This is a genomic window from Hymenobacter glacieicola, assembly GCF_014640315.1.
Taxonomy (GTDB): Bacteria; Bacteroidota; Bacteroidia; order Cytophagales; family Hymenobacteraceae; genus Hymenobacter; species Hymenobacter glacieicola.
Map to the genome: position 1 here is coordinate 56,820 of NZ_BMGS01000003.1, position 229,141 is coordinate 285,960.

A 229,141-nucleotide genomic window follows, 5' to 3' on the forward strand; every position below is an offset into this window, starting at 1 on the left:
CTGACGGGCTCGTTTTACGGCACCGCAACCTTTGGTGAGCACACGCTGACGAGTCGGGGCGCGGAGGATGTGTTTGTGGCGAAGTGGAACCGCACAACCAACCGCTTCTTGTGGGCCCAGCGCGCCGGTGGAACCGAGCGAGATATTGCCGTGCAGCTGGCCATCCGGGGCTCCAGCATCTACCTAACGGGCTCGTGCCAAAGCCACTCCTACGATTTTGGGGGCTTGGCCTTGCGCAATACCAGCTTAACAGGAAATATGCAGGCCTACGTGGCCAAGCTCATGGACGAGGGCACGAGCAGCCGGTTCAGCTGGGTGCAGCCTATTGGTACGGGGCAGGCCGGTGGCAGCGCGCTGGCAGTGCAAGGAGCCAGCGTATTTGTCACGGGCTCCTATTATGGGCCACTGGTTTTTCCTGGCGTCACGCTCCGTAACGCCAGCGGACCTAACCTAGGCACCACGGACCTGTACGTGGTGAAGCTGCTCGATGCAGGTCCCAGCGCGCGCCTGGCTTGGGCGCAACGGGCGGGTGGGGCGCTGGGGGAAGGAGCCCGAGCCGTGGCCGTAGCTGGCAACAACGTGTACGTGGCTGGCACCTTCGACAGCCCGGTGGCTTATTTTGGCAGCACCCAACTGGTAAATGTCAAACCCGGAGCTGGCACTACCGATGCTTTCGTGGCCAAGCTCACCGATGAAGGCACCCACGGAAGCTTCGTATGGGCCCGGCAGGCGGGCGGCTGGTTTCACGACTGTTTCAATGCCCTGGCCGTACGCGGCAGCAGTGTGTACGTGGCGGGCTTCTTTGGCACTACCGTTACGTTGGGGCCTGCTGGGGTAGCGCGCAACGCCGGCACGCTCGATGTAGTGGTAGCCAAGCTCACCGATGCGGGGCCTACCGGCGAGTTTACCTGGGTACAAACGGCCGGGGGCTGCGGCTACGATGAGGCTCAGGCCTTGGTCGTGCAGGACAACTGGATATACGTGACCGGGGAAACCAGCAGCACAGAGGCCGTTTTTGGCAAACACACACTCCAGCACGAGTTGGGAGCCAACGTGTTTGTAACCCGGCTAACCGATTTTGGCCAGGCCAGTGCTTTCGACTGGGTTCAGCAAGCTGGCGGCCCGGGCAACAGCGAGGTATATGCCCTAGCCCTCAGCGGTAAGCACATATACGTGGGCGGCTTCATGCCCTCGCCGGGGCAGTTAGGCAACCTTACGGTGCGCCACGAGGGGAACATGTTTGTTGCTTTCCTAGGCTCCCTGACCGATGCTCCGGCCCCGGTAACCAGTTCGGCTACCCTTGCTCTGGGGCTGGAAGTGTACCCTAACCCAGCCCGCTCGGTGTTGTGGGTGCGGGTGCCGCCCGTGCCCGATGCCCAGTCCGTTACACTCACCGTGCTAGACGCGGCCGGCCGGGTAGTGCAACAGCAAGCGGCAGCGGTACCCGCCTCGGGCCAACCGGAAAGCATTGACTTAACCCGAATAGCTCCCGGCATGTACCTGCTACGCGTTCAGACCAAGGACTTGGCTACCTCGCATCGGTTTGTAGTAGAATAGCTGACCAGCGCCAGGCGGGTTGCTCACCGGGCTGGATACTAACCTTTTCCGGGGCGAAAGAGTACACGCAGAAAGAGCTGTATTACTGTGGCTCGCCTTCCACTATCTCTCCTGCTGCACCATGACTACTTTCCGCTTTCCCCTCACCCTGGCTTTCCTTGTGCTGTTTACGTTTTCGCTGAGCAGCTGCGACGCTATTGGCACCATCTTTAAAGCCGGAGCCTGGACTGGCCTGATTGGCGTGTTCCTGATTGTTCTGCTGCTGTGGCTGGTGGTCAACCGCTTCCGTCGGCGCTAGGCTCATTTTTCTGTAACACGAGCAACGGCCGCTCCTGCGTAGGGGCGGCCGTTGCTCGTGTTAGGCGTATTCGAACCGTATTATTCTTTTACCACCCGGATGCTCTGGCTACCTTGGGCAGTGCCCAGGCGCACTACATATATGCCGGCTGGCTGGCGGGTCAGGTCAAAGGTACCATCCGGGGCAACAGTGGCTACCCGGGCGCCCAGTACGTTAAGTACTTCAGCGCCCAGCGCTGCCGCGTCGCCGGGTAGCAGCACCTGAAAGCGGGTGCTGCCGGGGTTGGGCACTACGTGGGCGGCGGCTACCTCCGCGGCCGCTACCACAACTACCTGCGACAGGGCTTCGGTGCCATCCGTATCGCGCTGGCGCAGGCGGTAGTAGCTGGTGCCCGGCAGCGGGGCCGTATCCAGGAAGCGGTACTGCTGGCTCTGGTTGGTAATGCCATGGCCAGCTACCGTACCAATGGCCGTGAAGGCTTGCCCGTTTGCGCTGCGCTCCACAATAAAGCCCGCGTTGTGCAGCTCCGCGGCAGTTCGCCAGTTGCACGATACAGTAGCTCCAATCCGCGCGGCCCCAAAGGCAACCAATTGCACGGGCAGCACGCCCCGGCTCTGGGATGTAACGCCGAAGGGTGAGAACTTTTTAACCCCTCCTTTTTTGCTACCCTTCATGTTGCCTCTAATGATGGGGGAAGGTGTATCGCGCACTCCGTCCCAGCTGGCTCCGGTGGTATAGTGGTCAATAAAGGCGTTGTTAGCCTGGAAGTTAGTCCCCTCGTCTTTCGTAGTCCAGAAGGCCTGCAGGGTTATATCGGAGTTGCCGGGCACTTCTTCGCTTACAAACCAGGTTTTCTTGACCACGCCTATGGTCAGCGGCTCGGCTCCGTTTTCGTTGGCATCATATGAGCGGTAGACGTTGTTCCCGACCCGCACTTTGTAGGTATCCTCGGAGGTGGCGGCCGTTTGCGAGAGTACAACCGGCGTGTAATCGTTCAGGTCGGCAGTAACGGCTACCGGAAAGTTGACTTCGGCCCCAGTGCTGGTAACGGTTTGCCGCAGCCCGCCTTTGCCATTGGTAACAAAGAGCCCCGAGCCAGCCAGCGTCTCAACCGAGCCTTCTTTCAAAATCGTCAGGTCGAAGTCACGCAGAGTCAGGGCCGACAGCCCGGTGCTGCTGAAGCTTACCTTGTTGATAACCAGCGCGTTGCTACCCAGCTGCTTGGCTCCGGTGCCGGTCAGCTTCAGAATGCCGTAGCTGCCTCCGTCTACGGTTTGCGTACCGGTGGCGGCCGTGTTGAGGTATTCCACGGTGCTGGTGGTAGCCAGGGCGCCCAGGGTAATGCCGCTAGTCAGTTTATCAATTTGCAGAGTCGAGCCGGCCGTAACATCCACGGTAGCAGACAGGTTGTCATTGCTACCCAAATACAGTGTGGCCGGTTCACCGGGCCGCCCAACCACCAGCTTGGTGTTGGTTCCTTTGAGGCTGAGGGCAGCCCCCGTACCCTGGCGGCTTACGCCGGCCGTGTTACCCCGCACGTAGAACGTGGTGTTGTCCAGGTTGAAGTTGCCGGGGTGGGTGCCCGTGCCATCGGCATTCACGCCCCAGCTGGCTTTGTCGTTCAGGTGGCCCGTAGTGGTTGAATAGAAGATGTTGGTTTCGGGCGTGATGGTCACGTCGTCCAGGCTCAGCCCGTTTCCGTTGGAGGTTGAGTTGAACACGTAGGACCAGCGAATCATGATTTCTTCGCCATCGGCCAGCCCGGCGCCGAAGGGCGAGCTGCCGCCCCCAATGAGCTTGGCCCGCGCTACCCGCCGGTTGGTGGCCGAGTTGCCGTCACTGCTGGCAATAACGGCCGCCGTGGAGGGGGCATTCACCATCAAATCACCGATTTCCGTCCAGGTTCCGCTTACCAGCGCGGCCTTTTGCTCCGGCGTGGCCGAGGCCGGCAACTTCCGGTACCACACCCTCACCCGGGCTTCATCCATCTTGCCGGAGTTGTACCACTGCTCCATGGCGTAGGCTACCTCCAGGTTCTTGATCAGGGTACCGGAAGAGTTCTGCAGCCGAATGCCGATGTAGCCAACCCCGGTATCGGTGCTGGTGGCGGCAATGCCGCCCAGAGCCCGGTCAGGAGAACTGGTAGCGGCGCCGAAGTGGTACCAGCCCGCACCCGCGGCCGTGCCGTCGGGGTTGACGGTTTTGCCCTGCGAGCCGTTATCGGGCGGAATGGTCCGGTCGTAGAATATGGCGGTGGGGGTAGTCCGAATGCTAGTAGGAAACTCCTGCGTTCCGTACCTATTCAGCGTAAAGCCCGCATACACGCCCGGCAGCGTTACGTTGTTGGTAAATACCCCGTTCGTGCCGCTAAGTGCATCAAAGGTTTGCACGTAGGGAGCCAGTCCCTTCGAAGAGCCGTCGTTGGTAGGCTTATCCTTGAATACATACTGCGCTTGCGCCGTGCTAGCAGCACAGGCCATGAGGGCAAGCAAAGACAATAGGCGGGTAACGGGTGCTTTCATAGAAGGCTACGTAGGATATGGCGGAAGGGCTCATTTTGGCAAAACCCCTAAGGATTGTCCCACAATGATTTGTCAAATGTATATAATCATTCCTATTATAAATTATACGAGTAGATGAATAAGTATATTTATAAGTTAAATTATATAACTAATGGTTTAATACTCTGCAATCCTTTCATTAATTCAATTTTTAATTGCAGCGTCTCACTCTGAGTAAATTGCCTGTATCTATTCAGAGGACACAAAAAAAGAGCCTGACGCAAGGGTCAGGCTCTTTCAATCTGGGAAACAAAGGATTACTAGTTTAGGCGTTCTTTTTGGGCATAGTACCCACAATATGGTCCCAAAGCGTAGTGCTCACGCCAAAGGCAATTTCATCCTGGCGGTAGTGGTGCTGGGCGTGGTGATGCCACCAGAACTTAAGGAAGTTTTTCGGGGGCGAATACACGTGAATGGCGTAATGCACAAACAGATACAGCGCGTAGCCAAACACGAAACCGGCCAGCACACCGTAGCCCGCGTTACCAAGGGTGAAGCGGAAGATGAAAAACAGCAACGAAGCCACAAACACCGTCAGGATAGGTGGCATAGCTAGGCGCGTTTTGTCCTTGGGAAACTCGTGGTGGACGCCGTGCATGGTGTACTGGAACTTGGCTTTGCGGGGCGTATTGGTGCTCATGTGGTACACGAAGCGGTGCATCAGGTACTCGGCCAGCGTAAAGAGCAGCCACCCGCCCAGGAAAAGACCAAAGGCCGACAGCCCCGTGAGCAAACCCTGGCTAAGGCCGTAGTAGAGACTTACGCCCGCCACGGCAAAGAAAATAGAGAGCGGGCCCGCAATGTGCGTGTGCGTGAGGCGCTCCAAAACCGGGTTTTCAAACAAGCGGGCCGAGCCCTTGTGCTTCGGCTTGATGGCTTCGGGAGTTTTAACCGGCGTTACTGTAGTGCTGGTTTCCAGGATTTCAGGAGAGGTGTTCATGCCAATACAGGAATGATGAAGGCGCAAAAGTACACAGGGCCGCGCAAATGCCGGGCCAACTACTACCCCTCAGGCAGTAGTGAAATAGCGCGCTACCAACTGCTGCACGGCCTCCAAAGAGCAAGTAGGAGCCGCGCAGTAAAGTGGGGCGCGGTCGTAAAACCGTTGGCGGGCAGCTAAGGTTTCGCGGAGGCGCGTTTCCAGACCGGCAGCATCCGGCAAGGCGGCTAGCAGCGGGCGGCTGGCCGCCACGGCCTGCAGGCGCCGCACCAACTCCTCTACCGGCACGGCCAGGTACAGCGTTAGGCCAGTGGTGAGCAGCACATCCAGATTATGGTGAAAGCAGGGTGTGCCCCCACCGGTAGCCAGCACCACCCGGGAGTGGGTAGCCACCACGTCGCGCAGCACGTCGGCCTCCCGCTGACGGAAATACTCCTCACCTTCCTGGGCAAATATTTCGGAGACGCTGCGCTGCTCCCGCCGCACAATTTCTTCATCCAGATCTAGAAAGGGCAGGCCATAGGCCACGGCTAGGGCCCGGCCCAGGGTGGTTTTGCCCGCGCCCGGCATTCCAATCAAATACAGCCGCTCGGCCGTGACGGGTAAAGCATACGGGGTGGAGGTAAGGCGGGTCGTCATGGCAGGAGGAAGAGAAACTTCACGATCAAGGCGGCTCCTTAGGCTTTCCGCTTGCTCAGGTTACGGGGAAAGGTCCGCAGCTTATCCCAGCTTCACGCGGGGGTCGAGCAAAGCGTAGAGCACGTCAACCACAATATTGACCACCACAAACAGCGCAGCAATAAAGATGGTAGCGCCCATAACGATGGGGAAATCCAGGTTTTCTACGGCGCGCAGCGTCACGGTACCCAGGCCTTTCCAGTTAAAGATGTACTCAATAAAAAAAGCGCCCGCCATCAAGGAGGCCAACCACCCCGACACGGCCGTTATTACCGGATTCAGGGCGTTTTTTACGGCGTGGCCCATCACGGTGCGGTAGCCGGAAAGGCCCTTGGCCCGCGCCGTGCGGATGTAGTCCTGGCTCATTACCTCCAGCATGGAGGAACGGGTTAGCTGCACGATAACGGCCAGGGGCCGGATGCCCAGGGCAAAAGCCGGCAGCAGCAAGTTCTTCAGGGTCAGGTGGCGGCCGGTGAAGGCATCGGTTTCGTAGAGCTGCCCCGTTAGGTTCAGGCCCGTCCAGCTGCTCCAGTAGAACCCGAACGTCATGGCAATGAGGATGGCGGCCACGAAGGACGGCACGGAAATTCCCAGCACCGAGGTGGACAGCAGCGTCCGGTCGAGCCAGGAATGAGGTTTCAGGGCGGCCACAATGCCGAGCCCGATGCCCAGCACCGCCGCCAGCAGCATGGCGGCCACCGCCAGCCACAGCGTGCCCGTAAAATGGTCAAGCAGGATGCTGAGCACTTCCTTATTGCTTTGGAAGGAGCGGCGTAGGTAGGGCGTTTTCAAGACCAAGGCCTTTTCACTTCCGAGGGGTAGCAGCTGCACGCCGCCATACTTGGCCACGCCCGCCGAGTCGCGCGGGTGCACGCCCAGGGGCGACACGTCATTCAAGTAACCCGCGAGTTGGGCAGGTAGGGGCTGGTCCAGGCCCAGGTCGGCGGCAATGGCGGCGCGGGTAGCAGCGTCGCTGCGCTGCCCGGCCAGCAGGGCCACCGGGTCGCCGGGCAGCACCTGAAACAGGAAAAACACCGTCAGGGCCACCCCAATCAACACCAGTACGCCCTGCCAAAGACGGCTTAAAATGAAACCTATCATGTATGTTCAGTTGGCAGTTGCTGGTTGGCGGGGGTTCGGGGTTGGGCATCAGTGTCAACCTGATACCTAATAAGTAGCAACGATTACAGCAGTTCCTCCAGCTTGCTGGCTTCGGGGATGTCGTGGTAGTGGTACTTGCCCTTTACTACCCCATCCTGCAGCAGAATAAAGCCCGGGTTAGAGCGGATCATGGATTTGAGCACGGTGGCGTCGGCGAAGTAGTAGGTACCGGCCAGGTTCACATCGTGGCGGAAGGCGTCGAACTCCTGGGGGCTGCTGCTGGTAATGATAAGGGGCCGAATCTGCTTGCGCGACTTGGCCGCGTCTTCCATCAGCTTGCTGATGTCCTTGAACCGGTCCCGGTCGGCCGTGCTGGCGCTTTGCACAATGAGCAGCAGCTTGTTGCCGGTCAGTATGTCCTGCGTGTGGTCTTTGCCCTCGGCATCGAATACCGAAAAGTCGGTGATGACGGGCTTGGACGTGAGCGGGTTGAGCACTTCCATGCTCTTGTACTTCCAGGTAGAGTCGGTGGGGTACTCCGTGAACGTCTTGGTTTCGCCGTTGCGCTCCATCACGTACTGGTAGCGGGCCTGCTCCTGGGGCTTCATGAGCTTGCCAATGTCATTGCCCACCTTGTAGGGCAGGAAATCGAAGTAGGGCAAGTGGCCCAGGGCCCGCACCCCAATACCAATGGCCACGGCCGAGGCCAGGGTAATGTACATCACGCCCAGCGTGCCCTTGGCAAACACCCGGCGCAGGTAGCGCTGGTTGAAGAACACCACGGCCCAGAGCACTAGCAGAAACAAATCCTTGAAGAAGGAAGTCCAGGGCGTGAGCTTGATAAAGTCGCCGAAGCAGCCGCAGTCGGTTACCTTGTTGAAGGCCGCCGAGTAAAACGTCAGGAACCCGAAGAACACCAGCAGGGCCAGCAGCACCCACAGGGTTTGGCGCAGCATCCAGCGCAGCAGCACGGCTACGCCCAGCACCACCTCCAGGGAGCTGAGCACAATGCTCAGGGTGCGGGAATGCGGAATAAAGATTTCGAAGAAAGAGCCGAAGTCCTTCGAGAACACCTCAAAGTACTCTTCCAGCTTCAGGGCCGTGCCCACGGGGTCGTTCAGCTTTACGAGGCCCGAGAAGATAAACACAACGCCCAGCAGCAGCCAGCAAATACGGGTAACTTGTTTCATGAACTCCGTTGAGTAACTGAGTAAATACGTAGCTGAGTAACTGCATTATGCCCAATGCAGTTGCGGCAGAAAGCAGGTTTCGGGCTTACGGTGCCGAGGCTGATACGCAAATGTAGGTTCAGGAGCTGTTTACTCCGCTACCCGGCCGAAATCCATCTTAATGAGCACAAACACGGCGTAGTTGAGCATGTCGCGGTAGTTGGCTTCCACGCCTTCCGAAACCCGGGTCAGGCCGCCCAAGTCCTCGATTTGCTTGGTGCGGTGCAGCTTCATGAGAATGATATCCGTGATGCTTTCAATGCGCATCTGCCGCCAGGCCTCGCCGTAGTCGTGGTTTTTGGCGAACAGCAGCCGGCGGTTTTCTGCTACCTGCGCGTCGTAGGCGGCCGCCACGGCGGCGGGCTCCAGCTCCAGGGGCGCTTCGGGGGGTAGACTGAGCTGCATCAGGGCAATAATGCAGTAGTTGATGATGGCCACGAATTCCTCCTCTACCCCGTCGGCCACCAGTTGCACGCCCTTTTCCTGAATGCTGCGGATGCGCTGGGCCTTGATGTATAGCTGGTCCGTGACGGAGGGTAGGCGCAGGATGCGCCAGGCCGTGCCGTAGTCGTGGGTTTTGGCCAGAAAGAGCTGCCGACACCGGGTAATGACCTGGTCGTATTCGTGCTGGGTTTGATTCTCCAAGTTTTTCAGCCTATTTTGTTGCAATCCGCCTTTTGTCGTGCCAACGAAGGCCGCGCGTGTTGCCAGAAGATGATTCCATGCCGAGCGGCTGCCGCCGGCAGAATGCTTTAGCGGCGTGGCCCCGATCAGGCAGGACGTTCCTTTCCGCCCCACATGATGCGCCAGGCCCTGCAAGATACGTGCTTTTCCCCGAGGCAAACCCTGCGCTGTGGCCACGGCCGGCTGCTGGATTTACGCCAGCCCCGGGTGATGGGCATCCTGAACCTAACGCCGGACTCCTTCTTCGCGGGCAACCGCATTGGCACTGCTGACGAGCTGCTGCGCCGGGCCGAGCAGATGCTGCGCGCCGGGGCCGCCGTCCTGGATTTGGGCGGCTACTCCTCCCGGCCGGGAGCCGAGCATATTTCCGCCGACGAAGAGAAAAAGCGCGTGCTGCCCGCCGTGGAGGCCGTGCGCCAAGCTTTCCCCGACGCCGTTATTTCCGTGGATACGTTCCGGGCCGCGGTAGCGGCCGAGGCCGTAGCTGCCGGCGCCGACCTGCTCAACGACATCAGTGGGGGCACCCTGGACGAGGACATGTTCGCCACGGTGGGCCGGCTAGGTGTGCCCTACATTCTGATGCACATGCGCGGCACGCCCCAAACCATGACCCAGCTTACCCAGTATGAGGGCGACCTGGTACTGGAGCTGGTGCGCTACTTCCGCGACAAACTGGCCGAACTGCGCCACCATGGGGTAGTAGATGTGGTGCTGGACCCCGGCTTCGGATTCGCCAAAACGCCCGCTCAGGGCCACGAGCTGCTGCGGCGGCTACGGGAGCTGCACGTGCTGGGCTTACCCATCCTGGTGGGGCTCTCGCGCAAAAGCATGGTGTATAAGCCCCTGGGCCTTACGCCCGAGGCTGCCCTGGCCGGTACCATCACCGTCAATACCCTGGCCGTGCTCAACGGTGCCCGCCTGCTGCGCGTACACGATGTAGCCGAAGCGGTGCAGACCATCCAGCTCGTTTCGAATACTTACCCCCTACCCTACTCGTCGTGATTGGCGCCTTCACCATCGGCTTCCTGCGCATCGGCTGGATAGACGTCGTGGACGTACTTCTGGTCACGGCCCTGTTCTATCAGCTCTACAAGCTGCTGACGGGTAGCGTGGCCCTGAAGGTGTTTCTCGGGTTCATGTCGCTTTACCTGGTGTACCTGGTGGTAAAGGCCGTGGGCATGGAGCTGCTAACCAGCATTTTGGGGCAGTTTATGAGCGTGGGCGTGCTGGCCGGCATCATTTTGTTTCAGCAGGAAATCCGCCGGTTTTTGCTGAACGTGGGCAAGGCTACCTCGTTTGGCAACCGCCTGCGGATGTTTCCGTGGCGACGTGAGCCCCAGCAGGAACGCATGAACATCACCCCGTTTATTGAAGCCGCCAAAAGCCTGGCCAGCAAGCAAACCGGGGCCCTCATTGCCTTCAGCATGGCCTCCGACCTGAAGTTTTTTGCCGATTCCGGTGACCTGATTGACGCGGCCGTGAGCAAACGCCTGCTCATGAGCATCTTCAACAAAACCTCGCCCTTGCACGACGGGGCCGTTATCATCACCAATGGCCGCATCAAAGCCGCCCGCTGCATTCTGCCCGTCAGTGAAAACCCCGACGTGCCCGCTTCCATGGGCTTGCGCCACCGCGCCGCCATCGGCCTGACCGAAATTACCGACTCTATCGTACTGGTAGTCAGTGAAGAAACCGGCTATATTTCCTTGGTGCGGGGAGGCGAAGTATTCCGCAACCTCGCCCCTGCCGACCTGCGCGCCCGCCTCAACGAGTTCCTTTTCGACATGGCTCCCAAGCCCACGGCCTCGGCGGATTCGGCGGCAGAGGTAGCGGCGTAGGTAACGGTTTACCGCAAACTCACACCTACAAAAGCACGCCATCCTGAGCGTAGCGAAGGACTTGGTTATGCGCGACCGAGACGTTGTTACATCCTACATCACGCATGACCAAGTCCTTCGCTACACTCAGGATGGCGTGCGAAAGGCGGTTTGTACGCATCCTTACGGCGTGTTCGTCACTACCTGACCGGCTTCCGGCTGAGCGGCGCTACGGTCCTTCAGGGTACCCAGCTCGCGGCCTACCTCGATGAAGGCGTTAATGGCCTTGTCCAGATGCGCGCGGGTGTGAGCGGCGCTAAGCTGCACCCGAATGCGGGCCTGGCCCTGGGGCACTACGGGGTAATAGAAGCCGACTACGTAGATGCCTTTTTCGAGCATTTTGGCGGCGAATTCCTGGCTGAGCTTGGCGTCGTAGAGCATGACGGGCACGATGGGGTGCTCCCCGGGCTTGATGTCGAAGCCAGCTTCCGTCATGCGCTGGCGGAAGTATGTGGTGTTTTCTTCCAGCCGGTCGCGCAGCTCGGTGCTTTCCGTGAGCAGCTCCAGCACCCGCAGGCTAGCACCTACAATGGCCGGGGCCAGCGTGTTGCTGAACAGGTAGGGGCGGCTGCGCTGGCGCAGCATGTCAATGATTTCCTTGCGGCCCGAGGTGAAGCCGCCCATGGCGCCGCCAAGGGCTTTGCCCAGCGTGCCGGTGATGATGTCGACGCGGCCCATCACGTTGCGGTACTCGTGGGTCCCGCGGCCGGTCTGGCCCAGAAAGCCCATGCTGTGGCACTCATCAATCATGACCAGGGCCTGGTATTTATCGGCCAGGTCGCAGATCTGGTCGAGGCGGGCGATGGTGCCGTCCATGCTGAACGAGCCGTCCGTAACGATGATGCGGTGGCGGGTGCCCTTCGCTACGGCGTCCTGGAGCTGCTTTTCCAGGTCCTGCATGTCGTTGTGGGCGTAGCGGTAGCGCTGGGCCTTGCACAGGCGCACCCCATCAATGATGGAAGCGTGGTTTAGGGCATCGGAAATAATGGCGTCCTGCTCGTTGAACAGGGGCTCGAACACCCCGCCGTTGGCATCGAAAGCCGCCGCGTACAGATTGGTATCTTCGGTGCCCAGAAACTCGGCCAGTTTCTGCTCCAGCTGCTTGTGAATATCCTGGGTGCCGCAGATAAAGCGCACCGACGACATGCCGTAGCCGTGGGTATCAATGGCTTCCTTGGCCGCCTTTACTACCTCCGGGTGCGACGACAAGCCCAGGTAGTTGTTGGCACAGAAGTTCAGCACCTCGCCGGCTTCCTGGGTTTCAATTTCGGCGCCCTGGGGCGAGGTAATCACGCGCTCCTTTTTGTAAAGGCCCGCGTCCTTGATTTCCTGAAGCTGCTTTTCGAGGTCCGGCTGGAGGGTGGTGTACATCGGTGAAATGGTAAAGTTGTGGACTTGTGAGTGGGAAGTTGCAGTGTACGAGGCAGGGTAGCAAAGGTAAGCGTTTGGCGGGCAGTCAACCGTAGTTCTTGCACCCACCGCGTGGGGCCAGGATGAACCAGAAGATTATTTTTCTCGTGCATAAAACACCCGCACGCCTTCCCGCCCGCTGTCTAGCAACTGCTGCTTCTGGGCATCGGAAATCCGCTTGATTTTCGGGTTGAAGCCCAGGGTGCTGATGCTAATGGTGCGGGGCCAATCCTCGGGCCGGGTGGAGTTCAGGTTTTCGATGGCTACCGTGTACAGGGCCCCCACGTAGGAGCCAAAATCCCGGATGGCGTAGGGCGCCAGCTGCTGCCGCCCGCCGGGCTGGGCATCGTAGGCAATCTGCTCGGCGCGGTCGAGGCGTAGGCCCAGGGTTTCGGGGTTGGGGGTGCGCAGAGGGGTAGGCGCGGTGGCGGCCGTAGCTGCTTTGGCGGGCAGATAGCGCGGGTGGTCGAACAGGTCGATGGGGTAGTTAGCCAGCAGCCCGCCATCCACTAGCACCTCTACCGCCTCGCCTTTGGCGGGACGGCGCACCACCTGGCCCTGCTGGTTCAGGAGCACGGCCCGGAAGTAGAGCGGAATGCTCATGCTGATGCGCACGGCATCGGCCACGCGCAGGTGGGGGTGGGTTTCGTAGCTGAATACCTGCACGCGCTGGGTGGTAAGGTTGGTGCCCGTAGTGTACAGGTCGCGGTAGCGGGTGGGCTCCAGTTGAACCAGCTCGTGCAACTGGCCCAGCGTGAGGTCGGGGCGCTGGGTTTTGCGGGCTACCAGCTCGCTGAGGTAGCGGGTAAAGGCGTCGCCGCGGTACCAGCCGTACTGCTTGACCAGGCGGGTGCTGCCCCCGAAAAAGATAAGCCGCCCATCGTTCAGGCGCTGAATGGGCGTGTGGTTTACCACGTCTATAATTTCCTGGGGCGAGTAGCCTACCGCCAGCAACGCCGCCTGAATGGCCCCGGCCGAAGTGCCGCCTACCCGCTGCAAACCAGCCAGTACGCCCTGTGTCTCCAGCTCCTGCAGCGCCCCACCGTAGGCAATGCCCCGGATGCCCCCGCCTTCCATTACCAGATTACGGTAGACGGGGCGCCCGGCCAGGGTAGGGGGAGCGGTAGGCTGGGCCCCCAGCCGAGGGCAAGTGCCAAGCAGAATCAGAAAAAACGGAAGCGAAAAACGGAACATACGGCGGAGGTAGATGGCCAGAAGATACCGCGCAGCAGCCCTCGGTTGTATGGGTTCCGCGCATTTGAGCCTCGGCAGCCGAGAACTGTTCGGCCCCGTTATCTTTGTGGTCCCCAACCACCCATTTTCCTCAACCACCCTCGCGAATGGCAACATCCCGCACTTCGGCCGCTACCCCCAGCGGCGACACCATCCTTGTTATCGGCGCCGGCGGCCAGCTGGGCCTGGAGCTAACCCACGAGCTGCGCCAGATCTACGGCGCCTCCAACGTGGTAGCCGCCGATGTGCGGGCCCCCAAGGACGCCGAAACGGCCGAAGCCGGTCCGTTTGAGCTACTGGATGTGCTGGATAAAAATCGGCTGGAAGAGGTAATCCGGCAGTACAAGCCCAAGCAGGTGTACCACCTGGCGGCCCTGCTATCGGCCACGGCCGAGAAGAATCCCAAGTTTGGCTGGCAGTTGAACATGGACGGCCTGTTTCACGTGCTGGATGCCGCCGTGGACTTGGGCGTGCAGCAGGTGTACTGGCCCAGCTCCATTGCCGTGTTTGGCCCCGATACGCCCCGCCAACACACGCCCCAGCTCACCATCATGAACCCCAACACGGTATACGGCATCAGCAAGCTGGCCGGGGAGCAGTGGTGCGAGTGGTATTTCCGCAAGCACGGCCTGGATGTGCGCAGCCTGCGCTACCCCGGCCTGATTGGCTACAAGAGCCTGCCCGGCGGCGGCACCACCGACTACGCCGTGGACATCTACCACAAAGCCGTGGCGGGCCAGGCCTACGAGTGCTTCCTTTCCGAGGACACTTACCTGCCCATGATGTACATGTCCGACGCGCTGAAGGCTACCCTGGATCTGATGCACGCGCCCGCCGACAACATTAAAGTGCGCAGCTCCTACAACCTGGGCGCCATGAGCTTTAGCCCCCAGGAAATTACGGCCAGCATTCAGCGCCACTACCCCGAGTTTCAGGTAAGCTACCAGCCCGACCAGCGCCAGCAGATTGCCGACTCCTGGCCCGCCAGCATCGACGACACCAAGGCCCGTCAGGACTGGGGCTGGCAGCCGCAGTTTACCCTGGATAAGATGACCGACGACATGCTGCTGCACCTACGGCAAGCGGTAGCAGTGGGCGTACACTAAACACTAACAATCAGCGCACTCAAGCAATTTCGTGCCGCGCTGCTATGGTTGAAACGAGAACCGCTCCGCCTGTTGCAGGCGGAGCGGTTCTCGTTTTACCAACTCTGTTGCGGGCTTGGCCGTTTGGCAATGCATACCCTTGCTGACACTCTATCATGATTGTAAACCACGTACCAGCCGGCTGGCAGATTATTTACCAGCAAGCCCACGCCCTGCTGGCGGCCCAGCTGCTACACCAGTGGCCCGCCTTCCTACCCTCCGACCAGTGGGTGGGCCTGCTGGCCGCCGCCGCCCAGCACGACGATGAGCAGCAGGACTGGGGCGGCCACTACGGCATTACACCGGCTGGGGCTCCCGCCAACTTCACCATGAAGGAGTTTTCCTTGGAGCAGGCGGCCGGCGTCATGAAGGCGGCCCGCTTCCAGGGCCGGTGGCGCAGCTTGCTTACCAGCATGCACTTGAGTACGCTCTATGAAAGCCTACGGGGGCAAAAAAAGGAAACGGATGCTTTCCTCGACGAGCAGCTGGCCAACCAGAAACGCTGGCTGCGGGAGCTGCACATCAAGAAGGCCGAGGCCCAGCAGTCCTACACGCTGCTGCACTGGTGCGACCGGCTAAGCCTGATTCTGTGCCGCCACGAAGTCCCGGAAATGGGCCGCGCCGTGGAAATTCATACGGGTCCCGATGGCAAGCACTACGAGCTGCTCCAACCCGAGCCCGAAGGCCCCATCCGGATTCAGCCCTGGCCGTTCCAGACCCAGCGCTTTACCGTGAGCGTGGAAGCCCTGGTACTGCACCAACTCCAGTTCAAAAACGACGCGGAGTTGGCCTCTGCCTTGCGTGATGCGCCTATTGAAACGTTGCGCTGGGAGCTAGCTAAATAGCGTTAGACTCGTCTGAAAGAGAGGTATTAATAGAGTGTCATGGCGAGCATAGCGAGGAAAACTGGGTTCGGGCTACCAGGCCAACCCAGTTTCCTCGTTATGCTCGCCATGACAAGTTCTTTTACTGATGAAGCGCTACTTACTACAGCTTCGCTACCGGTTTGGGGTCTTGCATGAGGCCGGCGGGCACCTCGTTGCGGGCCGAAATATGGCCCAGGCCGCGGCCGTCTTTGCCGTCGGAGCGGTCGGTGGCGAGCAGGATGCTGCCGTAGCGCTGGTAGTTGGTCCAACGGCGGCGGAAAGCGGGCTGGGCATCAGTGGCTTTGGGAAAGTAAGCCCACTCTTCCACCAGATTGGTTTTGGGGTTGATGAGCACCTCGTACTTGTTGTCGGGCGTGACCCCCACGTTTTTGAACGTCATGTTCAGCACCTCGGCGGGCGTACCATCCATGAGCTGGCCCGCGCCCTTGTACGTGAGCGTCACGCCGGAGTCCTTGAGCTTGAAGGGCATGAGCAGCCACCAGGAGTTATTTACCCAAATGGGATACATTTTTCCGAGTAGCTTTTCGCCGTCGGGGGTAGCGGAAATGTCGCGGCCCGAGCGGTACACGCGGCCCTGCTTGGAGGTAAGGTTGTAGAGGGCCACGGTGCTGTCCTTTTGCCAGCGGAAGTCACCGGTATGCTTGTCCCAGAGCTGGTAAGAGCCATCCAGGAAGTCCCAGCCCAACAGGCGAGTTTGCTGCCAGGCCGAGTAGCCACCCATTTGCTGCATCACCTTGTCAGCCAGAGCCATGGCTTTAGCGTCGGAGCCCGCTTGGTCGAACCCCTCGGCCGCTGGGTAGGAGCCTTTTGTGGCCTGCAGGGTCGGCATGGGAGAAGTGGCCGTAGCCGGGTTTCCGGCCGGATTGCTCTGGCAGGCGGCCACTCCGGCCAGGGTAGCCAGCAACGCAAAATGAAGAACACGCATAGGAGGATGAAAATCAGCGGACAACTACGCCGCCCGCTACGCCGGACAGCCCAGCTTCCTACGCAAATCAACGGTATTTGGCTAACACTACCGAACGCCGGGCCCCTGCTACTCGTACTACCCGCACCCTCCTTCCCCTGAAACCTTGCCTCATGGCCACGCACTACCGCTTTTCTGACATTGTTGGTATTCTTAAGACTACCGCCAGTGAGTTCATGGTAAACAACTCCTTGCGCCACGCGGCAGCCTTGTCGTACTACACCATCTTTTCCCTACCCCCGCTGCTGCTCATTGTCATTACGGTGGCCAGCTCCGTGTATGGCCACGAGGCCGTAACGGGACAGGTGTACGGGCAGATGAAGGGCCTGGTCGGGGCTGATTCGGCCAAGTTTCTACAGGACAGCATTGCTGAGTTTACCAAGCAGCAGAAAGGCGGTATTGCCACCGCCATCGGCATCGGCACCCTGATTTTCGCTGCCACTACCTTTTTCGTGACCCTGCAGGAAAGCATTAATGATATCTGGAATCTGCGGGTAAACACCGTGGGCATTGGCATTGGGCAGTTTATCAAGCAGCGCTTCCTCTCGTTTGGACTTATTCTGAGCGTAGCCCTGCTGCTGCTGGTTTCCTTTGTGATTAGTGCCGTGCTCAGCGCCTTCACCACCAAGCTGCAGCAGTGGTTTCCCGAAATCGGAGTAATCGTCATTCGGTTGGTAGACTTCACGTTATCGTTGGGCGTCACGACCCTGCTGTTCGCCCTGATTTACCGCTTTCTGCCCGACGCCGTCATCCGGTGGCGCGACGTGGGTGTGGGGGCCTTTATCACGGCCTTGTTGTTCGTGCTGGGCAAGTTTCTGATTGCCTTCTACATTGCCAAGGCCGATCCGGGCTCTGCTTTCGGAGCTGCCGGCTCGGCCATCGTGTTGCTGGTGTGGGTTAACTACTCCTCCCTGATTATCTTTTTCGGGGCTGAGTTTACCCAGGAATTCGCCGACGCCTTTGGCCAGAAAGTGCAGCCCAAAGCCCATGCCGTACGCATTGAAACTCGCGAGGTACCGGCCGGCGAAACCAAGGAGGAAATCAGCACCGGCCGCCCCCGCTCCGAGGGCCGCTGGAAAAGCTAGCCGGCCCGGGCTACGCCAAAACCACACAGCCCCGGCTCGTTATGGAAACGAGCCGGGGCTGTGTGGTTTTAGGCTACTGGTTAGCTGCTTTAGAAAGCAATACCAAACGTAACGCCCGTCCGGAGGCCGAAGCCATCGAAGGGGCCCGGATCGAGGGTGTTGTCGCCGACAGTGGAGCCCTTCGTAGTGATGCTACCTCCGTTGTACGACGGACCCAGGAACACGTCCAGCGCGAACCGCTCCTTGAAAACCCACTGCCGGCCCACTACCACGCCACCCCCGAAGGTATTCAGCGTGCCTTCATCGGTGCTGGTATATTCCTCTCCGGTATTGGGGTCGTACTCAATGGAGCTGGTTTTCAGGTTCAGGTTCTGGTAGCGCAGGAAGGGGCCTACGTAGAAACCCTCGGGCGCTGCGTGCTTCTCGGAGAGGTAGAACCGGTACTCGGGGGTGATGGCAAAACCAGAAATCTTGGTTTCGTCGTCAATAGTCCAGTTGGTAAATAGTCCGCCGAGCTGCAAGGAGCTGTTATCCGACACCTTATGCTCGTAAAAGAACGAGCCTGTTTTAACCAGCGGGCTTAGAATGTTCACTTTTACAATGTTGTTCTGCGCCAGAGCAGAGGTAGCGGAAGCTGCCACCACGGTGGCCACGAGTAAGAGTTTTTTCATAGAAAAGAAAAGAGAAATAAAGCCAGATCAGCAAGGCCAATCTGCGAGCCGAAACTATACAAGGCCATGCAGCCTAACTACTTGCTTTAAAAAGCCACTCCAAAAGTTACTGCTCCACGAATGCCGTAGTTGATATCGTCGTAGAAGCCCAAAAAGTCGTTTTTACTGATGTCGGAGTTATCGGATGATACACCCGATATCATGTAGGAAGGCCCCAGCAGAGCATCGAGAGAAAAGCGCTGCTTAAAAATCCAGTGGCGACCTACCACTACCCCACCGCCAAAGGCATTGAGGCTGGCATCCACGGTGCGGGTGGTGGAAATGCCAGTATTGGGGTTAAACTGTTCGTACTGGCCGCTTTGGCTTAAGTACTGGTAGCGCAGAAACGGAGCGACATAGAACCCCTCCATAGCCGGGTGCTTCTCCGATAAGTAAAAGCGGTACTCAGGCATGAGGCCGAAACCGGAGGTTTTACGGCTTTCAGAGGCGCCGTATAGCCAAGAGCCACCCTCTTCGTTGTAATTCGCGGTAATAGAAACTCCCAGTTGAAAGCTGCTGGACTCGCTAAGCTTGTGCTCAAAGGAAAGGGCAGCCGTGTTCACAATTGGCTGAAAGATGTCAATCTTCAGCACGTTGGTCTGGGCGTGGGCGCGTGAGCAGGCTAGTAATGCGCCGGCTACCAGCAAGCCACGTACAATAGGAGAGAACATGGAAGGTGAATAAGATAAGCTAAACGCCGTGCATAGCTCCTGAAAGCAAGAGTAATGAGTAGCTGTAATAGTTGCTTGCTGCCGACAAACTTCTATAAAATATCTTGAATATCTATAGCTCATAAGTAGCTGGCTTTATCGTCCGTTTTTTAGCCTTGCCGCAATACCTACCTTTAAGGCTATGAAACTCTATATTCTTCGTGTTGTATTGCTGATCGGCCTGTGCAGCACTGCTCTTCAGGGCTTAGCGCAAGTAGCCGCTACGGATTCCGTGGCTGAACAAAAACTAGTGCAACGCCTCGCGGGCAGCATGTGTACCCAGCTTCAGCAAGAAAACCAGAAAAAGCAATTGACTACCCTTTCCAAGGAGGAGGCAACTCAGTTGTTTACCCGCATGCTGATGACCAGCTTGCCCAATGAGCCGGAGCTGATGGCCCGGCTAACCAATGACCCTACCAATGCCCGCGCGTACGGGGAGAAACTGGGCCGCCGCATTGGGCTGGATCTGGTAAAAAGCTGCGAGGTAAGTCGGCCCATGTTTCTGGCCATGAGTGGTCAGACCAGTGCTCAACTTAAGCCCGCGGAAGGGGCGGAAACCAAGCTGGTTAACATCCTGGCCACAGAGTTCTGCACCAAGCTTACGCCCCAACAAAAGCAGTTACAGGCCTTATCCGCCGACGAGCGGCTGAAAGTAGTGTCCGTCCAGTTGGAAAACAGCTTCAAGGCGCACGCCAAAGAAATTCAGCAGCTATACGGCCCCGACGCCATGAGCAGCAACGAGAAGATGAAGGCCTTGGGTGCTAAGGTCGGCTACCAGGCAGGGCAGCAATGCACTCCCGTTATGCAGACGCTGCTGAACGCGAAATAACCCCCCTTTTTCTTTCACGCTTATACGCCACGCGGCCCGTTCCTGAGCAGGAGCGGGCCGCGTGGCATTTCTATTTTCTTACTACCCAGAAGGCTTGGTGCTCTTATGCTTCTGCTTTTTCCTTTACGGCCAACTGGCCGCAGGCAGCATCAATGTCTTTACCACGGGAACGACGCACGTTGGTTTGCACACCGCGGTCAGCCAGGTACTTATGAAAAGCCATCAACTTATCATCGGCGGTATTCACGTAGTCGGCGTTTTCGATGGGGTTGTACTCGATGAGGTTCACTTTGCAGGGAATCCACTTCGAAATCTGGAACAGCTCCTCCGCATCCTGCAGCGTGTCGTTGAAGCTCTCGAACACGATGTACTCATACGTCACCTTACGGCCCGTTACCTGGTGGTAATGCTTGAGGGCATCCTTCAGGGAAGCCAGGGAATTGGCTTCGTTGATGGGCATGATTTCGTTGCGCTTGGCGTCGTTCGGGGCGTGCAGCGAGAGGGCCAAGTTGGCTTTCACGCCGTCGTCGGCCAGCTTCTTAATCATCTTGGCAATACCGGCCGTGCTGACCGTAATGCGACGCGGGGCCATGTTCAGGCCGTCGGGGGCCGTGATGCGCTCAATGCTTTTTACTACGTTGGCGTAGTTGAGCAGCGGCTCACCCATGCCCATGTACACGATGTTGGTAAGGGGCGTGCCGTACTGGGCCTCGCACTGCTCCCGAATGCGCACCACTTGGTCGTAGATTTCGGCCGCATCAAGGTTACGCTTACGCTCCATATAGCCGGTAGCGCAGAACTTGCACGTGAGCGAGCAGCCCACCTGCGAGCTGATGCAGGCCGTCATGCGGGTATCGTGCGGGATGAGCACGCCTTCCACAATGTTGCCATCGTGCAGGCGAAAGGCCGATTTGATGGTGCCGTCGTTGGAGAGCTGAGAGTTCTGCACCTGCACACCATTAATAACGAAGTGGCGGGCCAGCAGCTCGCGCGTGGCCAAGGAAATGTTGTTCATCTCCTCGAAGGAGCCGGCCGTATTTTTCCACAGCCATTCCAGCACCTGCTTGGCCCGGAAAGGCTTTTCGCCGTGCTCTACCATAAAGGCCTTGAGCTCGTCGGGGGTGAGTTTGCGAATATCGCGCTTCGAAACTACTGGCAGGTCAATCATCATAGCGGCAAAGATACAAGGCAGAAAGCCGAAGGTGTACGCCTTCTCTTCCAGAACACTGCTTAACCCGCTGAACGTAAAAAAAGTGCCGGCTACTTACGTGGTGAAATGGTGAGGTGGTGAAATGGTGAGATGGTGGGTTAGTGATTCAGCGAGCTAAAGCTACCTGTCCTCCGGAGCCGCGGGAAGGGCCTTAGCACGCTAAAACGAGTTGTTGGTACGAGGTTGTGCTACCGTAACAAGGTCCTTTGCAAGCTCAGGATGACAGGTGGGTTTTACAGACTGACGAGCGGCTTTAACTTGCTCATTTACTATTTCACCACTTCACTAACTCACCACCTCACTCACCCCGCAACCGGGCGGCGTATTCCTGGCTGAGGGGCAGCAGCTTGCGGGTGGTGTAGTTGAAGCCGAGCATACCGGTTTTGGCGCGGGCAATTTCGCGGCCGGTTTGGTTTTTCACCCAGTACACTAGGTCGAAGCCGTACTTGTTCAGGTCGGTAGCGGCCATTTGAATGTGGAGGATGTCGCCCTGAAACCCTTCGCCTTTGTACTCAATGGCCACATCGGCCATAATGTGGCCCAGGCCCGTAGCCGGGTCATATTCCGCGCGACCCAGGTGGCGCAGAAACTGCACCCGCGCCTCGTGCAGGATGCTCAGCAGGGCGTCGTTGCCGAGGTGGGCCCCGTAGTTGAGGTCGGTGATGCGAATGGGAATTTCGACGGTGAGCAGGTAGAATTCGGGAAGCTGGACATTTACGCGGGCCATAACATGCTAGAAAAAACAGGATAAAACGACGCCTGACTAAATGAAGGCAGGAGGCTACAACTAGCTACTACCCCCGGGCAGGACTACCACCGCAATATCAAACGCAGTATATTAGCCAAACGCCGTCTTGATTTCCAGGGGCGTTTCTGCCTGTCCGCTTTCTTTTCCGCTTCCATGTCTACGCCCCACGTTGAAGTTCGCGCTACCGCCGATGGCTCCAGCACGTTGTACGTGCCCGCCCTCAATGAGCATTACCACAGCACGCACGGGGCCCTGCAGGAAGCCCGGCACGTGTACCTGGCCGCGGGCTTGGAGCCGGCCCTGGCCGCCAGCGCTACCCTTGTATGGGTGCTGGAAATCGGGTTTGGCACCGGCCTGAACGCCCTCCTGACCCTGGAACGCAGCCTCACTACTGACTGCACCATCTTCTACGACACCATCGAGAAGTTTCCGCTGCCCTGGTCGGTGGTTAGCCAGCTGCACACGGAGCACTACCTCTCGGGCCCCGAACTACTTGACTATCAGCATCAGCTGCACGCCGCCACCTGGAACCGGCCCGTAAGCCTGACGCCCAACTTCGGCCTGCTCAAGCGCTCCGGGGAGTTGCAGGCCACGGCCCTACCCCAGGATACGTATCAGGTCATCTACTTCGACGCCTTTGCTCCTGAAAAGCAGCCGGACATGTGGACTGACGAGGTTTTTGCCCAACTCTACGCGGCTACCGCGCCCGGCGGCGTGCTGGTGAGCTACTGCGCTAAGGGTAGCTTCAAGCGCAGCCTGAAGGCAGCCGGTTGGCTGGTCGAGAAGATTCCGGGCCCGCCCGGCAAGCGCGAAATGACCCGGGCTTGGAAAGTGCGCTAACTAGTTGTACACACAATGAAGCTCCATCGTCGTCTGAATCAGCTTACTGAAGCTGATTTGCGGTACCTATTAAGTAATCATCGGCGCTACACCGATTTTAACTCGCTGGGGCTATTCCGCAGTTTGCTTGAGAATGAGAAGCTGAACCTAGAGCAGCGCCAACATGTGCGGGATGCGGCTATCAAAGTTTTTCCCAAATTCTACGACTTTCTACCGCTGAAAGACCCGGACACCTACTTCCGCCTCAGCACCCTGGGGCAGGAGCTAACCGTGGCCGACGAGCGGGCAGCGTGGGATGAAATCAGCCGGGCGCAACAGCGTATCCTAACTGAGAAGCGTATCCGGCACCGCAATTTTGGCACGTACTCCAAGCATAACTGCCGCTACGACACCTGCCCCTTTAACGGCCTAATGATCAGGCAAGGAACTCGCCTTGCGGAAGGTGTCATAGGGTTTGACACTGACAGACGGATTTGCTACAGTGGCCACTTCGACCACCGAGCGGAGCAGCGCCGCCGGGAACGGAAAGCCTGGGCCAATACGCGGAACCACTTGGAAGAATGACCATGTGCCGGTCTACTTCCGGCATCCTGCGTAAGTTGCTGCCGTTATGAGTCGCAAACTGTTAGAAACCGACGGGCAGGAGTGGGTGCAGCAAGGCATTATCACGGAGGCGCAGCGGGAGCAGCTACTAGCCCTCTACCCCACCGATACGGCCGCTATTGGCCTGTTGCCCCTGCTGGGTAGCCTGCTGGTAGGCCTGAGCGCGCTGAGTGTGGTAGCCGCCAACTGGCAGGGGCTGCCGGAGCTGGTGCGGCTGGGGCTGCTGCTCGGGGCCCTGTGCGGGGCTTACGCCGGCGGCGAGTATTTCCGGCGGCGTGGCAACGACAACCTGGGCATGGGTCTGCTGGCATTAGGGCTGATTTTGTTCGGGGCCAGCATTGTGCTCACCAGCCAGCTCTACCAGCTTATTGGCTACGACCTGACGGGGCTGCTGGCGTGGGCCGTGGCGGGCATGGGCCTGACGTGGCTGTACCGCAGCCGCCTGCTATTTCTGATGACGGCCGTTATCAGTGGCATTGTGCAGGGCTACAATACCGGGCAGCTTGGGGCCTTTAGCTACCTGACGGCGGCGGGTACAGCCCTGGGCCTGGGCTACTACTGGTGGCGCCGGCCCGATGCCCTGTTAGGCGGAGTGCTAGCCACGGGCCTGCTCTGGCAAGCCGCTCTGCTTATCAGCCACTTGCACGTTAAAATCACCTGGTTTTTTATTCCGGCCATGCTGGTGTACGCCTTCGGCGACTGGCAGCCCGACCGCCCGGCGGGACGGGCCTTGCAGGGTCCCCCGTTGGTAGCGGCTTTCCTGTTTACGCTGGGGCTGGCCTTGTTTGGCGAGTCTGATTTTTACGCCGGGCAGCTACGGGCCCCGCTGCTGCCGTACCTGGCGGCTTTGGGCGGCGTGCTGGCGCTTTCGGTGGTGGGCAAGCAGCGCCGGGGCCGCCTGGGCAGCCTCACCGACTGGCTACTGCTGCTGCCGGGGTTTTATTTTACCGGGGGGCTGGCCCTGGCCGTGGCCACGCTGGTCGTGCTCTATGCCTATTCCGGGGCGGTGCTGCTGCGGGCCCACCAGGAGCAAAACCAGGACCGGGTAACCCTGGGCACCGTATTGTTTATTCTGACTACGGCCGTGGCGTATTTCAAACTGACCTGGGGCTTCATGGATAAGTCGGTGTTTTTCCTGCTGGGAGGGTTGCTGCTGCTGGGGCTGAGCTGGTGGCTACGGCGGCGAGCGGCCCGAACCTTTTCCGCCTCAAGTTCTACCAAGCCATGAGCGTACCTACTCCTACTTCTTCACACCCTGCTACCCCCAGGGAACAAGGAAGCGTAGCGCCCTTGCCTGACTTATCGGAGGGTAGTCGGCGGCGAGGGATGCGGTGGCTGGTGCTGGCGCAGGTGCTGTTCGTGCTGGGCGTGGCCGTCGCCGGCTACGCTACTGCCGCCCTGGGGCGTACAGTGGTGCTGCGCACCCGCCCCGTGGACCCACGCGACCTGCTCTACGGCGACTACGTGAACCTGCGCTACCATGTAAGTGAATTGCCCGGCAGCCTGTGGCGGGGCCCGGCCATGCCCCGCCGCCACGACGCGGCCTACGTACTACTAGAGCCCCAGCCCGACGGCACCTACGAAGCCGCCGGTCTGTTCCCCGACAAGCCCGCCGTTACGGGCCGCCAAGCCGTGCTGCGCGCCTCCGTACAGGATGTGTGGCGGCGCGGCATTCGGTTGCGCTACGGCCTGGAGCGGTATTACGTGCCGGAGGGCATGGGCCGGAAACTGGAGCAGCGCCAAAGCCTGCGGGTACAGGTTAGCATCGCTCCCTGGGGCCAGGCGCGCATCACGAAGGTTGACATGAGCCCGGAATAGTACCCTTCACTATTCATATATTATCTTGCTTTATTATATTGCCGGCCTAAAGTCGCGCTATCGTTTCCCTACCCTACCTACCTATTGCATGTTGCTGTATTCATTCCATTTTCTACCGCATGAAAGTCAACCTATCCAATTTGTCACTGGTGCTGGCCGCTCAGCGCCAGACTGCTCAGCCTAACACTACTCGTAAAAAAACCGCCGCTCCTACCGAGCCTACGCTCCATTCTGTAGCGCCGACTACCCCTAAAAAGTAAAGCAACATCGCCCGGACCTAGCAGTAGGCCCGGGCGATGCGCATTTAGTAAGAATTGCCGATCAGTCTACAAGCGGCTATGGCGCAGCAATTCCTCATCCTTCTGGTTAAGGTCGACTAGTGCATACCGTTTCGTGTTGGTAATCTGTAGCTCATCCAGCGCGTCTACCATATTCTGATACGTAGCTTCGTCGCTAGGCTTGAGCAGTACTACTAAGCCATACTCGCTTTGGTACGACTGCAAAATCCTTCGTAGTCCGGCAGAGCTGAAATCCGTTTTACGGACAACGTCAGTATCCAGCCCGGGGTAGTAATACACCTGGTTGTTCTCCCCTAATAGCACCGTCAGGGCACTGGTACCGCCACATGTTGACCCATCCAGCATGCATGTTGGCTTCACTGGCATAGCCAACTCCATGAGAGTTGGTCGGACGAAGGTGGTGGTCAGCATAAAGAACGACACGAGTAGAAAGCCTACGCCATTGGGGTCATATCCGGTGCGACTATGCGGCGGAACATTCGGCGCGGCCGGTTACTGCGAATCCATTGGGTTAAATCGGTCATAACGCTTGCGTATAAAGGTTGCTCTATCCAACGGCGCCTGCCTTCCGCTAGTATAGCTGGTCAGGAGTTGACACAACCCATGGGTTACACTAGCGCTGATCAGCTTACATGAACCGCCACACCCGGGCCGGTGTGAGGCAGGCGTGCAGGCGCGTGTCGCCCTCCCAAACGTCCGTGATGCGGGGCACGGGTGGCTCCAGGCTAACTCCTATCCGCACCACATCGGGGCGGCATTCCCGCAGAAACCGGTCGTAGAAGCCTTTACCGTACCCTACCCGGTGGCCGGTTTCGTCGAAGGCCAGCAAGGGAATCAGCACGGCGTCAAGTTGAAAGGGTAGCACTTCTTCGGCTCCCACCGGCTCCGGAATAGCCCAGCGGTTATCAATTAACTGCGTTTCGGGGGTAAGGTGAAAGTGCCGCAGGGTCTGGCCGTTGGGCTGCACCACGGGCACGGCCAGCTGCAAGCCCGGCAGTTCGGCCCACAGCTGCCGAATCAGGAGCCACGTATCGGGCTCCTGCTGCCGGGGAATGGGCAGAAACACGTGCAGCCACTGCCACGCTGCCACCGGAAACGCCTGCTGCAGCTGCTGCCACAGGCCCGCGCTGCGGCGCGCCAGCTCCTCCTTCGTCAACTCCCGGCGGCGGGCCAGGGCCTCGCGGCGCAGATCAGCTTTCAGCATCGCTCTTCTCCTTTTCTACAAGGCAGTGGCCCGTACCACTGGGGCGCGGGCCGCATTACTCTTATAAGCTGGCGTTCAGGGCGCGCAGGCGGCTACTCCTCTTCCAGCAGGGTAAACTCCAGCGCCAACGGGTCGAAGGCCTCCAGGAGCTGCTGAATGAATTGAGGATTGTTGATCAGAATGCTCAGCACATTGTCGGTGCGCTCCTGCAAGTGGCCACCGGGCATAAGCTTGTCCTTGAGGGCCGTCAGCTGGCTGTAGGCGGTTTCGTGCTTGGCCTCGGCGGCTTTGCTCAAGCGCTTTTCCAGGCCGGTCACGATGCCGCTTACTTTCTGCTGCTCGGCGGCTACCGTTTTCACCAGCGTCGGGTCCAGGCGCTGGGCCAGGTCGGACACGGCCTGAAAGGCGACCGCCAACTGCTGCTGCTGCTCCTGCAGGCTGACTTCCTCCTGGCCTAGCGCGGCGCCCACCTGCTTTTTCAGCTCCGACAGCGGCCGGAAGATGTCCGTAGCAGTTAGGCCCAGCTTGCGCAGCTTGCCGGCGTTGGCCTTGCCCACGTACTGAGCTGAGTTGCGGGGTAGCAGAATGGGAAAGGGCACGCCGTTTTCCTCGAACACGCCTTTCAGCTGAAACCAGTACGCTACCTCGGCCCCGCCCCCAATGTAGCAGAGGTTGGGCAGCAGCAATTCCTGGTAGAGCGGGCGCAACACCACGTTGGGGCTGAACTGCTCCGGGTGCTGCCGAACCAAGTCCAAGAGCTCGGCTTGGCTGTGGCAACGCTCCGTGTTGCGCACGGTAATTTGGGCGCAATCCTGGGCGGCATCGTACTCCAGCCGCTCCCGCTTGCCCGTGTCGGTAAGAAAGAACAGGTTAAGCGGCCGCGAGTACACCTGGGGCTTGTAGCCAGCCGCTTCCAGCCGGGCGTTGGCCTCCTGCACGGCGCGGTGGGAAGACTGCGTCTGAATTTCCTTTTCCAGCACCGGCACCAGCGCCTGCTTCAGGGCGGGCGCGTCGGCATCCAGACTCACCAGGCCCAGCTCGCCAAACAGGTCGTGGGTTAGCCGGCGGGTAGCGGCGGCCAGGGTATCGGCTTCTTCGTAGGCCTGGCGGAACAGGGCCGGTACATCGGCGGGCAGCTGACTCAGCAGCTCCTCCTGTAACCCATCCAGCTTAAGCCGGCCGACGGGGCCACCGGTTTCGGCTGCGTTCCACTCGTACTTTTTTCCGAACAGGCTGAAGTGGTTGATTTCGGCGAAATCGTGGTCTTCCGTGGCCATCCAATACAGGGGCACGAAGTCGTACTGCGGATACTTTTCCTTGAGCTGGCGGCTGAGCTTTAGGGCCGTTACAATCTTGTACACGAAGTACAAGGGTCCGGTGAGCAGGTTAAGCTGGTGGCCGGTAGTGACAGTAAACGTCGTTTCCTGGCGGAGCAGGTCGAGGTTGGCCTGCACGGCGGGGTGCAGCACGGCAGGCAGCGTAGCGTACTGCTCCCGCAGGGCCTCTACCAGCCGCTGCCGCGCTTCAGGGGTATAGGAAGCGCGCTTTTCTTCTACCTGAGCCGCAAATTCATCGAGGGCCGGAAAGCGGTGATAAAACGGGGTCAGAGCTTCGTGCCGGGCCAGGTAATCGGTCAGCAGGGAAGAAAACGCGCCGGTATCGGCGTAACGTAGAGTCGTGACGGACATACGGAGGGAGAAATATTCGGCTATAACCGGCCAGCGCCCACAAAGTAACTGGCAATTTCCCGGACCCGCAGTTTTCGGCAGCGCCGGGCTTCAACTAGTGGCTCGTTAAGCACGGCAAAACCGCATTTCCAGTGAAATCTGCGCAGTGCCAATAAGCAAATTCTGGTTGTCGCCAGGCAGCAGACACTCCGCAAGCAGCCACAAAAAACCCTACCCCAATTTCTTGGGGTAGGGTTTAGCAGAAAAGCCGTTTTTATTAAATCAGCTTGCCATACAGGTCGAAGTCGGAAGCTTCGGTTATCTGCACTTGGGCGAAGTCGCCGAGGCGTACGTAGGTGTCCTTGGTAGCGGGCACCAGCACTTCGTTATCTACCTCGGGCGAGTCGTATTGGGTGCGGCCTACGAAGTAGCCGCTTTCCTTCCGGTCGAAGAGAACTTTATAAGTCTGGCCTACTTTTTCCTCGTTCAGCTCCATGGAAATGCCTTGCTGCAGCTCCATAATCTGGTCGGCGCGGTTTTGCTTTTCCTCCGCCGACACGTTGTCTTCCAGGGTGTAGGAGTGGGTGTTGTCCTCGTGCGAGTACGTGAAGATGCCCAGCCGGTCGAAGCGGGTATCCTCCACGAAGCGGTACAGCTCCTCGAAGTCCTGCTGGGTTTCGCCGGGGTGGCCGGCAATCAGCGTGGTGCGCAGGGCAATGTCGGGCACGCGCTGGCGGATGGTATCCACCAACTCAATCGTACGACGCTTGCTAATACCGCGACGCATGGTTTTCAGCATGTTATCTGAAACGTGCTGCAGGGGCATGTCCAGGTACTTGCAGATGTTGTCCCGCTCGTTCATCACGTCCAGGGCATCCATCGGGAACTGCGAGGGGTAGGCGTACTGCAGCCGGATCCAGTCGATGCCATTCACATCGGAAAGGTGGCGCATCAGGTCGGCCAGCTTCCGCTCGCCGTAGTGCTGCAGGCCGTAATACGTCAGGTCCTGAGCAATGAGAATCAACTCCTTGGTACCCATGGAGGCCAGGCGCTTGGCCTCCTTCACCAGGTCCTCGATGGGGCGGTCCTGGTGCTTGCCGCGCATGAGCGGAATGGCGCAGAACGAGCAGGGGCGGTTGCAGCCCTCGGCAATTTTGAAGTAGGCGTAGTGCGCGGGGGTCGTCAGCAGCCGCTCGCCCACCAGCTCGTGCTTGTAGTCGGCCTCCAGCTTTTTCATCAGCTGGGGCAGCTCCAGGGTCCCGAAGTAGGCATCGACCTGCGGAATTTCCTTTTCCAGATCGTCCTTGTAGCGCTGGGAAAGGCAGCCCGTTACGTAGAGTTTCTCCAGGCGGCCAGCCTCCTTTTCGTCGGCGTAGCGCAGGATGGTGTCGATGCTTTCCTGCTTGGCGTTGTCAATGAAGCCGCAGGTGTTGATAATGACGATGTTGGCGTCGCTCTGGTCGGCTTCGTGCGTCACCTCAAACTGGTTGGCGCGGAGCTGGCCCATCATCACCTCCGAATCGACGAGGTTTTTGGAGCAGCCCAGGGTAATAACGTTGACTTTATTGGCCTGTTGGCTTCTTACTTTCATAGAGTGCAGCGCGAGGTTTTGCTTCGCGAATCAGTGAACAGGCGGCCGGACAATTTCTTAACAGTGAGAAACTTGCCCGCTTACGGCCCGCGGCGAATTGAGGACCGCAAAGGTACGCAGGAGCCAACGCCTTTTCCTACTGAGGAAGTTTCTTTGTGCGCTGAAGTCAGTCGCCATAAAAACAGTCATTCCGAGCGGAGCGAGGAAGCTGGCGTACGGACGTTGAGCTATTCTTGCAACGTCCGCACGCCAGCTTCCTCGCTCCGCTCGGAATGACAAGCTTAAATAGCCCTATCTACTTCTTGAACAGTGAGTTCACGAACGTATGGCGGTCGAAAAGCTGCAGATCGGTCATCTTCTCGCCGACCCCGATGTAGCGCACCGGTACCTGCAGCTGGTCGGAGATGCCGATAACTACGCCGCCCTTGGCCGTGCCGTCGAGCTTGGTAATGGCCAGGGCCGATACTTCGGTGGCTTTGGTAAACTCCTTGGCTTGCAGAAAGGCATTCTGACCAGTGCTACCATCGAGCACCAGCAGGACTTCGTGGGGCGCATCCGGAATTACCTTCTGCATCACCCGCTTGATCTTGCTTAGCTCGTTCATCAGGTTCACCTTGTTGTGCAGGCGGCCGGCCGTGTCGATAATCACTACATCGGCCTGCATTTCCACTCCTTTTTGCACCGCGTCGTAGGCTACGGAAGCCGGGTCGGTGTTCATGCCGTGCGAAATGACCGGCACGCCTACCCGCTGCCCCCAGATGATGAGCTGATCGACGGCGGCGGCCCGGAACGTATCGGCGGCACCCAACACTACCTTCTTGCCGGCCGAATGGAAACGGTGGGCCAGCTTACCGATGGTAGTGGTTTTACCTACCCCGTTTACGCCCACCACCATAATCACGAAGGGCTGACCGGTATTGTCGGGCCGGTCGAGGATGGCGCGGGAGCCGGTGGCGCCGCTGTTGCGGTCCAGCAAATCGGCAATTTCCTCGCGTAGGATGCGGTCCAGCTCCGAGGTGCTCACGTACTTGTCGCGGGCCACTCGCTTCTCGATGCGGTCAATCACCTTGACGGTGGTATCAATCCCAACGTCGGCATGCACTAGCAGGGTTTCCAGGTCGTCGAGCACGGCCTCGTCCACGGTGCTTTTGCCCACCACGGCTTTGCTAAGCTGATCGAAGAAGCTGGTTTTGGTTTTCTGCAGCCCTTCATCGAGGGCCTGCTGCTGCTCCTTGCTTTCCTTGTCCTTCTTGAAAAAATCGAAAAGTCCCATGCGGTCAGGATGTAGGGCGAAGCTCCAGCTTCGCGCATCGTTGCTGAGGCTGAACAGCTTGTCTGGCTTCTAGGAACTCAGAATCAGCGGCTCAGCGGCACGAGGCTGGAGCTTCGTGCTAGAACGCAAAAAAGTCCCACGGTGGCGGGACTTCTTCACTTCGGTTGGAATGCCACGAAGGCGCCGGATTACTTAACGCCGGTGGCGATGTAGTCCTGCACTTTGTCAACGGGCACCATTTCCTCTTTGAAGGTGTAAGCGCCGGTTTTCTCCGATTTCACAGCACGGATAACTTTAGCCCAGTCCTTGCCGCCGGCAGTTTTCAGGGTAGCTACTACTTTCTTAGCCATTGCTCAGATTACTTGATTTCCTTGTGAACGGTCATCTTCTTGAGCACGGAGTTGAACTTCTTCAGTTCAATGCGCTCAGGAGTGTTCTTGCGATTCTTGGTGGTGATGTAGCGCGAGGTGCCCGGCTGCCCCGAGTTCTTATGCTCAGTGCATTCAAGGATTACCTGCACCCGGTTGCCTTTCTTAGCCATCTCGACGGGGGTTTTTGGTATTAAGGACTGCAAAGGTACAACCCTTTTTGGAATTGCCAAACAGTCAGTGACATTCCGCGCAAAACTGTGGGCGGAGCTTTAACTGGTTGGCCCCTACTTCAGCGTGGGTAGCGTGAAATCATCCAGGGCGCTGGGCTGGGCCATCAGGCTTTCTACCTCCGCCACGGTGCGTGGAGCTTCCCGCGAAAGGTTCTCGAAGCCAGTGCTGGTAATTAACACATCATCCTCGATGCGTACGCCAATGTTCCACCACTTTTTGTCGCAGGGGCTGCCTTCAGGAATGTAAATGCCTGGTTCTACGGTAATTACACTACCCGTACGCAACGGGCCGTAGGTACCGGCGTCGTGCACGTCGAGGCCTAGGTAGTGGCTGGTGCCGTGCGGGAAGTACCGGCGGGCCTCCTCCGGCTTCTGGATAACACCCAACCGAAGCAGGCCTGCCGTTACTACCTGCTGGGCGGCTTTGTTGGGGGCCTGAAACTCGTTGCCGGGTTTGCAGGCGGCAAAGCCGGCTTCCTGAGCGGCCAGTACCAGCTCGTAAATCTGGCGCTGGGCCGGGCTGAATTTGCCGGAGGGCGGAATGGTGCGCGTGACATCGGCAGTGTAGCCGTGGTATTCGGCTCCGCAATCCATCAGCAGCAGGTCGTTTTTTACTTGGGGCTTGTCGTTTTCGGTGTAGTGCAGGATGCAGGCATTTTCACCGGCTCCCACGATGCTGGGGTAGCCCTCGAACTCGGCCCCGTACTTTTTATAAACGTATTCGTGCAGGCCCTGCAACTCCATTTCGCCCATGTCGGGGCGGGTCGCCTTCATGACCTCTTGCTGGCCCACGGCGCTGATGCGCACGGCCCGCCGGAGCAGGGCAATTTCCTCCGGCGTCTTCACTTCCCGTAACTGGGCCAGGGCCGCATCTAGCCCTTGGGAATCGTAGCGGCTGGCGGGCCGGTTGGCCACGGCTTTTTGCCGCTCAGCGTCGGTTTTGGCGCTGAGGTAGCCTTGCACGTAGGCATCCTGGGTTAGGGCCGGCTGCGTTTGCGCCAGGTTCTGTAGGTAGGGCACCAGCCGCGCCGACCCCGTCAGGCCCCGCTGCTGAATCAGCTGGTGGGCCTCCGCTACGGTGGGGTTTACGTCGACGGGTAGGGCGGCCTGCTGCCGAAACGTTGTGAGCAAATCATACAGGTCGGCGGGGTCCCGGCGGTCGTCGCGGACATCGGTAGCCAAGGGTGAGTAGGTAATCTGAGCGAAGCCAGCCCACCCAATACCGGCGGTAGCAAACTCTTTGTTATCGGCGACGAACTGCACCTGTAGCTGCTGCTTGGCTCCCTCCGCGCCTAGCCGGCGGCCGGTCCACTGCTCGGCCTGGGGGTCACGGGGCTGTACGAACAGGGCTTCCGTAACGCCCGCTTGCCCTTTGATGGTCTGCGGCTCTTTGAACAGCACCAGCACGGCATCCGGCTCGGTGTAGCCGGTGAGGTAGTAAAAGTCGGGGCTCTGGTGGTAGGTGAAATCGACGTCGTTGGCGCGGTTGCGCACCGGGGCGGCAAACAGCACTGCTACCGAGCCCGCCGGCAAGGCCTGGCGCAGTAATTCCCGCCGCTGCTTGTGAAAAGAGGGCGCCAGAAAATCGGCGGGGCGGCCAGGGCCAGCGGCGCGCTGGGCCTGCGCTGCGGGAGCCGCCAGCAGGCCGGCGAGCAAAAGAAGGTGAGCGGGCTTGGGCAACAGCGAGGTAGGCATAGCGAGGAAGCGAGGAGTTCGGCCCCCGGGGCTACCTACGAAAGGCAGGATGCGGACCAGATGAACCGCAACTTCCGAAAAAAGCAGCACCTACGCCAGCCCAACCTATGGTGCCTGCTACCTGACCCCATACAACAGCGCGAAGCTTCCGCTACCCGCAGAACCGAGAATCTCCGGAAATGGAAAGTCTCGAAATCTGTGCGTGGCGGAAGCTTCGCGCTGAAGACGTACTGGTTTCCGAAGAAACTAGTAAACGATGAAGCCTTGCTCCTTGGCCTTCTTCAGGACCGACATGATGCCGTTCTTGTTGATGGTGCGGATGGTGCTGGCGGCAACTTTAAGCGTAACCCAGGCGTCTTGCTCGGGGATGTAGAAACGCTTCTTCTGCAGGTTCGGGTAGAACTTGCGCTTGGTCTTGTTGTTGGCGTGCGAAACGTTGTTGCCTACGCGGGTACGCTTGCCGGTCAGATCACAAACTCGGGCCATGATATCAGGAGCTTAGAGGTTTCAATGCTAGAAAAAGGGACGCAAATATCCGAAGTATTTTGACAGAAGCAAACCCACGGGCTGAAAAATAGCGGGTTAGCCCGTTTTCGGGCCCGGACGGGGCTTCTTTTTGTCGCGCCCGAACTGCCAGGGGCAGTGTCGGCAGCCGTTGCCGCAGCACGTGCCCCGCCGCAAATGGTATTGTTCCGTGAATACCATATACCCTTCCGGGGTCAGGTAATAGTCGCCGGGCTGAAGGGGTTGGGGAACGGAACGGGCCACGAAACTACAAGGGATGGAGCCGCAAGATACGCAAGCCCGGCCGGAGCTGCACCCTGAAAACATGTTGCTACCCTCGGCAGTATATAGCGTACTCCGCGCTTGGGCTTACGGCGCTGGTCGTTTTGCCTCATGCGCCCTCTGCTACCCTTGCTCCTGGCTTTGCTGCTAACTGGTGCGGTGCACGCCCAACACCCCGGCGCAGGCGGTATTCCGCTGCTGGTAGAGCAACTGGCCCAGGCCCCGGAAACCTTGCCGGAACTCCCCCTGAAAGAAGCCCGCCGCACCCTACCCCAGGCCCGGCAGCGCTACCAACGCGGCTTGCCCACGGGCGCCAGCTTCTACCTGACAGCACGGATACTGAATGAAGCAGCCACCCCCGAAACCGTGGTGCTACTCGTTGACCAGTGGCAGGGCAGCCGCATCAGCGGCCGGATTCTGCGGCTGGACGGGAGCGGCCGCGCTACCCCCGGCTCCGCCGTTGAGTTCGAGGAAACGGCGGTGCTGGACTGGGTGCTGCTGCGGCCTAACGGGGCAGAGGAAGGCAACTACCTCGGCAAGTTCCTGGACCTGGAGGACCGGCTGGCTACCCTGCACGACTAAGCGGCTTGGCTCGCCGGCCGCCGGTTTACTCGCCTTTCTTGGGAATATTCTTTAGGTCCTGCAAGGTGCCGCTGCTGTTAAAGCGCAGGGTCATGTCTTTGGGGTTGTGCTGGCCGGCCGCAACTATGGCGGCGCCCGTCAGCTTATAGTTAGTTTTCTTGGCTTTGAAGAGCGTTTTGAAGGCGACTTTGGGCAGTCCTTTGGGTTCAAACTTGACGCGGATGGGCATGAGCTCCGTGCCGCGCTTCCGAAACGAGACGTCCTTTTCCTCGACGCCTTGCACCTGCATATCGTCGCTGACGCGGAAATCGTAGCTCACGCGCCGCACCGTGACGGGGAAGGGGTTGTAGTTAGTCACCTTGAGCGTAACGACGGCTTCCCCGTTCTTGAGCCCCAAGTCTTTCACATCCACATCGGCCACTTCTATCTTGGGCAGCTTCGGCAGGTACACCCGTTTGGTGATGTTCACCGGAATCTTCTGGGGGCCCGCCACGGGTAGGCGGGTATAGAGGCTCATGGTCATTTGCACGTCGACGCAATCCTGCTGGCTGTTTTTGAGCGTGTTCTTGACGTTGCTTAAATCCACGGACATGGGCAGCTGCAGGTGGCTTACGGTGTTGGCCTGCATTACCGTAGGTTTGTCTTTGGTGCCTTCCGCCAGCAGCTTGCCCTCCACGCGGGTCTGGTAGCTCAGGCTGTCGATTTGCAGCGTCACGGGCATGTGGTTGCGCAAATCCGTCTTCATCTGGGCCTGTAGGCGGTCGGCCGTGATGTTGTTGATGGCCAGGGAAGTATTTTCCAGGGTTGGCAACAGTTCCTTGCCCTTATTGGTTGAAAAGTAGGCCCAGCCGCTACCCAACGCCAGGAGCGCGAGCAAGACCAACGTAAACGTCCACGCGGGGTGACGGCGCACAAAACCAACTGCCATAGCATCAGGAGCTGCTCTGGAGAGTGAACCGGAATACCACCGAATAGTATATACGGCTGAGCTTCAGGTATTTACAAAGCAACACTTTTCTCTTACTCCCCGGAGTAGGCAAATGGTTATAGCCGAGTTTGCGTTGGTGCCTCCTTACCAGGCAAGCCTTTTTCCGTAGTTTTGAGCTAGTTGAGTCCGCTGTTAACCCAAACCACCCTTGTTATGCAGTCTGCCCCCACCCACCCCACTTCCGACGTGCTAACCCCAACCAGTCGCAGCCAGGAGCTTATGGCGCTGGAGGACCAGTACGGGGCTCACAACTACCATCCGCTGCCCGTGGTGCTGGCCCGGGGCGAGGGCGTGCACCTCTGGGATGTGGAAGGCAAACACTACTACGACTTTCTGTCGGCTTACTCGGCCGTAAACCAGGGCCACTGCCACCCACGCATTATTGGGGCCCTTACCGAGCAGGCCCAGAAGCTCACGCTTACCTCGCGCGCCTTTTTCAACGACCAGCTGGGCCTGGCCGAAAAGCAGCTCTGCGAACTGTTCAACTACGACAAAGCTTTGCTGATGAACTCCGGGGCCGAGGCCGTGGAAACCGCCCTGAAGCTAGCCCGCAAGTGGGGCTACCAGGAGAAAGGCATTGCCCCCAATCAGGCCCGGATTCTGGTGGCCGAGCACAACTTCCACGGCCGCACCACCGGCATTATTTCCTTTAGCACCGACCCGGACTCTACGGGTGGCTTCGGACCGTACACGCCCGGCTACCAGGTAGTGCCTTACGACGATTTGGCCGCCCTGGAAGAAGCCGTGAAAGACCCGCACGTGTGCGCTTTCCTGGTGGAGCCCATTCAGGGTGAAGCCGGGGTAATGGTGCCTTCGGAGGGCTATTTGGCCCAGGCCGCGGCCATTTGCAAGGCCCACAAAGTGCTCTTCATTGCCGATGAAATCCAGACCGGGCTGGGCCGCACCGGCGAGCTGCTGGCCGTGTGCTACGAGGGCGTACACGCCGACATTCTGATTCTGGGCAAGGCCCTGAGCGGGGGCGTGCTGCCAGTGTCGGCGGTGCTGGCCCGCAACGAAATTATGCTTACCATTCAGCCTGGGCAGCACGGCTCCACGTTCGGGGGCAACCCGTTGGCTTCGGTGGTGTTGCGGGCCGCGCTGGATGTGCTGCTGGAGGAAAAGCTCACCGAAAATGCCCGCGTACTGGGCGAGGTATTCCGGGAACGGATGCGCCGGGTGCAGCAGCAGCGCCCCGAGGTAGTAGAGCTCGTGCGCGGCAAGGGCCTGCTCAACGCCGTGGTTATCAAGCCCCACCCCGATGGCCGCACGGCCTGGGACGTGTGCGTAACCCTGATGGAGCGCGGCGTACTGGCCAAGCCCACCCACGGCGACATTATTCGCTTTGCCCCGCCCCTGGTTATTACCGAAGAGCAGCTCCACGAGGTCTGCGACATTATTGAGCAGGTAATTCAGGAGTTCTAGGCTGCGTGAAAACGGGCCTACCTTCTTCGCCTGCCCGCAGGGTTTGCTTACCGAGCAAGACATTTCGCTGAAGTACCCTCTTGCAAGCGGGGCCTCTAGGTAGGGGCCCCGCTTTGGCGTAGTACACGACCTGATTGTCGTACGGTTTATCCGGTTACTCCGCACAAAAACGGAGCAGCCCCGCCGGGAAACACTGAATTTAAGCCCGTTGGCCGGCGCGGCCCCAACACGGATTTGGCTGCGGGAGTATGTTGGAGCATTCTTCACAAACTCTATGACTAGCATCTATGCTACAGTCAGTTATGTATTCAAACTGGTGGGTAATGGCCCTGCGCGGACTGGCAGCTGTGCTATTCGGGTTGCTCACCTTTATAATGCCCGGCCTGACCTTACTGGTGCTGATAACCTTGTTTGGGGCCTATTGCCTGGTAAATGGCGTGCTGACCCTACTCACGGCCTTTCGCGGGGGGCGCAACCAACCGCGGTGGTGGGCCCTGGTGATGGAAGGAGCCGTCAGTCTGGTAGCCGGCGCCTTGACCCTAGCCTGGCCCGATCTTACCTCCCTGGTGCTTCTGTACGTGGTAGCCATCTGGGCCCTGGTTACCGGGCTGCTCCAGATTGGCTCGGCCATTCGGCTGCGCAAGCAAATAACCGGGGAGTGGGTGCTAATGGCCGGGGGCCTGCTTTCGGTACTGTTCGGGCTGATACTCATGATGAGGCCGATTACGGGCGCCCTGGTTATTGCCTGGTGGGTTGGGGCTTACGCGTTTGCCTTCGGGATTCTATTGGCAATACTGGCCTTCCGGCTGCGGCGGCGAGCCAGCCACCAGAGGGCTGCGGCAGCTTCGGCCAGCTAATTGGCGGACCCGCTGCCACGCCCACCGACAAAACCGCGCTTCTGGCGGGGCCCGGCAGCCGGTTAGCCGAAGAAGCCAGCAGGGCGGTAGCTGAGGTAGTAGTTTTGACTCATTACTACTTCAACCTCTACTCGTTATGCGTACTCGTCGGTTGCTTCTGCTGTGTGGTCTGGTGTCAATGTTGGCAAGCAGCTGCCAAACCACCCGGTCGGCGTTTCAGGCCCGGCATTTAGGTCCGGTGATGTCGTTTGCTACGGACACGGCCACTACGGTTTTGCTGCTGCACGATTCCCAGGGGCCCCAGGCTACCCGGGTGCAGGTAACGGCCGCCGAGGCCGCCGCCTTCCGCCAGCAATAAGCCGCCGCACCTGGCGCGCCAAGCCTCTACTCTGATTTTCATACACCACGCTGCCGTGGTCCAGCCTTCGGGGGCAGGGCCGCGGCGGTGGCGTTTTCCGTCGGCCTGTTCAGAGCGCCAGAAAAGAGGCCCGACGCGGGGTTTGTTTTACCTTGGGCCATGCTTTTACTTAGATGGTGCCGCGGCTGGGCGGCAATTGCGCTGCTGTGTACTGGCTGCCGCAGCGAACAGGTGGCCTTTACGTTTCGGCCGGCTTCTCCTCCTACCTCAACCCCGGCGTCCGGAACGCCGCCTGCCACTGCTGCCCCGGCACCGTCCGTGGCCCCGCGGCCGGCGCCTACCCCCGTGGCTCCCGCTGCTACTCCGGTCCGGCCTGGCCCGCGGCAAGGGGCCCGTGCACCCCAGGTTGCCCAACACACTCATCACCAAGTTACTATTCGCCGCCGCCCGGAGGCCGCGGCCCGGCGGCACCCGCAGCTTCCGGCCAAGCGGGACACCTTCCATTTGCTGCTGGGTGGGTTGCTGATAGCAGCGGGAGTAGTAACCGGGCTGCTGCTGGGTGGCTGGCTGGGGCTGGGCGTGGGGGCGCTGATTGTGATTCTGGGTTACTACTTCGTGGTCCTGGGTATGGGCGGCCAGCACGCGTGGCTGGAAATCTTCCAGGAGTTTTTCAATATGTAGCCAGCTTATATTGTGAAGTTTATAAACTCCCGCCGGTATAAATACCTGCTGCTTGCCAGTGCTTTGGCTACGGGTTGCCGGAGTGAAAAGACTGCGTTTCCGTTTCGGCCAACGGCAGTGGTTGCCGGACCAAACGTGCCGATAAGCTCTGCCTCGCCGCCCGCCGCGAAGGTGGCGCAGATGATCCTGCCAGCCAACCAGCGCCTGCCGCTCTCCTCCCGGAGCCAGAGCAAACCACCGTACCCGGCAGCCCGGTGGCGGCAGCCTTCCGAAGCCACCAGCCACATCCGCCCGGGTGCCGTGCGGCACCGTCCGCAGCGGAAACCGTCGTTCCAATATCGGAGCCCGCGTGAGCTGCACTTCGGGCCCAACGCCGGTACTTTCGTACTGCTGGCAGTTGTAGGGACCGTTGGCCTGCTTGCGGGAGCCATTATTGGTTCTACTGCTGGCATTGTGGTAGCTGTGGTAGGTTTGGCAGCCGTCGTGCTGGGCTTCCTGGGCTTTGTGAACCAGTGGTAGCCCTGAGCTGCCAAGTTCCGCAACCTTACCTTTGCCGCGGTTGTTCTACCCCGTCAACTTAACCGCTAACTGAAAGCTACTCATGCCTATTCTGCCCACGCACCGCCCGCGCCGCAACCGCAAGTCCCAGGTTATCCGCGACATGGTGCAGGAAACCCGCCTCACCACCCACGACTTTATTTACCCGCTTTTTATTACCGAGGGCCAGAACCAGCAGGTAGAGATTAAGTCCATGCCGGGTATTCATCGGTTTTCGGCCGACCGGGTTATCGACGAAATTGGGCGTTGCGTGGAGCTGGGTATCAAGAGCTTCGCGCCGTTTCCGCAGGTAAATGAGGTGCTGAAGGACCGGCTGGCCCGCGAGTCGGCCAATATGGAAGGTCTCTACCTTAAAACCGTGGCCGACATCAAGCGGCAGTTTCCGGAGGTAGTGTTGATGACCGACGTGGCCATGGACCCCTACTCCAGCGACGGCCACGACGGTATTGTAGACCCCGATTCGGGCGAGATTCTCAACGACGCTTCCCTGGAGGTGCTGGGCCAGATGGCCCTGGCTCAGGCCCGCGCCGGCGCCGACATCATTGGCCCTTCTGACATGATGGACGGCCGCGTGGCCTGGATTCGGGAGGTGCTGGATAGCAACGCGTTTTCGCACGTGAGCATCATGAGCTACACGGCCAAGTACGCCTCCGCCTTCTACGGCCCCTTCCGCGACGCCCTGGATTCAGCCCCCAAGCGCGGCGACAAAAAAACGTACCAGATGAACCCTGCTAACCGCCGGGAGGCCCTGCTGGAGCTAGCCCTGGACGAGCAGGAAGGCGCTGACATGGTGATGATTAAGCCCGCCCTGAGCTACCTCGACGTGATTCGGGAAGTGCGCGACAACACCCAGTTGCCGGTGACGGCCTACAACGTATCCGGGGAGTACGCCATGGTAAAAGCGGCGGCCCAGCAGGGCTGGCTTGATGGAGAAAGAACCATGATGGAGGTGCTGACCAGTATCAAGCGGGCCGGCGCCGATGCCATCCTGACCTATTTTGCCAAGGAAGCGGCCGAAGTGCTGCGCCGCGGTTAATGCGCAAACGCAGAAAAAAAGCGGAACGGGCTCAGGCCCGTTCCGCTTTTTTTCTGCGTTCTTTCCACCCTACCATCGTAGCTCCTTATGTCAACGCCGTTGCGCCTCGCCCTGCCTTCTGATATTCCGGCCATTCTTGGCATTGTTCGAAGGGTAGTGCCGCTGATGCAGGCCGGCGGCAACCAGCAGTGGAGCCTCGATTACCCGAACGAGCAGGTGTTTCAGCGGGATATTGCCCGGGGCCACCTGTGGGTAGCGGAGCTGCACGGCGCGGTAGCCGCCGTGGCCGCCCTCACCCACAACGACCAAGATGCCGAGTACGCCCACGCCGACTGGAACTTCGCGGAGCCGGCCCTGGTAACCCACCGGCTGGCCGTGGACCCGGCCGCCCAGGGCCACGGCCTGGCCCAGGCGCTGCTGAAGGAGGCCGAGCACCTGGCCCGCGAGCAAGGCTTGCGCGTGCTGCGCGTAGACACCAACTCCGAAAACCAGGCTACCCAGCGGCTGTTCCCGAAGCTGGGCTACCGCTACGCCGGCGAAATAACGCTGGGTTTCCGGCCCGGGCTGCGGTTTTTCTGCTACGAGAAGTGGCTGGGCTAGCGCCGCCCGCGTAGTACCGGAGTCCAGCCGGGAGAGCCGGCTACTGACGTTATCTGTGTGTTCTTACTTTATAATCTAGCTACTATGAACCAGCATCTATTCCGCTTCCTGCTTCTGGCGGGCCTGACGGCATCCGCCTTCCGCGGCCACGGGCACCCCCCCGTTGCGGTTAGCAAGGCAAGATATGCGGTAGCCGAGCCGCTGTATCTGCTGAACTCGAATAGCATCATGAGCAGCGGATTTTTGCCCCAGCTTACCCCTGCTGCTATAGCCAAGGTTCATATTTATAAGCCGAACTATGTGCCGCCGCTCCTGGCGGGTTTGGATTGGGCGGGCATCGTTGCCATCAGCTACCCAAAACCGATTGCCAGCCAGTCGCTGGCGCAGATAAGCCGTCGGCACGGGGTGCGCGGGCCTTTTCGGGTGGTGATTGACGGCCGCCTGCTCAGCGCCGAGCAGGTAGCAACCCTGCGCATGGTGCCGGAGGCCATTGGGCAAGTGCGCGTTACGCCGGCTACCCCCGCCGTGCCGGAGGCCGTTGTGGCCATTACGCTTACCAAGGCCAAACCCGTGGAGCATCCGCCCGGTACCATCCTGATTCGGTAGGCTCTCCCTTGAGGTAGTGCCGGAGCACGCTGTCCTGGGGGGGCTACTTTTCAAAAGGCCAACGCCTTAAAGTTCTGCTCCAGAGCAAGAACACCACTACCCCCAGCCCCATCATGAGCAGGGCCGCCAGCTGAAACGGCAGAAACACGGTGGTGGCCCCCGTAAGCGTCAGCTGCACGCCGTCCTGAATACTGAAGAACACCCACAGCCACACGGCCACCGCTACCACTACCGGCAGCGGGTACAGGGGCATCCGGAAGGGTAGGCCCGCGGTGCCGCGCCGGCGACGCAGCAGCATCAGCCCCACGGCCTGGCCCACGAACTGCACCAGGATACGCATGGCCAGAATGGCGCTGATAACCTCGCCGAGCTTAAAAAGCAGGCTGAACACAAACCCTACCCCGCCCAGCAGCAGCAAGGAAACGTGCGGGAAGTGCTTGGTGGGGTGGGTGCGGGCAAACACGGGCAGAAACTCCCCGTCGGCGGCGGCGGCGTACGGGATGCGCGAGTAGCCCAGCAGCACGGCAAACAAGGAGGCAAACGCCACCCACAGCACCAGCGCCGTGGCTACTTTGGCGGCCGTAGCGCCGTAAATCCGCTCCACAAACGTGCTGACGATGAACTCGGAGCGGCTGGCTTCGGCCCACGGAATGACGGAGCCCACGCTCCAGTTCAGAAGCAGGTAGAGGGCCATGATGCCCAGAATGCTCAGGAAGATGCTGCGCGGAATGATTTTGTGGGGCTCCCGGACCTCGCCGCCCAGGTGGCAGACGTTGTAGTAGCCCAGGTAGCTGTAAATGGTTTTGACCGTGGCCTGGCCCATGGCGGCGGAAAGCAAGGCCCCGGGCAACGCCCCCAGCCCGCCAGTCGGGAGCCAGGCTACCGGGTGGGTAGCGTGCGTAACCCCACCCAGAATCAGCCAGCCCATGAGCCCCAGCACGCCCAGCCACAGCAGCACGCCCAGCCGCCCAATGTCCTCAATTTGCCGGTACAGCAGGGCCAGCAGCAGCAGCACTACCCCGCCCGATACCAGCTTGGGCTGCCACCACTCGGTTAAGGGCACCAGGTAGCCGAAGTACTGGGCAAAGCCAATGGCGCCGGAAGCAACTACCAGCGGGGCCTGCACCAGGGTTTGCCACACGTACAGAAACGACATCAGCCGGCCCCACTTCTGCTCCCCGTAGGCCAGCTTCAGGAAACGGTAGGAGCCGCCGGCCTCGGGGTAAGCCGCGCCCAGTTCGCTCCAGATCAGCCCATCTACCAGGCTCAGGGCCGCGCCTACCAGCCAGGCCAGCAGAAAGTTCGGCCCCATGAACCCCATCACCAGCGGCAGCGTCACGAAGGGCCCGATGCCCACCATGTCAATCATGTTCAGGGCCGTGGCCTGCACCAGCCCTAGCCGGCGGTGCAAGGGTGGCGGGGCCGGGGCGGCCGCTGGCGCGGGAGTAGAAGGAGGCTGATCCATAGGAAACGAGGTGAAGCTGTACAATCCGCAGAAGCCCCGATTGTTCACACGCCTACGCAACGAACCCGGCTCCGGCCAGCCCGCGGGCTGATCCAACCTGAGTTTGCCGGGTTTCGTACCACCAACTCAATCACTGCGCTTTCTATGCCCCACAACTCCTCCGGCTCGTCCCGCTGAAGTAGCTCCGTTGGTTGGATTACTTGGCAATACTGCTCTCGATTCTGCCTGATTCCACGGTGCAGCGCTGCCGCGCCGGCTTAGGCAGCATGCTGAGCTGACATGCCCGGCAGCGGGGAGCAGGCACCGGTTGCCCGGAATTTAGCCGCATCTTCGCGGCAGCCGCCTGGTGGCTATGGCCGCTAAATGGCTGTTACCGGGCGGGGTGCCGTTTGTCTTGTTAGCTTCTTCTTTATCTGCGCCCTAGCTCTAGCACATGGCATCACAGTCCTCGTCTAAAATTGCCATTTACGGAGCCATTGGGGCCAACGTCGCCATTGCCATCAGCAAGTTTGTGGCGGCCTTTTTTACCGGCAGCTCGGCCATGCTTTCGGAGGGTATTCACTCCCTTGTCGATAGTGGCAACGGGCTGCTGATTTTATTTGGGGTGCATCAGGCCCAAAAGCCGGCCAACCCGCGTCACCCTTTCGGCCGCAGCAAGGAACTGTATTTCTGGTCCTTGATTGTGGCTATTCTAGTGTTTTCTGTGGGCGGCGGCATGTCGTTTTACGAGGGTATTGAGCACATCAAGCATCCGGCCCCCATCACGGACCCCACCTGGAACTACTGGGTGCTGGGCCTTTCGCTGGTTTTTGAAGGCATTTCCTGCTTTCTAGCTTTCCGCGAGTTCAACAAGAGCCGCGGCGAGGCCGGCTTTTGGGCCACGCTTGGGCGCAGCAAGGACCCTTCCGTATTCGCCATTCTGATGGAAGACCTAGCGGCCCTGCTGGGGCTTACCATTGCCTTGGCTGGGGTGTACTTCGGGCACCAGTTCGCAAACTCTTACCTCGATGGGGCCGCCTCCATTTGCATTGGCGTGCTGCTGGTATCGGTGGCCGTGTTCCTGATTTATAAAACCAAGGGCCTGCTGGTAGGCGAAGGGGTAGCAGAAGAAACCCTGGATGCCCTGGAAGCACTGGCCCGGCAGCAGCCCGGAGTTGAGCAAATTCGCCGGCCCCTGACCATGTACCTTGGCCCTCAGGACGTGGTACTGGCCCTGGACGTTGATTTCCATGACCATTTATCGGCCGTTGAGGTTGAAAAAACCGTAGACGAGCTTCAAGATAGAATTCGGGCTAAGTACCCGGAATTTAAGCGCATCTTTATTGAGGCTACTGGCCTGGCCGGCAAGCAACGTAACCCGCTGGCGCCGCCAGACCCTACCTCGACCCCAATTTAAGGGCCACTCCTGCCCCGGCGGCTCCTGTTGCCGCCGCATCCGTTCCTCCTTTCCTGCTGCTATGCCACACGACTTTCTCGCTAACTCCCCCTTTTCCTCCTTCTGGATGGCTGGCTTTGAGTGCACCGACCAGCAGAATGCCTTCGGCAACCGCGTCGACTTTCTCACGCTCACCGGCCACCTCCAACTCCTCGACGACGACTACCAGGCCGTGCGCGCCTTTAACCTGGGCACCGTGCGCGAAGGCATCCGCTGGAGCCAGGTAGAGCGCACTCCCTACCACTATGACTGGAGCACAGTACAAGTACTGCTAGACGCGGGCCAGCGCCACGGTATCCAGCAGGTTTGGGACTTGTGCCACTTCGGCTACCCCGACGACCTGACGCCCTTGCACCCCATGTTTGCCCGTCGGTTTGCCCACCTGTGCCGGGCTTTCGTGGAGTTTTACCGCAGCCAGCGCCCCGATGACGTCCTCATTGTAACGCCCATTAATGAAGTCAGCTTTATGAGCTGGCTGGGCGGCGATGTGCGCGGCACCTCGCCCTACTGCGTGGGTCAGGGCTGGGAAGTAAAGCGTGGGCTGATGCGAGCTTACATCGAAGGCGTAGCCGCCCTGCGCGAGGCCGACCCTGGCATCCGGATTCTGACCACGGAGCCCCTGATTAACATTGTGCCCCGCCACGGCGCCGGCCCCGCCGAAACGCGCCGCGCCCGCGAGTTTCACCTGAACCAGTTCCAGAGCGTGGACATGCTGGCCGGACGCCTGTGCCCCGAGCTGGGTGGCCGCCCGGAGTACCTGGACCTGCTCGGGTTCAATTTCTACTATGATAACCAGTGGCAGCTGGAGCCGCATCAGACCCTGCCCTGGGCCAACGACTATAACGACCCGCGCTTCCGCCCCCTTAGCCACCTGCTGAAGCAGGCCTACCGCCGCTACGGCCGGCCCGTTGTGCTCACGGAAACCAGCCACCCCGGCCAGGACCGCCCGCTGTGGCTGAACATGATAGCCCGCGAGGCAGCCCGCGCCATTAAATCCGGCGTGCCTTTGCTGGGCGTCTGCCTCTACCCCATCATCGACCGGCCCGACTGGGACCACCTCACGCCCTGGCACCGGGCGGGCCTCTGGGACGCCGACCTGACCCAGCCCGCTCCCGGCCTGACCCGCCTGCTGCACGAGCCCTCCGCCGATGCGCTAACCCAGGCCCAGTACGTCGTGGCCAAAGCTCTGCGGCAGCCCGCCGAGCAGCTTTCTTTCTCCTGAAGTAAGCCATGAACGGTAGCCCTACCCCCGCCTCGGCGGAGCTGCTCCGGCAGTTTCAGCAGGCCTTCGCAGACGTAAATCTTTCCCCGGCGGAAGCTCACCAGTTGCGCGACCGGCTGGCGAGCTTTGCCGGGCAGGGCGGCGACGTGGGGCAGTTGCGCCACCAGGTATTTGCCTTGGCCCGGGAGCGGTTCAACACCTTCAAAGACAAGGCCGTGGTAGAGTGGCTAGAAGCGGCCACTATTCTGTTGCCCGATGCTGCCCTGCCGCTTGCGGAGCCCCAGAGCGGCGCCGAAGTGTATTTCAGTCCTGGCCCGGAGTGTGTGGCGGCCATTCGGCGGTTTATTCTGGAGGCCCGGACTACCCTGGACGTTTGCGTGTTTACAGTAGCGGATGACCGGCTGACAGATGCGCTGCTCGCCGCGCACCGGATGGGCGTACGGCTGCGCATCCTGACGGATAACGACAAGCTCTTTGACCGGGGCTCCGATGTGCGCCAGCTTCACGCCGCGGGCCTAGCCGTACGTACCGACTGCACCGACTACCACATGCACCACAAATTTGCCGTGGCTGACCGCCGGCGGGTGCTCACGGGCAGTTACAACTGGACCCGCTCGGCCGCCGAGCACAATCTGGAAAACCTGCTCATCACCCCGGAGCCAGCCGTAGTGGCGCGCTACGCAACGGAATTTGAGCGTTTGTGGGCGCAGCTACCTGATTACAAAGCGTAAGTTCCTGCCTAGCCTGCCAAACCAGCTCGCAAAAAATGCCCGCCGCTCAGCTCCTGTTTGGAGCCAAGCGGCGGGCATTTTGGTGGGAGTTACACTGTTAGGGCTTATTGGCCCGAAGTGGCCTGGGCCTGAGAACTTTCTGCCGAAGGACGGCGGATAATCAGGGGGAGTTTGGTGGTTTCGGTGCCTACAGTCAGGTTCAGGTTGTAGTCGCCGGCGGGCAGGTCCGTGAAGTCGAGGGACTGGTGGTGCGGACCGGCCGGCTGCTTGCGGTAGTCTGATACGCGCACGGCAATACCGCGCTGGTTGTAGAGCACCCAGCCCAGCGGCTTTTCCTGGCCCAACTGGTACGACATCTGCACGACCCCGTTGCTGGGGTTGGGGTACACACTCATTTGGTTGGCTCCCACGCCGGGCAGGCTCATGGCCGCTACTACCGGCGGGGCCTGGGCCGGGGCTACGGCCGTTAGCTTCCACTGCTGGGCTTCCTTGCCGGCGTAGCGCCGCTGCTCCACGCCGCCCCCTTCAGCAACGTCAGCGGAGTCTCTGACGGAAAGGGCTTTGCGGCTGTGCTTAGCCAGCAGCTTGTAGTAGCCGCCGCCCACTTCCTCAATGCGCCAGATCTGGTTGTTCCCGCTATAGTAGTTCCACAGGCTCATAGGGGCCCCGTTAGAGGTGGAGCTGCCCAGTACCTCCAGCACCTTGTTGCTGCCCTGCACCGAAATGCGGTAGAAACCTTCGCCGGCCGGCTCAATTTTCCACTGCGGGGCCTTGGCTTTGCTGTTGGGGTCCAGCACCCGGCTGGCGTAGCGGCCTTCGTCAGGCACTTCCAGCGGAGCCCCCGTGGTGCGTACCGTTAGGGTGTACACACCGGGAGTCAGGGGCACGGGCGGAGTAGCGGCGGCCGCAGCTTCAGCCGCCGCTTTGGCCTTGGCGGCAGCTTTGGCGGCGGCTTTTTCATCGGCCTTGGCTTTCGCCGCTAGGGTGGCGGCATTAGGGGCCGGGGCGGGTTTGGGAGAAGTTTTGGCGGGTGCCGCTGGCTTAGCCGCCGTAGCAGGCTTCGCAGCGGAAGTAGCGGCTGGCTTGGGTTTGGCGGCAGGAGTAGCGGCCGTTTTGGCAACTGGGGCCGGCTTGGGCGTAGCGGCTTTGGCTACCGGAGCCGGGCGCGGACCAGCCGGGTCGGGAGTGGTGGGAGAGCCCAAGGGGTAGAGGTTACCCATGGGAATAACCTGCGCAGCCTGTCCTGGCGGCACCCACTGCAGCTGTATGCCTGCTTCGCCGCCGCCATCGTTGTATTCCAGCCGGATGGTAGTCTTTTCCCCGGCGGCTAGGCTTACATTCGGGTCGAGGGTGCTGTTCTTTTTTCCGTCCCAGGTATCCAGCACTTTTTTGCCGTTCACCCACAGCCGAACCTCATCCGAGGTAAGAGCCACAAAGCGGTAACGGCCGGTGCTTGGTGCGGCCAGCAACCCTTCCCAGCGCACGGAAAAATTGTCAGCCGGTACGCCGGCAGCCGGCGCAGCTATTCCCCACCGGAAGTCAATGGCGCCATCAACTCGCTGTAGGGCCGGGGCGCCGGCCAGGCTGCCATTGGTAAAGTAAAAGCCCGTCAGGCCGGTACCAAACCCTTGCACTGGCTTCACCACCTTACCCGCAGCAGCAGCCAAGGGCCTGGCTTCGGGCCGGCCGGGCGTAGCGGCGGCAGCAGACGTGCCGCCAGTGAAACCCAGCCAAGCCAGGGAACAGACTAGTAAATATCGCACAATGTGGAAACTTTGGGTGGACAAATCAGGGGAAACGAAACCTGATAGCAGCAGCTCGGAAAACCCTACGCCTTTTGTACATTTTCCGGGTTGGTACTATTTCAACAAGATAAACTATTTAGGCCAGAATCTTCCCATCTCACTGCCAGTCTGCACTTTTCGCCGCTGAACAGTCCCGCAAATATCGGATTTTAGGACGTAGATACGGTCGGGCAAGTGCGTATTTTTGATCTTTCCCTTTTTACCATGACCGAGGCTATTGCTTATTTACCTACCCCACTGGGCCTGTTGGAGCTACGGGGTACGGAGGCGGGCTTACACGAGGTACAGTTCGTGAAGCAGCACTTGCTTACGGCGGTTTCCGAGGCTGCTGCAACGGCGCCCGCGCCGGTTTGCTTGCAGGAGCCCCACCGGCAGCTACGGGCTTACTTTAACCGGGAGCTGCGCGAGTTTGACCTGCCGCTGGCCGTGACGGCTGGCACCGACTTTCAGCGCCGGGTCTGGGCTAGCCTGCCCACTGTGGGCTACGGCCGTACTGCTTCCTACCTGGACTTGGCCCGCCACCTGGGCAACCCGGCGGCCGTGCGGGCTGTGGGAGCCGCCAACGGTCAAAATCCACTGACGATTATCTGGCCTTGCCACCGCATCATCGGGGCCAGTGGGCAACTGACGGGGTATGCCGGCGGCCTGGACCGCAAGCGGTGGCTGTTGGCCTTTGAACAGCCCCTGACCCAGACGACGCTGTTCGGCTAAGCTGGCCTACCCCGCCGGCCGGGGTGTCAGCCCAACGAAGGCCAGCAATTCCCGATAAATGATGTTGTGCTGCCAGTACAGCTGCAGCACCATCGGAATGTGGTTTTTGCCCGGCAGCACCCGGTAGCCCGGCGCCCGGCCCAGCGCCGTCAGCTTTTGCCGAAACCGCTCACTGCTGCTTTGAATTGACGGGTAAGTTTCGCCACCTACGTACACCAGAAAGGGCGGACTTTGGGTCGTCACGTGGTAGAGGGCCGATACTTCCCGCCAGCCTTCCGGCTTCTGCCCGAATGACACGAGGTACTGGGCGTCGCCGGCGTACTGCTTTTTCTGGAGGTAATCGAACATGTCCAGGCCGGCGGGGTCGTCCAGAATAGCCCCGCGCACCGGGTTTTGGGCTACCCCTCGCCGCGCAAACAGGCGGTTATCGGCGGCCAGCAGCGCGGCCAGGCCCCCGCCGGCGGAGTGGCCCATTACAAAAATGCGGTTGGGGTCGCCGCCGTATTTCGTGATGTTGTTCGCGGTCCAGATAACGGCTCGGGTGCAGTCGTCGGCCATTTGCGGCACCTGCACCAGCGGGGCCAAGCGGTAGTTAATGATAACCGCTACCACGCCCTGCTTGGCCAGCCGCCGGCCAATAAACGAGTACAGGTTTTTACTGCCGCTGTTCCAGTTGCCGCCGTGAATAAACACCACCACGGGCCGTAGCGCAGGGCTGCTGGCCTTGGGCGCATACACATCCAGCCGGTGCCGTTGGTCGTGGTAAGCGGAGTCGGTGGCGGGCACGTAGGCCAGGTCCTGGGTGCGGCGGCTAGGGCGGGCCGTAGCATATTCAGTGGCAACGGCCAGCAGCAAGGCAAGCACTAGCACAGCGGGCAGAACCCGAAAAAACAACGTGGGCATACGGAACATAAAACGGCAGAAAGCAGGTACGCTCCCCGGCTTCGGCCGGATTGCGTGGCCCGCCCGGAAGGACCAACGGGCAGCCCGGGCGCAGGTTGCCTGCCGTGGGTTATCTTTGAGACTTTCCCGACGCTTACTTTTCGGCGCTACTGTTCGTTAGGCTTTTATGAAATCCACTTTTTTACTTGCCGCGGCCCTGCTCCTGTGGAGTGCCGCACCGGTGCAGGCCCAGCGCAAAAGCAAATCAACTGGCCCGGCCCTGGAAATGACTACCGCCGCCCGCCGCCTGCAACCCCTGTTCGGGGGCCTTACGCCCACCCAGGCCGAGCAACTGGTAGGTTCTACTTACCTGACCAAGGTAGCCGGTAGCTTTGCTTCGCGGGCGGAAGCCAGCCGCTTTTTCAGCACCAAAGGCTACGAGTACCTGCGGGAAAGCCAGCCCGATACGGCCGCTTACCGCTTTAACCTGGCCTGGGTACTGGACCCCGCCAATGCCGACGCCTACCGCGGCCTGGGCATTGTGGTCAGCCGCAACGCTACCCCCGACCAAGCCATTGACTTGCTTACCCGCGGCCTGGCCCTAGCACCCACCAACAACCTGCTACTCAGTGACCTGGGCACCAGCCACCTGATGCGCTACGAGCAGACCAAAAAGAAAAAGGACCTGACCACGGGCATTGAGCTGCTGGAAAAAGCCACCACCCAGGACGCCACCAATGCCGTAGCTTGGCAGCAGCTAGGCCGCGGCTATTACTACCAGGAAAAGTACGACCAAGCCTGGGCCGCCGTGCACAAAGCCCAGAGTACCGACCTTTCAGCGGTTGATTTTGACTTGGTTTCCGACCTGCTCACCCACCTTCCCGATCCGCAGGGCAAGTTCAAATAAAGGCCTGCTTGCTGGCGTTAGGCAACGACTACCGCTCCGGCCGCGTATGCCGGGGGGCTCACCTACCGTCTACCCGCGTGAACATTCGTCCTCTTTCTTCCGCCCTAATGCTGCTCTCGGGCCTGGCCCTAACCCAGCAAGCAACCGCCCAGGATGGTGGCCCCGAACGCCGCCGCCGCTATTACGATGGCAATGCCCGCCCCTACTACCGCGGACCCATTCGGTTTACGCTGGGCGGGGGCGTGGGGCTGTACAGCGGCGACCTGACCAGTGGTCTGGGCGAGCAGTTCGTAGGGCCTAGCTTTAGCGCCGGGCTGCTCTACAAAGTGCGCCCTCACTGGCACGTGGGGGGTGAGGCATCCTACGTGCAGCTAGGTGCCAAGGACCAGTTGGTAGAGCGCAACCTGGCCTTCCGGGGCCGCAACGGGTCGGGGGTAGTGCTGGTGCGGTTTGAGCCCTTCCGCGACGAGGCAGCCTTTGCCGATCCGCGCCGGCCGGCGGCCCTGGTTAAACCCTACATCAAAGCCGGCGTGGGCTTTCTGCTCTACAGCCCCAAGGCTTACAATGGCACGATGCGCCCCGATGACAATACCGTGTTCCTGCCTTCTGAGCGCAACGATTACCCCGCCATGGCCCTGGTAGTGCCCGTCGGCATCGGGCTTACCCTGCGCCTGACCTCCCAACTGAACGCCTCCATTGAAGGAGCCTACTCCTTCACTACCACGGATCAACTAGATGATATCAGCCCGGTGAGCGGCCGCTCTTCTTCTGACCGCAACGATGGTTTCGGGCAGGTGGAGTTGAAACTGGAATACGCTCCGTGGCGGCGGTAACCAGCAACCGTAGCAACGCAAAAAGCCCGGCCGTGAGTCGGGCTTTTTGCGTTTTCGGGACTGTTCGCTCACAAAAAAGCCCACCAACTGGTGGGCTTTTTTGTGCTGGGAGTTTCTTGCCCGGCTATTCTTTCACGAACCGCTCGTGGAAGGTTTTCTGACCGTCGCTAACTGTGAGCAGGTAAATGCCTTTGCTCAGGCCGCTTACGTTCAGCTTGCCATTCTCGAAGCGGGCGTTGGCCGCGCGGGCGCCGCGCAGGTCCGTTACCGTTGCCGACAGCACCGGGGCCTTGCTGGCCAGGGCAATGTTCAGCTCGTCGGAAGCAGGGTTCGGGAAGAGCGTCACGGCTTTCTCAACCGAGTTGCTTAGGGCAGTAGTGCCGCCACTAGTGAGGGAAGCCACACTGCTGCTACCCCCATCCAGGGCCAGGGTACCGCCAGTGATGTTCACCGTGTAGTCTTCGGTTTCGCCGTAGCTGTAGCTGTTGCAGCTGGTGGTGGCCGAGGCGTCGCTCATAATTACGCGCAGGCGGGTGGCGCCCGACTTAGCCGTGGTGGGCACCGTGAAGGTAGCCGTGAGCGTGCCCGTGCTGGCCGAGGAGCCTGATACTACCGTTTCGCCGGCATCGGTAAACACGCCGTTCCGGTTGTAGTCGATGTATACTTTCCAGTACTCGGTGTAAGCCGTGGAGGCGAAACCGGCCGAGAAGCTGATGGTCTGCGAGGAGCCCGCAGCAAGGGAGGTAGAAGTAGCCGTGCCGTTGTAGTAACCGCCATCGGCAGCCGAGGTGCGGGCAATAGTGCCCAGCTTCACGTAGTCAATCCACTCGTAGGCGGTGCTGGTGCCTTTAGAAGCGCAGTACGTGGGCGTGGTGGGCGGAGGCGTGGTACCACCGGCGGCAGCACCCACGCCTACGGCGTACCAGGCGTTGGTAACGGCCGTTACCTGGGCCGAGCCCGCCCCATACAGGTCCGTGGCGGCCGAAATGGACGCCGTGCGGGCGTTGGCGTACGTAGAGGAAGCCGTCAGGTACACGCTTTCGGTGCGGTAGGCAATTTTGGCGGCGGCATCTATGCCAATACCAGTCACGGAATAGGCGCTGCCAATGTCATTGGTACCACTCTTACCCACCGAAAGAATGTAGAACCAGTGGTTCAGGACGCCCGAATTGGTGTGCACGCCACCGTAATCGTTGGCCGAGGTGGGGGAGGTAGTGGTGGCTTTCCAGTAGGTGCCTTTGTAGGTGTCGGGCTGGCCCTGGGAATTCGGGTCGCTCATGGAGCGCAGGGCCGGCTGCTGCTTGTCGATGTCCTCGCCAATCAGCCAGGTCGATTTGGTCAGGCCCAGCTTGGCGGCGGTGTACTGCTCAATAGCGGCGCCCCAGATGTCGGAGAAGCCTTCGTTCATGGCACCCGACTCGTTCTGATAGGTTAGGTTGGCCGTTTTTTCGCACACGGCGTGGCCCACTTCGTGGGCGCACACATCCAGGGCCGTCAGGGGGCGGAAACGGGTAGCGCCGTCGCCGTAAGTCATGACCGAGCCGTTCCAGTACGCATTTTCATAGCCCACGCCGTCGCCGGGCGTGTCGTCGAAGTGCACGTAGCTCTTGATTTTCGCGCCGGCATTGTCGAAGGAGTTGCGGTTGTGCACCAGCTTCCAGTAATCGTAGGTGGCCTGGGCACCAAAGTGGGCGTCGCCGGCTATGTTGTCGAAGTTGGCGTTGTTGTACTCCGTCCAGCTGTTGTCGGCGTCGGTGAAGTCAACGGCGGCCGTGTAGCTATTGCCTTTCCGGGCGTTGTAGGTTTCAATGCCCAGGCCGCGGGTGTACTCGCGCAGGCGGTACTGGCCGGCTACTACCGTTTCGTTGGCCAGGGAACGGGTGCCGCTGTAAGCCGTGGCAAACGTAGCGGTAGCCGCCGCGTGCTTGATAATGGCATCCTGCAGTACTACCTCACCGCTGTGCGCATCTACGTAAATAAAGGCGCGGCTCAGGGGCTGCTGGGCGTATACGTTGAACTTCCAGGCCAGCGTAGCCTTGCCCGCTGTCAGCGGATTATTGGAGCGCTGGTTGCGCACAATTACCAGCTCGCCCTGGGGCTTGTAGGTAGCGGCCGGGTTGTTTTCCAGCTGCTTCAGGCCGGCTTCCTCGGCGGCGTCCTGCCACATATACTTTGTAGCGCCCACAAACGACATAGCCCGCTCCAGGGCCGCCGATGCCGTAAGCGAGGGCGTCACGTTCAGGCCGCTGATGCGCTCAAATTGGCCGCTGATGCTGGTTACGTCGCCTTTCTGGGCGTGCACCGTGTAGGCCGCATGCTCTACTTTGATGCCTTTGTAGAACTGCTGGTACTTCTCGTGCACGTAATTCAGCTCATCGGTCGTGGTTTTGGCCCGGAGCATCTGGTCGTCGGTAGTGAGTTGCAGCTGTTCGCGGAGCACTTTGCTGGCCTCGCTGAGCTTGTAAGCCATAGCCGCTGAGCGGAACTGCACCATGTAAGGCGTGCCGTTATCGTGGAGGACTTTGCTCTGCACCCGGGAAAAATCCTGGGCCAGGGTAGTTGAGGTCAAGCCCCCAAGCAACAGCAGGGTTACCGCGGAGTATTTGTGTAGCATACTGGATGAGCTGGTTGTGGAAAAGAAGAACTGAGCAAAATCGACGCAGTGCCTTATTGCGCACGCTGACAATAAAGCACATGCCAAATTACATATTTTACAATCATTACCTCTTTTACTAACATTATTTTCAATTTTTACTGTTTTGCTTACTTAATTATTAAAACCACAGTATCTCCTTTTACCCAGAGTTACTTATCTCCTTACGTATTGCTTTGTGGCTGACTGCCCACACTTTTGCCGGCGGGCGTATCCTTACCGAGCGCAGAATTTTACGCATTCAAGAAATTCATCATGCACACTTCATCTTCCCAACCGGGGCGCTGGAACCTAACGGGCCAGGTGGCCTTGGTTACGGGCGCTTCCAAAGGCATTGGCGCGGCCGTTGCAACTGAACTGCTGACCCTGGGTGCTACCGTGCTAGCCGTAGCCCGCACGGCTTCCGACCTGGAGCAGCAGGTAGCGCAGTGGCACCAGCAGGGCCTGAACGCCCACGCCCTACCCGCCGACATGAGCACCCCGGCCGGCCGGGCCCACCTGCTGGCTACGGTAGGGCAGCAATGGCCACAGCTGCATATTCTGGTTAATAACGTGGGCACCAACATTCGCAAGCCCACCGTGGAGTACTCCGAGGAGGAGTACCGCTACCTGCTGGCTACCAACCTGGATTCGGCCTGGGAGCTAAGTCGGGGGGTGCAGCCGCTGCTGGTAGCTGCCGGCGGGGGCAGCATCGTGAATATTTCCTCGGTGGCGGGGCTGGCCCACGTGCGCACCGGCGCCGTCTACGGCATGACCAAGGCGGCCCTGATTCAGCTGACCCGCAACCTGGCCGTGGAGTGGGCCGGGCTGGGTATTCGGGTGAACTGCGTGGCGCCCTGGTACATCAAAACCCCGCTGGCCGCCGGAGTGCTGGGCAACGAGGCTTACCTGAATGAAGTGCTGAGTCGCACGCCCATGCGGCGCGTTGGGGAGCCGGAAGAGGTAAGTGCCGCCGTGGCCTTCCTGTGCCTGCCCGCCGCCGCCTACATCACGGGCCAAACCATCAGCGTTGACGGGGGCTTCTCCGTAAATAGCTTCTAATATCATGGATTTAGACGGATTCATCGGATTACACGGATTCGTTCTGCTGAGCTTGAGCTACATGATGCGCTAAGCGGTGAACCGCCAGCCATAGTTCGACAACGAAAAAGGACAACCCATATGAGTTGTCCTTTTTGCATGACTAAGGCGCAGATCATCAAATGGATCAAACAACAGAACGAATCCGTGTAATCCGATGAATCCGTCTAAATCCGTGATGTTAGCTGTTGCAAGGCGGCTTCGTAGCGCGGCAGGGAGCCTTCGGCGGAGGCCAGGTAGAGGAAGGGCTCGATCAGCTCCAGCTCCATGAGCAGGAACTCACCGTTTTGGTCCAGGCCATCGACGCGGGCGTAGAGGCAGCCGACGGCAAACTGCTGCACAATGGCATCGGCGGCCTGGCGCAGGTGGGCGGGCGCCTGCCGGGGCTCAATGCCACCGCCGAGGTAGTGCTGCACCCGGAAGTCGCCGGACTTGGGCGTTTTGAGCACGCAGTGGCTGAACTCGCCGCCGAAGTAAATCAGCGACCATTCGCCTTCTTCCTGAATTTCGGGCTGGAAGGGCTGCACCAGGAAATCTTCGTCGCGCAGCAGCTCCTGCAGGTGGGGCTGGCGGATGGCCGACTCCTGCCGCGTAAGCACGAAGGTGTTTTTGGCGCCCCCGCTCACGGCGGGCTTCACTACCAGCGTATCGTGGCCCAACTTGTCGAACAAGGCTTCCGTTTCTACGGCCTGGCCGCGGCTAAGCCAGTGGGTAGGCACGATGCGCACCCCGGCCTGCTCCATGTCCAGCAGGTACTTTTTATCGGCGTTCCAGCGCACGGTAGCCGCGGGGTTCAGCATCTTCACGCCCAGGCTTTCCATCCGGTCGAGCCACTCATAAAATTCCCCGACCCGGTCGAAGTAGTCCCAGGGCGACTTCACCACTACCACATCGTAGCGCAGCCAGTCCACGGCCGGGTTGGTCCAGACGCGGGGCTCCACGGTATGGCCCTGCTCGCGCAGGTAGCGGGTTAGCAGGCCGTCTTCGTCCTCCACGTTGGGAGCGGCATACTGAGCAAGGCTTTCACAGGTAACGAGGGCAATATTCATCACGGATTTAGACGGATTTTTCGGATTTCACGGATGCAGGCGCCCGTTGGCCGCCTGCGCGTGGGCTACTAGACGGTAAAGTTGCCGTGCGGTTGCGCTTTGCTTGCCCGATAAGGCTAAGCTGCCTATTTGAAGGCAGTTGGAGGCAGGCTTAGCTTGCGCTGCTGGGGTTTGGGTTTGTTATTTCTTAGCGGCCGTGAGGTAGTCGGCAGCCAGGGTGGCTAGGGTTTTCACGCCCAGGGTCAGCCCGCTTTCATCCACGAAAAAGCCGGGGGTGTGGTGTGGGGCCGTGTCGGCGGGGTTCTTGCCCTTGGGCATGCCGCCCACGAACACGAACAGGCCGGGCACTTTTTCCTGGAAGTAGGCAAAGTCCTCGGCCCCAGTCACGGCCTTTTGCACCCGCACGTTGGGGGCGCCGGCGGCCCGGTTTAGGCTGGGTACCATCTGCTCGGTCAGGCGCAGGTCGTTGTAGGTGACGGGGGCGTAGTTCACGATGTCGACCTCGGCCGTGGCACCGGCGCTTTCGGCAATGTTGGTGGCCGTGCGGCGCACGGCCGCCCATATCTTCTGCTGCATGTCTTTGTTGAGGCAGCGGATGGTACCGGTCAGCTCCACCTGCTCCGGAATGATGTTGTTGCGCACCCCACCGTGCACCATGCCTACCGTCAGCACCGCCGCGTCCTCGGTCAGCTCGGTTTGGCGGCTGACGATGGTTTGCAGGCCCAGAATAATCTGGGCGGCCGTCACTACCGGGTCGACGGCCAGCCAGGGGTAGGCGCCGTGGGCCGATTTGCCCTTCACTTTAATATTGAATACATCCGAGGAAGCCATTTCCCCGCCGGGCCGGTAGGAAAGCTGCCCTACCTCGGTCTGGGCCTGGATGTGCACTCCAAAAATGGCGTCTACCTTGGGCTTCTCCAGCGCCCCTTCCTGCACCATGAGGCGGGCGCCGCCTACCACGCCGGGCAGGGAGCCTTCTTCGGCGGGCTGAAAAATAAACTTTACCGTGCCGGGCAGGTCTTTTTTTACCTGACTCAGCACCTCGGCAGCGCCTAGCAGCATGGCCACGTGAGTATCGTGGCCGCAGGCGTGCATGACGCCGACCTCCTGGCCGTTGTAGGTGGTGCGGGCTTTGGAGGCGAAGGGCAGGCTGTTGCTTTCCGTCACGGGCAGGGCGTCCATATCCGCGCGCAAGGCCACGACCGGACCGGGCTTGCCCCCCTTCAGAATCCCGATTACGCCGGTCCGGGCCACGCCGGTTTGCACCTCAATGCCCAGCTTTTTCAGGTGCTCGGCCACCAGAGCGGCGGTGCGGGTTTCCTGGTTGCCGAGCTCCGGGTGCTCATGCAGGTCGCGGCGCCAGGCAATTACTTTCGCTTCCTGCTGGGCCGCCAGCTTGGCAATTTGAGCGTCGAGGGCCGTGTTCTGGGCGGCGGCGGGGGCAGTGGCAAATAAGGCAGCCGAGAGAGTAGTAACGGTAGCAGCAGTAAAAAGCTTCATAGGTGGTTCAGGGGTAGGGGCGCGAAGGCCGTTGGGAAGGAAAAGTACGCCGCAAACCGTTTCCGACCGAAAGCGCCCCGCAAAAAACCGCCCTACCCGAAATGGCAGTAGGTTTGCCGCCGCCAAGCCAACTGCCCGCCGACGCGGAAAGGCCGGGGCGCTATACTGCTTTAGTTACATGGTTTCCACTTCTCTTACCTGGCCGGAAGCGTGGCGGCACGGGACCTTCCGCCGGCGTCTGCTGCTGGTGCTGGGCTTGCTGCTGGGGCTAGCGGCCGCGCTGCCCCGCTTTTTCGCCTGGGTGCAGGCCCGCCCCGGCTACCGCCTCCCCGATCCGTTGCTAGCCGCCTTACCCGCCCACGATGTATCCGGCCCCACGTTTCTGGTTATTTACCTGGGCATTGCCGGCGGGGTAGCCCTGCTGTTGCCCCGGCCGCTTCGGCTGCTGCGGGCCCTGACGGCCTACCTGCTTCTGCACGGGTTTCGGTGCCTTACGCTGGCGCTGCTCCCTCTGGAGCCTCCGGCCGGCCTAGTACTCCTCCGCGACCCGCTGGTGGATCAGCTGTTTTACGCGGCCCCTGCCCCCATCACCAAGGACTTGTTTTTCTCCGGCCACACGGCCACGCTGCTGCTGCTGGCGCTAGCCGTGCCGGCCGGTTGGCCGCGGCGGGCCTTATTGGTTGCTACCCTGGCTATTGCAGTATTAGTACTAGTGCAGCACGCTCACTATACCTACGATGTGCTGGCCGCCCCGCTGTTTACTGGTCTAAGCTTCTGGCTGGCGAGCCAGCTCACGGCGTCGGTGGCGCGGGAGTCGGCGGCGCGGGACCGGGAGTGAGGCTTTTATTTCAGGTGCTTTTCGTAAATACCGGCGGCTATGCGCTCCGTGAGGCCCTTGGGTACCAGGGAGGTAAGGGCCGCCGATACTTTGTTTAAGGCGCCGGGTATTATCTCCGCTTCGCCGGCCAGCAGGGCGGCAATGCCCGCTTCGGCTACCTGTTCCGCCGTCATAGATACTTTGTTGGCCACGGCTTGTAGGTCGGAGTTCATGCCGGCGCGGTCAGCAAAATCGGTGGTAGTGGCACCGGGGCTCAGGCACGTTACCGAAACGCCGGTTTCGCGCAGCTCGTAGCGCAAGCCCCGTGAAAAGCTGAGCAGAAACGCCTTGCTGGCGGCGTAGAGGGTAAGCGTGGGTACGGCCTGGTAAGCCGCCGTACTTGCCACGTTCAGAATGTAGGCCCTGGGCTGACGACGTAGCAAGGGCAGCAGAGCATAGGTCAGCTCCACGGGCAAGTGCATGTTGAGCTGCAGCATGTTCTGCTGCTGGGCCAGGGGTAGCTCCTCAAACCGTCCCCACAGGCCATAGCCGGCATTGTTTACCAGCACGACCAGCTCCTGGGTCTGGCTCGCAACCCAGGCGGCCAGTTGCGTAGCGGCCCCGGCGCTGGCCAGGTCCAGGGGCAGCACCTGGGCCGAGCGCCCCAGGTGCCGGGCCTCAGCAGCAACCTGCTCAAGCTGGTCGGCGGAGCGGGCGGTAAGCAGCAGGTCGTAGCCCCGGCGGGCCAGCGTTAAGGCCATGGCTCGCCCAATTCCGCGGGAAGCACCGGTAACGAGAGCAGTCTTTTTCAAGGGGGAGGCTGTGAAGTTGCGAGATTGTGAAGGGGTAGTGGCGAGTTGGTAACGTAGTGAGGCAAACCCGGCTGTCATCCTGAGCATTGCGCGCATCAAGCGCCGCCGAAGAACTTATCACGCCTGAACGAGCATCGTTGCAACAACTCGTTCAGGCGTGTCAAGGTCCTTCGCCAGCCCAGAATGACAGACGGCTTTTCCAGATGACAAGTGGTTTTCGAGCTGACGGGTAGCTGCTTGCACCAGCGCTAACAAAAGCCCACTGAATCAGTCACTAACTCACTGACTCACTATTTAACCAAGTGAAGAAACCGCAGATAGAACGGGGTAGGGCTGTTTTCGTGCTTGGGCTCGTACTTGCCGGCAATGATGGGCACGTACATCACCCGGCGGCGGGAAGCCTCGCCCACCAACGGCGACTGGGCCACGCGGTGCCACATGCGGCCATCGTGCACGGTCAGGTCGCCGGCTTCGGTTTCCACGGCTACCTCGTGGGGGTCGGGGCCTACGTCTTTGTAGTATTTCTTGCGAAAGAGAATGTCGCGCAGGCCTTGGCGGTGAGTGCCCGGAATCAGACGCAGGCCACCATTGGTGACGGGAGTACCATCAAGATGGACGCCTACGTTGAGCATGGGCCCAATTTTCTTGCCGTAGAATACGTCGCGCAGGGAGTCGGTGTGCCAGCCCATCTGCGAAAACTCCGACCCGGCCACGTTCACGTAGTGGTTGATGACCAGCCCATCCTTCTCGTTTTCGCCTACCCGACCACCGGGCGCTTCCAACAGCGGAAACAGGGCCCGAAACCGCGGATCTTGCAGAAATTCGTTTAAAACAGGGCTGTGGTGGGAAGCAAAGGCGAAGCGCTGCACAATAGGTGAGCCATCCACATCCTTGCCGTACTTAATAGGCACCCCGTTTACTTTCTTCACGTCGTCGGCCAGCCACTGGCGCTGTACCTGCTGGGAAGCCTGCAACAGGCTTCGAACGGTTTGTGGGGAGATAAAGGCGCGAAAGTGCAGAAATCCATGCTCCCGAAAAAAGGAAAGCTGCTCGGCCGTCAGGCTCTCTCCTAGGGTAAAGCGAGGATAAGTTTCTTGTAAGGGCATAAGCAAAGGCGGTCAGCAAAACGCCTAATGAGGGGAGGCAAAGATACGATACCAAGGTTGTCGCCGCAGAAAAAGTGCTTTCGAACACTGGAATCCGACAAAGCTGCACTGTGGGAGGTAGCAGCCGCGGCGCAGAACGCGTGAATCAACCGCCGACCCTGCGTTTGGTTTAGCGCCGCTGCGTACCTTAGCTGCAATAGCCGGGGCTCACCCAGGCCTTGTCGCGCATGAAACGCCCTCTATTCCTGCTCTTGTTGCTGATGCTGGCGGCCGCTAGCCCTGCGTGGGCGCAAACCGCTACCTCCCGCCTGGTGCCCTTTCGGCAGGGCAGCAAGTGGGGGTACGCCGACCAGTCCCGGCGGCTGGTGCTGCCCCCGCGCTACGACGAGGCCGGGCCCTTTGTGGAGGAAATTGCCTGGGTGCGCCAGGGCCCGCTCTACGGCTACATTGATGGCGGAGGCAACCCCGTAACACCCCTGCAGTTTACCCGCGCCACTTCCTTTCGGCGGGGCCGCGCTACTGTGGAGCTGAACGGCGAAACCTTCGACCTGAGCTCTACCGGCCAGCGCCTGAGTGAGCCTGCTCCCGCCGAGCCAGAAGAAGAACCGCTGGAGCACGGCGACCTGGTGCGTAAGGAAGGCAAGGTAGGCTTCCGCTTCACGGTAGGCAGCGGCAGCGTACCGGCCCTCTACGACGAAATCCGGGAGAACTACAACGGTCTGCTCTTTGTGCGCCAGGGCGCGAAATGGGGCGTCATCGACAGCCGGGGCAAGCTGGTGCAATCCGTGCGCTACGACGCCATCCGGCTGACCGGCAACCTGATGTTTCCAGTGGTGCAGCTGGGTCAGCTGTTCGGCTACCTCGACGAGGAAGGCAACGCCCTCACCGACGTCCGCTACCCCCAGGCCGAGCCCTTTCTCGACGACCTGGCGCGCGTACTGGCCCCCGACGGGCAACCCGGCTATATCAACGCCAACGGTCAGGAGTTCTGGGAGTAACGAAGCGGTAGCCGCATAATTGATGAGCAAGTCGAGCGGTCAGAGCGTATATTCCGGCAGGTGCTCCTATTGTTATTCGCTACCTATGCTGCCGCTCCCTATCCTTAACGTCCGCCTGCAGACCTGCCCCGAAGATTGGCAGCAGATGACGCCCGTAGCCCAAGGCCACCACTGTGCCCAATGTAACCGCACGGTACTGGATTTTACCAGCGGCACGCAGGCTGAGCTAGAAGCCGCCTTCCGGGCTTCCCCGGACGGGCGCGTCTGCGGACGGTTTCGGCCGGAGCAGTTGGCCCCTACCCCCCAACTGCGGCCCAAGCTGCGGCGGTTTCTGGTGGCCTTGGTGCTGGTGTGCGGGCTGGGCCTGACGGGCCGGGAGGCGGTGGCGCAGGTGCAGAAGGTGGCTCGCACCTCTGCCGCGAAGCATCCGTTAGCCCAGCCAGTTGCAACACCCAGCGCTACAGAGGAATTACCGGACCGCGCCCAGCTTATCCAGCTTAAACCAGATACGGCGACCAAACAAGCTGCTCAATACTTCATCGGCTATGTTGAGAGGCTGCCAGTATTTAAAGGTGGGCAAGACGCACTGCTTACTTTCTTAGCCCAGAATATTCACTGGCCCGACGAGGTACCCCAAACCACCAGCGGGCGGGTGTTTATTGAATTTCAAGTTACCGAAACCGGAGGCGTTCATAACGCTAGGGTCAAGCAGCGCCTGCACCCGGCCCTGGATGCGGAGGCCTTGCGCGTAGTTCAGCTATTGGACGGCAAATTCAGCCCTGCCACGCAAAGCAACCGCCCGGTAGCGGTGGGCTACACCATTCCGATTACGTTCGAGGGAAGCGAACCTATCCCCAAGCCTCCGACCCGAAAAAGAAAGTAGCCGTAAACTCTCCTACTTTCCCTTCTCTCCCGAACTCCCAACTGCTCCCGCCCTATGCTCTTCACGCCCAGCCCCATGCTGCTCAAGCTGCTCTACACCCGCGGCAGCCTGCACAACACGCCCGAGGGCGTGGCCTTCAGCATCAAGAATCGTTTGGATACGGTCCGCGTGACGCGCATTGACCACGTCCGGATTGGGGAGGTGACAATTCCGGCCGAGCAGATTGCCCTGGACTTGGGCGACGGAAACGTACGGCCCGCCACGGTGCTTAACGCCGATGGCTCCGGGATTAACCTGCCCGTGGGCCAGGCTGCTACCTTTCATCTGGCCACTAGTCCGCTCCCGGAAGGCATGCACAAGGTGCAGGTGCAGTTTGCGGCCGAGCCCTTCGGCGACCTGACCGTGGAGGTAGAAGACGCCATTGCCCACCAGCCGGAAAACCGCACCCGCATTCCGCGCTCCGAGCAGGACGACTACTCCGAAGCCGCCGTTCGGGCCCGGCAACAGTTTGCCGAAGAGTTTACGGGTCAGCAGTTTCATCACCTGAAACAATACTCCTTCGATGCCCACGACCTGCAAGGAAACTGCGAGCATTTCACGGGGGTAGCCCAGATTCCGGTGGGCCTGGCCGGGCCCCTACGCGTAAACGGCGAGCATGCCCAGGGCGACTTCCTGATTCCGATGGCTACCACCGAAGGCACCCTGGTAGCTAGTTATAACCGCGGCATGCAGGTGCTTAACCTTTGCGGGGGCGTGAAGTGCACCGTTATCGGCGACGCCATGCAGCGGGCTCCGGTGTTCGTGTTCGATGATGCCCGGGGGGCCCGGGACTTTGGGCAGTGGGTAGCCGCGGAGCTTGAGCGGATTCGGCCCGAGGCGGAAAGCACCTCCCGCGTGGCCAAGCTCCAGTACATCGACACCTATTTGGCCAATAAATTCGCCTACCTGCGCTTTAACTTCAGTACCGGCGACGCGGCAGGCCAGAACATGGTGGGCCGCGCCACCTTTGCGGCCTGCTCCTGGATTCTGGAAAACTACAAGGGCGCGCCCATCCGCCATTTCTACCTCGAGTCCAACTTCGCTACCGACAAAAAAGCCTCCCAAATCAACGTGATGCGCACCCGCGGCAAGCGCGTGGTAGCCGAGTGCGTTATCAAGCGCGACATTCTGCAGCAGCGCATGCGCGTGACCCCGGAGCAGCTGGCCTACCACGGGCAGGTTAGCAACGTGGGCGCCTTTCTGTCGGGGGCCAACAACAACGGGGCCCACTCGGCCAACGGCATCACGGCCCTGTTCATTGCTACTGGCCAGGATGTTGCCAACGTGTCGGAGTCCTCGGCCGGGGTGCTCTACTCGGAAGTTACCAAGGAAGGCGACCTGTACCTGAGCATCACCATTCCCTCCCTGATTGTGGCGACCCACGGCGGCGGCACCGGCCTAGCCACCCAAAATGAGTGCCTGCGGATGCTGAACTGCGTGGGCCGCGGCACCGTGAACAAGTTTGCCGAAATAGTGGCCGGCGTGGTGCTGGCCGGGGAGCTAAGCCTGGGCTCCGCCATTTCCTCCTCCGATTGGGTCAGCAGCCACGAGCAATACGGCCGGAATCGGTGAGTAGTGAGTAGTGAGTAAAAGGTACGTCATCCTGAGCGCAGCGAAGGACCTTATCACGCAGAAACGAGTCGTTATTTTGACTGCTGTTTTAGCGTAATAAGGTCCTTCGCTGCGCTCAGGATGACAGATAGTTTTAACTCACTACTCACCATCTCACCACCTACAGCGGATCGGCGGTTACTTTAAAGCGCGAATCGGTGCGGATGGTGATGTCTCGGCTGATAGGCTTGCGGATTTTAGCTTCCGTGGACAAGGTGTAGCTACTGGCTTTCACGTACTTGTCCAGCTTCTGGGAGGTAGGCGTGAGCTGCAGCGTGTTCACGCCGGTCGGCACGTTATCCAGCGAGGCCAGCAGGATTTTGTCGTTGCTGTCGGTGCTGATGTAGATGGTGATGCTCTGCAGAAAGTCGAAATTCTCGGAGCTGGGGTCGGTGATGGAGAGCGTGAGCCGGTCGAGCTTTACGTCCTTTACCAGGTTGGCGCTGGTGTTTTCGTTTTTGAACTTCTCGTCGGAGCGCGTGGTCACGGCAATGGGCGTGAGCGGCACTACTTGCCCGATGGGGAAAGCGCTGGCAATCTTCACCGACTGCGAATCCTCGATGTAGAAAGTCAGCAGCTTATCAAGTTTGTCACAGCTGGAGAGGAAGGCCAATACAACCAGAAGTGGCGTTAGGAACAGGATTTTTTTCATGGCGTTGCAGTTTTGGCGAAGTTACGAAATCTGTGCCTTTGTAGGTCTGTTAGCACCGGCCGGACACCAGCCCCGTTGCTAAGGCACGCAACGCCAACGGCCTTCTCCGCCGTAGCCAGCTGCCGGAATCATGCCCTCAACCATCCGAACGATGTAGAAACGCAATATTTTGCGTCTCGTCGTTGCGGACGTTGTTTCTTTGGCTATTCCTCTGCGTCGAAATGACAGGTGAGCTTGGTTGTCCTAGCTCTATCGTTCCCAGCCCGAGACCCAGCCCTCCGCGTCTTTACGGTGGGTGATTAGCCAACGGGTTTAGCGTGCTACGCCCTTAACGCTACCGTACGTCAAGGGCGTAGCACGTTTGTTAACTGCATCACAGAAGGAAGTTGTCATGCATTGCGCTGCTTGCCAGAACAACTCACTGAATCACCGCTAATCCATCATATCGGCGGCGCGGGGCGGGTCGTGCTGGAAGTCGGGCTGCCAGCTCATGGGGTAGCGCGGGTCCACGTAGGGTAGGGCGGCCTCCGTCAGGTAAAGCGGGCGGAACGTGTCCACCATCACGGCCAGCTCGTGGGTTTCCTTCTTGCCGATGCTGGCCTCCACGGTGCCGGGGTGCGGGCCGTGCGGGATGCCGCTCGGGTGCCAGGTAAACGAAGCCAGATCTACCCCGCGCCGCGACATGAAGTTGCCCGCCACGTAGTACAGCACCTCGTCGGAGTCGACGTTGGAGTGGTTGTAGGGCGCCGGAATAGCCAGCGGGTGATAGTCAAAGAGGCGCGGCACGAAGGAGCAGATCACGAAGTTGTGGCCCTCGAACTGCTGGTGCACGGGTGGGGGCTGGTGAATGCGGCCGGTAATGGGCTCGAAATCGTGGATGCTGGTGGCATAGGGGTAGAAGTACCCGTCCCAGCCCACCACATCGAAGGGCGAGTGGCCGTACACCAGCGTGTGCAGCAGCCCGTCCTTTTTCACCCGTACCTCGTACTCGCCCGACTCGCGCACATCACCCTCAATGAGCTCCGAGGGGCCGCGGAAGTCACGCTCGCAGTAGGGCGCGTGCTCCAGCAGTTGCCCGAAGTGGTTGCGGTAGCGCCGGCAGGTTTCCACGGGGCTAAACGACTCAATGATGAGCAGGCGCACCGGTCCTTCCTCGAAGTGCAGCTGATGAATAATAGTGCGCGGAATCACCACGTAGTCGCCGGGCTCGAAGGCCAGCTTGCCCAACTGGCTCCAGAGTTCCCCCCGGCCTTCGTGCACAAAAATCACCTCATCGGCCAGCGCATTCTTATAGTAGTAGTCCATGCGCTGCTGCGTGGGGTTGCAGATGCTCATGGTCACGTCGGCGTTGCCGAGCAGGGTCTGGCGGGCCTGCAGGTAGTCGCCGCCGGTGGTGGTTTGGGCCAGGGTGCGCAGATGGGCCGGCTCCAGGGGCCGGTCTTTGAGCAGTTTGGGCGCGTAAGGCCGGGGCTCCCCCACCTTCCGGATTTCGGTGGGCGCGTGGCGGTGGTAGAGCAGCGACGAGACGCCGTGAAAGCCCAGCGTACCCACCAGTTGCTCGTGGTAAAGCGAGCCGTCGGGTTGGCGGAACTGGGTGTGGCGCTTGCGCGGAATCTGGCCTAGACGTTGATAGAAGGGCATATGGGCGGGAAGTAGCGGGTGGGAACTATAGGTAGGATGCCGTAGCGTGAAGGTACAAAGTTTGGCCGGCGTGCGTTCTACCGGCTTCTGGCATTCCGGGAGGAGCGAGGAATGTGGATTGCCTTCAATTCAACAGCATCACCCAGACTCCTTGCTCCCCTCCCGGAATGACAAGGCGTACGGTGAACCAGAACAATCTTCCGTGTCGTTTCTTTGTACGTTGATTATTAGCGGCAACTCGGCTGCCTTCTTCGCTATGCTCTCGTTTCTACTCCCCTTACTTTCCCTGCTTTCGGTAGCACAGCCGCCCACCCCTACGCCCCGCAGCCGCACCTTCACGTTCGATTACACTGCTACCATTCCAGCCCAGCCAGCCGGTACCAGAACGGTAGACCTGTGGCTACCCGTGCCCCACGACGATAAATCCCAGGATATCCGCGACTTGCAGGTGACTTCACCGGTGCCGTATGATATCCAGACCGGCGTATACGGCAACCGGATTCTGCACCTGCGCGCTACCGGCCCGGCCCTGCAAGGCTTCACGGTGGATATGCGCCTGCGCGCTACCCGGCGCGAGCACCTGGCCCCGGCCCTGAGTGGGCAGCGTCCGCCCCGCGAGGCCCCCGACCCCAACCTGCAGCGCTGGCTGGCCCCCGACAGCCTCGTGCCACTTGATCCGCAAATTCGGCTCTGGGCCCTGGAGGTAGCCATCAAAGCCCAGGCTAAAACCAATCTGGAAAAGGCCCGCGCCGTTTATGAGCACGTGGTCAGCACCGTGAAATACGATAAGACGGGCCAGGGCTGGGGCCGCGGCGACATCTACTACGCCTGCGACGCCCGCCGGGGCAACTGCACCGATTTTCACGCCGTGTTCATCGGCTACTGCCGGGCCCTGGGCATTCCGGCCCGCTTCAGCATCGGCTTCCCGCTGCCACCCGAGCGCGGCGCGGCCGAAATCAAAGGCTACCACTGCTGGGCGGAGTTCTACACGCCCGAAACCGGTTGGGTACCCGTTGACGCCTCGGAAGCTGCCAAAAACCCCGACCGTCGCAATTACTTTTTCGGGGCCCACGATGAAAACCGGCTGGAATTCACCCGCGGCCGGGACCTGGTGCTGGTGCCGCGCCAAAACAACCCGGCGCTTAACTACTTCATCTACCCCTACGCCGAGGCCGATGGCAAGCCCCTGACTGGTATCAAGCAAGAGTTCCGGGTGCAGGACCTAGTTAAGAAGTAGCACGGAGTTCTGCCAGTTGTACGCAAGGTGGATGAGGCAGACTACCCCGGCTTGCACAGGCGAAACCAGGCGGCCAGCAAAGGGTGGCGCTACCGTAACTGCATAACTCACAGGGCCGCTACTCTTCACAAGAGTAGCGGCCCTGTGAGTTAAGGCGGGTAGGAACGGTTTTATTTACCCAATAAGCCCAACATGGCCGTAGTACCAGGCTCCTGAATGGCGCGCAGGGCGTGCTGCATTTCAGCGTCTTCTTGGTTCAGGACTTGGTAGTAGGCTGACTTGCCGTAGGCGCTACGCGCAATCAGGGCTTTGAGCTGGTTACGTAGCAAAACCGCACTACGGCGCATATCAGCGGAGTTTTGGGGAACACCGTCGCGGGCGGCTTTGGTAGCCAGTTGCTGCAGCTGTACGTCGCTGATGTGGAAGTTGTGGTTGAATTGATCAAACCGTAGGGCTTCCAACTCGGCTTTGTGCTCCTGGTAATAGGTCAAGGCAAACTCGCGCACCAGGTTCAGGCTTTGCAGGCGGGTGTAGTAAGCGGAGTGAGCCGTGGTGTCCCGGGGTACAAACAAATCGGGCATGATGCCCCCGCCGCCGTACACGGCGCGGCCGTGGGCTGTGCGGAAGCGTAGCGAGTCGGCGAAGTGGATGCTGTCGGCGTGGAAAAACTCACCGTGGCGCTGCCGGTTCTGTAACTCCTGCTCATAAGCAGCCAGCCCGCCGCGGTAGGATTTCTGAATGCTCCGGCCCGAAGGCGTGTAGTAGCGGGCAATGGTCAGGCGCAGCTCCGAGCCATCATTCAGGGCAATGGGTTGCTGCACCAGGCCCTTGCCAAAGGTGCGGCGGCCCACCAGCAGAGCCCGGTCGTGGTCCTGCAGCGCCCCGGCCAGCACTTCGGCGGCGGAGGCGCTGCCTTCGTCCACGAGCACCACCAGGGCGCCTTCCTCGAAGTCACCGACTACCCGCGAAAACGTCTGGGTATCGTACTGGTCGCCTTTGCCGTCGGTATACACTATCTTCTTGGTGCCCCCAATGAACTCATCGGCCATTTTGGTGGCGCGGTCGAGGTAGCCACCAGGGTTGCCGCGCAAGTCCAGCACGAGGCGCGCGAGGCCCTGCCGGCGCAAATCGCCCAGAGCCGACTTAAACTCGTCGTATGTACCGCTGGCAAAGCGGCTTACCTTGATGTAGCCCGTCTGGTTGTCCACCATGTAAGCCACGTCCACCGAGGAGTTGGGGATGCGGTTGCGGGTCACCTGCACGTTGAGCGGGCGGGCCTGGCCGCGGCGCAGCACTTGCAGCAGCACATTGCTACCGCGCGGACCGCGCAGCTTGCTGAACATTTGCTCCGTGGTGGTGTGCATGCCCGAAACGCGCTGCCCGTTTACGGCCAGAATACGGTCGCCGGGCTGCAGGCCGGCGCGCTCAGCCGGGCCGTCGCTGAGCGGGGCCACTACGGTTACGGTGTCACGGAAGAGGTTGAACTCCACGCCAATACCATCGTAGTCGCTCTGCAGAAAGGAAGATGCCTGCTGCTGCTGCTTGGCCGGAATAAAGACGGAGTGCGGATCGAGGCGCTCCAGCATGCGGCTGATGGCATAATCGGAGAGCTCCTCGGCATTCACCGAGTCCACGTAGTCGCGGTCAACGTAGCTCAGAATTTCTTTGAACTTTAGATAGCCACGAGCCGTGAGGTCAGGGTTCTGATCGGAAGGTCGAAAGGGGTTGGCGCCCAGTAACACTCCACACGCCAGGGCCAGGGCTAGCAGCCATGGCTGACGCACCTGCCGCCGGGAATTTTGCGGGACAGGCTCCAACGCGGGACGTGGCGAGTCGGTTGGCTCGATGTTCATAAAGCGCTGAGAGAGTAGTAGTTTAAGCGATATGTAGCGGATTTCAATACGGACAGGTCTTCAAAACTATTGAAACTATTCCAAGAATACCACCCCTAACATAGAGGGATAGGCATTTTCGAATAACAATGCAATTTTTTATTACTTAAGCTCTAATATATCAGATTTCTCAGTCGGTATTTGCCTCTGGGAAACGCCTGATGATGAACTTGGTGCAAAGATTATTTTATGACTTTAGAAAGACCGACGTGTTTCGTCTAAGCTGCCGGTTTCGACGGTAAACGTACGCCTGGGCCACACAACCGGATTGCTGGGCACACCACATGGGCGTCACCTTTCCGGGTCGGTATCGTATCTTTGGAGCGCAGTAAGGGGTAATAAACTGACCCGTTGCTGTTTGGCTTTCTACTTTTTCTTTTTGCGATGGGCCGGATTCTTGCCATCGACTACGGGCACAAGCGCGTGGGGCTGGCCGTTACGGACCCGCTTCAGCTTATTGCTACCCCTCTCGATACGGTGCACAGCCAGGATTTGCTGGCTTACCTGAAGGCCTATCACCTGCGCGAGCCCCTGGAGGCGCTGGTCATTGGCATGCCCAAAAACCTTAACAACGAGGCCACCGACTCGACGCCGGCCGTGGTGGGGGTTGTGCGCCGCCTGCGCAAGGAGTTTCCGGAGGTACCCGTGCACGAGATAGACGAGCGGTTCACTTCGCGCATGGCGCACGCGGCCATGCTAGCCGGGGGCCTGAGCAAAAAAGACCGCCGCGACAAAGCCACCGTCGACCGGGTGTCGGCCACTATTATTCTGCAATCTTTCCTTGAATCCCGATGATTTACCCCATTGTTGCCTTCGGCGACCCGGTACTGAAAACGCCGGCCAAAGACATTGCTGCCGACTATCCGGCCGCGGAGCTGAAGCAAATTATTGCCGACATGTACGATACCATGTACCATGCCCACGGCGTGGGGCTGGCTGCGCCGCAGGTGGGCAAGAGCATTCGTTTGTTTGTAATTGACTCCGAGCCAATGCTGGACGAAGACGAGGACGGTAACCCAATTGTGGAGGAGCCCACGGCGGCCCCGGTGAAGCGCGCGTTCATCAACCCCCGCATGGTAAGTGAAACCGGCGAGGAGTGGGGCTTTGAGGAAGGCTGCCTGAGCATTCCGGGCATCCGCGAGAAGGTAGTACGCCACTCAACCATTGTGCTGCGCTACGAAGACGAAAACCGCCAGCCGCACGAGGAAACCTTCTCGGGCATGACGGCCCGCGTGATTCAGCACGAGTACGACCACCTGGAAGGCATCCTGTTCACCGACTACGCTTCGGGCCTGAAAAAGCAACTGCTCAAGGGCAAGCTGGCGCGCATCAGCAAGGGCGACGTCAGCGCCGACTACCGCATGCGTTTCGTGGGCCAGGGCCGGCGGTAAGCCCGCGTAGGCAACCCTAACAGAGCAAGAGCGGAAGTTCCCGGTGGGGGAGCTTCCGCTCTTGCTCTTTTCCAGAACGCCACTCTATTGAATTAGCAAAGGATTTTGCAGCTTTACCAAAGTTTATCCTTGGCTACATATACCGGTCCGGGTGCTGCATTAGCAATGATGAAATCCGCTTACTTCTATTCAGTTCTGGTCAGAGGTGCCGCCGCTGTTATGCTGGTTGCCGGGCCTCCTGGCGTGGCCCAGGCCTGGGGGTTTTTCGGGCACCGGCTGATTAACCGGTTGGCCGTGTACACTTTGCCGCCCGAAATGATTGGGTTTTATAAAGCCAACATCGACTACCTCACTGACAACGCTACCCGGCCCGATTCCCGCCGCACGGTAGTGCCCGAAGAGGCCCCGCGCCACTTCCTGGATGTAGACGTGTACGGCGACTCAGCCACATATAAGCTGCCCCGCTCCTACCCCGATGCCGTGGCCTTGCTCGGCGAAGACTCCCTACTCCGGCACGGCATTGTGCCCTGGCAGGTAGCGCGCATGAAGGGCCAGCTGACGGCCGCATTTCAGGCCCACGACACCGACCGGATTCTGCACCTCTCGGCCGATATGGGACACTACATTGCCGATGCCTGCGTGCCCCTGCACACTACCCACAACTACAACGGGCAACTGACCGGTCAGCGCGGCATTCATGCCCTGTGGGAAAGCCGGCTGCCGGAACTACTCAGCAGTGGCTACGACTTCTTTACTGGCCCGGCACCCTACCTCGACCGTCCCACGGAAACTATCTGGGGTGCGGTGGGCCGCTCCCATGCCGCCGTTGACTCGGTGCTGCGCCTGGAGCGGGAGCTAAGCCAGAAGCTACCCGACGACCGGAAGTACGGCTTTGAGCAGCGCGGCAACCTGACAGTACGCACGTATTCCCGCGACTTTGCCCGCGCCTACCACCAGCGCCTGAATGGGCAGGTGGAGCGGCAAATGCGCCTGGCCCTGCGCCTAGTGGGGGCCTTCTGGTACACGGCCTGGGTGGACGCGGGCCAGCCCGACCTCCGCACGCTACCCCGCACCCCATCGGAGAAAGAGCAGCAGCGCCTGGCCCTGGAGGCAAAGCAGGCCGAGCAGCCGCCCAAAGCCGCCGTAGCGGGCCACGAGGACTAAGCCAGGGAGCGTCAACGATTGTTAGGAAAAGGAAGTAGATGTTCGCGCAGTTGTTTGCTTTTACCTACCCAACCGCTACCCCCACTGCTCCTTATGAAAAGCCTCGCGACCATTGCTCTGCTGCTGATTTCCAACCTGTTCATGACGTTTGCCTGGTACGGGCACCTGCAGTTCAAGAAGATTAGCTGGCTGCACGGCCTGGGCCTGGTGGGCATTATTCTGATTAGCTGGGGGCTGGCTTTTTTCGAGTACGTGTTTCAGGTGCCGGCCAACCGCATTGGCTTCGAGGAAAACGGCGGGCCCTTCAGCCTGTTCCAGCTTAAAGTCATTCAGGAAGTAATATCCTTGACCGTGTTTACGCTCTGCGCTGTTTTCGTCTTCAAAACCGATAAGCTCGCCTGGAACCACCTGGTGGGCTTCGGGCTGCTGGTGGCCGCGGTGTACGTCATCTTCAAGAAGTGGTAAGCCGAAGACGAGGTAGCGGCAAGCACAGAAGCAGACGCTTAGGGCCACCCTTGTAAGGCTGAGCTTGCCCCTCCAGCCAGCCCCAGACGAAGTTGGGCGGGCGGCCGCCGATTTTCGCCGAGCCGCCGGCAACTCCGCTCCTCCGTATGCGTAGGAAACGCGCCCCGCACCCGGGGCCTTTCACGTTTTCTACCCCTGACTTTATGTCGAAAAAATACAGTGCCGTAGCGTTGCTTTTCCTGTGGTTGCTGAGCATACCGGCCGTTCAGGCGCAAAAAGTAGGTCTCGTGCTCAGCGGGGGCGGCGCCAAGGGCCTGGCCCACGTGGGCGTGCTGAAGGTGCTGGAGAGAAACCGAATTCCCATCGACTACATCGTGGGCACGAGCATGGGCGCCATTGTGGGCGGCATGTACGCGGCCGGCTACTCGCCCGAGGAAATTGAGGAAATCGTGCTCAAACCCGAGTTTCAGAACTGGGTAGCCAACCGCCCCCTCGAGGGCAAAGTGTTCAACTTCTACGATGCCGACCCCTCACCCGCAGCCTTGCACCTGGGCTTGTCCATCGACACGGCTTTCCGCACCCGCGTGACCCCGCGCATCATCAACGATGCTACCCTGAACTACGTGCTGGCGACGATGCTGGCCCCGGCCGGCGCTATTTCTAACTACAACTTCGACAACCTGTTTGTGCCCTACCGGGCCGTAGCCTCCGAAGTGTTTACCCGCCAGAAGGTTATTCAGCGCAGCGGCTCGCTCTCCGATGCCGTGCGCAACTCCATGGCGTTTCCGCTGGCCTTTCGCCCCATCCGGCAGGAAGACGGCCGCTACCTGTTCGACGGAGCCGTAGTGGACAACTTCCCGACCGGGGTTATCAAGGATGAGTTTAAGCCCGACGTTATTATTGGGGTGAACGTGGGCGACGTCGCCTTCCGCAAGTATCCGAAGGAGAAAGACGACGAGCTGCTGACCAGCACCCTGGTTTTTCTGGGCTCAAACGGCGCCGATACGCTGTCGGTGGGGCCGAACGGCATTTTCATTCAGCCTGACCTGACCGACTATACCGCCGCCGATTTCGGGCGGGTGCGGCGCCTGGTGGCCCTGGGCGAGCAGGCAGCAGAAGAGAAACTGGCTCTGATGCTCAAGCGTATTCCGCGCCGCGAAGACACCCTGTCCCTGCAGCAGCGGCGGCGGGCCTTCCAGGAGCGCGCCCCCCGGCCCGATTTCACTACCGTGACGGTGCAGGGCCTGCCGCGGCAGCAGCAAGAGTTTGTGCGCCGGTTTTTCCAGCGCTCCGGCTCCACCTATACGCCCAGCGACATTGAGGAGGGCTACTTCCGCCTGGTTAGCAACGACTTCTTTACCAACGTGTACCCGCGGGTGCGCTACTCCGAGCAGCAGAAAGGTTACGGCCTGAGCATTGATGCGCGCCAGGCCAATAACCTCACCGCCGACCTGGGCGTGCTGCTCTCCTCCCGCTCCATGAGCAACTTCTACCTGGGCGGGGCCTACCGCTACCTCAGCCGCTACCTCTACACCGTGCGGGCCAACGCCACCGTGGGCCGCTTTTACAATGCCGTGCAGGGCTCGTTCCGGGTCAGCGTACCGGGCCAGATTCCGCTGTACTTTGAGCCCATTGTTACCTTCAACAACCTCAACTACCAGGATACGGGCGGGCTGCTGGGCAGCAATGCCGAAACCAGCCAGCTGGTGCAGCGCGACCTGAAAACGTCGTTGCAGGTAGGCATCAGCCCCAACTACCGCAGCCGCTACGTGCTGGACATCGGCGCCTTCACCAACCGCGACCGGTTTGCCAATACCAGCGAGGTCAGCAGCGACGATGAGCTGGACCTGAACCGGTTTCAGGGCGCTACGGCTGGCATCCGCTTTGAGCGTAACTCCCTGGACCAGCGGCAGTACGCCACCAAGGGCCGGCGGGTAGAAGTTGCCCTGCGCGGCATTACGGGCCAGGAAAAATACGACCCCGGCACCACGGCCGACAGCACAGAGGGCCGCACCAAAAACCAACGCTGGATGAGGGCTTCGCTTTACACGGAACAGTATTTCTCCCTGACTAAGAATGATTCCGTAGGGGCCAAAACCAACGCCTGGGGCTTTCTGGTTGATGCCGTAGCCAGCACCCAGGGCGCCTTTGCCACCTACCGCTCCTCCCTCACTACCTCGGCCGCCTTCCTGCCCCTGCCCGACTCCCGCACCTTGTTTCTGGACAACTACCGGGGCACGGCCTACGCCGGAGCCGGTCTGCGCTACGTGAAGGGCATTTTCCGGGGCGTGGAGTGGCGCTCGGAGGCGTTTGCCCACGTGCTGGTGCGCCCCTGGAAACAGGCCTACGACAAGCCCGTGCTGGTGCGCCGCTCCAACAGCGTGAGCCGCCCCTACCTCACCCTGATGACCGGCCTGGTCTACCAGACGCCCGTCGGCCCGCTCTCGGTACAAGCCATCCACTACGACGACCCCAACCACCGTTTCGGCGTCTTCGCCCACATCGGCTACGTCCTCTTCCGCGACCGGTCGCTGGAATAAGTGGTGAGGTGGTGATTGAGTGAGTTAGCAAAGTCTCTCACCATAAGCATTGCTAACTCACTCAATCACCACCTCACCGAATCACTACTTTACTTTTCCTCCGGATAAACTGGCGGCTCTTCGCCGGGGGTGTGGGGAGAGGACGGGCCGGGAGTGCAGCCGGCCAGAATGGCACATTCGAGGTCTTCGCCGTGGTACAGCCGGCGGAACAGCACCGTGGCCAGCCACATGGCCAGGGGCGGCGCCACCCAGTACAGCCACAAGCCCCGGTAGCTCCCGGCGGCCACGGCCGAGCCCAGCGTACGGGCCGGGTTCAGGCTCATTCCCGAGTAGGGCGTTTCAAAAACGATGTAGAGCGCCAGCAGAGCACCGATCAGCCAGCCCGCCCGCTTTTTCCAGGTGGCCGAGTGCAAGGCCGCAAGCAGTACCACCATCAGAATGAAGGAGATGATGAACTCGGCGGCGAAGGCCACAAGCTCCCCCTGCGGGCCGGGCTCAGTTACGGTAAAGTTGACGCTGGGGTGCGCGTAGAACGGTCCCAAGGTTACTTTTAAGAGCTGTCCCGCTCCCAGTGCGCCAGCCACCTGAAATAGCACGTACCAGATGGCATCGGGAGTTCGCAGCTTGCCTAACTGCCAGAAGCCCAGCGTCACGGCCGGGTTTATGTGGGCCCCGGAACGCTTGCCCCAGGGGCTGTACACAAGCAGCACTACCACCAGGCCCATGCCCACACCCATCAGCCAGTGCCGCAGCTGCTGCTGCTTGCCCAGGGCCTGGTGCAGTGGAGAAGCGGGGTGCTCCAGCCCGGTAGTCAACAGGGCGGCGCAGGTCATGAAAAAGGCGATGCCCGCCGCTTCCGCCAGGTAGTGCGCCCAATGACGGCGCAGGGCGGCAAGCAAGCGGGCAGCAAACGATACGGGCATGCAGTAGGAAGTAAAGATCAGCTCAGTGAAACGCCTCCTACTCAGGGCGGTTGCTACCGTCGAGCTAGACTACAGTGGCAGCCAGGCTTAGGGCTGCACCAGAATCAAGGCCGAGGAGGCAGGCACCTCCACCGTCAGGGTTTCGCCGGTGCCTTCTACCGTCCTTATTCCCTGGGGGTTAATCTGGTCTTCGGCCAGCACCACGGAGTAGCGCCCACCCGGAATGGGTAGGCGGGCGGCTTGGCGGTTGCCGTTGAACAGAACCACAATGTTGCGCCACGTGTCGCCACCGGCATACTCTTTCAGCCGGTAGCCGATGGTAGTGGCCGGCAGGTTGGGCAGGAACTCCAGGTGGCGCTGAATCAGCTCCTGGCTGGGCAGCCGGAAGGCCGGGTGGGCGCGGCGCAGGGCAATCAGCTGGCGGTAAAACGCCTGGATGCGCTGGTAGCGGGCCTTGCGGGCCCAATCGAGCTGATTGACGCTGTCGGGCTGGTTGTAGGAGTTATGGGAGCCGCCTTTGGTGCGAAGAAACTCGTCGCCGATGGGTAGGAAGGGCACGCCCTGGGAGGTAAACACGATGGTATTGCTAAGCACATCCAGCTTGATCAGCTCGGCTTCCGAGGCGCCGGGGTTGCCCACGGTCAGCTCGTCCCAGAGCAGGCGGTCGTCGTGGCAGGCCACGTAGTTGATGGCTTGCGCGGGGGTAGCGGCCCAGGGCACTTTGGCGTAATTCACCTTGCTGTAGTCGAGCTGGGGGTGCTGGGTGGCGCCTACAATGCCAAACTTCACGCTTTCCTCCAGGCCTGGCTGTCCGCCTACAAAGCCCGGGTCGGCGGGGCGCGAGACGCCGCCTTTCACTCCGTCGCGCAGCTCGTCGCCGAAAGCAGCTATGCGGTCCAGCTTGCCCACATTGGCTTTCACGGCCCGCTCGGCTTCGGGTAATGGGCTCGGGCGGGCGGTCCAGCCTTCCCCGTACAGGAAGATGCTGTGGTCAATCTGGTCGAGGGCCACGCGCACGGCCCGCATGGTGCGCAGGTCCAGGATGCCCATCAAGTCAAACCGAAACCCATCGACGTGGTACTCGCGGGCCCAGTACACCACCGACTCCACGATGAGCTTGCGCACCATGGGCCGCTCGGAGGCAATTTCGTTGCCACAGGCCGCCGCATCGGACAAGGAGCCGTCGGGGTTGTGGCGGTAGTAGTAGCCGGGCACGAGCTGCTCGAAGGAAGTGCGGGCGACATCGGTGGTGTGGTTGTACACCACATCCAGAATCAGCCGCAGGCCGCGCCCGTGCAGGGCCTGGGTTACTTGCTTCAGCTCCCGGATGCGGGCGGCGGGGTCAGCCGGGTCGGTGGCGTAGGAACCCTCCGGTACCGAGTAGTGCAAGGGCTCGTAGCCCCAGTTGTAGCGGTTTTCGCTTAGCTTGCTTTCGTCGATGGAGGCAAAATCGTTGACGGGCAGCAGGTGTACATGGGTGATACCCAGCTCCGTTAGGTGGTCGAGGCCCGTCTTCACGCCGGCCGGGCCGCGGGTGCCGGCCTCTGCCACGCCCAAGTACTTGCCCTTGTGCTGAATACCGGACTGCGGGTGCATGGACAGGTCGCGCACGTGAGCCTCCCCAATGACGATGTCGGTGGCTTGTTTCAGCTGGGGGCGCAAATCCTCTTCCCACCGGGCCGGGCTGGCGGTGGCGGGGTCGAGCAGGGCGCCGCGCTGCCCGTTCAGGCCCACGGCGTGCACGTAGGGGTCGGGTACTTCGGCCATCTGCCGGCCCTTAATGGTGGCCTGTACCACGTAGAACTGCCCCGCGGGCTGGGCGGGCAAGGTGTATACCCAAGTGCCCCCCGTCGACTTCTGCATGCTGTACTCGGCTACGGGCGCGCCGCCGGTGCCTTCGGCGTACAGCTTCAGCTGGAGCTTTTCGGCCGTGGGTGACCATACGCGCAGCCTGGCTTGGCCGCGCACGAAGGTCAGCCCGAGGTCAGGGCCTTCGTAGGTAGGCAGGAGGGAGTAGGTATCCGTAACGCGGGCGGTACGGCAGGTAGTGAGGGTGCTCACGGCAAGCGCCAGGACAAGAAACGACCGAAACTTCATAGGCCCCAAGTTCGGCATTTTGGCGTGGAGCACGAAGCTAGGCTTTCACGCTAGAGCCTGCGGGCAAAGGCCCGGAGCAGTTCCGCTACCTCCTCGGGCGCCTCATAAGGCAGCAAATGGCCGGCGCCCCCAATAATCTCCAGGGGCGTACCCACTGGCAGCAGGGGTAGCGTTTCCAGCCCGTGCACCGAGGGCGACATCACATCATCCTGGTCGCCGCTGATGATGGTGCAGGGCACGCGCACGTTGCCCATCTGGGCGCTGATGTCTTCGCGGCTGCCGTGCAGCAGCCAAGCGTCCCAGGCCAGGCGGGTGCTGCGCAGGGTATCGTCCAGAACTTGCTGGTGCAGGGGTTCGGGAAGAGCTCGGGCGGTTATTTTCCGGAAGGTTTGTTCGGCTTCCGGGCGCTTGCCGTAGGCCCGCATGCTGGCCATCCGGTCGGCATCCGTCATGGGCTCGGGCGTGGGCGGCGAGGGGCTCAGCAGCGCCACCCCGGCCAGCCCGGCGGGCTGGCGGGCGGCCAGGGCCAGGGCAATTTTGCCCCCCATGCTGTGGCCGAGGAGCACGTAGCGCCCTACCCCGTTTTCGGCAATGAAGCTTTCCACCTGCCGCACGTAGGCCCCCACCGAATAGCTACTGACGGCAGGCTCCGGGGCCGCCCCAAAACCCAGCAGATCAGGGGCGAGCAGGGGGTAGTCAGGGGCCAGCAAATCGGCTACTGGTTGAAATGCGCGGCCGGAACCCGCCCAGTAGTGCAGGCCAATGAAGGTAAGCGCAGGTACAACGGACATAAGGAAAACAGCAAAGTGGTTAGCCCGCCAGGTTACCCTTGCAGACCGCCGATGGGGTAGCTGCTGTACGTAGGCTTCCCGGTTTATAGCCGGGCTGAACCCGCAAGTTTCTCCAGGGCCGCCTTGAACTCGGGCGTGTCGTAGTCAGCCATGCCCTCGTGGCGGGCCGCAATCTGTCCATCAGGCCCTACAATAATGGTGGTCGGGATGGACTCGGACTCGAAAACCGGAGGTAGCGGGGCGGCCGGTAAATAGGCGGGAAACGTGTAGCCTTTACGAGCCAGCAGGCGGCGCGCCTTCTCCGGATTCTGGTCAAACGAAATCATGACGAAGGCTACCTTGCGCTTATCCACTTGGTTGTAGAGCTTCTGCAAGCCCGGCATTTCGGCCACGCAGGGCGGGCACCAGCTGGCCCACAGATTCACGAGCACTACTTTGCCCTGTAAGTCGTGCAGGTTGAAGAGCTTGCCGTCCAGGGTTAGCAGCGGCACGTTGTGGGGGTAAGCGCCGGCGGTGAGCTGGGCGGGCGGCGGGGCCGGGGTGGTGGGCAGAGCTGGCCGCCACCAGCCGGTAGCCAGCAGCCCCCGCTGCATACCGCCTAGCACCGGCGTCCGTAAATCAGTGGCGAGGATAATCAGAAAGGCCATGAGCCCAACCCACTGCGCTATACTACCCCACTTCAGCTTGGAAAAGTGCATGTTGACTTGTTGATTCGACACGATATACGTGAATAGTTAAAACTGAGCACTTGGGCTACCAAGCAGTGCGTTAGCGCCACCGGATTTTCTGCTTTGCCTGGCCTGCCTGCAGCCGCGCCGGCACTTTCCGCAGAATAATACCGCGCAAGGACTCCAGCAGCGGCACCCGCACGAAGCCGTGGTGCACCACCAAGCTAATTTCCCGAACTGGCTCCGGATCGGCAAAGCGCTTGACCATAGGGTTCTCCAGCTCCGTCAGCACCGACAGCTCCGGCACCAAGGTGTAGCCGTGGTTATGGCGCACCAGCTCTTTAAGCGTTTCAATGGAGCCGCTCTCGTAGGTGAACGGCTGGCCAGCTGCTGCGGGCGACGGGGCGCAGATGTTCAGTACCTGATGACGAAAGCAATGCCCCTGCTGCAAGAGCCACAGGCCCGGCGCGCCCATGTCTTGGGGGCTGATGGTGGCCTGTGCGTACAGCTCGTGCTTCTCGGAAATATAGCCCAGAAAAGGCTCTTCCAACACAGGCACTTCCCGTAGCTGCCGGTCGTCGAGGGGCGTAACAAGCAGGCCGATATCTAGCTGGTTATTTTTCAGACGCTGAATGATTTGCGCCGACTGCAACTCCTCTACTTGCACCCGTAGCCGGGGGTAGCGCTCCACCAGCTCCACCAGAAACAGCGGGACCAGGTAGGGCGCCAGCGTCGGGATGATGCCCAGGCGCAACTCGCCCACCAGCTCGCCCTTTTCTACCTGCACTACCTCGCGCAGTTGCTTTACCTCGCGCAGCACGTGGCGAGCTTGTTGCACCACTTTTTCGCCCACGGCGGTCGGCTGCACGCCTTTGGTCGTGCGGTCGAAAAGAAGTACGCCCAGTTCCTCTTCCAGCTTCTGCAGCTGCATGCTCAGGGTCGGCTGCGTGACGTGGCACTTCTCGGCGGCCAGCACAAACTGCCGGTGGGTGTCAAGAGAAATCAAGTATTCCAGCTGCTGAAGATTCATGCCCAAATATAGACACATGCTATACTAGTATAAAAACAATCGATTTTTCTTATAGATCAACAACCTGAACCTTTGTGCTGCTCCTCGCTGGCTTCCCTGGCTAGCCCTGCTGCTGATACCTCTTTTTCTACGTTTCCTCTCATGGAAGAATCAACCCAACCCCGTACGCTGACCACCGCTGCCGGCCGCCCAATTTTCGACAATCAAAACTCCCTTTCGGCGGGTCCGCGCGGGCCGCTGCTGCTCCAGGATTACTTCCTGCACGAGAAGCTGGCCCACTTTAACCGGGAGCGAATTCCGGAGCGCGTAGTGCATGCCAAGGGGTCGGGCGCTTACGGCACCTTCAAGGTTACTCATGATATTACGAGCCTCACCCGGGCCCAGCTTTTCAGCCAGGTTGGCAACCAGTGCCGCATCTTTCTGCGCTTCAGCACGGTAGGCGGCGAGAAAGGCTCGGCCGATACGGAGCGTGACCCCCGCGGCTTCGCCTTGAAATTCTACACGCCGGGCGGCAACTGGGACGTGGTGGGCAATAACACCCCGGTGTTCTTTGTGAAAGACCCAGTGAAGTTCCCCGACTTTATTCACACCCAAAAGCGCGAGGCCCGCTCCAACCTTAAGTCGGCTACGATGATGTGGGACTTTTGGAGCCTGAACCCCGAGAGCCTACACCAGGTCACCATCCTGATGTCGGACCGCGGCACACCCTACGGCTACCGGCACATGCACGGCTTTGGCTCGCACACCTTCTCCCTGATTAACGCCCAGAATGAGCGCACCTGGGTGAAATTCCACTTCCGTACCGAGCAGGGCATCAAGAACTTCACAAACGAAGAAGCGGCCCAAATGAAGGCTCAGGATGCCGACTTCGCCCAGCACGACCTCGTGGACGCCATTGACAGCGGCAATTTCCCGCGCTGGAAGATGTTTATTCAGACCATGACCCAGGAGCAGGCCAAAACCTTCCGCTGGAACCCCTTCGATCTGACCAAGGTGTGGCCCCAGGGCGAGTTTCCGTTGCAGGAAGTAGGTGTGCTGGAACTGAACGAAGTGCCCGTAAACTACCACGCCCACGTGGAGCAAGCTGCCTTTGCTCCGGCGCACGTAGTGGACGGCATCGGCTACTCGCCTGATAAAATGCTGCAAGGCCGCATCCTGAGCTACCCCGACGCCCAGCGCTACCGCCTGGGGGCCAACTACGAACACCTGCCCGTAAACGCCTGCCCCTACGGCTTCAGCAACTACCAGCGCGACGGCCAGATGGCCCTCGGCAATAACGGCGGCCCCGGCCCTAACTACTTCCCCAACTCCTTCGACGGCCCCGCCGAGGATAAGACCGTAGGGGAGCCTGACCAGGAGCTGGACGGCCTGTTTGCCGACCGTTTCGACCGGAACGTGGGTCCTGGCGACGATGACCACTACACCCAGCCTGGCAACCTGTTCCGCCTCCTCGATGCCCAGGCCCAGCGCAACCTCATCGACAACATTGTGGGCTCTATGCGCGGCATCGACGGCCCGAAAAAGGACCTTATCATTCAGCGCCAGCTCTGCCATTGGTTTCGCGCCGACATTCGCCTGGGCATGGCCATTGCTAAAGGCCTTGGGGTAGACGTGGAAATGCCTACCCAGCACCTCCAGCCTGTTGCCGCAGCCGCTGGGTAACTCCGATCTATACTACCGTGGGAATTGAAAAGCCGCTCCGGAATCCGGAGCGGCTTTTTTCGTTAATACCCTACATCCATCGGCAGCACCGTGGCCGGTTCAAGTAGGAGAGCTTGGACACCTACAGCGCCTTTTTGCGCGAGGCCTGGAATTTCTTGATCTGCGGATCGATGATTTTCTTGTCGCCAACTACTACAATGGTCATGGCCTCGGGGCGCACGTATTTGCGGGCGGTTTCACTGACTTGCTGGGGCGTCACGGCATTGATGTTTTTCACCTGCTCAGTAAGGTAGGAGTCGGGGAGGTCGTGCAGGTCCAGGGTGTTGAGCTGGCCGATGATGCCGCCGGGCGTGGAGTTGCGCAGCACAAACAGTCCCGACTCATAATTCTGGATGCCTTTCAGCTCTTCGGCGGTAGGCGGCGTTTTCTGCAGGCGCTCAATCTCGTACACAATTTCCTTGAGGGAGTTACCCGTTTCCTGGGTGGTCACATCGGCATTCTGGCTCCAGTTGCCGGCGCGGTAGTGGGTTTCAATGTAGCTGTAGGGCGAGTACGTATAGCCCTTGTCTTCCCGAATGTTGCGCGTGATGCGCGAGCCGAACGAGCCACCCAGCAGGGAGTTCATCACCCGCACCCGCATGTAGTCGGGGTGCGAGGGGTCAACCACGGGCATGCCAATCACGATGGTCGACTGCGGAGCGCTGGGACGGTCCAGGGTCAGCACGTCGGGGCGGATTTGGGCTTTGGCAATTTCGATGTGAGGTACAGGTCCTTTCGTCCACTCGCTCCAGCTTTTGGTAATGGCCTGGCGCAGGGCGCCCTGGTCGAACTTGCCGGCCACGTACACGCTGGTGCGCTGGGCCCCGTACTGATTCTGGTAGAAGGCTTTTACCTGCTCCAGAGTTAGGGCATCAATGGCAGCATCGGTGGGCAAAGGGCGCCCGTAAGGGTGGCTGCCGTAGAGGGAGGCGGTAAATTTCTGGCGAGCCTGGGTGCCGGGCTGAGCGCGGGCCAAGTTCATCTGGCGCTTGAAATCAGCCTTGATGCGGGGCAGTTCACTGGCGGGTAGGGCCGGGTGCTGCACTACATCGGCCAGCAGCGTGGCCAGCGCCGGCGCATATTCCGAGAGGCAGGATGCCCACAGCATAGTCTGGTCCTGCCCCACTGATACGTTCAATGAGCCGCCCATACGCGCTATTTTATCAGCCAGTTGGGTAGCGTTGAGGCTGCTGGTGCCCTCGCTCAGCAGCTTACCCAGCAAGTCAGCAATGCCTACCTGGTCGGGGGCTTCGTGCACGTTGCCGGCCTGAATGGCGACCATCATCGTCACTTTCGGCACTTGACCGTAAGGTACCAGCTTGGCCGACAGGCCGTTGGGCAGTTCAAACTCTTCCTTGGCAGGTAGGGCAAAGTCGCGGGGGGTGCCGCCGGGGGGCGGGGTTTCCTTGGGTGTAGCCGACGCCGTTGGGGCAGCCGCTGCCTTGGCGGCCGTAGTGGGTTTGGAAGCGGGTTTCGCCGCGGCTTTGGTTTGGGCCAGCGCCAGCGGCGCGGTAGTGGTTATGAGGACTGCACTGAGCAGCCCGAGGTAGAAGCTTTTCATCTGGATATCGGACGTAAGATGTAGCGCGAAGCTGAACCTTCGCAAATCGTTGCGGCAGTTGAACGTGGTAGATGCTACTCGTTGAACGATGCGCGAAGCTGGAGCTTCGCACTACCACCTACTAGCTCTTAGCCAGCGGATTGACAATGAGAACCGTACGGTTGGTTGGGCGCAGGTATTCCTGAATGGTCTTCTGCATTACGGCCGGCGTAACCTTGCGAAACTCGCCTTCCAAGGTGTTGATGCGGGCCGGGTTGTTGTCAAACAGGGCGAAGGAGGCCAGCATATCGGCGCGGCCGAAGTTGTCGGAGCCGGAAAGCTGATCATAGAGGTTGGAGCGCAACTTCACCACCGCCAAATCCAGGGTCGACTGGTCGATGCCGCCCCGGGCCAGACGGTTGATTTCCTGGTCGAGCACGCTCACGACGGAGTCCGATTTCACGGTCTGGTCGTAGGTCAGGTTGCCCATCCAAAGCATGGGGCCGGCGTAGTTAAAGGCGTTGCCCAGGTAGTTGATGCCCCCGCTCACGTCGTCGGTGAGGCCGCGCTTCTGCACCATGGCCTGGTAGAGGCGCGAGTCTTTGCCCTGGAGCAGAATCTGGTCGAGCAGGATAAGGGCGTAGTACTCAGGGGTGTTACGCTCGGGCATGTGGTAGGCAAAAGCCAGGGCCGGCTTAGTTGCCAGCTTGTCGTCCTTGGTGAAGCGCTGCTCCTTTTCCTGACGGGGCTCCGTGAGGTCGGGCTTGGGCGGCTGCGCTACGGCCGGAATGCCCGCAAAGTACTTCTCAACCCAAGCCTTGGCCTCAGCCGGCTCAAAGTCGCCGACCACAGCTAGGGCAGCGTTGTTGGGGGCGTAATAGGTTTTGAAGAACTGTTGGGCGTCTTCCAGGGTAGCGGCGTCGAGGTCCTTCAGGTCGCCGTAGAAGTTGTGGGCGTTGTTCCAGTTTTTGTTGGCGTACTGGGGCATGTCCAGCCACGGAAAGCCGCCGTAGGGCTGGTTAAGCACGTTCACGCGCACCTCGTTTTTGACTACCCCCTGCTGGTTGGTTAAGTTGGCCTGGTTGATGGCGAGGCCGCGCATCCGGTCGGCCTCGGCCCAGAGCATGGTTTCCAGCTTGTGGGCGGGCACTACCTCGAAGTAGTTGGTAAAGTCGAAGCGGGTAGAGCCGTTCAGAATGCCGCCGTTTTTCTGAATCAGCTGAATAAACTCCATTTTGCCAAGGTTCTGGGAGCCCTGAAACATCAGGTGCTCGAAGAGGTGGGCAAAGCCGGTGCGGTTGCGGGGCTCGTTGCGAAACCCAATGTTATAGTAGGCCGCCACGGTAGCCGTGGGCGCCGTATGGTCGGGAGAGAGGACAACTTTCAGCCCGTTCGGGAGGGTATAATATTCCACCGGAATCTGGAAGGACGCCGCCGCCGACGGAGTTGCCGGCGCCGCCTCGGCCGTGGGCGGCGGGGTCGTGCTTGTGGTGGCGACGGAAGTAGTCTTAGGGCTGCAGGCTCCGAGGGTCAGCAGGAAGGCCGCGCCCCAGCCCAGCGCATAACTTCGTGGAGTAATTGGCTTCATAATCAGCGAGTAGAAAGGGTGAAGTATCCGGAATCGACCTTAACCTACACAATCTTCCGCAAAGAATTAATCCTACCCTATATAAGAAAAATAGATAATCAACCAACCAGGTATCATCAGACCTAGCCGGCCGCTTTTGGTCAATGAAACGAATGATCAGGTGGCGTAAGCAATGTCCACCCGCAGGCTGGGCAGGCAAAAACAGCTGGTAGCTCAGGCAAGCCCGGGCGCCTTAGTTGGCGGCAAAGCACTCCACTCACAGGCATCATCTCCTGTACTATACCTATGTAAGCCAGCTGTACACCTATATGTAAAAGAGAAAACCCACCAACCTGCCTTCTCAGAAGACAAGCTGGTGGGTTTTTGGCGCTAGCAGCGAAACTGGTTATTGCTTTACTACCCGTATGGTTTCTGTTGCGTTGCCCGATTTGGCTAAGCGCAACAGGTATACGCCGGGCTGCAGGTCAGTGAGGTTGTTGAGGGCCACGCTGTTGGAGCCGGCGCTCAGTACTACCCGCTGCTGCCGAATCACGCGGCCGGTGAGGTCAACCAGGGTTAGGTTGGCTTCGCTGGCACCGTTGGCGTCCATGGTCAGGTAGAGGGCATCCGTGAAAGGGTTAGGGAAGGCAGTAGCCACTTTGCCCGACTGCTGCGCGCCCCCGAAGTTCACAATTTTTGGACCGTAGAAGTGCTCAGTGCCGTTCAGGTCAATCTGGCGCAAACGGTAGTAGCGCATGCCGCTCTTGCTACCTTCCTTGTCCTCGTAGCGGTAAGTGCGCAGCCGCTCGCTGTTGGGTGTAACGCTCGGGATAAAAGTCAGAGTCCGGAACGTGCGGCCATCATTGGATACCTGCACCTCGAAGCCTTTGCTGTTCAGCTCCATAATCGTCTGCCAGGTCAGAACCACATCCTGATTCGTGCGCTTGGCATCAAACGCCGTGAGGGTTACGGGCAGGGGCTCGGTTGCTTCGCTGAGGGTGAAGGTAGCGAAGGTGCGGACGTTGTTCTTGGTCAGTTCGTTGGTAGTCGTGTTGAGAGCGTCGCGGCCTAGCTGGCCAAACACGTCGCCCGACGAGGTAGAAACGAACAGCGCTAGGTTGTTCTCATTCAGCGACTGGTTGTTGTTGGCGAGGTTACGCGTTTCGTTATCCAGGTAACGGAACACCATGGTTGCGCTCAGGCCACCATTGTTCGTCTGCTGGTCGGCCGGCCGTACCCCAAAGATGCGACGGATGCTGGGGCGGGCGTTGGCGCCGTTATTAATGGAGGGGTAGTTTTCGCCCGTGTTGCGGGTTACAGTTACTACACCCGGGTCATTGCCGGCAAAAGTCAGCGTCAGGCCAATGTTGCCGAAGTCCTGGGGCGTATTGATGCCAGTGGCCTGAGAAATCTTTACGAAGCCTCGCAGGTAGGTAGCGTCCGTTTCGCCAATGATACGGCCGGCCGGGATGACTACACCCGCCGCTACAGTAGCAGGGAACAACTCTACAAACGAGGTATTTACGTCACGGATGTTGGTAGACAGGATACCGCTAGTAAAGCGCAGGGTGCCGCCGGGCTGCACGGCAAAGTTGCGAACCAGCGTTTTGGTGCCGCCGCCGGCAATTACAATGTTCACAAAGCCTGAAGCTGAACCGCTAATTTCCTGATCAGTACCGGCAAAGGTTATTGTCGTGTTTTCGCGCTGAATGAAGCTATCCTGGATGTTGCTGAAGTTGCGGTACACCTCTAGGTTGCCTACTACCAAACGCGTGATGGAGCGCTGAGCTTGGCTGCTGCCCTGCATAATCAGGTCACGGGTTTGGGCCGGACCCGAACCAGTGTTGTTGTAGCCTTCTACCGGCGTAACCACGTCGCGGAAGGTACCATCGGCATTCTGGATGCGGGTAGTCGTGGTGCTGTTAGGCTTAATGGCGTTGCTATAGATGTTGGGGTACTGCACCGTAGAGCCCGAGCCGAAGTCCGGAATAGTAGCATCCTTACCAGGATTTGGCACACCGTTCGTCCAGTTAGCGGCATCAAACCAGTTATCGTTCTTGCCACCCGTCCAGGTAGTAGACGTTGGCGGCTCAGTAGGGCGGGTACCGGTTACGGTGAAGCTAGCCCGGTAGAACGTGGTAGGCGGGTCCGAGATGGTAAAGTCATCCCCCGAAATGGAGTTGCTGCCATCCGCCGCGAATTGCACACTCAGTGTGTAAGAGCCAGAGGTCAGTCCGTTGAGCACGTTAACGTTGCCAGTAGTGGCCGCAAAGGTGCGGGTACCACCGTTGACGCTAGTCTGCGTGAGCGTGATAGTGCCAGTTGAAATATTTGTGGTGCTGTTCGAAAGGCGAATTCTGTACAGAAGCCGAGCACCATTAATAACATCCGGGTTAGACTCGGTGGTGGCTATCGTGCCTCCATTCAGCAGCAGTGTGGTCGTAAAGCTGGTGATATCGAAGGTGCCTAGGTTGGCTCCGCCGAAGGCAGGGCTAGGTAAGCCGCCCTTGCCGCCAAATGTTTCGTTTCCACTACCGCGGTCAATGATAACTGTGCTGCCAGTGATGCTGCTATTATCCTGAGCAGCGGCCCGGTAGGAAGAGCCTACTAGTAGGAAGAAAGCTAGAAAAGCCAGAAAAGCACGCATGAGCGTTCTGGTATTCCAACATTGGGAAGAGGAGAGAAAAGGAGTAAGTGTGTTCACTGCAAACAAGTAGCTATTGAGTTAATTGAAAATTTTCCCAAACCAGTTGGCCTATACTGTACTAGGCTCGGTCAGTTGTGGGCGCATATACGGTCGACCTTGGATAAGGCTGCCTTTTTTTCAAATATTTTTCTATTGTATCTTAATAATACCATATACACTATGCATACCAAAATGGGACTACATTTTCCCAAAAACAATTTAGTTCATGTTACAGCCTATTTTTTTATAACTTTTCTTATATCATATAACACAAATATTAGCACTCCCAGCCTATAAAAATTTCTTCATTATTCTACATTTACAATACACTGTGTCCCACTTGTGCGGCTGCCTTTTTCTAAATGAGGCTCATATCAGCGTCTTCGAACGCACCGCCACGAACTCACAGTAAGGCAGCCTGAGCAGCCTAGTGGATAATGCTGTAGGGCACGGCAGGCAGCTTCTTTTTTTGCTCGTGAAGCTCTACCCGTAGCACATCGTGCACGCTCACCCGGATGCGGTTTGCTATCTGCGAAATGGGTAAGTCGTTGCTGTCTAGGCCAAAGGGCTGTTCTATTTCGGTGCCAATCATTTCCAGTCCCAGCATCACGTAGGCTCCAATCATGGTGATGGGCACCATGAAATAGCCCGTGGTGCTCACTAGCACAATGGGCATGATGGCAATGAAGATGGTAATGAACATCTTGATGAAAAAGCTGTACGAGAAGGGAATAGGTGTGGCCTTGATTCGCTCGCAGGAGCCGTTCACCTCCATCATGCCCAGCAAGTGGGGCTTGATGGTGAGCAGATGGGTAGGGGTAATAATCTCAACTTGGCGCAGTTGCTCCAGGCTTTCCTGCAGTACGGCCACAAGGCAGGTGGTCACGCTTTCGGTGGTGTGCAGGCGCTCCATGATGTCGGGGGTAGCCTCCAGCTGATCGAAGTTGACGCGGCCGCGCAGAGTGCCCTTCAGTGCCAGCGGGAAGTTGGAAATCAGGGCCGCGAAGTAGCGCCGACTGGCCACCGCGTCGCGCGGCAGCACGGCGTTAATCTCCATGGCTACTCCCCGGCAGTGCGACACCAATTGGCCCCATAGCCGCCGCCCTTCATAGTACCGGTCGTAGGCCGTGTTGGTGCGGAACACCAGCAGCAGGCTTAGCATAATGCCCAGAAAGGAAAAGTACTCCCTGCCGATAGTCAGGTTGAGGGCGTGAAACTTCAGGGTGGTAGTGGCGATGGCCGTGCCATAAACCCCCACCATGGCCACGCGGAACAGCAGCAGCTTGATAACTTCCGACGTGTGAAAATGCCACAGGGCTTTCCACCATTCCCCAGGTTTATAAACAATCATTGCAGAGCCATTTAGGTGGGCCTGCAACGCCAAATGGTCGAGTTAGGTTAGGGTTATTTTTGCCTTGCTGGGTGGTTGAGCTTTCCGGACTATTTCCTGCTTTTACGAAAAAACACTACCCCACTACCGAGGGCAAATCCCAGATTTACAGCGGGGTAGACTCGTAGCCAGCCGGACGAAATCGGCCGTGCCTATTTTTCCACCTTCAGGGTAGCCGGCCGTGTCGTAAACTCAAACATTTCGCCGTGGGGCATGATGGTGATTTGACCAAACTCGCGGATCATCATCTTGTAACTCTCCCCCACCGGCCTGATTTTCCGGTCGAGGTCATAGAGGCCGCAGGCGTTAACGGCCAGGCGCTTCTCGGCCAGGCTGATGTCCCAGTCGAGTTGGTCGAGGAGGCTGTACCAGGTGAAGCCAACGACGGGCACGCCATCCTGGCGGATGCGCTGCACGTTGACCCACTGCTTCCAGAGCCAGCACTCGGCGTCTTTGGCGTTAAAGGTGTTGGTTTCGGTGTGCATCACGGGTTTGCGGTACCGCTCGTAGTACTGGCGCGTCATGGTGTACCAGCCCAGCACATCTTCGGCCGCGCACCAGTCGCCGTTGGGCTTGATAATCCGCTCGTTACGACCGTAGTAGTCATTGCCCATGATTTGGTAGCCGGGTGGCTCACCGGCCATAAACCAGTCGAGTTCCTGACGCGTCAGGCCGTTATCAAGGCAGTAAATCAGCACTTCCGAGTCGATGGGATGGGCGTAGAGCAAGTCCAGGGACAGGAACCGCAGCTTATTCAGCAAACAGATTTCCGGGGTGGGCACGGCGCGCATCTCGTGCACATACTCCGCCGATTCGCTTTGCACGATAACGCAGTCGGGGCGGTACTTGGCAATCTGCTGGTTGCCCATGATGCTGGCCGCCGCAATATGCTTCATGGCCGTAATAAAGGCCCGGTCGTCCTTGAGCTGCTCGTTCCAGATACCATCCTTGGCGGAAGCCCGGGCCGTGACGTAAATCTCGTTTACGGGAGTGTAAAAGCGCACCCAGGGGTAGCGCCGGGCCACGGCGCCGCAGTACTCCGCAAAGTGCACCGGCAGCTCCGGGTTCTGAAAGTTGCCAATCCAGTCGGGCACCCCAAAGTGCATCAGGTCAAGAATGGGCGTGATACCCAAGCGCTTGATTTCGGCCATGGCCTTATCGGCAAACTCCCAGTCGAACCGGCCCGGCGCCTGATGAATAAGGTAGTAGGGTAGATTATAGCGCAGCACCTTGAGCCCCAACTCCTTAACCAGGGCCAGGTCTTCCTTGTAGCGGGCGTAGTGGTCGGTTTCGGCCAGCAAGTCGCGCCGGATGGTGCCGCCCGCAATAGTGGGGTAAGAACACTCAATTCCGGTGGCAAACATGAAGTTACCCGCGTTGCCGGTGGGTAGGCCGCTGCCATCGTGCCCCGCCGCGCCGCCGTACTCGTCGCCCTCGTACAGGCCGTCGCCGAAGTTGTCCTTGATGTGCGTTAAAAAGCTTTTGGCCATGGGGCAATAGTTGTCAGGGGTCGGGGGTTGATTGGCAGTTGTTGGTCCAGAGTGCGTTGGAAGTGGGCATACGCTGACAACTGACAGCTGGCACCTGACAACAGGAATCATCTATCCAGCCGCTGCTGGGCAGCCAGAAATTTGTCGGCGGTACGCAGGCTCAGGGCCATGATGGTGAGGGCCGGGTTGACGCTGAGGGCGCTGGGGAACACGGAGTTGTCGCAGATGTAGAGGTTGGGCACATCAAAGGCGCGGCCCTCGGCATTTACCACGGCATCGTCGCCGGAGAGGCCCATGCGGGCGGTACCAATGGTATGGGCATAGCGCTCAAAAGCCCAGATGTCGCGGGCGCCGGCCGCTTCCCAAATCTGACGCATCAGCTTTTCGGCGTGGGCGTTCATGCGCTGCTCGTTTTCCTGGGCCGTGAAGTGCACGCGCGGCTTGGGCAAACCGCGCACATCCTTTTCCTCGGCCAGCTCCAGGAAGTTGTTGTCGTGGGGCAGACAGTCGCCGAGGATGTTGATGCCGGCAGTATGGTTGTAGCTGCGCATGTAGTCGCGCAGGGGCTGACCCCAGAGCTTACGCTTGCGAGCCATTTGAGAGGCAAACGTAACGGGCATTACACCAATGCTTTGCAGCAGGTAGCCGCCCGCAAAATCAGCATCCGGGGGCCGGTGGGTGTCCTCCGAAATCAGCCCGCCCGGAATGCCTTTGTAAGGTCGGATATCCTCCTCGAAGGTGCCCCACACCTGCATGCCGGGGTGGGCCATAAAGTTCTTGCCCACCTGCCCGCTGGTAAGGGCCAGCTCATTGAGCAGCAGTAGGCGGGGTGTTTCCACGGCCCCGGCGCACAGAAACAGGTGGCGGCAACGCTGGCGTTTTTGCTCCCCGTGCTGGGTGTACACTACCGCCGTTACGCGGCCCCGGGCGTCGCGCTCAATTTCCGTTACATAAGCCTCAGCCCGGATTTCAGCGCCGTGGGCTTCGGCCAGGGGCAGGAAGGTAACGTCCATACTGGCTTTGGCCCCGCGGTTGCAGCCAGCCTGGCAGAAGCCCCGATTGGTGCAGGCTTCGCGCCAGCCAATGCCTTCCTGGTAGTAGCGCGCCGACAGCGCCGCATTGGCAGCCGGTGAGGTTCGGATGCCCAAGTCCGCGCAGGCTTTCTGCATGAGCAGGGCGGCCCCGTTCAAGGGTAGCGGCACCAGGGGGTAGCCCGTGCGGCGCTTGGCATCCCAGGGGTAGGGCGTGGGCCCGCTGATACCCAGAAAGTGCTCCAGTTCCTCGTAATACGGCTCCAATTCCTCCACGCCGAAAGGCCAATCGACCCCCTTGCCAAAATCAGTGAACAGGCGCAGGTCGCCGCGGTGGGCGCGCGGGGTGTAGGCGGTGTAGTGCAGCGTGGAGCCGCCCACACCAGTACCGGAGTTGTTGTTGCCAAAAGCTACCGGGTTGCGGCCCGCCGATAGGCGCTCATCGTTCCAGAACAGGAAGTGCTGGGCTTTTTCGTCGGTGGCGTAGTCGCGGGTAGGGTCGCGGCGGGGACCGGCTTCCAGGGCCACTACCTTCAGGCCGGCCATGGCCAGGCGGGCCAGTAGGGGCGCACCACCGGCCCCGGTGCCAATAACTACGCAGTCCACCTCATCCACGGGGTCGGGCAAGGGGGCAGGCTGCTCCAGCTCCACGGGGGCTTCGGCCAGCAAGCCAGCGTTTTCGGCCAAGATGCTTTTCAGCAAAGGATCCTGTATTTCCGGTTTGACGGGGTTCAGAACGCCTTCCTCCAGAACTTCTTCGTCGGGCATAAAGAGAGGTAGTAATTGAGTGGTTAGGCGGGGTAGTAAACTGGTAAGATGCTGGGCTAGTGGGTTTTTCGGGCCACCGGCGGGTAGGGCGCCATCAGCGCGGTTCAGGCCGGTAGCACAAAAACTCACTAGTTCACCAGCTCACTACTTTGCCGCCTCCGGCTCGCGGGCTTCTAGTTGATTGGGCTCAAGGTGGTGCCAGCCGGACACGTCGGCCATGCCCACGTAGCCGATTTCCTCCTGAGCCAGTGGGTGCGAGTAGTAGTCCTCCGTTAGCTCGGCCAGCAGTTCTTCAAAAAACCGGTCGATGGGCAGGTGCTGCCAGTTTTCGCCGGGGGCCGTACCGTTGGCGACGGCCGCTATAATCTGGTCTTGCTCAGGTTCGGGCAGCTGCACGAAAGGCCGCTGAAATAGCGCCTGGGCGGCCTGGTTGATGCCTCCCAGGCCCAGGCGGTAGGCTTCCCGATCGGGCGGCATGGCATCATAGCGCCAGCCGTCGGAGTCGCCCTGAGCCAGCCGCTTATCCACTACCGGGGCCAGCTCGATAGGCTCTGGGCGCTCGGGCTGGGGATAAATACGCGCGGCTACGGCCCGCAGCAGCTGATAGGTAGCCTCGTCGAAGAACTGGGGCGGGTGCACCGAGGTATCTAGGCGAGGCAGCAAGGCGGCGCGGGTAGCTTCCGTCACGAGGTCGGTCTGGAGCAGGGCGCGCACGGTGCCGTCGGGGTAGTGAGGGGAAGCCATTCGGGTCGGAAGTCAGCCAGTGAAACAGAAGAACGTAGCCTTACTGACGAGCTAGGCCAGCGCAAGGTTTCTACTCAACAATAAAAGCGCCTACTTGGCTTGAAAATCAGGCGCTTTTCATTCCGGCGGCCCTCAATTCCCGATCCGATGCAGAGAAGCGGCCCCCGTGGCGGCGCCAACCGGTAGTCCGCGGCTGGTTGTTTGCTCCGCTGGACTTCGGAGTTCATGTTGTCATTCCGAGCGCAGCGAAGAAGCTGAGTTTACCATGCAACGGCCAGACTCAGCTTCCTCGCTGCGCTCGGAATGACAGGTAGGTTGCCTGTACAAGCATGATTGGCTCTGGCGCCAAGCCGCGGACTGTAGGTTGGCGCCGCTACGAGGGTCGCTTCTCTACCTCAGGAGGGCTACCGGAAACTCCGCTCAACCGCCGCTTTTCCCAATTCATGCTTCTTATTGGTCGCTGCTCATTTTGCCGCCCGTCACGTGTACCAGGGAGCCGGTCATGAACGAGCCATCCTGGGAGGCCAGCAGCACATAGGCCGGGGCCAGCTCCTCGGGCTGGCCGGGGCGGGCCAGGGCCACCTCGTAGCCGAACTTTTCAATTTCTTCCCGCGGCATGGTCCCCGGAATATTGGGCGTCCAGACCGGGCCGGGCACCACGCAGTTCACCCGGATTCCTCGCTCGCCGAGGTAGGTAGCCAGGCTTTTGGTGAGGGCATGAATGGCCGACTTGGTGCAGGCATAGTCTACCAGAATCGGGATGCCCGTCAGGCCCACAATGCTGCCCGTGTTAATGATGCAGTCGTCTTGCTGCAGGTGCGGAATAGCGGCCTGCGCCAGCCAGATGTAGCCCAGGATATTGGTATCGAAAGTGCGCCGAATCTGCTCTTCGGAAATGTCCTCGAACTTTTCGGCGCTCATCTGAAAGGCCGCATTATTGACCAAGATGTTGAGGCCGCCCAACTCCTTGCGGGTCAGGCGCACGGCTTGCTTGCACTGTTCCGGGTCGCGCACGTCCAGTTGGAGCAGCAGGCAGCGGCGGTTTTGGGCTTCCACGAGGCGCTTGGTTTCCTCGGCATCCACGGTGTTTTCGTTGTAGAGCACCGCCACGTGGGCGCCCTCCATGGCAAAGGCCACAGCCACGGCCCGCCCGATGCCGGAGTCGGCCCCGGTCACCAGCGCAATTTTGTTCTGCAGCTTGCCCGCGGCCCGGTACGTGGAGAAATCCATGGCCGGCTGCAGCTTCATATCGGCTTGCCGGGCCGGGTAGGGCAGCTTCTGCGCGTGCTCTTTCATTTCCTTGGCCGTCGGCCGCTTTACGGGCTTGGGCGCCTCGGTGGCAGCCGCTGCTTTCTTGGCAGCCGGGGTAGCCGCCAGTTTTTCAGCGGGAGTTTTCTGGGAAGCAGGGGTAGCAGCAGAAGCTTTCTTGGCAGCCATGGGGTCGTATGCTTATGGTTGAGTTGGTTGCTTACGCAGATTCCGACCTCAACAGCTAACCCCTCCCCCAGCCCTTCTCCTCAGGTAGAAAGAAAGGAGGCCGGGGATGAGGTTAGGCCAGAACATAAAAAACCCGCTCTGGCTTATGCCAGAGCGGGTTTTTCGGAAACGGACTGACGTATGCCCGTTAGTTGTTCTGGTAGTCAACGGGCTCTTTCACGTCCGCGCCCTGGTCTTGCAGGGAGGGGTAGTCGATGTAGCCTTTGTCGCCGGGCACGTAGAACGTGCTGGGGTCGGGGGTGTTGAGGGCCGCCCCGATGCGGAAGCGCTCCACCAGGTCGGGGTTGGCAATGAAGGGCACGCCGAAGGCAATCAGGTCGGCTTCGTTGTTGGCCAGGGCCTTATCGGCGGTTTCGTGGGTGTAGCCCCCGTTCAAAATGAACGTGCCCTTGAAGATGTTGCGCAGGTGCGCGGCAACAGCCGGCACGCCGGGCTTGGCGGCCATCGGGTGGCCGGGCAGGGCCTCAATTACGTGCAGGTAGGCCAGGTTGAACTGATTGAGCTGCTCGGTTACGTAGCTGAAGGTGCGTACCGGGTCTGAATCGTGGATGCTGGCGCTGCCCTGGGGCGAGAGGCGGATGCCCACCCGGTCGGCGCCGAGCTCGTCCACCACCGCCCGCACTACCTCCAGCACGAAGCGGGTACGGTTTTCCAGGCTGCCGCCGTACTCGTCGGTGCGCTGGTTGGAGCCGTCCTGAATAAACTGGTCGAGCAGGTAGCCGTTGGCCCCGTGGATTTCGGCCCCATCAAAACCAGCCAGCTTGGCGTTGCGGGCGGCCTGGCGGAACTGGTCGACTACCCCGGCAATTTCGCTCAGCTCCAGGGCGCGCGGCGTGGGCACGTCCTCAAAGCCTTGGCCCGTAAAGGCCTTGGCGCCTTCCGGCTTGATGGCCGAGGGAGCAACCGGCAGCTCACCGTTGTGGAAGAAGGGGTGCGACACGCGGCCTACGTGCCAGAGCTGGATGTAAATGCGGCCCCCTGCGGCGTGCACCGCGTCGGTTACTTTCTTCCAGCCGGCTACCTGCTCCTGGGAATAAATGCCGGGCGTGTTGATGTAGCCCACGCCCTGGGGCGACACCTGCGAGCCTTCCGAGATGATAAGGCCGGCCGTAGCCCGCTGCACGTAGTATTTCACTACCGAGTCGGTGGGCACGTTGCCGTCGTTGGTGGCCCGGCTGCGCGTCATGGGCGCCATGGCAAAGCGGTTGGGCAGGGAAAGCGCGCCCACTTGCACGGGCGTGAACAGATTGGGGGTTTGGCTCATGATGAAGTCGCTGTATAAGAAACAGGGATGTACCGTTTCAGCACCCATCAACTGATGTCTATACACTAATGTTTTCAGTTTGCTGCCGAAAAGCAAAACTGTCCTTCCGAGCGGCGCGAGGGAAGATAGGTGGCTGGCGAGAGAAGGGAACGTCATGCTGGCAACCCAGACCAGCGGCACCCCCGCTCCGCAGAGTGAACAGCAAACGAAGAGAACGTCATGCCGAGCCGCAGCCGAAGTATCTCGCGGACTGAAGTTGCGCTGGCAACCCACCGATTCGAGTGAGATGCTTCGCCTCCGGCTCTGCATGACGCTGTTTTTAGGTATAGATGAGTAGCAAAACGGCTGCTGTTCACCGACCCAGCGAGAAATAGTTATGATATACAGGCTCTGTCTACTGCACCACTACCTCCACCCGCCGGTTGCGGGGGCGCTGCTGCGGGTCGCGGTTATCGGCTATCGGCTTGGTGCTGCCGTAGCCGTGAGCCGTAAGCCGCACTGAATCAATACCCTGCTGCACCAGGTACTGCCGCACCACCCGGGCGCGCTGCTCGGAGAGGCGCAGGTTCAGGGCGGCTTCGCCGACGTTATCGGTGTGGCCGGCTATTTCCAGCCGCATGGCGGGCTGCTCGCGCAGGGTACGGGCCAGAGCGTTAAGAATAGGGCGCGAGCTGGGCAGGAGCGCCGCCGTGCTCTGGGTGAAGTAGAGGTTGGGCAGCGTGACGGCCGCGCCTTTGCTGAGCGCCGTTAAGTCAGGCAGCTCGGCGGGTAGGGTATCGGCGTGAACTGGGGCGGCTTTGGCGGGAACTGCGTTGGTTGCTGCCGGTACCAGGGCTGGCCGGGGTTTGGCAGCTACCACGGGCGCGGGGCTGGTAGGCGGCCGAACCGGCTGCTTGGGCCTACCGGGAGCCGGGGGCGGTGCCGCCGCAACCGGAGCCGCTGCTGCCTTGGGCTTGGGTGGGGTAGCCTCTACCAACAGTAAAACAGTGGCGGGCAAGGTGGAGTACAGATTTGCCGTTGGAATGGGTACCGGGTCGGTGAACGTGTTCAGGTCGGGCAGTTGCCAGGCCAGCAGCGCCCGCGAATCCCGGTCGCTCTGGTAGTATTCCACTCGGAGGGCATAATAGCCGCCGGCCTTCATCTTCAGATGGGTAGTGGAGCGGGTTACCGGCTGATCGTGCCAGGAATCCAGCACTTTCTTCCCACCAATCCACACGCGCATGCCGTCGTCGGTGGCAATCTGGAAGGTGTACACTCCCGTCACGGGTGCGTACACGTGGCCCGCCCAGCGCACCGAAAAATACTCCCCCGGCACCCCCGGCCCCGGCGACACAAAATGGCTACCACCGGGGCCAACGGTCCAGTTGAAGTCGATGGCCCCGTCAGTGCGCGTGAGCACCAGCTTCTCGAACTGCTTGCCCGCGTAGTACTGTCCGCGCAGGCCCGTGCCGGTTTGGTGTTGGGCCCAAGCTAGGCCCGTGCCCAGGCAAAAACAGCCCGTTAGGAGTTTTCGAAGCAGACAGGAGGATAGCATAGTAGTAGACGGATAAGGTATTGACCGCAAGATGAACAGCCGGCCAGACTGCGCAACTATTATTCAGCGAGCAGGCTCGCTCTACTCAACGAAGCAATTCGCTACGCCTATATACTGGGCCGGAAGAAGAACCCCGCCGCCCGCCAGGCGCCGCCCCGGCCAGGCACCCCGAGGGGCGGCGGTGGTACTTCCGAGCAGCATATGCATGCAAGATATTTCGCGAGGCCCCGCACGACGGACGGGCAGGCGGGCATTGCTTCCGCCCCCAAATCTGGGAGCCGGGCCCCTACCCTAGCCTCCCAGATTGAAAGTTGAAGATTCCTGCCGTATCTTCGCCTTGTTACTTATCCAGAAAGACCGAGGGATTGGGCCCGACGACGTCTTAGCAACCTGAAATAAAACAAGGTGCTAATTCCCTTTCCAGGCCGTTTGGGCGGTTTGGAAGAAGATAAGAACAAGGCGCGCATTTCTGCACGGCTCTCTCTGGATAGGCACTTTTTCGCTGCCGATTTACTTGAAGAGCCGATATGCCGACGACCCTCCCCCACTCCCCGCTGCACGACATTCTGGCCCAGCGCGTCCTGATTCTGGACGGCGCCATGGGCACCATGATTCAGCGCCACCAACTGGAAGAGGCCGATTTCCGGGGCACGCGCTTCGCGGATCATCCCAAACCCCTGCGCGGCAACAACGACCTACTCAGCCTCACCCGTCCCGACATCATCAAGGGCATCCACGCCGACTACTTTGCGGCCGGGGCCGACATGGTGGAAACCAACACGTTCAGCGGCACCACCATTGCCCAGGCCGACTACGCCCTGGAGCACATCGTGTACGAGCTGAATTACGAGTCGGCGCGCATTGCCCGGGAAGTAGCCGACGAGTTCACGCAGCAGAACCCCGCCAAGCCCCGCTTCGTGGCCGGCGCCATCGGGCCCACCAACCGCACCGCTAGCCTTTCCCCCGACGTGAACCGCCCCGGCTTCCGGGCCGTGACCTTCGACGAGCTGGCCTCCGCCTACCACGAGCAAGTGCGCGGCCTCATTGATGGTGGCTCTGACGCCCTGCTCATCGAAACCATCTTCGACACGCTCAACGCCAAAGCGGCGCTGTACGCCGTGCAGAAGTTCTTCGATGAAGGCGGCCGCGTGGTACCCGTCATGATTTCCGGCACCATTACCGACGCCTCCGGCCGCACCCTCTCGGGGCAGACGGTGGAGGCGTTCTGGAACTCCATTCGCCACCTACCCCTGCTGAGCGTGGGCCTGAACTGCGCCCTCGGCGCCGATCAGCTCCAAGTCTACATCAAGGAGCTGAGCCGTATTGCCGACGTGCACATCTCGGCCTACCCCAACGCGGGCCTGCCCAATGCGTTTGGCGGCTACGATGAGTCGGCCCAGGAATTTGCGGGCGTGGTGGAAAATTACCTCAAGGAAGGCCTCGTGACGGTGGTGGGCGGCTGCTGCGGCACCACGCCCCAGCACATCGGGGAGCTGGCCCGCCTGGCGGATAAGTACCAGCCGCGGAAGCTGCCCGAGCTACCCAAAGCTACCCGCCTGAGTGGCCTGGAACCCTTCGGTATCTACCCCGACAGTCTGTTTGTAAACGTGGGCGAGCGGTGCAACGTGACCGGCTCCCGCGCCTTCGCCCGCCTCATCCGGACCGGCAACTACGAGGCCGCCCTGCAGGTAGCCCGCGACCAGGTGGAGGGCGGCGCCCAGGTTATCGACGTGAACATGGACGAAGGCATGCTCGATTCGGAGCAGGCCATGACCACGTTCCTGCACCTGATTGCCTCGGAACCCGATATTTCGCGGGTACCAATTATGATTGACTCCTCGAAGTGGAGCGTGCTAGAAGCCGGCCTGAAGTGCGTGCAGGGCAAGAGCATCGTCAACTCCATTTCCCTGAAAGAAGGCGAGGAAACTTTCAAGGAGCGCGCCCGCACCGTGCGCCAGTACGGGGCCGCCGTGGTGGTCATGGCCTTTGATGAGCAGGGCCAGGCTGACAACTACGAGAAGCGCATCGAAATCTGCCGGCGCAGCTACGACATCTTGGTAAACGAAGTGGGCTTCCCGGCCGAGGACATCATCTTCGACCCCAACATTCTGACGGTGGGCACCGGCATGGAGGAGCACCGTACCTACGCCCTCGACTTCATTGAGGCCGTCCGCTGGATCAAGCAGCACCTGCCCGGCGCCCTCACCAGCGGCGGCGTCAGCAACATTAGCTTCTCGTTCCGCGGCAACGACGTGGTGCGCGAAGCCATGCACTCGGCCTTCCTCTACCACGCCATCCGGGCCGGCCTGGATATGGGCATCGTGAACCCCAGCCAGCTAGCCGTGTACGACGAAGTGCCCCAGGACCTACTGGAGCTGGTAGAAGACGTGCTCCTGAACCGCCGCCCCGACGCCACCGAGCGACTCGTAGACTTCGCCGACACGGTAAAGCAAAAGGACAAAGTGGAGGTAGTAGCCGACGCCTGGCGCAGCTTGCCCGTGAAAGAGCGTCTGCAACACGCTTTGGTAAAAGGCATTACGGAGTTCATCGACGAAGACACCGAGGAAGTTCGCCAGCAAGTAGCTAGGCCGCTGGAGGTGATTGAAGGCCCGCTGATGGCCGGCATGAATGTAGTGGGTGACCTGTTTGGCGCCGGCAAAATGTTCCTGCCCCAGGTGGTGAAATCGGCCCGCGTGATGAAGAAGGCGGTGGCCTACCTGGAGCCCTACCTGCTGGCCGACAAGCAAAGCGGCGACCGGCAAACGGCCGGTAAAATCCTGCTGGCTACGGTGAAAGGCGACGTGCACGACATCGGCAAGAACATCGTGGGCGTGGTCTTGGCTTGCAACAACTTCGACATCGTGGACCTGGGCGTAATGGTGCCCCTGGAAAAGATTTTGAACGAAGCCCAGAAGCAGCAAGTGGACGTGATTGGCCTCAGCGGCCTGATTACGCCGAGCTTGGATGAAATGGTGTACGTGGCCCAGGAAATGGAAAAGCGCGGCCTTAAAACGCCGCTGCTCATCGGTGGCGCCACCACCTCCCGCCTGCACGCCGCCGTGAAAATTGCGCCCAACTATTCCGGCCCGGTAGTGCACGTGAACGACGCCTCTCGCTCGGTAGGCGTGGCGGCGGCCCTGCTGGGCTCCGCCGATGTGGAGTACGCCCGCACCGTGCGCGAGGAGTACCGCCAGCTCCGCGAAGACTATGCCGGCCGCCAGCGCGAGAAGAACTACTTGACCATTGAAGCCGCCCGCGCCAACGGCTTCAAGGCCGACTGGGACACCACCCGCATCGTGAAGCCGAGCTTCCTGGGCACGAAGGTGCTGGAAGACTATCCACTGGCCGAACTGGCCGAGTACATCGACTGGACGCCCTTCTTCCAGACCTGGGAGCTGAAAGGCCGCTACCCCCGCATCCTCACCGATGAGAACGTGGGCGAGGCCGCCACCCAGCTCTTCACCGACGCCCAGAAGCTGCTCAAGCAAATCATCGACGAGAAGCTGCTTACGGCCCGGGCGGTAGTAGGATTCTGGCCCGCCAACACCGTCGGCCACGACACCATCCAGATTTTCCAGGACGACACCCGCCAGGAAATCCAGACGGAGTTCTTCACCCTGCGCCAGCAGAGCGAGAAGGCGCCCGGCGTGCCCAACCTGGCTTTCTCCGACTTCGTGGCCCCGCGGGAAACCGGCCGCGCGGACTACATCGGCGGGTTTGCCGTGACGGCAGGTCTGGGCATCGAGAAGCTGCTGGAAAAGTACGAGCAGGAGCACGACGACTACTCCAGCATCATGGTGAAAGCCCTGGCCGACCGCCTCGCCGAAGCCTTTGCCGAGCGCCTGCACCAGCGGGTGCGCGAGGAGTTCTGGGGCTACGACCCGGCCGAGAACCTCTCCAACGAGGACCTGATTCAGGAGAAATACAAAGGCGTGCGCCCGGCCCCCGGCTACCCCGGCTGCCCCGACCACACCGAGAAAATTACCCTGTTTGAGCTGCTCGACGCCTCAACCAAAACCGGCATCCGCCTCACCGAAAACCTAGCCATGTACCCCGCCTCCTCCGTGAGCGGCCTCTACTACGCCCACCCGGAAAGCCGCTACTTCGGCCTCGGCCGCATCGGCCAGGATCAGGTAACGGACATAGCCGAGCGCAAGAACATGCCCGTAGCGGAGCTGGAACGCTGGCTGGCCCCCAACCTGAACTACGACCCGGCCAGCGTGCCGGTGACGGTGGTGTAGGCGCCTCACCCCCTAGCCCCCTCTCCGGAAGAGAGGGGAACTAACTTCTAGTTTCTAGTACTAAAAATTCAATTATATGAGTCAGGAAGCTGATTCTAAGCAGAATCTAAAATTAGAAGTTAGTCCCCCCTCTCTTCCGGAGAGGGGGCTAGGGGGTGAGGCAACCCATAAGCCAATCGAAGCCCGCTTAACTGCTGATAAATCGAAGTGGTACGGCCACCTGAAAAACTTCAGCGCCGAAATGCGCCGGCACTCGACCGAAGCGGAAGATAAGCTCTGGCAAGCGCTGCGTAACCGCCAACTCGCCGGTATCAAGTTCCGCCGCCAGCACAGCATTGACCGCTACATCGTTGACTTTGTGTGCCTTAAGCATAAACTAATTATAGAAGTAGACGGAGAAATCCACAACCAGCCCGATCAGCAGGACTACGATGCAGGCCGCTCCGCTTTACTCCAGGAACTCGGCTACCGAATTCTACGCTTCTCCAACGACCAAGTACTCCATGAACTAGATCAGGTAGTAGTAACTATCAAATCTGCTTTGTAATCACCCACGGTTCCCCTCCCCAAAAGTCGCCAGGCTCCCCCTCTCCTTTTCCGGAGAGTGGGCCAGGGGGTGAGGCGCCCACCAGAACGAGCCGGGACCACCAACTCCTATGAAAGTAACCGAACACCTAACCCGCGCCGACGGCAAGACGCTGTTCTCCTTCGAGGTGCTACCCCCCAAAAAGGGCGAGAACATCCAGAACCTATTCTCGAATATTGAGCCCCTGATGGAGTTCAAGCCGCCGTTTATCGACGTGACCTACCACCGCGAGGAATACGTGTACCGCCAGCACCCCAACGGGTTTCTGGAGAAGAAAACCGTGCGCAAACGGCCCGGCACGGTGGGCATTTGTGCCGCCATCAAAAACCGCTTCGATGTGGACACCGTGCCCCACCTCATCTGCGGGGGCTTCTCGAAGGAAGAAACCGAAAACGCCCTTATCGACCTGCACTTCCTCGGCATTGATAACGTGCTGGCTTTGCGCGGCGACCCCATCAAATCGGAAGGCCACTTCAAGCCCGACCCCGATGGGCACGCCTACGCCGCCGACCTGATTGGACAGGTGGCCAACCTCAACAAGGGCGAGTATCTGGATGAGGAGCAGGACGATACCTGGGCTACCGACTTCTGCATTGGCACGGCCGGCTACCCCGAGAAGCACTTCGAGTCGCCGAACTACGGGGCCGACTTGCGCTACCTCAAGCACAAAGTGGACCGCGGGGCCGACTACATCGTGACCCAGATGTTCTTCGACAACGAGCAGTTTTTCAACTTCGAGAAGCGCTGCCGGGAGGCGGGCATTACCGTGCCCATCATCCCCGGCCTCAAGCCCCTGACCACCAAAAGCCAGCTCACGATGCTACCCCGGGCCTTCTACCTCAACATCCCGGAGGAGCTGGCCGACGCCGTGCATCACTGCGCGGATAACGCGGCGGCCCGCGAAATCGGGATTGAGTGGTGCATCAACCAAAGCAAGGAGCTGATGGCCCACGGCGTGCCCTGCCTGCACTACTACAGCATGGGCAAGTCGGAGAGCATCCGGCAGGTAGCGGCGGCCCTATTTTAAATAGTGGGATGGTGAAATAGTGAACTGGTGAGTGTAATGTCCTAACGTTCTTGTAATACGGACCGTTAGAACATTACACTCACCAGTTCACTATTTCACCATCCCTCCGCTTGGACACCCTCGACGACCTGTTTGCGCGCCTGCGGGAAGCCACCACTCCGGCCGAAATTGAGGCCTTGCAGGATGGCATCTGGCACATCTGGCTGACGGCCAGCCACCCCGTGCTCGATAAGCATTTGGAGGCGGGCATGCGGGCCTTGGCCGCTGGCAACTATACCCTGGCCATCGAGGAGTTTACCCACTTAACGGAAGCCAGCCCCGACTACGCCGAGGGATGGAACAAGCGGGCCACAGCTTATTACATGCGGGGCGAATACAACGCCTCCCTACGCGACGTGCGCGAAACCCTGCGCCGAGAGCCCCGCCATTTCGGGGCGTTATCGGGCTGGGCGACCATGCTCCGGATGCTCGGCGACGACCGGGGCGCCCTGCGCGTGCTGATTCGGCTAGAGAAAATTTGTCCGGCTTGGCCGGGCCTGCAGAGCCAGCTGCGCGACCTGCGTGACCGGTTGGAGGAGTAAATTTGCTAAGCAGCTGAGCCTGACAGCACTTCCTTATTCTTGACTTGCTGAACTAGGAGGAAATTTGTAAATTTCCCGGACTAGGCAATACGTACGGCAACTCCCCCCAGCCGCGTATAGCCGCGCTAGGCTGTGTTGGCCCGGCGTTGTTGGTCCCACCCTTCAATTTCACTCCTGCGGCTCCTGGGAGCTGTATAGCATTTAACTAAGACTTATTTTTCATCATTACCCGTCGTCTGCTGGTTTTTCCAGGGGCGGCTGGGTTTTGCTGCGCGCTCATTCCCCATTTCCCACCCCCATTTCTCTTCTATGAAACAACTCTTACTCTCTTGCCTGCTGCTGGCCTCCGCGGCGGCATCAGCCCAGAAAATGCGCAAGTCCGAACTAGAAAGCGGGCTGCTGGAGAAAGGGCAGAAAGTTGGCGTTTGGGAGTACTACGCCTACACCCGCGACGGGAGCCAGGTAGTAACCCAGAAGTACGACCACACCGCCAAGAAGCTGGTGTTTAACCGCCCCTTCGATGATGTGCCCTACCCCGTGCAAACTGCGGCGGGCGAATGGACGCGCCAACGTGTAACTCACCCCGTCTTTTTTATCGGGGGCGACGCAGCCTTGGCTACGTACATGACCAAACTAAACTACCCGGTAGCGGCGCAGAGCAAGAATGTGCAGGGCCGGGTGCTGGTCTCATTCGTGGTCGACACCCTGGGCCAAGCCTCCAACCACCAGGTGCTGCTAGGCATTGGCTCCGGTTGCGACGAAGAGGCCCTGCGGGTAGCCCGCAGCATTCCGGCCCAGTGGATTCCGGCCCGCATTGGCAGCCACGCCGTGGTTTCTAAGTACGAAATGCCTTTCACGTTCCGGATGCGCCCCCAGTAGCGCTTGCCAGGAGTTTTCAGCTACTACGCTACCCCACAAATGCAGCCCGCTTCGTAAAGAAGTGGGCTGCGTTGCGTATAGAGCCCAGCCTGCTTTTGTTCTCCCATTCCAACAATCAATACCTTGCCGCTATGAAATCTCTCCGTTTGTTTTTGCTGCCTGCCATTGGACTGCTGCTGACCGCCTGCGACACTACCCCGCGGGAGCGCCAGGAAATAGTAAGACAGGAAGCCCGCAAGCTAGATACCGTTGCCGACCGCGCCGCGGCCAAGCTGCGCGTGGCTGGCCGCCGGGCCGCCCGCTTCGACTCTGTTTCCCGCGCCCGCAGCCGCCAGCCCCTGGATAAAGCAGCAGAGGCCACCTTCGCCAGCCAGCTGCTGGGCACTTACACGGAGGTGGAGAAGCTGACGCCCCAAACCATTGAGCCGGCCTTCGTGCAGTTTATGCAGCAGGTGCGGGCCAACCGCCGCACGTGGACCCAGCGCGACTGGGACTATGCCACTGCCATCAGCCGGCGCCTGAACGAGCAGTTCCGGGCCATCCGCCTCGATATTAAAGGGCGCGATGAGCTGCACATCCGGGCCCTGCAAACCGAGTTTACGGCCCTGGAAACCGGCCGCGACGTAAAGGACCTGGGCCAAGCCGTAAAGCAGCCCTAATCCGTACCCTTACTACGCTGAGCCCTGCCCTTTCGGCGGGGCTTTTTGCTGGAAGCCAGGGTAGTAGCGCGCGTGCCAGTTAGCGCCACCACAACGAGCGGGGTCCCTTCCGTGTCTGTACTTTTCACTTATGCCATCTATCGTTTTTTCTCGCGTGCCCTGGGCCAGTCTGCTGCTGGCGGTGCTGGCCAGCCTGGTGGCGCGAGCCCAGCAGCCTGCCCCAGTTATTAGGCCGCCGGTAATTACTATGGCCGAAACCGTACCCGCCGCCGACCAGTGGCTTAGCCCCGGTGACCGGCTGCAAGTACGCCTGGCTGGTACTCCGGGGCTGCGCGCTACCTTTCTGCGGGCAGTGCCGCTCACGGAGCTACCACCCGCTCAGGCCCAGGGCAAGCGTGGGGTCTACCAGGGCACCTACGTGGTGCAGCCCGGCGATACGCTCCATAACCGGCGCATCAACTTTCAGCTGCTTGCCCCAGACAGCCTTATGGCCACGGCCTTCAGCCGGCACACCGTGCGGTTTCTGAACCCGAACGAGCCCCAGCTGGCCCGCACCACGGGCGAACTGGCTTACCTCAACTACGGCCTGGGCGAGGACCGACTGGGTGGGGCCAAGCTCGGCTACCTCGATTCGGCGGTGGTACTGCACCTGACCGGACGGGTAGGCAACCAGTACCGCGTGCAACTGAGCGCCACTCAGCTGGCCTGGGTGCCCCAGGAGGTAGTGCGCCTGCTGCCGCCGGGCGGCTTCGTGCCCGCCGCCCTGACGGGTTCCTGGAGCGTGCAGGGCGATTCGCTGTATGACCACGTGCGCGTGTCGCTCGGCCAGCGCCTGCCCTACCGCTCCCAGCTACTCACCGAGCCCAGCCGGCTGGTAGTCGACGTGTTCGGGGCTACCTCTAATACCAACTGGATAACCCAGCGCGACGGCCTGCGGGAGCTGGGCGACGTAACCTACGAGCAGGTGCAACCCGATGTGTTCCGGCTGGTGCTGGCGCTACGCCACCGCCAGAGCTGGGGCTACCACATCGGCTACCGCGGCAACACCCTGGAAATTAAAGTAAAGCGCCCACCCCAGAAGCTTCGTCTGCGCAGCCTGACGGTGGCCCTGGACCCGGGTCACGGTGGCACCAACGTGGGGGCCACTGGCCCGAGCGGGGCCCGCGAGAAAGACCTTACCCTGGCCATTGCCCTGAAGCTGCGCCGGGAGCTGGAGCAAGCCGGCGCCCGCGTGCTCATGACCCGCGAAACCGATGCTACCGTGGACAACGGCGAGCGGGTGTTGCTCCTGCGCCGCCTAAACCCCGATGTACTGGTCAGTATTCACGTCAACTCCTCGGGTAGCGCGGCGGCGCAGGGCACCAGCACCTACTACCGCTACGTGGCGTTCCGGCCTTTGTCGGTGGCGCTGTACGAGCAGATGCGGGCCACGGGACTAGCGGGATTCGGCAACGTGGGGAGCTTCAACTTTGGGCTGAACGGCCCTACCGAGTACCCGAATGCCCTGGTCGAAACGGCCTTTGTGTCGAATCCTGCGGATGAAAAGCGCCTTACTGACCCACAGTTTCAGCAGCGCATGGCCACGGCCATGAAGCAGGGGTTGGAGGAGTTTCTGCGGGCGTGCCGGGCGCCGGGGCCGCGGGGGTGGCTGCTCGGCCAGTCGGCTACGGAGTAAGCATGAGGCTGGCTTTTAGCCGCAACTCGCACCAAAAGCAAGCCGACTGGTATGTACCTACATCCGTACCCACCGTATAGTCCGGGAAATGCTACGTAAGCGGACAGGCTTATCTATAGCTTTTTAGCAAAAAATAGTTGAGCTGTCCATAAAAAGGCGCCCCTTGGTCGTCTACCTTGTTGGCTGCCAACTCGTACAGCCCTGCATTGCCTCTAGACTGTCCAGCTGGCAGCCTGTTCTTCTACCACCTCCCACAACACCCGTTTTCTTTTATGGCAAATGACTCCTTACTGGACCGCAGCCGCACCATTGCTGGGCCGGGCTACAACCGCTGGCTGGTTCCGCCCGCTGCGCTAGCTATTCACTTAGCCATTGGGCAGGCCTACGCCTTTAGCGTTTTCAACAAGCCGCTGGGCTCACTCATCAGCCGTGATGCAGACAACCCGGCCCCCGATGACTGGACACTTTCCCAGATTGGCCTTACGTTCTCCATTGCCATTGTGCTGCTGGGCTTGTCGGCAGCTCTCTTTGGCAAGTGGCTTGAGCGGGTAGGGCCACGCAAAGCCATGCTGGCTTCGTCGCTCTGTTTTGGCGGAGGCTTTTTGATTGCCTCCTTGGGTGTGTCGATGCACAACATCTGGCTGGTGTATTTCGGCTATGGCTTTGTGGGTGGTATTGGGCTGGGCATCGGCTACATTTCGCCCGTGAGTACCCTCATCAAGTGGTTTCCTGACCGCAAAGGCGTGGCTACTGGCATGGCCATCATGGGTTTTGGCGGCGGCGCTATGATTGGCTCCCCGCTGGCCACCAACCTGATGGCCCATTTCAAGGACTCGGCGCCGCAGGGTGTAGCTCCCACCTTAATCGTTATGGGACTTATCTACCTGCTGTTCATGCAGTTTGGGGTATGGACCATCCGGGTGCCTGCCGACGACTGGAAGCCGGCTGGCTACGTGCCTAGCACTGAGCACAATGCCCTTATCACAACGGGCAACGTATCGGCCGACAACGCCATCAAAACACCACAGTTCTGGCTGCTATGGATTGTGCTGCTGTGCAACGTAACAGCGGGCATTGGGGTGTTGGAAACGGCCTCGCCGCTTATTCAGTCCGTTATTTCCGGCACCGAAAAAGGCCGGGGCATGACGGAGCCAGCACTGGTAGCCGCCGGAGCCGGTTTTGTGGGCCTGCTGAGCTTATTTAACCTTCTGGGCCGCTTTTTCTGGTCATCGGCCTCTGATAAGCTGGGCCGCAAGGTTACCTATGCCATCTACTTCGGGCTGGGTATTATCCTCTACGCCCTAGCCCCTACGCTAAGCCACAACGCCCAACTTGCTCTGTTCGTGGTAGTTTGCTGCGTAATTATCAGCATGTACGGGGGCGGCTTTGCTACCGTGCCAGCGTACTTGTCTGACTTGTTCGGAAAATTCCAGGTAGGCGCCATTCATGGGCGCTTGCTTACCGCCTGGAGCACGGCCGCTATTCTAGGCCACCTGATAGTGAGCATGCTGACGGAAAACGCCAAGGCTTCAGGCCTGACGGGTGCGGCCACCTACCAGCCGGTTTTCTACACCATGGCGGGGGTACTGATCTTGGGTCTGCTGGCCAACCTGGCCGTGCGCCCCGTGAAAGAGCAGTACTATGAAAAGGGCCCGGTTACCGCTGAAGCAGGTGGACACTAAGCCGGCAATTTCCACTCCTCAAACCTGATTTCAGATATGCATACTCCTCCAAATACCTCTTCAACGGCGGCTACCCCCAACGAGCCGGCCGCCGTTGGCGGCTCGGCCGTACTGGCTTGGCTGTACGTGGGCATTCCCCTGGCCTGGGGCGTGTCGCAAACGTTTATCAAAGCCCTGGCGCTGTTTAAGTAGCACGCCTATCGTTATTTTTTCGTCTTCAGAAGCACCCAAGCGGGTGCTTCTGTTGTTTTTGGCTTGTACGGCCACTTAGCCCTACCTTCCTCGTATGCCTTCGGATTCTTCCGCTCCCGCCGCCATCGTTCTGCTCGAATCGTTTCGGGATGTTATTACGGCTCATTTAGCTAAAAATCAGCTTGATGCGGCCGGCATCCCGTGCTTTCTGGGCAACGAGAACCGGCCCTACGGCCCGGTGCTGGGGGCCGTGCGCCTGTTCGTGCGAGCCACGGATGTAGCGGCGGCCCAGGAAGTGCTACATGCCCAGCGTGCCCCCATGCACGCCATGCCGCCCGAATCGGGAGAAGAGCCTGCGGCCGGTACTCCGCGTTGCCCCCGCTGCCACCACTCCGACGTAGTGTGCCGCCACCAGCCCCAACCCACCGACAACCTCTTCGTGAAGCTGCGCCTGTGGCTTCTGGCTTCCGAAAAACCCCAGTGTCATTGCTTTACCTGCGGGCTGGAGTTCGAGGCAGAATAACACGAAAGCCCGCCCGAAACTGTTTCGCGCGGGCTTTCCTTCTTCTATGGGCGGTGGTCAGGAAACAGGCTACCCCTGCTGCTGGCCGAGCAGGTAGCGGCTAGGCGCTAGCCCGGCCCAACTTATACAGGATGCGGTAGTGCGACTGGAGCGCCCCCAGGAACGAGGGGTTTTCGAGGTAGGGCAGGCCGAACTCCTGGGCTGTTTCCCGCACAATCACGGACAGGGCCGGGTAATGGATGTGGCAGATGCGCGGAAACAAATGGTGCTCGATCTGCCGGTTCAGGCCGCCGCAGAAAAAGCTGGCTAGTTTACTGGTGGGCGAGAAATTGGCCGTTGTCTGTAGTTGATGCACGGCCCAGGCTTCCTGCATTTCGCCCTGCGCGTCCGGCAAGGGAAAGGCGGTGCCCTCTACCACGTGCGCCAGCTGAAAGACCAAGCCCAGCACCAGCCCTTCCACGAAATGCATGGCCAGGAAACCCAGCACGAACTGCCACCACGTAATGGGAAGCAGCACCAACGGAAGCACGATGAACAGGATGTAGTACAGGCCCTTATACAGGAACAGATTGAAGTATTCCTTGCGGGGATGATGGGCCACGTGCTCCCCAATCTTGGCCTGGAAAAACTTAACGTAGTCCTTGCGCAACACCCACGACAACGACGCCAGCCCGTACAGGGCAAAGGCGTAGAAGTGCTGGAACCGCTGCCAGGGGCGCACGGGCTCCTCCTCCGACAACCGAACCAGACCAGGAGCAACCTCAATGTCTTCGTCGTGGCCCGGAATGTTGGTGTACGTGTGATGCACCAGGTTGTGAGTAATGCCCCACACATAGGGGCTGGCTCCCAGCAGGTTAAAAAGCAAACCTAAGCTTTTGTTGACGTGCTTGTTAGCCGAGAAAGCCCCATGCAAGGCATCGTGGCAGATGTTGAAACCAATGAAGGCATTGGTAGCACCTAACAGTCCGGCCGCAACCAACATCCCCCAGGGGCCCAGCAAACCGGATAAAATCAACCCGTACAGCCCCACAAAGCTGATCAGGAACAGGATGGTCTTGACCCACATAGCCCGGTTGGCGTGCCGGGAAAGCTGGTGAAGCTGAAAGTAAGTATCCACGCGCTGGCGAACCGTAGCAAAGAAAAGCGAGCGGTTGGCGTTCGTGAATTTAAGAGTAGCGCTCATAGACAAAGGGAAAACTGCGCAAGAGCAGTCCACACCGCTTCGGCCAGAAATATTGTAACTCGTGAGTAGTTGCAACCGCAAGAGTACGATAAAAGTGCCACGGAACCGTTGGGCATGTTCGTCCGGCGGCGCCCACTCAGGTGCAGAACCACTACCAGAACCCTGCAATGGTAAGCAAATCAAGTAGCTGCCAGGTACGCTACAGGCATTTCCGCGTAGTAAATGAAGGAATAGGCGGCGGCCAGGCCATGCTGCAGGAAGAAAAGAAGTAAGCCTGAATTTAAGCGGTGCTTGAACTACCACCCCGCTCAGCGCCCTGGCTCTATTCGGGGAGAGAAGAAAGCAAGGGCTTTTGAGGCAGCATGCTATGTTGTTATAATTATCCTATTTATTCACCAACTAGTCATCTACTAATAAGTATATTACCCTACATGTATTGACTATATTTGCTACTTTATCACTTTTCTCATTTGTAGTAGATGTCTGCTGTTTCGTCTCTCGGCTTTTCTGATTTTGTAGCCGCCCCACCTACCGACGGAACAGCATGGCGCACTTGGGCTGAAAACCGGATAGCAACCCTGCAGCAGGCTTTGGCTACTACCCAGGTTCAGCTGGCCGAAGCCCAAGCCAGCCAGCCGGGAGCACCAACTAACAGCCGCGAACCGGGCGCAAACTTAGAGCAGGCTGCTTCGGAGCGCGCCAAAGCAGCCCCTGACGCTCACCAGAATTTTTACGAAGCTATTCTGCAGCAGCTACCCGTGGAAGTTGCCGTTTTCGATGCCGAGCACCGCTACCGCTTCGTTAATGCCAACGGCATCCTGGACGCGGCTACCCGGAGCTGGGTTATCGGGCAGGATGACTTTGCTTACTGCGCCCATTTTCAGCGCCCCCGCGAGTTGGCCGAGCAGCGCCGCCAGTGCTTCGAGCGGGCCGTGCAGAGCCGCACGGCCGTAGCCTGGGAGGAAGTGCAGGAAACGGCCGCAGGGCCCCAGCACATTCGGCGCCACTTCCTGCCTGTGTTTGCCGCCGATGGCACCCTGCGCATGATGGTAGGCATGGGCGTGGATATCACGGAGCGCCGCCAAGTAGAAAAGCAGCTGGCCGAGCAGCGCGCCTTTTATGAATTTGTACTGGACCAGCTGCCCTGCGACGTAGGCGTTTTCGACGACCAATTTCGCTACCTGTTCGTGAATGCCAGCGGCATCAAAGACCCGGAAATGCGGCAGTGGGTGATTGGCAAAGACAACTTCGACTACTTCGCCCGCACCAAGCGCCCGGTTTCCATGGCCCACGAGCGGCACGCCCACTTGGCGCAGGCCGTGGAGCAGCGCCGCCTGGTGACGTACGAAGAAACCTTTCTGCGGCCCGAGGGAAGCCGCCACCAGTACCGCTGCCTACAGCCCGTATTCCACCCCGATGGCTCCCTGCACATGATTCTGGGCTATGGCCTCGACGTGACGGAGCGGGTAGTAACGGAGCAGGCCCTGCGCCACGCCAAGCTGGCGGCCGAATCGGCGGTGCGGGCCCGGGAGCTGTTCCTGGCCAACATGAGCCACGAAATCCGCACGCCTATGAACGCCATTCTGGGCATGAGTCAGCTGCTGGCCAAAACCCCGCTCACGATTACCCAGAGCAGCTACCAGCAAGCCATTACCACCTCGGCTGACAACCTGCTGGTTATCATCAACGACATTCTGGACCTCTCGAAGCTGGAAGCGGGCAAGATGGTGCTGGAACAAGTGGGCTTCGTCCCTACTCAACTACTGGCCCAGGTCGAGCAGACCCTGCACTACAAAGCCGCCGAAAAAGGCCTCTGCCTGAGTACGCGGGTAGGGCCGGGCATCCCGGCCGTGCTGCTCGGCGACCCATACCGCATCACGCAGGTACTGCTGAATTTGGCCGGCAACGCCATCAAGTTCACGGAGAAAGGCAAAGTTGTTATCTCCTGTGAGGTGGTTGAAACGGCCGACGCCCCCACGGGAGCCGTGGACGTGTTGTTTCAGGTAGCGGATACCGGCGTAGGTATTGAGCCGGAGTTTCTGGCTCACATTTTCCAGGAGTTCAGCCAGGAAGATGCCTCCGTAACGCGCAAGTTTGGCGGTACCGGGCTGGGCCTGCCCATCTGCCGCAACTTGGTCAAGCTCATGGGCGGCGACGTGCAGTTGGAAAGCGAAAAGCACCGCGGCACCGTCACCCGCTTTACCCTGCGCCTCCCCGTTGGCACGGCCCAGGACCTGCTGCCTCAGGTGCTCCTAACCGAAGACAGCCCGCTACGGCAGCACCTGCGCCACAAGCACGTGCTGCTGGTAGAAGACAACCGCTTTAACCGCCAGATTGCCAAGACATTCCTGCAGCAAGCCCAGGTGCAGGTAACCGAAGCCGAGCACGGCGAACAAGCCGTTGCCCTGGCCCAGGAGCAGGTCTTCGACCTGATTTTGATGGACATTCAGATGCCTATTCTGGATGGCTACGGCGCCACGGCTGCGCTGCGCCAGCAACTAAAGCTCACCACGCCCATTGTGGCCCTAACGGCCAACGCCATTAAAGGCGAGCGGGAAAAGTGCCTGGCCGCGGGCATGAACTCCTACCTGGCCAAGCCGTTCCAGGAAGCCGAGCTGCTGCAGGTCGTCAGCGAATGGGTAGTACCCCAGGCTCAGATAGTTGCCCCGGTTCCTGCTGCTTCGCCCGCCCCGCCAACTGCCGCGCTTTACCAGATTGACGACTTGCTGAAAGTGGGTCAGGGCGACCAGAGCTTCGTAACTTTTATGCTGGAAACCTTTGTGGAAAGCAGCGAGGAACTACTGCAGGAAATGGCGCAGGCCATGCAGGAAGGCAACCTTGCTCGGCTGAAAAGCGCAGCCCACACGCTCAAGCCCGGCTTGGCGCACCTGCACGTACTGCACCTGCTGCCGATAGTCACGGAGCTCGACCAGTGGCAGGGCGAGTTTGAGTCCGAGACCCTGGCCATGCTGGTAACTTGCGTTACGGAGCAACTGCGGGAGGTCATCACCCAAATTCAGGAGTCGTTGGCTACTGCTCCTACTTCCGCTGAAAGCTCGGCAGCGGAGTGAGTCTGCTGAAGGCCTGTGCTTTTCCGTAGTGCAGCGGCGGCTGTTGGGCATGCTCCGAGAAATCACCAGCTTAGCTCCCTACCGAAACCGCCACGCGGGCAGCACCGACCCGGCCGGAAACTGCTCCTGCTCCGGCGGCAGTTCCAGAAATCCCGCCGAAGTCAACAGGCTGGCCATGTCGCCGGAGCCGCCGGCCCGCTCGGGAGTAGCCCGCAAACGGCCATCGGGGCCGTGCTCCAGCCTCACCAGCAGAAAGTGCGTGAGGCGGGGGCGAAACTGCACGTACTCGGTTAGCACGGCCGCAACGGGGCCGCCGGAAGCCGCCGTTGTGCCCAGCGTTTCCGGGGCTTCGGGTTGCTGGGCAGCGAGCAGCCAGGGCCGGGCGTAGCGGTAGAAGTTCACGAAGGTAGAAACCGGGTTGCCGGGCAGGGCAAACACCACCGCCCCGCCCGGCTGCTGCCCGAACCAGAAGGGCTTACCCGGCCGCTGCTGCACCTCGTGGAAAATCTGCTCTACGCCCAGCTCCCGCAGGGTTTCGGGCAGAAAATCAGCCTTGCCTTTCGACACGCCGCCGCTGAGCACCACCGCATCGTAGCCGCTGAGCAGGGCGGGTAGTCCCTGCCGCAGGGCCTCCGGGTCGTCGTCGAAATGAAACGTATCAGCCTCGGCCCCCGTCTGCCAGGCCGCCGCCTGCAGCATCAGGGCATTGGAGCGCCGAATCTGGTGGGCCGCCGGCTTCTCCGTAATGGGCACCAGCTCGTCGCCAGTACTGACTACGGCCACGCGGGGGCGGCGCGTCACGGCTACCGTGGCGGCCCCAATGGTAGCGGCTACGGCTACTTCGGCGGGCTCCAGGCGGGTGCCGGCGGGTACCAGCAGGTCGCCCTGGCGGCGGTCGGCGGCGCGGGTGTGCACGTTGTGGCCGCGGCGCGGGGGCAGGACCTGCACGGTGGCGTACCGCTGGCCGGCGTCGTCGGTGCGGAAGGTCAGGTCTTCGTAGCGAATCACGGTGTCCACGCCTTCCGGCAGGGCCGCGCCGGTCATGATTTCCACGGCGGCGGCAAGGTCTTGCAGGGGGGTAGGCGGCTGGCCGGCAAACTGGGTGCTTTCGATGCGAAACTCCGTTTGACCACTTTCCAGCGCCCCGAAGCGCAGGGCAATACCATCCATGGCTACCCGGTTGAAGGGCGGAAAGTCCCGGTCGGCCTGCAGGTCTTCGCGCAGGATGCGGCCCGCCGCCAGGGGTAGCGACAGGTACTCCACGGACAGCGGACGGATGGTGGCGGCAACAAGGCGGGTAGCTTCTTCAACGGAAATCATAAGCAGAGGCGGAGCGGTTACGAAGCGCATCTTTGCGCTCCTTCTTGCAAGGATGTTGTCATGCCGAGCATTCTGCGGATCAAGCAGAGGCGAGGAATCTGGGTTCACCATGCAACGATTTACCCAGATTCCTCGCTTTGCTCGGAATGACAACTGGGCGGAATGAAAAAGCAAAGTACTGGCTTGGCTGGTTTGTTTACCATTCGCAACGACTAGGCGCCAAGATGCGTCTCTACTGCTACTATGTCTGACTCTCCCAAACTCACCCACCTCAACGCAGCCGGGCAGCCGGCCATGGTTGACGTGGGCGCCAAAGCTCCTACCCGCCGCGTGGCCCGGGCCCGCAGCCGCGTGGTACTCGGCCCCGATATTATGGCTCTGGTAAAAGAAGGCGACCTGCCCACCCGCAAGGGTCCCGTATTTCAAACCGCCATTCTGGCCGGCATCATGGGCGCTAAGCGCACTTCGGAGCTGATTCCGCTCTGCCATCCGCTGGGCCTCGACGACTGCCAGGTGCGCATTGAACCCGATGGGGAAGACGCCGTGCTGATTGAGTGCACGGCCACCGTAACCGGCAAAACCGGGGTGGAAATGGAGGCCCTGACCGGCGCTTCGGTGGCGGCCCTCACCATTTATGATATGTGTAAGGCCCTCTCGCACAACATTGTGATTCAGGAAACGCGCCTGCTGGAAAAGACCGGCGGCAAACAGGACTTTCATCATGCCGGATAACCAGCCTTCTGCTACCCCCGCGCCCCGCGCCAAGCATGCCCAGCTTGCCCGGCCCGATTTCGGTGAGTTTGGCCGCCATGAGTTGGCTATTCTGGGGGCGCCCTGCGGCAAGATCAAGGAGCTAGTGGCTCGGCTGCTGCCGCTGCTTTCCCCCACCCTGCGCGTAGCCTACGTCGATGCCGACCACGCCGCCGGCGACGATGTGGCCCAGGGCGGCAGCGGCGGCCAGGACGCCATTCTGCAAGCCGGTGCCACCGCCGAGCTAACCGACAAAATCACCTTCGCCCGCCTGGATGTGAAGCGCGGCCTGGACAAGTTTAGCCAGCCGGAGTGGCTGCAGCACCAGAGTTTGGTGCTGGTGAACGGCAACCACTTCCGGGCCCGGCAGCAGCTCGTGATTCTGGACCCCGCCAAGTCCGTGGAGAAAAAGCTCGACCGCCTTACCAACGTGCGCGCCCTGCTGCTGCCCGAAGGCGTAACCGAAGTGCCGGCCTACCTGCGCGCCCACCTGGCCGGGGCTAACGTGCCCGTGCTACCCCTCCCCGACACCGAAACCCTGGCCGAGCTGATCTTGCGGGAGTGGCACGCCGCCGCGCCGCCCCTGCGGGGCCTGGTGCTGGCCGGGGGTCGCAGCCAGCGCATGGGCCAGGACAAAGGCAAGCTCGCCTACCACGAAGGCCGGGAGCAGCGCGCCCACGCCGCCGAGCTGCTGGCCGGCTTCTGCCAGGATGTGCACGTTTCCTGCCGCCCCGACCAGGTGATGGAGCTGGAGTACGCCGGCCTACGCCCCCTGCCCGACACCTTCGCCGACCTGGGCCCGCTGAGCGGCCTGCTCTCCGCCTTCCGCCTCGACCCCAACGCCGCCTGGCTGGTCGTGGCTTGCGACCTGCCCTTCCTCTCCGAAACTACCCTGGACCACTTGGTAGAGCACCGCCAGCCGGCGCGCATGGCCACGGCTTACCAAAGCCCCGACAACGAGTGGCCCGAACCGCTCATCACCATCTGGGAACCCGGCAGCTACGCTACCCTGCTGCGCTTCCTGAGCCTGGGCTACAGCTGCCCCCGCAAGGCGCTCATCAACTCCGACATTGAGCTGCTACCCCCACCCGCGCCCCAGGAGCTGCGCAACGTGAACACGCAGGAAGAAGCGGAACAGGCCCGGCAGGAGCTAGGGTAGCGTTGCTGCTGCTTTTGCTTTATTCTTTAATTATCAACTACCTGTATCAAAAAAGTCTGTCATCCTTCGCTCCCGCTCAGGATGACAGACTTTTTTGACTAGTTCTTTAAAGTAGTAAAGCGCAGAGAATGCTTACGGATGGGCCGCTACCCACACGTCACCGTCCTCGTAAAACTCTTTTTTCCAAATGGTTACTACCTGCTTCAGCGTGTCAATGATGTAATGGCAGGCGGCGAAGCTCTCGGCGCGGTGGGGCGTTGATACGGCCACTACCACGGCTACGTCGCCGATGTGGAGGGTGCCTTTGCGGTGAATGACGGTGACTTTCTTCAGCATGGGCCACTGCTCCACGGCCTGCTCGGCTACTTTGCGCAGCTGATGCAGGGCCATGCTGTCGTAGGCCTCGTACTCAAGGCGCACCACGGGCCGGCCGGTGCTCTTGTTGCGCACGGCCCCAATAAACGTGTTGATGGCGCCGGCCCCGTCGTCTTCCACCGTGCGCAGGGCCGCGGCTACGTCAATGGGCTGGTCGGTCAGGTCGATGTGAATCAAAGTGGGGGATGAGGTAAATGGTGACAGGTAGGTTGCGCTTATTGGCAGTGGTTATTTTGGTAGCGCTGCACAAAAAGCGTTGTCATGCTGAGCGCAGTCGAAGCATCTCTACCTCTGACTAATTAATAGCCTTTCCAACGAAGCGGTAGAGATGCTTCGACTGCGCTCAGCATGACACTACGTTATTAACCAAAGCTCTACCCCCCGCTTACCGGCGGAATCAGGGCAATTTCGTCGCGCTCCGAGAGGGTAACGCCGTCCTCGGCGTATTCGTTGTTGACGGCCACGGCTAGGCTAGACAGGCGGCCCAGGGCCGGATACTGCTCCCGCAGTCCCGCCAGCAGCGCCTGCACCGACTGGCCTTCCGGCGCCGAAACCTCCAGCGACGACTGCCCCACGATTTCGCGGGCAATGCCGAACAAAGCAATTTTCAAGTTCATTGGTTATCTAGGTGTTCGTAAAGCTGACCGGTGGTGGAAACCCTCGCCCCTGTGGCGCGGTTTGCGTGAAGACGAAGGTCACTCACCCGAACGGAAAAGTCTGATTTACGTTGTTTGTTTCACTGCCCCGCCTGGGGCGAGGTGTTTTTCTGCCGAGTATGTCCGCTGCTGTACCGTCTGTATTGTTTGATAACCACGGCCGCCCGCTGGAATACCTGCGCCTGGCCGTCACGGATCGGTGCAATCTGCGCTGCTTTTACTGCATGCCCGAGGAAGGCATTCAGTACCTGCCCAAGCAAGAGCTGCTGACCTACGAAGAAATGGAGCGCCTAGTGGCTATTATGGCCGGGCTGGGCGTGCGCAAAGTACGCCTGACGGGCGGGGAGCCGTTCGTACGCCGCGACTTGGTACCGTTCATGAGCCGGCTAAGCGCAATTTCGGGCATCGAGGAACTGACCCTGACGACCAACGGCGTACTTACGGCGCCCCACGTGCCGGAGCTAGCCCGCATGGGCGTGAAGGCCGTAAACCTGAGCCTCGATACCCTGGACCGGGCCCGCTTCGCTAGCATCACGCGCCGCGACGAGCTGCCGCGCGTACTCGACACGTTCTACGCCCTGCTGGCCGCGGGTATCCGGGTGAAAATCAACGCCGTAGTAATGGACGGGCAGAACACCCAGGACCTGCTGCCCCTGGCCGAACTGACCCGCGACTTGCCCGTGGATGTGCGCTTCATCGAGGAAATGCCCTTTAACGGGGGTAGCCACGCCGCTACTTTGCCCTGGAACCACACCCGCATCCGGGAGCATCTGGAGCTGAACCTGGGCACGCTGACGCCGGTAGCCACTCGCCCCGGCGACACGGCCTCGCATTACACCGTGGCCGGCCACCAGGGCCGCCTGGGCATTATTGCGGCCTACTCGCGCACCTTCTGCGGCACCTGCAACCGCATCCGCCTCACGGCCGAAGGCGGCCTGAAAACCTGCCTCTACGACCAGGGCGTGCTCGACATCCGGGCCCTGCTGCGCGGCGGCGCCTCCGATGCCGACATCGTGGCGGCCCTCACCTCTGCCTTCCGCCACCGCGCCGCCAACGGTTTCGAGGCTGAGCGCCAGCGCCCCCTGCACCAGCTCAGCTTTGAGTCAATGAGCACGATTGGAGGGTAGGGGTGAAATGGTGAGTTGGTGAGTAAATCCAACGCGTCATTCTTTCTTCTGGCCGTAGTCCTACTGCTAGGGAAGGTGGAGAGGTAGCATAAAAGAACGTCATGCCGAGCGGAGCGAAGCATCTCGCGTGCTGATGTTGCCATAGTATTGTCATGCTGACGAAGGAAGCATCTGGCTTAAATCAGTGCGTTAGTAGTCTTGAGTCAGCACGCCAGATGCGGCGGCCGCGCCGCTGCATGACGGGCTGCACTGTGCTGAACTAGGCCCCGTACTGTTCCTCTACCCCACCACGTCATCCTGAGCTTGCGAAGGACCTTATTAGGGCTGAACGGGTCGTGGTTGCGGCTGGCGTTTTGCCTTAGTCATTTAGGTGCGATAAGGTCCCTGCCGCGTCAGGATGACGTGCAAAAAGAAAGACGTTGATTCTCACTTAGTTTCCTGCTTACTATGAAGGCTGTATTCTGGATACTCGGGCTGGGCGCGGCGCTGTACATTGGGGTGTGCCTGCTGCTGTATTTTCAGCAGGAGCGGCTGCTGTTCTTCCCGACCCGGCTGGCTACCAACTACCGCTTTTCCTTTCCCGGTCGGTTTGAGGAGCACTGGGTTACGGCCCCGGACGGCACCCGCCTGCACGGCCTGCTGTTCCAGACCGATTCTGCTTCCGCGAAGGGCCTTATCTTCTACCTGCACGGCAACGGTGGGGCCCTGGATAATTGGGGCGAGGTAGCGCCTGCCTACACCCGCCTCGGCTACGACGTGTTTCTGCTCGACTACCGGGGCTACGGCAAAAGCCAGGGACGCATCAGTAGTGAACAGCAGCTACTTTCCGATGTGGAAGTAGCTTATCAACAGCTACTTACCCAGTACCCCGAAAACCGCACCGTCGTGCTGGGCTACTCCTTGGGCACGGGCCCGGCGGCATGGCTGGCAGCCCGGCACCTGCCCCGGCTGCTAATTCTGCAGACACCCTACCAGAGTATGCGCGCCGTGGCCCGCCAGCACTATCCCTGGGTACCGGGCATCCTTGTGCGCTACCCCTTGCACACCAACCGAGTGCTGGCCCGCGTCAAATCCCCCATCGTTATCTTCCACGGCGACCAGGACGAGATAATCAGTTATGAGTCGGCGCGGCAGCTCAAGGCGCTGCTTAAGCCTCAGGATCAGTTTATTACCTTGGCCGGAGCCGGGCACAACGGCATGACCGACAACCCGGAGTACCAGCAGGCTATCCAGCAGATTCTGGCTACCCTTTGATCTGGGCGGTAACTTTTCCCGCACTCGAAGGGTGATAGTTGGTCTAAATGAAGATTAACCTGCAGAACGACTTCCGGGCCCTTATTCGCTACCCTACTTGCTATGGAAACCACCGCCTCTCTTCGCCACGCCCTGCTCACCGACCGGCACCGGACGCTCACCGGCCTCTACCAGCGCACCTTCCCGATGGTGCGGCGGCACGTGCAGCAGCACGGTGGCTCGGCCCAGGATGCCAAGGACGTGTTTCAGGATGCGCTGGTCATTTTCTATGAAAAAGCGGTTGGCGAAACCTTGGTACTGTCGGCCTCGGTGAGCACCTACCTGGTGGGGGTAAGCCGTAACCTTTGGCGCCGGGAGCTGGCGCGCCGCCGCCAGCAGCCGCTTACTGGCCTCACGGAGGAGCACGCGGAGCGGCTGCCGGAGCTAGAATCCGCGGAAACTTCGGCCGCGCTTTCGGTGCTGGACTACGTGGAGCAGCTGGGGGAGCGGTGCAAGAGCGTGCTGCTGGCTTTCTACTACTTCCAGCAACCCCTGGAGCAGATTGCCCGCACCCACGACTACCGCAGTGTACGCTCGGCAACGGTGCAGAAATTTAAGTGCCTGGAACGCCTGCGCGCGGCCGTACGAACCTTATTCGCTCACGATTTCGCCCGGTAACTTATGCGCCCCGCCCTGAAACGACTGCAACTCATTGAGCGCCACCTACTGGGCCACCCCACCGCCACCGAAGCCGCCGCGTGGCAGGTGCAATTATTCACCGACCCAGAGCTGGCCACTGATACGGAGGCCCAGCACCTACTTTACCAGGGCCTGCAGCTGGCCGGCCGTAAGCAGCTTCGGCAAGAGCTGGACCTGATTCACGCCCAACTTGCCGGTACTGCCCGCCGCCAGCGCTGGCTCCAGGCTGCTCTCCATGCAGTGCGCCGGGTGCTCCCTCAAGCGCTTCGGCGGTAAGACTTTCTTCTGATTTTCTGGCTTTTACAACTCATTTCTTGCCCTACCTGCGGGGCAAGCCGGTACTCCTGCGTCCATTTTTTACCCTCATTGCTGTTATGCTCACCTCCCAAGAGTTCCGCAAATTTGCCGTGCAAGGCCAGGGCCTTCGTGCCTCCGTGGTCGATGATTACCTGCGCCACACCAACGGGCGCGCCTACCCCACCGTGACGGCCATGACGCGCTCCGTGATTGAAGAGCGACCAACTCGTTTTGCTGAAATCGACGTGTTTTCGCGGCTGATTATGGACCGCATCATCTTCCTGGGGCAGGCTGTGGATGACCAGATAGCCAACATCATCAATGCCCAACTGCTGTTCCTGGAATCGGTAGACAACCGCAAGGATATCTTGCTCTACATCAACTCCCCCGGCGGCTCGGTGTACGCGGGGCTGGGCATGTACGACACCATGCAATACGTGACCCCGGACGTGGCCACCATGTGCACCGGCCTAGCCGCGAGTATGGGCGCTTTTTTACTGTGCGGAGGCGCGCTAGGCAAGCGGTCGGCCCTGCCCCACGCCCGCGTCATGATTCACCAGCCCAGCGGCGGAGTGCAAGGCCCATCGGCTGACATTGAGATTACCGCTCGCGAGGTGGTGAAGCTGCGCCAAGAGCTCTACGGCATTTACGCCGAGCGTACCGGCAAGACTGCTCAGCAAATCCACGCTGATTCGGACCGGGACTACTGGCTCCGGGCCGATGAAGCCAAAGAATACGGCCTCATTGACGAAGTGCTGGCGCGCAAGGCAGGGTAGGCTTCCGCGGCCTTTGGGGCGTGTGCGCTGACTTTCGACCAAAGCAGGAGCCGCAGCCCGGAACTCTGCCGTAGCCCGACGACCATGCTTCGTTCTACTTTTCTTTGCCGTTGCCTGGCCGCCCTGTTGCTCGTCTTCGCCGTCGGCTTCCTGCCCCAGGCCCAGCAGCTCACAACGTCCTTATCAGGCACTGCGTGGCCCACAAACCCGCCAACACCAAGGTGGACGGGCCCCTGACCCACGCCGATTATTACTACCTGGAAGCCTTGCTGCGCCATAACCAATTCAAGCAAGTTGAAGTAGGTGGCCAAGATGCTGTAGGCCGGCTCTAGTTTGACGTGCCTACTTTCGCAGCTTGTTTTGCCCTTCCGTATGTCCGCTTCCTGCCATTTCTCCCGCTTGCTACTCACGGCTACCCTGTGCGGCGCGGGCAGCTTTCTTGCTTACGGCCAGACCAACTCGGCGCCTGACCCGCGGTGGGGCAACTGGCTGATTGGGACGGTGGTGCTGCCGGGTGGGCCCAAGCACTGGGGCGGCTACGCCGAGGTGCAGGCCCGCAGCAATGGTTTGTTCCGGCAGTATTTTTATAACGAACTGAAGGCCGGCATCAGCCATGAGGTAGCCAAGAACTTCACCTTTATGGTGGCCGGGGGCCGCTACGCTACCGCTGACTACCGCGACCTGGGTGAAGGACCCCTCAACGTGGAAAAGCGCCTCTGGGAGCAGGTAACCTTCACGCATTACAACGCCCGCCTGAAGGTAGAGCACCGCTACCGCGTGGAGCAGCGCTGGTTTTCCTTTCGCGACGGGGTAGTGCCGGCTGGCGCCGTGCGCTACCGCAACCGAATCCGGTACCGCCTCAACGGCTTCATCCCGCTCAATCAGAAAACGGTAACCAACAAAACGGCCTTTCTCTCACTTTATGACGAGGTGTTTTTCAACCCCAAAGGACCGTTTTTCGAGCGAAACCGGGTGTACGGCGGCGTAGGCTACCAGTTTGACCCGCACTGGACGGTACAGGCAGGTTGCGTGCGTCAGTCGAATTTCACGCCGGCCAGCTACCAGCAGAACGTGTACACGCCCCAAACCACGGCCAGCAAGAACAACCTGGTGTTGTCCGTTATCTACCGCATCAGCCGGCGCAACACCGAGGGCCCGGCCCCGGAGTACGTGCCTTCCCAGCCGGATTAAGCGGCCGTTACCTCGGCCCGGCTGGGCACCAGGGAAAGCGTAAGCGTGTGCCGGGGCTGGCCCGCGTACACCATGTACAGCTCCAGCACCAGGTACTCCTCCGTAACGACCTGAACGAGCAGATACAGGGTAGTCTCGTTGCCGGGGTGCTTGATTTTTTCGGCGTGGCGGGTCCAGCTGCCCAGGGGGTATTCCGCGAGGCTTTGCTCCGGGTTATCCAGAAAGCGAAAATCGAAGAGCATACTGTCGCCGATGCTGTAGTAGCCCTGAAACGGCTGCGGCCCAGCCTCGACTCGTACTGTTCTCCAGACCTGATAAAGTATAGGTTCTTCCATACGCAGTTATTTTCCTAAACCGACCCAGCCACGCTGCATGGCGTAGTACAAGCTAGTGCCCACCACCAGCCCAATGAGGTAGCCGTAGGGCAGGCCGCTGCACAGCAACCCGACCAGCAGGGCCAGCAGCAGCTCGGAGCGGGCCCCGCTGACATCGCGCAGCAAGGTAGCCAGACTCAGGGCCTCGAACAGCAGGAGCACGCCTAAAACCGGCAGCGGGAAAATCTGGACTACCTGCTGGAAGCCTTGGCTGAAGACCAGGCCCAGGGTCAGAAACAGCAACCCGTAGAGTACCACCGAGCCGCCCGTGCGCCCCCCAAACGTGTAGTGGCCCACCATGCCGCCCGAGCCATGGCACACCGGAAACCCACCCAGAAAGGGGTTCACCAGGTTCATCAGGCCGTAGGTAAAGCTAATTTGTCGCACCGTGAGCGGCCGCTCGGGGAAATAGTCTTCCACTACCTGCTTGGTAGCCAGCACGGAGTTGCCGAGCGAAAGCGGAATCTGGGGTAGGGCCAGCAGAATGGCGCCGTACTTCACGTTTTCCCAGGTGGGCACCTGCCAGCCGGGCAAGTGCAGCCCCACGGCGCGGTGGGCAGTGGCCAGGTCCAGCTTGAACAGCAGGCCGTAGCCCACGCCCAGGGCCAGCACGAACAGGGCGGCGGGCCAGCGCCGGTTACCCAGCAGCACGGCCGTCACCAGAAAAGCGGCCGCCGCCAGGGCGTAGCCGGGCAGCCCATCGGCGGGCACGTACTCCTTCAGGGCCAGGGTAGCCAGCTGCAGAGCCAGCCCGAACTGGATGCCCCGAATGACCGGCTTGGGCACCAGCCGGGCCAGCCCGTCAATCAGCCCCGACACCGACAAGACCAGCATGCTCACCCCAATGGCCAGCCCGCCCCCGAAGATGACGCGGCCGGGAATTTTCTGGGCAATAACCAGAGCGGCAAAGGCTTTCAGGGGCTGCACCGGCATAGGCATGCCGTACCACAGCCCCGAAAACACCTGCATCAGCCCAAACATGATAAGTACCCCGGCACTGTCGACGCCCGAGGCGGCAATGATGCCAATGAGCAAGGGCAAATCGGTGCCTAAATCCCCGAAGGCCCCCGCCAGCTCATTTCTATCGAAGCGGATGCGGGGACGAGTAGCGGGGGTAGCGGTAAGCGGCATGCGGGGAAGTGGTGTGTCGGGTGGTTGTACTTGCCTATTGCCAAGTGAAGCGAGGGGTCGTCTGCTCTATTTCCTGGCCACTTTGCAGCCGGATGCGGAGGCGAAACTGCTGCTGCGCGTTGTCAGCTGGTTTGGGCCCGATGGTTAGCTTTATCGGGTAGTTTAATTCCCCAAATTTCCCGGATTTCCATGTATTAAGCGAGTCAGCTAGTTGGGTGAGCGGAAAGGTAGTGCCTTCGTAACCGCTTTTGCCGGCACTGCACCGAACAAACTGATCCAGAGGCTGCCCGGCTGCTACCCCGTTAAACAGTCCAGTGCTGGTAAACGACAAAGCCGCTATTCTATCTTTCAGGCCTTTTCCGCCGGGCTCCTCGCACTGCAATGCATTGGCACTCCCGATAAATGGATTGCCCAGCGACACCGAAGCCAGGTAAGAATACTCTAGCCGTATGTTAGCCAGCAGTTCCGCTGCGGTGGTGCGCGTACCGTCCGTAAAGGCCACGCCATTAATCGATTCCGCCAAGGTCAAGCCAATTGCTCGCACGTTGGCGTAGTCGCGCATTTCTTCCTTGCAACAGGCAATGGGCACTACCCCCAGAAACAGGAGCATCAGTAGAGTCCGCAGTAACTTCCACATCTTAATTCCTGAATTAGTATTCTTCCATCGTCTATTCTTGAGTTAAGCGCTTTACTCTACTACGCCATCTTCTCCTCGGAACTCTCTATTTCTTCCCAGGCCAGAATGCCGCCGTCGAGGTTGAGCAGGTTGGTCAAGCCGAACTCGGTTTGGAGGCGCTCCACGGCCTGGGCGCTCCGGCGGCCGGAGCGGCAGTACACCACTACCGGGTGCTGTTTGGGTAGGGTGGCCACGCCCTTCTCCAGGCTGCTCAGGGGTAGCAAGGTAGCGCCGGGCAGGTGGCCGGCGGCGTACTCGTGGGGCTCGCGCACATCCAGCAGAAAGGGCGGGTGCCCCGACTCCAGCTGCTCGTGCAGCTCGGCCACGGAAATACTGCGCACCCCTACCCCGCACAGGTCGGCGTAGTCGCGGGTATCGGCAGTATCCAGGTTGATGGCGGCTTGCTCGGGGCGGCGGGCGAACTTGAGGGTGCGGGTCTGGAAGGTCAGGGCATCAAACATCCACAGCCGCCCCGATAGCACCTCGCCGATACCCAGAATGACTTTCAAGGCCTCCGTGGCCTGGGCCGTGCCTACCAGCCCGGGCAGCACGCCCAGCACGCCGGTAGCGTCGCAGTTGGGGGCTTCGGCGGCGGAAGGCGGCTGCGGAAACAGGCAGCGGTACGTGGGGCCGCCCTGGTAGTTAAACACCGACACCTGCCCTTCAAACTTGTAGATGGCCCCCGACACCAGCGGCCGGTTGAAGCTCACGCAGGCGTCGTTGAGCAAGTAGCGCGTAGGGAAGTTGTCGGAACCGTCAACGACCAGGTCATACTTGCTAACCAGCTCGCGCACATTGCCCAGGGTAGCGCGGCAGCTGAGCACCTCCGTATGTACCAGCGGGTTGATGCGCTTCACGGCGCGGGCAGCGGCTTCGGCCTTGGGCTGGCCCAGGTCGGCGGGGCCGAAGAGGATCTGGCGCTGCAGGTTGCTGCGCTCTACCTGGTCGGCGTCTACAATGCCCAGGGTGCCGACCCCGGCGGCGGCCAGGTACTGCAGAATGGGGCAGCCCAGGCCGCCGGCGCCTACTACCAGCACCCGGGCATTTTTCAGGCGTAGCTGCCCGGCCTCCCCAATTTCGGGCAGTTGCAGGTGGCGGCGGTAAATCTGGCGTTCTTCGGTGGTAAGCATCAGGCAGACAAGATAACAGGTAGCAGGGGCAAGCGGGCAACCAGCCGCAAATCGGCAACGCAACGGGTAGCTTTCCTCGTTACCCCGTCACCTGCCCTACGCCTGTTGTCTAGCTCAAACTTACTTCCGGGCCATAAGGTTAACCAACCGCGCACCTACCCCGCTATTTGCCCTATGTCAGCCCCCGTTTTCCTTCCCCCGACCTCCTACGACTACGTCACCGTGCACAAAGTGCAGGGCGAAGTCGTGACGACTGCCTCCGATGTACTGGCCGCCGAAGAGCCCCTGGAAATCCGGGTGGGCTACGGGCCGGGCGGGCAGCGGGAGCACCGCACCCTCTCCATCACCATGCGCACACCGGGCCACGACTTTGAGCTGGCGGCCGGCTTTCTGCTGACCGAGGGCATTATCCGGGGCCGCCAGGACTTGCACGGCGTCATCTACTGCCCCGACGTGGAAAAAGAAGAAGAGCGCGAAAACGTAGTACGCGCCGAGCTGGCCCCCACCGCTACCCCCGATTTGCCCCGCCTGGAGCGCCACTTTTACACCAGCAGCAGCTGCGGCGTGTGCGGCAAAACCAGCATCGAGGCCGTGCACGCGGCGGCCTGCCCGGTGTTGCCCACGGCCGGGCCCTACCTCGACCCGGCCGTAATTCACCTCTTGCCGGAGCGGCAGCGGGCGGCCCAGGCCTTGTTTGAGCAAACCGGGGGCCTGCACGCGGCGGCCCTGTTTTCGCCGGAGGGCGAGCTGCTCTTGCTGCGCGAGGATGTAGGGCGGCATAATGCCCTGGACAAAGTCATTGGGGCGGCCCTGTTTCAGGAACTGCTACCCTTGCACAACTCGGTGCTGTTGGTCAGCGGCCGAGCCTCGTTTGAGCTGGTGCAGAAAGCGGCTGTGGCGGGCATTCCGGTGCTGGCGGCCGTGGGCGCCCCCAGTTCCCTGGCCGTATCGGCGGCCCGCGACTTTGGCATGACCGTGTGCGGTTTTGTGCGCCAGGGCCGCTACAACGTGTACTGCCACGAGTGGCGGTTGCAGCGCCAGGAGCAGTAGGTCGTAGTATCTGAATTGTTGACAGCTAAAGAAGCCTCCAGAGTGTGGTCTGAACGGGTGTTGAGACGCAATATCTTGCGTCTAGTCATTGAAGGACCCGCCCTCCTTGTCATTCCGAGCAGAGTGAGGAATCTGGGTTCACCATGTAGCGGCTGAATCCAGATTCCTCGCTCAGGCTCGGAATGACAAGATAAACAACCTCAGCTGGCGACGAGACGCAAGATATTGCGTCTCTACGACGGTACAAGACCCATTCCTGTCGGCTTGCCAGCAACATCAATATATCAGTTTAATAACCTGATTTTCAATTAAATAACCCCTCAACACCCAAGCGCCACCGCAACATCTGACGGCCCGACTGCGTCTGACGGATATAGCTTTTCTCTCCTATGAAACTTCGCATTGAAGACAACTCGCTTCGCCTCCGGCTTTCGGCCGAGGAAGTACAACAGTTTGCCGATGCGGGCCGGGTGGCGGCGGTAGTGCCACTGGGCCCTACCCCCGACGAAAGCCTCACCTACGCCCTGGAACGAGCTGAAACCGAAGAGCTTCGGGTAACCTACGGGGCTGGCGCCCTCACCGTGAAAGTACCGGCCACCCTGGCCTCCCACTGGACCACAACCGACCAAAACGGCTTCTCGGCCACCCTCATGGTAGCCGAGGATCAACCCCTGAAAATCTTAATTGAAAAGGACCTGGACTGTCGGCACTGACGTGCCAGGCCCGCCTTCACCGCTTTTCTCTCCTCCGCGTTATGGATAAATCGCCCGCGTACGACCCCAATCAGGCCGGCAAAACCGAGCAGCAGACTGCTAGCAACAACGTTCCGAAAAGCGGTGAGCGGCCCGACCAGGGCGCAGCTCCCACCAGTGACAACTGGAGCACCTCGCCTGAACGCGAAACCTTGGACGACCGGCTCATGGAAGCCCCCGATACGTTGGGGGCCAAGCACAAGCACCCCATTCTGGCTCAGCCGCCCGAAGAATTTACCGGCCTGAAGCTGACCAAGCCCGCCACCGTAGCGGCCGGCATTACGGCCGTGCTGAAGTCGGGGGCGTTTGCCCTGGACTACGAAGGTCCCGTGCGCGGTACCCACGCCCTGCTGAAAATGAACCAGAAGGACGGCTTCGACTGCTCGAGCTGCGCCTGGCCCGACCCCGACGACCACCGCTCGGTAGCCGAGTTCTGCGAGAACGGGGCCAAGGCCACCGCCTCCGATGCGCAGTCGGACCCGGTAGGGCCGGAGTTCTTTGCCAAGCACAGCCTCGTGGACCTCTCGCGCATGACGGACCGCGACCTGAACAACGCCGGCCGCATTACGCACCCCATGGTGCTGCGCCCCGGTGCTACCCATTACACGCCTATTTCCTGGCCCGAAGCCTTTGCCCTGGCCGGGCAAGAGCTGAACGCGCTGAAGTCGCCGGACGAGGCCATTTTCTACACCTCGGGCAAGGTACCCAATGAGCCGGCCTACCTTTACCAGCTCTTCGTGCGGCAGTTTGGCACCAACAACCTGCCCGACTGCTCCAACATGTGCCACGAAAGCAGCGGCGCGGCCCTGAGCAACACCACCGGCCTGGGCAAGGGCTCCGTGACGCTCAACGACTTTTACGAGGCCGAGGTCATCCTTATCATCGGCCAGAACCCGGGCACGAACCACCCGCGCATGCTCACGGCCTTGCAAAAGGCCAAGAAGAACGGGGCCAAAATCATCAGCATCAACCCCTTGCACGAGGCCGGCCTGCTGCACTTCAAGAACCCCCAGGACTTCATGAACCCCCTGAAGGCGCTGGGCGTACTGCTCGGCGACGGCACGCCCATCACCGACGTGTACCTGCAGGTGCGCATCAACTCCGACCAGCTGGTGATGCGCGGGCTGATGAAGTGCCTCTTGGAAGCCGAGGCGCTGAACCCCGGCCAGGTCCTCGACCAGGAGTTTATTCGGGACTACACTACGGGTTACCCCGAGCTGGTAGAAACCCTCAACCAAACCACCTGGGCCGATATTGAGGAAGCCAGCGGCGTTACGCGGGCGCAGATTCAGGAAGCGGCCAACCTGGTAGCCCGCCACAAAAAAATCATTACCTGCTGGGCCATGGGCCTGACCCAGCAGAAAAACGGCGTGTATACCATTCAGGAAATTGTGAACATGCACTTTCTGAAGGGCGCCGTGGGCATCCCGGGGGCCGGCCTGTGCCCGGTGCGCGGCCACTCCAACGTGCAGGGTGACCGGACCATGGGCATCTGGGAGCGGCCGACCGATACGTTCCTGGATTCCCTGGAAAAGGAGTTCAACTTTAAAGCCCCGCGCGAGTACGGCTTCGACGTAGTGGAAGCCGTGAAGGCCCTGCACGACGGTAAGGTGAAGGTGTTCATGGCCATGGGCGGCAACATGCTTTCAGCCTGCTCCGATACCGAGTTTGTGGCCGAGGGCATGCGCAAGCTGCGCCTCTCTATTCACGTCACGCCCAAGCTTAACCGCAGCCACCTCGTCAACGGTGAAATGGCTTTGCTGCTCCCCTGCAAAACCCGCATCGACATTGACATGCAAAAGTCAGGGCAGCAGTTCATGACCTGCGAAAATTCCATGGGGGTAGTGAGCATGAGCAAGGGCGTGCTCGAACCCATTTCCGACCAGATGCTGAGCGAAGTAGCCATTGTGTGTGGCATTGCCCTGGCTACCCTCGGCGAGCGAAGCACCGTGGACTGGGTGGGCTGCACCGAAAACTACGACCTCATTCGGGAGTACGTGGCGCGCACCATTCCGGGCTTCGAGGACTTCAACACCAAGGTGCGGCACCCCGGCGGGTTCTACCTGCCCAACGGCCCCCGGGAGCGGAACTTTACCACCGAAAACGCCAAGGCAAACTTCACGAGTACGCCCCTGGAAAAGCACACCTTCGAGCCCGGCCAGCTGGTGATGATGACCATCCGCTCCCACGACCAGTTCAACACCACCGTGTACGACTACAACGACCGGTACCGGGGAGTGCACAACGAGCGGCGGGTTATTTTCCTGAACCCCCAGGACATGGCCGAGCGCGGCATCAAGGAGAAAGGCCTGGTGAACATTACCAGCCACTTCCAGGGCCAGCAGCGCCACGCCGAGAACTTCATTGCCATTCCCTACGACATTCCGCGGGGCGACTGCGCTACCTATTTTCCGGAGGGCAACGTGCTGGTGCCCATTGGGTCGGTAGCGTACAAGAGCAATACGCCTACCTCCAAGTTCGTCATCGTGACGGTGGCGCCCGTCGAGTTGCCCATTGGTACCCAGATTCCTACCTCCCAGCGCGTGACCGTACCCGCGTAACCATTCCCCTCAGCCTACTGCCCGCCAGCCCGACCGCACCTACGGTTGGGCTGTTTTTTTGAACCCCGGGCCGGGCTTAATCCGGCTAGCTCGACAACCTGATGGACCAGTTTTGCGTCTGAACCTCAAACTATTGTTCAGCCCAGCGCTTATAGAAATGGTAGCCAAGCCAGCCGTACTTTCTGGTTGTGTTTCGCTATCTTTTCGAGCCTCTACTTGTTCTGCTTGTCATGGAAAAATCCCCCGCCGAAGACCCCAGCCAAGCTGGTAAAACTCAGCAGCAAGGTGCTGAAGATAACGTACCCAAAAGCGGTGAGCGGCCCGACCAGGGTACGGCCCCAGCCCCCGACCACTACCGCCCCGACCCCCAACACGAACGTGACGAAAGCGTGATACCTGCCCCCGACGTCGCCAACGCCAAGTACCAGCACCCCATTCTGGCCCAGCCCCCGGAAGAATTCACCGGCCTGAAGCTGGAGGAGCGCGCCCGGGTTGCGGCCGGTGTTACGGCCGTCATCAAGAGCATGGAGTTTAACTGGAGCGAGGCCGGCGTCAGCCGCGGTACCCGGGGCCTGCTGAAAATGAACCAGAAGGATGGCTTCGATTGCTCGAGCTGCGCCTGGCCTGACCCCGACGACCACCGCTCCGTGGCCGAGTTCTGCGAGAACGGGGCCAAAGCCACCGCCTCCGATGCCGACGATAAAGCGGCCGGTCCGGAGTTCTTTGCCAAGTACAGCCTGGCCCAACTCTCGCGCATGACCGACCGGGACCAGAACAATGCCGGCCGCCTGACCCACCCCATGGTGAAGCGCCCCGGCGACAACCACTACTCGCCCATTGCGTGGCAGGACGCCTTCCAGCTGGTAGCCGATAACCTGAACGCCCTGGATTCGCCCCACGAGGCGCTGTTCTATACATCGGGCAAGGTGCCGAATGAACCGGCCTTCCTGTTTCAGCTCTTCGCTAAGCTACTGGGTACCAACAACCTGCCCGACTGCTCCAACATGTGCCACGAGAGCAGCGGCGCGGCCCTAAGCCCTACCCTGGGCCTGGGCAAAGGCTCCGTCACGCTCAATGACATTCACGAGGCGGAGGTTATCCTGGTTATTGGCCAGAACCCGGGCACGAACCACCCGCGCATGCTCACGGCCCTGCAGAAAGCCAAGCGCAACGGGGCCAAGATTATTGCCGTGAACCCCTTGCCGGAAGCCGGCCTGCTGGCTTTCAAGAACCCCCAGGATTTCATGAACCCGCTGCGGGCCTTGGGCGCCCTGCTCGGCGACGGCACCCAGATTACCGACCTGTTCCTGCAAGTGCGTGTGGATGGCGACATGGCCCTTTTGCGCGGCATCATGAAGCACTTGTTTGAGGCCGAGGACCTGAACCCCGGCGCGGTAATCGACCGGCCGTTTATCGACAAGTACACCACTGGTTTCGAGTCGTTTGAGCAAAACATCCGCAACACTTCCTGGGAAGACATTGAGGAGCTAAGCGGCATTTCGCGGGCCCAACTGCTGGAAGCGGCCAACATGCTGGCTACCAAGCAGAAGATTATTACCTGCTGGGCCATGGGCGTTACGCAGCAGCGCCAGGGCGTGCAAACCATCCAGGAAATCGTGAACCTGCAGCTGATGAAGGGCGCCATTGGCAAGCCCGGCGCGGGTACCTGCCCGGTGCGCGGCCACTCCAACGTGCAGGGCGACCGGACCATGGGCATCTGGGAGCAGCCGACCAAGCAGTTTCAGGACGCGCTGGCCAAGGAATTCAACTTTACTCCGCCCTACGAGCATGGCTACGACACGGTGGAGGCCATCAAGGCCATGTACAAAGGTAAAACCAAGGTATTCTTCAGCCTGGGTGGCAACTTGCTGGCTGCCGGCCCCGACACCGAGGTTATTGCCGAGGGCATGCGCAAGCAGAAACTGACGGTGTTCGTGGGCACCAAGCTCAACCGCGGCCACCTGGTAACGGGCGAAACCAGCCTGCTGCTGCCCTGCTTTACCCACCTCGATGTGGACATGCAGAAGTCGGGCCACCAGATGACCTCTTGCGAGAACTCCATGGGGGTAGTGAGCCAGAACAAGGGCGTGCTGGTGCCACTGGAAGGGCAGATGATGAGCGAAGTGGCAATTCTGGCCGGCATTGCCATTGCTACCTTCGGCGACAAAATCAACATTGCTGACTGGGTGGCCATGACGGAAAACTACGACGTCATTCGGGACCATATCAGCCGCGTAATTCCAGGCTTCGAGGGCTTCAACGAAAAGCTGCGCCGCCCCGGCGGATTCTACCTGCCCAACGGCCCCCGGGAGCGGAAGTTCACTACCAAGAATGGTAAGGCCAACTTCACCACCACCGAGCTGCAACACTACCAGCGGGAGCTGGAGCCCGGGCAGCTCATCCTGATGACGGTGCGCAGCCACGACCAGTTCAATACCACCATCTACGACTACAACGACCGGTACCGGGGTGTGCTCAACGAGCGGCGCGTGCTGTTCATGAACCCCCAGGACATTGCCGACCGGGGCCTGCAGCCCAAGGACCTCATCGACATTACCAGCCACTACAAGGGCGAGAAGCGCACGGTGGAGAAGTTTATTGCCGTTCCCTACGACATTCCGAAGGGCAACGTGGCCGCCTACTTCCCCGAAGCCAACCCCCTGGTGCCCGTAGGTAGCGTGGCTAAAACCAGCAACACGCCTACCTCCAAGTACGTGGTAGTAACCGTGGTGCCGGCCCGCAAAACAGTAGGAGCGCCTGTTGAGGTTCGGATGGCGGCGGAAGCGTAGCACCGCGCGAAACCGCACCGTTCCGAACAATAACACAGATAAAAGGGCCCGACCGTATTACACGGTCGGGCCCTTTTACTTTGGGAGGTTGCTTTCTAGAACGGATAGCCAATGGCAATGTTGAAGCGGCCGGTATCGGAGGTTTTGTTGTAGGTATTTTCGCTGGTTGTACCCTGGATTTGGGTGTTGCTATAGGGCAGGCGCAGGGGGTAGGCGTAGTCGAAGCGAATGACGAAGAACTGCACGTCGATGCGCAGGCCGGCACCTGCTCCCACGGCCAACTCCTTGAGGAAGGTGTTGAAAGCAAACTGCCCGTTCTTACCATCGGGGTTGCCGTTCTCATCTACGGTCTGGCGGCTGGGGTCGTCGTTGATCAGCCAGATGTTGCCGGCATCCACAAACAAGGCCCCTTTCACGTAGGGAAACAGATCCTGACGGTACTCAGCGTTGGCCTCGATGCGCATGTCGCCCACCTGGTCGTAAAAGGCGCTGGTTTCGTTGGATTCCGGGGTGCGGTAGGTGCCGGGCCCCAGGCCGCGGGCCGCGAAGGCTCGCACGCTGTTCGGGCCCCCAATGCCATACTGCTTCAGGTAAGGTAGCACTTTGGCGTTCTGATAAGGCAACCCTACCCCAACCAGCAGACGGGTAGCAAACTTGTTGCCGCTGGCGGGGTTAGCGCTGGTGCGGAAGTAGTTGCGCAGCTCCAAATCAACCTTGGTGTACTGCGAAAACTGCTGATTGAGCAGGGTGTACGACTGGCTGCCGTCGGGGTTGGTAACCTTGGGCTGCCCCGTGAGCGAGCTGACCAAGTAGGCCAGGTTACCGGCTACTTCTACCCCGCCGCTAAAATAAATCTGATTGCGGCGCTGCTCCAACGACTGTTGGTTGTAGGTGTAGCGGTAGGAACTGGCCAGCACAAACTGCTGCCGGAAGGAGTTATTCAGGAATGGCCGGTCGCGTAGCAAGCGGCTGAAGGTGCGACTGGTATCGGAGAGGCGTAGGTACTGAATATCGATGGGGCGCAGTTCCTGCTCGTTGGTGAGCTTGGTTTTCCAGGTGTAGCCGTAGTTCAGGTTGAAGCCTTGCTGGGTAAAGGCGTCCAGGCGGGTCACGGACCGAATGCCCGCGCCGAAGGTGGTCCGGGGCTGAAAGTCGGAGTTTACCAGCCGGATATTGAAGGGCGGCGTAATCAGGCGGGGTACCAGCAGCTGGGCGTCGGCCCCAATTTCGTAGCTGGTCAGGCCGATGGTGTTGGTGTTGCTGCGCCGCTGATTTTCGAAGGAGCCGGTCAGGTTTACCAGCAGCTGCTCGGCCCCACGCAACGCCGAGCGGTTGCGAAACTGAATGCGGAAGCCCGGCCCCACAAACCCGTTCGACTTGCTCACGAGCAGTACCTCGGCCCGCAGGCTTTTCTTGGGCAGCTGGGTCATGCGCACGTAGGAGTTCAGGAAGCCGTAGCCCGCCGAGTCGGCCTTTTGCCGGGCAGGCCGGAAGCCCACGTCCACGTACTTAAAAGTGCCCAAGCTCATCAGGCGGCTTAGGGTCTGGTCCTGGCGGCGGCGGCGGTACAGGCTGTCGGGGTAAATGAAGGTAGCATTGGTTATGGCCTTGGCTTTGAACACCTTCTCATCGGGGTAGTAGATGTAGCCCCGGTAGCGGATAGGCTGCTCACTGAGGGTAGTGTCGTTGAGGGAGTAGCTGGTGTTCAGCCGGATGCGGTTCAGGATGTAGGGTTTGGCAGCCTGCGCGGGCGTCTTCTCCTTGATTTTCAGGTACACGTTCACCTGGTTATTCAAGGTGCTATCTACCTGAAACAGAATGTAGTCGGGGTTGAAGTAGTAATAGCCCTGGTTTTTCAGCTCCCCATCAATGCGCACCCGCTCATTGGTAAAAGTCTGCAGATTGTACGGGTCACCGACTTTCAGCAGGGAGCCGGGCTGGGTAGCTCGCACGGCCCGAGGCAGCAGGGAGTCTCCCTCAGGGAAGTGGATTTCCTTGATGGTGTAGGGCTTGTTAACCGTGGCCGTATAGTCGACGCTGGCGGCCTGGCCTTTTACCGTCACGCGGCTGTGCACCACGGGCTGGAAGTAACCGTTGTTATACAGGCGGTTGATCATCAGGCCCTTCACCTTCTGGGTGTCAACCTGGCTGAGCAGCACGGGCTTCTCGCCGTATTTGTTGGCCAGCCAGTGCCCCAGCCCTTTGGTTTTACCTTCGCCCAGGTGCCAGAAATACAGCTTGGGCCGAATGCCCAGAAAGGACGTGTTGGGCTTGGGCGTAATCACGGATTCCAGCTCGGTGGTCAGCTCTGCTTCGCGTGGAACAGGGCTGGCTGACTTTACTTTCACGGTGCTACCCGTGTAGAGTTTGCTACCCTCCGGAATGTACTTGAGGCCGGAGCAGGAAGCCAGCAAGGCCAGCAGCGGCAGCCACCGCCGGACCTCACCCCCCAGCGCCCTCTCCTTGGGGAGAAGGGGAGCCTGACGATTGGTATCGGCAGCGTCCTTGGTTTTCGGCAAGAAGGGCAGATGATGCAACATGAAAGCGTAATTCAGGAAAATGATAGAGTACGAAGCGCCGCGTGTGCTGGCGGAAGCTGGAAGACTAGCGCCGGGTAGAATCTGGGCGGGCGGTGGCGGAGCGGGCACTGGTGCGGCGGGCCGAATCGGGGCGAGCCGTTACGGGGCGCAGGCGGGTTGAGTCGCGGCGGGGCGCGTTAGGCGCGGCGTTGGTTGAGTCCCGGTTGGCGCGGCGATCCTGGCGGCGGCGGCGGCTTTCCAGCTTCACTTCCTCCTTTACTTCCTTGTCAATGCCCCGGAACAGGTCGGCCAGGTCACGGTAGTCACGCTGGAAGATCAGAGAAGCTCCTGTCCGGACAAACTGCCCGTCGATGTCGCCATACGCGTTGTTGCGGAAGGCCTGGAGGCGGATGCGGCCATTGGCCAGCACGTTGTATTCCACGCTCACGTCGCCGGCAAAGGCACTCACGCCCGCCTGGTTCTGGCCCGTGCTACCCTGGTTGCCGCCGCCCAAAGGCACGTCGGTGCCGAGGCGCACGGTGAGGCGGTTGTTGAGCAGCTGGCGGCGCACGGCCACGTTCAGGTCGGTGCGGGTTTTCTCGGCTCCGCTGCTGAAGTCGGCGTAGGAGTTCACGCCCAGCTCTACGCCCAGGTTAGAGAGGTAGGAGCCGGTAAGGTTGTTGAGCTGCTGGGTCAGCACCTGGCTGGCTGAGCCGCGCAGCTGTTCCGCTACTAGGTTGCCGCTGCTGCTCTTAAAGGGGTCGTCGGCCAGGAAGCGGTTTAGCACCAGCAAGGAAAACACTTGCTTGTTCAGCTCGCTTTCCTGGGAGGGTTGGCGCAGCTGGGTTAGGCGGGCCTCAATGGGGCCGCGCAAATCAGAACGGGCTTCCTCAGGCAAGCGAATATCAAAGCTGATAAGCGGCTTGAGCAACTGTCCCGTCACTTTCAGATCCACCTCAAAGGGTAGCTGGTTGCGGGCCAGGGCATTCTGGGTTTCATCGGTGCCACCCTGCGAACTGATCAGCTCGGCGGGGGCGGCGCGCACGTTGTAAATGGCCGTCACGTTGGCTTGCCCGTTGTAGGGGTCCCCGCTCCAGGTAATGGACGAGCCGCGGGCAATGTCGAATTCCCGCGAAGCCAGGTCGTAGAGCGACATCTGGTACTTGCCCTGGGTTACATCGAGGCGGCCGGTAAGGGTGATGTTGCCGGTGGGGTCGATGGCCGTGTTCAGGGTACCGTTGGCTTGCACGCGCAGGTTGTCGCCGGAGGCCTCATCCACCACAATGGTAAAAGGCGTGTTGTCGGTCACGGTTACCACGGCCTGAATGTCGTAGCCCGCGGCGGTTTCAGCCGAATCAATGGCTACCTGCCGGGCCAGCATGGTATCAATAGGTGCGCTCTTGTCCACGAATTCCACAATACCGTCGCGCTCCACTTTCACCGGGTCATCGTTCGGGATGCCCACAAAGAAGTTAGAGCCATCGGCCACGCGGGCCCGGGTCCGGACCACCGGCAGCGTCAGGGTGCCCGTGATGCGCGAGTCGGAGTCGACCAGGAGCTTACCCCAGAACAAGTTGTTTTCGCGCCGCGAGCTTTGGATGGCCAGGAAGTTCTCGGTTGTCGCCTGCAAATCGAAGCGGAAGTCGGAGGTATAGTTGGTGGTGCGGATGTTGCCGTTGATGATGGCCTCATTGCCCACCGAGTCTTTCACCACGAAATTATCGAAGCCAATGCCCTGGTTGGTGAAGTCGATGTCCTGGGAAGCCAGGAAGTAAGGCGCCCCGAGCTGGGTAAGGGTAAAGGTGGCGTCGGGGGTAGTAGTGAGCGTGCCGTTGAGGTTGGGCTGGGCCACGGTGCCCGTTACGGCCAGCTGCCCGCTCACGCCCCCGGCCATCTGCTGCAACTGCCCCAGGGAGAACGGCTCGATGATTTTCAGATCCAGGCGGTTCACATTCACATCAAACTGGATAGGCGAGGGCGGGGTAGCCAGGTAGTAGCCCACGGCCCGCACGTCCATGCCCTGCTGGTTGGTCAGGCGGGCATCTACGTTGTAGCGGTCGGGGGTAGGGTTGGTGGCTTGCAGGGCTAGGTCGCCGATGGTAGCCTTATTATAGACGAAGCCGGCCAAGTTGGCATTGGCCGTAAACGCCTGCTTGGGCTGGCCCAGGCTGTAGGCAATGGCCTGCCCGTTGAGCGTGCCCGCAATCAGGGAGTCCTGGAAGCCCGCGGCCCGACCCAGCCCGTTGATATCCAGGTTCACCATGCTCATTTGCAGCGGGTACTGGGCCCCGGCCAGGGTTTGCAGGCTCAGGCTGCGCTGGTTGCGGCTGAACACCAGGTTTTGGGCGAACAGGGCGCCGGTAGAGGTAGTGTAGCGGATTTCGTTGTTGGGCGTAATGTCCCACTGCTTTTCGTCCAGCATCAGCTTGGGCTCGAAGCGGAAGGCGTAGGTAGCGCCCTGATTGAGCACGCGCAGGGCCCCGGCCAGGTTCAGCTTCTCGGCGCTATCCGACTCGGCAATGCGCAGCCGCGTCCCGATTTCGTTGTTCTGGATGCTACCGGTTAGGCTGGGGTTCGGAATCTGCAAGGTAGTGTCCTGGCTGACGCGGCGCAGGCCCAGGGCGTAGTCCAGCTTCTGCGGGTCCGACTGCACGGCCAGCTTCAAGGAGTCCAGGGCGTAGCCCATGTACACGATGCGGCCAATGCGGGTGTTCAGGCGCAGGTCGGCGGCGCGGCTGTCGTAGGAGCCCGTGAGCTTGAAAGGCGTCAGGCGCTTGAGGTCAGGGACCAGCTGCTGCACCAGCCGCGGCTGCTTGAGGTTGGCCTCGAAGGTAAACTGCCGGTACTCTGAGGAGGGCCGGTACTGCACGCCGGGCAAGTCAAAGTAGCGGTCAATGTGGCGCTGCAGCTCCAGGGCCAGGTCGCCGAGGCGGGTGTTACCGCGCAGGGTCAGGTCGGCTACGCTGGAGGCAAAATCTACTTCGGTGCGGCCCGTGCGCTGCACAATGCGGCCCGTCACGGAGTCCAGGGCAAACGGCCGGTTGTTGCTGACAATAACGATGCGGTTGCCCGAGAACGTACCGTTGAGCGTGTTCAAATCGGAGCCGCTGAGGTTGGCGTTCAGGTCGCCCTGCACGCGCAGGTCGCCGCCGGTGTAGAAGCCCAAGGCCGTAAGGTTGGCCCCGCGCAGGTTCAGCCGATCCACGGTGTAGGTGGGGTTCGAGGCGTTGCGCAGGTCAATGGTGGCCAGCAGGTCGAGGTTGAGGTTGGGGTCGTCCTTGCTACTGGCGTCCACTACGTAGCGGTTCCGGTCAATATCAACCTTGGCCGTGATGCCGCGGTAGGTGTAGCCGTTGTAGGTTGCCTGCTGCACGGTGGCGTTCAGCTGCCCGCGCAGTTGGTTGGGGTCGAGGCCGCCGCGGCCGTTCAGCGTGCCGCTGGCCGTTACCTTACCAATGGTCGGGTCGCCGAGGAACTTGCCCACGTCGAGGCCCTGAGTGCTAAAGGTAGCCGCTACCGGCTCCTGTCCCTGCGGCCCTTCGCCCACGTTTACCTTGGCAGTTAGGTTGCCAAAGCTGGTGGTAGCATGCAGGTTGGTATCAAAGACTAAGGCGGTGGGCCGTCCCCGGAATGTGCCACTCACCGTCAGGCGCGGGGGTAGGTTGTAGCCGGCCGGTAAGGTGCCGGCAGGTAGCAGGCCCTTGATGTCGGCGGCTGTGGAGGTGAACTCCCGAATGGTGAAGTCGGCGTAGAGGCGGCGGTCGGTATTCGGCAGGCCAACCAGGCGGCCCGTGGTACGGATGCGGGTGCCCTGGAGGCCGCGGAAGTCAATATTGGTCAGGGCCAGGTTGCTGATGCGGCCCTGTATCTGCCCGCTCATAGTGAGTGGGGCGTTGGGGTTGATGCCCAGCTCGGGCAGGGTGCCGGCCGGCAGCAGGCTGCGCATGTCGGCCTCGGTGGTGCGCACGTAGCCCAGGTTCAAATCCAGAATCAGCCGGTCGTCGGTGTTGGGCAGGCCCTGAATCCGGCCGCCCCCGCGCACCACGGTATTGCGGAAGCCCACAAAGTCGAGGTTTTGCACGCGCAAGTCGCCCAGCCGCCCGCTTACTAGCCCGCTAATCAGGAACGACTGGTTGGGGCCACTGCTGAACGGCGGCGTATCAAGCAGGGTAGGCGTGATGTAGAGCACGTCGCGGAAGCCCAGGCGAGCCTCGCGCAGGTCACCGTTCAGCTTCAGGTTGGGCAAGTCGTCGGCAATGCCGGCCAGGTCCTTGTAACCAATGCCAATGCGCCGCTTCAGGTGGCTGTGGGGCGTCACCAGGTCCAGGTCGTTGAGCTGGATGCGGTGGTCGTCGTAGTGCACCTGGGCGGCGGCGCGGGTGATGGCAAAGCCGCTCTGCTCCTGGCCCGCCAGCTGCGTGATGCGGCCGGTGGTGCTGTCGGCGGAGTAGCGCAGGTTCTCGGTGTTGAGCGTCAGGTTCGTGAACTTCAGGTGGTTGTAGTCCATGCCCTTGATGCGCGTCCGCTGCCGGGGCTCGTTGAAGTTGTCGAAGGCCACGTCCACACCGTTGATGTCGGACTGCTTCAAGCTTACTACCCAGCTGGCTTCCTGGCCGGTAGCGTTTTCCACGGCGGCGTTCAGGTCGCGCACGGCTTCGGCCGGGTTTACTACCCGCTGCTCTACCGGCACGTTTTCGTTCTGGGCGTAGGCAAAGCTGGTATTGCGCAGCTTCAGCGTGTTCAGGGCCACGCGGCTGTTCACCAGGTCAATGTTGTCGGCCGTCACGTCGGCCTCCCCGATGCGGGTGTTGATAAACTGAGCCGAGGGGTCGTTGCGGTAAATCAGGCTCACGTTTTGCAGCTGGGCCCGGTTCAGGCCGAACTCCAGCTTGAGGGCCGCCGTGTCCTGGGGCGTATCCGGCGGCACCTTGGTTTGCCGGATATTAATACCTGTGTTGCGCAACGCGGCCTGATCCACGCGGTAGGTGGAGCCGTCCACGTCCACCTCGTCCATGCTCACGGCCAGCTCGCCTACCCGGGTGCGCACGTTCATGCCGTCCACCTGGTCGTTATAGGTAAGCAGGATGTTGGTCAGGCGCAGGTCGCCGATGTTGTACTGAAAGCCCGCCCCGGTCGTGTCGGCGGGGGTAGTGGCTACGGTTGTGGTGTCGCCGCTGGCAAAGGCCCGCACGATGAAGTCGTAGTTCGAGATGCTGTCCGGCTCGGTGCGCGTGATGGCCAGGCGCCCGTCGTTCAGCTCCAGGCTTTTCAGGTTGATCTGCGACTTGGTCAGGGCCCAGAGGTCGAGGTCGACGCCCAAATGGCCTACCGATAATAAGGTGTCGCCCTTCTGGTCCTCGATGTAGACCCCGTCCAGGCTGATGGCGTGCTTGAAATCCGTACGAAATTTGGCGATTCGTACGTCGGTTTGCAGTTTGTCCCGTAGATAATTCTCGGCTTTGCGGGCGGCGAAATCCTGCCCCGAGTCGGTTTGTAGGTACACGAAAACCCCGGCCACTACAAGTAGCACAAACGCAACCAGCCCCAACAGGGCGTAGAGAATACGACGCAGATAGACAGGCAAAGGGCAGAAGATAGAAATGGAACTCAGTCAGCCAAACGGTAAAACCCCCGTGCAGGTTGACCCTGCCTTGCTTTTACCGACCTGTTTGCCGCTTATATCGACCAGAAGATTCTTCCTATCGAAGAACAGGGCGCGGCTGGCCGGAAACCTTGTACTTTCCAATCCAGGATTGTAGGTTCTTCTGTTTCGCCCTTCCACGTTCACGCCGTTGCTCTTCTCTGCCCACTCCTACCCCCGAATCATCAGTTTCTGTCGACGGGCCTTTGGATTAGTGGCGCTGGTTTCAGGGGTTTCCCTGACCCCGGCCGCTGCCCAGTCGGCCCCCGGCTCGCCTACGACTTCCGCCGCGCGCACCGTCTCCTTCACCGGGGCCGTGTTCAGCGACAGTGGACACCCCCTGGCCGGGGCCACCGTTACAGTAGTAGGCCGGGCAGCCAGCACCGTAACTACTAATTCCGAGGGCTTCTTTATAATGCCACTAGTGGCAGGGCAGCCCGTACGCTTTCTGGTAGCCTTCCCGGGCCACGCCCCGGAACAAGTGGAGTTGCGCGCCCCGGAAAAGGAGAAAAACTTGGTTGTCACGCTCCAGACTCAAACGGCCAAAGCCGGCCGTGGCCGCAGCAGCAAGCCCCGACGCAACTAGGGCGCAAGGCACCTTAAGCAGGCAGCGTCGGATTTTATTTTGCCGGATTGATGGGCCATTTTGTGGTCCCGGCTGGCAAGAAATCAACCAAGCATCAACCGTTCATCAACGAGGCATTAGCGGGCAGAAATCTGCCTGTAACTACCTTGTTACGGCTGCCCCAACGGCTTTTCATCAGCGCTTTAAGAGTTATCTTTCGGGCCCATTTCTAAGTAAATAAGTCCCCGATGATTCTTCGCTTTACGCTACCCTTCCGCACCACCTGGGGTCAGCGCCTGGTAGTCTGTGGCTCCCTACCCAGCTTGGGCCAGTGGAACCTCGACCACGCTCTGAACCTGCACTACCACCCCGATTCTGGCACCTGGGCGCAGGAAATCAGCGTGCCCGATGATCAGCTGGCTACGGTGGAGTACAAGTACCTGCTGCTGGACGAAGGCGACGGGGGCAAGCATTGGGAATGGGGCCCGAACCGCACCATTGGTTACGAGGCCGGCCGCTTTACGCGCGTAGTTCTGGAGGACTTCTGGCGGGCTCCGGCCCTACCCGAAAACGAGCTGCACACGGCCGCCTTCACCAAAGCCCTGATGCGGCGCCCCGGCCCGCCTACCCCGGCCGCACCGCTTCCCGGTTCGGCCGACTCCGTAGTGCGCTTCCAGCTCTCGGCCCCGCGCGTAGACTCCGACCACCTGCTGTGCGTGCTGGGTTCCGATCCGGCCCTGGGCAGCTGGGACGCCCAGCGCGCCGTTATCCTGTCCGATGCCGCCTACCCCACCTGGCGGGCCGAAGTAGCGCTGGCCCAGCCGGAGCAGACCACCCGCTACAAGTACGGTATCTGGGACCCGCGCGAGCAGAAAATCGTGCACCTGGAGGCCGGCGAGGACCGCCTGATTTACGCCGCCGAGGACAAGCGCACCCTGCGGGTGAAGGCCGATGACCAGTTTCGCTACCCTACCGGCAACTGGCGCGGGGCGGGTGTGGCCCTGCCCGTGTTTGCCCTGCGCAGCCGCCGCGGCCTGGGCGTAGGCGAGTTTCCCGACCTGAAGCTGCTGGTTGACTGGGCCGTAGCCACCGGCCTGAAGCTGGTGCAGGTGCTGCCCATCAACGACACCGTGGCCACCCACACCTGGGTGGATAGCTACCCCTACGCCGCCATTTCGGTTTTTGCCCTGCACCCCCAGTACCTGAACCTGGAAGCCATTGCCGAGCTGCAGGACGCGGCGGCCCGCCAGGAGCTAGACCAGCTGCGCGAGGAGCTGAACGCCAAGGACTTCGTGGATTACGAGCCCGTGATGAACGCCAAGTGGAAGTTCATCAAGCAGCTGTATCAGCAGGAGAAAACGCGCTTTTTGGCCGATGCCGGTTACCGGCAGTTCCGCCAAGAGCAGCAGGCCTGGTTGGTACCCTACGCGGCCTTCTCGGGCCTGCGCGACCGGTTCAACACCGCCGATTTTTCGCAGTGGCCCGAGGAGTTTCGCACCCCGGCCCAGGTAGCCGAGCTAACCCGCGAAGACAGTGCCGGCTTTGATGAGTTCGGCATTCACTTCTTTACCCAGTATTACCTTGATAAGCAGCTGCGTGAGGCCGTAGACTACGCCCGCCAGCACGGGGTAGTGGTGAAGGGCGACCTGCCCATTGGCATCTACCGGCACTCCGTGGATGCCTGGACCCAGCCCGAGCTCTACCACATGCACCAGCAGGCCGGCGCCCCCCCGGACGATTTCTCGGTGACGGGCCAAAACTGGCGCTTCCCGACCTACAACTGGGAGCGGATGGCTGAGGATGGCTACCAGTGGTGGCAGCAGCGCATGGGCCACCTGGCCCGCTACTTCGACGCCCTGCGCATAGACCACATTCTGGGCTTCTTCCGCATCTGGGAGATTCCCGGCCACTCGGTGGAGGGCCTGCTGGGCCACTTTTCGCCCGCCTTGCCGCTGCACCAGCACGAGATTGAGCAGCGCATCGGCTGGTTTGATTATGGCCGCCTGTGCGAGCCATACATCCGCTGGCATGTGCTCCAGGAAACCTTCCACGGGCAGGCGCAGGCCGTGTTCGATGAGTTCATGGAAGACGCCGGCCACGGCGCCATTCGCCTAAAGGAATTTGTGCGCACTCAGCGGCAGGTAGAGGCTGTCATCAGCGAAAAAGTGCAGCAGGACCCGGCTAACACCGACCACTACACCTGGCTGCGCACCGGCCTGTACCGGCTTATCAACGAGGTGCTGTTCGTGCCCGACGACCAGCAGGCCGGCTTCTACCACCCTCGCATTACCCTGCACCTGAGCCGCTCGTTCCGGGAGCTGGACGAGCAGACGCGCCCGCGCCTGCAGGAGCTGTACTTCGACTTCTTCTACCGCCGCCACGAGGATTTCTGGCGCCGGCAGGGCCTGGTAAAGCTCCCCGCCGTACGCTGGGCCACCGACATGCTGATTTGCGGCGAAGACCTGGGCATGGTGCCGGAGTCGGTGCCTGGCGTGATGAAAGCCTTAGGCATTCTGGGCCTGAACATTCAGCGGATGCCTTCAGACCCGAGCGTGGAGTTCGGCAACCCGGCCGTGGCCCCTTACCTGTCGGTGGTAAGCCCCGGCTCCCACGACATGAGTACGGTGCGCGGTTGGTGGGAAGAAGACCGGGAGAAAACCCAGCGCTTCTTCGAGCATCTGCTGGGGCACTGGGGCCAGCAAGCCCCGCAGTACTGCGAGCCGTGGGTAGCTCGCGAAATCACGGAGCAGCACCTGCACTCTCCCGCCATGTGGGCCATCTTCCCCCTGCAGGATTTGCTAGCCATGAATGAGCAACTACGCCGACGGGACCCACTAGCCGAACAAATTAACGTACCGGCTAACCCGACCCATTTTTGGAAATACCGGCTGCATATAGCCTTGGAAGATTTATTGAATGAAACATGCTTGACGGATGAGTTGCGCCAGCTTGTTGAGCGAAGTGTCCGTTGCCAGGTGTACTAAATTTGATGGTATAACGCTTTTTTTACTGAAGCTCCGCTGTATAGCGGAGCTTTTTTTATTTCTATAATATCTAATAAATCCAATCAACTACCTACCTTCGTACTGGTTTGCGGCTTCTCCAAAAGTTGGATAAACACTTCCTGATATAAGAATTTCATCCTTCCTCTGACTACTCAAAAGAGAATGTTTACCGAGGGATATCTGCAATTGAGCGAATAGTGCTGAAGGAGGCCCATGCTGCTAAGTAGTTTCGTTCTTCACCGCTAGCGTTCAGCTAGCTACTGCCCGATTTCAAAACCTTCCATACATACTTTTTGCATGAAAACATCCTTACGATTTGCACTTCTGCTAGTCGGATGGGGCGGACTCAGTAGGTCAGCTGCGCTAGCGCAGACCTGCAACCAAACCACTACCTTCGACTACACTACCGTAGCCGACGGGGACCGGAAAACCGGTTCTGACCAGCTGAACAGCGGCACCTCCGTAACGTATAGCGGCTACACGGGCACGAACACGGGTACCGGTGTTAATACCTTCGCGGTAGGGGTCAACAACGTTTTAGGTACCGGTAAATATCTGGTATGGCAGCGTAACGTAGTTGGTGGCGATGCTTCCGCCGACGTAGCCTCCGTGGTGCTGACCTTTAACCGGCCCGTAAGCAACCTGACGCTCCGGGCAACCGACCTGGACAAGGACGTGACCAATGGCAGCTTCATTGACCGCATGACCTTTGATGCGTACAGCTCGGCCACCAGCACAACGCCCCTAGCGCTTGGCACAAGTAACTTTGGCGGCCCGGGTATTAATAACAATATCAACCGGTTTGTAGGCACGGGCAGTGGGGCCACGGCTACCTCCGACCCAGCTTTTAAAGCTAATGCCGTAACTGGTATTGCTACCAGCACGGCAGCGGCCACCGGCGACGTTATTATCAGCTTCCCGAGCCCCGTACAGCGCGTAGTTATTACCTACGAAAACATTGCTCCTGCTGCCGCTACGGCCACTACGGACCGTACGCACACCATGGGCTTCCAGATCATCACGTTCTGTGACCAGGCCGATGTGTATGCCCGCTTTACGAGTGGCGCTACTTCGGCCCTGCCGGGCTCTACCCAGACTTATACGGTTCAGTTTGGCAACAACGGCCCGGACAACTCGGCCGTTACGACGCGCACGGTGACTATTCCGGCTGGCGCTACGGTAACGAACACGGGCGGTGGTACCCTGAGCGGTAACACGATCAACTTTGGCACCACTGCAGTAGCTGCTGGCACGAGCCAGTCGTTTACTTACAGCTACACGCTGCCTACTGCACCGGGCGTATTCAACGCCGTAAATACGGTAGCAACTACTACGGGCGCCAACCAGGAAGGGGCTACGGCCAACGACTCGCAGACGCTGACGACGGTAGTAACCCCGGTTACCGACATCCGCACGACTCTTAGCGGTCCGGTTGCTGCTACGCAGGGCAACTTGGTTACGCTTAACGTTACAACCTCCAACATTGGGGCAGCGGCCACGGCCAACGTAGTCCAGACCGTGCAGCTAGTGAGCGGCCTGAAGAACGTATACGTGTCGAACAATGGTAGCTACGATAGCTCCAATGGCCTGGTAACTTTCCTGAACCTACCTACCCTGGCCGCTGGCCAGACGGTAGCTAATACCGTCAGCTTCTCGGCTCCGGCTACTTCGTTTGCCCCCACGGCTTCGGTAACGCCGAACACAGCTGCTACCGGCGACTCTAACCCGGCTAACAACAGCGCTACTCTGAACGGGGCTACGGCTCCGGCTAACATCACCATTACGCCCACTACCTCCTCCACGCCGGTTGCCAACCTGTACACCACCATTACGCCCTCGGCGCAGACGGTGAACCCGAACGGCAGCGTCACGCTGACGGTCGTAACCGGTAACGACGGCCCCAACCCGGCTTCGAGTGTGGTGCAAACGGTACAGCTTGTGCCCGGCCTTACGGCTGGTGCGCTTGCCATCAATGGCGCTTCCTCCAACGGCACGGGTACCAACACCCTGCTGTTTGGTAACGGCATCTCCTACAACACGGTGACTGGCCTGGTAACCTTCAATACCATCAACACACTGGCTAGCGGCGAGAAGCAGACCAACACCATTGCGCTTACCATGCCTGCCACGGTGGGTGGTCAGTTGCTGGCCACGGCCTTTGTAAGCTCCACCACGACCACGGCCAGCCAGATTACGACGGATCCGGTTGCAGGCAATAACGTTTCCTCGACCAAAGTAACCGTATTGCCCACGGCTGATCTGGCCGCTACCATCACGGGTCCCGCTTCCGTAACCATTGGCAGCCCCGTTACCTACACGGCATTCTATACCAACAATGGCCCCGGTACGGCTATCAACCGCACGCCTACCCTGCAGCTGCCCGCCGGCCTGACGGGCGTAACTCTGAGCGCCGGTACTTACAACGCTACTACCGGTTTGGTGACCTTCCCGACCGTTGCCAGCAGCTTGGCTGGTGAGTCGCAGTTCTTCACGGTTAGCTTCACTCCTGCCACCACGGGCAACTACACCGCTACTGCTTACACAGGCAGCAGCACCCCCGACCCCGTTTCCGGCAACAATTCGGCGAAGGTTACGACTACTGTTAATGCTTCGGCTGATCTGACGGTTACTCTGAGCGGCCCGGCTACCGTGGCTTCGGGCGGAGCGGTAACGTACGTTGCCGAGACGACCAACAACGGTCCTTCTACGGCAGGTACCGTAACAACCACTATTCAGCTGCCCACGGGCTTGGCTACTGCTGACGTGAGCAGCCCAGATGGTACGTATGATGCCACTACGGGTCTGGTTACCTTCACGAACACCAATCTGGCTAATGGAGCTGTTGCAAGCAACTACGTTACGTTCAAGAACCCACGTGCTTCGGGCACCAACTTGTCGAGCACGGCAGTAGTTAGCAGCACTACTCCTGACCCAGTAGCTGGTAACAATACTTCCGCAGCGGTTGTAACGGCTACTGGTTCTGCTACTGCTGCTTACGTTCTCAGTGCAGCTTTGACTCCGGCTACTTCAACCGTAGCACCCGGTGCACCCGTGAGCTTCACCGCTACTTTCACGAACGGTTCAGGCAACGATGCTGCAACGCTAGTAGAGCGGATATACCTCGCCCCTGGCACGGTAGTAACCAATATCAGTGGTCAGGGTAATGCAACGGGCAGCTACAATCAGGCCACGGGCATCCTTACCTTCAACACCACTGCTATAGCCAAAAACAAAAATGAGGTTTTCACCTTTACGGTAACGGCGCCTAGCACTGGTTCACTAAAGCTTTTTGCTGCTATTTCTTCGGCTAACCCGGAGGCGGCTATTAACGACAACGTGGCCACCGCTACCATCAACGTTACTCAGCCCGCTGCTCCTAACACCTACGATGAAGTAACTTCCATCAGCGGTCCGGCTGCGGCCCTGCCCGGTGCTACTCTCACGTATACGGTGCAGACGCTGAACAACGGCCCGGCCAATTCTCAGGCGGTTACCCAGACGGTTACCCTGCCGGCCGGCGTAACGGCTACCAACATTTCGGGCAGAGGTACCCAAACGGGCAACATCATTACCTTCCCCATTACTACGCCCCAAGCACCAGGTGCAGGTGCTGCTGTAGTAAATACCTTCACGGTGACCATGCCGGCTTCGGGCTCCCTCTCCATTACGGCTAACGTAACGGCGGTTGATGAATCGAACACGGGCAACAACAGCTCTACCGTCATTACCACCCAGATTAACCAGGCGCCGGTTGCGGCCAGCATCATTAACAAGCTGCAAGCGCCAGAGGGGAACACGGCCGGGGCGCTGCCCATCTCCCAGCTGCTGGCCGCGGACCCGGACGGCACGGTGGCTTCCTACACCATCGTCACGATTCCGGATGCGGCCACGCAGGGCGTGCTGCGCCTGAATGGCGCAACGGTAACAGTGAACACTCCGGTGGCCGTGGGCGACATCGCCAAGCTCACCTTTGACCCCGTGAGCTCCTTTGTGGGCAACGTGTTCTTCACCTACTCAGCTACCGACAACGCCGGGGCCGTATCCGTGCCCACCCTCTACACCATTGCCGTGGGCCAGGACCTGAACTCGGTCTACACCAACGCCCCAGTCAAAGGCTTCGGCATTGCCGCCTACCAGAACGGGGACTTGATTAGCAGCGTGCTGGACGTGAACGGGGCCGACTACACCGCCTCGGCCCAGCTCCAGGATGCGGGCGTGCGCTCAGCCGTGCTGGCGGCCGGCAGCAACCCGATGCCCGCGGGCACGACCCTGGACGCGGTGACCGGTGCTATTACCGTCTCCAACCGCCTGCAGCTGGTGGCCGGCACCTACACGGTGACCATCACCACGGTCGATGAGTTTGGCGGCACCACCACCCAGCCCGTGACCTTCACCATTGGGGCCGGACCGCTGCCGGTCACGCTGGTCAGCTTCACGGCCCAGGCCCAGGGCCAGGATGCCAAACTGGTGTGGCGCACGAGCCAGGAGCTCCACAACGAGCACTTCGTGGTGGAGCGCAGCCTCGACGGCACGCGCTTCGAGGCCATCGGCTCCGTAAAGGGCCACGGCACTACTGCTACGGCCCACACCTACAGCTTCGTGGATGCCAAGGCAGGTAGCAAAGCCCAGGGCACGGTCTACTACCGCTTGCGTCAGGTCGATACCGATGGCACGGCCTCGCTCACGCAAGTGCAGCTGGTGCGCTTTGCTGCCGCTACGGAGGTAATGGTGTTCCCGAACCCAACTTCGGAAGCTACTACTACTCGTCTGAACCTCTCCACGCTGGCTGCAGGTACCTACCAGGTCACCGTAACCGACCTGGCCGGTCGCACCGTGCGGACTTTCTCGCAGCAAGGCGGCAGCACGGAGGTTATCAACCTGCATGGCCTGCCCCAGGGTAGCTTCTTAATCACTATCAAAGGCAACGGCCAGAGCTTCACGAAGCGCTTGGTGAAAGAATAGCCTAGCTTCACACGGAAGCCTTAAAAAAAGCCTCTTCCCCGCTGGGAAGAGGCTTTTTGCTTGTGGTTAGGGAAGTAGCAGCTGGCTCAACCTAACTTCTGCCTGGTATTCCTGGTATAGGCAAACGGAAAAACCTGTCAACTATGCCTACTCCTCGTGCTCCCCGCCACCGCCCGCTTGCCCAGCCGCTCACCGATGTTGACGTTGCCATTATAGGGGCGGGCAGTGCGGGCCTTAGCGCCGCTCTGGTGCTGGGCCGCTGCCTGCGCAAAGTAGTGGTGCTAGATGGTGGCTCCCCACGCAACACCGACTCGCCCGCGGTACAGGGCTTCTTCACCCGCGACGGAACCCGTCCCGCTGACTTGCTGCGCCTGGGTCGTGAGCAGCTGGCGCCGTATGCCACGGTCGAGATTCGGGAGGCCCGGGTATTGGAGGTGGCGGCCCACGAACAGTGGTTTGAGCTGACCCTGGAGGGTTCAACGGGCCGGAAGTCTACCCTGACGGCCCGCAAGGTGCTGCTGGCCACCGGGGTGGAGGACGAGCTACCCCCCATTGATGGCATGCGCGACCTGTGGGGCCGGGGGGTACTGCACTGCCCCTATTGCCACGGCTGGGAAGTGCGCGACCAGCCCCTGGCCGTGTACGGGCGGGCCAAAATGGTAACTGGGCTGGCGTTGCTGGTCAGCCGCTGGAGCAAGGACGTGGTGGCCTGCATCGACGGGCCGGGATTCCTGACCGAAAACGCCCGCCGCCGCCTGCGCCAGCAAAAAATTCAGGTGCGGGAAGAGCCGGTTATTCGCCTGGAAGGCACTCCTGCGGGCGAGCTGCAGCACATCGTGTTTGCGTCGGGGGAGAAGCTGGCGCGGACGGCCGTATTCGTGCACGCCCACCAGCACCAGCGCACTCCGCTGGCCGAAAAAATCGGCTGCCGACTCACTAGTAAGGGCGCCATCTGGGTAGACAAGAAGCAGCAAACCACCGTGCGGGGCCTGTACGCGGCCGGCGACACTACCCCCGGCACACAACAGGCTATTCTGGCGGCCGCCGAAGGTAGCGCCGCCGCCATTAGCATCAACGAAACCCTGACCAGGGAGGAATGTCCGAAGTAGTGCGGCACCCAGCAGGGCTGGCCGTGCTGCTTTTTTTCTGTGCTGCCTGAACTAGCCCCGGGGGCATCTGGCTTATAGCCGGGTGCCCTGTTGGTTCCGGTTGACTAGAAGACTAGGGGACAAGTTTCTGCGGGGCCTGCCTTTCATCAGCGACTAACCAGTATCTTGTTACCGAACCTGCGTCTAACTGCCCGTATACGCTCAGTAGTATGAAATTAGTGTCTTTGCTGCTCTGCCTGCTCCTGCTGGTGTCGGGGGCGCCGGTGGCCTGGGCCCAGCGGATACTGTTCAGCGGGCGGGTCACGGAGGCGGCTACGGGGCAGCCCGTGCCGTTTGCCTCGGTGTTTGTGCGCGGCACCAGCCAGGGCGCTACTGCCGACGACAACGGCCGCTATCAGCTCACCTTAACGGGGCCCGTGGACACGCTGGTGGCCTCCGCCATTGGCTTCGCGCCCCAGAAAAAGAAAGTGGCCGCCAGCCCCGACCGCCAGACCGTTAACTTCAGCCTGGGCAGCGGCAGCGTGTCGCTGGGCGAGGTGGTGGTGCGGCCCCGGGAAAACCCGGCCTATGATATTCTGCGCCGGGTGCAGCAGCACAAGCCCCAGAACGACAAGCGCTACCTCCGGGCTTTTGAGTTCGAGAGCTACAACCGCACCGAAGTAGCCCTCAACAACCTTCCCAGCCAACTCAGCCGCCGCAAGGTGCTGCGCCAGATGACCCAGGTAGCCGACAGCCTGGGCGTGGCCCGGGATGCCAATGGCAAGCCGGTGGTGCCCATTTTTGCCTCCGAGGTGTTGTCGCGCTTTTACCAGAACAACGAGCCCCTGCGCAAGCGCGAAGAAATTCGGCAGACCCAGATGCGGGGAGCGGCCCCGCGCGAGGGCTCCGTGGTGTCGCAGATCATGGGCTCCTCGTTTCAGGACTGGGACTTTTACCGCAACTGGCAGCAGCTGCTGGGCAAGGACTTCATCTCGCCTATTGCCGACGGCTGGAAGTTCACTTACGAGTATGAGCTGCAGGACTCAGTGATGCTGGGCCAGGACTTCTGCTACCAGCTTGGGGTAGTGCCCCGGCGCCCCCAGGACCTGGCTTTCACGGGGACCATCTGGATCAGCGCCTCTACCTACGCCCTGCGCAAACTAGACCTGGCCGTTAGCCCCGAGGCCAACCTCAACTTTGTGGAGCAGGTGCGGGTGTACCAGGAAATGACGCCTACCCCCGCGGGGGGCGAGCTACCCCGCCGCACGCGGGTGGTTATTGGCATCAAGCCAACCAAGGGCAGCACGGGGGTAGTGGCCCGCTTTGTCACGGTCAATTCCGGCTTTGTGGTGAATCAGCCCAAGCCCCTGCCCTTCTACGACCGGCCCCTGGAAACCCTGGCTTCGGCCTTCGAGGTGCCCAAGAACTTCTTCGAGCAGAACCGTCCCGACTCGCTGAGTCGGGAGGAGGCCGCAACCCTGCAAGTGCTGGACTCCGTGCGCCAGCTGCCGGCGGTTCGGTCCCTGCTGGAAGTGGCCGACGTGGCCGTGAACGGGTACTACCGGGCGGGCAAGGTGGATTTGGGACCGATTCTGACGGCGTACAGCTTTAACAGCATTGAAGGCCACCGCTTCCGGGTAGGGTTCCGGACGACGCCGGAGCTGAGCCGCGACTGGCTCTTGCGCACCTATCTGGCCTACGGCACCCGCGACGGGCGCTTCAAGTACGGCCTGCGGGTGCAGCGCGTGCTGGACCGCCGGCACTGGACGGTCGCCAACTTCGAGCACCGGCAGGACCTGGACCAGGTAGCCCTGCTCGACAACGACTACGCCCTGGAAAACCCGCTGTTTGAGGCGTCGGCCCGCCTGGGCGACATCAGCAGTAGCCGCCCCCTGCGCCGTAACCTGACCACGGTAGCCCTGCAATCGGACTTGTTTCGGGGGTTTACCCAGCGCGTACTGCTGCGCCACCAGCAGTTTCGGCCCCTGTATCCGTTTGCTTACTACACCCAGGAGCCGCGGCCCGGCGCCCCCACCAACGACCACTTCGACCTGTCGGAAATTGTGCTGGAGTCGCGCTACGCCCGCGACGAGGTGCTGGTAGAAAACAACCAGAACCGCCGCACGGCCATTGGGCTGAAGCGCTGGCCCGTATTCACGGTGCGCTACACGCTGGGGGTCGATAAAGTGCTGGGCTCCGACTTTCGCTACCACAAGCTCAACCTGCTCATCGACCAGAGCATCCGGCTGGGTCAGCTCGGCCGCACAGATTACCGCCTCGATGCGGGCTACATTCCCAGCACGGTGCCCTACCCGGTGCTCAAAACCCACCTCGGCAACCAGTCGCCGTTCTACAATGCGGGGGCCTTTAACCTGATGCGCTACTTTGAGTTCGTGAGTGACCAGTACGTGTCTTTCCGGGCCGAAAACCACTTCGAAGGCTTCCTGCTCAACTCCATTCCGGCCGTAAAGCAGCTGAACTGGCGGTTGGTAGCTACCGGCAACGTGCTGTGGGGCAGCGTGCGCGAAGCCAACCGGCGCATCATTCCGCAGGAAGACCCCGTGAACGGCGGGCCCCTACCCTCCTTCCGGCCCTTGGGCCGCCTGCCCTACGCGGAAGTGGGCTACGGAGTCGAGAATATCTTTAAAGTGGCCCGGGTAGATTTCCTGCACCGCCTTACCTACCGCAGCTCGCCCGGAGCCCGTACGTTTGGCGTCAAGGTGAGCTTCCAGTTCAAGCTCTAAAGCGCCGGCGTTCTGCTAATGCAAGGGCGTCGGCCAAGGGTATGCGGTTGAGCAGCGAAAGTTGGTCTTTTCTCGTACCACTACCCTACGCCGCGCGGCTATCCTACGTGCAGCCGGCGTCAACCTTTCCCCGCACTTCTACCTAAGCTGTTCGTTGTTATGCTCTTAGCCCCCACCATTGCCGCTTCTTTCCGCCACCATTTTCAGCACGAGCCGCTGCTGGTACGCGCGCCCGGTCGGGTAAACCTGATTGGGGAGCACACGGACTATAACCAGGGCTTCGTGTTGCCGGCGGCCGTCGACAAGGAAATTTGCTTTGCCGTGGGGCTTAATCAAACTGATACCATCCGGCTGGTAGCCCACGACTTGAACAAGACGTTTTCGGTGGCGGCGGCCAATGTGCAGCGCAGCAACACGTCCTGGGCCAACTACTTGCTGGGCGTGGTGGCGCAGTTTCAGCAGCGGGGCATTGCCGTGCCGGGCTTCGACTGCGTGTTCGGGGGCACCATCCCGATGGGGGCGGGCCTCTCGTCCTCGGCGGCGGTGGAGTGCGGGCTGGCCTATGCCCTGGACGCGCTGCTGCACACAAACCTGGACCGTATGACGCTGGCGCACCTGGCCCAGAAAGCCGAGCACGAGTTTGCCCTGGTGCAATGTGGCCTCATGGACCAGTTTGCCAGCTTGTTCGGGCAGGCCGGGCAGGTCGTGCGCCTGGACTGTCGCTCCCTGCAGTACGAGTACTTCCCCTTTGATACTCAGGCCGCCCAGGTCGTGCTCTGCAACTCCGGCGTGAAGCACTCGCTGGCCAGCTCCGAGTACAACCTGCGCCGCCAGGAGTGCGAGCAGGGCGTGGCCGTGCTGCACCGTCACTACCCCCACGTGCTGAGCCTGCGTGACGCTACCCTGCCGCAGGTGCAGGCCCACCGGGCCGAGCTCGGCGACGTGGTGTACCGGCGCTGCCGCTACGTGGTAGAGGAAAACGCGCGGGTAGAAGCGGCTTGTCAGCACCTGCTGGCCGGCGACCTGCGCGCCTTCGGCCGGGAAATGTACGCCTCCCACGCCGGGCTGCGCGACGACTACCAGGTCAGCTGCCGGGAGCTGGATGTGTTGGTGGCCACGGCCCAGCAGGCGCCCGGGGTGTTCGGGGCCCGCATGATGGGCGGCGGCTTCGGCGGCTGCACCATTAACCTGGTGGCGCCGGATCAGGTAGACTCCTTCATTGCCCACCAGACGGCCGCCTACCAGCAGCAGCTAGGCCTAGCCCTGGAAACCTACACGGCCACCATTGTAGCGGGCGTTAGCGCCCTAGAGCCGGTCATTGAATCGTAAGCACCCGCTTAGTGTAGCGTTGCCGCTCGTGTTCAGCGGGCTTAAGGGCTAGCCGAGCCGCTTGCTACCCGCTGGGGGTTACGGCAGCATTAACGAGCTAGTAACCTGAACAATAGGCGTCGAGCAGAGAAAAAGTACAGGGTTACCTCTGCTTTTTTACGGTAGTTTCTCGAGCTGAATTTCCCGGATTCACCTGGCTTTTTTGAGTGGATCAAAGAGCGGTTTGGATGATGGCAAGGTTCTGCGGCTCGGAGCTGTTTTTCAGCCGCGCCACAGAACAATCCGCGGGTGGTAGGCGTTGGATAGTACGCCTCGCGCTGGTAGCGGAACTCATTCGGAGCCCGTACCTTTGGGGGTATAAGAGCTGGCCGCTACGGCTCTCATTACTAAATAGCTCAGGCAGTTACCGTGTAATCGACACTGTCCAGGGGCCGTTTTTTCGCAGACTGATTTATCTATGCCTAAGTACGAAGTTGCCAACCTAACGCTGGCGGAAGCCACGCGCCACGCGCCCTTCATTGATTATGCCCGCTGCATTGACGCCGGCCAACGCCCCTACAACCACGTAGGCGACTGGCCCGAGGAAGGCCGCTTATATCCCGTGCGCGTAGTTGACTCGCGGACGGAAGGTATGCCCTTGGTGCACGTGCTCGGCTTTGAAGGCGAAGCTCCTTACTACAACGCCTACGGCCCGCACCGCTTCGAAATGCTGCTGACCGTGTGGCTGAACTAACCTTTGTTTTTTCAAAACGCGAAACGGCTCCTGCTACTCCAGCAGGAGCCGTTTCGCGTTTTGGACAGTCGGCCAACAGACCCAGCAACCTAGCGCAGGGCGTAGAGAATGGGTTTGCTGGGGCTGGCATCCAGCTCTAGGCTCGTGACCTGCAGGTTCAGCAAGTACAGGCCATCTTCCAGCTCGTCGGGCACAAAAATCAGCTCCGTGATGGTAGCCGTGGTGCGCGGGGCATGCGGATACTGCCAGAAGGCGTGGTGGGCCAGCAGCTGCCCGCCGTCTTCCTCCCGGTCTACGCTGGGCAGATCCAGGAGCAGATGCTCCACATATTGTTCGGCCAGATACTCGGCTAGGGCGGGCTCCAGGTAGGTAGGGTTGGTGCCGGAATACTGGCGGGTGCGCTTGCTTTTGTGGTTGGGCAGGGTGCGCAGAATTACCGCTTCGGGCCGGACTGCGGCATCGGGGCCACTCTCTAGTTCCCGGCGCACGTCCTCTAGCAGCACCACCTCGTCGCCGTTGGTTTGGGGCCGGGGCTGCATCGACACCAGCCGGGCCACGAACAGGAAGCGGCGCAGGCAGCGGTTCAGCGTGGCCCTAGGGTCGGGGGAAATGTGGCCGTAGCACTCCGTGTGCGTGCCGTTGCCGTGGGGCGTGAGGTGTACCCGCTTGTAGTTGGTACTGCCCCCTGCCGTTACACTGCCCACAAAATTCCCAACCCGAATCACGTCAAACGCCACTGGCTCGGCCCAAAAGCAGTTTACCTGCTGCTCGCCCGGGGCTAATGGCAGGGAAATATCCAGGGGCGCCGCCGGATCAAAAGCGAACGAATGGCCGTGGTAAGGGTAAGTAGCAAGCATGAAGGAAAATAATAAAGTGAGCAGGAATGCAGCTAAAAGCTGGTCACCTTCCCGTTGTCGTTCCCAGTGCAGCGCGGAAGCTAAGTCAAGCCGTTGAATGACTACCCCAGACTCTGCGCTGCACTCACAATAACAACGGGAAGGTGGTTTTTCAGCTACCGCCAGCGGGCCAAGGGAGAGGGGCAAAGCTCAGCCGATGGGCGGGCTTGCGCTTTTGTTCTTGTCCTGCAACCGGTTCAGAATGCGGCTGATTTCCTCGGCGTGACTGAGCACCATGAAATGCCCGCCGCCCCGAATCAGGTACTCCACGGGGGTAGGGCCGGGCGGGAATACCCGGTCGTGGGTGCCCAGAATCTGGACGCTGCGCCCAACGTGGGTACTGTCCCAGTGTAGCAGGCGGTGGATGGCCCAGCGGGTGTACACGGGCTCCATGTCGCGCAGAATCTGCTTGAACAGGCGGTACTCCTCCCCGTTTCTTACCCCGAAATACCACTGCCCGGCCCGCGGAAACAGCTTCAGCCACTGCGGCGGAAACAGCCGGTACACCCGCGTTGCCCGAATCAGGCGCAAGAGCGGGGGCAGGCAGCTGGCATCGGGAATACTGCTGATGAGCACCGTGCGCAGCCGGGGCCGCAACCGATTGATTTCCAGCCCCACCACGCCACCAAAAGAAACTCCTACCAGCAGCCCTTCTGCTGCCAGTGGAATGCCAGCGGCCATGCGGGCCGCGTAAGCGGGCAGGGTTTCATTGGGCTCCGGCGTGGGCCAGAGCAGCACCTGCTTAGGGCCGTGCAAGAGCGGCAGCAAATTTCGGAACACCCGCTCGTCGGCCCCCAGCCCAGGCAGAAGATAGAACATGAAGTGAGGTTGGTGAGGTGGGAAACAGAGAGTCGGTGACTAAGTGACTGAGTGAGTTTCCTGTTTGAATTGTGCCAATGCCATGGAAAACTCACTTAGTCACTCAGTTACCGTTTCACCGCTACGGCTCTACGCGCAGGAACACGCCTTCCAGGTAGAAGATATTATGGGGCTGGCCGGCTTCGTACTCGGCGGCCTCCTCGCTCTCGGCGTCCATGCTGATGTCGAAGGTTTCCTCTTCCTCACCTTCTTCGCCTTCCTCGAAGGGCTCATCGGCGGGGTAGGTGCAGGAGAGCTTCAGGGCCACGTTGGGCAGGGGCACGGGCGGATCGGCGTCGGTGGTGTACTCCAGCAGGCAGGGCCACTCGTGCACGGTAGCCAGGGCATCGGCTACGTCTTCCTGCAGGGCTTCGGCCCGGGCGCCGGCCAGGCGCAGCAACAGGTCAAGCTGCTGGAAAGGAAGTCCCAAATGGAAAAAGTGGGACTCCTGGTCGAAGTACGTGGTAGCCCAGATGGTAACGTCGTCGGAGTTATCAAACACAATGGCTGTTATCTGCACCTGTTCGATAAAGAAATCCGTGTCGTCGGCCAGGGCATCAATCAGTCTTCTCATAATCACGGGGTTATACAAAGGCAGCCACCGATCCGGGAGCGAACAGCACGCAGGCGGCACCGGACGGCGGCAAACCAGTCACTGTAAAAAGAGTGGGTAGGACGGGAAATTAGCAGATTTCCGGCCGGAGTGTATCACTCATGCTTCTACTTCCTCACTTTCCTCACGCGGCCACGGGCGGCCCTACCCCTGAAACAGCTCCAGGGTAATGTGGTCGGCCAGAAGCTTGCCGGCATCGGTCAGGCGCAGCACGTTGCTGGTTAGCGTGGCCAGGCCAGTAGTTTGCAGCTCCTGTAGGTAGCCGGCACGCTGCCGGAGCAGGTCAACGCCCAGCGCCTCGCGCAGGTAGGCCAGGTCGCAGCCCTGGGTTGTGCGCAGGCTGGTCATCAGGTACTCGTTGGCGCGGTCCTGGGGGCTGAGCGTTTCCACGGTGGCAGGCACCTGGCCAGTCTCCAGCACGGCCGCTACGTACTGCGGATTATTAGCCACCGTGTACTGCCGACTGTGGCCGTTAAAGGAGTGGGCGCTTGGTCCCAGCCCCAGGTACGGCACCCCGCGCCAGTAGGCGGAGTTGTGGCGCGACTCGCGGCCGGGCCGGCAGAAGTTGCTGATTTCGTACTGCTGGTAGCCGTAGCGTTCCATTTCCACCAGCAGTAGTTCAAACTGCCGGGCCACGAACTCATCGGGCGGGGCTGCAAACTTGCCCTTCTTCAGCTGCCGCCCGAACACCGTATCCGGCTCAATGGTAAGGGCGTAGCAGGACAGGTGGGGCACGTTCAACGCAAAGGCCGCCGCCATATCCTCTTCCCACAGCGCATGGGTAGGCGAGGGCACCCCGTAAATCAGATCCACGGAAATATTCTCGAAGCCCGCATCCTGGGCCCGCAGCACGCCGGCCCTCGACTCCTGGGCTGAGTGGGCCCGGTTCATGAGGCGCAGGTGGGGCTCATGAAAGCTTTGCAGGCCGATGCTCAGCCGATTAATTGGTGAGGCGGCCAACTCCCGCACCTTGGCCGGGGTCAGGTCGTCGGGGTTGGCTTCCAAGGTAATTTCCGCATCCGCAGCCACCCGGAAATGCTGGTGAATGGCCGCGAAAATCGTGTCCAGCTCGGCCGCCGTCAGCAACGACGGAGTGCCGCCGCCGAAATAGATGGTGTTGAGCTCAGCGGCCGGCCCGAGGTAGTCCTGGCGCAGGGCCAGCTCCCGCGTCAGGGCTTCCACCAGGCGGCTCTTTAGGGCCATGGACGTGCTGAAGTGAAAGTCGCAGTAGTGGCAGGCTTGCTTGCAGAACGGAATATGAAGGTAGAGACCAGACATGAACGAGAAACGAAACCCACCGGAGGCGGCTACCTCCCCGCCCCTAACGGTAGTTAAGGCAGGCTGAGGTAATAAGCGGTGGTGGGATGAAAACAGGGCGGCGGGCGGTGGGCGTTCCATTCCGGCAGCCAGGCCGCTGGCGAAGCTGGCTACCGGGCCGGCCCGCCAGATTATTCCGGGCAAGGAGTTGGGACGGACGCTGAAAGGCCACCGGAAAACCGCACGAAGTGCGGGGCTTCGGAACTAAGCCCGGGGCTGGCGTACTTTCGGGAAATTAAACGCGGCGTTTCGCGTTTCTGACTGCAAATGTACGCCCGCGTCTTCGTTTTCTGGCTGTTGCTCCTGGCTCTTGGGTCGGGCACGGGCGCGTGGGCCCAGCAGACGGCCCCACTCAACCCGGCCGCCCCCCCCCTGCATGCCGCGCCGCCAGCCCTGCTTCCCGACTCTGGCCGACGTGCGGCCTCCACCCCGCCCCTACCGCGCCCAGCCCGGCCAGTGACGCTACAGCTGCTGGTAGAGCCTGCCGACCGCCCCGTGGTGCGCCCCTACCGCTACCGCAGCCTTCTGCCCGATTCACTGGCCGCCCTGCGCGAGGTGCGTACCCTGGTGCTGGCCCTGCAGGCCGATGCCTACCTAACCGCCTCCGCCGATGAGCTCCGCTGGCACCACGATACGCTGCGCGTGCAGCTCTACGTGGGCGAGGAATTCCGCTGGGCCCGCCTGCGCAACGGCAACCTCGGCGACGGGCTGCTGACCCGGGCTGGCTACCGCGAAAAGCTGTTTTACGAGCAGCCGCTGCGGCCTCAGGAGTGGGCCAAGCTTCAGGAAAACATCCTGCACGAAGCGGAAAACCAGGGCTACCCCTTTGCCACCATTGGCCTCGATTCGGTGGCGCTGCGGGGGGCGGATGTGGAAGGCCGGGTAGTGCTGCGGCGCGGGCCCGCCATCGTGTTTGACTCCCTGCAGATTGTCGGCAAAAACAAAACCCGCGCCCGCTTCCTGACCAAATACCTGCAGATTGAGCCCAACCAGCCCTTCAGCCAGCAGCGCATCCAGGAAGCCGCCCGTCGCCTGCGCCAGCTGTCCTACCTGCGCCTGAAAGCCGAGCCGGAAGTGCGGTTTGCCCGCGGGCGGGCCCGGGTCTTTTTTCTGCTCGAAGACCGGACCTCCAACCAGTTTGATGCCATTGTGGGGGTGCTGCCCAACCCCAACCCCGGCATCGGCCAGAAACGCATCCAGGTTACCGGCGACGTGACCATTAACCTGCGCAACATTGGTGGGGGCGGCAAGGGAGTAGGCGTGCAGTGGCGCAAGCTCGATGTCACCTCCCAGCTCCTGGACGCGCAGTACGTGCATCCCGCTTTCTTCGGCACGCCGCTGGAGCTGGATGGCTCTTTCAACTTGCTAAAACAGAACGACTTGTTTCTGACCGCCCGGCCCCGCCTGCAGCTGGTATATCCCATGACCCAGGCCGGCCGGCTCGCCTTTTTTGTGGAGTGGCGCAGCTCCCGCCTGATTGATACGACCCTCAAACGAGCCACCGTACTACCCGAGAACATCGACTCCCGCTTCACTTCCTACGGCCTCGATTACTCCTGGAACACCCTCGACGACCCCTACTTTCCGCGGCGCGGCGTACTAGCCAGCGGGCAGGCCTCCATCGGCACCAAGCGCATCAGCAAAAATCCCGATGTCAATGAGGCCTTGTACGAAGGAGTGGCCTTGCGCTCTACCCAGGTCAGCTTGGGCGTTCGGGTAGAGCGGTACTTTCGGGTGGGGCAGGGCGGCGTGCTCCTGACGCGCCTGCGCGGCGAGGCCCTGGTTAACCAGCGCTTGTTTCTCAACGACCTGTTCCGGCTGGGCGGGCTGGCTACCCTGCGCGGCTTTAACGAGTTGAACTACTACGCCAGCCAGTACGCGGTAGGCACCGCCGAATTTCGCCAGTTCACGGGTCCCGATGCCTACGTGTTTCTGTTCGTGGACCAAGCCTACCTGCGCCGCGACCTGCCCACCAATCCACTCCCCCACGACACGCCCACGGGCCTCGGAGCCGGCCTAAGCTTCCGCACGGGGGCAGGCCAGTTCCAGTTCGTCTACGCCCTCGGCCGCGACCAGCAGCAGCGCTTCGCCCTGAATTCCGGCAAGATCCACTTCGGCATTACCAGCCGCTTCTAAGCTTCTCTTTTTCTTCGGGCATACTAAAAATATGGCCTTCATGGCAGCCTCGTGGGCGCCAGTAATGGGTACTTTGCGCACAGCTTAGCATATCCTTATCCTTTTGACGCAGAATAATTTCGGGTTAAGCCGTTGAGTTGGTTTACGCAAATCTGCTTTGCGTTGGAAAAACAAAAGCCCCTTCGCTGCACGCAGCAAAGGGGCTTTTGTTTTTAAGCTGACTTACTTATTGCAGAGCCTTTTTCAACTCGGCAGCGGCCAAGTCCTGAGCTTGACCTGCTTGGGGCACCACAGCAGCCATGCCGAAAAACTCGTGGGTCACACCGTCGTAATTCTGATACTTGGTGGGTACGCCTGCGGCTTTCAGCTTGTCAGCCAGCATGCTACCGTCGCTCATCAGCGGGTCGATTTCCGCCGTAATGATGGTAGTTGGCGGCAAGCCTTTCAGGTTGGCATTCACCAGGGAAATCATGGGGCTTTTGCCATCGGCGGCTCCACGCAGGTAGTTCTCGAAGAACCAGGCCATCATGGGCTTGTTCAGCGGCTTGGCCTGGGCATACTTCTGGTACGAAGGCGTGTTCAGGTCGTAACCGGCAATGGGGTACACCAGCACCTCGTGCTTGGGCAGCATCACTTTCTTGTCGCGGGCCATCATGCTCACGGTAGCGGCTAGGCCGCCCCCGGCGCTTTCGCCCACTACGGCTACCTTTTGCGGGTCGCCTTTAAAGGAAGCAGCGTTTTTCAGCACCCACTGGTAGGCGGCAAAGGAATCATTGTGGGCGGTAGGGTACTTGTGCTCGGGCCCCTGCCGGTAAGCTACCGACACGAAGATGGCACCGGTTTTTTCTACGAGGCCCCGCACCGAAGCGTCATAAGTATCGAGATTGGCAATTACCCAGCCCCCGCCGTGATAGTACACCACCACGGGCAGCGTACCCGTGGCGTTGCGGGGGGTATAAATCCGCACCTTCACGCCCGGCATCACCATGCGACTCATCGTGTCGGCCGTGACGGGTGGCGTAGGAATGTTATTGTCGCGCATTAGCTTCATCACCGCATCAGCGGGGGTAGGCTGCTGACGGGCCTCCTGAGCCGATAAGGTTTCGATAGGTTTGCCGCCCAAGCTAGCCAGGGTTTCCATAACGGCCTGCATTTCCGGCGCAATGGTAGGCGCCCACGCGGGTTTAGGCCCCGTTGGCTTTATCTGCCGGGGGCCTGCTGCGGCCGGGTCGGCAGTAGCCGAAGCCGTGCTCATTGAGTCAGTGGCCGTGGCCGACGCATTGGTTGCTTCAGTGGTTTGAGAAGAGTTGCAGGAAGCCAGCGCAACTCCGGCAGCCACTACTGGGGCAGCCCACCGCAGGGAGGGGAGAAAGGACAAAAGAGCCATTGTATAAGAGTAAGAGAAAGTAGAACAAAACAGATACCCACTACGGCTCAGTTCCTCCAAAGGACTGGATAACCCAAAATTCTGTACCTACATAGGAGCTACCACTCTTGCTGCGTAAAATTTTCTACTTGATTATCAGGCCAAAGGGCTTCCCCAGTGACTTATTATACTCCGTTAGCTGGCATATCCGAAAAACCCTAGTACATTTGTATTACCAAACAGTGCGGGGTGGAGCAGTTGGTAGCTCGTTGGGCTCATAACCCAAAGGTCACTGGTTCGAGTCCAGTCCCCGCTACCTAAAGCGTCCCGGTTGCCATCATGGCAGCCGGGACGCTTCTTTTTTGCCTACCCTCTGCTGTCCTCACAAAGAGCCGCCCACGCTTTACTCTGGCTACGGCTCTGAACTGCGGCCACATATACCCCCGGCCACTACCATAGCGCCCGGCTGGTATACCCTCAGTTGTACACCAGCTGCTCCTCCCTACGCAGCTTTAAGTGCTTTCCAAAGCCTTCCCTAAAGGGAGCTCATGCCAGACTATTAGGCTACAGTAAGCTTCCTGCTGCAGGTCAGTACTTACCATTGCGCATGCAACGGGTAAGTCGACGGACAATTCATCCAGCCCCAGATTAGTATACAAGACTACCAACTGCGGTTACCGCAATGCAAAAAGGGACAGCCCTTGCGGACAGTCCCCTTCGCTCAAAACTCCAGGTTAATCCTGAACGTTACGCGTTGTCGTGTGCTTCAGCCGAGGCCGGAGCCGAGGTGTGTACCTCTGCGGCTTCAACAGCACCGGGCAGTACCGATACAAACGAACGGTCTTTGCGGCCCTTGCGGAACTGCACCGTGCCGTCAATCATAGCGAACAAGGTGTGGTCTTTACCGATACCTACGTTCTGGCCGGGGTGGTGCTTGGTACCGCGCTGACGCACGATGATGTTGCCGGCAATGATGCTTTGCCCGCCGAAGATTTTCACGCCCAGACGCTTTGCTTCTGATTCGCGGCCGTTGTTGGAGCTACCTACGCCTTTCTTGTGTGCCATGGTATTTTAGAATTAGAAATTAAAAATGAGGAATTAAAAATTGTAGCCGGAGCACGCTCAGCGACCATTTTTAATTTTTAACTCTCAATTTTAATTGGCTTACTAGCCGATGCTGTTGATCAGTACTTTGGTGAACTGCTGACGGTGGCCGTTCAGCTTCTTGTAGCCCTTGCGGCGCTTCTTCTTGAATACAAGCACTTTGTCGCCCTTTACGTGAGCCAGGATAGTGCCGCTTACGGTCACGTCCAGCTCGGGGGCGCCAATGGTGAGGGTTCCGTTATCATCGGTCAGCAGGGCTTTGCCCAGCTCCACGGTGTCGCCGACGTTGCCAGCCAAACGGTGGGCGTATACAAATTTATTGGCTTCGACCTTGGTCTGCTTCCCGGCTATGTTGACAATTGCGTACATCGGCGTCTTCGCGGTTTCTGAAAAATGGAAGGCAAAAGTAGAAGGATCGTTTTACAAATCCAAACCCTAACTCACTAAACCTCATTGCTCCCGCAGAATAGCCGCCTGATCTTCTCTTATGCAGGAACGCGCCGGCGGGTACGCGAATAAAATTTTGTGGATAACTATAATTGTCCACAAGCCAAATGTGGATAACTTCTTGTGCGTGGGTCTCTTTGCTGAGTTCTACTCCGTGAATTTCAGAGACTTTACAACGGCCAGCAGCTTAGCGGCATACACAAAAATTAACACACAAAAAATGCCCAAGCACCACCGTCCCTCCCGGAAGAGGGGTTTATCTTTGGCTTCCTGACCCGCTGACTACCTGCCGGTGGCGGCCGAAACAAACCAGCGCGGGCCGAGTTAGCACCTCACTTGCCCAGACGGCTCGTCTGACACCCATTTATCCATTCTATTTCCTGTTGCCATGGAACCTCTGCTCACCGAGAACCCCAACCGCTTCGTCCTCTTCCCCATTCAGCACAACGATGTATGGCAGATGTACAAGAAGGCCGAGGCCTCTTTCTGGACAGCCGAGGAAATTGACCTGGGCCAGGACCAGAAAGACTGGGAAAACCTGAACGACGGGGAGCGGCACTTCATCTCGCACGTACTAGCCTTCTTTGCCGCCTCCGATGGCATCGTAAACGAAAACCTGGCCGTGAACTTCATGCAGGAAGTGCAAATGGCCGAGGCCCGCTGCTTCTATGGCTTTCAGGTGATGATGGAAAACATCCACTCGGAAACCTACTCCCTGCTGATTGACACCTACATCAAGGACCCCAAGCAGAAGGACCACCTCTTTAACGCCCTGGAAACGGTACCCTGCGTGAAGAAAAAGGGCGAGTGGGCCATCAAGTGGATTAACTCCGAGAATTTCACCGAGCGCCTGATTGCCTTTGCCGCCGTAGAAGGCATCTTCTTCTCCGGCTCGTTCTGCTCCATCTTCTGGCTGAAAAAGCGGGGCCTGATGCCCGGCCTGACGTTCAGCAACGAGCTGATTTCCCGCGACGAAGGCCTGCACTGCGACTTCGCCTGCCTGCTCTACAAAGACCACCTGCAAAACAAGCTGCCCGAGTCGCGCGTGCACGAAATCATCCGCGACGCCGTGCAGATTGAGCAGGAGTTCGTGACCGACGCCCTACCCGTTAACCTGATTGGCATGAACGCCCAGCTTATGTCGCAGTACATTGAGTTTGTAGCCGACCGCCTGCTCGACTCCCTGGGCTACAGCAAGATTTACGGCGCTACCAACCCCTTCGACTTCATGGAAATGATTTCGCTGCAGGGCAAAACCAACTTCTTCGAGAAGCGGGTAGGCGAGTACCAGAAAGCCGGCGTGCTGAGCGAGCGGACTTCCAATGCCTTCTCCCTCGACGAGGACTTTTAATCGGTAGCACACTGCAACCATGCGCAAGGGGTGTCAATCATACGATTGACACCCCTTGCTCGTTTATAGCAAACCTGCAATATTTAGGCCCTAAGCGAAACCACAAGCGCTTGGCTTACCCTTTATTACCTACCCTATATTCTCGTTTTATGAAAAAGTTTTCCCTCCTGCTAGCTGCCTTTGTGCTGAGCAGCGGCTCTCTTCTGGCCCAGGCCGATTCCGGTACGCTCAAGCAGCGCGCCAGCGACGCCTACGCCTCCAAAGACTACAAGGCCTCGGGACAGTTCTACGACCAAGCGCTCAAACAAAGCAAAGCTCAGCTTACCAGCGGCGACTACTATAACGCGGCCTGCAGTTGGGCGCTGGCCGGCGACGCCACCAAAGCCTTCCAGTACCTGGACCGCGCTACCCTGGCCGGTTGGGAGAACGTAGCCCACCTCAAGCAAGACACCGACCTGACCGCTCTGCATACCGACAAGCGCTGGCAACCTATGCTTGCCAAACTGCAAGCAGCAGTAGCTAGGACAGAAGCCAACTACAACAAGCCCCTAAAACAGCAGCTCGATTCTATTTACGCCTCGGACCAGGGCGGGCGGATGAAGCACGAGGCTATTGCAAAGCAATACGGCCAACACTCCCCGGAGATGACGGCGCTCTGGAAGGAAATTGAAGCCACCGATGCCCGCAACCTGCAGCGCATCACCAAACTGCTGGATACGCACGGGTGGCCGAAAAAATCGGAGGTAGGAAACATGGGGACCCAAACGGTCTTTCTGGTTATTCAGCATTCCGACCTGCCCACCATTGAGAAGTACTTTCCCTTGGCCAAGCAGGCCGCCGAGCGGGGCGACTTGGCGAAGTCGGCGCTGGCCTTGCTGCAGGACCGCATGCTGATGTGGCAGGGCAAGCCCCAGATTTACGGCAGCCAGCTTAAGGGAGATGCCAACGGCAAGATGGTGTTTCACGACATTGAAGACGAGGCCCATGTGGATGAGCGCCGCGCCGCCATTGGCATGGAGCCCCTGGCCAGCTACGCCAAGCGCTTCGGCCTCGATTACAAGCCGCCCGGGAAGTAAGATGCTCACGCCTTCTGCCGCGCGCAGAGCTAAAACAGCACGTCAGCCTTTGCTTTGGCAAGCTGACGTGCTGTTCTGTTTTCTAGCAACCTCTACCCCTTCCTGCCCCACCGACAATACCATTTCTGCGGGAAATCAGCAACCTGATTTCTAACCTTATTAGCCGACTATATAGGGACCCTTGCATGACAAAAAACGGCCTCAGCACTAACGTTTTAGCAGTATGTGGAAAACTTCCAAAGAATAGGTTTGTCCTGACCTTTCCGGACGGATATATTCGGAACCGTTGACCTGGCCTTGGCGCTCGGTTGGCGCCTGAGTGTTTACCTGAACTGTTTGGCCGGCCTGCTCCGGCTGTACTCATACTTCTACTACCACATCACCCTGCTACGCCTATGTTGGTAATCAAACGCGACGGCCGCCGCGAGTCCGTGAAATTCGATAAAGTAACGGCCCGCATCGAGAAGCTCTGCTACGGGCTCAACCAGAACTTCATCTCCCCGATTGAGGTAGCCAAGAAGGTTATCGACGGCATTTACGACGGCGTAACCACGATTGAGCTGGACAACCTGGCGGCCGAAACCGCCGCCTCGCTCACCACCAAGCACCCCGACTACGCCATTCTGGCCGCGCGCATTGCCGTCAGTAACCTGCACAAGGTCACCAGCAAGTCGTTCAGCAGCACCATGAAGCGGCTGCACACCTACGAGGACCCCAAGACGGGCGAAAACGCCTCCCTCATTGCCCAGGACGTGTGGGAAATTGTGCACGCCCACGCCGCTACCCTCGACTCGGCCATTATCTACGACCGGGACTACAACTACGACTACTTCGGCTTCAAGACCCTGGAGCGGAGCTACCTGCTGCGCCTCGATGGCAAGGTAGTGGAGCGGCCCCAGCACATGCTGATGCGCGTGGCCGTGGGCATTCACAAAGAGGACATTGCCGCCGCCATCGAGACCTACAATCTCATGAGCGAGCGGTGGTTTACCCACGCTACCCCTACCCTCTTCAACGCCGGCACGCCCAAGCCCCAGCTCAGCTCCTGCTTCCTGCTCACGATGAAGGATGACTCCATTGAGGGCATTTACGACACCTTGAAGAACTGCGCCCTGATTTCGCAGAGCGCGGGCGGTATTGGCCTGGCCGTGCACAACGTGCGCGCCACGGGCTCCTACATCAAAGGCACCAACGGTACTTCCAACGGCCTGACGCCCATGCTGAAGGTGTTCAACGACACGGCCCGCTACGTGGACCAGGGCGGCGGCAAGCGCAAGGGCGCTTTCGCTATTTACCTGGAGCCCTGGCACGCCGACATCTTCGACTTCCTGGACCTGAAGAAAAACCACGGCAAGGAGGAGATGCGCGCCCGTGACCTGTTCTACGCCCTCTGGACGCCCGACCTGTTCATGAAGCGGGTGGAAGCCAACGGCGACTGGACCCTGATGTGCCCCAACGAGTGCCCCGGCCTGGATGAGTGCTACGGCGAGGAGTTCGAGCGCCTCTACCAGAAGTATGAGCGCGAAGGCCGCGGCCGCAAAACCATTAAGGCCCAGGACCTGTGGTTTGCCATCCTGGAAAGCCAGACCGAGACCGGCACGCCCTACATGCTGTTCAAGGACGCGGCCAACAGCAAGAGCAACCAGAAAAACCTCGGTACCATCAAGAGCTCCAACCTCTGCACCGAGATTATGGAGTACACCGACAAGGACGAGGTAGCGGTGTGCAACCTGGCCTCCCTGGCCCTACCCCGCTACGTGCGCCCCAACGAGGCCGGCAACCTCATCTTCGACCACCAGAAGCTCTACGAGGTAACCTACCACGCCACGATGAACCTGAACAAGGTTATCGACATCAACTACTACCCCGTAGCGGAAGCCGAGCGCAGCAACCGCCGCCACCGCCCCATCGGGCTGGGCGTGCAGGGGCTGGCCGATACGTTCATTGCCCTGCGCATGCCCTTCGAGAGCGACGAAGCCAGCGGCCTGAACAAGGACATCTTCGAGACCATCTACTTCGCGGCCATGACGGCCTCCAAGGACCTGGCCATCCGCGACGGGCACTACGAAACCTTCCCCGGCTCGCCCCTGAGCCAGGGCCAGTTCCAGTTCGATCTGTGGGGTGTAACGCCGGAGTCGGGCCGCTGGGATTGGGAAACGCTGCGCGCCCAGGTAATGGAGCACGGCGTGCGCAACTCTCTGCTGGTAGCCCCCATGCCCACCGCCTCTACGGCCCAGATTCTGGGGAATAACGAGTCGTTTGAGCCCTACACCTCCAACATTTATGTGCGCCGCGTGTTGAGCGGGGAGTTCATGGTGGTGAACAAGCACCTGCTCAAGGACCTGGTGAAGCTGGGCCTGTGGAACGACCAGATGAAGAACGCCATCATTGCCGCCAACGGCTCGGTGCAGGACATCCCCAACATTCCGCAGCACATCAAGGACCTGTACAAGACGGTGTGGGAGATTTCGCAGCGCCGCATCATTGATATGTCGGCCGACCGGGGCGCCTACATCTGCCAGAGCCAGAGTCTGAACCTGCACGTGATTAACGTGAACTTCGGCAAGCTCACCAGCATGCACTTCCACAGCTGGAAGAAGGGCCTGAAAACCGGCATGTACTACCTGCGCACCAAGGCCGCCGTGGATGCCATCAAGTTCACGGTGCAGAAGCAAGCCGCCGAGACCCTGGAGCCGCTGAACGTAGCCGCCCAGAACGCCTCCGACATGGCCTGCTCCCTGGACAACCCCGACGCTTGCGAGGCTTGCGGGTCGTAGGGAATATCAGTCGGGCTCCTAACAGCCGAGCTAAGTTTTGCGTAAAAGAGAGTAGATATTTCAATAAAAAGCCACCTCAGATGAGGTGGCTTTTTGTTACCCGCTACTATGTTCGCTAACTACGAAATAGACTTTGCTAAGCTTAATTTAAACTGGCTGCACAGCGTCAGCATAGAGCTTGACGAGATAACCAACTTACTGGAAGTAGCGGAGCGGGCGCACACGTACCTACAAGTCAACGGCCAGATTGAGATGGTCGGCTATACGAACCGTCGCAAGTTTATTTCCGTTATTTTTACTATCAACGGGCCTAAGCTCGTGGTACATGACGTAGAGTTACCGCGCTATGAAACAATCCAAGACGTTATCCTCCGCCGACTCGCCGAAGAACCCGACCAACCTCTCGATGAACGGGAAGACTTCTGAAGAGTGGGAAGCTGGTCGCATCAGCGGACCGCTTACGAAGCGTGAGTTGTTTGCCTACCTGAAAAAGATTGGCAAACTACCTCCTAACGCAGAATTGAAACAAGCCTCCTAGCACAGTGCAGAAGCAAGCCGCCGAGACCCTGGAGCCGCTGAACGTAGCCGCCCAGAACGCCTCCGACATGGCCTGCTCCCTGGACAACCCCGACGCCTGCGAGGCCTGCGGTTCGTAAGAAGGAACAATTTTTGTTTTAAAGGGAGCGAAAATACTTTCGCTCCCTTTTTTATATCGTATAGTTCATGAAATACAAGTACAATAATCACAGTTGGAGAAATACTATCTCACAATCATTGGGAATACAGGAAGGAAACATGCTTCTAGTTTTACACAGATATGCGCAATCATCACCTGAGAAGTATTATAACACAGAAGCGTTTAACGATTATTACGTATTTTTAAAAGAAAACCTGCATACACAAAGAAACAATTTATTACACTTTATCAAAGATAGAGCTGAAGGCTTTAATATATCATACAAAACTCTTGAAGCCATAAACAGAAAGAACATACATGAATGCATAGTAAAGGACAAAGACGCTGTATTCATAGACGAACATATAAATTATAATTATCTACAGCTCCTTGAAGGCTCATTATTGATCCACATTCAACTAGCGACATATATTATGTTGAATATTCAAGGAAAAAAGACTGATAATCTCGATTTATTTACTTGTATCGAAAAGCTATCAAAAACCGTATTTCCTTACTTGAATAAAGTATACGATAACAACATTAGAAATGGAATAGGTCATGGCAAAATAATATATAAAGAAACCAAAGCGCACTATATAGACAAAAAAGAAAATCAAACGTCAATATATTATTATCAGTTTATAAGGAAATTTGATTTGCTAGTTGATATTATCAATGGATTTTCATTAGCATATATAAAATTTTATATTATCGACTTAAAATCTTTAGGAGTTGAATTACCTCGCCATCTATTTTTCGAGGAAATAAGACTAAGTAGCACATTCGATAATTGGAATATATCAACTGTTATCCATCAACAAATATTAAACAAAAAACAGCTAGTAGTTAACATAGAATCTAAATGTAAAACACAGAAGGAACTAGAAAATAACATTGTAAAAACTGCAATACAGGCAGGCAAACTAGCATCAAAAAAATTTGATATACTGCATATCCATATAACGCACAATAAATTTCCTGGATTTATCAACTTTGATATTGACATTTTAAACGATATCAACCAAGAAAAATTCGACAGCCATAAAGACATATCAAAAGCAATAACAAATAGCCTTGAAATGTATTTAGCTGGCTTCAATCAAATAATGCCACCTAGCATGAATCCCAATATATTTATAAGCGATACTACAAAATACAAGATAATAGACAATAGTGAATTTGTTAATAAATTAAAATTTAAAGACATTAATCAACATGTCAATGCCACTAACAAATACATGATAGTTGAAACAAAGTACGTATATGACGAACAAAATGACAGCAAAGATATTATGGAAAGTTTAATAAAATCTTCACTCGAAAATCTAAGAAATCATAGTATTAAAAAAAGCAATGAATTAACCAAACAACACAACTACAAATACTTAAATGTTAAATATTTAAATATTTGGGTTTATAAACACGACAAACGCGGAAGAAACCTAAATAGCAATGGAATCAAACCTAATTTGATTTGCAAAATTTCATACAACAGCAGTAATGAAATTAGGAATATAAATTTATTGGATAGCAAGGTTGAGTATTTTAATGAAGCCATAATTAACTGGAACTATTACTGGCGAAATCCAGAAGCGTACGATATTATGTTCCCTGAATAGGTTAAACAGCATAATAGAAAAGGTGTTAATAATGCATATATCATAAACCCGAACACACTTACGCTTTATAGAAACAACTAAAATATGGGTACACCTACATTCTAGGCCACTCGCAATCCAACCTAGCACATTTTTCTATATAGCATTTTTACGCTTCTTTATTCCTTATGAACTACAACGCTACTCTCTCGCTATTGCTGGGTCTGACGCTGGCCTTTACCGCTGGCTGTGATAAAGATGATCGGGAAGAAACGCCCGAGCCACTGCCGGAGCCCACCGTTACTTATAGCCGCTCCATTGTGTACCAGGACAACGGCCAACACCGGGATACCACCTTTCAGGCACCGCAACTGAAGGGGTCTGTCACGCAGAATGCTCAGAGTTTGTCGGTAAGCGTGGAGCCCATTACCCGTACCGAGGGCATTGGCTTCGCGCTAGACCGCACGAAACTAGCCGCCGCTCTTACCGGCACCTACACCCTCAAAACCCTCCGCGACCAAACGCTTAATGTGGATGTGAGATACTATTACGAGCAATCCGAAAGCCTGGGCGGCGGTACCATTCTGTACTTCAGCAACATGCAGCACGTTACGGGTAGCTTCACCATCAGCAGCTACGATGCCAAGCGGCAACTCCTGAGCGGCACCTACACCGCCACCTTAACTGGTTCTAGCGACCCAACAGTGGCCTACGGCACCTTCCCGAAGCGCAAGTGCGACATTACTGTTACGGGTACCTTTGCTAACGTGCCGTTGAAGCAGGTAGAATAGCGCGCCCGCTAGGCCACATTCACTGGACTAGCGGTAGAGTAGGATTAAACTTCGTGGAATTCTGTTGTGCGTAAAACCATACCCCATTAGTGCCCTGGCTGCGGCCGTTGGTGCAGGGAATTGCCCGTGCCTCCTACAAGAACCCTTGAAGCGTAGGCGCAGGGACACTTAAGGTAGCTGAGGCTGGTTTTACTACCTGCGCGGTGCTGTGTACTTTGCTGCTATGGCACCTTCCGGAAATGCTGCTGCCCCGCCGGCTGGCCGGCTGGCGTTTTATAATGCCGTGCCGTCGGTGGTATGGTCGGGGCTGAGTTGGGGGCCGCTAACGGTGTTTTGCCACCAGCACATGGCGCGGCCGTGGCTGTACGGGCTGTTGGGGCTGAGTGTGCTGGCCTATGCTCTGCCCCGCGGCTGGTTTCGGTGCTGGCAGCTAAGCGAGTCGGTGGTGGCTTATCGGCGGGTAGGAGTGCCGGTGGTTAACCGCCTGGCCCAGCACGGAGGTGTCGTTAACGCGCTTATCCGGCGGCGCTACCCGCAGTACCGCCGGGTGCGGGGCCATCGGTCGGGGGCGGCGCTGGTGGGCAACAGCTACCACATGGAGCGGTTTCACGTGGCGGCGCTGCTGGTCTTTCTATGGGCTGGTGCGTATGCGGCCGTGCAGGGCTACTGGGGCTGGGCCGGGCTGCTGACGCTGCTTAACATGGGCTATAACCTGTACCCCATCTGGCTGCAACAATACCTGCGGTTGCGCCTGGCCGCTTCGGCTGGCAAGCCCTTGGGGAGGTAGCTTGTGGAAAAGTGGTCGGGTGGAGCTGGTTAGGGTGCTTGCCCGGTATTAGGGGCTGCCGAGAAGCGGCGGAGGCGTGAGTGGCAGGGCATTGAGTGGAGTAGAACCAGCCGCAACACCATCATCCTGTACCGCCGCGCCGGGAGTAGCTGCGTACCAGCAAGTAGACCGGCGCGTGCCGGACCTAGTTACTCCTGTCTATGCCTGATTCCTCCATCTACCGCCCGCTACCGAAGGTGCTGCTCTTCGACGTCAATGAAACCTTGCTCGACATGGGCAAGCTCAAGCGGGCCGTACCGAAAGCCTTCGGCAACAAGCACGCCTTTAAGCAGTGGTTTGGGCTGCTGCTCTACTACTCGCTGGTAGACACCGTAACGGGTACTTACCACCCCTTCGGCCACATTGCGGAAGCAGCCCTGGACATGACGGCCGATATGCTGGAGGAAAAGCGCCTCTCGCCCACCACCAAAAAGGAGCTGGTGGGTTTACTTTCCCAACTGCCCGCCCACCCCGACGTGCCCCGGGGCCTGCAAATGCTGCTCGATGCGGGTTTTCGGCTGGTGGCCTTCACCAACTCTCCGCAGCTGACCCTGGATGCGCAACTGCGCTACGCCGGCATCATTCATTTCTTCGAGCGGGGGCTGAGCGTTGATGAAGTGCAGCTGTACAAGCCCCACTTCCACACCTACCAGGCGGCCCTGCAAACCCTGGGCGTGGCGCCCACCGAGGTCCTGCTCGTAGCCGCCCACGGCTGGGACGTAGCCGGGGCCCAGGATGCGGGGCTGCGCAGTGGCTTCATTGCCCGGCCTGGCCAGACCCTCTACCCGCTGGCCACGCCACCTACCTACCAGGGCAAAGACCTGCCATCCTTGGCCCGCCAGATTATCGGCTAGGCATAACTGCCTACTGATGAAAACTTAACCACCCACGACCTTCCAGCGTGGTCCTCCATAAGGCAGAAAAGGCTTCCACGGATAGTAGAAGCCTTTTTTTACGGATAACTGCCGCTGGTTAGTGGCGCCCTTTGCCTCGGCCGTGGCCGTGCCCATGCCCATGTCCGTGGCCACCGCGCGGGGCGTAGTACACCGGGGCCGCGGGCACGAGCAGCACGGTGCCTTTCTTGTATTTGGGGGCTTTGTACTTCTTTACGGGGCGGGCCTCCCGCACCACCACGTACTGGGGCGCGGGCCGGCCGATGTTGATGGTTACTTGGGCTTGGGCCGAGGTAGGGCCAAAGGCCAGAGCCGCTACGGTAAGCAAGGCGGCAGCGAGAAAAGATTTCATCATGTGGAAGAGGTAGGAGAAACAACTGCTGAAAACCCGCTCATCCGGTTTCAGACCAAGGGCGCGGGCAAAAATGAGGCCATGTGCTTCGGCTGCTTGTCACCCCGAGGAAGTCTTGCCCCGGCGCATAGGAAAGCTGCTAAGTACTGGCGCAAGGCCTTGGCTACGCCAACTCGTAGCAGGGGTAGCGCCGCTGCCGAAAAATCTTCCCATCCTTGAACTCGAAAATCAGGCACAGCTGGCCCAGCAGGCGCTGTCCGCGCAAGAGGGGGCCAATGTCGCTGATGGTCGTGGCCTGCCAGAGGCCCTCTACCAGTACGCTGCCATCGGGAGCTACCTGGGTCCGTTGTACGTCAAACTGCGGGTCGCGGAGCAGTTCCCGGCCCACCCGCAGGTTGTCGAGAATATCCATGAAGGAGCGGCGCTGAATGCTGCGGTACAGCAGGTTAGGAAACTCCGTTTGTTCTACCTCCGGGTGCAGCACGGCCGCGTACGCCGCAGGGTCCGTGTTGAATGCTTGAACAAGGTCGAAATAAGAGTTAATGACATCGAGTTGCTCGTTCATGAGAAGGGTAGCAAGAAAGCAGTGTAAGGGAAGCCTAATATAAAGGAAGCCGAGGGATACTATTCTCTTAGCCCAACCTAACGCGTTGGCAAACGCCCCCGATACCTCTTACTGTGGGAATTCCACTTGTCACCTCCCTGCCGCAGGGCCCCTACACCTGAGGGTTAGGGGCGGCGTTTCTGGGAGCGGGCGGGAGTGGCGCGGCGGCGGGGGGTAGGCTGCACCTGCGCCGAGTCGAGGGGGCCTACGGTTACCTGTCCGCTTGGCACCGAGGGCAGGGGCAGCGGGTGATTGGGCAGCACCTGGGTAGGCGCCGGGACGGGCTCAGCCTTGTCTTGGCCTACGCCGGCGGGCAGGGCTACGCCGGGCACGGGGCTTACACGCTCGGTAGGGTGACGCCGGACCGACTGCACTGGTGGCCGGTTTTGGGCTTGGGCAGTTTGAGCGGCAAAGCCCAGTGCCAGCAGGAAAAAGGACAGGAAACGGAACATAAGGCAGAAAGCACGCGGCATTATATGAATGGTAGAGCAGAGGGCAGCAACCCCCAGCTACGGTTCTGCTTCGGGCAAAAGTCTCACGCAGAACCAGCAGGTAGCAGTACGGTGCGCTACCGCCGCAAGTTCAAGCAGCCCTGGCCTTACGAAGCAGCACTGTACTACTTCTAGTCCAACGGGCTTGCACCACCTCTATTCTACGTTTTCTATTGCTGATGGTCTGCTGCTTACTTCGGGTGCACCTACGTCATTTCCAGCAGCCCTAAACCATCCAACCCAGCGTTAGTCCAAGTGCTTTTTCGACAAGCAGTTCAAGTAAGCCAAGCTAAAAAACGAAGGGCTGGCTCCATGTGTCAATTTTTAAACTAACACAGTCACTGACACAATTAAGTAACAGATAGTATGACTTGTGGATTACTTGCTACAAAGGCTGCTACCTGACGTAGCTGGCCGAACAATATTACAAGTTGAAGCGGCTTCTTACTTGCCGGGGCCTGCCGCTAGGTGTGCGAGCCGGGCCTGAAACGCTAGTACTTCAGCGGAAAGCTGGGCTGCTGCAGGAGCCAGGCTTGCGCGGCCGCATCGGTATCAAAGGAGCGGTAAGTAATGGGCAAGCTTTGGCTATGGGTGGTGATGTAGGCCGTGGCCAGGCGCACCATTACTTCGGGCGAAACGACTACGGCACCGTGGCGGTAGCCTCCTGCGTTTACGGCCTGCGGAAGCCACTCCTGGGCTATCCATTCTTGCTCCGGTAGCGTAAAGGGGCGCATGGCGAGCTGGTTGATCAGAATCCGGCTCCAGCCCCGCCGCTGCAGGCCCAGCATCATGTGGGTAAACAAGCCGCGCACCTCGGTCATGCCGTAGGGGTTACCGCTCCAGCTGGCCCGAATGAAACCGGCCGGGTCTTCCAGCAAGCGGCCCGCTGCATTCTCAAAATAAACCAAGGGCTGCTCGGTGGATTTCATCGGGCCTAAAGTACACCTTTGCGCCGGGTCTGCGAAAGGCCGGGGCTGTTTCTGTTGGATAGTGCATCCCAGGCCCAGGCTACCCGGTCGGGTAGTGCCACCCACCTCTGACTCGGTGCCCAGGCCCCCGCTCAAGGGCTGCGAAGGGGCTAAGCAGCGCCTTCCAAAATACACCCGACGCACAAGGCCGGAGCACTGGCTTACGCACAGCCAACGCCCCGGCCCATTACGTGCCGCTCCTTGAGGTCTTGCTTAAACCGGGTACTCGCGGGGTTCGTGCTGCACGGAAACCCACTGCACCCGGGTCATTTCCTCCATTACCCACTCGCCCCCGAAGCGGCCCAGCCCCGACTCCCGTTCCCCGCCGAACGGGGCGTTAGGCTCGTCGTTTACACTTTGGTCGTTGACGTGAATCATGCCGGTTTCCACCTGCCGGGCCAGCTGCACGCCGCGCGCCACGTTGCGGGTGTGCAAGGCTCCGCTCAAGCCAAAATCCAGCTCGTTGGCTAGCTGCAGCATCTCGGCTTCGTCGCGGAAGGAAATCAGCGGAGCTACGGGGCCGAAGATTTCGTTTTGAGCAATGGGCATGTCGTTGCGCACGTTGCGCAGCACGGTGGGGTAGAGCGTGGCTCCATCGGCCTGGCCGCCCACCTCAATAACGGCTCCTTGGGCCACGCTGGCTTCAATGTCCTTTTGAATGCGCTGCACCTGCTTCTCGTCGATGAGGGGCCCGATGTCGGTATCACGCTGCTGGGGGTCGCCTACTTTCAGGGCTTTGGTGCGGGCTACCAGCTTGGTGCAGAACTCGTCATAGACCTGCTCGTGCACCAGGAAACGGTTGATGGCCATGCAGATCTGGCCCTGGTGCATAAACTTGCCCATCATGCCGGCGGCCACGGCTTGGTCGAGGTCGGCATCTTCCATGACGATGAACACGTTGTTGCCGCCCAGCTCCAGGGCTACTTTTTTCAGGTTTTCGCCGGCCAGCTTGCCAATGCCCTTGCCGACGGGGGTTGAGCCGGTAAAGGAAATGAGCTTGGGCACGGGGTGGGTCACGAAGGCGTCGCCGATGACGGACGACTTGCCCATAACCACATTGAATACGCCCGGGGGCAGGCCGGCTTCCTCGAAAAGCTTGGCCAGCAGCGTACCGCCGGTAGCGGGCGTCTGGGAAGCGGGCTTCACCACAATGGTGTTGCCGCAGGCCAGGGCCGGGGCAATGGAGCGCATGGACAGGTGCACCGGGAAGTTCCAGGGACTGATAATGCCCACTACCCCCAGGGGCTTGCGGTACACCCGGCTTTCCTTGCCGGGCGTGCTGGAGTTGAGAATAAAGCCGTGCAGGCGGTTCGGGAACGAGGACGCCTCCATCAGCACCTCGTGGGCCAGCATGATTTCAGCCTCGGCCTTGGCGTGGGCCCCGCCGGCTTCGCGGGCTATCCAGTTGGCAAACTCGTCTTTGCGGGTGAGCAGCAGCTGGGCGGCGCGCAGCAGCATATCGCGGCGCTCCTGGGGTAGGGTGTTGCCCCAGTGCGGGGCGGCAGCTTTGGCAGCCGCGTAGGCTTCATCCAGCTCCTGGAGGCCGCCACACTTGATGGTAAGCAGCTCGGAATTATCAAAGGGGTTGATGTCACGGATGTAGTCGTCTTCGCGGCCGGGTTTCCACTCGCCGTTAATGAATTGCAGGTCTAGGCCTTGGTAGGGTTGCATGGACGTTGTTTTCGAGGGGATGAGGATGTAAGCCCGGGTGCCGACAGCAGCTCACGCAGGCAATGCAAATCAACCTTGGACCAGTGCCAATAGTTTGAACAAAATCCGGGGGTGAGCTTCCCCACTGCCCCGATAAGCAACCGCCTACTGGCCCCTGTAACAAGGCAATACCCCTTGGCGGGAACTCCGACATCGGTTTTATTCCGCGCCTTGTTCCCGCCGCTTTGCGTCGGACTGTCGGTGCAGCCTAGTAGCGCCAGTGGTTCTGTTGGCTGGCGCGGGCCAGAGCGTATCGGGTAGCTTGGCCGTTCTCCGGACAGGTATTTCGGTGGCCCATTGCTGAGAAGTAAAAAGCGGGACTACCTCGCCTATAACCTGTGATTTTCAAGGTCGTATAAATTCCCATTCATCATTATTTCTCACGCTAAAACAACTTTCCTCATGGCTATTCAGAAATATCAGGACTCCTTTTCTGACATGAGTTCCTCGAGCTTCAGCACCATGCTCGACCGGTTTTTCAGCGACTCCCTGGCCTCGCGGGGGCGGGTGAACAGCTTCTCGCCCCACGTAGATGCCTACGAGACGGAGAAAAGCTACGAGATTGAGGCCGCCCTACCCGGCATGAAGCGCGAAGACATTAAGGTTGATTTCCACCAGGGCCGCCTGACCATATCCGGGGAGCGGCACTTCCGCAACGAGCAAAACCAGCGGCGCTACCACGTAGTCGAAAGCTCCTTCGGCTCCTTCCACCGCGCCTTCCAGCTGCCCGACACCGTGGATGCCGGCCGCATTCAGGCCTCTTTCGAAGATGGCGTACTGCGCATAAGCGTGCCCAAGGACGAGAAGAAAACCATGCGCCACCAGATTGAGGTGCGCGGCGGCCAGAACCAGGGCAGCAGCGCCGGCCAGATGTCGGAGCGCGTGGGGCAGCAGGCCACCGACGTAACGGTGCAGGCGGGTGAAGGCGGCAGCAACGGCCAGCCCCGGACCGATGGCTCCGTGGACCCAAACGAAGAAATGAAAAACCGTCCGCAAAGCTCGGGGGTAGGCTCCTGAGGCCTGGCCCTGCTTGCCAGCACGAAGCCGGTTCGGGACCCGAACCGGCTTTTGTGTTTTGGCGGGTAAGCCGCCCTGGCTGTGGCCACGTCTCGCGCCGCGTCGTAGAATAGTCCGACGAGCATCTTTCCACTTCACTTCGTACGAACTCATGCACCGCATCCTTCTTTTCCTGTGGCTGGGGCTGGTGGCCGGCCTAAGCCAAGCCGCCGTGGGCGCCCCCGCCGAAGACCTGCCGGCCCGGCCCGCTCCTTTCCGGTTTGTAAATGACCAGGCCCAGCTGCTACCCGCCGCCAACGCCAAAACCCTGGAAAACGGCCTGCGCCGCTACGCCGACGAAAACGGCACCCAGATTGTGGTCGTGACGGTGCCTTCCCTCGGGGGCCGCGAGGTAGCCGACTACGCCCGGGAGCTGGGCACGGCCTGGGGCATTGGTCAGCGCGACAAAGACAACGGCGTGGTGGTGCTGATAGGAGCCCAGGAGCGCACAGTCACGATTCAAGCCGGCTCGGGGCTACGCCAGCAAATTACGCCTGCCCTGACCAGCCAGATTATCAACGAGAAAATGACGCCTAGCTTTAAGCAGGGCAACTACTTCGCCGGCTTGCGCGCGGGCCTCAACGCGGTGATGCTGGCCGCTAACCCCGGCTCGGCACCGGCCAGCACCCAACCGGCTGCCACCAGCCCGGCACCTAACAGCACCGCTGAAATAGGAGCCGGCAGCGGGGCCGGCCTTGCCAGCGAGCTGCCAACTCAGGCCGCCGTTCCGGAGCCCGTTGCGCCTACCCTACCAGCAACGGAGTCAGCGTCGTCGGGTTTTGGCTGGGGTGCGTTGGCCCTGGGCGCCCTGGTTATTGGCGGCGGCATCTGGCTTATCTCGAAGCTGTTTCGACGCCGGACGCCGGCCGCCCCCGCCCCGGGCGCAACCCCGGATTTCTTGCCCAATCAGCCCGCGCAACCAAACCAGCCCTACGACCCTAACCGCGGCTATGGCCAGCGGCCGGTAAACCAGCCCGGTAACGCCCCCGATTTTCTCCCCAACCGTAATTCCGGTTTTGGGGGCGGGAGCGGCGGCAGTGGCATGGGCGGCATGCTCATGACGGGGGCCGCGGCGGCGGCCGGCGCATACCTGGGCAACCGCATGGCCCAGGGCCACGACACCCCCGACAGCTCCGCTTTCCACCCCGATGGTTCCCGTGCTTTTGACCCGGATGCTGCCGGTGCCGCGGGCGGAGCCGCCGCGGGGGCGGCCTCAGCGGGCGGTTTTCCGGCCCTGGGCGGCGCCGATGCTACCCCGGAAGCGGAGCCCGACTATTTCTCCGAAGACTACACGGCAAACGACTCCCCGGATTATTTCTCCTCCGACGACAGCTCCTCCTACGACGACACATCGTCGGATGATACCGGTGGTGGGGGCTTTGACAGTGACGACAATACCAGCGGCAGTTGGTAAGATTGGTGGCGGCTTCGGCTGATTAACTAAGCTGAGGCGTAGCTGCCTACTACGTGGCCTATCATGCAACAAGCCGGTTTCCGTGGGTGCGGAAACCGGCTTGTTGCGTGTGAGGGGAGTGATATTATTTCTTGGGCATGCTGCGGGTGGGGGCACCCACTTTTACGCTTGGGTTACGCTTGCGCTTGCGCTGGGCTTTGAGGCGAAGCTTCCAGCGGCGAAACGGACCTAGCTTCTTCATTTTGTGGCGGCTGTTTCCCCGGTAAGCCTTGTAGTTCGGCCGCCCGCGCTTGTAGGAACGACGAAAGACCGGAACGCTGGTTGCCACGTCGGCGCTGACCGACGAGGTGGTGCTTCCCATTTCGGCCCGCGTGGGAGCCGGCTCTAGGAACAAAAGGAAGCCCAAAAGTAACAAGAGTAACGTTTTGAACATAAGAAAGAATAAGAGGTGAGAGAAGCACGGCACCACGAGGTACCTCCAAATAAAGCGAATCTTTATTTAATTATCATAACAAGCTGATATAAAGATTTTATCTAAGAAAAATTCTATAGTAAGAGTATCCCTTGCCTTTTCTGACGTTAGCAGCATTTCATTTCATTTTTCCAATAAAATCCGTGTAGCAACTTGGGTTAACTTGAGCCAGCGGGAGCACTCCTACAGCTCGGCCACCGCTACAGGCAGCACACACCCAACCCCGGCGCCGGCGCGTATACAGGAAACCGGTTGCGCCGCTCCGCGGATTTGCTTGGCGACTTGGTTTCCCCTTTACTACTTGAGTATGCACTACATCCGCCGCGGCACGGGCCAACCCTTACTTCTCCTGCATGGCATTGGGGGCAGCTGGCGTTCCTGGTCTACCGTCTTCGATCAGCTGGCCGAGCACCGGGACGTGCTTGCCGTGGACCTGCCCGGCTTTGGGGCTACCCCGCCCCTGCCCGGGGAGGTTTCTATCCGGACGCTGGCCGATGCGGTGACTAGTTTTCTGCGCGCCCACGACCTGCTTGGCATTGATGCCGTGGGCAGCTCCATGGGGGCCCGACTGGTGCTGGAACTGGCCCGCCGGGGTGGGGTAGTGGGGGCGGCAGTGGCCCTCAACCCGGGCGGCTTCTGGCAGGGCTGGGAAATTCCGGTGTTCTATTACTCCGTGGCGGCTTCCGTGCGACTGGTGCGGGGGCTACAACCCCTCATGCCTGCCCTCACGGGCAATGCCGTAACGCGCACACTGTTGTTTTCGCAGCTCTCTGCCCATCCGGCGCGGCTTTCGCCGGACGTACTCCTGCCGGAGATGCGCACGTTTGCCACCGCGCCTTCCTTTGATGAGCTGCTGCGCAACCTGGCGTACGGGGAGCGGCAGCAGGGTGCCCCGGCGGGTAGCATCCCGGCCCCGCTTGTCATTGGCTGGGGCCGGCAGGACCTGGTATGTTTGCCGCGCCAGGCCCCACGCGCCCAACGCTTGTTTCCCGACGCCCAGCTGTACTGGTTTGACGACTGCGGACACTTTCCGCAGTGGGACCAACCAACCGAAACAGTTCAGCTCATCTTGCGGGCTGTCAGCGGGCAACCGGTGCCCCAGCCCGCCTTACCCGCCCGCGCAGCAGCGGCGCCGCGCTTTTTCCGGGTGGCCATTGCCGGGGTATTTCTAGCTGCGGCCGGTGCGGCCTGGCTGGCTACCCGTGCCCGGTAGCCCGGGAAGCTTCTGGAACGGCTGCTACCGGGTAGCCTAACAGTTTAGCCCCGGGAGCACAGCCAGCGCACAGCCTCGCCCTCATCCGTAAACTGGTTGAGTGAGCAGTAGTCGCCGTGGGTGTGAGGCAAGGGCGGCAGGGTTTCATCGTGCACGTCGTCGAGCTGGTAGGGAGCCACCAGAAAGGCCAGGTACACATGGTCGCCGAGGTGCTGGCGTAGTAGCGGGTAGAACACCGTGGTCAGCCAGTGCACGTCGCGGGAGTCTACCTCTAGCCGGCGCCGGGAGTCCACGAGCCAGTGGCGGCAGGAGTCGCAGGTAGTAGCGTAGCGCAGCACTTCTTGGTAGCCGGCGCGTAGCTCGTGTGAGGCCGTCGGGCGCGTCCAGCGGGCGGCTACAATTCCTAGGTCGGGCCGGTACGTTAAGTCCAGGAAGTCAGCAAGCGTAGTGGGAGTCATGCGGGGGCGGCTGAGGAAGCTAACCAGTAAAGAAAGTGGTCCGGATACGGGGCGGGCTGCGTGTTGGACGAGTGCAAGTAGAACACGGCCGGCCTACCCTAGGTAGTGAACGGTGCTTTGCTCGGCCACGTATGGCCAGGGCAGCGCACCCGGCAGGGCTTAGGGCTGCAGAGGAGCGGCCGGGGGGGCGGGCGTTTCCACGGGCCGGATATCGTAGCGGCGGTTGAACTCGGCCACCGCCGCGGAGCCTACGTTGCGCTTGGTTACCACAATCATAACCCCTTCACCGGCCTCCGCCCCGAAAATGCGGCGGGCTTCGTCGCCCTTCACCACGTTTACCGAGGCAATGGTCCGGCGGTTGATCTGCTCAATGGTTTTCTGGTCCGAAGGCTGCCCGTCCAGGAAATACAGGCTGGGCTCCTCCGTAGCGGCACGAGCTGCCGGCGCCGGGGCAGCAGCCTGAATATCAAGAGTGTGCAAGGTCGTTACCGTAAGCAGACCAGCTAGGGCAACCAGGCAACGCAAAGAGGAAAGGGTAAGCATAGCAGCAACAAACAAAAGTTCGGCTCCCAAGATACAAAACCGGGCCGGCTGCTTTCCGCAACCGGCCCGGTAACCTATCCTTCTACAGCTGCTGCGCCAGCAAAAACGCTGGCCTGGTCAACACTATCTACTTGGTAGTTATTACAATAGCTCCCTGCCGGCCTTTTTCACCGAACTTAGCGGTAGCCCGCTCGGCATCCATCACGAAAACGGAGGAAAGCTGGGCGGCCGGAATCTTGGTTTGCTCGATGGTGGCTTCCTTCTCGTTGAGGATCAGCAGCCGTCCGCCCACATCAGCCGGGCTCAGGCCCCGACCGGCGCTTATCAGGTTGATGACCCGCTGATCTTCGGGCTTGGCCGGCTCGAAACTCAGGCTATGCTCCTTAATAAAGGCCTGAACCGCCGCCGAATCCCTGTTTTTCTTGGTAATAATCAGGATGGCACCATCCGTGGCCTTCTCGCCGAAGGCAGTGCGGGCTTGCTCACCTTTCAGCACACTCATGCTTTCAATGGCTTTCGGGTCGAGGGCCTGCACTTCTGCTTTGGTGCTGGGCTTGCCGTCCAGGAAGTACAGGGGCTCCAGGGCAACGGCTAAGGGCTTACCTTTTTCATCGAACAGTACTTTTTCCGGCCGACGACCGTAGGCAATTTCGGCCCGGTAGCGCAGGTTGCTGCCATCGGCGGCGCGCACTTCCGCGACGCCAATGAGGCGGTAGCCGGGGTACTGCTTTACGATGTAGGCCAGCGCGGCGGGGGGTAGGGCGCTAATAGGAGCTTCCTTTTCAACATCGGGGCCCGTGGGCGTGCTTACACCGGACGAAGTCAGGGCAGCAGAGGCAGCTTCGGGAGCCGAGAGGCTGAGCAGCCCCAGGGCCAGCGGTAGCACCAGCAGGTAGCGGGCGGCCTGAGCGCGGGCAGATCGTTGCGCGTTCATCATACGAATACGGTTTTTAAGAGTGATAAAGGAGAAAGGAGTAACCAGCGCCGGCCCAGAAGCCAGGGTGCTGAGTTGCAGCAGGCTGTATTGGTACGTTTTGGTATCGAGCTGCTTGGTCTGTAGCACGGCCTCATCGGTGATGAACTCCAGGTTTTCCTGCACGGCCCGCAGCAGCAGCCACGCCCCCGGACTAAACCACCCGAAAATCCGCTGAATATGGCCCAGCAGCACATCCAGCGTGTGCCACTGGCGCACGTGCACCTGCTCGTGCAGCACAATGGCTGGTAGCTCCGCAGGCGCGTGCTGGGCTGGGTTCAGGTAAATCGTCTGCCAAAAGGAAAAGGGGTTGATGTCGGCAGCTACCTGGCGGCAGGCCACGCCGGCTATCTGGGCCGGACGGGAGGCGCGGTGCACGCCGGCCAGCGAAGCTGCTTGCAGCAGCAGGCGCAGCGTCATCAGGCCCACGCCTACCCAGTAAACGACCAGCAGCCAGAATCCGTAGTTAACGCCTTCCTCGGCGGGCAGTACGGGCGCTACACTGCCACTCCCGGGCCAGTTGGGCAGCAGCACGCTAAGCTGGGTTTCCAGCCCGGCTGGCCGGGCCAGCAGCACCGACACATCCAGCAACGGATACAGCGCCGAAAACCCCAGCGCCCCCAGCAGGTAGGCGCGGTTCAGCTGATGAAAGGTGAGCCGGCGCAGCAGGGCATAGTACACTCCCAGCAACAGGAGCAGGGCCCCGTTCACCTTCAGCAAGTACACTAGTAGCGCGGGTATCATGGCTGCTGGGGCTTTTGCCGCTCAATCATATCAATGATTTCCTTGAGCTCTTCGGTGCTGATCTTCTGGTCTTTAGCAAAGAAGGAAACCAGCTCTTTGTAGGAGTTACGGAAGTAGTCGCCCACGAAGGCACCCAGGAAGCGCTTGCGGTAGTCTTCGGCCACAATCAGGGGCGAGAAGCGGAAGGTATTGCCCAGCTTTTCGCCGCGCAGGTAGCCCTTGCGCTCCAGGTTGCGCACCGTGGAGGCCAGGGTAGTGTAGGGCGGGCGGGGCTCGGGTAACAGCTCCAGCACATCCTTGATAAAGCCCCCATTGAGCTGCCAGAAGCCACGCATGGCTTCTTCTTCGGGTTGAGTAAGTCGTTCCATATCAGCTATTACTATCTTTTCGTAATACTACGAATATTTCGCAATTAGATACAAGAGGTTGAAGAATTTTTTTTAACGGGCACGAAAAAGCCCGCTGGCTAGGTGCAAGCGGGCTTTTAATAGTAAAACTGTCCAGTAAATCAGGAGAACGTCATGCAGAGGCGAAGCCGAAGCATCTCGCTCGGCTGACGTTGCTAAACTAACCAGACGATGCCAAGCGAGATGCTTCGGCTCCGCCTCAGCATGACAGGTCCTGCTTTGCCCTTTCGTTATCCTCTGAACAAGCTTAATGGGCTGCTCGCTGGCTTACCAGACGCGGGCGCGCAGGTTCTGGGCGCGGACCATTTTGGCATCCTCTTTACAGCCAAAGGCCTCGAAGAACTCGGGCATGTTCATCAAGGGGCCGTTGGTGCGGAACTGGGCCGGGGAGTGCGGGTCCGTCAGGACTTGCTGGCGCAGGTACTCGGGGCGGGCGTTGGTGCGCCAGATTTGGGCCCAGGCCAGGAAGAAGCGCTGCTCCGGCGTGAAGCCGTCGTATTTGGGCCGGGGGCCGTTGCCGTATTTCTGCTGCAGCTGCTTCTGCAGGGCGCTGTAGGCCACGCTCAAGCCGCCGAAGTCGGCCAGGTTTTCGCCCATGGTCAGCTTGCCGTTGACGTACACGGAGTCCAGGGGCGAGAAGGCCGAGTACTGCTTGCCTACCATGTCGGCGCGCTGGGTAAACTTTTCGGCATCTTCCTTGGTCCACCAGTCGCGCAGGTTACCCGACGCGTCCGACTGGCGACCTTGGTCGTCGAAGCCGTGGGTGATTTCGTGGCCGATTACCGCGCCCATACCGCCGTAATTTACCGCATCGTCGGCCTTGGGGTCAAAGAACGGCGGCTGCATGATGCCCGCGGGGAAGGTAATGTCGTTCATCGACGAGTTGTAGGAGGCGTTTACCGTGGGCGGGGTGAAGCGCCACTCCGTGCGGTCAATGGGCTTGCCGTACTTGCTCAAGTTGTCGTTGTAGGCCCACTGGCGGGCGGCCAGCACGTTTTTCAGGTACGACTCGCGCGAAATAGTCAGGGCCGAGTAGTCCTTCCACTTATCGGGGTAGCCGATTTTTACCGTGAAGGCGTTCAGCTTTTTCAGGGCTTCCTGCTTGGTAGCCTCGCTCATCCAGTCCAGCTGCTGAATATGCTCGGCCATAGAAGCTTTGATGTTGTTGACCATTTCCATGGCCTTCTGCTTGGTTTCCGGCGTGAAGGTTTTGTCCACGTAGAGCTGACCGAAGGCCTGGCCCAGGGCCTGATCAGTGGCGCCCAGCATGCGCTTCCAGCGGGGCTGCTGCTGCTTGGCCCCGGTTAGGGTTTGCTGGAAGCGGAAGGCTTCGTCGGCGTAGGCCTTGGGCAGCGCGGAGCTAACGGAGCTAATCAGCTGCCAGTCGAGGTAGCTTTTGAGGTTGGTCAGGGGCTCCTGCTTCATCAGGGTGCTCACTTCCTGGAAGAAAGCGGGCTGCCCCACGATGACCTCCTTGGCCGACCCCAGCTTGTTTTGCGCCAGCAGGGTAGGCAGCCCGAGGTTGGGGAACTGCTGGTTAGCCTCGGCCACGGTCATCTTATTGTAGTTGGCGTAGGGGTCGCGCAGCTCCACGCGGCTCTTGCTGGCCTTGGCCAGGCGGGTTTCAATGGCCAGCACGGCCGCTGCCTTCTTGGCCGCCGCCGCCTCCGAGTCGCCCATGAGCTTGAACGTGTTGGTCATGTAGGCCACGTAGGCGTTGCGCACAGTTTTGGAGCGGGCGTCGTCCTTGAGGTAGTAGTCCCGGTCGGGCATGCCCAGGCCGCCCTGGCTCATATTCACGGCGTACACGGTGCTGTTTTTGCGGTCGGGGCTGACGCCGGCCCGGAAGAACGCGCCCGTGCCCAGAGCCTGGTGGCGGGCCACTACGGCTTGCAGGCTTTTCAGGTCCTTGGCGGCGGCAATGCGGGCCAGCTCCGGTTTTAGGGGCGTGATGCCGGCGCGCTCAATGGCCGCGGAGTCCATGGCCGAGGCGTAGTAGTCGCCTACTTTTTGCAGGTTGCTGCCCTTGGGCGCGTTGCGGTTGGCCGCGGCTTCCTCCAGAATCTGCCGGCTTACGGCGTTGTTCTGGTCGGCGAGCTGCTGGAAGCTGCCCCACCGGACCTCACTGGCCGGAATGGCCGTGTTCTTGAGCCAAGTGCCGCTGGCAAAGTGAAAAAAGTCGTCGCAAGGGGCCACCGAACGGTCGATGTTGGCCACGGCCAGCCCTACGCCCGGCACGCTCGGCGCTTCCGCGGGGGTAGTGGTTGAGGCTACCGCAGTGGCGGGCGGGGCCGCAGTGGTGGCAGCCGTCTTGGCTGAATTACAGCCGGTTACGGCCAGACCGGCTACCGACAAAGCCGCCAATGCCAGGGTATGTTGGTTTTTCATAGATGGGAGAAATGCGGGGAACGGAAAACGAGAAAAGCGAGCTACCGGAGCAGCTCGCTTTTCAATTTACTTATTTACAGCCTATTGCTAGCCACTACCAGATGCGGGCGCGTACGTTCTGGGCGCGCACCATCTTGGCGTCGTCCTTGCAGCCGAAGGCCTGGTAGAACTCCGGCATGTTCATCAAGGGGCCGTTGGTGCGGTACTGGGCCGGGGAGTGCGGGTCGGTGAGCACCTGCTGGCGCAGGTACTCGGGGCGGGCGTTGGTGCGCCACACCTGGGCCCAGGCCAGGAAGAAGCGCTGCTCGGGCGTGAGGCCGTCGTACTGGGGCACGTTGCCGTTGGGGTACTGCTTCTTGAGCTGCTTTTGCAGGGCCGAGTAGGCCAGGGCCGTGCCCCCAAAGTCAGCCAGGTTCTCGCCCATGGTCAGCTTGCCGTTCACGAATACCGAATCCAGGGGTTGGAAAGCGGAGTACTGCTTGCCTACCAGGTCCGTGCGCTTCGTGAATTCGGCGGCGTCCTCTTTGGTCCACCAGTCGCGCAGGTTGCCTTCGGCGTCGGACTGGCGGCCCTGGTCATCGAAGCCGTGGGTGATTTCGTGGCCGATGACCGCGCCCATACCGCCGTAGTTTACCGCATCGTCGGCCTTGGGGTCGAAGAAGGGCGGCTGCATGATGCCGGCCGGAAACACGATTTCGTTCATCGTGGAGTTGTAGTAGGCGTTTACCGTGGGCGGGGTCATGCCCCACTCCGTGCGGTCAATGGGCTTACCATAGTGGCCGATGTTGTCTTTAAACTCCCACTGGCGGGCGGCCAGCACGTTTTTCAGGTACGACTCGCGCGAAATAGTCAGGGCCGAGTAGTCCTTCCACTTGTCGGGGTAGCCGATTTTTACCGTGAAGCCGTTGAGCTTCTTTATGGCCTCCTGCTTGGTGGCGGGGCTCATCCACTCCAGGGCCTGGATGTGCTCGCCCATGGCCTCCTTGATGTTAGCCACCATTTCCATAGCCTTCTGCTTAGTTTCCGGGGTGAAGGCTTTTTCCACGTAAATCTGGCCGAAGGCTTCGCCCAGGGTAGCGTCGGTGGAGCGCAGCATGCGCTTCCAGCGGGGCTGCTGCTGCTTGGCCCCGCTCATCACCTGCTGGAAGCGGAACGACTCATCCACGTAGGCCTTGGGCAGGGCCGAGGTGACGGAGTTTACCAAGTGGGCGCGCAGGTAGGTTTTCCAGTCGGCCACGGGCTCCTGCTGGAGGGCGGCGCTGGCTTCCTTCAGGAATTCGGGCTGGCCCACAATGACCTCCTTGGCCGCGCCTAGGCCCACCTGGGGCAGCATGGTCGTCAGGCCCAGGTTCGGGAACTGCTGGTTGGCCTCGGCTACCGTCATTTTGTTGTAGTTGGCGTACCGGTCGCGCAGGGCTACGCGGTCCTTGCTGGCTTTGGCGAGCCGGGTTTCCAGGCGCAGCACAGTAGCCGCGTTTTTGGCCGCAGTAGCCTCCGCGTCGCCGAGCAGCTTAAACAGGTTGGTCAGGTAGGTAGTGTAGGCCGCGCGGATGGTTTTGGAGCGGGCGTCGTCCTTGAGGTAGTAGTCGCGGTCCGGCAGCGTGAGGCCGCCCTGGCCCAGGTAGAGGGCGTATTCGGTGCTTTTCTTGGAGTCCTGGCGCACGCCTAAACCAAATACCGAGCGGGTTTGCAGCATCTGCTGGCGCACCAGCTGGCTCTGCAAGCCTTTCAGGTCTTTCACCCCGTTGATGCGCGCCAGCTCCGGCTGCAAGTACTTCAGACCGGCTTTTTCAATGGCTACGGTGTCCATGGCCGAGGCGTAGAAGTCGCCGACCTTCTGGGCGTTGGTGCCCTTGGCGGCCGACTTATTTGCCGCGGCCGTTTCCAGGATGTTGCGCAGCACAGCGTTGTTTTGGTCAATCAGCGTGTTCCAGGAACCCCACGACGACTCGGCGGCCGGCACGGGCGTATTCTTGAGCCAGGTGCCGCTGGCGTACTGGAAGAAGTTGTCGCAGGGCGAGACGGACAGGTCGCGGGCCGAGAGGTCGAGGCCGACGCCGGGCATTACGGGGCCTTTGGGAGCTTCCGTGGGGGTAGTGGCAGTGGAGGCCGTAGCCGTGGTGGTTGTGGTGGCCGAGGCAGCGGTGGTAGCGGGGGTGCTGGAAGCGCAGCCCGTGAGGGCCAGGCCGGCGGCAGTACCCAGCGTAAGCAACAGGTAGCTTTTCGAGGTCATGTGGAAAAGAAAGATGTGGAATGTCGAGTTCTAAGTTAAGAAAGCCAGAAACTAGTTCCCCTCCTTGGCAAGCAGGGGCTAGGAGGGGCGGACCGGAGCGCCCGGACACTGTTTAGCGCTAGTGCGCCTCACCCCTAGCCCCTCTCCAGGGGGAGAGAGAGGGGCTAGCTCTAGTATCGTTCTTGCTTGAAGCAACTGCCCCGCCTCACCCCAGCGTTTGGGGCGCGGCATAGCTCAGGCAGCGGAACTGGTTTTTAGCGCTGGTATAGTTACCAAATTACTGCCCGCTCAGCATCGGGGCGCACCATTTTCTGGCCGGGCTGGCAGCCAAAGGCCTGGTAAAAGGCGGGCATGTTCATCAGGGGGCCGATGGTGCGGTACTGGCCGGGCGAGTGGGGGTCGGTGAGGATTTGCTGGCGCAGGGCGGCCGGCCGGATGTTCTGGCGGCGCAGCTGGGCCCAGCTCAGGAAAAAGCGCTGCTCGGGCGTGAATCCGTCAATCAGCGGGCGGTTGCCCTTGCCGTAGGTTTTGTCGAGCTGCTTTTGCAGGGCGCCGTACACAATGGTTAGGCCCGCAAAGTCGGCCAGGTTTTCGCCCATCGTAAGCTTGCCATTTACGTGCACCGAGTCCAGGGGCGAGAAGGCGTCGTACTGGCGGCCGACTACGGCGGCGCGCTTCGTGAACTCCTCGCCGTCGGCCTTGGTCCACCAGTCGCGCAGGTTGCCTTCGGAGTCGTACTGCCGGCCCTGGTCGTCGAAGCCGTGGGTCATTTCGTGGCCCATCACGCCGCCAATGGCCCCGTAGTTTACCGCGTCGTCGGCTTCCGGGTCGAAGAAGGGCGGCTGCAGGTAGCCCGCCGGAAACACGATTTCGTTCATGGGCGGGTTGTAGTAGGCATTGATGGTGGGCGGGGTCATGCCCCACTCCGTGCGGTCAATCGGCCCGCCGAACTTCTTCACGTTCTGCTGGTAGTTCCACTGGCGGGCGGCCAGCACGTTTTTCAGGTAGGATTCGCGCGAAATGGTCAGGGCCGAGTAGTCCTTCCATTTATCGGGGTAGCCGATTTTCACCCGCAGGGCGTTGAGCTTTTTGAGGGCTTCCTGCTTGGTGGCGTCGCTCATCCAGGTGTTGGTTTGGATGTGCTCGGCCATGCTTTCCTTGATGTTGGCCACCATTTCCAGGGCCTTGCGCTTGGCCTCCGGCGAAAACGCCTTGTCTACGTACAGCTGGCCGAACGCCTCGCCCAGGGTAGCATCGGTGGCGGCCTGCATGCGTTTCCAGCGCACCGGCTGCTGCTTGGCCCCGCTCTGCACCTGCTGGAAGCGGAAGGCTTCGTCGGAGTAGGCCTTGGGCAAGGCCGAGGGTAGGGAGCTGACCAGCTGCCAGGTCAGGTAGGTTTTGATATCGGGGAGGGGTTCCTCTTTCAGCAGGGCGCTAACTTCCTTGAAGAAGCTGGGCTGCCCCACAATCACTTCCTTGGCTGCTCCCAACCCATTCTGGGCCAGCAGGGTAGGCAGCCCAATGTTGGGGAACTGCTCACCGGCCTGGGCCACGGTCATCTTGTTGTAGCTGGCGTAGGGGTCGCGCAGGGAAACCCGGTCTTTGCTGGCCTGAGCCAGGCGGGTTTCCAGCCGTAGAATGGTAGCGGCTTTTTGCGCGGCCGTGGCCTCACTGTCACCCATCAACTTAAAGGTATTGGTGAGGTAGGTGACGTAGGCCGTGCGCACGGTTTTGGAACGCGGGTCGTCCTTGAGGTAGTAGTCTCGGTCGGGCATGCTCAGGCCGCCCTGGCTCAGGTTCACGGCGTACACGGTGCTGTTCTTGCGGTCGGGCCCCACCCCGGCCCGGAAGAACGCGCCGGTACCCAGCCGCTGCTGGCGGGCCAGCTCCGTTTGCAGCGTCTTCAGGTCCTTAATGGCGCTGATGCGCTTGAGCTCCGGCTCCAGGTACTTCAGGCCCGCTTTTTCAATGGCGGCGGAGTCCATGCCCGAGGCGTAGAAGTCCCCGACTTTCTGGGCGTTGGAACCCTTGGCGGCCGAGGTGTTGGCCGCGGCTTCTTCCAGGATGCGTTTTAGCGTGGCCTGGGTCCGGTCGCCGAGCAGGTTGCGCGGGCCCCAGCTGGAAGCGTAAGCCGGCACCGGATTGTTTTTCAGCCAGTTACCTCCCGAAAATTGAAAGAAGTCCTCGCACGGCGACACGGAGCGGTCCACGTCCTGGGGGTTGATGCTGCGCCCGCCCGTGGAGGAAGCCACTGCAGTAGGGGCCGGGGCAGCAGCGGGGGTAGCAGTAGTGGCAGTGGTTGTGGGTTGGCTGGTAGCGCAGCCGGCCAGCGTGAGCAGCAGGGCCGCAGCGCCGGCGCGCGGAGAAGCAGAACGGTTTTTCATTCAGCGAAATACAGGGAAGGATTTCCCCTAAGGTCGCAGCTTGGGGCGGAGAGGTTGCGCCAGGCCTCCTGCCCCTCACGAATGGCAAGCCGAACCAGGTCGGAGCGAACAGGTCGGGCTTATGGGTTGCCCTGGGCCATTGTGTCTCGTCTCCGGCTCTGCATAACTCATTTTAAGTTAATGACTACCCCTTGCTCATCCGCTGCTATTAGAAAAACGGCTTCCGGCTAGCCGAGGCGCCGCCTCTATAAGTGACTTTGCCGGGTAACAGCCGTGTGCTCCACAATGAACTTCTTGTCCAGCTCTTTCCTTCACGAAGTGTTTGACTTAGCACCTCCTTACCTTCGCTGACGATAGCTCTCCGTAATGTCCCTAGGAGGGCAACTCCGCTCGCCGATTTACTTTGTCTGCTCTTCCATTTCCCTCGTTCGTGGCGTCCGCTGACAATCCTTTTGAGGTTTTTTTTGACCTGGTCCCAACTGGGGCCGCCCTCTACGCTCCACTCTATGACGAGGGCGGCGAGTTAGTTGATTTCCGGTTCGTGCGCCTCAACCCGGCCGGGCAGCGCCTGCTGGGCCTGCCTGCTGAGCCGCCGCGCACCTTCCGCGAGTACTACCCGAACAGTGAGCCGACTGGTATTTTCGCCCAGTACCGCAGGGCCTACCTGACGGGCGAGGCCTCGACCTACGACGTGCCCTACGCGGGAGACGGCCTTAATACCTGCTTCCGGCTGGTGGCCCAGCGCAGCGGCGAGCTGCTGGTGGTCAACTTTACGGATATTTCCGATTTGCCTTTTGCGACATCCGAACAGTCCTTACAAGAAAGCCGGGCGCGGGAGCAGGCTGCTCTCATTGAGGCCGAAGCGGAGCGCCAGCGTCTGCACCAGGTACTGATGCGCATGCCCGCCAACATTGCCCTGCTTCGGGGGCCAGAGCATGTGTACGACTTGGTGAATTTAGAATACGAACGGCTGTTTCCGGCCCGTACCACGTTGGGCCGGACCATTCGCGAGGTAATTCCGGAAATTGCGGGCCAGGGCTTTTACGAACTATTCGACCGAGTATACCAGACGGGTGAGCCCTTTTACGAGGCTGAAGCCGAAGCCTGGGCCGACTATGACGGGACCGGGGACCTGCAATGCCGCTACTACCGGACTTCCTTCGAGCCCATCCGCAACGCGCAGGGAGAGGTAGTGGAAGTGCTCAACTTTGCCGTGGACATAACGGCCCAGGTGGAGGCCCGCCGGCAGGTCGAGCAGCTGAACCAGCAGCTGGAAGCCCGTGTGCAGGCGCGCACCGAAGAACTGGCCGCCCTGAACGAAGAACTGCAGGCTAGTAACGAGGAGCTAAACGAAAGCAACCGGCAGCTCACGCGCACCAACATTGATTTGGACACGTTTGTGTACACGGCCTCCCACGATCTGAAAGCGCCCATTACCAACATCGAAGGCATTGCCCTGGCCCTGCGCGATACGCTACCCGCCACTGTGCAACAGAACGAGCTGGTTGCTCACTTGCTGGAGCTACTCAACCAAACGGTGTCTCGTTTCCAGGTCACCATTACCCAGCTTACTGATATTTCCCGGCTGCAGCTAGCCCACGCCGGCCCCGCTGAATGGGTAGAGCTAGCCCGCGTGGTGGAGAACGTACGGTTGGACCTGCTTACCCTGCTCACCACAGCCGGCACCCAACTCACCGTTGAGGTTCCGCGCGAGCTGGTCATGTCCTTTCCGCCAGCCAACCTGCGCAGCATCATCTACAACCTGCTCAGCAACGCCGTCAAGTACCGGGCCGCTGACCGTCCTTCGCAGGTGCGGGTGCACGCCGAGCAAGAGGCTCAGGCCATTGTACTCACGGTGCAAGACAATGGCCTTGGGATGAGCGAGTTGCAGCAGCGCCAGCTTTTTGGTTTATTTCAGCGCCTGCATACTCACGTGGAGGGTACCGGCGTGGGCCTCTACATCAGCAAGCGCCTGATTAAAAATGCTGGCGGCACCATTGAGGTACACAGCCAGCCGGACGTCGGCACCACCTTCACCGTTAGCTTCCCTACCTAAACTCCCCGTGCCCGCCTTAACAACTGTGCTGCTGGTAGACGACGACGCCACCAATTTTCTTAACAAACTATTGCTCAGGCGCATGAGCGTAGCTCAATAGGTTCGGGTAGCCAAAAATGGCGAACAGGCCCTGCATACTTTAATCCAGATTTGCACCATCTCGCAAACTTAGGCCTGCCCCGGGCTCATTCTGCTGGAGATGAACATGCCCGTGCTTAACAGGCTAGCCTTTTGGGAAGCCTGCGTGCAAATGTTCCTCGCTCATCCCCAGCCCGTTGTCATCATGCTAACCACTTCCCTACATGAACGCGACCTAGCCCAAGCCCAGCAGCTACCCATTGCCGATTTTCTCAGTAAACCCCTTACCCAGGAGAAAGTTACGGCTATTCTGGCAAAGCATTTCTCGTAGAAGCTGCACCAGTTGCTTATGCCAAGCCACGAAGGGTAGGACACAGGCCCCGCCCTAACTCGCGCCCTGCATACTGACCACGAAACCGGTCAACAACCGCTAGTCGTTACCGTCACTACCTCGGCCGCTTAGAACGCCGATAGCAAGGCTTGGCAGAGGCTACCTGTGTTATAAGAGCTACCTCTACTAAGCCTTGCTACTTTCTCCTATCTTACACAGTAACCTGGCTGGCAAATCTTTACCGCCGACGAGGCTTGGCTCGCTCGTATTGCTCGGGCCACTCCACGTCTGTGCCTAGCTCGTGGGCGGCGTGCAGTGGGAAGTAAGCGTCACGCAACGACTCCCGGGCCAGCAGCACCAGGTCGGCTTGGCCGCGGGCAATGATATCTTCGGCTTGCCGGGCTTCGGTAATCATGCCCACGGCGCCAGTAGCCAGGCCGGTTTCGCGCTTGATTTGCTCGGCGAACTGCACCTGGTAGCCGGGGCCAACCGGAATATCGGCGCGGGGTACGTTGCCGCCGGTGGAGCAGTCGAGCAGGTCCACGCCGTGGTCTTGCAGAATGGCAGCCAGCCGCACGGAGTCGGCGGCGGTCCAGCCACCCTCGGTCCAGTCGGTGGCAGAAATGCGCACTAGCAGGGGCAGGTGGTCGGGCAGCTCGGCGCGGGTGGCGGCCACTACCTCCAGCAGCAGCCGGATGCGGTTCTCGAAGGAGCCGCCGTACTCATCGGTGCGCTGGTTGCTGAGCGGAGAAAGGAACTGGTGGAGCAGGTAGCCGTGGGCGGCGTGCAGCTCAATTACCTCAAAGCCAACCGATAAGGCCCGACGCGTGCCCACCCGAAAGGCTTCTACTACCCCCTGAATATCAGTCAGGGTTAGCTCGCGCGGGGCGGGCTCGTCGGGGCTGAAGGGCGAGGGGCTGGGGGCTACGGTTTGCCAGCCGCCTTCGGATTCGGGCACCACCGCGCCGCCTTTCCAGGGGCTGCTGTGGCTGGCTTTGCGGCCGGCGTGGGCCAGTTGAATGCCGGCCACGCAGTTCTCGCTTTTCAGAAAATCCACGATGCGGCGCAGGCCGGGCAGGTGCTCGTCTTTCCAGATGCCCAGGTCGTCGGGGGTGATGCGGCCCTCGGGCACTACGGCGGTGGCTTCCAGTAGAATAAGCGCGGCCCCACCCACGGCCCGGGAGCCCAGATGCACCAAGTGCCAGTCGTTGGTAAAGCCATCCGCGGCGCTGTACTGGCACATGGGCGAGATGACGATGCGGTTTTTCAGGGTGAGGCCGCGCAGGGTGAGCGGCGTGAAGAGGTAAGCCATGCTACAGGAAAGAGGTCGAGAAGAAGCCGAAGACTCCTAAACCGCCCTGGTGGCCCCGGGGTTTTTACGGACGAGCTACCCGTTGCCCTCCCCCGCCGCGGCTCCTGCTATAGGTGCTACCCTTCAGGCCCGGCCAAGTAGTTTTCCAAAACCATTCCCGGGGGCTGCCGGTATGCAAGTGCACCTCTCCTTACCACCTTGCCCGCTATGCGCACCATCAAGACCCAGCACCGCGCCCAGAGCGCGCCCATTGCCGACCTGGTTACGTACCGGGCCCTACCCACCAACTCGGTGGAGCACCTTGACCCGTTTCTGTTTCTGAACCACCACGGCCCCCAGGTGTACCGGCCGAACAACCAGGGCCTGCCCTTCGGCCCCCACCCCCACCGCGGCTTCGAGACGGTGACCTTTATTCTGGAAGGCGACATCATGCACCAGGACACGGGCGGACACCAGAGCATCATCGGGCCGGGCGGTATTCAGTGGATGACGGCCGGCCGGGGCCTGATTCACGCCGAAGTTTCCTCGCCGGAGTTTAAGCGCACCGGCGGGCCACTGGAGATTCTGCAGCTGTGGGTAAACCTGCCAGCCAAGAACAAAATGGTGGAGCCGCGCTACATCGGACTGCAGGAACCGGAAATTCCGACGGCTTCCCTGGATGAGGGCCGGGTAGTACTTCATGCCGTATCGGGCAACTGGCTGGGCACGGCCGGAGCCGTAAGTCCACTGGCTGATATCCAGCTGGCAACCATCAACTTCCGGGCTGGCGGCAAGCTCGATTTAACTATTCCGGCCAGCCACACCATCTTCTTTTATACCGTGCGCGGCCGCCTGCGCGTCAACGGCCAGGAAACCCAGGCCCGCCAGCTGGTAGAATTCAACTACGACGGCGACGACCTGCACCTTGAGGCCCTCGACGAGGCCGTGCTGCTGCTGGGCCACGCCCACCCCTTCCAGGAGCCGATTGTGTCCTATGGCCCCTTCGTAATGAACACCGAGCAGGAAATCCGCCAAGCCTACCAGGACTACCAGGCCGGCACGTTTGGCCGCTGGGAAGAATAACCAGCGCGGGCGTAAAGTAATCAGGCCCGTTAATCGTCTGGTTTAGTGGGCTGCTCTGCTGCCGGCCTACCTACCCCATGCCCTACGGTTTACTTGCGCTTCCCGGTGGTTCAAGGAAAAGATTGCGCACAATCTTTTTCCACCGTACATTTGTAACCAAACTTGTTACTAATTCTTCATGAACACCCGATTCGCCGTTGCCACGCACATTCTGGCTTACTTGGCACATGCCCAGCCGGGGCAGCCAGTATCGTCGGAGGTGCTAGCCAGCAGCGCGGGCACCCACCCGGTAGTTGTACGCCGCCTGATGAGTACGCTACGAGAGGCGGGCCTGGTGCAAAGCCAGCGCGGCGCGGGTGGGGGCACCGTCCTGGCCCGGCCGGCCGCCGAAATTACCCTGCTCGACGTGTTCCGGGCCATGCAGGCCAGTGAGCCCGACCTGTTTCAGGTGGGCAGTACCAACCCCAACGCCCACTGTGACCTGGGCAGCGTGATGCAGGAAACCTTGGAGGGCTTGTTTGGACCAGCCATTGAAGCCATGCGGGCCGCCCTGGCCGCCGTAACGGTGCAGCAAGTGATGCAGGAGCTGGGCAAGCGCCTACCTGGCGGCTGCACTGAGGCGTCGGGGTAAGGCCTTTTTATTTACCTGAAAATGTAACCACACTGGTTACTCACTGTTTCTCACCGCCTTCCGCCCGAGCTACCCCGTAGCGCCCGGGGGGCATCGGCCGGCTTGCCGCAGTAGTGGCAACTGGCTTCGTCGGATGTGCCGGCGTTTTTACCCATGAAAAAGATACTTGGCGTGGGGCTTGTGCTCCTCGTCGCGGTAGGAAGCTTCCTGCTGCCCCTGTGGCTTACCCCGGCCGATGCGCCGGACGCGGGCCTTCCCCTATTTGCTACCTCTCATTTCTCTGCCGCCCCGCCCGCAGGGCCGGCTACTGCCGCTACCTCTCAGGCTGTTCGCAGCCTTTACGCCGGCCGGGTGTGGGAAGTGTATTTCCGCGAAGGCCAGCGCGTACGCAAAGGACAGTTGCTGCTGAAGCTGGTAGAAAAGCTCCCTAGTGTTACCCAGCAGCAGTTGCAGGCCCGCCTCACCCAGCAGTTGCACGCTTATGAAGTGCTCCAGGCCACGCACCCAGCCGCGGCGGCCCTTACCGCCGCCGAAGCACAGCTAACGGATACCCGAGCCCAGCTGGCCCGAGCCGTGCCCATGCTCAGCTTCGTGTTCGTAACGGCCCCGGCCGATGGCATCATCACGGGGGCGGCCGTGGCTACCGGCGACTACCTCACGCCCCAAACAGTGGTAGCGCAGCTTTCTTCGGGCCTTGTGGCGGCCGATACCACCTTGCTGCTGTCCAGCGTTGAGTAGTTCGGCGTCGAACTCTGCTCTTTCCTTTTTCTCTCACCTGCTTTCATACCGGACTATGGAACAGCTCATCCGCTATCAGGTAGAGCGCATGTTGCGCAAAAAACACCGCAACCCCGCTCTCCACCTTACCCCTACCTCCCGCCTGCACGAAGACGTGGGCCTGGACTCCATCGACATGGTCGAGCTGGTCATTAACCTTGAACACCGCTTTCACATCGAAATTCCGGATCCTGAGCTGGAAGACCTCCGCACCGTCCAGGACGTGCTCGACTGCGTGGATATCCACCTAAGCGAGGTAGTGAATTAATACCTGAACGAGAATGAGTTAGAAGCCTCATTCGCTTGTTTACTACCACCCTAGCTTCGGCACGACTCATTCCGAGCGGAGCGAGGAACCTGGATGTAAGCCATTATATGCTGAAGCCCGATTCCTTGCCCTACTCGAAATGAGTCGTGTTGTTTTTGCGTTAGATGGTAGCCGCCGGAGCTTGCTTTTCAGGCTACCAGGCTACAGGCTGCTGGCGGGCTTGCTGCAGCCACGCAATAGCTTCCCGTTCATCAATAAAGCGCTCGGCTGCATAAGGCTTGCCTTCGAAGAAACTAGCGGGTGGGAAAGCCGCATCGGCTTCTACATCCCGCATAATGACGGGCACGAGCAGGTAGGCCAGGTAGGTGCGGCCGCCCAGGCGGCCGTGTAGGGTGGGCAAGAAGCTGGTAACCATCCAGCGGGCCCCTTCCCGGTCGGTGTTAAAGCGGCGCCGGGCATCGAGCAACCACTGCCGGCACTGATGTTGGGCGGCTCGGTCCAGCACGTAGCGGTAACCCTCGCACATTTCCTCTAGCGTAATTTTGCGCATCCACCGGATTAGCAACACATCCAGGTCGGGGCGGTGGGTAACTTCAACGAACTCCGGGGCAACTGGCAGCATCAGGCAGTAGGAAGGGGAAATCAAATATACGCGGCCGGGCGGGCAACTCACCGCCCAGCTGCCCAGCATTGCGCCCTTATTCGACGAACTCCGTATCTTTTCCCATGATTGCTCTGATTGCCTATACGTCTCGGCTAACGCTGGTAGCAGCCAGCCGGGCCTTGCTTACTGCTGAACTTACTAAGCCACAGTATTTTCCCATTTTGCTCGGGGCCCAGCTGCCGGCTCACTGGCCTCCCGGCGAATACGATGAGGAAGCCATGCGCTACTTCCTGGCCCAGCTCACGGCCGGGGGGCGCACTGCGGCGGGGTGGTACGGGTGGTACGCCATCCTGCGCGCCGGCGCCGAAGCTCCGGCTAATGTGCTGATTGGCACCGGCGGCTTTCATGGCCCACCGGTAGAGGGTAGCGCCGAAATCGGTTTTTCCGTGGCCGACGACTGGCGGGGCCGGGGCCTGGGCACCGAGCTGGTAGGCGGCCTTGTGCGCCACGCCGCCGATACCGGCATGGTCCGGCACCTCACCGCCCGCACTACCCTCGATAACCTGGGTGCCCAGCGTATTCTTCAGCACAACGCCTTCCGTCTCACCTCCCCTACCCCCGATGCGGAAGGCTACCTGCACTTCAAGCGGGATATTGTCGCTACCGATAAAACCGCCGAAGCCCGTAGCCAATAATTAGCTCTTGCCAACAGAATAGCACCTGCGGTAACATCTGTTCGCTGGTTAGCACTGTTGCGCAGGGTACTTTTGCAGCTCTTCCTTCTCTTCGCATATGTTCACGCCCCCCGGCGCTCCACTTGCTTACCGTCCTGAGCTGAATGGGGTTCGTGCTATTGCGGTGTGGCTCGTTGTTATTCAGCACTGGGCTGCGCCGCCAATTATGATGGGTGAAATGGGCCGGCAGGTTTTTTTCGTGCTCAGCGGCTACCTCATATCGGGCGTTGTCTGGAAGCAGCAGGTATACCCAGGGGCACCGGGGCCCTGGCGTCAGCGCCTGGGTACGTTTTACCTGCGGCGGTTGCTACGCATTATTCCGCCGTACTACTGCGCTTTGGCTCTGAGTGCCTTGCTACCGCTAGCTACCATCCGGGAGTACCCCGCTTGGTTTCTGCTACCAGCCGCCAACCAGCTTTTCTATCAGCTGCAGCGCTGGGGTGAGGGCCTGGGCCACTTCTGGACGCTGGCCGTTGACGAGCAGTTTTATCTGCTCTGGCCCGTGCTGCTGGCCTTGGTAGGCCAGCGTTGGCGGTGGCTGCTGCTGATTGGGGCCGCTGGGCTGATATTTCGGGTGGGCTGGGGCCTGCTCGTGACCTCCGGATTTGTGCTCGTATTGCTACCTGCTTCTCTGGACTTGTTTGCGGCGGGTACGCTACTGCGACTATTCGAAAAAGCGGACTGGCTGGCACGCTGGGTAAGGGGCCGCTACGTGGTAGCAGCTTGGACCATCTGGTGGGCGCTTTGGGTCCTGCTTCATCAGCACCAAGGTGGCGTTACGTGGATTATGATTTTCCCAACGGTAGGAGCCTTGGCCGCTTTTCTGACGCTAGGATGGCTACTGCATTATCCTGCCGCTGCCCGGCGTATTGGACTGCTGCACCCTGCACTACTGTGGCTGGGGCAACGAAGCTTTGGCACCTACCTATATCACCTGTTGCTACCTGTATTCTGGCAGCGCGTGGTGTTTAAACTCTGGAGCGCCGAGTCGGGGTGGCGCGAGGTGCTGTTGGGCCCCATCCCCACGGTACTGATACTTACTCCCCTACTGCTGCTGCTAAGCGCAGCCTCCTGGCACTTCATCGAAGCCCCACTCAACCGCCTCAAGCGCCACCTCGCCTACGCCCCTATAAAGGAGCCCTCTACTACGACGCATCCCTGATCTAGAAATTATCAACAGTTAACTGAAAGTCGGTTCTGCTTGGCTATGCTCTGCACGACGGGCTTGTGAAACTCCCAAGCCCTGACTATTCACTCGAACTGCTCTGAGCAAGCAGGTTTAGGCCTTATGCTCTAACATTATCCTAGATGCTGCTCCGCTTTCAGATTGGTTTGAATGTCTGCCTAGCTGACGTCTTAGGCGCTCATAACTACGGGACGCGGATAGTTTGCGACATAATGACTGATAAAACACCTATAGCTCAGCCATGAACGGCCAATTCGTCATTAATCACCCTCGTAAGCAGCTAAATTCAGGTTGGTACAGGTTTTGAAATAAGCCCGGTACACATCTAGAGAGGAACCCAACCATGAATCTTATCAGCAAGGACTTTATCCGCAACATTGCCCCGCAACTCGACCTGCTCAATACCCTGGGCGGCGGTATTGCCCAGGCTACGATGCGGATCGACAAGCAGGAGAAGGGCGTGGTAGTTCGCGTCGCCGCTCCTTCGGTAAGCCCCGAGAAGTTCCACGTTGTGCTCAACAACAATGTACTGACGGTATTTGCCGAGTACCGCCACTCCGATGAGGATAAAGTGGCGGCTCCGCTGTTCACCCGCACGCTTACCCTGCCGGCTACCCTCGACCTGAGCCGCATTGATGCCGTGTTCCAGGGCCAAGAGCTGCATGTGCGCATCCCTTACCACAACGCAGCTACCGAGCCCCGCGAAATCAACATCAAGCAGCGCTAATTGCCCTTAGCCGCCTATAACGCCGGGACCGACCGGCCCTATGGTTTCACTTGCCACTGCCCCGGTAGTGGCTTTTTTGTGCCCGTACTAGTCGAACAGCGGCCAGAGCAGCAGAAACCCCGTGAGCAGGGACAAGTAGAACCAGCCCATCAGTTGGCCGCGGTAGCGCCGGGGTAGGCGGTTGCTAAGCACTAGGACCGCCACTACTACCAGCGCCAGGTGCAGTAGCAGAAACACCACCGTTTTCACCCAATTGCTGACAATGGTGTTTTCCGGCTGCATCTGGTTGCTCATGCCCAGGCCAGAGGTAGCCAGGCGCAGCACCTGGTAGGCCACCAGCTCGAAGAGCACGAATAGCCCGGCTCCTGCCAACACGGCCAGCGGCCCGGATTTCTGCGACACATCAGCCATGAGATGCTGGAATTATGAACTTGTGAAATGCTTTGCCTTCGGTCCTGCATAACGACGACCTGTTAGGCTAATACACGCAACCTAATACGTTAAAGGAGTTTGTCATCTTGAGCGAAGCGAAGGCCTTTATCACGCCGGAACGACCGACTACAGCTTACACTGACATGATAAGGTTCTTCGCTCCGCTCAGGATGACGAGCTTTTTAAACTACCCATTTTATAAACCGTACCCCTTACCAAAACTCACTAACGCACTAATGCCCGGAATCACCGCTTGCCCAGCACCTCGGCGGTGCGGGTGCGGATGTAGAGCTCCTCGACCTTGGCGCGGGCCCACGGGGTGCGGCGCAGGAAGGTGAGACTGGACTTGATGCTGGGATTTACGGCAAAGCAGTTGATCCGAATCCGGTTATCCAGCTCGGGCCAGCCGTAGGCGGCTACTAGGTATTCCAGAATCTGGGCCAGCGTAACGCCGTGCAGCTCACGGATGAGGTGGCCGGACTCGTCGCGGGCATCGGGGAGGTTGGGCAAATCAGGCATGACGAAAGGCAACTTGTACAAACAAAAGTGCGAAAAAGCAGGCGTCTTTCGGGGGTATTCGCCCGGCGAAGGCACCACATCCGCCTTCCCCAACGTTACCTTTGGCAACTTGCCACTGTTCTATGACTGCTTCCCGCCGTTCTCGTTCTGGCTTTCGCCTGGTGTGGCGCCGGGTTCTGCCGCTGGCTTTTTTGGCCTTGCTGGTCGGGAGCCTTGTATTTTACTGGCGGCATCAGCGGCAGCTCAACCGCTACGTCCGGCGCGTGTACGCCTCCTTTATCAGCCCCCACTTAACGGGTCGCGAAAGAACTCCATTGCTGGCCGGCTACTCGGTGCACGGCATCGACGTGTCGTCGTACCAGGGCCGCATTGATTGGGGCCAGGTGGCCGGGCACAAGGTGCGGTTTGCCTTCATTAAGGCCACGGAGGGCGTTACCCTGCACGACGCCCGCTTTAAGCGGAACTGGCAGGGCGCCCAGGCGGCAGGCATCTACCGCGGGGCCTACCATTATTTCCAGCCCAACTACGACGCCACCCGTCAGGCCAGCTTGTTCACGCGCACCGTGCCCCTGGCCCCCGGCGACCTGCCTCCGGTATTGGACGTGGAGCACGCCGAGTTTCACGACGTGGCTCAGATGCGGCGTGGCGTGGCGACCTGGCTGCGGCTGGTGGAACGCCACTACGGCGTGCGGCCCATCTTGTACTCCAACTACAGCTTTTACAAGCGCCACCTGGCTGGCCACTTCGACCAGTACCCGCTCTGGCTGGCCCACTACGAGGTTGAAAGCCCCGTGCTACCCCGCGAAAAGTGGATTATCTGGCAGCATTCCGATGAAGCCTACGTGCCCGGCATTCGGGGTACCGTCGACTTTAACGTATTTCAGGGCAACTTTCAGCGCCTGCTGGCCCTGCGCATTCCGCCGCGGGACCGGGGCCGTGAATCAGCGCCCAACTAATCTGCCATTCTATGGTTTTGCCTGCTTTGCTTTCCACCCTCCGCCCGGCGGTTCTGCTTTCCACTCTGGGGTTGGTTACGGCCTGCGCCGGGGGCGCCACTACCTTCACCCAATCCGGCAAGGCCTCGTACTACGCCGATAAGTTTGAGGGCCGCAAAACCGCCAGCGGCACCGTGTACCGGGGCGGCAAGCGCACGGCGGCCCACAACACCCTGCCCTTTGGCACCATTGTGCGCGTAACCAATCCGCGCAACCACCGCTCCGTAAAAGTGAAAGTCACGGACCGGGGCCCCCACGCCAAGGGCCGCGTGATTGACCTCTCGCGCAAAGCCGCCCGCAAAATTGGGATTGTGGATGCCGGGGTAGCGCCCGTGGAGTTGAAAGTTGTCCGGAAAGCCCAATAACCCCGCGCCGCCCGTCGGTGCCCAGTGTAGCCCCATGCGTATCCGTAAGAAAGTCCAATGGACCATTCCAGCCGAGGCCAACCGCTTCCTGCAGCTCGGCGCCTTTGTGAAAGCCGCCGAAGCCCAGGGCTGGTCGGAGGCCGAAATTCAGTTTGTGATGGACGAGGTAGTGGAAGCCCGCGACGAGGCCGAAGTAGCCCTCATCTTCCAGGATTACACCCAAACCATCCGCCGGTAACGCCGCGGGGCGGCCCGGCACAGTGCCAGGCCGCCCCGCGGTAAATAGTACGCCGGAGGCCGGCTTACTTGACCTTTTTCTTCATTTTGACCTTGCCCCCGTTTTTGGCGAGCTGCAACAGGCTGTCCTGCTCGGCTTTCATGGCCTTGGTGGTCATGCGCCCGGTCAGAGACATGTAGTCGCCTTCCTTGAGCATGGCCGTGGTGCCGTTGGCCAGGGTTACGGTGCCATCGGGCATCACTTTCGTGCCGTTTACCAAAGCCGTTTCCGAGGTAAGCGCCTCCGTGTGCGCGTCGCGCGTCATCATTACTTTGCCTTCTTTCATCAGAAAACCATCTTTCATGGTAACGCCCACGGGCGCGGCGGCTTTGGCACGGGGCTGCACGGGCCGGCGAGGAGGCAGCTTAGTTTGCGCCTGGGCGCTAAGGGTAGCGGTAGCAGCCAGCAGCAGCCCGGCCAGGATAGGAGTATACCGTTTCATAAGGGGTGGAGAGTGGGTGAGTTGATGAGAAAAGCTGGTAAGATACAGTAGCTGTAAAATACAAAATACGGGCCGAATTCCGCAACCTTGGCTCGGCAACTTCCCTAGCGCCGTAATCGTTTTATTGCTCGTCCCCAGGCGCCCGGCAGCGGGTCCTGGCTCTCCCCTGTTTTCTTCTGCCCCGTGGATTACAAAGACTACTACCAGGTTCTGGGCCTCGATAAAGCGGCCACCAAGGACCAGATCAAGAAAGCCTACCGCAAGCTGGCCCGCCAGTACCACCCCGACGTGAACCCCAACAATGCCGAGGCCGAGCGCAAATTCAAGGAAATCAATGAGGCCCACGAAGTTCTCAGCGACGACGAGAAGCGCCAGAAGTACGACCAGCTCGGGGCCGACTGGCAGCGCTACCAGCAAGCTGGCGCCGGCTGGGGCGGCCAGGGCGGTGGGGCTGGCTTCGATTGGTCGCAGTACGCCCAGGGCGGCGGGTATAATGGGGCCGAGGACCCATTTGGGGGCGCCGACTTCTCTGACTTTTTCAGCTCCATGTTCGGGGGCATGGGTGGGGGTAGTCAGGGCGGCAGCACCCGGCCCCGCGCCGGCCAGGATTACCAGGCCGAGCTGGAGCTAACCTTGGCCGAAGCTTATCACGGCGGGCCCCGCACACTCACCGTCAACGGTAAAAACCTGCGCCTCACTATTCATCCGGGCGTGGAAGATGGGCAGGTTATCCGGCTGCGCGACCAGGGCGGGCCGGGCCGCAACGGCGGGCCCGCCGGCTCGCTCTACATCACCCTGCGTATACCCCCTGACGCCCGTTACTCCCGCACCGGCAACGACTTGACCATGGATGTGCCCGTGAGCATTTACACGGCTTTGCTGGGCGGTGAGCAGGTGGTCGAAACCTTGTCGGGGCCCGTGAAAATCAACATCAAGCCCGAAACGCAGAACGGTACCCGCCTGCGCCTGCGGGGCAAAGGCTTTCCGGTGTACCGCCAGGCCGGGCAATTCGGCGACCTGTACCTGCGCCTGACGCTCACGCTACCCCAGAACCTGAGCGAGAAAGAAAAGGAGCTGTTTCGCCAGCTGGCGGAGCTGCGTAAATAACCACGGCCGCGTTGGCCACGCCTAGCGTCCCGGCGTCCTGAAAACCTGCTACCCCTCATGGAAACGCGTAGTATCATTCTTACTTTTCACGAGTGCGCCACCCGCTACGGGCTGAGCGAAACCGACGTGCGTGAGTTTCTGGAGCTGGGGCTGCTCCAGGCGGCCCCCCATACGCCCAACGCCCTGCACGAAGAGCCCGACCACGTGGCCTTGCTGGCCCGCCTCCACCACGAGTTGGGCCTGAGCAAGGACAGCCTGGAGGTAATTCTGGCCATGCGCCAGCGCCTGGAGCAGCTTCAGCAAGAGCTTAGCCAGCAACGGGCCCGGGTCCGGCAACTGGAAGTATTTCTACGCGGCAACGGGCCCATGCTAGATGTTGAGTTGCGGTAGGATTTTGCTTGTTCCAGGCTAGCGCGGAGCTGTATTAGGGCCAGCGGCGGACTCATTTGGAGGATTCGTAGGCGTGTTTGGACGCAGCAGGGCAACTTTTCCCTTTAATGAGGGTATAAAGCCCCAGCTTGCCCGCCGTGGCAACCTGCTTTCTGTGTCACCATTTTTCCTTTCCTATGCCTCCACGCATTCCCCTTCAACAGGCGCTGACTCTCGGCCTCGCGGCCTGGGCCCTGGCCCCGCTGGCTTCGCACGCACAAACGGCCGACCGCAAGACGGCCATCGGCCTCAACGTGAGTGCCATGCAGTACAAGGGCAACTTCGGTTCTGACTACTGGAACTGGAGCGAAAACAAGTACGCGCCCGGCATCACCTTCAGCCGCTACCTCACCAGTGGCCTGGATCTGCAGCTGAGCGGCAATTACGTGGAGCTTAAGAAGAACGCCCCCGCTGGCAGACCTTATTTTGGCAGTAACTTCGCCACTAACGTAGTGAACGTGAACCTGGGCCTGAAGTTCAAGCTGCTGAGTGAGGATTCGCCCGTGCGCCCCTACCTGCTGGCGGCCCCGGGCCTGACCTACACCAGCCGCGAAGGCACCATCTTCCGCAACAACCGCACGGAAGTCACCGACCAGGATAAAAACTACTTCGACTTGTTCGGGGCCGCTGGCATTGACTTCCGGCTGGGCGACGCGGTGCACCTGTTCGTGCAAACCGGCCAGCATTTCCCGCTTAACGCCAACATCGACGGCGACCCCGCCCGCGACGATAACAGCATCGACGACCGGTTTTTGCAGCACACCGTGGGCCTGAACGTTGCCCTGGGTAAAGCCAAAGACACCGACAACGACGGCGTTTCGGACCGCAAAGACAAGTGCCCCGGCACCCCGGCCGGTGTAGCCGTGGATGCTAATGGCTGCCCCCTCGACGGTGACGGCGACGGTGTTCCGGACTACCAAGACAAGTGCCCCACGGAAAAAGGCCTCGCGGCTCTGGAAGGCTGCCCCGACCGGGACGGAGACGGGGTGCGCGACGGGGACGACAAGTGCCCCGATACCCCCGGCAAAGCTGAACTGCAAGGCTGCCCCGACTCCGATAACGACGGCGTAATTGACCAGAACGACAAGTGCCCCGATACGCCCGGCGGTGTGAAGGTAGACGCCAACGGCTGCCCCGTTGACTCCGACGGCGACGGTGTTCCCGACTACCAGGACCGCTGCCCGCAGCGCCCCGGCCCGGCCTCCAACAAAGGCTGCCCGGAAATGAAGGTTGAGGAGAAAAAGCGTCTGCAGGAAGCTACCAAGTACATCCAGTTCGAGTTTAATAAGGCGACCCTGAAGCCGATTTCGTTCCCGACCCTCGATGGCCTGGTGCAAATCCTGAACGACTACCCCGACTACTTCCTCGGTATTTCGGCCCACGCCGATAACGTAGGCAACGACGATTACAACCTGCGCCTGTCGGATGAGCGCGCTGCTTCGGCCCGGGCTTACATGCTGCGCAAAGGCATTGCCGAGGACCGCATCGTATCGCACGGCTACGGTGAGAGCAAGCCCATTGCCCCGAACACCACGGAGGCTGGTCGCGCCCTCAACCGCCGCGTAGAGTTCGACGTGTACCTGCCCGGCGACCCGAACCCCGCCGAAACCAAGTACGGCCCGGCTCCCGCTATTCCGCCTGCTCCGGTGAAAGCCGCCGCTCCGGCCAAAAAAGCTCCCGCGAAAAGGGCCCCGGTTCGCCGGACTACCCCGCGCCGCTAACGGTAGATAACCTAGACTGAAAAAGCGCCTTGCTCAGCTGAGCAAGGCGCTTTTTTCTATTACCGGACTAAGTTTTTATCAGTAGCTGAAGCGCTAATCACTAACGACCTTAAACTGTCATGCTGAGCCGGAGGCGAAGCATCTCTCCCTCTAGCAACTCCTCGTACTTATTTAGGCGAAGCGGTAGAGATGCCTCGCCCTCGGTTCAGCATGACGGTCACTTACTACTGCCCACCCAGCCTAGAGTGCGTGGATAGTAAAAGAAAGAACGGTCATTCCGAGCCGCGCGAGGAATCTCGCGTGCTGACGTTGTAATGGTAATCCAACATCAGCACGCGAGATTCCTCGCGGGGCTCGGAATGACCGTTCTTGCTAAGTACAGTTCAAACAGCTTCGCCCCACCGCACCGCCGAGGCTCGGAATTACCGTTCTTGTTAAGTGTGTAGTGCTAGCTGTCCACCTACCCCAAACAATCAGCATTTTACTTACTGCACGGCTTGTCATAGGCACCGCTGAATCTCGTGGCCGGCACCACCCCATTGTTTGTTCTCCTACCCCACATCCACCAGCAGAGCCAGCAGCAAGCCGGCCAGGGTGGCTACCAGCTTGCGCACGTTCAGGCTGTGGTCGGGGCTGGTTTCGAAGAGGATGGTAGTGGAAACGTGCAGGAAATTACCGGCCACCAGCCCGAGCAGGGCCGCGTACAGGCCGCCGGTCAGCAGCTGTTCCAGCACCACAAAGTTGCTCACAATAATGCCCGCTGGACCCGCCACGGCAAACAGCAGCAGATACGGCAATGCCCGCCGAAAAGAGCCCAAACGCAGCAACAGGGCCGCCATCAGGGCAAAGGCGGCCGGAATGTGGTGCAAGGCCACTCCGGCCACAATAGCGTAGAAGTTCTGGCTCACGTCGCCGGCGGCGGGGGTTTTTACCAGAATACTGCCCTCCAGAAACGAGTGTAGCACCAACGACGACAGCAGCAGAAACGGCACCCGGCCGGCGTGCTCGGTGTGGTGATGGACGTGCCCATGCTCCACGCCCTGGGAGAAAACCTCCAGCAGCATCTGCCCGAAAAAACCCGCCAGCACAAAGTAGCCCACGCGGTGCCCGGGCTGCATTTGCAGCGCCTCCGGCAGCAGGTGGGTAACGGTGAGGGTGAACAGGTAGGCCCCACTAAAAGCCAGCAGTGGCTTCATCCAGGTGGTGCGGGCCGTTGGTACCAGCCGGGTCAGCCAGCTGGCCCCCAGCACAGTCAGAAACAACGCAAAAACGGCAAACCACATGTAGTAAGTGGGTTAATAGGGGTAAGGTGCTGAGGTGCGGGAAAGGCCCTTTGCCTTGGTTAGCACATGGAATTCTTATTTTTTAAGCACGAAAATCATGCGGGGACTGGTAGCGGCATCAAAGGCGGTAAGCTGGTAGTCGCCCAGCACTTCCACCAAACGCAGGCCTGCCATGCGGAAATACTCCTCGAACCGCTCCTGGCTTAGAGCCCGCACCCGTTCCTCAAAGTGCTGCTCCTGCTGCTCGGCATCCAAAAAGCGAATTTCCTTGACGATGAAATCGTGCTGAAAATGACGGTACAGCCGAAACTCCGTGTCTTCTACCCGCTTGGTTTCGTGCGCTACCAGCTGCCGGATGGTTAAGTCCGTGTTCAGAAAGTCGATAACCATCTTGCCCCCGGGCCGCAGCGCCGCGGCCGCGTTGCGCAGGGCCACGACGTTGTCGGCCTCCTGGGCAAAGTAGCCGAAGCTGGTGAACAGGTTGAAAATGAAGTCAAAAGGACCGGTGAGCAGGGGCTGCCGCATGTCGTGCACGTGAAAGTGCAGGTGCTCATGGGCAAACTGCCGGGCGTGGCGGATGCTTTCCGGCGACAAATCCAGTCCTGTTACCTCGTAGCCCTGCTCGCTCAGGTACAAGGCGTGGCGACCTTTGCCGCAAGCTAGGTCCAGGAGACGGGCCCCGGGTTTTGGGTGCAGATACCGGAGCAGATTCGCCAGGAAAGCCCGGGCCTCCTCGTCGTTTCGCTCCCGGTAGAGCCGGTGGTAGTACGGCGAGTCAAACCAGGTGCTAAACCATTCTTCGGGGGGCGCAGGCAGCATAAGCAAGAGGACGGGGTACTACAACGACAAAGGGGCGCTTGCACGCCCCTTTGTCGTTGTATAGGCAAATACGGAGGTTCATATTTGCAACAGCGCTGCAAATATGAACCTCCGTTTGTTTAAATCAAAGCGCCTTGGTAGGCGTGGCGGCCGGGTTGGGCTCCAGCTGCATCTCGCAGACCGGGCACTTGCCGGGCTTGTCGCTGGCGCTGCCTTCGCAGCCCATGGGGCAGAGGTAGGCGGCCGTGGCTACGGGTAGGGCCGTGCTATCGGTGGGTGCCGGGTTGGGAGCAGCAGTAGCGGCGGCCTGCTCCGCGGGCTTCGACTGGCAGCTGGCCAGCAATGCCCCGGCGGTGAGCAAAACGGCCGTTACCGTTGATTTCCAGAAAGACATCATGTGGACCCGGCGCTACTTTTTGGGCGTGGGCTCGGCAGTTTCCGCCTTGTGGTCGTCGACGGCTTTCTTGTCGCTTTCAATAGCTTCCGCGCTATTGGTGTGGGTAGCGTCTTTGGCATCAGCCGTGCGAACTTCCTCGGCCGTTACCCGGTCGCGGGCGTTCGGCTCGTCCAGGGTAACTTCTGAGCTAATGGGGCGCTCAATGGCCCCGCCCTTCGACTGGTGGGCGGCTTCTTCCGTGTTCTGGTCGAAGTTGTCCGAGGAGCGGCTGCCGGGCTCTACCATATCCACCGATACTTTTTTGTCGGCGCGCCAGTCCGAAGGTTCGCTGCTGCACGCGTTCAGGGCCAGCGTAGCCAGGGCCAGGGCAGAAAGTACGAGTTGCTTGCTCATGAGAAGAAAACGGAATCTTGAATAAGAGGTATGACGAAAAAACGACCGGGCAGGTTAAGGCCGGGCTTTAAGCGGCCCCCGGACCGCCACCGGGCAGCAGGTTCTTGCGACGCAGCATGGCATCAAACAGCTTCTGGTCGTTGGGGGAGTTGAAGATGCGGTCCGGCACTTGCAGGAAAATTGGGGTATCGAAGGTTTTGGCCATCCACAGGCGCCAGCCTTTCAGCTCCTGGGGTAGCTCCGGGGCGCGCAGAGAAAGGAGGTAACCATCGGCCTCGCGCTTTACGTCGCCAATCATGTCCCAGGTCAGGCGCATGCCTTCCTTTTCGTTGCGACGCAGCACAATCTGCTTGTTATCAAACTCATAGCCCAACTTCTCAAACAGCGGCTTGGTTTGTTCTACCTGCGTTACGCCCGTTACCTGGGCCGAGCGGAATAGTACGTACAGCAGCGTCAGGAGCAGCGCCCCGGCCAGCCACCACCACGAGGGCCAAATAATGGCAGGCAACAACCCAATCACGAACGGAATAAGGGCGTACCACCACTCGCGCCGCCACACCCGGGCCATGGCCATCTTGGTGTAGGTATCGGTGTCAAGCTGGTGCTTTTTCGTGCGGATGGCCAGGGGCGAAGCGCCTTGCTGCTGCTGTTGCTGCCGGTAGCCGCCGCGTTGGTTGGGGAGTTGCATAAAGTGAAATGGTGATTAGTGACTTGGTGAGTTTGCTGTTCAGGAGGCCGGTGCTGCGCAGCTTTCGCAAACGAAACGACACGCCCTATTTCACTATCTCACCATTTCACCGCTTAAAAGGCTTTCAAACTCATGTCGAGGCTCCGGATGGAGTGGGTCAGGGCCCCGACGGAAATGTAATCGACGCCGGTAGCGGCTACCTCGGCAATGGTTTCCTCGGTGATGCCGCCGCTGGCTTCCAGGGGGTAGCGGCCCGCTACCAGGGCCACGGCCTCGCGCAGTTGCGCCGGCGCCATGTTATCGAGCATAATCCGGTCGATGCCGCCGGCTTCCAGGGCTTGCTGCACTTCGGCCAAGCTGCGGGTTTCAATTTCGATGGGCAACTGCCGGCCGGTGCGCGCCAGGTAGGCGCGGGAAGCCGCAATGGCCTGCCGGACGCCACCGGCGTAGTCCACGTGGTTGTCCTTCAGGATAATCATGTCGAAGAGCCCGTAGCGGTGGTTCACGCCGCCGCCAATCAACACGGCCCACTTCTCGCACATCCGGAAGTTGGGAGTGGTCTTGCGGGTGTCGAGCAGACGGGCCCGGGTACCGGCCAGCAAGCTGGTCAGGTGGGCCGTGCGGGTGGCAATGCCGCTCATGCGCTGCATGCAGTTGAGCACCAGCCGCTCCGCCGTCAGAATGCTCTGGGCGCGGCCCTCCACGGTAAAGGCAATGTCGCCGTGCTTTACGCGGGCTCCGTCCTCCAGGCGCGGCGCCAGGTGCAAGTCGGCATCTACCGCCCGGAAGATATGGCGGGCCAGCTCCACGCCAGCCAGTACGCCCTCATCCTTAATGAGCAGGTGGGCCCGATTGCGCGCCTCAACCGGAATGGCCGACAGCGCCGAATGGTCGCCGTCGCCGACATCTTCAGCTAATGCCGTGCGGATAAACGTGGATAGAGCTTCCGGGGTGAGGTAGGGGGGCGTTTGCACGGGGCAAAAATAGTCAAAAATGCCCCTACTTAACCATCCCTGCTTCCCGGGGGCCCGCGCGACGCGTACGAGGCAGCCTTTACCCCTACCCCACGGGGTTCTACGGAGTTGGGCAGGGGCCACTTCCGACCCGCGGCTGGGCACAAAAAAGCGCCGCGAAGAAAGCTTCGCGGCGCTGGGAGAGAGGCAAGTTGAAAGAGACGCTAGTTCTCCTTGGTGAAGTCGATAGTAGCAATTCTGAGGTTGCCGCCGGCCGCTTTCATTTTCACGAACATGCGGTAGGCGCCATCTTTTCCGGTGTATTTGCCCACGGCATAGGGCGTTCCTTCGTTGCTGCCGCCGTAGTGAATAAAGTCAAAAGAAGCCGGGGAGTGTTTCGCGAAGAAGTCTTTCATCACGAACTCGGCCTGGGTGGCGCTGTAGCTTTGCTTGTCCCCGTCGAAGCTCAGCTCCACGGTAGGGGCAAAGAAGCCGGCCAAATCGCGCGAGGAGGAGCTGCGGATGGCGTTGCGCACGGGACCAAAAGCTTCGCCCTGAGCCAGGGCACCCACCGATAGCAACAGGCTCCACGCTAGGGCGAAGGCCAGAAAGAAGTTGCGTTTCATGTTAGTGTAAAGAGTTCGTCATGCAGCTCGCGAAAACTATGCCAACCTAGATTCGGCCCCAGGGTATTGCACTTAGCGGCCTAGCCTGGCAGCCAAGTTAGGGAAAATGCGGGCGTTTCGGCCCATCTGGCCTATCTTTGCTGCCATGAACAAACAGGTATTGTTGGTGATTCTGGACGGCTGGGGTCTGGCGCAGAACAAAGAGGTATCGGCTATTGATCAGGCGCGTACGCCCTTCGTCGATTCGCTGTTTCAGCGCTACCCCCACAGCCGCCTGCAAGCTTCCGGCGAGGCCGTGGGTTTGCCCGACGGGCAGATGGGCAACTCCGAGGTAGGCCACATGAACATTGGGGCCGGCCGCGTGGTGTACCAAGACCTGGTGCGCATCAATAAATCCATCCGGGAGCGGAAGCTGGGCGCCATGCCCGCCCTAGTGAAAGCCTTCGAGTACGCCCGCCTCAACAACAAGCCCGTGCACCTGATGGGCCTGCTCTCCGACGGGGGCGTGCACTCCCACCTGGAGCACCTGAAAGCCCTGTGCACTCTGGCCTACGACGCCGATGTGCACAACGTGTTTATTCACGCCTTCACCGATGGCCGCGACACCGACCCCAAGGGTGGCGTTAGCTACGTGAACAACCTGGAGCAGCACCTGCAGCGCGGGGCTAGCGGCAAAATTGCCTCCATCGTGGGCCGCTACTACGCCATGGACCGCGACAACCGCTGGGAACGGGTGAAAGTGGCCTACGACCTGCTGGTAAACGGCAAGGGCGCGCCCTCCCAGAACCTGATTCAGAGCATGCAAGACTCCTATAAAGAAGGAGTAACCGACGAATTCCTGAAGCCCATTATTAAGGTAGGAGCCGACGGGCAGCCGCTGGCCACCATCAAGGAGGGCGACGTGGTGCTGTGCTTTAACTTCCGCACCGACCGGGGCCGGGAAATCACGCAGGCCCTGACCCAGCAGGATTTCCACGCCTTTGAGATGCGCCGGCTCAGCCTGCACTACCTGACCATGACCAACTACGACGCCACCTTTGCCGGCGTCACGCCCATTTTCGAGAAAGACAACCTGGAGGAAACCCTGGGCGAAGTGCTGGCCGCGCACCATAAAACCCAGATTCGCATTGCCGAAACGGAAAAGTATCCGCACGTTACCTTCTTCTTCTCCGGCGGCCGGGAGGTAGAGTTCGAGGGAGAGAAACGCATCATGCGGGCCTCGCCCAAGGTAGCAACCTACGACTTGCAGCCCGAGATGAGCGCCTACGAGCTGCGCGACGCCCTGGTGCCCGAGCTGCAGGCCAAGTCGGCCGACTTTGTGGTGCTGAACTTCGCCAACACCGACATGGTAGGCCATACCGGCGTGTTTGCTGCCGCCGTAAAGGCGGCCGAAGCGGTAGATGAGTGCGCCCGTGGCGTCATCGAAACAGCCTTGGCTTCTGATTACGCCTGCATCATTATTGCCGACCACGGCAACGCCGACATGATGATTAACCCGGACGGCACGCCCAACACGGCCCATACCACCAACCTAGTGCCCTGCATCCTGGCCTCCAACGACTACCGTGGTACGCTCATTGATGGCAAGCTCGGCGACATTGCCCCCACGGTACTACAGCTGATGGGCCTACCCCAACCCGATGTAATGGGCGGTCAGAGCCTGCTCCGCCCCGAAACGGCCCCGAATGCGTAGTTTCTTCTGGCTGGCTGGCATGGTAGTACTCTTTTCCGCCTGTGAAGCTGGCGAGGATGCTACCGTGCGCCCCAACCCGGCGAACCGCAAGCCGACGTATTTCAACCTGCTGGGTTTCCTGGAAAAGCAGGCTACTCTACTAAATCAGCGCCAGCCCGCCGTGGAAAAACAGGTCCTGCTCCGCGACGGTCAGCAGGAAACCACCCGCGTAACCCAACTAGACTGGGCCAAAGAGCTACAGATTTTTCAGCAGGCCGACATCAACAAGCCCGCCCTGCGGGGCCTGTATCAAGTAGACTCCGCCACAACCGCCGAGGGCCTCACCCGGCGCAGCTACCGTCGGCAGCCCGGCACTGAACACCCCGTAGAGCAGCTCACAGTGCTAAGCGAAGGCGCCGTAGTGCGAGAAATGACGGCCACGGTAGCCCAGGATAACCCGCTGGTTTACTCGGCCAAAACCATGACCCTACGCTGTCAGAACGGCCAAGTAGCCAGCTACCAGGTACGCGGCGTGCAAAAGCTCGTGCTGTTCGATTCAGTGCGCTACTCGGTGCAAAGCCGGGTGTTGTAAGGTTGAACGCCTAATCGAGGTAGGGCTCCACGTGCACGGCGCTTAGCCGGCCGCTTTGGTAAATGACGGATACGTAGTTGGTACGCTCCGTATCGCCAATCCGGACTTTATCGGTGGTGGGAGCTGCCGAGCGGCAAGCTGACTCCAGGCGAGTGCGCAGGCGTCTTCCGTAAGCGGGCTGGAAGTTGGTGATGGTAGCGTCGCGGAGCAGGTCTTTCTCCGGGGCCCGGTAGAACTCAAACACATTGCCCTGGTGGCGCACCAGCAGAATAGTGTCGATTTGGCCAGCTTCGTGCAGGTTCTTGTAGGGTCGGCGCGCCACTACCTTGGCCCCGCTGGCGAGTAATTCCGGCACCGTCGGCTCTTCCCCGAAAGGCTGACCGGCCAAGGAATCATTCGTCAGGCGCACTATGCGGGTAGCGGCCGGCGCGGCTGGCCGGACCGCCCGCCCCGGGCGCGCCTGCTGCGCGGCAGCTTTCCGGCTAGCGGGCAGCTCGGTGCGTTCGGTATCCATACCGCAGGCACTTAGCAGCACCGCGGCGTAGAGCGAGGTAGCCGAGGCAGCTTTAGCAGACGATAGAAACAGGGCAGCAAGCATGATCAGGGGGCTTTCTGCCCTATACGCAAACTGTGGGCGGGTGGCTTGCTTACGCTGCCTATTCCGCTTACGCAGTGCCTTTTATCCCGGCTACAGCCTACTTGCCCATCAACGTGGCTACTATCCACCGTCGGCCGCCGTGGTTCCGATGCTCCCCCAGGTAGATGCCCTGCCAGGTGCCCAGCGCCAACCGGCCCTGACTGATGGGCACGCTCACGGCGTGGCCTAGCAGGCTGGCTTTAAGGTGGGCCGGCATATCGTCGGGGCCTTCCTGGGTGTGGCGGAAGTAGGGGGCGTTTTCGGGTACGGTGCGGTTGAAGAACTGCTCGAAATCGTGGCGCACGGTGGGGTCCGCGTTTTCGTTGATGCTCAGGCTGGCTGAGGTGTGCTGAATAAAGAAGTGGGCGGTTCCTACCTGTAGCTGCTCCAGCTCCGGCAGCTCGGCCACCAGCAAATCGGTAATCAAATGGAAGCCCCGGCTCACGGCCGGCAGGCGCAACCGCTTCTGAAGTAACTGCATAGGCTGACTACGGATTTTTCCGCTCGTAGGCCCCAATATCGGGCGGACTGAGGCGGGGGCGGTTGAGCAGGTCGGTGGTGATGCTGGGCAAGGGCAGGGCTTTGTTACTGGCCGGCGAAAGGGTATCGAGCTGATAGTCCAGCGTTTTGCCAAGAGGGCGCGAGGGCGTGCTGCGGAAAAGGTAGTTCGGGCCCTGCTGCGGGTTCAGGATGTTGCCGTTTTTGGCCTGCCCCAGGGGCCCCGTGTTGTCATACTTCTTGGTCAGCAACACGCTGGTGCTGATGCTGATGTTACCCGCGTACTGCTCCCCGTTCACGAAAGCCAGCTCTTCCAGGTTCCGGGAATTACCCCACACAATGGAGTTGCGCATGGTCAGGCGGGGGGCAATGGCGGGCCGGGCCTGCCCATTCACCTCAATGGCATCGGCCAGCAGAAACGAAGGGGTTTGGCGGTTAGCCAGCGTAGCATAGTTGGCAATGGTGCAGTAGTCGAACTGGTAGGTGCCGCCCTGGGCACCAAACACAGCGTACTGCTCGCAGTTGGCTAGCAGCGTGTTGCGCACGGTAAAATCAGCCGACAGCCCCAGAATGGCCGCTCCTTCCAGGCCAATGCGCAGGCCCGAATTGGTGAAAGCCTGCTTGGCGCTGGATATGTTCTGAATAATAGAATTCTCGACCGTGACGCTGGGGAACGGCCGCAAATTGCGCGGATTGATGACCAGCAGCCCGAAGGCGCTGTTCTTGATCTGGGCAAAGCGCACTACGCTATTACGGCTGCTGGACAAAAACCAGATGCCCGCCCACTGGCCCGGCCGGTTGGCGTACTCTTCCTCGCGCCGGTCGCCCTGGAAGTACACAAAGTTGCGGTCATTGGGTTTCAACTCCCCCGTGGGCCGGAAGGTAGGGCTGACCAGCAGTTGTCCGCCCACCAGCAAGGCCGCGCCGGCATGAGAATAAATTCGGGCGCCGGGTTCAATGGTCAGCGTTGTGGCCGAATCAACCAGCGCGTAGTCATAAATAACGTGGGGCTTATCGGCCTTCCAGGTGGTATTGACCCTGATTTCGTCGCGAGTATGGAAGTAGGCGTTCTGGCCGTAGCTAACCACTTTCACTTGCTGGTCGTTGCCGTTGGTGCGGAAGCGCAGGTTATCCACCAGCACGAAGGGCTTCAGGTCACTGGGCGTGGGGTCGATGGTGGCGCGTACCAGTACCAACAGGCTATCCTTACCCCTGATTTCCACGTCGCGGGCTACGGAGCCGGCATCCCCGTTAATGAGCAGGTTGTAGGTGATGCCAGGCTGGCTCTGCAGGCTGATTTCCGACACGCGTACCGCTCGCGGGTTGCGGTTGTACACCCACAGGCGCTTGCTCACGGTGCCCACCGTCACGAACACGGTATCAAACTTCACCGTGTCAAGGGAGAACTCCAGCTTGGCCCTGCTATCGGTCGTCACGAGGTCTTCCTTGGGCTCACAGCCGGGTAGCAAAACCGTAGCGGCCGAGAGCAGCAGAAGCAGCGGGAGTAAAAAGCGCATAAATGGCAGTAAGCTAACTAACTTAAAAACGTCATCCTGAGCAGAGCGAAGGACCTTATCACGTGGGAACAGGACGTTGTTACGTCAATCGTTTACGCGTGATAAGGTCCTTCGCTCTGCTCAGGATGACAAACGGGGCTGGTAGCGTTAAAGTATCCTAGCCAACACCTTCCTTGAGGCGCTCGGCGCTTTCGGCCAGGCGCAGCTGCTCCACAAAGTCGTCGATGTTGCCGTCCATTACCGCGCTCAGGTTGTGCACAGTATAGCCAATGCGGTGGTCCGTTACGCGGCCCTGGGGGTAGTTGTAAGTGCGGATTTTATCTGACCGGTCGCCACCGCCAATCATGCTCTTGCGGGCCGCCCCTTCGGCTTCGTTTTTCTTGGCCAGCTCGATTTCGTAGAGGCGGGAGCGAAGTACGCCCAGGGCCTTATCGAAGTTCTTGAGTTGGGACTTCTGGTCCTGGCACTGGGCCACGATGCCGGTGGGCAAGTGGGTTAGGCGCACGGCCGAGTAGGTAGTGTTTACCGACTGTCCGCCGGGACCCGACGACATAAACAGGTCCTTGCGCACCTCGTTCATATCAATCTGTACGTCCAGCTCCTCGGCCTCCGGCATCACCACAATAGAGGCAACGGAGGTATGGATGCGGCCCTGAGTTTCCGTGGCCGGCACGCGCTGCACGCGGTGCACGCCCGACTCAAACTTGAGCTTGCCGTATACGTCCTCGCCCTTCACGGCCAGAATAATTTCCTTGTAGCCGCCCGAGGTACCTTCCGTGGCGTCAATCAGGTCCATGCGCAGGTTGTTTTTCTCGGCGTAGCGCATGTACATGCGCTGCAGGTCGCCGGCGAAAATGGCCGCCTCGTCGCCGCCGGCCCCGGCCCGGATTTCCATGATAACGTCCTTGCTGTCGTTCGGGTCCTTAGGAATCAGCAGCTCTTTAATAACGGTTTCCAGCCGCTCCTGCTCCGGGTACAGCGTTTCCAGCTCGTCCTTGGCCATCTGGCGGAAGTCCTCGTCCTTTTCGGTCGCAATAACTTCCTTGGTGCTGTCGATGTTGGCCAGCACGTTCTGGTAAGCCTTGTACTCGGTCACGATTTTGCCGAGGTCCTTATATTCTTTGTTGAGGGCCTTGAAGCGTTTCATGTCGCTCATAGCTTCGGGCTGGGTGAGCTGTTCGCTCACGTCCTCAAAGCGCCGTTGGATGGCCTCCAGTTTGTCTAGCATCTTGCCTTCAGAAAATGTATTGGGAGTGCAAAGGTACGGAATCAAAGCCGACCTTAAACAGGGCTGAACCGCTTGGATCAGAAGCGCTAGGAGCCTTGCGGTTTGCGTGCTTCCTCTGCCTGATGATTTCTAAACAACGCCTCCCACAGGCGCATCACCTGCGGGGGGCGTCACCAGCTTGGAGCGCACCAATGAGGGCCGGCTAGCACTCAAATTATTTCTATTCCAAACACGTATCGTTTCAAAAAATTCCTACTTTGGGGCCACCAACCCCGCGCTCATGGCCTTGCTTCGTGCCTTCCATGTTACCTGCTGCGCCCTGACAATCAGCCCGATTGCCACCCGGACAACCGTGACCACAACCCGCTAAGCGGGCCGCGGAACTCCTTTTTCACTTGTATTCGCCGCCCGCCTCGCCGGTAAGCCCTACTCCAGGGAGCTACCGGACCGATGCGGGCTTTTTCTTGTCCTTTCCACTGGTAGTGCCCTTGACGTGACGCTTATGCAGGTTCTCAAATTCGGAGGTTCATCGGTGGCCTCGGCCGCCAACATCAAACGTGTGCTGGAGTTGGCCGAAGCGGCTGCCCGCCAGCAGCCCACCGTAGTGGTCGTATCGGCCCTAAGTGGGGTTACGGATGCCTTGATTAGTGCCGGTCGTCGGGCCGCCGCGGCCGATGCCAGCTACCGGGAGCAATTGCAGGAGCTGGAGCAGCGCCACCTAGACGTAGTGCGGGAACTGCTCCCGATTACGGGGCAGAGCGGGGTGCTGAGCTTCGTAAAAAGCCACTGCAACGAGCTGGAACGCCTCTGCGACGGAGTTTTTGCCCTGGGGGAGCTGTCGGCCCGAACCCTGGACCGGCTGGTAAGCTACGGCGAGCTGCTCTCCTCGCGGGTGGTAGCAGCCGGGCTGACGACACGAGGCACAGCCCACCAGTGGCTCGACAGCCGCCAACTGATTCGCACCGACGCCCGCTACGGCCACGCGGCCGTGGACTTTGCTTTCACCAACCCACAAATTCAGGCGGCGGTAAACGGGGCCGAGGCAGCCCTGTACGTGGCTCCCGGCTTCGTGGCCGCGGCGCCTGATGGCAGCACCACCACCCTGGGCCGGGGCGGCTCCGACTATACGGCGGCCATTTTTGCCGGGGCGCTGGGGGCTAGCCAGCTGGAAATATGGACGGATGTGAGCGGCATGATGACGGCCGACCCGCGCCTGGTGCGCGCCGCCCGGCCCATTCCGCGCATCTCTTATCAGGAGGCCATGGAGTTGTCGCACTTCGGAGCCAAGGTCCTCTACCCGCCTACCATCCAGCCGGTTATGCACCGGGGCATTCCGCTTTGGATCAAGAACACGTTTGCTCCCGAAGATGCCGGGACCCTGGTGGAAGTAGCCCCGTCCGCCAACCAAGCCATGGTGCGCGGCATTTCCAGCATCGGGCCGGTGGCCTTGCTGCGGCTGGAAGGTGGCGGCATGGTCGGGATTCCCGGCTTTTCACGGCGGCTGTTTGCGGCCCTGGCCCAGGAGCAGATCAACGTGATTCTCATCACTCAAAGCTCCTCGGAGCACTCGATTTCCGTGGCCGTGCGGGCCGATGACGCCCAGCGAGCCCAGCAAGCCGCCGACGCGGAATTTGCCGCCGAAATCAGCGCCGGCCGCCTCGACCCGCTGTATTGTGAGCATGAGCTGGCTATTGTGGCCCTGGTGGGGGAGCAGATGAAAAACCACCCCGGCATTAGTGGGCGCCTGTTTGGGGCCCTGGGGCAGAACGGGGTGAACATCCGGGCCATTGCCCAGGGCTCCTCGGAAAAGAATATTTCCACCGTTATCCGCCAGCAGGATGTGCGCAAGGCCATCAACGTGCTCCACGAAACTTTCTTCGAGGCCACTACCCGGCAGGTAAACGTGGTAATCACCGGCGTGGGCAACGTAGGTCGCAAGCTGCTGGAACAGTTGGCTCGGCAGCAGCCCTGGCTGCGCGAAAAGCTGCGCCTGAACCTGCGGGTGGTCGGTCTGGCTAACAGCCGGCAGTTCGTGCTGGATGAGGAAGGCATCGACCTGACCGCCTGGCAGCCAACCCTTGCCGCCGGCCAGGCCCTGCGTCTGCCGGCGCTTACGGAGCAGCTGCTGGCCCTGAACCTGCGCAACACCGTGTTCGTGGACGTAACGGCCAGCTCCGAGGTAGCCCAGGTGTACGCCGAGCTGCTGGCGCGCAGCGTGGCCGTGGTAGCCTGCAACAAGGTAGCCGCCGCCTCGGAATACCAGAACTATGCCCGCTTAAAGGCGCTGGCCCAGGAGTTTAATACCCAGTTTCTATTTGAAACCAACGTGGGCGCGGGCCTGCCCGTCATCGGCACCCTGGGCGACCTGCTGCGCAGCGGCGACGAGGTGCAGCGCATGGAAGCCGTCCTATCAGGCACCCTGAACTTCGTGTTCAATACCTATGATGGCTCCCGACCCTTTGCCGAGGTAGTGCGCCAGGCCCAGGCCGAGGGCTACACCGAGCCCGACCCGCGCCTGGACCTAACGGGGGTTGACGTGGCCCGCAAAATTCTGATTCTGGCCCGCGAGGCCGGGTATGAACTGGAAATGGCCGACATCCACAACGAGCCTTTTCTGCCTGCCTCCTGCCTGGAGGGCGACGTACCGGCTTTCTACGAGCAGCTGGCCGTGCACGAGCCCCACTTCCGGGCGTTGTATGAGGCCGCCGCCGCTAACGGGGAGAAACTGCGGTTTGTGGCAAGCTTCGCGGTGGGGCAAGCCCGGGTGGGCCTGCAGGCCCTGCCCCCAGCCCACGACCTGTATTCCCTGCAAGGCAAGGACAACGCCGTTTTGTTCTATACCAACCGCTACGTGGAGCAGCCCCTGGTCATCAAAGGCGCGGGGGCGGGCGCCGAGGTTACGGCCTCCGGCGTATTTGCCGACGTGCTGCGCGCCGTACAGTCTTAAATATGCTTAAACATGGCTGCCCAGGCGTGATATGCCGCGCCTGGGCAATGCCGACTGCCGCGCTGTAGCACCGAAAGCCGTTTAACCGTACGCGAAGCTGGCGCCAGGTTTTTAGCTTCGCATCACCCTACCCCTTTTACCTCTTCCATGCTTTTTTCTTCTGCTTCTATTACGGTGCTGGCCCCCGCCACCGTGGCCAATGTGGTGTGCGGGTTTGATGTGCTCGGCTTTGCGTTGCATGAGCCCAATGACGTGATGAAGCTGCGGCTGACCGAGCAGCCGGGAGTAGTGCTTATCAACGAAGACGAGTTCAACCTGCCCACGGAGCCAACTCAGAACGTGGCCGGCGCGGCCCTGCTGGCCATGCTCCATGCCGTTCCGGAGCCCGTTGGGGTGGAGGTGCGCATCCGCAAAGTCATTCGGCCGGGCAGCGGCATTGGTAGCAGCGCAGCCAGCGCGGCGGGGGCCGTAGTGGGCCTCAACTACCTGCTGGGCAACCAGTTCAGCAAGCCCGAACTGGTGCAGTTTGCCATGTACGGCGAGGAGGTAGCCTCCGGGGTGCGCCACGCCGACAACATTGCCCCGGCCATTTATGGGGGCGTGACCCTGATTCGGGCTACTACCCCCGCGCCCGACATTGTACCGCTGGATGCGCCGCCCCTGTTCGTGACGGTGGTTCATCCCCAGATTGAGGTGAAGACCGCCGACGCCCGCAAGATTTTAAAGCAGGAAGTACCCCTGCGCGACGCCATTCGGCAGTGGGCCAACGTGGGCGGGCTGGTGGCCGGCCTGCTCCAGCACGACTACGCCCTGATTGGCCGCTCCCTGGAAGATGTGATTGTGGAGCCTGTGCGCAGCATTCTGATTCCGGGCTTTCAGGACGTGAAGGAGGGTAGCCGCATTGCCGGGGCCCTGGGCGGGGGCATTTCCGGCTCGGGCCCTTCCTTGTTTATGCTCAGTCAGGACGAAGCCACAGCCCGCGCCGTAGAAAACGTAATGCACGCTACCTACCAGCGCCTCGGCCTCGACTACCTTATTTACCTAACAACTATCAACCCGGTAGGCTGCCAGGTGCTAGTTGATGAGGACCGCGCTGAACCAGCCACAACGAGGTAAAGTAGCAATGCTTTGCGTCTCCTGGTTGCTGAGGTTGTAGAGAACACGCGTTTTCGGCCGTTCTGGTGCCGAGACGCAAAATATTGCGTCTCTACCTCGTTCTAGGATGCGTGATCAGCCGATAAAAAGGTCGTCATGCAGAGCCGGAGGCGAAGCATCTCGTGGGCTGACTTCGTAGTTACGACCACAACATCAGCCAAGTAAGATGCTGCGCGCTGCACGGCAACCTTGGTTTGAGTAGAAACCTTGCTGTCTACGTACCCTTGCTAGAACCAGTAGCGCAGATCTGTCTTCTTTCCATTCAATAGCGACTTAAGCCCATGCGCTACTACAGCCTTAACCGCCAAGCAAAAACCGTTGACTTCCGTGCGGCTACCGTGGCCGGGCAGGCCCCGGACGGGGGCTTGTACTTCCCCGAAACCATTCCGCGCTTTCCGGCGGGCTTTGTGGAGCAGCTGCCGCAGCTGGCTTCTGCCGAGGTGGCTTTCACGGTGCTGCAGCCCTACGTGGGCCCCACCATTCCGGCAGCCGAGCTGGGCCGCATCTGTGAGCAAACCGTCAGCTTTCCGTTTCCGGTGGTGCCGGTTACCGGGCAGATCAGCGCCCTGGAGCTGTTTCACGGTCCGACCCTGGCATTTAAAGATGTGGGCGCCCGCTTCATGAGTCGCTGCCTGGGCTACTTTTCCCGCCACGAAACCCAGCCCGTTACGGTGCTGGTAGCCACTTCCGGCGACACGGGCGGGGCCGTGGCCAGTGGGTTTCTGGGCGTGCCCGGCGTGGAAGTCGTGATTCTCTACCCCACCGGAAGGGTGAGCCCGGTGCAGGAGCAGCAGCTCACGGCCCTGGGCCAGAACATCCGGGCCCTGGAGGTGCAGGGCAACTTTGATGACTGCCAACGGCTGGTGAAGCAGGCGTTCCGGGACCCGGAGCTGATGGCACGGCGACGCTTCACCTCGGCCAACTCCATCAACGTGGCCCGCTGGCTGCCCCAGCAAGTGTACTATTGCTACGGCGTGGCGCAGGCCCTTGCCGCCACCCACCAGCCGCCGGTGGTAGCCGTGCCCAGCGGCAACTTCGGCAACCTGTGCGCGGGCTTGCTGGCCTACGTTTCGGGGCTGCCGGTGGCGCACTTTCTGGCCGCCTGCAATGCCAACGCCGCCGTGCCGGCCTACCTGACCAGCGGGCAGTACGCTGCCCGGCCGGCAGTGCCTACCCTTTCCAACGCCATGGACGTGGGCGACCCTAGCAACTTCGGCCGCATTCTGGAGCTGTTCCGCCACGAGTACCCCGTCATTCGGGACCTGCTTAGCGGCTACTCCGTTTCGGATGCGGAAACCAGCGCCACCATCCGGCGGGTACACCAGCAAACGGGCTACCTGCTGGACCCCCACGGAGCCGTGGCCTTCTTCGCCCTGGAAGACTACCTTAGCCAGAGGCCCGAAGCCCGCGGCATTTTCCTGGAAACCGCCCACCCGGTGAAGTTTCCGGCCGCCGTGGAGCCGGCCACCGGCCAGCCTGTGCCGGTGCCCGCCGAGCTGCAGGCCCTGCTGCGCCAGCCCAAGCACAGTACCTTGCTACCGCCCGAGTACGAAGCCTTGCGCGCCTACCTGCTGGAAACGGCTTAAGTTCACGGCCTTCCGAGCCGGCTCGGCGCAGCCACTGAAATCATCTGGGGGTATCTTTTGGTTGAATGCCCGGAAGTGTGTCCCTTTGCCTGCCGTCTTTAATGCCAATGCCTTATGCGTTTCCTGCTCCGCGCCGCCCTGCTTTTTCTGCCCCTTTCCGCCTGCAACTCCGACCAGGTTGAGCACCTGAGCAACACCAAGGAGCTGGCCGTGGAAGCCGAGAACTGGCAGGTAAAGCGCATCATGCCCAAAGACCTGCTCCGGGCCACCGGCTGGGCCGGCGACTCCCTGACCCGCACCGCCGAGCGGGAGTTGCGCCAGGTGCTGGCCGCCAAGCTCCAGGAAGGCGGCGTGGCCGCGGCTCTTCCCTTCTGCCGCCCCGCCGCCCTGCCTGCTACCGATTCGCTGGCCAACGTGCTCCAGGCTTCGCTGGGCTGGATGAGCCCGCGGCCCCGCAACCCGGCGCACCGGGCCGCCCTCACGCCCGCTGACCTCAACGCCGCCGACACCACCACCCGCCGCGTGGCCCGGCCAGCCACCGAGCAGTTTACTTACCAGCGCCCCGTGGTGCTCAATGATGCCTTGTGCCTGCGCTGCCACGGCAAGGTAGGCCAGGACATTGCCACCGCCGACTACGCCCTAATTCAACAGCAATACCCTCAGGACCAGGCCACTGGCTACCAGCTGGGCCAGAGCATGGGCGTGTGGCGCGCCAGCTTCAAGCGCAGCGGCGTGGCCGAGCTCTACACCATGAAAACCCGCAAGGTGATGAAGAAACGCAAGCCGCTTTTTTGAGACCGTGCAGCTAGTGTATATCTACAAGTGCAAAACAGCCGCTTGTCCTGCTGAGCAACGCGAGAAACCAAAGGTTACAGCAGCCAATACTTCCCGGTTTGTCGCGCGGCTCGGAAGCACAGCATGGATACGTGGAGACGCGGGCCCACTACCTCAGCTTACCACCTGCTTATCAACTGGTTGACTTACGTATCTTTCCTATACTTAGCAAGGGCACTATGTATTCTCGACGCCTGATTTTCTTGCTGACCAGCTTCCTTGTGTGCGTAGCTACTCTCTCGGTTTCGGCGCAGCAGCCCGACTCTAGCCGCCGCCCGCAGCTTGCCAGGGCTATGGCGGCTAGACCCTACCGGGTGCTCGGGTCCGACAGCGTGGCCTTGTTCTACACCGCTGATTATGAACTGTGTCCGCCGGGCTGCGCTACCATTCGGCGCCACGCCCGCCTAGATAGTACCGGTATGTTTTTCGGGTTCGTGCGCGACTACTGGATGCATACGGCCCAGCCGGCCCTGACCGGTGCGTATAAGAATGGGAAAAAGGAAGGCGTGTTTGAAGTATTCCACCCCAACGGAGAGGTAGCCACCCGGGCGTACTACCGCGGGGGCCAGCCGGTGGGCAATTGGGCCTACTGGTACCCATCGGGCCAGAAACGGCAGATTCTGAGCTTTGGCACGGGCGAGGCGCTGCTCATCCAGCAGTTTTGGGCCGAAGATGGCCAGCAACTAGTGCGCGACGGCCAGGGCTCCTGGTACCGCACCGATGCCGGCCTGCGCGTGGAAGGCAGCGTGCTTAATGGCTTGCCTACCGGCCGCTGGCGCGTGCGCGAAGCAACAGGGCGGCAGAGCATCAGGGCCGAGGAGCTGTTTCTCAAAGGCCGTTTTCGGGCGGGCATTACACGCCCGACCGGTGATTCTTACTACGACCAGTCGCGCATCTACATTACGGACCTGGACAGCTACAGTGAGGCCGAACGCTTTTTGCTGCGCCCTGTCTGCCCGCCAGATTCGGCCGCCGGGGCCAAGTAGGTCGGGCAGCGCGGAGAGGGGCCGGAGGTGTTCAGCTTGGGCGCC

201 protein-coding genes, 1 tRNA gene and 1 riboswitch (1 of these 203 running past the window's edge) are annotated in these 229,141 nt (G+C 60.3%); of the genes, 106 read left to right on the top strand and 96 right to left on the bottom strand.

The features are described from left to right. Together IEW18_RS06125 and IEW18_RS06130 are read left to right on the top strand one after the other, a co-directional pair. Positions 1–1,557: the 3' portion of a T9SS type A sorting domain-containing protein gene (locus IEW18_RS06125; RefSeq protein WP_188556950.1), read on the top strand. The gene continues 177 nt to the left of window position 1, outside the view; 1,557 of the gene's 1,734 nt are visible here — the last part of the coding sequence; its start codon lies off the left edge, out of view; its stop codon occupies positions 1,555–1,557. A gap of 121 nt (positions 1,558–1,678) precedes the next feature. After that, positions 1,679–1,855, top strand: a complete 177-nt coding sequence (locus IEW18_RS06130; RefSeq protein WP_188556951.1) for a hypothetical protein — start codon at positions 1,679–1,681, stop codon at positions 1,853–1,855. 80 nt (positions 1,856–1,935) lie between these two features. Here IEW18_RS06130 and IEW18_RS06135 read toward each other — a convergent pair whose 3' ends face one another. The 6 genes from IEW18_RS06135 to IEW18_RS06160 form a co-directional block, all read right to left on the bottom strand. Then, on the bottom strand, positions 1,936–4,335 hold the full coding sequence (locus IEW18_RS06135; RefSeq protein WP_188556952.1) for a T9SS type A sorting domain-containing protein: 2,400 nt from the start codon (positions 4,333–4,335) through the stop codon (positions 1,936–1,938). Positions 4,336–4,681: 346 nt separating this feature from the next. Continuing rightward, on the bottom strand, positions 4,682–5,356 hold the full coding sequence (locus IEW18_RS06140) for a sterol desaturase family protein (protein WP_188556953.1): 675 nt from the start codon (positions 5,354–5,356) through the stop codon (positions 4,682–4,684). A 69-nt stretch (positions 5,357–5,425) separates the two neighbouring features. Continuing rightward, on the bottom strand, positions 5,426–5,995 hold the full coding sequence (locus IEW18_RS06145) for a shikimate kinase (protein WP_188556954.1): 570 nt from the start codon (positions 5,993–5,995) through the stop codon (positions 5,426–5,428). Positions 5,996–6,076: 81 nt separating this feature from the next. Further along, positions 6,077–7,135, bottom strand: a complete 1,059-nt coding sequence (locus IEW18_RS06150; RefSeq protein ID WP_188556955.1) for an ABC transporter permease — start codon at positions 7,133–7,135, stop codon at positions 6,077–6,079. 83 nt (positions 7,136–7,218) lie between these two features. Beyond that, positions 7,219–8,325, bottom strand: a complete 1,107-nt coding sequence (locus IEW18_RS06155; protein WP_188556956.1) for a BT_3928 family protein — start codon at positions 8,323–8,325, stop codon at positions 7,219–7,221. Positions 8,326–8,454: 129 nt separating this feature from the next. Further along, the gene (locus tag IEW18_RS06160) at positions 8,455–9,009 is read right to left on the bottom strand and encodes a DUF1599 domain-containing protein (protein ID WP_188556957.1); all 555 of its coding nucleotides are present in this window, start codon (positions 9,007–9,009) and stop codon (positions 8,455–8,457) included. Between the two features lie 153 nt (positions 9,010–9,162). Here IEW18_RS06160 and folP point away from each other — a divergent pair, with 153 nt between their 5' ends. Both folP and cdaA read left to right on the top strand, forming a co-directional pair. Then, positions 9,163–10,050 (top strand): dihydropteroate synthase, encoded by an 888-nt coding sequence (folP, locus tag IEW18_RS06165; protein ID WP_308428041.1) that lies wholly within the window; start codon positions 9,163–9,165, stop codon positions 10,048–10,050. Continuing rightward, a complete protein-coding gene (gene cdaA / locus IEW18_RS06170; protein ID WP_188556958.1) occupies positions 10,047–10,886 on the top strand; it encodes a diadenylate cyclase CdaA in 840 nt (279 codons plus the stop codon). The genes folP and cdaA overlap by 4 nt, the downstream gene beginning before the upstream one ends. Positions 10,887–11,048: 162 nt before the next feature. Here the strand turns inward: cdaA and kbl are convergent, their stop codons facing one another. Together kbl and IEW18_RS06180 are read right to left on the bottom strand one after the other, a co-directional pair. Continuing rightward, on the bottom strand, positions 11,049–12,296 hold the full coding sequence (gene kbl, locus IEW18_RS06175) for a glycine C-acetyltransferase (protein ID WP_188556959.1): 1,248 nt from the start codon (positions 12,294–12,296) through the stop codon (positions 11,049–11,051). A gap of 135 nt (positions 12,297–12,431) precedes the next feature. Next, on the bottom strand, positions 12,432–13,529 hold the full coding sequence (locus tag IEW18_RS06180) for a patatin-like phospholipase family protein (protein WP_188556960.1): 1,098 nt from the start codon (positions 13,527–13,529) through the stop codon (positions 12,432–12,434). A gap of 146 nt (positions 13,530–13,675) precedes the next feature. Here IEW18_RS06180 and IEW18_RS06185 point away from each other — a divergent pair, with 146 nt between their 5' ends. Next, on the top strand, positions 13,676–14,674 hold the full coding sequence (locus IEW18_RS06185) for an NAD-dependent epimerase/dehydratase family protein (protein ID WP_188556961.1): 999 nt from the start codon (positions 13,676–13,678) through the stop codon (positions 14,672–14,674). Between the two features lie 155 nt (positions 14,675–14,829). Next, positions 14,830–15,558, top strand: coding sequence for a DUF3891 family protein (locus IEW18_RS06190; protein WP_188556962.1), 729 nt, complete (start codon positions 14,830–14,832; stop codon positions 15,556–15,558). A 142-nt stretch (positions 15,559–15,700) separates the two neighbouring features. On the opposite strand, the gene IEW18_RS06195 is transcribed toward IEW18_RS06190, so the two are convergent. Next, entirely contained in the window at positions 15,701–16,525 is an 825-nt protein-coding gene (locus IEW18_RS06195) for a hypothetical protein (RefSeq protein ID WP_188556963.1), read from the bottom strand. A gap of 152 nt (positions 16,526–16,677) precedes the next feature. Here IEW18_RS06195 and IEW18_RS06200 point away from each other — a divergent pair, with 152 nt between their 5' ends. Then, positions 16,678–17,649 carry a YihY/virulence factor BrkB family protein gene (locus tag IEW18_RS06200; protein WP_188556964.1) on the top strand — a complete coding sequence of 324 codons (972 nt, stop codon included), beginning with the start codon at positions 16,678–16,680 and terminating at the stop codon, positions 17,647–17,649. 89 nt (positions 17,650–17,738) lie between these two features. Here IEW18_RS06200 and IEW18_RS06205 read toward each other — a convergent pair whose 3' ends face one another. Continuing rightward, positions 17,739–18,320 (bottom strand): DUF3575 domain-containing protein, encoded by a 582-nt coding sequence (locus IEW18_RS06205; protein WP_188556965.1) that lies wholly within the window; start codon positions 18,318–18,320, stop codon positions 17,739–17,741. A gap of 86 nt (positions 18,321–18,406) precedes the next feature. Further along, positions 18,407–19,030, bottom strand: a complete 624-nt coding sequence (locus tag IEW18_RS06210; RefSeq protein ID WP_188556966.1) for a DUF3575 domain-containing protein — start codon at positions 19,028–19,030, stop codon at positions 18,407–18,409. 181 nt (positions 19,031–19,211) lie between these two features. Between IEW18_RS06210 and IEW18_RS06215 the strand changes: the two genes are divergently transcribed. Then, complete coding sequence (locus IEW18_RS06215) at positions 19,212–19,898, top strand: hypothetical protein (RefSeq protein ID WP_188556967.1); 687 nt, start codon at positions 19,212–19,214, stop codon at positions 19,896–19,898. Between the two features lie 103 nt (positions 19,899–20,001). On the opposite strand, the gene rlmN is transcribed toward IEW18_RS06215, so the two are convergent. Together rlmN and IEW18_RS06225 are read right to left on the bottom strand one after the other, a co-directional pair. Then, entirely contained in the window at positions 20,002–21,066 is a 1,065-nt protein-coding gene (rlmN, locus tag IEW18_RS06220; RefSeq protein ID WP_373285712.1) for a dual-specificity RNA methyltransferase RlmN, read from the bottom strand. A 340-nt stretch (positions 21,067–21,406) separates the two neighbouring features. Next, a complete protein-coding gene (locus tag IEW18_RS06225; protein WP_188556969.1) occupies positions 21,407–21,835 on the bottom strand; it encodes a thioesterase family protein in 429 nt (142 codons plus the stop codon). Positions 21,836–22,009: 174 nt separating this feature from the next. On the opposite strand from IEW18_RS06225, the gene mnmC2 reads away from it, so the two are divergent. The 5 genes from mnmC2 (at position 22,010) to IEW18_RS06250 (ending at position 25,377) form a co-directional block, all read left to right on the top strand. Further along, on the top strand, positions 22,010–22,696 hold the full coding sequence (gene mnmC2, locus IEW18_RS06230; protein ID WP_188556970.1) for a tRNA (5-methylaminomethyl-2-thiouridine)(34)-methyltransferase MnmC2: 687 nt from the start codon (positions 22,010–22,012) through the stop codon (positions 22,694–22,696). Between the two features lie 15 nt (positions 22,697–22,711). Further along, on the top strand, positions 22,712–23,260 hold the full coding sequence (locus tag IEW18_RS06235; protein ID WP_188556971.1) for a hypothetical protein: 549 nt from the start codon (positions 22,712–22,714) through the stop codon (positions 23,258–23,260). 46 nt (positions 23,261–23,306) lie between these two features. Further along, on the top strand, positions 23,307–24,527 hold the full coding sequence (locus IEW18_RS06240) for a DUF2157 domain-containing protein (protein WP_188556972.1): 1,221 nt from the start codon (positions 23,307–23,309) through the stop codon (positions 24,525–24,527). Further along, positions 24,524–25,117 (top strand): GDYXXLXY domain-containing protein, encoded by a 594-nt coding sequence (locus IEW18_RS06245; RefSeq protein WP_188556973.1) that lies wholly within the window; start codon positions 24,524–24,526, stop codon positions 25,115–25,117. The genes IEW18_RS06240 and IEW18_RS06245 overlap by 4 nt, the downstream gene beginning before the upstream one ends. A gap of 119 nt (positions 25,118–25,236) precedes the next feature. Beyond that, positions 25,237–25,377, top strand: coding sequence for a hypothetical protein (locus IEW18_RS06250; protein ID WP_188556974.1), 141 nt, complete (start codon positions 25,237–25,239; stop codon positions 25,375–25,377). A gap of 66 nt (positions 25,378–25,443) precedes the next feature. Here IEW18_RS06250 and IEW18_RS06255 read toward each other — a convergent pair whose 3' ends face one another. The 10 genes from IEW18_RS06255 to IEW18_RS06300 all read right to left on the bottom strand — a co-directional run bounded on the left by IEW18_RS06255 (position 25,444) and on the right by IEW18_RS06300 (position 34,215). Next, complete coding sequence (locus IEW18_RS06255; protein WP_262891885.1) at positions 25,444–25,839, bottom strand: ExbD/TolR family protein; 396 nt, start codon at positions 25,837–25,839, stop codon at positions 25,444–25,446. Positions 25,840–26,044: 205 nt separating this feature from the next. Then, complete coding sequence (locus IEW18_RS06260) at positions 26,045–26,620, bottom strand: 5-formyltetrahydrofolate cyclo-ligase (protein ID WP_188556976.1); 576 nt, start codon at positions 26,618–26,620, stop codon at positions 26,045–26,047. A 92-nt stretch (positions 26,621–26,712) separates the two neighbouring features. Then, positions 26,713–28,308: a bacillithiol biosynthesis cysteine-adding enzyme BshC gene (gene bshC / locus IEW18_RS06265; protein ID WP_188556977.1), complete on the bottom strand. Its 1,596-nt coding sequence runs from the start codon at positions 28,306–28,308 to the stop codon at positions 26,713–26,715. A gap of 256 nt (positions 28,309–28,564) precedes the next feature. After that, a complete protein-coding gene (gene rimO, locus IEW18_RS06270; RefSeq protein WP_188556978.1) occupies positions 28,565–29,878 on the bottom strand; it encodes a 30S ribosomal protein S12 methylthiotransferase RimO in 1,314 nt (437 codons plus the stop codon). Positions 29,879–30,173: 295 nt separating this feature from the next. Beyond that, positions 30,174–31,151 carry a signal recognition particle-docking protein FtsY gene (gene ftsY / locus IEW18_RS06275; protein ID WP_188556979.1) on the bottom strand — a complete coding sequence of 326 codons (978 nt, stop codon included), beginning with the start codon at positions 31,149–31,151 and terminating at the stop codon, positions 30,174–30,176. A 188-nt stretch (positions 31,152–31,339) separates the two neighbouring features. After that, positions 31,340–31,501, bottom strand: coding sequence for a DUF4295 domain-containing protein (locus IEW18_RS06280; protein ID WP_188556980.1), 162 nt, complete (start codon positions 31,499–31,501; stop codon positions 31,340–31,342). 8 nt (positions 31,502–31,509) lie between these two features. Continuing rightward, a complete protein-coding gene (rpmG, locus tag IEW18_RS06285) occupies positions 31,510–31,692 on the bottom strand; it encodes a 50S ribosomal protein L33 (protein ID WP_044510387.1) in 183 nt (60 codons plus the stop codon). Positions 31,693–31,806: 114 nt separating this feature from the next. Then, a complete protein-coding gene (locus IEW18_RS06290; RefSeq protein ID WP_188556981.1) occupies positions 31,807–33,447 on the bottom strand; it encodes an aminopeptidase P N-terminal domain-containing protein in 1,641 nt (546 codons plus the stop codon). A 246-nt stretch (positions 33,448–33,693) separates the two neighbouring features. Further along, a complete protein-coding gene (gene rpmB / locus IEW18_RS06295; protein ID WP_110976335.1) occupies positions 33,694–33,933 on the bottom strand; it encodes a 50S ribosomal protein L28 in 240 nt (79 codons plus the stop codon). Positions 33,934–34,029: 96 nt separating this feature from the next. Beyond that, positions 34,030–34,215 (bottom strand): C1orf53 family protein, encoded by a 186-nt coding sequence (locus IEW18_RS06300; RefSeq protein WP_229728623.1) that lies wholly within the window; start codon positions 34,213–34,215, stop codon positions 34,030–34,032. A 129-nt stretch (positions 34,216–34,344) separates the two neighbouring features. Between IEW18_RS06300 and IEW18_RS06305 the strand changes: the two genes are divergently transcribed. Then, positions 34,345–34,815: a hypothetical protein gene (locus IEW18_RS06305; RefSeq protein WP_188556983.1), complete on the top strand. Its 471-nt coding sequence runs from the start codon at positions 34,345–34,347 to the stop codon at positions 34,813–34,815. A 25-nt stretch (positions 34,816–34,840) separates the two neighbouring features. Here the strand turns inward: IEW18_RS06305 and IEW18_RS06310 are convergent, their stop codons facing one another. Next, positions 34,841–35,743 carry an LEA/WHy family protein gene (locus IEW18_RS06310; protein ID WP_188556984.1) on the bottom strand — a complete coding sequence of 301 codons (903 nt, stop codon included), beginning with the start codon at positions 35,741–35,743 and terminating at the stop codon, positions 34,841–34,843. Between the two features lie 213 nt (positions 35,744–35,956). Between IEW18_RS06310 and rocD the strand changes: the two genes are divergently transcribed. The 8 genes from rocD (at position 35,957) to IEW18_RS06350 (ending at position 41,921) form a co-directional block, all read left to right on the top strand. Further along, positions 35,957–37,225 (top strand): ornithine--oxo-acid transaminase, encoded by a 1,269-nt coding sequence (gene rocD, locus IEW18_RS06315; protein ID WP_188556985.1) that lies wholly within the window; start codon positions 35,957–35,959, stop codon positions 37,223–37,225. A 287-nt stretch (positions 37,226–37,512) separates the two neighbouring features. Beyond that, positions 37,513–38,082 carry an HdeD family acid-resistance protein gene (locus tag IEW18_RS06320; protein WP_188556986.1) on the top strand — a complete coding sequence of 190 codons (570 nt, stop codon included), beginning with the start codon at positions 37,513–37,515 and terminating at the stop codon, positions 38,080–38,082. Between the two features lie 136 nt (positions 38,083–38,218). After that, positions 38,219–38,440 carry a hypothetical protein gene (locus tag IEW18_RS06325; protein ID WP_188556987.1) on the top strand — a complete coding sequence of 74 codons (222 nt, stop codon included), beginning with the start codon at positions 38,219–38,221 and terminating at the stop codon, positions 38,438–38,440. A gap of 159 nt (positions 38,441–38,599) precedes the next feature. Further along, positions 38,600–39,121 carry a hypothetical protein gene (locus IEW18_RS06330; protein ID WP_188556988.1) on the top strand — a complete coding sequence of 174 codons (522 nt, stop codon included), beginning with the start codon at positions 38,600–38,602 and terminating at the stop codon, positions 39,119–39,121. Positions 39,122–39,256: 135 nt separating this feature from the next. Continuing rightward, positions 39,257–39,640, top strand: a complete 384-nt coding sequence (locus IEW18_RS06335) for a hypothetical protein (RefSeq protein ID WP_188556989.1) — start codon at positions 39,257–39,259, stop codon at positions 39,638–39,640. Positions 39,641–39,722: 82 nt separating this feature from the next. Further along, positions 39,723–40,715 (top strand): porphobilinogen synthase, encoded by a 993-nt coding sequence (gene hemB, locus IEW18_RS06340; protein ID WP_188556990.1) that lies wholly within the window; start codon positions 39,723–39,725, stop codon positions 40,713–40,715. A gap of 87 nt (positions 40,716–40,802) precedes the next feature. Beyond that, positions 40,803–41,315: a GNAT family N-acetyltransferase gene (locus tag IEW18_RS06345; RefSeq protein WP_188556991.1), complete on the top strand. Its 513-nt coding sequence runs from the start codon at positions 40,803–40,805 to the stop codon at positions 41,313–41,315. An 84-nt stretch (positions 41,316–41,399) separates the two neighbouring features. Continuing rightward, positions 41,400–41,921: a hypothetical protein gene (locus tag IEW18_RS06350; protein ID WP_188556992.1), complete on the top strand. Its 522-nt coding sequence runs from the start codon at positions 41,400–41,402 to the stop codon at positions 41,919–41,921. Positions 41,922–41,964: 43 nt separating this feature from the next. Here the strand turns inward: IEW18_RS06350 and IEW18_RS06355 are convergent, their stop codons facing one another. Beyond that, a complete protein-coding gene (locus IEW18_RS06355) occupies positions 41,965–43,386 on the bottom strand; it encodes an APC family permease (protein WP_188556993.1) in 1,422 nt (473 codons plus the stop codon). Between the two features lie 433 nt (positions 43,387–43,819). On the opposite strand from IEW18_RS06355, the gene IEW18_RS06360 reads away from it, so the two are divergent. From IEW18_RS06360 to IEW18_RS06370, 3 genes are all read left to right on the top strand, one after another. After that, entirely contained in the window at positions 43,820–44,782 is a 963-nt protein-coding gene (locus IEW18_RS06360; protein WP_188556994.1) for a cation diffusion facilitator family transporter, read from the top strand. A 61-nt stretch (positions 44,783–44,843) separates the two neighbouring features. Next, positions 44,844–46,043 carry a glycoside hydrolase family 1 protein gene (locus tag IEW18_RS06365; protein ID WP_188556995.1) on the top strand — a complete coding sequence of 400 codons (1,200 nt, stop codon included), beginning with the start codon at positions 44,844–44,846 and terminating at the stop codon, positions 46,041–46,043. A gap of 8 nt (positions 46,044–46,051) precedes the next feature. Further along, on the top strand, positions 46,052–46,774 hold the full coding sequence (locus IEW18_RS06370) for a phospholipase D-like domain-containing protein (protein ID WP_188556996.1): 723 nt from the start codon (positions 46,052–46,054) through the stop codon (positions 46,772–46,774). A gap of 104 nt (positions 46,775–46,878) precedes the next feature. Here the strand turns inward: IEW18_RS06370 and IEW18_RS06375 are convergent, their stop codons facing one another. Next, the gene (locus IEW18_RS06375; protein ID WP_188556997.1) at positions 46,879–48,537 is read right to left on the bottom strand and encodes a PA14 domain-containing protein; all 1,659 of its coding nucleotides are present in this window, start codon (positions 48,535–48,537) and stop codon (positions 46,879–46,881) included. 246 nt (positions 48,538–48,783) lie between these two features. Here IEW18_RS06375 and IEW18_RS06380 point away from each other — a divergent pair, with 246 nt between their 5' ends. Continuing rightward, positions 48,784–49,290, top strand: a complete 507-nt coding sequence (locus IEW18_RS06380; protein WP_188556998.1) for a methylated-DNA--[protein]-cysteine S-methyltransferase — start codon at positions 48,784–48,786, stop codon at positions 49,288–49,290. Positions 49,291–49,296: 6 nt separating this feature from the next. Here IEW18_RS06380 and IEW18_RS06385 read toward each other — a convergent pair whose 3' ends face one another. Continuing rightward, the gene (locus tag IEW18_RS06385) at positions 49,297–50,193 is read right to left on the bottom strand and encodes an alpha/beta hydrolase (protein WP_188556999.1); all 897 of its coding nucleotides are present in this window, start codon (positions 50,191–50,193) and stop codon (positions 49,297–49,299) included. Positions 50,194–50,359: 166 nt separating this feature from the next. Between IEW18_RS06385 and IEW18_RS06390 the strand changes: the two genes are divergently transcribed. Both IEW18_RS06390 and IEW18_RS06395 read left to right on the top strand, forming a co-directional pair. Further along, a complete protein-coding gene (locus IEW18_RS06390; RefSeq protein ID WP_188557000.1) occupies positions 50,360–51,079 on the top strand; it encodes a tetratricopeptide repeat protein in 720 nt (239 codons plus the stop codon). 77 nt (positions 51,080–51,156) lie between these two features. Next, entirely contained in the window at positions 51,157–51,912 is a 756-nt protein-coding gene (locus IEW18_RS06395) for an outer membrane beta-barrel protein (RefSeq protein WP_188557001.1), read from the top strand. A gap of 124 nt (positions 51,913–52,036) precedes the next feature. Here the strand turns inward: IEW18_RS06395 and IEW18_RS06400 are convergent, their stop codons facing one another. Further along, positions 52,037–54,526 carry a M4 family metallopeptidase gene (locus tag IEW18_RS06400; RefSeq protein ID WP_188557002.1) on the bottom strand — a complete coding sequence of 830 codons (2,490 nt, stop codon included), beginning with the start codon at positions 54,524–54,526 and terminating at the stop codon, positions 52,037–52,039. Positions 54,527–54,820: 294 nt separating this feature from the next. Between IEW18_RS06400 and IEW18_RS06405 the strand changes: the two genes are divergently transcribed. After that, positions 54,821–55,606, top strand: coding sequence for an SDR family oxidoreductase (locus IEW18_RS06405; RefSeq protein ID WP_188557003.1), 786 nt, complete (start codon positions 54,821–54,823; stop codon positions 55,604–55,606). A 206-nt stretch (positions 55,607–55,812) separates the two neighbouring features. Here IEW18_RS06405 and IEW18_RS06410 read toward each other — a convergent pair whose 3' ends face one another. Both IEW18_RS06410 and IEW18_RS06415 read right to left on the bottom strand, forming a co-directional pair. Further along, positions 55,813–56,694 carry an ATP-grasp domain-containing protein gene (locus tag IEW18_RS06410; protein WP_188557004.1) on the bottom strand — a complete coding sequence of 294 codons (882 nt, stop codon included), beginning with the start codon at positions 56,692–56,694 and terminating at the stop codon, positions 55,813–55,815. A 180-nt stretch (positions 56,695–56,874) separates the two neighbouring features. Further along, entirely contained in the window at positions 56,875–58,194 is a 1,320-nt protein-coding gene (locus tag IEW18_RS06415) for an amidohydrolase (protein WP_188557005.1), read from the bottom strand. Positions 58,195–58,372: 178 nt separating this feature from the next. On the opposite strand from IEW18_RS06415, the gene IEW18_RS06420 reads away from it, so the two are divergent. After that, positions 58,373–59,032 carry a phosphatase PAP2-related protein gene (locus IEW18_RS06420; protein ID WP_188557006.1) on the top strand — a complete coding sequence of 220 codons (660 nt, stop codon included), beginning with the start codon at positions 58,373–58,375 and terminating at the stop codon, positions 59,030–59,032. Between the two features lie 5 nt (positions 59,033–59,037). On the opposite strand, the gene IEW18_RS06425 is transcribed toward IEW18_RS06420, so the two are convergent. Together IEW18_RS06425 and IEW18_RS06430 are read right to left on the bottom strand one after the other, a co-directional pair. After that, positions 59,038–59,823 carry an SDR family NAD(P)-dependent oxidoreductase gene (locus IEW18_RS06425; RefSeq protein ID WP_229728624.1) on the bottom strand — a complete coding sequence of 262 codons (786 nt, stop codon included), beginning with the start codon at positions 59,821–59,823 and terminating at the stop codon, positions 59,038–59,040. Positions 59,824–60,113: 290 nt separating this feature from the next. Further along, positions 60,114–60,929, bottom strand: coding sequence for a phytanoyl-CoA dioxygenase family protein (locus IEW18_RS06430; protein WP_188557007.1), 816 nt, complete (start codon positions 60,927–60,929; stop codon positions 60,114–60,116). A 227-nt stretch (positions 60,930–61,156) separates the two neighbouring features. On the opposite strand from IEW18_RS06430, the gene IEW18_RS06435 reads away from it, so the two are divergent. The 3 genes from IEW18_RS06435 (at position 61,157) to IEW18_RS06445 (ending at position 64,421) form a co-directional block, all read left to right on the top strand. Then, complete coding sequence (locus IEW18_RS06435; protein ID WP_188557008.1) at positions 61,157–61,927, top strand: WG repeat-containing protein; 771 nt, start codon at positions 61,157–61,159, stop codon at positions 61,925–61,927. Between the two features lie 85 nt (positions 61,928–62,012). After that, positions 62,013–62,810 (top strand): energy transducer TonB, encoded by a 798-nt coding sequence (locus IEW18_RS06440; RefSeq protein WP_188557009.1) that lies wholly within the window; start codon positions 62,013–62,015, stop codon positions 62,808–62,810. A 54-nt stretch (positions 62,811–62,864) separates the two neighbouring features. Then, a complete protein-coding gene (locus IEW18_RS06445) occupies positions 62,865–64,421 on the top strand; it encodes a hydroxymethylglutaryl-CoA reductase (protein WP_188557010.1) in 1,557 nt (518 codons plus the stop codon). A 160-nt stretch (positions 64,422–64,581) separates the two neighbouring features. Here IEW18_RS06445 and IEW18_RS06450 read toward each other — a convergent pair whose 3' ends face one another. Together IEW18_RS06450 and IEW18_RS06455 are read right to left on the bottom strand one after the other, a co-directional pair. Next, complete coding sequence (locus tag IEW18_RS06450; protein WP_188557011.1) at positions 64,582–65,112, bottom strand: hypothetical protein; 531 nt, start codon at positions 65,110–65,112, stop codon at positions 64,582–64,584. A gap of 432 nt (positions 65,113–65,544) precedes the next feature. Further along, complete coding sequence (locus tag IEW18_RS06455; protein WP_188557012.1) at positions 65,545–66,753, bottom strand: homogentisate 1,2-dioxygenase; 1,209 nt, start codon at positions 66,751–66,753, stop codon at positions 65,545–65,547. A 256-nt stretch (positions 66,754–67,009) separates the two neighbouring features. On the opposite strand from IEW18_RS06455, the gene IEW18_RS06460 reads away from it, so the two are divergent. Beyond that, positions 67,010–67,990 carry a transglutaminase-like domain-containing protein gene (locus IEW18_RS06460; protein WP_188557013.1) on the top strand — a complete coding sequence of 327 codons (981 nt, stop codon included), beginning with the start codon at positions 67,010–67,012 and terminating at the stop codon, positions 67,988–67,990. A gap of 170 nt (positions 67,991–68,160) precedes the next feature. Here IEW18_RS06460 and IEW18_RS06465 read toward each other — a convergent pair whose 3' ends face one another. Continuing rightward, complete coding sequence (locus IEW18_RS06465) at positions 68,161–69,843, bottom strand: S41 family peptidase (protein ID WP_188557014.1); 1,683 nt, start codon at positions 69,841–69,843, stop codon at positions 68,161–68,163. A gap of 423 nt (positions 69,844–70,266) precedes the next feature. Here IEW18_RS06465 and ruvX point away from each other — a divergent pair, with 423 nt between their 5' ends. The 5 genes from ruvX to IEW18_RS06490 all read left to right on the top strand — a co-directional run bounded on the left by ruvX (position 70,267) and on the right by IEW18_RS06490 (position 75,442). Continuing rightward, a complete protein-coding gene (gene ruvX / locus IEW18_RS06470) occupies positions 70,267–70,677 on the top strand; it encodes a Holliday junction resolvase RuvX (protein ID WP_188557015.1) in 411 nt (136 codons plus the stop codon). Beyond that, the gene (gene def, locus IEW18_RS06475) at positions 70,674–71,273 is read left to right on the top strand and encodes a peptide deformylase (protein ID WP_188557016.1); all 600 of its coding nucleotides are present in this window, start codon (positions 70,674–70,676) and stop codon (positions 71,271–71,273) included. Before ruvX ends, def begins: the two co-directional genes overlap by 4 nt. 165 nt (positions 71,274–71,438) lie before the next feature. Continuing rightward, entirely contained in the window at positions 71,439–72,437 is a 999-nt protein-coding gene (locus IEW18_RS06480; RefSeq protein ID WP_229728625.1) for a zinc dependent phospholipase C family protein, read from the top strand. 93 nt (positions 72,438–72,530) lie between these two features. After that, positions 72,531–72,902: a DMT family protein gene (locus IEW18_RS06485; RefSeq protein ID WP_188557017.1), complete on the top strand. Its 372-nt coding sequence runs from the start codon at positions 72,531–72,533 to the stop codon at positions 72,900–72,902. Between the two features lie 203 nt (positions 72,903–73,105). Next, positions 73,106–75,442, top strand: a complete 2,337-nt coding sequence (locus tag IEW18_RS06490) for a patatin-like phospholipase family protein (protein ID WP_188557018.1) — start codon at positions 73,106–73,108, stop codon at positions 75,440–75,442. 89 nt (positions 75,443–75,531) lie between these two features. Here IEW18_RS06490 and IEW18_RS06495 read toward each other — a convergent pair whose 3' ends face one another. The 5 genes from IEW18_RS06495 to IEW18_RS06515 form a co-directional block, all read right to left on the bottom strand. After that, complete coding sequence (locus IEW18_RS06495) at positions 75,532–76,365, bottom strand: MIP/aquaporin family protein (protein WP_188557019.1); 834 nt, start codon at positions 76,363–76,365, stop codon at positions 75,532–75,534. Positions 76,366–76,452: 87 nt separating this feature from the next. Beyond that, entirely contained in the window at positions 76,453–78,426 is a 1,974-nt protein-coding gene (gene pulA / locus IEW18_RS06500; protein ID WP_229728626.1) for a type I pullulanase, read from the bottom strand. Positions 78,427–78,512: 86 nt separating this feature from the next. Continuing rightward, a complete protein-coding gene (locus IEW18_RS06505) occupies positions 78,513–79,253 on the bottom strand; it encodes an alpha/beta fold hydrolase (protein WP_188557021.1) in 741 nt (246 codons plus the stop codon). A gap of 83 nt (positions 79,254–79,336) precedes the next feature. After that, positions 79,337–79,972 (bottom strand): TlpA family protein disulfide reductase, encoded by a 636-nt coding sequence (locus IEW18_RS06510; RefSeq protein ID WP_229728627.1) that lies wholly within the window; start codon positions 79,970–79,972, stop codon positions 79,337–79,339. 49 nt (positions 79,973–80,021) lie between these two features. Then, positions 80,022–80,951: a LysR substrate-binding domain-containing protein gene (locus IEW18_RS06515; RefSeq protein ID WP_188557022.1), complete on the bottom strand. Its 930-nt coding sequence runs from the start codon at positions 80,949–80,951 to the stop codon at positions 80,022–80,024. A gap of 141 nt (positions 80,952–81,092) precedes the next feature. On the opposite strand from IEW18_RS06515, the gene IEW18_RS06520 reads away from it, so the two are divergent. After that, entirely contained in the window at positions 81,093–82,613 is a 1,521-nt protein-coding gene (locus tag IEW18_RS06520) for a catalase (RefSeq protein WP_188557023.1), read from the top strand. 121 nt (positions 82,614–82,734) lie between these two features. Here the strand turns inward: IEW18_RS06520 and IEW18_RS06525 are convergent, their stop codons facing one another. The 10 genes from IEW18_RS06525 to IEW18_RS06570 all read right to left on the bottom strand — a co-directional run bounded on the left by IEW18_RS06525 (position 82,735) and on the right by IEW18_RS06570 (position 98,163). After that, positions 82,735–84,213 carry a M16 family metallopeptidase gene (locus tag IEW18_RS06525; RefSeq protein WP_188557024.1) on the bottom strand — a complete coding sequence of 493 codons (1,479 nt, stop codon included), beginning with the start codon at positions 84,211–84,213 and terminating at the stop codon, positions 82,735–82,737. Positions 84,214–84,334: 121 nt separating this feature from the next. Further along, on the bottom strand, positions 84,335–85,780 hold the full coding sequence (locus tag IEW18_RS06530; RefSeq protein ID WP_188557025.1) for a M16 family metallopeptidase: 1,446 nt from the start codon (positions 85,778–85,780) through the stop codon (positions 84,335–84,337). A gap of 385 nt (positions 85,781–86,165) precedes the next feature. After that, the gene (locus tag IEW18_RS06535; RefSeq protein WP_188557026.1) at positions 86,166–88,406 is read right to left on the bottom strand and encodes a T9SS type A sorting domain-containing protein; all 2,241 of its coding nucleotides are present in this window, start codon (positions 88,404–88,406) and stop codon (positions 86,166–86,168) included. A gap of 466 nt (positions 88,407–88,872) precedes the next feature. Next, positions 88,873–89,796, bottom strand: a complete 924-nt coding sequence (locus IEW18_RS06540) for a bestrophin family protein (RefSeq protein WP_188557027.1) — start codon at positions 89,794–89,796, stop codon at positions 88,873–88,875. Positions 89,797–89,987: 191 nt separating this feature from the next. Beyond that, complete coding sequence (locus IEW18_RS06545; RefSeq protein ID WP_188557028.1) at positions 89,988–91,325, bottom strand: family 1 glycosylhydrolase; 1,338 nt, start codon at positions 91,323–91,325, stop codon at positions 89,988–89,990. 107 nt (positions 91,326–91,432) lie between these two features. Further along, positions 91,433–93,124, bottom strand: a complete 1,692-nt coding sequence (locus tag IEW18_RS06550; protein WP_188557029.1) for a GMC family oxidoreductase — start codon at positions 93,122–93,124, stop codon at positions 91,433–91,435. 144 nt (positions 93,125–93,268) lie between these two features. Continuing rightward, complete coding sequence (locus IEW18_RS06555; protein ID WP_188557030.1) at positions 93,269–93,868, bottom strand: gluconate 2-dehydrogenase subunit 3 family protein; 600 nt, start codon at positions 93,866–93,868, stop codon at positions 93,269–93,271. 450 nt (positions 93,869–94,318) lie between these two features. Then, the gene (locus IEW18_RS06560; protein WP_188557031.1) at positions 94,319–95,305 is read right to left on the bottom strand and encodes an SDR family oxidoreductase; all 987 of its coding nucleotides are present in this window, start codon (positions 95,303–95,305) and stop codon (positions 94,319–94,321) included. A gap of 187 nt (positions 95,306–95,492) precedes the next feature. Then, on the bottom strand, positions 95,493–96,629 hold the full coding sequence (locus IEW18_RS06565; protein WP_188557032.1) for an alkene reductase: 1,137 nt from the start codon (positions 96,627–96,629) through the stop codon (positions 95,493–95,495). A 394-nt stretch (positions 96,630–97,023) separates the two neighbouring features. Beyond that, entirely contained in the window at positions 97,024–98,163 is a 1,140-nt protein-coding gene (locus IEW18_RS06570; protein ID WP_188557033.1) for an OmpA family protein, read from the bottom strand. Between the two features lie 341 nt (positions 98,164–98,504). Further along, positions 98,505–98,618, top strand: a riboswitch (SAM riboswitch). Positions 98,619–98,690: 72 nt separating this feature from the next. On the opposite strand from IEW18_RS06570, the gene metH reads away from it, so the two are divergent. The 10 genes from metH (at position 98,691) to IEW18_RS06620 (ending at position 110,208) form a co-directional block, all read left to right on the top strand. After that, positions 98,691–102,404 (top strand): methionine synthase, encoded by a 3,714-nt coding sequence (metH, locus tag IEW18_RS06575; RefSeq protein ID WP_188557034.1) that lies wholly within the window; start codon positions 98,691–98,693, stop codon positions 102,402–102,404. A gap of 76 nt (positions 102,405–102,480) precedes the next feature. Then, positions 102,481–102,951: an endonuclease domain-containing protein gene (locus IEW18_RS21845; protein ID WP_188557035.1), complete on the top strand. Its 471-nt coding sequence runs from the start codon at positions 102,481–102,483 to the stop codon at positions 102,949–102,951. Positions 102,952–103,060: 109 nt separating this feature from the next. Next, on the top strand, positions 103,061–104,017 hold the full coding sequence (gene metF, locus IEW18_RS06585) for a methylenetetrahydrofolate reductase [NAD(P)H] (RefSeq protein ID WP_188557036.1): 957 nt from the start codon (positions 103,061–103,063) through the stop codon (positions 104,015–104,017). A 110-nt stretch (positions 104,018–104,127) separates the two neighbouring features. Then, the gene (locus IEW18_RS06590; RefSeq protein ID WP_188557037.1) at positions 104,128–104,598 is read left to right on the top strand and encodes a tetratricopeptide repeat protein; all 471 of its coding nucleotides are present in this window, start codon (positions 104,128–104,130) and stop codon (positions 104,596–104,598) included. Positions 104,599–104,907: 309 nt separating this feature from the next. After that, the gene (locus tag IEW18_RS06595) at positions 104,908–105,477 is read left to right on the top strand and encodes an energy transducer TonB (RefSeq protein WP_188557038.1); all 570 of its coding nucleotides are present in this window, start codon (positions 104,908–104,910) and stop codon (positions 105,475–105,477) included. Between the two features lie 131 nt (positions 105,478–105,608). Further along, positions 105,609–106,136: a hypothetical protein gene (locus IEW18_RS06600; protein ID WP_188557039.1), complete on the top strand. Its 528-nt coding sequence runs from the start codon at positions 105,609–105,611 to the stop codon at positions 106,134–106,136. Positions 106,137–106,266: 130 nt separating this feature from the next. After that, positions 106,267–107,811 carry an N-acetylmuramoyl-L-alanine amidase gene (locus IEW18_RS06605; RefSeq protein WP_188557040.1) on the top strand — a complete coding sequence of 515 codons (1,545 nt, stop codon included), beginning with the start codon at positions 106,267–106,269 and terminating at the stop codon, positions 107,809–107,811. 272 nt (positions 107,812–108,083) lie between these two features. Further along, the gene (locus tag IEW18_RS06610) at positions 108,084–109,493 is read left to right on the top strand and encodes an OFA family MFS transporter (protein WP_188557041.1); all 1,410 of its coding nucleotides are present in this window, start codon (positions 108,084–108,086) and stop codon (positions 109,491–109,493) included. Positions 109,494–109,529: 36 nt separating this feature from the next. Further along, the gene (locus tag IEW18_RS06615) at positions 109,530–109,685 is read left to right on the top strand and encodes an MFS transporter small subunit (protein WP_188557320.1); all 156 of its coding nucleotides are present in this window, start codon (positions 109,530–109,532) and stop codon (positions 109,683–109,685) included. Positions 109,686–109,779: 94 nt separating this feature from the next. After that, the gene (locus IEW18_RS06620) at positions 109,780–110,208 is read left to right on the top strand and encodes a putative signal transducing protein (protein ID WP_188557042.1); all 429 of its coding nucleotides are present in this window, start codon (positions 109,780–109,782) and stop codon (positions 110,206–110,208) included. A gap of 100 nt (positions 110,209–110,308) precedes the next feature. On the opposite strand, the gene IEW18_RS06625 is transcribed toward IEW18_RS06620, so the two are convergent. Further along, entirely contained in the window at positions 110,309–111,391 is a 1,083-nt protein-coding gene (locus tag IEW18_RS06625; RefSeq protein WP_188557043.1) for a fatty acid desaturase family protein, read from the bottom strand. Between the two features lie 479 nt (positions 111,392–111,870). Here IEW18_RS06625 and IEW18_RS06630 point away from each other — a divergent pair, with 479 nt between their 5' ends. After that, entirely contained in the window at positions 111,871–114,462 is a 2,592-nt protein-coding gene (locus tag IEW18_RS06630; protein WP_188557044.1) for a hybrid sensor histidine kinase/response regulator, read from the top strand. A 78-nt stretch (positions 114,463–114,540) separates the two neighbouring features. On the opposite strand, the gene IEW18_RS06635 is transcribed toward IEW18_RS06630, so the two are convergent. Next, positions 114,541–115,782, bottom strand: coding sequence for a molybdopterin molybdotransferase MoeA (locus IEW18_RS06635; protein ID WP_188557045.1), 1,242 nt, complete (start codon positions 115,780–115,782; stop codon positions 114,541–114,543). A 243-nt stretch (positions 115,783–116,025) separates the two neighbouring features. Between IEW18_RS06635 and moaC the strand changes: the two genes are divergently transcribed. Together moaC and IEW18_RS06645 are read left to right on the top strand one after the other, a co-directional pair. Continuing rightward, positions 116,026–116,514, top strand: a complete 489-nt coding sequence (gene moaC / locus IEW18_RS06640; RefSeq protein WP_188557046.1) for a cyclic pyranopterin monophosphate synthase MoaC — start codon at positions 116,026–116,028, stop codon at positions 116,512–116,514. Next, a complete protein-coding gene (locus tag IEW18_RS06645; protein ID WP_188557047.1) occupies positions 116,504–117,691 on the top strand; it encodes an NTP transferase domain-containing protein in 1,188 nt (395 codons plus the stop codon). The genes moaC and IEW18_RS06645 overlap by 11 nt, the downstream gene beginning before the upstream one ends. A 132-nt stretch (positions 117,692–117,823) precedes the next feature. Here the strand turns inward: IEW18_RS06645 and IEW18_RS06650 are convergent, their stop codons facing one another. Further along, complete coding sequence (locus IEW18_RS06650; RefSeq protein WP_188557048.1) at positions 117,824–118,243, bottom strand: molybdenum cofactor biosynthesis protein MoaE; 420 nt, start codon at positions 118,241–118,243, stop codon at positions 117,824–117,826. Between the two features lie 197 nt (positions 118,244–118,440). Then, the gene (locus IEW18_RS06655) at positions 118,441–118,683 is read right to left on the bottom strand and encodes a MoaD/ThiS family protein (RefSeq protein WP_188557049.1); all 243 of its coding nucleotides are present in this window, start codon (positions 118,681–118,683) and stop codon (positions 118,441–118,443) included. Between the two features lie 158 nt (positions 118,684–118,841). Here IEW18_RS06655 and moaA point away from each other — a divergent pair, with 158 nt between their 5' ends. From moaA to IEW18_RS06690, 7 genes are all read left to right on the top strand, one after another. Beyond that, a complete protein-coding gene (moaA, locus tag IEW18_RS06660) occupies positions 118,842–119,849 on the top strand; it encodes a GTP 3',8-cyclase MoaA (RefSeq protein WP_188557050.1) in 1,008 nt (335 codons plus the stop codon). A gap of 447 nt (positions 119,850–120,296) precedes the next feature. Continuing rightward, entirely contained in the window at positions 120,297–121,103 is an 807-nt protein-coding gene (locus IEW18_RS06665) for an alpha/beta hydrolase (RefSeq protein ID WP_188557051.1), read from the top strand. A 102-nt stretch (positions 121,104–121,205) separates the two neighbouring features. Continuing rightward, entirely contained in the window at positions 121,206–121,760 is a 555-nt protein-coding gene (locus IEW18_RS06670) for an RNA polymerase sigma factor (protein WP_188557052.1), read from the top strand. Between the two features lie 3 nt (positions 121,761–121,763). Then, positions 121,764–122,057, top strand: a complete 294-nt coding sequence (locus IEW18_RS06675; protein ID WP_188557053.1) for a hypothetical protein — start codon at positions 121,764–121,766, stop codon at positions 122,055–122,057. A 98-nt stretch (positions 122,058–122,155) separates the two neighbouring features. Further along, positions 122,156–122,854: a ClpP family protease gene (locus IEW18_RS06680; RefSeq protein WP_188557054.1), complete on the top strand. Its 699-nt coding sequence runs from the start codon at positions 122,156–122,158 to the stop codon at positions 122,852–122,854. A 194-nt stretch (positions 122,855–123,048) separates the two neighbouring features. Next, positions 123,049–123,186, top strand: a complete 138-nt coding sequence (locus IEW18_RS06685; RefSeq protein ID WP_188557055.1) for a hypothetical protein — start codon at positions 123,049–123,051, stop codon at positions 123,184–123,186. A gap of 40 nt (positions 123,187–123,226) precedes the next feature. Next, positions 123,227–124,045, top strand: coding sequence for a DUF2490 domain-containing protein (locus IEW18_RS06690; protein WP_188557056.1), 819 nt, complete (start codon positions 123,227–123,229; stop codon positions 124,043–124,045). On the opposite strand, the gene IEW18_RS06695 is transcribed toward IEW18_RS06690, so the two are convergent. Genes IEW18_RS06695 through moeB form a run of 4 tightly spaced genes read right to left on the bottom strand, consistent with a single transcriptional unit; the run spans position 124,042 to position 127,356 of the window. After that, complete coding sequence (locus IEW18_RS06695; RefSeq protein ID WP_188557057.1) at positions 124,042–124,380, bottom strand: hypothetical protein; 339 nt, start codon at positions 124,378–124,380, stop codon at positions 124,042–124,044. The genes IEW18_RS06690 and IEW18_RS06695 overlap by 4 nt on opposite strands. Positions 124,381–124,386: 6 nt before the next feature. Further along, positions 124,387–125,550 (bottom strand): putative sulfate/molybdate transporter, encoded by a 1,164-nt coding sequence (locus IEW18_RS06700; protein WP_188557058.1) that lies wholly within the window; start codon positions 125,548–125,550, stop codon positions 124,387–124,389. Between the two features lie 34 nt (positions 125,551–125,584). Next, the gene (locus tag IEW18_RS06705; RefSeq protein ID WP_188557059.1) at positions 125,585–126,187 is read right to left on the bottom strand and encodes a hypothetical protein; all 603 of its coding nucleotides are present in this window, start codon (positions 126,185–126,187) and stop codon (positions 125,585–125,587) included. Positions 126,188–126,246: 59 nt separating this feature from the next. Next, positions 126,247–127,356, bottom strand: a complete 1,110-nt coding sequence (gene moeB / locus IEW18_RS06710; protein WP_188557060.1) for a molybdopterin-synthase adenylyltransferase MoeB — start codon at positions 127,354–127,356, stop codon at positions 126,247–126,249. A 174-nt stretch (positions 127,357–127,530) separates the two neighbouring features. Between moeB and fdhD the strand changes: the two genes are divergently transcribed. From fdhD to IEW18_RS06730, 4 genes are all read left to right on the top strand, one after another. Beyond that, positions 127,531–128,406 (top strand): formate dehydrogenase accessory sulfurtransferase FdhD, encoded by an 876-nt coding sequence (gene fdhD / locus IEW18_RS06715; RefSeq protein WP_188557061.1) that lies wholly within the window; start codon positions 127,531–127,533, stop codon positions 128,404–128,406. A 389-nt stretch (positions 128,407–128,795) separates the two neighbouring features. Beyond that, positions 128,796–129,119, top strand: coding sequence for a DUF7009 family protein (locus IEW18_RS06720; protein WP_188557062.1), 324 nt, complete (start codon positions 128,796–128,798; stop codon positions 129,117–129,119). Positions 129,120–129,160: 41 nt separating this feature from the next. Beyond that, the gene (locus IEW18_RS06725; protein ID WP_188557063.1) at positions 129,161–131,719 is read left to right on the top strand and encodes an FdhF/YdeP family oxidoreductase; all 2,559 of its coding nucleotides are present in this window, start codon (positions 129,161–129,163) and stop codon (positions 131,717–131,719) included. A 230-nt stretch (positions 131,720–131,949) separates the two neighbouring features. Then, entirely contained in the window at positions 131,950–134,508 is a 2,559-nt protein-coding gene (locus IEW18_RS06730; RefSeq protein ID WP_188557064.1) for an FdhF/YdeP family oxidoreductase, read from the top strand. Positions 134,509–134,603: 95 nt separating this feature from the next. Here IEW18_RS06730 and tamL read toward each other — a convergent pair whose 3' ends face one another. Both tamL and IEW18_RS06740 read right to left on the bottom strand, forming a co-directional pair. After that, positions 134,604–137,048: a translocation and assembly module lipoprotein TamL gene (tamL, locus tag IEW18_RS06735; protein WP_188557065.1), complete on the bottom strand. Its 2,445-nt coding sequence runs from the start codon at positions 137,046–137,048 to the stop codon at positions 134,604–134,606. A gap of 64 nt (positions 137,049–137,112) precedes the next feature. Next, positions 137,113–142,611, bottom strand: a complete 5,499-nt coding sequence (locus IEW18_RS06740) for a translocation/assembly module TamB domain-containing protein (protein WP_188557066.1) — start codon at positions 142,609–142,611, stop codon at positions 137,113–137,115. A gap of 208 nt (positions 142,612–142,819) precedes the next feature. On the opposite strand from IEW18_RS06740, the gene IEW18_RS06745 reads away from it, so the two are divergent. The 7 genes from IEW18_RS06745 to IEW18_RS06775 all read left to right on the top strand — a co-directional run bounded on the left by IEW18_RS06745 (position 142,820) and on the right by IEW18_RS06775 (position 157,094). After that, positions 142,820–143,254, top strand: a complete 435-nt coding sequence (locus IEW18_RS06745) for a carboxypeptidase-like regulatory domain-containing protein (protein WP_188557067.1) — start codon at positions 142,820–142,822, stop codon at positions 143,252–143,254. Positions 143,255–143,481: 227 nt separating this feature from the next. Further along, entirely contained in the window at positions 143,482–146,217 is a 2,736-nt protein-coding gene (locus tag IEW18_RS06750) for a 4-alpha-glucanotransferase (RefSeq protein ID WP_188557068.1), read from the top strand. 318 nt (positions 146,218–146,535) lie between these two features. Beyond that, positions 146,536–151,200, top strand: coding sequence for a T9SS type A sorting domain-containing protein (locus IEW18_RS06755; RefSeq protein WP_188557069.1), 4,665 nt, complete (start codon positions 146,536–146,538; stop codon positions 151,198–151,200). A 143-nt stretch (positions 151,201–151,343) separates the two neighbouring features. Beyond that, entirely contained in the window at positions 151,344–152,309 is a 966-nt protein-coding gene (locus tag IEW18_RS06760) for an NAD(P)/FAD-dependent oxidoreductase (protein WP_188557070.1), read from the top strand. Between the two features lie 209 nt (positions 152,310–152,518). Beyond that, positions 152,519–155,032, top strand: coding sequence for a DUF5686 and carboxypeptidase-like regulatory domain-containing protein (locus IEW18_RS06765; RefSeq protein WP_188557071.1), 2,514 nt, complete (start codon positions 152,519–152,521; stop codon positions 155,030–155,032). Between the two features lie 159 nt (positions 155,033–155,191). Then, positions 155,192–156,361 carry a galactokinase gene (gene galK, locus IEW18_RS06770; RefSeq protein ID WP_188557072.1) on the top strand — a complete coding sequence of 390 codons (1,170 nt, stop codon included), beginning with the start codon at positions 155,192–155,194 and terminating at the stop codon, positions 156,359–156,361. A gap of 457 nt (positions 156,362–156,818) precedes the next feature. After that, positions 156,819–157,094 (top strand): hypothetical protein, encoded by a 276-nt coding sequence (locus tag IEW18_RS06775; RefSeq protein ID WP_188557073.1) that lies wholly within the window; start codon positions 156,819–156,821, stop codon positions 157,092–157,094. A gap of 89 nt (positions 157,095–157,183) precedes the next feature. On the opposite strand, the gene IEW18_RS06780 is transcribed toward IEW18_RS06775, so the two are convergent. From IEW18_RS06780 to hemW, 4 genes are all read right to left on the bottom strand, one after another. Then, on the bottom strand, positions 157,184–157,951 hold the full coding sequence (locus IEW18_RS06780; RefSeq protein ID WP_188557074.1) for a cyclase family protein: 768 nt from the start codon (positions 157,949–157,951) through the stop codon (positions 157,184–157,186). 189 nt (positions 157,952–158,140) lie between these two features. After that, on the bottom strand, positions 158,141–158,809 hold the full coding sequence (locus IEW18_RS06785; RefSeq protein WP_188557075.1) for an alpha/beta fold hydrolase: 669 nt from the start codon (positions 158,807–158,809) through the stop codon (positions 158,141–158,143). 121 nt (positions 158,810–158,930) lie between these two features. Beyond that, complete coding sequence (locus tag IEW18_RS06790) at positions 158,931–159,422, bottom strand: hypothetical protein (RefSeq protein WP_188557076.1); 492 nt, start codon at positions 159,420–159,422, stop codon at positions 158,931–158,933. Between the two features lie 183 nt (positions 159,423–159,605). Beyond that, complete coding sequence (hemW, locus tag IEW18_RS06795; RefSeq protein ID WP_188557077.1) at positions 159,606–160,739, bottom strand: radical SAM family heme chaperone HemW; 1,134 nt, start codon at positions 160,737–160,739, stop codon at positions 159,606–159,608. 306 nt (positions 160,740–161,045) lie between these two features. Between hemW and IEW18_RS06800 the strand changes: the two genes are divergently transcribed. Beyond that, positions 161,046–162,914 carry a BamA/TamA family outer membrane protein gene (locus tag IEW18_RS06800; RefSeq protein ID WP_188557078.1) on the top strand — a complete coding sequence of 623 codons (1,869 nt, stop codon included), beginning with the start codon at positions 161,046–161,048 and terminating at the stop codon, positions 162,912–162,914. Positions 162,915–163,140: 226 nt separating this feature from the next. On the opposite strand, the gene IEW18_RS06805 is transcribed toward IEW18_RS06800, so the two are convergent. Further along, positions 163,141–164,301, bottom strand: a complete 1,161-nt coding sequence (locus IEW18_RS06805; RefSeq protein ID WP_188557079.1) for an alpha/beta hydrolase — start codon at positions 164,299–164,301, stop codon at positions 163,141–163,143. Between the two features lie 222 nt (positions 164,302–164,523). Between IEW18_RS06805 and IEW18_RS06810 the strand changes: the two genes are divergently transcribed. After that, positions 164,524–164,596: transfer RNA gene (locus IEW18_RS06810), tRNA-Met, on the top strand. Positions 164,597–165,027: 431 nt separating this feature from the next. On the opposite strand, the gene rpmA is transcribed toward IEW18_RS06810, so the two are convergent. Then, a complete protein-coding gene (gene rpmA, locus IEW18_RS06815) occupies positions 165,028–165,345 on the bottom strand; it encodes a 50S ribosomal protein L27 (RefSeq protein WP_188557080.1) in 318 nt (105 codons plus the stop codon). A gap of 102 nt (positions 165,346–165,447) precedes the next feature. After that, on the bottom strand, positions 165,448–165,753 hold the full coding sequence (gene rplU, locus IEW18_RS06820; protein WP_188557081.1) for a 50S ribosomal protein L21: 306 nt from the start codon (positions 165,751–165,753) through the stop codon (positions 165,448–165,450). 466 nt (positions 165,754–166,219) lie between these two features. Between rplU and IEW18_RS06825 the strand changes: the two genes are divergently transcribed. The 8 genes from IEW18_RS06825 (at position 166,220) to IEW18_RS06860 (ending at position 175,783) form a co-directional block, all read left to right on the top strand. Continuing rightward, complete coding sequence (locus IEW18_RS06825) at positions 166,220–167,182, top strand: ribonucleoside-diphosphate reductase small subunit (RefSeq protein ID WP_188557082.1); 963 nt, start codon at positions 166,220–166,222, stop codon at positions 167,180–167,182. Positions 167,183–167,331: 149 nt separating this feature from the next. Next, positions 167,332–168,258 (top strand): DUF6624 domain-containing protein, encoded by a 927-nt coding sequence (locus IEW18_RS06830; protein WP_188557083.1) that lies wholly within the window; start codon positions 167,332–167,334, stop codon positions 168,256–168,258. A 395-nt stretch (positions 168,259–168,653) separates the two neighbouring features. After that, on the top strand, positions 168,654–171,035 hold the full coding sequence (locus tag IEW18_RS06835; protein WP_188557084.1) for a ribonucleoside-diphosphate reductase subunit alpha: 2,382 nt from the start codon (positions 168,654–168,656) through the stop codon (positions 171,033–171,035). A gap of 108 nt (positions 171,036–171,143) precedes the next feature. Then, the gene (locus tag IEW18_RS06840; protein WP_188557085.1) at positions 171,144–171,461 is read left to right on the top strand and encodes a hypothetical protein; all 318 of its coding nucleotides are present in this window, start codon (positions 171,144–171,146) and stop codon (positions 171,459–171,461) included. A gap of 297 nt (positions 171,462–171,758) precedes the next feature. After that, the gene (locus IEW18_RS06845; protein ID WP_188557086.1) at positions 171,759–173,333 is read left to right on the top strand and encodes a hypothetical protein; all 1,575 of its coding nucleotides are present in this window, start codon (positions 171,759–171,761) and stop codon (positions 173,331–173,333) included. 167 nt (positions 173,334–173,500) lie between these two features. Then, entirely contained in the window at positions 173,501–174,103 is a 603-nt protein-coding gene (locus IEW18_RS06850) for a hypothetical protein (protein WP_188557087.1), read from the top strand. Between the two features lie 223 nt (positions 174,104–174,326). Further along, the gene (locus IEW18_RS06855) at positions 174,327–174,890 is read left to right on the top strand and encodes a glycosyl-4,4'-diaponeurosporenoate acyltransferase CrtO family protein (RefSeq protein ID WP_188557088.1); all 564 of its coding nucleotides are present in this window, start codon (positions 174,327–174,329) and stop codon (positions 174,888–174,890) included. A gap of 200 nt (positions 174,891–175,090) precedes the next feature. Further along, positions 175,091–175,783: a haloacid dehalogenase type II gene (locus tag IEW18_RS06860; protein ID WP_188557089.1), complete on the top strand. Its 693-nt coding sequence runs from the start codon at positions 175,091–175,093 to the stop codon at positions 175,781–175,783. Positions 175,784–175,901: 118 nt separating this feature from the next. Here the strand turns inward: IEW18_RS06860 and IEW18_RS06865 are convergent, their stop codons facing one another. The 5 genes from IEW18_RS06865 to IEW18_RS06885 form a co-directional block, all read right to left on the bottom strand. Then, complete coding sequence (locus tag IEW18_RS06865) at positions 175,902–176,177, bottom strand: hypothetical protein (RefSeq protein ID WP_188557090.1); 276 nt, start codon at positions 176,175–176,177, stop codon at positions 175,902–175,904. Between the two features lie 160 nt (positions 176,178–176,337). Continuing rightward, on the bottom strand, positions 176,338–176,739 hold the full coding sequence (locus tag IEW18_RS06870) for a nuclear transport factor 2 family protein (protein ID WP_188557091.1): 402 nt from the start codon (positions 176,737–176,739) through the stop codon (positions 176,338–176,340). A 164-nt stretch (positions 176,740–176,903) separates the two neighbouring features. After that, the gene (locus IEW18_RS06875; RefSeq protein WP_188557092.1) at positions 176,904–177,230 is read right to left on the bottom strand and encodes a hypothetical protein; all 327 of its coding nucleotides are present in this window, start codon (positions 177,228–177,230) and stop codon (positions 176,904–176,906) included. Positions 177,231–177,760: 530 nt separating this feature from the next. Further along, complete coding sequence (locus IEW18_RS06880; protein ID WP_188557093.1) at positions 177,761–178,198, bottom strand: hypothetical protein; 438 nt, start codon at positions 178,196–178,198, stop codon at positions 177,761–177,763. Positions 178,199–178,450: 252 nt separating this feature from the next. Beyond that, on the bottom strand, positions 178,451–179,908 hold the full coding sequence (locus tag IEW18_RS06885) for an aldehyde dehydrogenase family protein (RefSeq protein ID WP_188557094.1): 1,458 nt from the start codon (positions 179,906–179,908) through the stop codon (positions 178,451–178,453). Between the two features lie 441 nt (positions 179,909–180,349). Between IEW18_RS06885 and IEW18_RS06890 the strand changes: the two genes are divergently transcribed. Next, positions 180,350–180,964, top strand: coding sequence for an Hsp20/alpha crystallin family protein (locus tag IEW18_RS06890; RefSeq protein ID WP_188557095.1), 615 nt, complete (start codon positions 180,350–180,352; stop codon positions 180,962–180,964). Positions 180,965–181,115: 151 nt separating this feature from the next. After that, positions 181,116–182,417, top strand: a complete 1,302-nt coding sequence (locus tag IEW18_RS06895) for a TPM domain-containing protein (RefSeq protein ID WP_188557096.1) — start codon at positions 181,116–181,118, stop codon at positions 182,415–182,417. Between the two features lie 124 nt (positions 182,418–182,541). Here IEW18_RS06895 and IEW18_RS06900 read toward each other — a convergent pair whose 3' ends face one another. After that, positions 182,542–182,850 carry a hypothetical protein gene (locus IEW18_RS06900; protein WP_188557097.1) on the bottom strand — a complete coding sequence of 103 codons (309 nt, stop codon included), beginning with the start codon at positions 182,848–182,850 and terminating at the stop codon, positions 182,542–182,544. Between the two features lie 346 nt (positions 182,851–183,196). Between IEW18_RS06900 and IEW18_RS06905 the strand changes: the two genes are divergently transcribed. After that, positions 183,197–184,102, top strand: coding sequence for an alpha/beta fold hydrolase (locus IEW18_RS06905; protein WP_229728630.1), 906 nt, complete (start codon positions 183,197–183,199; stop codon positions 184,100–184,102). 44 nt (positions 184,103–184,146) lie between these two features. On the opposite strand, the gene IEW18_RS06910 is transcribed toward IEW18_RS06905, so the two are convergent. The 7 genes from IEW18_RS06910 to IEW18_RS06940 all read right to left on the bottom strand — a co-directional run bounded on the left by IEW18_RS06910 (position 184,147) and on the right by IEW18_RS06940 (position 194,232). After that, positions 184,147–184,560 carry a hypothetical protein gene (locus tag IEW18_RS06910; protein WP_188557099.1) on the bottom strand — a complete coding sequence of 138 codons (414 nt, stop codon included), beginning with the start codon at positions 184,558–184,560 and terminating at the stop codon, positions 184,147–184,149. Between the two features lie 159 nt (positions 184,561–184,719). Beyond that, a complete protein-coding gene (locus IEW18_RS06915) occupies positions 184,720–185,103 on the bottom strand; it encodes a hypothetical protein (RefSeq protein WP_188557100.1) in 384 nt (127 codons plus the stop codon). A gap of 127 nt (positions 185,104–185,230) precedes the next feature. After that, the gene (locus IEW18_RS06920) at positions 185,231–186,820 is read right to left on the bottom strand and encodes a M56 family metallopeptidase (protein ID WP_188557101.1); all 1,590 of its coding nucleotides are present in this window, start codon (positions 186,818–186,820) and stop codon (positions 185,231–185,233) included. After that, entirely contained in the window at positions 186,817–187,188 is a 372-nt protein-coding gene (locus IEW18_RS06925; RefSeq protein ID WP_188557102.1) for a BlaI/MecI/CopY family transcriptional regulator, read from the bottom strand. The genes IEW18_RS06920 and IEW18_RS06925 overlap by 4 nt, the downstream gene beginning before the upstream one ends. Before the next feature lie 306 nt (positions 187,189–187,494). Continuing rightward, on the bottom strand, positions 187,495–189,615 hold the full coding sequence (locus IEW18_RS06930) for a M13 family metallopeptidase (RefSeq protein WP_188557103.1): 2,121 nt from the start codon (positions 189,613–189,615) through the stop codon (positions 187,495–187,497). Positions 189,616–189,709: 94 nt separating this feature from the next. Then, the gene (locus IEW18_RS06935; protein ID WP_188557104.1) at positions 189,710–191,848 is read right to left on the bottom strand and encodes a M13 family metallopeptidase; all 2,139 of its coding nucleotides are present in this window, start codon (positions 191,846–191,848) and stop codon (positions 189,710–189,712) included. Between the two features lie 269 nt (positions 191,849–192,117). Beyond that, entirely contained in the window at positions 192,118–194,232 is a 2,115-nt protein-coding gene (locus IEW18_RS06940) for a M13 family metallopeptidase (RefSeq protein ID WP_188557105.1), read from the bottom strand. Positions 194,233–194,662: 430 nt separating this feature from the next. Between IEW18_RS06940 and IEW18_RS06945 the strand changes: the two genes are divergently transcribed. After that, complete coding sequence (locus IEW18_RS06945) at positions 194,663–196,288, top strand: sensor histidine kinase (RefSeq protein ID WP_188557106.1); 1,626 nt, start codon at positions 194,663–194,665, stop codon at positions 196,286–196,288. Between the two features lie 283 nt (positions 196,289–196,571). Continuing rightward, entirely contained in the window at positions 196,572–196,697 is a 126-nt protein-coding gene (locus IEW18_RS21850; RefSeq protein WP_262891886.1) for a response regulator, read from the top strand. Positions 196,698–196,935: 238 nt separating this feature from the next. On the opposite strand, the gene IEW18_RS06955 is transcribed toward IEW18_RS21850, so the two are convergent. Beyond that, positions 196,936–198,009, bottom strand: a complete 1,074-nt coding sequence (locus IEW18_RS06955) for an NADH:flavin oxidoreductase/NADH oxidase (RefSeq protein WP_188557108.1) — start codon at positions 198,007–198,009, stop codon at positions 196,936–196,938. Between the two features lie 207 nt (positions 198,010–198,216). On the opposite strand from IEW18_RS06955, the gene IEW18_RS06960 reads away from it, so the two are divergent. From IEW18_RS06960 to IEW18_RS06975, 4 genes are all read left to right on the top strand, one after another. Continuing rightward, positions 198,217–199,071, top strand: coding sequence for a pirin family protein (locus IEW18_RS06960; RefSeq protein ID WP_188557109.1), 855 nt, complete (start codon positions 198,217–198,219; stop codon positions 199,069–199,071). Between the two features lie 178 nt (positions 199,072–199,249). Further along, positions 199,250–199,702: an Rrf2 family transcriptional regulator gene (locus IEW18_RS06965; RefSeq protein WP_188557110.1), complete on the top strand. Its 453-nt coding sequence runs from the start codon at positions 199,250–199,252 to the stop codon at positions 199,700–199,702. 153 nt (positions 199,703–199,855) lie between these two features. Next, entirely contained in the window at positions 199,856–200,440 is a 585-nt protein-coding gene (locus IEW18_RS06970) for an efflux RND transporter periplasmic adaptor subunit (RefSeq protein ID WP_188557111.1), read from the top strand. Between the two features lie 55 nt (positions 200,441–200,495). Continuing rightward, positions 200,496–200,747, top strand: a complete 252-nt coding sequence (locus IEW18_RS06975; protein WP_188557112.1) for a phosphopantetheine-binding protein — start codon at positions 200,496–200,498, stop codon at positions 200,745–200,747. 193 nt (positions 200,748–200,940) lie between these two features. Here IEW18_RS06975 and IEW18_RS06980 read toward each other — a convergent pair whose 3' ends face one another. After that, positions 200,941–201,369 (bottom strand): hypothetical protein, encoded by a 429-nt coding sequence (locus IEW18_RS06980; RefSeq protein WP_188557113.1) that lies wholly within the window; start codon positions 201,367–201,369, stop codon positions 200,941–200,943. A 104-nt stretch (positions 201,370–201,473) separates the two neighbouring features. Here IEW18_RS06980 and IEW18_RS06985 point away from each other — a divergent pair, with 104 nt between their 5' ends. The 3 genes from IEW18_RS06985 (at position 201,474) to IEW18_RS06995 (ending at position 203,998) form a co-directional block, all read left to right on the top strand. Continuing rightward, positions 201,474–202,046, top strand: coding sequence for a GNAT family N-acetyltransferase (locus IEW18_RS06985; protein WP_188557114.1), 573 nt, complete (start codon positions 201,474–201,476; stop codon positions 202,044–202,046). A gap of 97 nt (positions 202,047–202,143) precedes the next feature. Continuing rightward, positions 202,144–203,247 carry an acyltransferase family protein gene (locus tag IEW18_RS06990; RefSeq protein ID WP_188557115.1) on the top strand — a complete coding sequence of 368 codons (1,104 nt, stop codon included), beginning with the start codon at positions 202,144–202,146 and terminating at the stop codon, positions 203,245–203,247. A gap of 367 nt (positions 203,248–203,614) precedes the next feature. Continuing rightward, positions 203,615–203,998 carry an Hsp20/alpha crystallin family protein gene (locus IEW18_RS06995; protein WP_188557116.1) on the top strand — a complete coding sequence of 128 codons (384 nt, stop codon included), beginning with the start codon at positions 203,615–203,617 and terminating at the stop codon, positions 203,996–203,998. 87 nt (positions 203,999–204,085) lie between these two features. Here the strand turns inward: IEW18_RS06995 and IEW18_RS07000 are convergent, their stop codons facing one another. Both IEW18_RS07000 and IEW18_RS07005 read right to left on the bottom strand, forming a co-directional pair. Beyond that, the gene (locus tag IEW18_RS07000) at positions 204,086–204,409 is read right to left on the bottom strand and encodes a hypothetical protein (protein WP_188557117.1); all 324 of its coding nucleotides are present in this window, start codon (positions 204,407–204,409) and stop codon (positions 204,086–204,088) included. Between the two features lie 267 nt (positions 204,410–204,676). Then, positions 204,677–204,949, bottom strand: coding sequence for a VF530 family protein (locus IEW18_RS07005; RefSeq protein ID WP_188557118.1), 273 nt, complete (start codon positions 204,947–204,949; stop codon positions 204,677–204,679). A 122-nt stretch (positions 204,950–205,071) separates the two neighbouring features. Here IEW18_RS07005 and IEW18_RS07010 point away from each other — a divergent pair, with 122 nt between their 5' ends. The 3 genes from IEW18_RS07010 to IEW18_RS07020 are packed head-to-tail and all read left to right on the top strand — an operon-like array spanning position 205,072 to position 206,547. Continuing rightward, the gene (locus IEW18_RS07010; protein WP_188557119.1) at positions 205,072–205,905 is read left to right on the top strand and encodes a glycoside hydrolase family 25 protein; all 834 of its coding nucleotides are present in this window, start codon (positions 205,072–205,074) and stop codon (positions 205,903–205,905) included. Between the two features lie 11 nt (positions 205,906–205,916). Then, a complete protein-coding gene (locus IEW18_RS07015; RefSeq protein ID WP_188557120.1) occupies positions 205,917–206,309 on the top strand; it encodes a septal ring lytic transglycosylase RlpA family protein in 393 nt (130 codons plus the stop codon). 34 nt (positions 206,310–206,343) lie between these two features. After that, positions 206,344–206,547 (top strand): hypothetical protein, encoded by a 204-nt coding sequence (locus IEW18_RS07020; protein ID WP_188557121.1) that lies wholly within the window; start codon positions 206,344–206,346, stop codon positions 206,545–206,547. Positions 206,548–206,611: 64 nt separating this feature from the next. Here IEW18_RS07020 and IEW18_RS07025 read toward each other — a convergent pair whose 3' ends face one another. Continuing rightward, on the bottom strand, positions 206,612–207,028 hold the full coding sequence (locus tag IEW18_RS07025) for a DUF6799 domain-containing protein (protein WP_188557122.1): 417 nt from the start codon (positions 207,026–207,028) through the stop codon (positions 206,612–206,614). A gap of 183 nt (positions 207,029–207,211) precedes the next feature. Here IEW18_RS07025 and IEW18_RS07030 point away from each other — a divergent pair, with 183 nt between their 5' ends. The 3 genes from IEW18_RS07030 (at position 207,212) to IEW18_RS07040 (ending at position 210,285) form a co-directional block, all read left to right on the top strand. Next, positions 207,212–208,135: a DnaJ C-terminal domain-containing protein gene (locus tag IEW18_RS07030; RefSeq protein ID WP_188557123.1), complete on the top strand. Its 924-nt coding sequence runs from the start codon at positions 207,212–207,214 to the stop codon at positions 208,133–208,135. Positions 208,136–208,192: 57 nt separating this feature from the next. Beyond that, entirely contained in the window at positions 208,193–208,525 is a 333-nt protein-coding gene (locus tag IEW18_RS07035; protein WP_188557124.1) for a chaperone modulator CbpM, read from the top strand. A 176-nt stretch (positions 208,526–208,701) separates the two neighbouring features. Continuing rightward, complete coding sequence (locus IEW18_RS07040; protein ID WP_188557125.1) at positions 208,702–210,285, top strand: OmpA family protein; 1,584 nt, start codon at positions 208,702–208,704, stop codon at positions 210,283–210,285. A 551-nt stretch (positions 210,286–210,836) separates the two neighbouring features. Here the strand turns inward: IEW18_RS07040 and IEW18_RS07045 are convergent. The 7 genes from IEW18_RS07045 to IEW18_RS07075 form a co-directional block, all read right to left on the bottom strand. Next, positions 210,837–211,568, bottom strand: a complete 732-nt coding sequence (locus IEW18_RS07045) for a ZIP family metal transporter (protein WP_188557126.1) — start codon at positions 211,566–211,568, stop codon at positions 210,837–210,839. Between the two features lie 75 nt (positions 211,569–211,643). Further along, complete coding sequence (locus IEW18_RS07050; protein ID WP_188557127.1) at positions 211,644–212,387, bottom strand: SAM-dependent methyltransferase; 744 nt, start codon at positions 212,385–212,387, stop codon at positions 211,644–211,646. A gap of 124 nt (positions 212,388–212,511) precedes the next feature. After that, a complete protein-coding gene (locus IEW18_RS07055; RefSeq protein ID WP_188557128.1) occupies positions 212,512–212,784 on the bottom strand; it encodes a heavy metal-binding domain-containing protein in 273 nt (90 codons plus the stop codon). A 12-nt stretch (positions 212,785–212,796) separates the two neighbouring features. Next, the gene (locus tag IEW18_RS07060; RefSeq protein ID WP_188557129.1) at positions 212,797–213,177 is read right to left on the bottom strand and encodes a hypothetical protein; all 381 of its coding nucleotides are present in this window, start codon (positions 213,175–213,177) and stop codon (positions 212,797–212,799) included. A 67-nt stretch (positions 213,178–213,244) separates the two neighbouring features. Beyond that, a complete protein-coding gene (locus IEW18_RS07065; RefSeq protein ID WP_188557130.1) occupies positions 213,245–213,865 on the bottom strand; it encodes a hypothetical protein in 621 nt (206 codons plus the stop codon). A 113-nt stretch (positions 213,866–213,978) separates the two neighbouring features. Then, positions 213,979–214,839, bottom strand: a complete 861-nt coding sequence (gene nadC / locus IEW18_RS07070) for a carboxylating nicotinate-nucleotide diphosphorylase (RefSeq protein WP_188557131.1) — start codon at positions 214,837–214,839, stop codon at positions 213,979–213,981. 203 nt (positions 214,840–215,042) lie between these two features. Next, the gene (locus IEW18_RS07075; protein WP_188557132.1) at positions 215,043–215,444 is read right to left on the bottom strand and encodes a DUF4783 domain-containing protein; all 402 of its coding nucleotides are present in this window, start codon (positions 215,442–215,444) and stop codon (positions 215,043–215,045) included. Positions 215,445–215,589: 145 nt separating this feature from the next. On the opposite strand from IEW18_RS07075, the gene gpmI reads away from it, so the two are divergent. Both gpmI and IEW18_RS07085 read left to right on the top strand, forming a co-directional pair. Further along, positions 215,590–217,137, top strand: a complete 1,548-nt coding sequence (gene gpmI, locus IEW18_RS07080) for a 2,3-bisphosphoglycerate-independent phosphoglycerate mutase (protein WP_188557133.1) — start codon at positions 215,590–215,592, stop codon at positions 217,135–217,137. A gap of 19 nt (positions 217,138–217,156) precedes the next feature. Beyond that, on the top strand, positions 217,157–217,708 hold the full coding sequence (locus IEW18_RS07085; RefSeq protein ID WP_188557134.1) for a hypothetical protein: 552 nt from the start codon (positions 217,157–217,159) through the stop codon (positions 217,706–217,708). A gap of 10 nt (positions 217,709–217,718) precedes the next feature. On the opposite strand, the gene IEW18_RS07090 is transcribed toward IEW18_RS07085, so the two are convergent. The 4 genes from IEW18_RS07090 to prfA all read right to left on the bottom strand — a co-directional run bounded on the left by IEW18_RS07090 (position 217,719) and on the right by prfA (position 221,588). Next, on the bottom strand, positions 217,719–218,306 hold the full coding sequence (locus tag IEW18_RS07090; protein WP_188557135.1) for a hypothetical protein: 588 nt from the start codon (positions 218,304–218,306) through the stop codon (positions 217,719–217,721). A gap of 97 nt (positions 218,307–218,403) precedes the next feature. Next, positions 218,404–218,826 (bottom strand): secondary thiamine-phosphate synthase enzyme YjbQ, encoded by a 423-nt coding sequence (locus IEW18_RS07095; RefSeq protein WP_188557136.1) that lies wholly within the window; start codon positions 218,824–218,826, stop codon positions 218,404–218,406. Between the two features lie 7 nt (positions 218,827–218,833). Next, on the bottom strand, positions 218,834–220,360 hold the full coding sequence (locus tag IEW18_RS07100; RefSeq protein ID WP_188557137.1) for a hypothetical protein: 1,527 nt from the start codon (positions 220,358–220,360) through the stop codon (positions 218,834–218,836). Positions 220,361–220,517: 157 nt separating this feature from the next. Next, a complete protein-coding gene (gene prfA / locus IEW18_RS07105; protein WP_188557138.1) occupies positions 220,518–221,588 on the bottom strand; it encodes a peptide chain release factor 1 in 1,071 nt (356 codons plus the stop codon). Positions 221,589–222,090: 502 nt separating this feature from the next. Between prfA and thrA the strand changes: the two genes are divergently transcribed. The 5 genes from thrA (at position 222,091) to IEW18_RS07130 (ending at position 229,096) form a co-directional block, all read left to right on the top strand. Continuing rightward, positions 222,091–224,535: a bifunctional aspartate kinase/homoserine dehydrogenase I gene (thrA, locus tag IEW18_RS07110; RefSeq protein ID WP_188557139.1), complete on the top strand. Its 2,445-nt coding sequence runs from the start codon at positions 222,091–222,093 to the stop codon at positions 224,533–224,535. 147 nt (positions 224,536–224,682) lie between these two features. After that, positions 224,683–225,651 carry a homoserine kinase gene (locus tag IEW18_RS07115; protein ID WP_188557140.1) on the top strand — a complete coding sequence of 323 codons (969 nt, stop codon included), beginning with the start codon at positions 224,683–224,685 and terminating at the stop codon, positions 225,649–225,651. 320 nt (positions 225,652–225,971) lie between these two features. Further along, the gene (gene thrC / locus IEW18_RS07120) at positions 225,972–227,276 is read left to right on the top strand and encodes a threonine synthase (protein WP_188557141.1); all 1,305 of its coding nucleotides are present in this window, start codon (positions 225,972–225,974) and stop codon (positions 227,274–227,276) included. Positions 227,277–227,390: 114 nt separating this feature from the next. Beyond that, positions 227,391–228,071: a c-type heme family protein gene (locus IEW18_RS07125; RefSeq protein ID WP_188557142.1), complete on the top strand. Its 681-nt coding sequence runs from the start codon at positions 227,391–227,393 to the stop codon at positions 228,069–228,071. Between the two features lie 332 nt (positions 228,072–228,403). After that, on the top strand, positions 228,404–229,096 hold the full coding sequence (locus IEW18_RS07130) for a toxin-antitoxin system YwqK family antitoxin (RefSeq protein WP_188557143.1): 693 nt from the start codon (positions 228,404–228,406) through the stop codon (positions 229,094–229,096). Positions 229,097–229,141 lie beyond the last annotated feature (45 nt).

Excerpts from the sequence above, each read along its gene's own strand:
- IEW18_RS07075 (WP_188557132.1), bottom strand. The coding sequence starts at position 215,444 with ATGAAACGCAACTTCTTTCTGGCCTTCGCCCTAGCGTGGAGCCTGTTG.
- IEW18_RS07025 (WP_188557122.1), bottom strand. The coding sequence starts at position 207,028 with ATGAAACGGTATACTCCTATCCTGGCCGGGCTGCTGCTGGCTGCTACC.
- ruvX (WP_188557015.1), top strand. The coding sequence starts at position 70,267 with ATGGGCCGGATTCTTGCCATCGACTACGGGCACAAGCGCGTGGGGCTG.
- rpmB (WP_110976335.1), bottom strand. The coding sequence starts at position 33,933 with ATGGCCCGAGTTTGTGATCTGACCGGCAAGCGTACCCGCGTAGGCAAC.
- IEW18_RS06155 (WP_188556956.1), bottom strand. The coding sequence starts at position 8,325 with ATGAAACAAGTTACCCGTATTTGCTGGCTGCTGCTGGGCGTTGTGTTT.
- IEW18_RS06245 (WP_188556973.1), top strand. The coding sequence starts at position 24,524 with ATGAGCGTACCTACTCCTACTTCTTCACACCCTGCTACCCCCAGGGAA.
- IEW18_RS06725 (WP_188557063.1), top strand. The coding sequence starts at position 129,161 with ATGGATAAATCGCCCGCGTACGACCCCAATCAGGCCGGCAAAACCGAG.
- IEW18_RS06540 (WP_188557027.1), bottom strand. The coding sequence starts at position 89,796 with ATGATTGTTTATAAACCTGGGGAATGGTGGAAAGCCCTGTGGCATTTT.
- IEW18_RS06325 (WP_188556987.1), top strand. The coding sequence starts at position 38,219 with ATGCGTACTCGTCGGTTGCTTCTGCTGTGTGGTCTGGTGTCAATGTTG.
- IEW18_RS06875 (WP_188557092.1), bottom strand. The coding sequence starts at position 177,230 with ATGTTCCGTTTCCTGTCCTTTTTCCTGCTGGCACTGGGCTTTGCCGCT.
- metH (WP_188557034.1), top strand. The coding sequence starts at position 98,691 with ATGCCGACGACCCTCCCCCACTCCCCGCTGCACGACATTCTGGCCCAG.
- IEW18_RS06645 (WP_188557047.1), top strand. The coding sequence starts at position 116,504 with ATGCCGGATAACCAGCCTTCTGCTACCCCCGCGCCCCGCGCCAAGCAT.
- IEW18_RS06420 (WP_188557006.1), top strand. The coding sequence starts at position 58,373 with ATGGTTTCCACTTCTCTTACCTGGCCGGAAGCGTGGCGGCACGGGACC.
- rlmN (WP_373285712.1), bottom strand. The coding sequence starts at position 21,066 with ATGATTGACCTGCCAGTAGTTTCGAAGCGCGATATTCGCAAACTCACC.
- IEW18_RS06570 (WP_188557033.1), bottom strand. The coding sequence starts at position 98,163 with ATGCTATCCTCCTGTCTGCTTCGAAAACTCCTAACGGGCTGTTTTTGC.
- IEW18_RS06990 (WP_188557115.1), top strand. The coding sequence starts at position 202,144 with ATGTTCACGCCCCCCGGCGCTCCACTTGCTTACCGTCCTGAGCTGAAT.
- IEW18_RS07005 (WP_188557118.1), bottom strand. The coding sequence starts at position 204,949 with ATGCCTGATTTGCCCAACCTCCCCGATGCCCGCGACGAGTCCGGCCAC.
- IEW18_RS06480 (WP_229728625.1), top strand. The coding sequence starts at position 71,439 with ATGATGAAATCCGCTTACTTCTATTCAGTTCTGGTCAGAGGTGCCGCC.
- moaA (WP_188557050.1), top strand. The coding sequence starts at position 118,842 with ATGTCCGCTGCTGTACCGTCTGTATTGTTTGATAACCACGGCCGCCCG.
- IEW18_RS06780 (WP_188557074.1), bottom strand. The coding sequence starts at position 157,951 with ATGCTTGCTACTTACCCTTACCACGGCCATTCGTTCGCTTTTGATCCG.
- hemW (WP_188557077.1), bottom strand. The coding sequence starts at position 160,739 with ATGTCTGGTCTCTACCTTCATATTCCGTTCTGCAAGCAAGCCTGCCAC.
- IEW18_RS06775 (WP_188557073.1), top strand. The coding sequence starts at position 156,819 with ATGCCTAAGTACGAAGTTGCCAACCTAACGCTGGCGGAAGCCACGCGC.
- IEW18_RS06240 (WP_188556972.1), top strand. The coding sequence starts at position 23,307 with ATGAGTCGCAAACTGTTAGAAACCGACGGGCAGGAGTGGGTGCAGCAA.
- IEW18_RS06850 (WP_188557087.1), top strand. The coding sequence starts at position 173,501 with ATGAACTACAACGCTACTCTCTCGCTATTGCTGGGTCTGACGCTGGCC.
- IEW18_RS06665 (WP_188557051.1), top strand. The coding sequence starts at position 120,297 with ATGAAGGCTGTATTCTGGATACTCGGGCTGGGCGCGGCGCTGTACATT.
- IEW18_RS06925 (WP_188557102.1), bottom strand. The coding sequence starts at position 187,188 with ATGGAACGACTTACTCAACCCGAAGAAGAAGCCATGCGTGGCTTCTGG.
- IEW18_RS06445 (WP_188557010.1), top strand. The coding sequence starts at position 62,865 with ATGCTCTTCACGCCCAGCCCCATGCTGCTCAAGCTGCTCTACACCCGC.
- kbl (WP_188556959.1), bottom strand. The coding sequence starts at position 12,296 with ATGTACACCACCCTCCAGCCGGACCTCGAAAAGCAGCTTCAGGAAATC.
- IEW18_RS06880 (WP_188557093.1), bottom strand. The coding sequence starts at position 178,198 with ATGAAATCCACCGAGCAGCCCTTGGTTTATTTTGAGAATGCAGCGGGC.
- IEW18_RS06970 (WP_188557111.1), top strand. The coding sequence starts at position 199,856 with ATGAAAAAGATACTTGGCGTGGGGCTTGTGCTCCTCGTCGCGGTAGGA.
- IEW18_RS06785 (WP_188557075.1), bottom strand. The coding sequence starts at position 158,809 with ATGTTCTATCTTCTGCCTGGGCTGGGGGCCGACGAGCGGGTGTTCCGA.
- bshC (WP_188556977.1), bottom strand. The coding sequence starts at position 28,308 with ATGTCCGTCACGACTCTACGTTACGCCGATACCGGCGCGTTTTCTTCC.
- rplU (WP_188557081.1), bottom strand. The coding sequence starts at position 165,753 with ATGTACGCAATTGTCAACATAGCCGGGAAGCAGACCAAGGTCGAAGCC.
- IEW18_RS21845 (WP_188557035.1), top strand. The coding sequence starts at position 102,481 with ATGAGTCAGGAAGCTGATTCTAAGCAGAATCTAAAATTAGAAGTTAGT.
- IEW18_RS06350 (WP_188556992.1), top strand. The coding sequence starts at position 41,400 with ATGAACCAGCATCTATTCCGCTTCCTGCTTCTGGCGGGCCTGACGGCA.
- IEW18_RS06205 (WP_188556965.1), bottom strand. The coding sequence starts at position 18,320 with ATGAAAAAACTCTTACTCGTGGCCACCGTGGTGGCAGCTTCCGCTACC.
- IEW18_RS06885 (WP_188557094.1), bottom strand. The coding sequence starts at position 179,908 with ATGCAACCCTACCAAGGCCTAGACCTGCAATTCATTAACGGCGAGTGG.
- IEW18_RS06430 (WP_188557007.1), bottom strand. The coding sequence starts at position 60,929 with ATGCCCTTACAAGAAACTTATCCTCGCTTTACCCTAGGAGAGAGCCTG.
- IEW18_RS06450 (WP_188557011.1), bottom strand. The coding sequence starts at position 65,112 with ATGAAAAAAATCCTGTTCCTAACGCCACTTCTGGTTGTATTGGCCTTC.
- IEW18_RS06705 (WP_188557059.1), bottom strand. The coding sequence starts at position 126,187 with ATGTGGAAGTTACTGCGGACTCTACTGATGCTCCTGTTTCTGGGGGTA.
- galK (WP_188557072.1), top strand. The coding sequence starts at position 155,192 with ATGCTCTTAGCCCCCACCATTGCCGCTTCTTTCCGCCACCATTTTCAG.
- IEW18_RS06495 (WP_188557019.1), bottom strand. The coding sequence starts at position 76,365 with ATGCCCGTATCGTTTGCTGCCCGCTTGCTTGCCGCCCTGCGCCGTCAT.
- IEW18_RS07050 (WP_188557127.1), bottom strand. The coding sequence starts at position 212,387 with ATGCTGCCTGCGCCCCCCGAAGAATGGTTTAGCACCTGGTTTGACTCG.
- rpmG (WP_044510387.1), bottom strand. The coding sequence starts at position 31,692 with ATGGCTAAGAAAGGCAACCGGGTGCAGGTAATCCTTGAATGCACTGAG.
- IEW18_RS07035 (WP_188557124.1), top strand. The coding sequence starts at position 208,193 with ATGGAAACGCGTAGTATCATTCTTACTTTTCACGAGTGCGCCACCCGC.
- IEW18_RS06550 (WP_188557029.1), bottom strand. The coding sequence starts at position 93,124 with ATGCCCGACGAAGAAGTTCTGGAGGAAGGCGTTCTGAACCCCGTCAAA.
- def (WP_188557016.1), top strand. The coding sequence starts at position 70,674 with ATGATTTACCCCATTGTTGCCTTCGGCGACCCGGTACTGAAAACGCCG.
- IEW18_RS06830 (WP_188557083.1), top strand. The coding sequence starts at position 167,332 with ATGAAAAAGTTTTCCCTCCTGCTAGCTGCCTTTGTGCTGAGCAGCGGC.
- IEW18_RS06180 (WP_188556960.1), bottom strand. The coding sequence starts at position 13,529 with ATGTTCCGTTTTTCGCTTCCGTTTTTTCTGATTCTGCTTGGCACTTGC.
- IEW18_RS06235 (WP_188556971.1), top strand. The coding sequence starts at position 22,712 with ATGAAGCTCCATCGTCGTCTGAATCAGCTTACTGAAGCTGATTTGCGG.
- IEW18_RS07125 (WP_188557142.1), top strand. The coding sequence starts at position 227,391 with ATGCGTTTCCTGCTCCGCGCCGCCCTGCTTTTTCTGCCCCTTTCCGCC.
- metF (WP_188557036.1), top strand. The coding sequence starts at position 103,061 with ATGAAAGTAACCGAACACCTAACCCGCGCCGACGGCAAGACGCTGTTC.
- hemB (WP_188556990.1), top strand. The coding sequence starts at position 39,723 with ATGCCTATTCTGCCCACGCACCGCCCGCGCCGCAACCGCAAGTCCCAG.
- IEW18_RS06960 (WP_188557109.1), top strand. The coding sequence starts at position 198,217 with ATGCGCACCATCAAGACCCAGCACCGCGCCCAGAGCGCGCCCATTGCC.
- IEW18_RS06215 (WP_188556967.1), top strand. The coding sequence starts at position 19,212 with ATGAAACTCTATATTCTTCGTGTTGTATTGCTGATCGGCCTGTGCAGC.
- IEW18_RS06750 (WP_188557068.1), top strand. The coding sequence starts at position 143,482 with ATGATTCTTCGCTTTACGCTACCCTTCCGCACCACCTGGGGTCAGCGC.
- IEW18_RS06385 (WP_188556999.1), bottom strand. The coding sequence starts at position 50,193 with ATGCCCACGTTGTTTTTTCGGGTTCTGCCCGCTGTGCTAGTGCTTGCC.
- IEW18_RS06305 (WP_188556983.1), top strand. The coding sequence starts at position 34,345 with ATGCGCCCTCTGCTACCCTTGCTCCTGGCTTTGCTGCTAACTGGTGCG.
- IEW18_RS06355 (WP_188556993.1), bottom strand. The coding sequence starts at position 43,386 with ATGGATCAGCCTCCTTCTACTCCCGCGCCAGCGGCCGCCCCGGCCCCG.
- IEW18_RS06930 (WP_188557103.1), bottom strand. The coding sequence starts at position 189,615 with ATGAAAAACCAACATACCCTGGCATTGGCGGCTTTGTCGGTAGCCGGT.
- IEW18_RS06130 (WP_188556951.1), top strand. The coding sequence starts at position 1,679 with ATGACTACTTTCCGCTTTCCCCTCACCCTGGCTTTCCTTGTGCTGTTT.
- IEW18_RS06720 (WP_188557062.1), top strand. The coding sequence starts at position 128,796 with ATGAAACTTCGCATTGAAGACAACTCGCTTCGCCTCCGGCTTTCGGCC.
- IEW18_RS06900 (WP_188557097.1), bottom strand. The coding sequence starts at position 182,850 with ATGTTCAAAACGTTACTCTTGTTACTTTTGGGCTTCCTTTTGTTCCTA.
- IEW18_RS06330 (WP_188556988.1), top strand. The coding sequence starts at position 38,600 with ATGCTTTTACTTAGATGGTGCCGCGGCTGGGCGGCAATTGCGCTGCTG.
- IEW18_RS06870 (WP_188557091.1), bottom strand. The coding sequence starts at position 176,739 with ATGAACGAGCAACTCGATGTCATTAACTCTTATTTCGACCTTGTTCAA.
- IEW18_RS06695 (WP_188557057.1), bottom strand. The coding sequence starts at position 124,380 with ATGGAAGAACCTATACTTTATCAGGTCTGGAGAACAGTACGAGTCGAG.
- IEW18_RS06290 (WP_188556981.1), bottom strand. The coding sequence starts at position 33,447 with ATGCCTACCTCGCTGTTGCCCAAGCCCGCTCACCTTCTTTTGCTCGCC.
- rpmA (WP_188557080.1), bottom strand. The coding sequence starts at position 165,345 with ATGGCACACAAGAAAGGCGTAGGTAGCTCCAACAACGGCCGCGAATCA.
- IEW18_RS06625 (WP_188557043.1), bottom strand. The coding sequence starts at position 111,391 with ATGAGCGCTACTCTTAAATTCACGAACGCCAACCGCTCGCTTTTCTTT.
- IEW18_RS06635 (WP_188557045.1), bottom strand. The coding sequence starts at position 115,782 with ATGATTTCCGTTGAAGAAGCTACCCGCCTTGTTGCCGCCACCATCCGT.
- IEW18_RS06755 (WP_188557069.1), top strand. The coding sequence starts at position 146,536 with ATGAAAACATCCTTACGATTTGCACTTCTGCTAGTCGGATGGGGCGGA.
- IEW18_RS06825 (WP_188557082.1), top strand. The coding sequence starts at position 166,220 with ATGGAACCTCTGCTCACCGAGAACCCCAACCGCTTCGTCCTCTTCCCC.
- moaC (WP_188557046.1), top strand. The coding sequence starts at position 116,026 with ATGTCTGACTCTCCCAAACTCACCCACCTCAACGCAGCCGGGCAGCCG.
- IEW18_RS06195 (WP_188556963.1), bottom strand. The coding sequence starts at position 16,525 with ATGCGTGTTCTTCATTTTGCGTTGCTGGCTACCCTGGCCGGAGTGGCC.
- IEW18_RS06690 (WP_188557056.1), top strand. The coding sequence starts at position 123,227 with ATGTCCGCTTCCTGCCATTTCTCCCGCTTGCTACTCACGGCTACCCTG.
- IEW18_RS06915 (WP_188557100.1), bottom strand. The coding sequence starts at position 185,103 with ATGCTTACCCTTTCCTCTTTGCGTTGCCTGGTTGCCCTAGCTGGTCTG.
- IEW18_RS07095 (WP_188557136.1), bottom strand. The coding sequence starts at position 218,826 with ATGCAGTTACTTCAGAAGCGGTTGCGCCTGCCGGCCGTGAGCCGGGGC.
- IEW18_RS06965 (WP_188557110.1), top strand. The coding sequence starts at position 199,250 with ATGAACACCCGATTCGCCGTTGCCACGCACATTCTGGCTTACTTGGCA.
- IEW18_RS06800 (WP_188557078.1), top strand. The coding sequence starts at position 161,046 with ATGTACGCCCGCGTCTTCGTTTTCTGGCTGTTGCTCCTGGCTCTTGGG.
- IEW18_RS06440 (WP_188557009.1), top strand. The coding sequence starts at position 62,013 with ATGCTGCCGCTCCCTATCCTTAACGTCCGCCTGCAGACCTGCCCCGAA.
- IEW18_RS06365 (WP_188556995.1), top strand. The coding sequence starts at position 44,844 with ATGCCACACGACTTTCTCGCTAACTCCCCCTTTTCCTCCTTCTGGATG.
- IEW18_RS07010 (WP_188557119.1), top strand. The coding sequence starts at position 205,072 with ATGACTGCTTCCCGCCGTTCTCGTTCTGGCTTTCGCCTGGTGTGGCGC.
- IEW18_RS06465 (WP_188557014.1), bottom strand. The coding sequence starts at position 69,843 with ATGAACATCGAGCCAACCGACTCGCCACGTCCCGCGTTGGAGCCTGTC.
- IEW18_RS06410 (WP_188557004.1), bottom strand. The coding sequence starts at position 56,694 with ATGAATATTGCCCTCGTTACCTGTGAAAGCCTTGCTCAGTATGCCGCT.
- IEW18_RS06345 (WP_188556991.1), top strand. The coding sequence starts at position 40,803 with ATGTCAACGCCGTTGCGCCTCGCCCTGCCTTCTGATATTCCGGCCATT.
- IEW18_RS06390 (WP_188557000.1), top strand. The coding sequence starts at position 50,360 with ATGAAATCCACTTTTTTACTTGCCGCGGCCCTGCTCCTGTGGAGTGCC.
- IEW18_RS06310 (WP_188556984.1), bottom strand. The coding sequence starts at position 35,743 with ATGGCAGTTGGTTTTGTGCGCCGTCACCCCGCGTGGACGTTTACGTTG.
- IEW18_RS07065 (WP_188557130.1), bottom strand. The coding sequence starts at position 213,865 with ATGCAACTCCCCAACCAACGCGGCGGCTACCGGCAGCAACAGCAGCAG.
- IEW18_RS07130 (WP_188557143.1), top strand. The coding sequence starts at position 228,404 with ATGGCGGCTAGACCCTACCGGGTGCTCGGGTCCGACAGCGTGGCCTTG.
- IEW18_RS06805 (WP_188557079.1), bottom strand. The coding sequence starts at position 164,301 with ATGGCTCTTTTGTCCTTTCTCCCCTCCCTGCGGTGGGCTGCCCCAGTA.
- IEW18_RS06460 (WP_188557013.1), top strand. The coding sequence starts at position 67,010 with ATGCTCTCGTTTCTACTCCCCTTACTTTCCCTGCTTTCGGTAGCACAG.
- IEW18_RS07060 (WP_188557129.1), bottom strand. The coding sequence starts at position 213,177 with ATGAGCAAGCAACTCGTACTTTCTGCCCTGGCCCTGGCTACGCTGGCC.
- IEW18_RS06415 (WP_188557005.1), bottom strand. The coding sequence starts at position 58,194 with ATGAAGCTTTTTACTGCTGCTACCGTTACTACTCTCTCGGCTGCCTTA.
- IEW18_RS06280 (WP_188556980.1), bottom strand. The coding sequence starts at position 31,501 with ATGGCTAAGAAAGTAGTAGCTACCCTGAAAACTGCCGGCGGCAAGGAC.
- IEW18_RS21850 (WP_262891886.1), top strand. The coding sequence starts at position 196,572 with ATGCTAACCACTTCCCTACATGAACGCGACCTAGCCCAAGCCCAGCAG.
- IEW18_RS06940 (WP_188557105.1), bottom strand. The coding sequence starts at position 194,232 with ATGAAAAACCGTTCTGCTTCTCCGCGCGCCGGCGCTGCGGCCCTGCTG.
- IEW18_RS06145 (WP_188556954.1), bottom strand. The coding sequence starts at position 5,995 with ATGACGACCCGCCTTACCTCCACCCCGTATGCTTTACCCGTCACGGCC.
- IEW18_RS06840 (WP_188557085.1), top strand. The coding sequence starts at position 171,144 with ATGTTCGCTAACTACGAAATAGACTTTGCTAAGCTTAATTTAAACTGG.
- IEW18_RS06185 (WP_188556961.1), top strand. The coding sequence starts at position 13,676 with ATGGCAACATCCCGCACTTCGGCCGCTACCCCCAGCGGCGACACCATC.
- IEW18_RS06565 (WP_188557032.1), bottom strand. The coding sequence starts at position 96,629 with ATGAGCCAAACCCCCAATCTGTTCACGCCCGTGCAAGTGGGCGCGCTT.
- IEW18_RS07045 (WP_188557126.1), bottom strand. The coding sequence starts at position 211,568 with ATGTGGTTTGCCGTTTTTGCGTTGTTTCTGACTGTGCTGGGGGCCAGC.
- IEW18_RS06200 (WP_188556964.1), top strand. The coding sequence starts at position 16,678 with ATGGCCACGCACTACCGCTTTTCTGACATTGTTGGTATTCTTAAGACT.
- IEW18_RS06400 (WP_188557002.1), bottom strand. The coding sequence starts at position 54,526 with ATGCTACACAAATACTCCGCGGTAACCCTGCTGTTGCTTGGGGGCTTG.
- IEW18_RS06610 (WP_188557041.1), top strand. The coding sequence starts at position 108,084 with ATGGCAAATGACTCCTTACTGGACCGCAGCCGCACCATTGCTGGGCCG.
- IEW18_RS07015 (WP_188557120.1), top strand. The coding sequence starts at position 205,917 with ATGGTTTTGCCTGCTTTGCTTTCCACCCTCCGCCCGGCGGTTCTGCTT.
- folP (WP_308428041.1), top strand. The coding sequence starts at position 9,163 with ATGATGCGCCAGGCCCTGCAAGATACGTGCTTTTCCCCGAGGCAAACC.
- IEW18_RS06995 (WP_188557116.1), top strand. The coding sequence starts at position 203,615 with ATGAATCTTATCAGCAAGGACTTTATCCGCAACATTGCCCCGCAACTC.
- IEW18_RS06250 (WP_188556974.1), top strand. The coding sequence starts at position 25,237 with ATGAAAGTCAACCTATCCAATTTGTCACTGGTGCTGGCCGCTCAGCGC.
- fdhD (WP_188557061.1), top strand. The coding sequence starts at position 127,531 with ATGTCAGCCCCCGTTTTCCTTCCCCCGACCTCCTACGACTACGTCACC.
- IEW18_RS06615 (WP_188557320.1), top strand. The coding sequence starts at position 109,530 with ATGCATACTCCTCCAAATACCTCTTCAACGGCGGCTACCCCCAACGAG.
- IEW18_RS06515 (WP_188557022.1), bottom strand. The coding sequence starts at position 80,951 with ATGAATCTTCAGCAGCTGGAATACTTGATTTCTCTTGACACCCACCGG.
- IEW18_RS06545 (WP_188557028.1), bottom strand. The coding sequence starts at position 91,325 with ATGGCCAAAAGCTTTTTAACGCACATCAAGGACAACTTCGGCGACGGC.
- IEW18_RS06225 (WP_188556969.1), bottom strand. The coding sequence starts at position 21,835 with ATGGCCCGCGTAAATGTCCAGCTTCCCGAATTCTACCTGCTCACCGTC.
- IEW18_RS06190 (WP_188556962.1), top strand. The coding sequence starts at position 14,830 with ATGATTGTAAACCACGTACCAGCCGGCTGGCAGATTATTTACCAGCAA.
- IEW18_RS06920 (WP_188557101.1), bottom strand. The coding sequence starts at position 186,820 with ATGATACCCGCGCTACTAGTGTACTTGCTGAAGGTGAACGGGGCCCTG.
- IEW18_RS06555 (WP_188557030.1), bottom strand. The coding sequence starts at position 93,868 with ATGGCTTCCCCTCACTACCCCGACGGCACCGTGCGCGCCCTGCTCCAG.
- IEW18_RS06405 (WP_188557003.1), top strand. The coding sequence starts at position 54,821 with ATGCACACTTCATCTTCCCAACCGGGGCGCTGGAACCTAACGGGCCAG.
- IEW18_RS06845 (WP_188557086.1), top strand. The coding sequence starts at position 171,759 with ATGAAATACAAGTACAATAATCACAGTTGGAGAAATACTATCTCACAA.
- thrC (WP_188557141.1), top strand. The coding sequence starts at position 225,972 with ATGCGCTACTACAGCCTTAACCGCCAAGCAAAAACCGTTGACTTCCGT.
- IEW18_RS06210 (WP_188556966.1), bottom strand. The coding sequence starts at position 19,030 with ATGTTCTCTCCTATTGTACGTGGCTTGCTGGTAGCCGGCGCATTACTA.
- IEW18_RS06560 (WP_188557031.1), bottom strand. The coding sequence starts at position 95,305 with ATGGCTGCCAAGAAAGCTTCTGCTGCTACCCCTGCTTCCCAGAAAACT.
- IEW18_RS06455 (WP_188557012.1), bottom strand. The coding sequence starts at position 66,753 with ATGCCCTTCTATCAACGTCTAGGCCAGATTCCGCGCAAGCGCCACACC.
- IEW18_RS06360 (WP_188556994.1), top strand. The coding sequence starts at position 43,820 with ATGGCATCACAGTCCTCGTCTAAAATTGCCATTTACGGAGCCATTGGG.
- IEW18_RS06485 (WP_188557017.1), top strand. The coding sequence starts at position 72,531 with ATGAAAAGCCTCGCGACCATTGCTCTGCTGCTGATTTCCAACCTGTTC.
- IEW18_RS06865 (WP_188557090.1), bottom strand. The coding sequence starts at position 176,177 with ATGATGAAATCTTTTCTCGCTGCCGCCTTGCTTACCGTAGCGGCTCTG.
- IEW18_RS06600 (WP_188557039.1), top strand. The coding sequence starts at position 105,609 with ATGAAATCTCTCCGTTTGTTTTTGCTGCCTGCCATTGGACTGCTGCTG.
- IEW18_RS06985 (WP_188557114.1), top strand. The coding sequence starts at position 201,474 with ATGATTGCTCTGATTGCCTATACGTCTCGGCTAACGCTGGTAGCAGCC.
- IEW18_RS06670 (WP_188557052.1), top strand. The coding sequence starts at position 121,206 with ATGGAAACCACCGCCTCTCTTCGCCACGCCCTGCTCACCGACCGGCAC.
- IEW18_RS06905 (WP_229728630.1), top strand. The coding sequence starts at position 183,197 with ATGCACTACATCCGCCGCGGCACGGGCCAACCCTTACTTCTCCTGCAT.
- IEW18_RS06380 (WP_188556998.1), top strand. The coding sequence starts at position 48,784 with ATGACCGAGGCTATTGCTTATTTACCTACCCCACTGGGCCTGTTGGAG.
- IEW18_RS06790 (WP_188557076.1), bottom strand. The coding sequence starts at position 159,422 with ATGAGAAGACTGATTGATGCCCTGGCCGACGACACGGATTTCTTTATC.
- IEW18_RS07085 (WP_188557134.1), top strand. The coding sequence starts at position 217,157 with ATGGTAGTACTCTTTTCCGCCTGTGAAGCTGGCGAGGATGCTACCGTG.
- IEW18_RS07020 (WP_188557121.1), top strand. The coding sequence starts at position 206,344 with ATGCGTATCCGTAAGAAAGTCCAATGGACCATTCCAGCCGAGGCCAAC.
- IEW18_RS06655 (WP_188557049.1), bottom strand. The coding sequence starts at position 118,683 with ATGAACTTGAAAATTGCTTTGTTCGGCATTGCCCGCGAAATCGTGGGG.
- IEW18_RS06530 (WP_188557025.1), bottom strand. The coding sequence starts at position 85,780 with ATGAAGCCAATTACTCCACGAAGTTATGCGCTGGGCTGGGGCGCGGCC.
- IEW18_RS06595 (WP_188557038.1), top strand. The coding sequence starts at position 104,908 with ATGAAACAACTCTTACTCTCTTGCCTGCTGCTGGCCTCCGCGGCGGCA.
- IEW18_RS06435 (WP_188557008.1), top strand. The coding sequence starts at position 61,157 with ATGAAACGCCCTCTATTCCTGCTCTTGTTGCTGATGCTGGCGGCCGCT.
- IEW18_RS07055 (WP_188557128.1), bottom strand. The coding sequence starts at position 212,784 with ATGATGTCTTTCTGGAAATCAACGGTAACGGCCGTTTTGCTCACCGCC.
- IEW18_RS06910 (WP_188557099.1), bottom strand. The coding sequence starts at position 184,560 with ATGACTCCCACTACGCTTGCTGACTTCCTGGACTTAACGTACCGGCCC.
- IEW18_RS06855 (WP_188557088.1), top strand. The coding sequence starts at position 174,327 with ATGGCACCTTCCGGAAATGCTGCTGCCCCGCCGGCTGGCCGGCTGGCG.
- IEW18_RS06680 (WP_188557054.1), top strand. The coding sequence starts at position 122,156 with ATGCTCACCTCCCAAGAGTTCCGCAAATTTGCCGTGCAAGGCCAGGGC.
- IEW18_RS06935 (WP_188557104.1), bottom strand. The coding sequence starts at position 191,848 with ATGACCTCGAAAAGCTACCTGTTGCTTACGCTGGGTACTGCCGCCGGC.
- IEW18_RS06135 (WP_188556952.1), bottom strand. The coding sequence starts at position 4,335 with ATGGCCTGTGCTGCTAGCACGGCGCAAGCGCAGTATGTATTCAAGGAT.
- rimO (WP_188556978.1), bottom strand. The coding sequence starts at position 29,878 with ATGAAAGTAAGAAGCCAACAGGCCAATAAAGTCAACGTTATTACCCTG.
- IEW18_RS06140 (WP_188556953.1), bottom strand. The coding sequence starts at position 5,356 with ATGAACACCTCTCCTGAAATCCTGGAAACCAGCACTACAGTAACGCCG.
- IEW18_RS06490 (WP_188557018.1), top strand. The coding sequence starts at position 73,106 with ATGTCGAAAAAATACAGTGCCGTAGCGTTGCTTTTCCTGTGGTTGCTG.
- IEW18_RS06605 (WP_188557040.1), top strand. The coding sequence starts at position 106,267 with ATGCCATCTATCGTTTTTTCTCGCGTGCCCTGGGCCAGTCTGCTGCTG.
- IEW18_RS07100 (WP_188557137.1), bottom strand. The coding sequence starts at position 220,360 with ATGCGCTTTTTACTCCCGCTGCTTCTGCTGCTCTCGGCCGCTACGGTT.
- IEW18_RS06675 (WP_188557053.1), top strand. The coding sequence starts at position 121,764 with ATGCGCCCCGCCCTGAAACGACTGCAACTCATTGAGCGCCACCTACTG.
- IEW18_RS06980 (WP_188557113.1), bottom strand. The coding sequence starts at position 201,369 with ATGCTGCCAGTTGCCCCGGAGTTCGTTGAAGTTACCCACCGCCCCGAC.
- IEW18_RS06150 (WP_188556955.1), bottom strand. The coding sequence starts at position 7,135 with ATGATAGGTTTCATTTTAAGCCGTCTTTGGCAGGGCGTACTGGTGTTG.
- IEW18_RS07115 (WP_188557140.1), top strand. The coding sequence starts at position 224,683 with ATGCTTTTTTCTTCTGCTTCTATTACGGTGCTGGCCCCCGCCACCGTG.
- IEW18_RS06700 (WP_188557058.1), bottom strand. The coding sequence starts at position 125,550 with ATGCCGCTTACCGCTACCCCCGCTACTCGTCCCCGCATCCGCTTCGAT.
- mnmC2 (WP_188556970.1), top strand. The coding sequence starts at position 22,010 with ATGTCTACGCCCCACGTTGAAGTTCGCGCTACCGCCGATGGCTCCAGC.
- IEW18_RS06890 (WP_188557095.1), top strand. The coding sequence starts at position 180,350 with ATGGCTATTCAGAAATATCAGGACTCCTTTTCTGACATGAGTTCCTCG.
- IEW18_RS06835 (WP_188557084.1), top strand. The coding sequence starts at position 168,654 with ATGTTGGTAATCAAACGCGACGGCCGCCGCGAGTCCGTGAAATTCGAT.
- prfA (WP_188557138.1), bottom strand. The coding sequence starts at position 221,588 with ATGCTAGACAAACTGGAGGCCATCCAACGGCGCTTTGAGGACGTGAGC.
- IEW18_RS06730 (WP_188557064.1), top strand. The coding sequence starts at position 131,950 with ATGGAAAAATCCCCCGCCGAAGACCCCAGCCAAGCTGGTAAAACTCAG.
- IEW18_RS06370 (WP_188556996.1), top strand. The coding sequence starts at position 46,052 with ATGAACGGTAGCCCTACCCCCGCCTCGGCGGAGCTGCTCCGGCAGTTT.
- thrA (WP_188557139.1), top strand. The coding sequence starts at position 222,091 with ATGCAGGTTCTCAAATTCGGAGGTTCATCGGTGGCCTCGGCCGCCAAC.
- tamL (WP_188557065.1), bottom strand. The coding sequence starts at position 137,048 with ATGTTGCATCATCTGCCCTTCTTGCCGAAAACCAAGGACGCTGCCGAT.
- ftsY (WP_188556979.1), bottom strand. The coding sequence starts at position 31,151 with ATGGGACTTTTCGATTTTTTCAAGAAGGACAAGGAAAGCAAGGAGCAG.
- IEW18_RS07040 (WP_188557125.1), top strand. The coding sequence starts at position 208,702 with ATGCCTCCACGCATTCCCCTTCAACAGGCGCTGACTCTCGGCCTCGCG.
- IEW18_RS06895 (WP_188557096.1), top strand. The coding sequence starts at position 181,116 with ATGCACCGCATCCTTCTTTTCCTGTGGCTGGGGCTGGTGGCCGGCCTA.
- gpmI (WP_188557133.1), top strand. The coding sequence starts at position 215,590 with ATGAACAAACAGGTATTGTTGGTGATTCTGGACGGCTGGGGTCTGGCG.
- IEW18_RS06630 (WP_188557044.1), top strand. The coding sequence starts at position 111,871 with ATGTCTGCTGTTTCGTCTCTCGGCTTTTCTGATTTTGTAGCCGCCCCA.
- IEW18_RS07000 (WP_188557117.1), bottom strand. The coding sequence starts at position 204,409 with ATGGCTGATGTGTCGCAGAAATCCGGGCCGCTGGCCGTGTTGGCAGGA.
- IEW18_RS06525 (WP_188557024.1), bottom strand. The coding sequence starts at position 84,213 with ATGAAAAGCTTCTACCTCGGGCTGCTCAGTGCAGTCCTCATAACCACT.
- IEW18_RS06760 (WP_188557070.1), top strand. The coding sequence starts at position 151,344 with ATGCCTACTCCTCGTGCTCCCCGCCACCGCCCGCTTGCCCAGCCGCTC.
- IEW18_RS06620 (WP_188557042.1), top strand. The coding sequence starts at position 109,780 with ATGCCTTCGGATTCTTCCGCTCCCGCCGCCATCGTTCTGCTCGAATCG.
- IEW18_RS06520 (WP_188557023.1), top strand. The coding sequence starts at position 81,093 with ATGGAAGAATCAACCCAACCCCGTACGCTGACCACCGCTGCCGGCCGC.
- IEW18_RS06975 (WP_188557112.1), top strand. The coding sequence starts at position 200,496 with ATGGAACAGCTCATCCGCTATCAGGTAGAGCGCATGTTGCGCAAAAAA.
- moeB (WP_188557060.1), bottom strand. The coding sequence starts at position 127,356 with ATGCTTACCACCGAAGAACGCCAGATTTACCGCCGCCACCTGCAACTG.
- rocD (WP_188556985.1), top strand. The coding sequence starts at position 35,957 with ATGCAGTCTGCCCCCACCCACCCCACTTCCGACGTGCTAACCCCAACC.
- IEW18_RS07090 (WP_188557135.1), bottom strand. The coding sequence starts at position 218,306 with ATGCTTGCTGCCCTGTTTCTATCGTCTGCTAAAGCTGCCTCGGCTACC.
- IEW18_RS06765 (WP_188557071.1), top strand. The coding sequence starts at position 152,519 with ATGAAATTAGTGTCTTTGCTGCTCTGCCTGCTCCTGCTGGTGTCGGGG.
- IEW18_RS06860 (WP_188557089.1), top strand. The coding sequence starts at position 175,091 with ATGCCTGATTCCTCCATCTACCGCCCGCTACCGAAGGTGCTGCTCTTC.
- IEW18_RS06320 (WP_188556986.1), top strand. The coding sequence starts at position 37,513 with ATGCTACAGTCAGTTATGTATTCAAACTGGTGGGTAATGGCCCTGCGC.
- IEW18_RS06505 (WP_188557021.1), bottom strand. The coding sequence starts at position 79,253 with ATGTCCGTTGTACCTGCGCTTACCTTCATTGGCCTGCACTACTGGGCG.
- IEW18_RS06955 (WP_188557108.1), bottom strand. The coding sequence starts at position 198,009 with ATGGCTTACCTCTTCACGCCGCTCACCCTGCGCGGCCTCACCCTGAAA.
- IEW18_RS06535 (WP_188557026.1), bottom strand. The coding sequence starts at position 88,406 with ATGCGTGCTTTTCTGGCTTTTCTAGCTTTCTTCCTACTAGTAGGCTCT.
- IEW18_RS06260 (WP_188556976.1), bottom strand. The coding sequence starts at position 26,620 with ATGCTGAAAGCTGATCTGCGCCGCGAGGCCCTGGCCCGCCGCCGGGAG.